Origin of the sequence: Leptospira ellinghausenii (assembly GCF_003114815.1) — a bacterium.
In the GTDB taxonomy this organism is placed as follows: domain Bacteria; phylum Spirochaetota; class Leptospiria; order Leptospirales; family Leptospiraceae; genus Leptospira_A; species Leptospira_A ellinghausenii.
Window position 1 is genome coordinate 173015 of the sequence record NZ_BFAZ01000009.1, and the last position, 230686, is coordinate 403700.

The window sequence follows — 230686 nt, forward strand, 5'->3', positions numbered from 1 at the left end:
TTGGAAACACTCCAAAAGGCAATCAAGGATGTGAATGTACGTTTGCTTATCATGTACAATCAACTTCCAGCAATCATCTATAATATAGAATTTTTACCTGAACCAAGAACATCTTACATCAGTTCCAAAATGGAAGAAATCACAGGTTATGGAATCAATTATTTTTACGAGAATTCAGATTTTTTTCGAGACATTGTCATCCCGGAAGACCAACACAAAATCGAAGATCTATTCTCAGGAGTTTCACCTATTGTTCTTAGGATGATCCATGCAAATGGATCCATCATATGGACAGAACACTATGTAAACATTTCAAATGATATCTTAGGAATTAAAAAACGAATCGATGTTGTTGCCCTCGATATTACCAATTCTAAAAAAACTGAATTTTCTTTATTGCAGGAAAAAAATCTTAACTCAACCGTCTTTGACAATGCAGCCAATTTAATTCTCCTAACAAATGCAGATGGTTTATTGGAGAATATCAATCCAGCAGCATTAAAAGTCCTGGAATTGGACAAAAACGATGTAATTGGAAAATACATCCAAGATATCATTCTTGCTGAAGAGGACAGGGAATACTTAAAAGAAGTATTAGCAGATATAAGCGAAATCCAAAACATTGCAGAAAGTTTAATTCTACGATACATTACGACAAACAGACAAATTCTATATTTAGAATGGCGCCTTGGAATCATACGTGATTCCAAAAATGAACCATCAAAAATTATTTGGATTGGAATTGACCAAACCTCCAAAAGGACAGCGGAACTAGAACTAAAAGAACTCAATAAATCTCTAGAGGAAAAAGTAAAAGAGAGAACGAAGGAACTACAATCCAGTAATACAGAACTCAATTCTGCATTATTTGCATTGAGAGAAGCACAAGAAAAATTAATCCAAAATGAAAAGTTGGCTTCTTTAGGACAACTTGTTTCTGGTTTATCACATGAAATCAATAATCCGATTGGAATGATCAAATCTTCAGTTGAAACGCTAATTGCAGAGTGGGAAGAAGAATCGCATGATTTAAAAAATCAATCACTCATCGACATCTTAAATTTGATAAACGATTCCAATGATTCAGGATTAAGAATCTTAACTGGACTCACAAATCGACAAGCTCGCAAATCACTAGCCGAACTATTGAAAGAGAATTCTATTTTATACGCAGAAGAACTAGCAGAATTATTTGTAGATTCAGGGATTCGGAATCTATCTCTACCGATCTTAAAAAAAATCGAATCTTCAATTACCAATCAAAGTGATTTTAATCAATTGAGAAAGTTTCTATTGATGAAACAATCATCAGAACATATCCTCTACTCTATCAAAAGATTATCAAAAATTACATTTACTTTAAAAAACTTTGCAGGGCTCCAATCCAATTTGGAGTTAGTCGATTTTTCACTAAAAGATACAATTCACTCCGCGATTTCTTTGTATAAGGAATATTTTTTACGAGATATTAACTTAATCTTAAATTTAGATTTTGAAGGCAAAATTCGGTGTATCCAAGGAGATTTAGTCCAATTATGGAGTCAGATGATATGGAATGCAATTCAAGCTGTCTCTTCCAAAGGTACTATCTCTATTAGAAGTTTTAAAACGACAGACGCAGTCATCGTAGAAATTGAAGATTCTGGGATAGGGATCCCAGCCGAACATCAATCCAAGATCTTTATGCCATTTTATTCAACAAAAACATCAGGTGATGGATTAGGACTTGGACTCTATCTGGTGAAAGAAATTGTGAACCGACACAACGCAAATATTAGTTTTGAATCAGTACCTGGAAAAACACTATTTCGAGTGATCTTTCCCTTTAAGTCGTAATTGAGATTTTTCCACTATCATTCGTTTTACCAATGATGAATGCTTTTTCTCCTAACTCATCCAACGCATTCATGGCTGTATCAACCAAACCATTTTCTACAACGAGTATGTAACCTATTCCCATATTAAAAGTACCATACATATCATTAAAATCTAAAGAATGGTCTTTTTTTAATTTCGAAAAAACATAAGACTCTGGTAAAGAATTTATCTCAGCTCCAATACCATTTGGCAATACTCGTGGAATGTTTTCGTAAAAACCTCCACCTGTAATATGAACCATACCTTTTACAGAAACTTTTTCAATTAAAGAGAGTATAGATTTTACATAAATATTGGTTGGCACAAATACATGATCTTTAATAAAATTTAAATCGCTTTCGGATGAAGGTAATCTACCATCTTTTAACAATAAACGACGTAATAGAGAAAAACCGTTACTATGTGGCCCAGAGGAAGAAAGTCCAATGATTGTATCACCTGGTTTTATCGATTTCCCATCGATCATTTTATTCTTTTCCACAACACCAACGACAAAACCCGCTAGGTCATATTCTTCATCAGGCATTACTCCAGGGTGTTCCGCCGTTTCTCCACCAACTAATGCACATTCTGCTAACTTACAACCTTTCACAATCCCAGAGACAATGCCTTCCATGGTTGGTAAATGTAATTTCCCACAAGCAATATAATCCTGAAAAAACAGCGGTTTTCCACCATTGACCAATATATCGTTTACGCACATTGCAACCAAATCAATACCAACAGTGTCATGAATTCCTAACAATCTGGCTAATTGTAACTTTGTTCCAACTCCATCCGTTCCAGATAATAAAATAGGTTCTTGGTAAGATTTTAAAAAACTAACATCATAACAAGCGGCAAATCCTCCAAGTCCACCTAACACATTTTTGTTATGAGTTGTTGCAACATTGGATTTGATTCGTTTTACGAATTCTTGTCCTTTTTCGGTATCAACTCCGGCATCTTTATAAGTTACTTTATTTTGGTCAGACATGGAGTTTTCCTATAGTTGAATTAATTAATGACAAAGTATGATTTGGAGTGATTGTTTTTGCAATTCTTCCCGCTAAATGAACATAGTCGGACTCAGAAGTATTCAATAGAATATCAAGTTGGTTTCTATTTTCTTTTGATCCATTTGGTAATTGTAACATTTTTTTCATATGTAAAGATGTTCCCAAATTACCGTCATAAACTTTTAAATTTGGATAATGATAATGAATTCTTTCTCTCAAGAAAACGTAGTGTGTACAACCTAATACAATGATATCAGTTTCTGACATTACCAATTTAATTTTGGAATCTAAAAAATCCCAAGCGTCTTCCCAACGATCAGAGTCGATCAGTTTGGCCAAACCTTCACATGGAACTGGCAATATTTCTGATCCTTTCGTAAGTCCGGAAACCAAATTCTTAAACTTTTCTTCTTTTAATGTGAGTTCGGTAGCAAAAACGGCTATTTTTACACCTGGATTTTCGACTAACGCAGGTTTAATGGCAGGTTCCATCCCAAAAATAGGAATCGAATGTTGTTTTCTCAAAAAATCTGCTGCTGCTGATGTTGCCGTGTTACAAGCAAACAAAACTGCTTCACAATCTTTTTCAATCAAATATTCAAATGCATTTTTTGAAAGTTCAATTACCTTTTGTTTTGATTTTTGACCATACGGTGAATGAATCAAATCACCAAAATAAATATAATCGATATTTGACGTTTCTTTCCACAAAGTACGTAAAACGGAAAGACCACCTAAACCTGAATCAAAAATTCCAATCTTGTATCTGCCGCGAGAATTCATTTAAGATGCTAGATATTTTTTTATGTTCTCAGCTAATGTTTGGTAAATCCATTCAAACTTTGTGTCATCTTCTTCGAGAAGGGTAACTCTAAATCCATTTCGATTACAACAAAATGAACTAAGTGGAACAACACAAATCCCTGCAGAAGCTAGCAGATGTAAAACAAAACGACGATCAAGAGCAGCTTTTTCCATAAGTGGAGAAACAAAATCCTTCACCTTTTGGTTTGTAATTGGTAAAGTCATATGAGATTTCAAAACATCATCTTCAAATAGAACCGTTAAGTAAAAAGCACCTTTGGGTTGGATGACTTTGACACCAGGAATTCCTGACAACATCTGTGTTGCTTTTTCAGCTCTTTTTTTAAACTTTAAATTTCTAAATTTTAAATGATTTAAAAATTCTGGATGAGAATATACAAGTGGTATCGAAAGTTGAGGTAATGTCGTTGAACATACTTCCAACATCTTGGCATCTAACAATGATTTGATGTATCGTTCGAATGTTGGATCATTTTTTCGATTGAATACTTCTAACCATCCACACCTTGCTCCAGGCCATGGGTATTCTTTTGAAATCGATCGAAGTGCAAATCCACAAACCTTATCTCCAATGACTTCCGATAAGTGTATACTTCCCCATTCTGAATAATTTACATGAGCATATGTTTCGTCACAAATTAGAATGATGTCATACTTCTCACAAATTTTTACAATTTCCCGCATAACCTCTTTTGGATACACGGCACCAGTTGGGTTATCTGGATTAATGAGTAAAATCCCTGCGATCGAATCATTGTATTTTACTTTGTTCTCAATGTCTTCTAAATCAGGCATCCAATCATTATTCGGATTTAATTCATAAGTTAAATGTTCATAACCAGAGTGAGCAGCTTCTGCAGAAGATAACGTTGAATAGGCGGGAGATGGTCCGAGAATCCGAGCTTCCCTTCTCATAAATCCAAATATTTTTGCGACAGCATCACCTAGACCATTAAAGAATAAAATGTCTTCGGAGGTGATTTGAGCCCCACCCCTTTCATTCACTTTTTCTGCTAAAAACTTACGAGTGTTTTCGTCACCTTGTGTTGCAGTATAAGCCCAAGATTTATTTTGGTTCACAAGTCCGCTGACGATGTCTTTCATCCAATTGGGAACACTTTCCCCTTTTTGGATTGGGTCCCCGATGTTTTCCCAGGTAATGGAAACACCCATGGCTTCGATTTGTTTGGCAAGTGCCACAATCTGGCGAATTTCGTAAATGAGGGCGTCTGCACCCGAATGGACTATATTTCTTCTCATAAAATTATTTGCCCTTTTGGTAGGCTGCTTCCACCAAAGGGATCGATAATTCCATCTCTTGGGTATCCCGTAATATCTTCAACCGTAAGACGCCCCCAAGACCAACAAGTCCCACTTGTTCTCGTAAATCGTTAATATGGCGTACAGAGAGTCCATTTGCGCCTTCAATGAAGTCATATCGACGTAAACCACCCTTCTCAGCTGCCGAATTGGGTTCTATGTCATACACAAGAACACCCACAGCATCGTTTGGAATTCCTAAGGATTTTCTGTGGTCTGGCAGAGGGGTTGTTGCCATCACACCGAGGGTAGCAGGACGAATGTTTTGGCCTACGTTTTGTTCAATTTGACGGAGCACTCTTTTTGCATAATTGATAGGAATGGCAAATCCAATCCCAGCACTGGCCCCACTTGAGGAACGAATCATACGATTGATCCCAACAACCTCACCGTAAATATTAAGCAGCGGTCCTCCGCTGGAACCAGGATTGATTGCGGTATCGGTTTGGATATGGGTTTGGCCTGTTTCATCTAAGTCTTCCCTAGATTTTGCAGACACAACACCAACAGTGAAAGTTTTTTCTAAACCATAAGGCGAACCAACGGCAATGGCCCAATCTCCCACTTCGATTTCATCAGAATTCCCTAAGAAGGCGGGAATGAATTTATCTTCGCTCGGTATTTTGAGAAGGGCTATGTCTGCCCGTTCATGGCTACCCACATAACGTGCCGGGAAGATCCTTCCATCGGACATGATGATTTCGATGATCTCGGCATTTTTGATAACGTGGTAATTGGTAACAACAAACCCACGTTCATCAATGATGAACCCACTGCCAATGGATGAAATTCGATCTTCCCGACTTTCGCCAAAAGCGTAAGGATGGAAAATCATTTCTGTTTTTTTGGTTCGGATTGAGACAACAAATTGTTGGGCCTCTCGGTATACATTTCGAAAACTCGATTGGATTTGGATGGCTTGGCTCTGTTTGCTTGCAGAGATCGGTTTGGGAGAAGAAAAGAGTTTTGTGACAGCTGAACGAATCTCAGGGAAAAAAATTGCGAACAAAAGTACAAAGACTAAGGCAAAGTTAATGTAGACGACTGGTGGAATCGAATTTTTTCTTTCCATAGAATGCCAAAACCCCTTCCACTTTTGCCGATTCCACTCCCGTGTCGAACTAAAAAGAAGAAATTGATCATGACAATCTCGGTCTTTCCTTTTTTTCTCACTAGTTGTTTGCCCTATTTATACCACTTGGGGAAGGAACAATCTGCAATCATTTTAGGCAGAGAAAAAATCGAAATGGTATTAAACAAACCAAACATCGATTCTAAAACAAAAGAAAAATTAAACTTAATCCGTGAAGTAAGGAAGTATGCCATCGAGGAACTTGCGCTAAACGAAAACGGTGGATTTGAATACTTCACCAAACTTGAACGTGACGAGATCGGATGGAATGTCAGCGCTTCGGAATCCCTAGCTCTCAAATCCTATACTTGGTGGTTTCCCATTGCAGGAACAGTTCCTTACAAAGGGTTCTTCAATAAAGAGATGGCGATTGAGTTAGAAAATGAACTCAAAAATAAAGGGTATGATACAAGGATTCGTGCCATTGGTGGATACTCCACATTAGGTTGGTTTTCAGACCCTGTATTATCTCCACAACTAAGTTGGCCTGACCATCGTTTGGTGGGACTTGTCATCCACGAAATGGCACATGCAACTGCTTATTTGCCAGGTGATACCACACTAAATGAATCCTATGCAAGTTTCGTAGAAGAAATAGGAACTGAACGTTTTTATCTAAAAAAAGAAGGAGAAAAAAGTCCTCACTTAGAAAAATTCAAAAAAGAAAAAGCAAGAAGAGAAACTACCATCCAATTACTTAAATTTTATGCAGATCGCCTAAAAGAGATTTACGAAAGTGACAAAAATTCGGAATCCAAATTACTCTTAAAACAAAGTACAATCTCTCAATTCAAAAACAAAGTGATTGAAGATAAATTAATCCCAGAAGAAAAATCAAAAGAATTTTTAGTGCGAGATTGGAACAATGAAGACTTTCTGGGAGCCCTTCGTTACCATTCTGGTGAAGTAAGTTTTAATCATCTATATGCAAAGGCAAATTATGATTTAAAATTATTCCACAAAGAAGTAAAAAATCTTTTTGATCTTCCTGAAGACTTACGGAAAGATTTTCTAAATCAATCCAATTAGTCTTCAATCATTGCAGAAGTATAAAGTCGATACCCAATCCAATTTCGATCATCCATAGAATATGATTTTGCTGCATTTTTACCTTCAATTAAACGGATGTGTAAAGGTTTTTCCAACTCTTCTTTGGCCAGAAATTGACGGATAAAATATAAATTATGAACTCCATTTTGATTACCAGAGTGTAAGACAAATAAACCTTTGTTTTGTTGTCCCAAATAGTAGGCTATGCCACTAAAATCATTGGTAAATTGCAAAGAAGGTCCAATTTTCTGATTTGCATACACAATTGCGGTTTGTGAAGATTTGGATTTTGTATCCATTAATGGATGTGAATCTAAACATAAATAATTGAAAGAACACCAACCCAATTCCGAAAAATCTACTTTGAATGAAGATTCAATATCTTTTACACCATTTGTTTCCCACTGCACCAAACCTGCACTGATCTCATTTTCCAATGAATTACGAAATCCTAATGTTGTTACCTTGGGATTTTTTGGAGAAATGTCTTTAAATTTAAGACTAGGGTTTGTTAAAAAATCGGAAACGGCAGAAACAGAATAATACTCTGTATCGGGAATTGCAAATGGAACCACTGAATGGATTCCTGAGGCAAATAGATAATGACGATTTTTCTGGTTTAATCGTAAATTAGTTCTATATTTATCGGCCAAAGATTCTCTTAAGATAACTTCTTGGTTACCTGATTCCGAGGAACGAAAGTATCTCACCAATTCTCTATAGAGTAATTTATTATCAGGGAACAATTCCCTACCCAAAGACTTACCTTGTGCAAAACTTAATAGATACGTTTTACGTCCCAAATCAAAAATACCATGGAACTCTTGATTGGTTACCATTTTCTTTTTTAAACGTTCTGCAAATAAATCAAAGTTTGGGAGATGTTTGAGGTAAAGGTCTTGGTTTGAAAATCTTTCTGAAGTATAACGAAAAATTTCTCTTGCGATCGCAATATCAAAAAAACTTTCCGAGTTATTTTTCTCTAAACATTTTTGCAACAGGTAGTAGAATAAGAATTCGTATTCTGACTTTAACTCAGGGCTTATGAATTCATTGCGATTTCTTCTATTGAAATCATTAAGTAAGGAAATGTATTCTTCTGGTTTCTTAGATAAAGCAGATTCATAAACTTTGCTAAATAGATTCCCTGATCGAACTTCTTTTTTGGATTGGTTTCTTAAATAATCTCGCTTCCATAAAAAATCTGTCCACTTTGTGACCCAAAAAACATTCCCTTCCCCCAATTCAGAATGAGTATGCTGGATTTTAGAAACCAATTGTTCTGCCAATTCCCAATCACCACGTAAGTACAGCGCTTTTGCCAATTCCAACTGAAAAAATAACGATCTATAAGTTCGTCCTTCGTTTTGTTCCATCTGTAAAAGTAATTCAAACAATGAATTCACTTCTTGGTTCTTTTGGAACGGTATAGATCGTAAAATCATATGAAAGAACAAAGTTCGATTTAAATGGGAGAGTTTTGATAGAACAGATTGTCCGTTTGTCAAATATTCAGGTGTTAAAGCTAAAACTTCTGAATACCCAGTTTGTAACTGTTCTTTCCAAGTTGTATATAACCTTAAACGATAAGTATCATATATGGAATCAGAATATCCAAATTTTGTAAAATCTCTGGATAGGATTTTTTCATCAAACATGTTCCAATCTTTTTTGAATCCATAATTATATGCAGATGTGGAAGTAAGATTCGTAAGATATATCTCTTTATCACCGAATACAAATGCTTTGTGAAAGAAAATTTCCAAAATTCGATTCTTTAAGACATTTTTTTCTTTGGATGTCTTTACCAGTTTAGCCAATTTTTTAGTTTGTTCGTCAGCTTCCACAAACATATAATTTTGGATATATAAACTTCCCAATCGATATGCTTGCAAAAACGGATCTTCTTCTCTTTCAACTTTTATTCGCAATTCATCCTTTGAATTAAAATCTCTTAGTTTTCCAGTTCTTAATTGTGAATAAAATTCAAGAGCACCTAAGTAAGTATCTCTTTCTTCACCAATGAAATCGGATGGTTTATAACCACAATCTTCCTTCTCCTTAGTAGAAAAACAGGATACTAAAAATTCATAACGAACTTGGTTTTGGAATGGTAAATCTTTGTACTTTCTCCAAAGAGGGCGAAATATCGAACGTTTGGGAATGTTTGGGAATATTTCTGCACGTATCCTTGCCAATCTCAACTCCAAGGAAGGTAATAAGGGACTACCATCATCTAACAAAGTAGATGCGGTATAATAATTTTCATATGCCTCATTCAATTCTTTTGATTTTTCATTTTGGTATCCAAGATCGATAAATGATTTTGCTGTTTCTATCAAACTTTCAGATGATATAGAAAACGGTTTCCAATTTCCTATAAAAATCTGATTGTCTTTTTTTAAGTACTGTTCCAGTTTCGAAGGAGTAAAATCTGAATTTTTATCTTCTTTAAATGAAACTATATTCTGAATTCTTTTGGTTCTTAAGATTTCATAAATGAGTCCAATTTGATTCCACTGTGATTCTGTTTTAAAGTTACTCAGATCAAAACCGACAATGGATATCTCAGAACCACTTCCTTGGAACAATTCTCTGAGTGGTAAAACTTGTGAAAGTTCATCACCAAACAAGCTTGTTTGACGGCTTAAATTTTCCTTAGATACCAAATAATCTGTATCGGAAAGTAAAATTCCTAAATTGCCTTTTGGCACCGCACGGATATGGGTGTCCTTCTTAAGTTCCTGTTTCTCTCCGTAAACAGTTACCCATTTAAATCGACGCTCATTCCGTTCACTGAATAATTGGATATGATTACGATCAAATATAACAGTTGGATACCGCTCTTTTTGTTTGCTTAATTCAATTAGTTTCTGAAGAGTTTCTCCTTTGTTTTGTTTTCCCAATAATTGGATTTTTGGCGACGTGGGATTCATATTGGGTAAACACAAACCCAACTCTTGTTTTTCATCACATTTTGTATGAACAATTTTCCCATCTTGCCAGTAGAAAGTATGGATTGTGTTTCCGAATTGGTAATATCCATTCCAATCTGGGAAATAGGATTCACTAACAGCTCGTCTAGGCTCAAAAAAAGCAGTCCGTTCGGGAGATACAGATTTTAGTTTACCTATGATTTTACCTAATTTAGCCGATTCTTCATTTTCTTGTTTTAAGAGTGGCCTAATATCTTCGCGTTTGATTGTTTTTTCAATGATTTGATTTGATACTTTTTTATAACCTTTATACCATCTCAAAAGATCTTGGTAATTTAAATTGAGTTTTGAATCTTCAAACTCAAATTGTGCGGATATTAGATCTCTAAAAATTTCCAAACTTCTGTAATTTTCCCAAAGATTTACTATTGGATTTATTTCTGAATTCTTCAAATGAATCTCTGAAAAAGTTTGAATGAAATTTTCCAACCTAACCTTAGGAGTGAACATTCTGACTGATAAGTTTGATTGGTAAGACTGTAATGCTTCTTTTAAATATGGATCTGAGTTAGAGGGATTTTGTGAAACTTTGGTTTGCCATTTTGTTCGCATTACGTTCGACCAAAACTTTTCTTCATCCAATCGAAATTCAAATGCCAATTCAGCGGTTTCTTTCCATTTTTTCTCTGCCATGATATTGTCACCTAACATCATATAAATAGAATATAGGTTTAATAAAACACGCACTCTAGTTTGTCTTGAAATGGGATCACTCACCAGACCGATTAATTTTGGATCAACTAGTCCTGGATTTTCTAATAATGGAATTGCTTCTGCTAATTGCGGTAAATATTCTTTTCCTTCTCTTTCATTTTGGAGAGCTAAATAATACAATCCAAGTCCATAGTATAAATCAAAATTTGGATTTGTTATCCTGAAGTTAATTTCACAGGTTTCATTCGCAAGTTTACAATTTTTTAACTCTCTGTTTTTCCAGGAATTTAAGTCTTCGAAATATGATTTCAAAGTAATTTTTTTATATGGTTCCGATAGGTTATCAGTTTCTTGTACAACAAAAGCAGAATGACTATAATTATGAAAGACTCGGTCTAAATCCTTGTTAGATGCAGATTCAAGTAAATAATCAACTAACTCTCGGTAACGATCATTTGCTTCACTTGGCAAATTACTTCTTTGGTATATCTGCGCTTCTACCTGTCTTGATTTTGCTAGTATATTTTTTCCAATGATCGTTCCATCTAAACCTTCCGAGGTTATTAATTTATTCCTAATTTGGATTTCGTTGAGAGCGGAAACATATTCCTCTTGTTCAATATGATTTTCTATCCGAACACCAAGAGTTAACAAATATTTAAAGTCATTTGGGAATTCGCCAGGAAAACGACCATCACCAATCACACGTACGTTATCACCTAAAAATAGATTCCAAGGACTCCATTTTTTCCATCGCGAATAAAGGGATACATTCGTTGATTTATATTCTGATTCTGCCAAATGTAACATCTGATAAGAGTCCCGAAATCTTCCACTTTTCTGAAAGGCAATCGCGAGATAATTGGATAAGTTTATTGGACTTATGAATTTTACATCCTTGTTATAAGCAATGGCTGTTTGAAATGAGACAATCGAATCTTCATAAAGACCAAACTCCAATTCAGATAAACCACGTAACGCAAAGAGTAATGCTAATTTGGATCGTATTGCATTCAATTGCGCTTGTGTAATTGAATTTGGATCTTGGGCATACTGGTTTACAAATTGATAGTATTCATTTTTAAAATATATATCGATTGATTTTGAAAATTGTTCAGATGCCTTTTTGTATTGTCCCTGGTAGATCAGGGATTTACCATAATTAAAACGATAGATTGCTTCTTGTTTATAACCTTCGAATTGGTTTTTGGAAGACAAAGTTGAAGAATTATCTTCCACTTTACGATAACTTTCATTGGCTTTTGGATAATTGTTTAATAAAAAATAATTATTCCCTAAATTAAGATTTAAATCAGATATTACTTTCTTATTAGGATACTCATCTCCAAGAAACACCAAGATTTGATTATATAACTCAATATTTGCTTCTAAATTTTTATCTGGAAAATATTTCTTATATAAACTTTCGTAAACTTCAAAATCAACATTCCCTGAATTGGGGTCCTTTTGTAGTTTCATCAAATCTACATATTGGTATAACCAACCTAGCAATTGGTAAGCATCATAATGAGTGGGATCTGCATAAATGATCCATCGTAATTCTAATTCTGCACGTTTGAAATTTTCTAATATTTCGGCTTTTCGCACATCAGTCATCGTACCAGTAGAATAATAATACGATTCATAGGTAACATACTTATTGATTAGGTAATATGAATAACCATATAGCGTAGCTAAATCTAAATATGGCCGAGCCCTAGGTACCGCTTGTTTATAATATAACTCTGTCCAATTGAGAGCTTTTCCAGATAGGACTTCAATTTTTTCAAAATCTTTGATATTTACAATGTTTCGGACTAGTTCCCTATCTGTAACGATGGAAGTGATATTGGCTAAATTCCCAATGACATTGAGTTTATCTTTACTTAAAATATTGATTTGATTGAGTAACGCACGTTCTTCTTCTTCTCGAATTTTTTTTCCGTAACTAAAAATGGTATCTACCATTTTCCGTTGGTAATAAATTGCATATTCTTTGTATAAGGAATCCAAATATAAATTCCTAGTTTTGACTAGAAACATGTTTTGGTTATTAAAGAAATAGTGAAACGAAGATTGTAGCAAATCTCCAATTCTTTCAAATTCCACTGCCTTGTTTTCAAAATAAAAAAAGGCACTTTTGATGTCTTCAGCGCCCAAATCAACACCGAGTAATGGATCATAAAACTCTAAATAAATTTTTAAGTTTCTCAAAGCATCAGAAGTATTACCGGCAGCTTTTTGATTATAATATTTTAGCAAGTTGGCACGTAACAAAATTGGGTTTTTGTATTCTGCCATATAACTTCTAGTTTCAAAAACAGATGGTTTCCCTGGTGGTTCCAAATCAATTTGAAGAGGGATAGGAATGATTGAGTCGAGTGTAAGATTCGATTCATTATAACGTCTTAAATCAGAAAGTGCCTTTGCCTTAATGTATAAAAGTGTATGCCTGAATACATTTTGTTTCTCACTTTCCTTCGAATCCAAAATGGAATTTACATAAGAAAGTATAACTTCACTATTTTTGTTATCTGAAATTTTGGAGATAACATCCTCTAAAAGGTAACGAAGGTCCCTTTTTCGATCATTTGAAAAACTATGATTCAGATCGCTCAAATAAAGGGACTTTTCTTTTTCCCAGGTATCGATCATTTCCTCATAAAGCTTGGAAAGTTGGTAGGTGTTCGGATTAAAATCGTAACCACCTAACCTTCTTTTAATTTCATCAATCTGATGGTAACTTGGATAAGTTTGGTAAATTTTGAATAATACTTCTTTTGCGTTCGTTATTTGTTTTTCATTTTCTAAATAATCAGCATACAGATGATAAAGCATTGCTTCACCATCTGTAGGAAATTTTAATTCTGAGGATTGTCGTATTTCATTTAAAAGGTTAAAAGTCGAGCGAGTTTGTTTTGCTTCATTCCATTTGATAAGGATGATTGCAAATATATTCTTATCTAATTCTACTTTTCTTTTGTATTCGCGAATCAACTGTAGTGCTTCTTCATTTTTACCGATGCGTTTTAAGGTTGCATATTTTAATAAAGAAACCTGCGCTTCATAGATTGGATACAATGGATCTTCTGAATAAAATAATTCTACTGAGTCTAATGCCAAGAAGTAAGATTCAATACTTTGACCTGGAGCCAAAAATTTAGAATATTGGTATTGTTCTTTTATATTGGGTTGTTTCGGAATGGATCCGTTCTCAGGTATAAAATAGATATTGATGGCATTAAAATAAGATGCCGAAAATAATATTGACCCACCATTAAAATTTGAGTACCGAACATCAAAATTTGATGTTTCTCCAGAAGATAAAACTCTTTCTTCGCCTGTAGATAAATTTTTCTTAACAAGCAAACTATGGTCTCTTTCATCTAACCGACCATTTCCATTTGTATCTTTTCGGATAGATGAGAAGTATAAGTTTTTTGATCGGTTATCAATTGTAGGCGAAAAGTCGAGGTATTGATCGTTTGTGATTCGTTTGGTGTTTCCATCCGCTAATTGAATTTGATAAATCTCACCAAATTTGTTCTCGTTATAAGAAACAACTAATACCGATTGTCCGTCAGAAGAAACATAAGGTGAAGTTACTCCCATCGAAGTGATTTGTTTGATTTGAGTTGGTTTATCAAGTTGGATGGAACATAAATTTGGTAAGCCTGGAGTGAATCTATCTGAAATGAAATAAATTGTTTTACCATCAGGGGACCAAACAGGATCAGTATCGATAATACCTTTATGGTATTCTCCTTTTTGATTAGGTAAATTTGTTAAATTGATAAACTCATCATTGATAAATCGATGACCTTTCAAATATTCTTGGATCCACTCTTCTGGTTCGATTTGTAATAATATCAAATCACCTTCGGAATCAAATTCCTCTGAAACAAAAACTAAATATTTTCCATCTGGTGAAATTGCTGGTTTTGATTCGGAAAAAGGATTATCTGTGATTGGAACAACAATTGAACTTTGTAAATCACGAAACCAAACATCAAAATTTCCCTTTTGGTCTGTTGCGTAAAAAAGATACCTTCCATCTTTAGTCGTTGAGCTATATAGATTATTCCCCCTTTGCACTGTTAAAGGGAATGGTTTTGATTGTGTTGGTGAAAAATAATTTTTTGAAATAGCAGAATAGTCAAAATTAACATTCGCATACTTCACTTTACTTTGGAATAAAGCACAATTAATTGTGACTAAAATGAGTAAAAGTAAGGATAACGGGAAAACCTTTTGAATTGGCTTCATTGGTATTTTTCCCACCTTCCTGAAACTGTTTCATAATATTCACCAATCGAGACTGATTTATAATATTCCTCTGCTAACGATTGTTTAATTTTAGACAACTCGTCTTCTTTTTTTCCTTTTTTCTTTTGAATTGTTAGTTCTTTCTCCATAATGAACTTACGAGATTCATTTAAAAAAAGAATCACGTCTTCTACTCTCTTTTTTTTAGCTGGAAGTTCATAATTGGCATATGTTGGAAGAGAAGTTGCGAGTGGATTTAATTTTACATAACCTTGTGGTGTTTCTCCCAAAATACCATGAGTTTTATAAATTTTAATTTCAGGCGAAAGGTAGTTCAATCGAATTCGATGGGCTCGTATTTCTGGGTCAGAATCTTCTTTTGCTAATTTTTCTTGGTTATTCTGGCCATTTGTAGAGGATTGAATCGAACCAATCATCCAACCTTCTTTCTCTAATTCTCTATCCTCACCTACCATTTGTTTTTCGGCAGCTGTTTGCGCATTGGTGATTGTAATCGGAGGTACTTTTAAGCTACAACCTATGAGTAAAAAAGATAATAGAATTCGTTTCATACAAACCTCACTCTTGGTATGTTTGGATCTCGTTTTGTGCTCGTTTCAAAAAATTCGCAAGAGGCATTCTCTGTTGAGAGATTTTGCCATCTTCTAGTTTCATGATCAATGATAAGAGAGAACGATCAAAATACACATCTGCATATACTAACCCTCTCGATAATGATATATCGATTTTGCTAATCGGGTAACTGTCAGTGATACGATCGATAAAGAAGTTTTGAGCTGAAATTACGTTTAAAGCACTTTTTCCAAAGTCACGACCAATTTGGAAAATTGAAAAAAACAAATCTAAATTTGCAATCGGTTCACTTAAATCTCTAACCTTTATGTTTAAGTCAGCCTTTAATTTTCCATCATCAATTTTATCTCGCACTTTAGGTGCCATGAGTTGCTTTAAATCGATATCCCTAATGAGTAAATTCCCTCTAAACTCCATTGTTTTAGGATCTAAATTCCCTAAATTAAAAACTAAATTTTTGCCGAGAATGATTCCATCCATAGAAAAGGATTTTAAGGATTCTATATTGGCAAAATTCTCTTTGTATTCGATAAATGCACTAAACCCTGGTGAATCTTTTTGTTTTTTCACATATTCAAAAGGTAAGTTAGGTATATTTGGGTGTGTCCCAATCACTTTACCGATTGTTACGTTGGGAGTATTAAATCTTCCATAATTTTTGATGAAGATTGACTTATCTCCAATGATTAAACTTTCATCTGGTTTGAAGGCAAGATTATGTTGGATAGGAATCTTAGCATTAATCTCTTCGACTAAGTATGCCTTACAGGATTCTCCTGGGCATTTTTGATTGTTGTAAGATAAAGATGGTAATTTTGAAAAAAACTCTCCATTAATATCATAATCATTTATTTTTAAATTTAACCCTAAATCACCCTGAACTGAAATTCCTTTTGCCAGATATTGTTTGGATGGAGAAACCACAGAGAGAATCAAATCTAAATTGCCAAAATAAGGACCTAATGGTGGTTTTGGTTTATCTAGTTTAACCAACTTTCCACTCAATGAAGTTTTTAAAACTCCAGAAAATGCATTTACCTTCATTTGTTTGATTAGGATTTCATTTGAATTTGTACCATTGATAGTGAGATCTGTTGTTAGTTTCAGATCTTTCATTTCTAAACCAGGTAAATCGGCATAAAGGTTGGCATTTATGTGTTTCGAACCTGGGCTTTGCACATAATTCGCGTTAAGTTTAATTTTTGGTTGTAGGCCAAGTAAATTCTGGAGCGGAGATATTTTTTCCTTTAAGACAAGAGGCAAAACCAATAATAAGTTGGGAGTATTTAATTTTAAATCGAGAGGTGAAACCTGAGCGTTCAGAGTTTCTCCCGGTTTGACATTTCCTTTTAATTGAAGTTCAATGGCTTTGTTTCCAGTGAGTGTCCTTTGGTCTAATGTAAAGTTTTGGATTTGAATTTCTTTGATTCCAAATGGCTTATCAAAAAGCAAATTAGTGTTAATGTCTAAGTTTAAATGGGATGCAGGTGACCTAGAACGATCAATTTGGTAACGAAATCCATCTACAGTAACATTCGAATTTATATGAATGTTGGCAAAAGAATCTCCCGAAGATTGTAATGCTAATTTGACTTTGCCGGCAATCCCCTGTGAATATTCTGCAATTTGTAATTTCTCGAGTGATGCCAATACATGAAATCCAGAAGATTGTGAATACTCACCAGACAAACGAATCTCTGATTGGTTATAATTGATCTGTGATGGTAAAATCGTGAGCGATTTTAATTTTGGAAACGGAATTTCTATCGTTGGTTCCTTCATCGAACCAAAGTCTAAGTTAGCTGTTAAGTCTAAATTGGCTGTTTCAAGTGCATGAGGTTTTTTATTCCCTATCTTTAGATACACTTTGTTCGCGAGTAATTTTAGATTTGCTTTTGTTTGGTTCCAATTTCCATGAACTCCAGTCCCTGCCAAAGAAAGATCTCCCGAAACCTTCATTACAGGAATCATACCTTCCAATTGGTTTAAAGAAAATTGTAGATCACTTAACTTTAATTCAGAAGATTCTACATCCAGATTTACCTCTGGTGTATCTGTGGAAAGTTTTGAGATGACACCTCCCAGTTTGAGCCACGTTTGTCCGATCACACGTAAATCAAATTGTTGGATTTTTAAAACGTCTTCTTTAGGATCAAAATGTATGTCCGACAGTAATCTGATTCCAGTTTGAACTTGTTTCCCTCTGACATCTAAATTTAAGTTGTCCTTCCCAATATCTGTTGCGAACAAAAACAATTCAGGTGATTCCGTACGATCCCATTCAAATCGAAGTGACATTGGTAAGGTCTCTTTCCAATTCAATTGATTCGATTTAAATTCGATTGATAATGGTCGTTCTGAATTCAAATGAACCATTACTTCATCTAACTGATTTAAGGCGTCTATATTCAATGGGATCGATGTGAATCGATTAGTGATGAGTTTTGTCTGGAAGTCAAAATTTTGAATGGAGGCATATTGGATATTGCCCGTTTCCCGGATGTATTGGAGAGAGACACCCTTCATATTCAAATGAGCAGTTAACTGCAAGGGAAGATAGGTATTAATTTCTGTAAGCGGAGGACCAATTTCTTTTTTTGGTTTTTCTTCCTGTTTTGGATTTGGTTTGAATAGATGAGATACATTCCATTGTCCATTTCTCTCTTCTATCCGAATATTCGAATCAATGAAACTGATATCAGAGATTCGAATTTTTCCTAAAAACAATAATGGCAGGTTATAACGAACTCGGATTTCTTTTGCGCGAAAGAAGGCATCTCCGGCGAAGGGTCCACCTGGATACAATTTTAGATCTTGGATTTCAATTCCGTAAAGTAAGGAAAAAGAAGTGAACTTACCTTCCATTTTGACCAAGGTATACTTGGAAACAAAATGGGGTACAAGCCAGTTCGCTGTAAATTGGTTAAAAACGAGTTTGTAGAGTAGGAAGAGGACAAAAAGCCCTCGAAAGGTTTTGGTTTTGGCGATTCCTAAACTACCCTTCAGGATTGGATTCATCACAAGAATCGCCTCTAAGATTTAATATTCGAAGGAGTCTTCAGCCTCTTCCAGAGTTTTGTATATCTCAAACACACTGGAAAGTTTGGTAATTTCCATGAGGTTTTCGATATCGGAATTTAAGTTCGCAAAAACTAGACGTCCATTCAGACCATCTATGTGTTTGTAGATGTTCAGAAACGTTCCCAGTCCAGCAGAATTGATAAAGGGAACCTTTTTCAAATCGATGATGAATTTTGGGACTTGGCCTTTTTTGATGTACTGTTCAATCTTTTCAGACAACTCGAACTCATTGCCGGCTTTGATGGCACCTTCAATTTTAATGATGTGCACGTCGTTTTTACTAGTAACTTTGATTTTCATAACCCTTCGGAAGGTGGTGTTGCCATAAGCATCAATCGAATTTGCCGAATGTAAAGCAAATTTTTATGCATAGTGCAATAAATCTTTGCCGACTTTCCTGAGTTCATGTTTTCCTTGTGACAAATGATTGCGAACTGCCTTTCTTGTGATGCCGAGCCATTTGGCAATCTCCCTTTCTGAAAAAAAACTACGATCAAAGGCTCTTGTCCTACGCAACATCCAAATTTTTTTCTGTTTCCCATACCAATCCCGTCGCTTCGGGTCCGTAGTTTCATATAATTTTCTTGTGTAACGTGTGATCATAGAAGTGAGTCGTAAGACTAATTGCCGATGCAGATTTCGTCTTTCTTCCCATTCTGAAAAAAATAAATTCTCATCCAATTGGTTCTCCTTCAATTTCCATAAGAGGAATTGTTTTAGATTTTGTTTCATGGGTAAATCGAATTGTAAGGAAAGCACTAAAGCAGTGAAGATGGGGAGTTTTTCTAGATTTGATTTTAGAATCTCAACTTTTTCTTCCATAGGGTCCTCCTCATTGGCTGGGGTGGAATAATTCCAAAGCTGTAAATACAATTCCCCTGATTCGGGAATTTCTGAATTACGAAATCGATTTCGGTATTGGTTGAAGATATAAGTGACAAAAAAACCCAAAACATGAGTGAGTTGGTATTTTAAACTCAAAATCCACATTTTAGAAAATACTTCTAAAATGGTAACAATCATTTCAGAACTTTCATCTTCTGATATGTTTCTTTTTTTGGCCAATCGATCAACCATCCAAATTGGCAAATATTCTCTTACAAGTCCAAGATCGTTTGTGATCCTTGCTTGGCTGATCAATGGTAAAATTTTTTCATCTAATATCTTTGGTAACATAGCCAAAGTTTTTACCAAAACGCAAAACCAATGAATACTACAATTTTATAGTTAACATTCGTTACAATAGATTAGAATGAAAATTAGATGTTAAATTATGAACTTTTTAATTTAATTTTTTTGTACATTAAAATCGAAACGGAGAGGAAAACATGGATTAAGTTAAAAAATACAAATGGTAAATAACTCAAGACGGAAACTCCGAGCGAAGATGCCATAAACGCCCCACAACTATTCCATGGGATTAAGGGAGAAGTAATCGTTCCTGAGTCTTCTAATGCCCTTGAGATGTCTTTTTCAGGTATTTGTTTTTCAACCGCAAGCGTTCGGAATGCACGGGCGGGGATCACAAGGGAAAGATACTGGTCTGCAGTCATCAAATTGAGTAAAAAAGAAACACCCATCGTTGATAATAGAATATCATATTGGTTTTTTACCCATCGTTTGATTTGCATTAGAATTTCATTTAAATATCCATAACCTTCTACCACCGCCCCAAACCAAACCGCACTTAAGATCAAAATTTCTGTGGGCAATATCGAAACGATTCCTCCACCACTCAAGAATTGATCCCAAGTCAGATTTCCTGTTTGAGACTTGTATCCCAAAACAAGAGAACGAAACATTTCAAACGAAACTCCAGATTCTATGATGGGAAATAAAAAAGCAGATCCGATGCCGAGTAAAAAAGAGACACGCACGGGTAAGTGGAACAAGGAAGAACCAAATACAAGTAAAACAGGGATCAATTTCCAATAAACGATTCTATTTTGCAGTAACTGCGACAATCCAATCTCGGAAGGGAACACTGTATCTCGGGATGGATCCCAAACAAATAAATTCAAAAGATAAAAACATAAAACAGCCAATAAAAAACTCATACATGTGGTTTTTAACATATGCCGTATATGTGTCCATATAGGAACGTGTGTTAAACTAGAGGCCAAATTCGTTGTATCAGACAATGGAGACAGTTTATCACCAAAATAACAGCCACTGACAATGGCTCCTGCTGACATCACATCAGAGAATCCCCAAATTTTGGAAACACCCATAAGGGCAACACCTAACGTACCTGCCGTTGTCCAAGAGGAACCAGAAACCATAGAAGCAATGGCAGAAACAATGGCAACCGATGGTAAAAATAATTTTGGTTCAATGAGAATTGTACCAATTTGCATCATCGTGAGTAATACACCAGAGTATGCCCATGAAGCGATGAGTAACCCTACTAAAAATAAAATCTCCATTGCAGGGAATACTGAGTGTAAATTTTTGCGAAAGGCAGAATGTAAAAAAACAAATTTATGATGGAACCTTTGTAAATACGAAAGGCTACCAGCAAGGCACAAAGCCAAAGGATGAGGGTACGGTACAGTCCATATATACCTAAAAAACAAAATTGATATAACTAAATAGAGTATGGGAGTGAGAGAAAAAAATAAATGGTATTTTTTTTCTCTCTCCATAAAACTTTAATTAGAAAAAAGTAATATTGATATAATAAATGGAAAACCCAAACAAAAACAAAATCCCAAACCAAGACAATAAATTCATCCAAGGTTTTGGCCTTTCTTCTTTCGGAATTTCTTTTCCAAACAATATTAAATGATGGATCAATGCAAGTATTGGGGCATTTAAAAACGATACTGTTGTCGCAAAGTCGACTAAACTTTTCATATTGGTACGAAAGAAAAGTAAAATTAAAATAGAACCAATCCCAACGAGTAAAATCCAATACCAATATAACTTTTCCGTCGAAAACTTTTGTAATGTTGGGAACAATCGTCTGCTTGCATTGGAAACAACTCGCGGATATGCATCAAAACATGTTAATGTTGTTGAGAACATGGTGAAAAAAGCAGCGACCAAGATAATGGGATAAGACCAAGACCCAATGGCAGAGGTATAAAGTTTAACCAATTCGGATGCAAATCCAACTGCTTGTGAAGAAAATTCCATACCTGTATTGTACATCATATTGGAACCAAGTGCCAAAAAACAAACAGCAAGAAGTGTCGTCCCAATATAACCAATGTTAAAATCAATCATGGCGTATTTCATCGGAGGTAATTTCCCATCTGGAGTCTTTTTCGCAAGTGTCCAATCGGATTGCCATACTGCAGCCTCTATCGGAATGGGCATCCAACCCATTAGAGCAATCAAGAAGGCAACATCAGCTAAGTTTCCTAAGGAAAACGTTTTCCCTTCTGTAGTTAGTTTTGGGATGCCCGCATAAAACGATAAAACCATAGCAACGATTGTTGCTACTGTGAGGAGCACAACAATCCACTTCATCAGTCCATCCAATGCCTGGAATTTACCGATTGCCAATAGTAAAAAACAAAATGTAAGGATGATTGCGCATAACATCCATGGTTCCATAGTTAAACCAAGTAAGTTAGAAAATAAACCAGATGTAACCAATGTTACTGTTGCTACGATGATACACATCGTTCCGACGGATATACCGAAGAATATCCATATCGGCAATCTTCCCAAAGATTCATAACCATCTAATAATGATTTACCGGTAACTATTGTATACTTTGTTCCCACAACAAAAAAGGGATACTTGATAAAATTGGCAAAAATCACGACTGCGAGCAATCCATACCCATATACAGCTCCAGCTCGAGTGGATTGGACCAAATGGGAAACACCCACAGCGGCACCAGCATACAATAAACCAGGACCAAGATACGCTAAAAAAGGAAATCGTCTCATTTTGGACAAAATGACGAAGTAAGAAAGATTTTGCTACTCTATTCGAGTTTGGCAGGATTCAAATAGTGGTATAGGACTTGGTTGAGTGCCAAAATATCAATCGGTTTGGTCAAAAAATGGTCCATACCTACATCAAAACATTTTTTACGTTCTTCGTAGAGTGCACCAGCAGTCAAAGCGATGATAGGGATTTGTTGGTTTGATTTGTCATTTCGAATGATTGTCGCAGCTTCCAAGCCATCCATTTCTGGCATTTGAACATCCATAAAAATCATTTCTGGTTTTTTTGCACTGACCATTCGAACAGCAACAATCCCATTTTCAGCTTCCCACAAAATTGCATTTGGAATGTATTTTAATATCATTCGTTTTAGTAGGTCCCGGTTCATCAAATTGTCTTCAGCAATGAGGATACTTGGAGTTACTTCTAACAATTTGGATTGGTTTATATTTTCCCAAACTTCTCCCTGAAAGTTTTCGTTTTTCTCATCGGTGACGTTTGCATTTTTCAGAATGAAAGTTTCGATCGAAAAACGAAACTCAGTTCCCTTTCCTTCCACAGAAGAAAATTCAATCTCACCACCCATGAGATCGAGTAGAGATTTTGTGATGCGAAGTCCAAGACCAGTCCCTCCAAAACGACGTGTGGAATTGGATTCTCCTTGCCAAAACGATTGGAAAATTTTTGTTTTGTGCGATTCTGGAATTCCGATTCCTGTATCTTGAATGGAAAACTTAAGTTTCATTTTCTCATTCCCAACTAACTCTGACTCAATCTTTAGTGTTACACTTCCCTTTTCAGTAAACTTGACAGCATTTCCAAGAAGGTTAATTAATATTTGCCTAAGCCTAGTTGCATCAACAACAATCCATTCTGGTAGTTGATTCGATTCTATAAATTCCATTAGGATGTTTTTTTCTTTAGCTTTCCATTGGAGAACACCCAGTGAATCTTTTATGATGTGCTTTAAATTTGAAACTGTTTCATTTAGCACTAGTTTCCCAGCTTCAATTTTGGAGATATCTAATATATCATTGATAATGCCTAACAGACCATGTGCGCTACTGATTGCATTTTTTACGTATTCTTTTTGGTCTGCATCTAATTTCGTTGTCATGAGTAATTCATTAAAACCAATCACTCCATTTAAAGGAGTTCGAATTTCATGACTCATATTGGCTACAAAATCTGACTTCGCTTGGTTTGCACGATCGGCATCTTTTTTAGCCTGTAACAAATGTAATTCGGCATTTTTGCGATCTGTAATATCATTGAAGTGAACTACAAAATAAAGTGGTGAACCATTCCGATCTCTAACAAGCGAATTTGAAATTTCTATCCATAAAACTTGATTGGATTTTGAGATGTACCGTTTTTCGTAAACGACATCCACATCTTTTCCTTTGAGTGCTGATTCTCGGTATTGATGAAAAATATTCTGGTCTTCTTTATAGGCAAAATCTTTGGAAGCTCGACCTAAAAGTTCAGCTTCATCGTAACCCAACATGAGTTGGAGTTTTTTATTCACACGTAAAAACTTACCATCTAAGTCGAGAAGACAAACTCCCACTCCCGCATTTTCAAAACTCATGCGGAATCTTTCTTCACTTTCTGCTAGTTCTTCTTGGATTTTATTTTGTTCGGTAATATCTCTGTTGATGGCAATGACACCGATGGTAGTACCATCTTTGTCTTTCAAAAAACTAACAGCAGAACGTATTTTTAATTTGGAACCATCTTTTGCTAATTGAAACACTTCCCCTTGCCAGATCCCTGTCGATTTGAGTTGTAAGATACTCGCTTCGCGATCACTTTCCAACATAATGGTTTGCAAGATATCATTTGTCGATTTACCAAGGACTTCGTCTGCTTTGTAGCCATAAATCCTTTCTGCGGCTAGGTTCCAACTGGTGATATGGAACTGTAAATCGGTTACGATAACGGCATCATAAAGGTATTGAAGGATGAGTGAAGAGTAAGCTTCCTTCGGAATGTTATGATCCATGGTACATCAATATCGGGGAGTTTTATATAAAAGTGCAAGCGATTCCTTAAAAAACTCTTCATTCACGAAAAAACAATTTATTTCTCATGCAAAATTAGTAGGAATCCCTACCGAAAATGGAAAGGATCTTGAGACTCGCATTCGCACCGACCCATCCAAAACTTGTCTTCTTATGAAACATTCACTTTAAGATGAACCATTTCGTTCTTTCTACAATTGGGATATCACAATGGATTTTGATTGGTACACAAAAAAAGCCAACCTTGTAAGTCAGCCTTTCCTCTATCTACAATCCAATCAGAATCCACCCGGCAACAATGCCGGAAAAAATAGAGCAAGGACACCCTTGCTCTATTTTTGAGGCAGCGACCGCTACAGCGAGTCGCGGACGGTAGCCGGCTAAAACTACGCTCTAAAAATAAAAAAAGCGCTCACTTTCGTGAACGCTTTATCATACGTTATGAGTGCTAACCCGGCAACGTCCTACTCTCCCATTGAGCGAACCCAATAGTACCATCGGCGATGAGAAGCTTGACTTCCGTGTTCGGAATGGGAACGGGTATGGCCTTCTCTCCATAATCACCAGGAGTAATTACCATGTGTACAGAAGAGAGTGGGAAGTCAAACCATTATAGAAGAAAAGTTACAAATTTAAATCGTAAGTGGCTCCAAATTTTAGGCCTGAAACTTCAATTCTGTGTTCGGCAGTGGCGGAAACAAATTCCATTAACGTGCCAAGTGTAGAGAATTGATTCCCATCAAAACTAAGAGCAATTGGACTTTGTGCTTTGGCATTCATATACTCTCTTTCAAAACTTAAGAATAAACGTAATTTAGGAACTACAACAATGCTTGCCCCAAAACTTAATTTTTCAGAGTTAAACGTATAACCACCATTAGCGTAATTGAATGAGGCACCCGCATTGGAAACTCGGAATTGTTCCGAACTATACGAACCTGTGGAGTTCAATAGAAATGGTCCAAAGAGTAAAAAATCTGCAAATAATGTTGCTCGGTCATTTAAATCAAATTCGAATCCAACTCCCAAAAGACCAGAAGTGCCTGTTGTATTTTTTGTATCTTGCCCAAGGTATGCGGGAGCACCAAGTCCCAAATAGGATCCTTCCATTGTTTGGCTGATACTGCGTAAAACATACTTTGGTAAAATGCGAAAATTGGAAGTGGGAGACAAGGTTACTCCAAAATTGATATCAGAGTAAAGTAACCGGTAGTCAGCCTCTTTGATGCCAAGTCCCGTAGGATAAAAAGAATTCCATTCATACCCTCTGCCAAATCGATTCAAATGTAGGCCCACAAAGAGATTCGAGAGAATACCGGCATTGATCGATTGGAAATAATCAAAACCCCAATCGTTGATGAGACTCAGCCCTTGGTTGTTTTGCCATTCCTGGTTATATTCGGTCCTAACAATGTCATTATAGAAATTTCTTTTTTCTAAATCGGTACGAAGGCTACCTAAAAACAAACCACCTTTGACTCGTAATGTATTACCTTCTACTTTTCCTTGTGCATCAACGGAAGTGGTCAATAGAGAAAACAGGACCAAAAGAAAAACGAATGTTCGTTTCATGAATAGAATTACCTCTCTCATCCAATAACAAATGAAAAGGCAACCACTCAAGGAAATTTTAGAAAGTGTCTATCCCGACAGATGTTTGTTTCTCAGTCTCTTGATCCTCCTCTTCACCTACCTTTCCAAAAATTTAAAACGGACGATCCAAACAAAGGAGGTAACTGACGTAAAAAAAAGTAGATTCCGATGCTTTGGAAAAAAGAATGGTTCCATGCTAAATGAAATTGAGAACAAAACTCAAACCAGGAAGGGGAAAAACCTACTCCTCTTATGTTTCACTTTAATGGTTCCAACCCTCCTATTTTCCCAGGATGAAAAATCACAGCCGGACCAAGAACCAAAAGTAGAAGTGCAAGCGAAGGAAGAAACTCCTACCATCCGCGTGAAAGGGAAAAAAGATACAGATCGTGAATTTCTCGGAGATGTAGAAGGCACAAATATCTATGCAGGTAAAAAAAACGAAGTCATTCGATTAGATAAAGTAAATGCGAATTTAGCGATGGGAAACACTCGTCAGGTGTATGCAAAAGTTCCTGGCATTACCATTTGGGAAAATGATGGGAGTGGGATCCAACCAGGAATTGGTGCCAGAGGTTTGTCCCCCAATCGAAATTGGGAATTTAACACTCGTATGAATGGGCATGACATCGCATCCGATTCCTTCGGGTACCCCGAAGCATATTTTAACCCACCTTTGGAAGCTCTTGAAAAAGTAGAGATCATTAGAGGAGCTGGTGCCTTACAGTACGGACCTCAATTTGGTGGAATGGTCAATTATGTGGTGAAAAAAGCTGACCCGACTAAACCCGTCAAAGTAGAAACTAAAACGACAGGTGGTTCATTCAACACCCTTAACCAATATAGTTCTGTTAGTGGGACAGTTGGAGATTGGAGTTATTTTGTTTTTTACCAAGGCCGTAGTTCTGATGGATGGAGGGAAAATTCACAGTACAATGTTCAAAATGGATTTGTGAATTTGGCATATAAAGTTTCCGAAAAATTGAAGATCTCAATGGAAATGGCAAAGTCAACTTACTTAAGCCAACAAGCTGGTGGACTCACTGATGAACAATTTCGGATCGACCCAAGACAGTCAGGAAGGACAAGAAACTGGTTCAGTGCCCCTTGGAATGTACCTGCGATGAACATTGATTATGAACAAAGTCCGACTGCCAGGACCAATGTTAAAATCTTCGGACTTTATGGAGAAAGAAATTCTGTTGGTGTAGTATCAGCCGCAAATGTTACGGACCCAATCCAACCTCGGACTTTAGAATATAGTCCAAGGCAAATTGATAGAGATACATATCGTAATTATGGGATGGAAGCAAGACAGATCTTTAATTACGATTTATTAGAAAGAACTCATACTCTATCATTCGGAGGTAGGTATTTTAATGGGAATACAGATCGATTCCGAAATCCAAATGGAACAACAGGAACTAAATTTGATCTAAGGGAAACCAATTTTACTGGTGTGTGTTATGATGGCACACGAAATTGTCGAATCGCTGATTTGGAATTTTCGACATTAAATTACGCTGGTTTCGTTGAAAATTTATTTCGGATCACTGACTCTCTTTCTCTTACTCCTGGTGTACGATATGAATGGATTCGATCCACTGCTTCTGGCCGAGTCAATGAATCGGTCCCTAGCGCTTCAAAACCGTTTGGTGGGATGATCCAACCATTGGAACGTGTACAAAGGCAGGTTCTTTATGGACTTGGTGCCCAATACCAAACGACAAAAACTACCAATTTATATGCAAACTATTCACGAGCATTTCGGCCTGTCGTCTATTCGGAGTTATTTGCACCAACATCTACATTAAATGAAGTTGATCCCAACTTAAAAGACCAATCCGGTTATAATGCAGATGCAGGATACCGTGGGAAATTTGGACAATGGATCCAGTTTGACATGAGTGTTTTTGAGCTTCGGTATAACAATCGGGTTGGCCAACTTCCAGGCCTTCTCCCTGGCCAAGCAAACTTCCAAACGAATGTGGGAGATTCTTTACACAGAGGGGTGGAAGCATATTTAGAAGTTGATCCAGTGGTGTTACTGACCGAATCGCAACCATACGGATCCTTTAGTTTATTCACATCGAGCGCAAATGTGAATGCTCGTTATATCCGTTGGGAAGATCCACGTGTACTCACAAACCCAACCAATGCACAAAACTTTTATCGTGTTGGAAAACTTGTAGAAAACGCCCCTTCACAAATCCATCGTTATGGAGTCACTTACCATTACAAAAATGTCCTGAGTTTCACGTATTTGATCAGTTATACGGGAGCAACTTATGCTGATGCAGCCAATACTGGACCTGCTACAGCAAATGGACAAATTGGTCTCATCCCTTCTTATACAGTGAGAGACTTTACGTTTGTTTGGAATTTTCACGAAAACTTTTCTCTTCGTGGAGGAGTTAACAACATGACAAACCAAATGTATTTTACACGTCGTGCGGGAGGATACCCTGGTCCTGGAATTTTACCTTCCGATGGGATGTTTTATTTTATTGGCTTAAGTGCTGTATTTTAGCGAAGTAATGTGAATCCTATCCTCAGTCAATAATCAATTGAGGGTAGGAACTATTTGATTTGTAATGAATCACTTTTATCCAATCCACTTAAAAAAACTACTTATCTCTCTGAATCAAAACTCAATTGGCATATACAACGCAAGGTGAAAGGTTCTAAGTTCATACGTATATCCATTTTCTTTTACAATGGGACCACCGAATGATACTCTTGCTCTAAGTCCTAAGAATGGGGGCGATTCTAAATACATCATAAATGCAAATTTTGCTACCGCATTCACTCTGACTTGGTTACGCATAAGACTACTGATGGCAAGCGATTCAACAGCATTAAAACGTCCACTAAAGTATGCTGCCAACGCTGTGGAATCCGGTCGTAATAAACCTTGGCTTCCAAGATAATAACCAACTAACTCAAGATTGTTTCCAGTGGAAAGATTTGCGACTAAATAACTCAGTGTTGGATCTGAATTTGGATTTAAATTTCCTGATACAAATTGGTAAGCGCCTAAATTGTTTAAAAAAGAATTTCGGCCTGGTCCAGAAAAGGCAATGAGTAAATTCGAAGCAGTGTCCTTAAAATCGACATTCCCTCGTAACCGAACATGAGCAGGACCCAAACCAAATCCCAATCGAAAGGTATCAGGATTCCCGATATAAAAAATGGGAACTAACATTGAATAACTTCCTTCCACATTGGTACCAACATCTTCGGTTACCTTATTACTTTTTGAAGCGATAGAATCTCCATTTGAACTTGATGATTCCGATTCCTCTGAGGAAGATTCAATAGAAGCTGATTTAGAAAATATTTTTGGGATCGATTGACGATTGAGAAAAAAATTGGAATTATGTAAAAGTAAATTCACTCCAAAGTATTTTGAAATTTGGTATTCAGGAGATTTTACATCCAATAACCAAGAGACCCTACCTGGATCATCTTGGACCATCAATGCATCTCGATTTCTACCTTGGATGGATAAGGAAACACTTTCCAATGTTACACCTGGATTGATGGAAACAAATCGGTACTTTGGTTTATCCGGTATGGGGCTGTCCGGTGATTGCGAATTATCTTGCCCATATAAAAAAGTAGAAAGAAAAAATACCAAAATGAAACAACGAAGATAAGTATTTAGAATCATGGTTTTAACGGAATTGGATCAAAGTAAAACTAGCGTTATGTTTTGAAAGTGATTTTTAAAGCGAAATTTTACTAAAAAGTTCCGATTATGGATTTATATTCGTAAATAAAAAAAGCCAACTTCACAAGTCAGCCTCTCCTCTGTTTACAATCCATTCAAAATCCACCCGGCAACAATGCCGGAAAAAATAGAGCAAGGACACCCTTGCTCTATTTTTGAGGCAGCGACTACTACTGCGAGTCGCGGACGGCGGCCGGCGGCCGGCTCACACAGGGCCCTAAAAACAAAAAAAGCGCTCACTTTCGTGAACGCTTTATCATATGTTATGAGTGCTAACCCGGCAACGTCCTACTCTCCCATTGAGCGAACCCAATAGTACCATCGGCGATGAGAAGCTTGACTTCCGTGTTCGGAATGGGAACGGGTATGGCCTTCTCTCCATAATCACCAGGAGTAATTACCATGTGTACAGAAGAGAGTGGGAAGTCAAACCATTATAGAAGAAAAGATTGCGTTTTTTTGGAAAACAAAAAGCATTTCCTTATGGCTAATTTGTCAGAACCACTTGTTCAAACAGAAAAATTTACGGTTATGGGACTTCGTATCAGAACATCCAATGCACCGGGAGATGCAGAAGTCAACATTCCAGCCATTTATTCAAAATTTTATAAAGAAGACATTCCAAAAAAAATGGAGATGTTACGAAAGATTGATCCTCTTTTTGCCGTATATTCATCCTATGAATCAGATGAAAATGGTGCGTATGATTTTTTGTTAGGTTATGCTGTAGATCCGAATGCAAAACCGCTCCCAGGAATGGAACTGATTCAGATAGCACCACAAAACGGCCGTTATTTTGCAATCCAACCTGGCCCACCTGAAGAAGTTGTTCCTAAATTTTGGGCTGAAATTTGGAACCATCCAGAGATTCCTAAAATTAGAAGTTTTCAAACAGATTGGGAAGAATATTCAGAAGCAGGGATTCGAGTTTTTTTATCTACTAATTAGATATTTGATCCAAGTTCTGCAATTTTAGTTTCTATACACGAGGATGTTTTGCCAGAACTTCCTTCTTCTAAGGTTTGGTATTTAATTTTCTCTACTTTAACCATTTTCACTTTGATCGAACCACCAATAAAATCCGATATTTCTGGATCATTCGTTTCCATTAAGGTAAGTGTAAAAGAACAAGGACCATTCCAAACTATTTTTTCTTTGAGATACATTGAATTATATTCTTGCACTTGGTATGATGAAAATCGTTTAAAACGGGAGTTATGCCCCGACTGACATTTGTTATCAAAAATTCCTGTTAGGAATTTGGAACATTTATTGATGACAGGTTGATTCTGCTTTGGGTGAGCAGCGTCAATTACTTGTAAAAAAGATAGGAAAATGAAAAAGGCAATCCAATTCTTCATATAACAGGTACTTCGCTTGGTTGGTTTGTGTTCGATTGTCTTTTTTTTTCGATAACGTAAATTCGCCAATCGGTAACCACCCAAACCCATATCCCAACAAACATAGCAGTTGAAATCCAAAGTCCAATGGTGGCACCTGGGATGAGCAAAAAATCTACCACACCATGTTGCAAAACAGCCAATACAAATCCAAAAATGACAATCAATCGTTTAGCACTCACATCTTGTTTCAAGTTACTCTTTAATAAAAACATGGAAAAACACAAATTGATCAAAAGATGGATATTGGAAGAATGAATGGTTCTTGCGATAAAAAGATTTAATTTTTTTTCTTCAGGTTCACGGAAGATATAATGTGTATTTTCGACGAAGGAAAATCCCATTGCCACAAATCCGCCGAATAAAACAACACTCGGTGAAAATTCTTTTGTTTTACGATCATATCCCAAAACGAAAGACAATACCATGATAAAGAAAATTTTGAACGTTTCTTCGGTGATTCCAGCTTGGATAAATGCTAAATGAGCAGTTTGAGTGAGTAAACTTACCTTTTTTTTCGGAGAAAAATCTGTCTCTGGCCAAAGGATGGGGTGTAATCTTAAAATTAAATCGGTGGATAGCCAACCAAATACCAATGCAAAGAGAATTCCAATGACCTCTTGCCATCCTTTTTTCGGTTTATAAGCTTTCCAAATGACAACTGCCCATGGAAACACTGTGGCCGCACCAATCAAATAATCAAAGGCTCCCATTTCTTTCATTCAGGTATCTCTTCCATATAACGGCCGTCAAACAAGTTGATCATTTCTTTTTGTAAAGGTGTAGGAACAAACTCAGGGTCAATGGGTCCATTCCAAAATAGTTCGGTGACACGAATGTCACTTTTCGTTCCTGGTGGCGGCATGAGAGGTCCCAAACTTTCCACAAGTTGTAAGGTTCTTAAGTCTTGGTCTGGGTAATCGGATGCTTCCACTAGTTCTACATCAATGACATCACCATCTTGTGTGATTGTATATGCAACAACACTCGAATAAGGATGAGGAGCTTTGGCCCAGTAGTCCATATAACTTTCAGGAATCCGCATTTTTGCAGAGATATAATTGGAATAAGTGGGAGGGACTTTTTTTCCACGGATTTTTTTGATATAACCTTTCACCGGTCCGTTATCCGCTACCTTTTCATTGGAAATTTTTTCACCCTTTTCCTTGTTTTCGGTTTCGTTACCGGTGATGACTCCCCCATTCAATCCTTGGGTATCATCTGGGACATTCGGATCGATGAAATAAAACTCCATCTTTTCAGGTCGGAAGTGGTCATTTTTTTGCGCAGAATGTTCCTTTTTTTTACCACGTTGGATACTGATTGGAATGAGGAAGACTAAACAAAGTAAAACCAAGTGGAAGAGTAATGAAAGTGGTAACACATTTCGAAATCCTTTTCGTAATCCTGGTTTAAAAAATGGTTCCGATTCGCCATCTTTGTCTTTTTTAATTCCTAAATTTTCTAAACTGAATGACTTCTCTAAAATCATTGCAGAGTAAAAATACAATCCAACTAATGCAGCGAGTGAAAAAGCCGCATAAGCAATGTTTTGTGAAGAAATAAAAAAATCTTTGTCTGGGATTCCTGGTTTTAATCCAAAACCTGCGAGGAACTGAATCCCAAAAATTGGACTGATATAAGAAAAAACCCAAACCGCAGAAAATAAGTATAATAATAGTGTTAGGAATAAAATGGGAAATCCACGCCAATATTCATAAACATAAATATGCCCAAACCCAGGTAATATTTGATCACGGAATTTTGCTTTTTGTTTGATGATGAGTTCTAATCGAAGTGGGAACTTTCCTTCTGTTTTAACAGCCTGTTTCCAACTTTCACGAATGCGAATTCCTTCCATATAACTAAGATATGGTTTCGCAAGCAGTGAAGGGATTTTGTTTCGATTAAAACTAAACAATAAAATACAAACTGAAATCGAATAATTAAATACAAACTGATGAACATCGTAAAGAGGCGCGAGTGGTGATAGATTTTTTTGTGGGTTTAGAGATTCGGTAATGTATAAAAATAAATATTGGAATACGAGTGCAAGGACAAGTACAAGCAAAATGGTATCAAATTTAGAATCTCGAATTCGCATTTCAGTTCGGATTTGAGAACTTGGAAAGTCTCGACTGGTGCGAATCTGTCTTACCGATTCTCGTTTCCGATTTCTAAAATAGCTGTGAAAGTAATTGGATAGGAGGAGAAAAAAACAAAAAATAAAAAACCCAAACTTCAAACGGAAGGTTGTTCCATCCTGCGCTAAAAATGCATTGATCATTCCCTCCCATTCCATACTGGAACGATGTAATAACTCAACAGGGTAAAACAAAATCCAATTGAGAATGTAAACCGCAATGACCGCGATTGCTTTTAAGCGGAGGCGAAATTCCTTAGGGAAAGCAAAGAGGATACCAAAGGCCAAAAAAGGTCCCAAACTGAAAAGTGGAGAGAGCCAAAGGAAAAACGTTAAGGATTTTTTTGCCCAGGGTGAGAGGTATTGAGAGTTTGCCGAATCCATTCTTTAGTCTTATCTCAAGGAAAATACTTTGAATTTTCATGGAAAACAAAAAATTTGGCGGATATGGCACAGCCGAAAGAGAAAGAAGAACAGTCGCTTAAACCCATAGTCGCAGTCTCCAAGAGAAGAGGCTTTGTTTTCCCAGGATCCGAAATTTACGGAGGCCTCTCCAATACCTTTGACTATGGTCCAAATGGGATTGAAGTCCTTAATAATTTAAAACGCCTTTGGTGGGAATTTTTTGTCCACCGTCGGGATGATGTATTAGGACTCGACTCTTCTATCCTCCTCCACCCTCGTGTTTGGGAGGCTTCTGGCCATATTTCCAATTTTAATGACCCACTGATGGATTGCAAAAAATGCAAAACCCGAGTGCGTGTGGACAAATTTTTAGAGGATAAAGAAGGAGAAGGTGCAGCAACTGGGAAAAGTTTAGAAGAATTAACAAACACTATCCGCGAAAAAGCCTATGCCTGCCCTACTTGTGGAACTGTCGGTAGTTTCACCGATGCAAGACAATTCAATTTGATGTTTAAAACTTCTCATGGTGCTTCGGAAGAAGGTGCGACTGACATTTACCTTCGTCCGGAAACTGCCCAAGGGATTTTTATCAATTTTAAAAATGTAACTCAAATTGCGCGGAAAAAAGTTCCCTTTGGAATTGCTCAAATTGGGAAATCGTTCCGTAATGAAATCATGGCACGCCAATTTATCTTTCGCACTCGTGAGTTCGAACAGATGGAAATGGAATTTTTCTGTGAACCTGGAACCCAAAAAGAATGGTTCAAGTATTGGGTAGACTACTGTATGGACTGGCTTGTGAATGTAGTCGGTTTAAAAAAAGAAAACCTACGAGTGAGAGAACATGAGAAGGAAGAACTTTCCTTTTATAGTGATTCCACAAGTGACATCGAGTATAAATATCCATTTGGTTGGGGAGAACTCTGGGGCATTGCTTCGAGAACCGATTATGACCTAACCCAACATGAGAAATTTTCTTCTGAAGATTTAAAGTATCACGACTTAGACCAAAAGAAAAAATACCTTCCCTATGTTGTCGAACCAGCACTTGGACTTAACCGCCTCTTCCTCGCAGTGTTATGCGATGCCTACGAAGAAGAAAAATTAGAAAAAGATGACATTCGAACTGTTTTGCGTTTTGGAAAACGAGTGAGCCCAATGAAGGTTGCGATTTTCCCATTGATGAAAAAAGACGGACTTGATGCCAAAGCAAAAGAAATTTATGCAGACTTAAGAAACCATTGGTATGTTGACTATGATGAAAGTGGTGCGATTGGAAAACGTTACCGCCGCCATGATGAAATCGGAACTCCATTCTGTATCACAGTCGATTATGATACCATGAGTGATGGAACAGTTACCATTCGCGAAAGAGATTCGATGAAACAAGAAAGAATTCCAGTTTCTGAACTCAAATCATACCTCATCCAAAGAATGGTATAGGTGATCCGAAATCTTATAGAATCCGATAGAAACCAAACCATCGAACTCGTGAATCAGTTTTTCCGAAAGGTAAACGAACTCGAGTTAGATGGGCTTTTCCGCATTCGTCCCCGCGCTGCCACCAAATTCACTGATATCTATTTTAAATTGATTGGTACTGGAAAAGTGTACATGCGTGGGTATTTTGAGGAAGAGGAACTTGTTTCTCTTGTCATAGGAAGGATTGAAGAAAAACCCCATCTCGAAGAAGAAAGAAGTCTTTTCATTGACCTTGCTGTCACCAAATTAGGAAAAAAGAAAAAAGGGTATATGACAGAACTCTTAAAAGATGTAGACCTTTGGTGTTTGGAAAAAAACATTCCCGCCATTGAACTTCGAGCCATTTTAAAAAACGAAGAAGCTGTCAAATTTTGGAATCGATCAAGTTTTGAGCCGTTTTACATCCGTTACCGAAAACGACTCGTCAATTGAGGAATTGACACTCAAGTAATAAACTCAATCATTTCGTTCAGATGGATTTTCCAAATGGTTTTACCAACTTCCAGAACTCCCTCCTCCTCCAAAACTTCCTCCGCCACCACCACTTGAACTAGAACTCGAACTGGATCGATAAGAACTCGATGAACTTGTATAACTCGAAGAAGAACTTGAACTTGTTGAGTACGAAGAATAGGAACTACCGTCACTTTCTTCCCAAATTGTATAAAAGAAATGTAAGATAAGTAAGGTAAAATAAGAAAAGAAAAAGATCGCTATCGAAAAGTGATCACTGAATCCGAGGATACGTTCAATGGAAAACCCAAAAGTCCAAACTAGAGAAATGAGTCCATATTTCAAAGACCTTGTCTTCCAAGATTTTACATGAATTGATTTTGCTAATACAAACCCCAATACCAAACAACAAAACCATTGGAAACTTTGGAATAAGGTATTGTAATCAATTAGTTGAGGAGTGTTTTCTATTGATGGCCTATAGAAGTAAAATCCGAAAATGACAGACAACCATAAAAGGAAACTAACTCCATAGCGAATGGCATGGTTTTGGAAGACTGAAATTGAAAATCCATACAAGGTAAAAAGAATAAGCCCTTGGTAATACACTATGTAAAAAATGGATTCTTGGTTCAGGAAGGAAACAACACTAAACCAAAGGCTAAGGGTGGCAAGGGTATGGAAAAAAAGTCCACTGCCAGTAAAACCTAATTTTTTGGCAAACTCCTTGTAGGAAGTTAACAATTCATCATCTAACGCAAGTTTAATGACTAAAAGGATGGATCCAATGACACCAATGATCCAAAAGAGGACAATCCATTCGGTATGAAAACTGAATTGTAAAAATGGGATCCAAAAAAGAAGCGAAAGGATCGAAAGAGGATACGAAAACCATTCCCAACGCCCATACAATAGATATAAATTGAATGCGATCATCCCAAAGCAAAAAAAATAAAAAACAGCATCTGGTAAGAAGTAAATAAGTCCAGATACGACAATACCACCATAGAATACATCCAACCAAATTTTACGTTTGAATTTTTTCCCATCAGTCAAGAGGAAATATACAATACCAGCAACAACGATCACAACGATTGATATCCCAATATTTGTTACCGTATTGTCATTGGAAAAAGCTGCACCAATGCCATCTGGATAATTCGTTTGTAAATTGGGGTTGGAATCAGCATCACCAAAGAGTATCAATGCAATTGCATCATAACCATGTAGAATTCCATTGGGAATATCTCCTTTTTTGAATTCGGGAATCATGATGTTTTTGATGATTCGACTGCACAATACGTCTGTTAATGTTTCTTCTAAACCATACCCTACTTCAATCCTTACTTTACGATCACCAACTGAAAGGAATACGAGTACACCATTGTCTTTTCCTTTTTGCCCAATTTTTGATTGTTCTGCAACCTGAAGGGAATAGGTTTCTAAATTTTCTCCTTCTAAACTTTCAATGATGTATAAAAATACTTGAGCGCCAGTTTTTGATTCGATTTCGGATATCACCGATTGTAAGTGAGTGATCTGTGTGGAACTTAAGATTCCAACTTCATCCGTGATGGGCGATGTAAGGAGTTTTGGTTCTTTTGCAAACACTGGAGTCAAACAAATGAGATGAACCAAACAAATTGTAAAAAGGAATTGGAAGCTAAATTTCGGATTCCATAACATAGGGTTTAGACTCTACCAAATTTTCCAGATTTGGCAAGTAGTGTTTTCGAAAGTATTTATGATTTAAATTTTGCAAGTCTGACCATCCGAAAGATAGGTCCCATTACACTTTTGAACAATGGGAAATTAGAAAGTTTGATGAGTTTAAAAGTAAGATCCAAAGAATCATGGATCATCAATTTTGTGTTTTGAAATGATTTGGTAGGATCACTTAACCAAAAAAACAAAATCCCCATTTGTTGCATCCATAGAAGATCAGGCAAAACTTTACTCAAGTCCTCTCGTAATTTTGTATTAGAAGTCATCATCGCAAGTCGTATGATTCCTACAGCTTCTTCACGTAAACTTTCACTCTCAGAACTAAATGGTGATAAAGGGTAGGTTGGATCTCCTGCTTGCCTTGCAAGGACCTGTAAGAATTTTTTATGATGGGAAAAAAGCTCTAATTGTGTTGTGACGATAAACTTGTAACGCGCCTTAAAATCTTTTGTTGTTTTGAAAAACAATTCCGATTGTCTGATCAATTCCTTCTGAGAACTTTTATAGAATTCTAGTACCAAATCTTCTTTGGATTGGAAATGATAATAGGTAAGTCCCAATGAAACTTTGGCTTCCTTTGCGATCATTCGCATTGTTGTTGTCTCATACCCTTCTTTTTGGAAGAGAAGAATCGCCGTTCGAAAAATCTTTTGTTTGGTTTGTTCCCTTTTGGTGAATGATTTCGTTGGATCTAGTTTCAGTTGTACGTTCATTGAGTTTGGCATTGTTTCATTGAGTCCAAATAAATTGAGAACAGAATGTCCTATATCCATACAACTGAACACGTTCAATTGCGTGTGAGGACATGTTTCCCTTTTTGAACATGTTCAATTATGACATATTTTTGCCATTTTTTTATTTGTCATAAAAAAATTTTCTTGCCCCACATAAGTCAAATTGCCACAATTTTATCTTAGAAAATTCAGAGGTGAAATATTTATGATTCGAAAAAGTCTTTTGGCCTTTTTTGTGACTGCCATGATGGCAACCCCAGTTCTTGCGAGTTCTGGTTCTTCTTCTAAACCGCTTGCGGGAACCTACCCGATCATTTTATCACATGGTCTTTTTGGATGGGGCGAAAATTCTGGTGGGATCATTAGTATTGTCAACTATTGGGGTGGAACAGATGACTACCTCAGAAGCCAAGGAGCTACTGTATACGCTCCATCAAAAACAGCAGCTAACTCAAATGAAGTGAGAGCAGCTGAATTAAAAGCTGCCATCTTAACTTATGCAGCAGCCACTAACTACTCTGGAAAATTCCATATCCTTGGCCACTCCCAAGGTGGACTCGATAGTCGTTATATGGTTTCCAACTTAGGACTTTCCAGTCGAGTGGCAACACTTACAACACTCAATACTCCTCATTATGGATCACCAATTGCTGATATCATCAAAACAGTCCTTCCGGGTTGGATCCAACCATTTGTGGCAAGTATTGTAGAAACACTTGTGAAAGTAGTGTATGGTGGAACCAACCAACAAAATGCACTCGCTGCTTTATCCTCTCTTACCAAAGAGGGTTTATCTACATTTAACTCTTACACTCCTAACCAATCAGGTGTGAAATATTTCTCGTACGGTTCTTATATCACCATTCCTGATTTAATCCAACACCCACTGATGGGAATTTTACACCCAGCATGTGCTGCTGGTGGACTTTTCCAAGGACAAGGGGCAACAAATGATGGTCTTGTTCCACTTTCTTCTCAGAAATGGGGAACGTGGAAAGGAGGTCCTTCATACGGAATCTTTACCACTGGAGTTGACCATTTACAAGTATCCAATACACTTCGATCTGGAAGTTTATGGTATGATGTAGAAGGATTTTATATGAATATGGCTTCCAATATGAAGGCGAACCAATAATCTACTTTTGTTAATTTTTTAGAAAACCTAAGGCTTTGCCTTGGGTTTTTTTGTTTTCAGATCACATTTTCTAACCTTTACTTTACTTCACCAATATCTCTATGCATACAAAATACCTTCGTTTCGTAAGTTTCGGCGCCATCGCTATTATTTTTGTCATTGTGATATACCAATTCACAAAACCGAATGATTTTGGACCTTCCAATGAAGAGAATCCAAATGACAAAGCTGAGTCTTTTTTTCGCACCCAAAGTGATGGTTTTTCTGTGGATCCTTTTTATTTAGAATCAGCGAAATCAATTTTTTCACCCGATGGTCAGTTCTTACACTTTGACGAGATTATCGCCAAAGCAAAATCAGGTGATCTAAATTTAATTTCTGAATTATGGAACTTACGCCGGCAATGCCCAGAAGGTAGCACGAGGGAACAATGCCACGAATACATCAAAGCTTTCATCCAAAATGAGTATTCTGGTGAAGATGCAAAAAAACTCTTAAACTTACTTACCAATTATTTGAAATACGAAGAAGCCATGGTACAATTAGATCCTAGTTCCAAGTCTTTCACGAATGCAGAACGATACGAACAAATCAAACAACTGAGAAGGAAGTATTTTTCCAAAGAAGATGCAGATCTGATATTTGGATTGGAAGAAGCCACTGCTGATTTTAGTTTTAATCGAAAGAATTTTTTAGAGGAAACAAAAAACCTAAAAGCGGACGAACGAATTCGATTGTATGAAGATTATCGCAAAAAATCCTTTGGAAATTATTACAACGCCGTAGTGAGTCGTGAACCACAATATGATAAATTTGAAACGGAAATGGACCTCAGACAAAACGAATTGGTCAAACTCTCTGGCACAGAACGCGAATCAAAGGAACGTGAAGTACGAATTCGTTATTTTGGAAAAGATGGTAATGACCGAATGGAAAAAGTTTTGAGAGAAATGAAAGAAGAAGAAGAAAGAATTTCAAAACTAGAAATTGAAGAAAAAAACTTACTCAAGAACTATCCAAATTTATCAAATGCGGAAAAAGAGAAAAAATTGATGGAACTTCGCATTAAAACCTTAGGCAACAAAGAACTCGCAGAAGAATACACTCGTCGATTGGAATATGAGAATACACTCAAAAATTCCGGGAATTAATTCCCACTTCACATACCTTGTATTAGCTGCAGTGTGTTTTGCACTCTCTCTTGAGCCCTACGGTTTTGTCACCGCAGGGTTTTTGAGTGTGTTATTCATTCTCCTCGTCACAAAGGAAATCATTCGAGTGGGAACATTCCGATTTGCGATTCATTGTACAATTCTCTTTTCCTTTTTGGTAACTTGTACTTCTTTTTTCTGGATGTGGAATGCGATCAAAAATATTTCTGCACAAGGAAACTTTGTTACATGCATTCTCTTTTTATTGTACGCGATCCTTTCGTTTTATAAAATTGGAGTGATATTTGTTTTCGCTTATTTGATTCACAAATATCGTTTGGTAGGTGAAACAAAATTTTATCTCTTGATTTTCCCTTCTCTGTTTCTGATTTCAGATTGGATCTGCCCAATGATTTTTCCTGTGTATTGGGGTGATCTGTTCCGAAACCAAATCCTTTGGCGACAGATGGCACGTTTTGGTACCGAGGTGCTTGGTGTAGTTTCCGTTCTATCCGTATCTTTACTTTACCTGATGGTGAGCCATAAAATTTCAAATTGGAAAAAATCTGTTTTATACTTGGCTCCGATTCTTTTCATTTTCTCTACCAATTTATATTTTTTGGCAGAAACGATCCCCTCAGGAAAAAACCTTCATATTGTTTTAGTCCAACCAAACACACCATATGCGAAAAATGAAATCAGAGAAAACTTTGATTTTATGACAAAAACCTTACAAGATGTGTATAATCTTTCAGATGAAGCCATACGCAATGCTCCGAAACCAATCGATGTGATTGTTTTACCTGAATCTTCCATTCCTTTTTTAGGCACCTTGGCATCCGATCATGCAAACTCAACGTATAGCCAAAGTTTTGTCGATATCACAACAAATCTTGTCAAGAAGGCAAATGCACCATTACTTTTCAATGAACTCGTCTGGGATCAAGGCTCCAGAAATTCATTTAGCACATTGCATCCGATCACCTTACAAACAGATAGGCGATACAAACACATTCTTTTGCCATTTGGAGAATACCTTCCTTTTGAAGAAAAACTGCCTTTCTTAATTGGCCTATTCCCAGAGGTAAGCCACCATATCCCAAACATCGAATTTACTTCTCAAACCATTCAAACCAAATCCAACGAATCTGTACTTTTGACTCCTCTTATTTGTTATGAAGTTTTGTATCCAGAATTTGTCAGAAGTATGGTAAAACGTTCCCCTTCAGAACTGATCATCAACCTCACAAATGACTCATGGTTTGAGAGCCACACAGAAACGAAACAACATGCTGGCGCGGGAAGGTTACGAGCGATTGAATCAGGAAGGCCGTATGTTCGAGCCGCTGTATCTGGAATGACAACAGCCTATGATCCTTGGGGAAGAGAGATGATGGGGGAATTACCAGTCTTTCAAAAAGCAATTGCCTACTTAGATTTGATGACCGTTTCCACTGAGAGAGAGACACCTTATTTACGAATTGGCCCCTATCCTTGGAGGTTCATGGCTCTTTTTAGCTTATTTTTTGCATTTTTCACGAGTCCTAGAGCATTCCACTCGTATAAAAAGAAAAATGAAATTGAAATTTAGCATAGGATAGAAAGGCTATTCGAATATGGAATGGGAAAAAATACTTCGCGATGCAGTCAAAGAAAACTCAATCAAGGAGTTGTATCTTAGAAAGGTACCATCGTTAAAGACTTGCGAAGATTGGAATAAGGTAGTTGAAGTAGGAACAGTTGACCACAAAACGAAATATGCATACTACAAGGGTGGGCTTGTGAAATATGGAGAACGTTTGTTCTTTGTCACACAAGAAAGATTGGATGCTGTATCCCCCTTTCGTAAATGGGATTTTAAAAGCAAAATCAAAGTCACTGATCCAGAAATGACAGTGGGTGAAAAAAAGTAATCGATTCCCCGAATTGATTCTCCTTCCATCATAGAGAAGGCAAAAAAAAGACCAACAATCGTTGGTCTTTTTTTTTGAATGGTTCTAATAAGAACCCATACTCAATTGAGGAAGGAAAGGTTTTAACGATTCAAACGAATGATCATATTGAGTTTTTCAGCAATGGCAATCACTTCCATTACTTTTGATTTTTCAATGATGATCCCTGTTGGACTCACTTCTTCTAATACAAATTTTTTCCCTTTGATCTGACCAAGTAGAAGTTCCATCACTTGAGAATCTTTTGTTCGGAGGAGAACTGAGTCTTCGGTAATCGTTACAATTGGTAAATTGTTTCCCCAATCATCGAGTAAGAAGAGTAAATTTTGTGCAAGATCAGCTTTTGAAGACTCACGTAGGAAATGGATAAAGGTTTCTTTATCGTAACCGAGTAAAATTCCTAATTGGAAACTGTCTTTTGTGAGTAAGAACGTATAAACACGATCATAATCTTTGAGCTCACAAAACGCTTTCAACAAATGAATTCCATGTAAGGAAACTCGGTCAGGGAACGCAATGATCGAAAAGTCTGGGTTGATAGTAATCCCACCCTTTTCTGTTACCGTTACGAGTGGCTCATGGTTGAAGTAATGGAGTCCAAGTTCTGATAAACTTAGATTCCTTTGTGGGTATTCAACTTCGATGAGACCAAAAAGTTGTAAGTAAAAAATAGCAGAGATGATCTCTTTTCGGAGATCTGCTAAATCTTCTTCATATGTTTTGATTTGGAAAGTAGGTGAAAATACTAAATGGTCACGAATGATATGGGAAAATATCACTGAAGTATTGATTTTTCCGTGTGCCATAATGAGTTTTACAGTTTTATCCAAAATTCCTTTTTCATAAAAAGGAACTTCAGTAGCAGTAAACACTTCTGCTGGGTTTAATCTACGAGTCCTTGCTTCATTCACTTCATGAATGACAAGTTTCATGATTTCAAAAATGTCTTTTTTTAGAAACTCATCTGTTTCTTGGATTAAGATAACATTTTCGCCCTTGATATCGACATAACCTAACAGCTTTAAGATGGGGAGAATGAGTTCGATTTGGTAAACCTGGCTTTTTTCAGGGAAAATTTCAATGTCAGGTGATAAAAGTTCTGTTTCTGTTCTTTTATGATCTGCTTGTTTAATTTTTCCTGATTTTGCTAGGTTCAAACCTTTTCTAGAAATATAAGAAATGAGTTTTTTTACGTTTAAGAAAAAATCGAGTCCGTTTGCAGAAATTTTTTCCTGACGAACACGAGTTCCCTTTTTTACAGGAGGTAAAATAGGCGAAAACTGTAAATGGTCGAGAATTTCTTTTGGTATGACAATCACACGAATGAATTTGTCTTCTACATAATACAAATCTCGGACTAGATAAAGTGCTGTTAGGTGAGGAATGGTTTGTTCAAATTTCCCACGATTGACTGTGATATAATTGCGGATGGTTTCAGCTTCGATCACACCACCGTGGATATAAATTTGGTGTAATACATCTTTATCAAAATCAGAAAGTTCATCGATGAGTTTTTGTAAAAATTCAGTACTGAGTGCATTCTTTAAAAAGGTTTCAATGTGTTCGCCTTTTTTTGCACCTACTGCTTCCTTCCATTCCTCTGGAAGTTCACTAATGGTTGCTTTGTGAAGAGTTTTCTCAATGGAAAACTTAAACTTCTCACCCTTAGGATTTGTTTCTACTTTGATGAGTTTTTGGTATTCATCATAGGTATGGTATTTATCTAAATTATTAGTAAGGCGTTCGCGGTTTTTTCTTTGGTATAATAAGTAATACTTGCGAAGAACGTTTAGTTCCATCTCCACATTGATGGGAGGGATGTTGACTTTTCTCGAGATTTCTCCGAGGGTCATCACTCCTTTGTTTTTCAAAATAGAGGTGAGGATGTTCACTTGGAGGGGCGTGAACTTTTCCAAAACACCTTTTAGGTAAAATTCGTTTTGGAAAATCTCCATGAGACCCAAAATGGTCGATTTTTTGTCCTTTCCTGGGATCTTTTGGATGTTCCAAAGGCTTGCGATTTTTTTGATCTCGTTGAGATCGAGTTTCTCTAACTCTTGGTACAGGACAGTTTCTTGGCTCATGGGTGCGATTTGATAAGTTTTTGGTTGGGACCTAATCCTGCAACTCTATTTCAATTGTAGGTTCGAAGTCCATTTTGTCGTTTCCAATCCCCATTTAGGTCGCAAATTAGGGCTTATGGACTCTTTTTCCGAAATTGTTTCTTTCGGTCTCCACTCAAGCCTTCGCGTGGCCCATTCCAGTTTTGTGTTTTCTACGAGACTCCTGGGTATCCTTACCAAACTGGCAAAAGGAAACCCCAACCATAGAGAAATTGCCATCTCCCTTAGGGAAGCCTTCTCCCAATTAGGTGCCACCTATATCAAACTGGGACAATTCATAGCTAGTGCCCCATCTCTTTTTCCCATCGAGTATGTCGAAGAAATGCAAGCATGTCTTGATTCGGTAAGACCCGTACAATTCCGAGAAATCCGCTCCTCTGTCGAACGGGAGCTAGGTGGAAAATTAGAAAACCTCTTTCATAGTTTTGATGAAACACCTCTTGCCTCTGCTTCCATCGCCCAAGTCCATGCGGCAGTGACAAAAGAAGGTCTTGATGTCGTTGTCAAAGTACAAAGGCCGGATGTCCACCTAACGTTAAAAACCGACATGCAGATTTTGGGAATTCTCACTAAAGTTTTAGAAGTCATTGCTCCTGAATTTAAAAAATCGGGACTCACTGCGATGTTCCAAGAATTCCAAACTTCCATCTTACAAGAGATAGATTTTATCCAAGAAGCTAAAAACATAGAAGAGTTTGAAACGTATCTATTAAAAGCAAAAGAAACAAGGGCAAGAGTGCCTCGTGTGTATCATACTCTCTCCACAAAAAAAGTTTTAACGATGGAACGTTTTTATGGAGTTCCTATCACCGATGAAAAAGGGTTAAAACAATTCACAGACAACCCAAGAAAGGTTTTAAGTGATGCTTTGGAAATTTGGTTTTCTTCTTTATCCAACCAAGGTTTTTTCCATGCAGATGTCCACGCTGGGAATTTAATGATCCTTAAGGATGGAAGTATTGGTTTTATTGATTTTGGGATTGTAGGCAGGATCTCTCCTAAAATTTGGAGAGGCCTTATGTTATTCACACAAGGCATTGGAATTGGCGAACCCACACTTGTCGCTAAAGGACTTGTGGAAATGGATTCAACCGATAGTGGTGTGAATCCAACTCTTCTTGCCAAAGAATTAGATTCTGTATTCAATGAATTAGAATCAGTCTATGTACATTTAACTGAAAACGAAATGTTTGATGAATCGAAGGTGAATCGTATCATGTTCGAAATGAAGGAAATTGCGGAAAAAAATGGATTAAAAATTCCGAGAGAATTTGCACTCCTCATGAAACAAATGTTATACTTTGATCGTTATGTAAAATCCATGGCACCTGAGATCAATTTATTTCGAGACTCTCAAAACTTTGTAATCGGGAAATCATGACATTACTCGATTTACACGAAGGTGATTCTGCTGTCATCCAATCCATTAATATGGACCAATTGCCAAAACAAATGCTCACAGAACTTTTGGAACTGGGCTTTTTTCCTGGTGCTGAAATTCGATTGAAGACCAAATCGAAGTACCTTGGTAAACTAATATGCTCAATTGGTGGAACCACAATTGGGCTTCGAATGAAAGACGGAGAAGCGATTTTACTAAAAACCAAATAAACGATGAAACAAAAAAACATTTACCTAGTCGGGAATCCAAATTGTGGGAAAACCACATTATTCAATCAACTTACTGGCCTAAACCAAAAAACAGGAAACTTTAGCGGAGTCACCGTTGAAAAAAAAGAAGGTTTCGTTTCTTTTCCAAATTTAGAACTTAAAATCACCGACTTACCAGGAACATACGGTCTTGGTGGGATTGCAGAAGATAAAAAAATTGCCTACGAAATTTTACTCAAACGTAACGAAGATGAAGTAGTCATTTACGTACTTGATGCTCTCAATTTAGAACGAGGGTTACAATTTTTATTACAAATCATCGATATGGGTGTACCTACTTTAGTTGTTCTCACCATGAAAGATGTATTGGAAAAAAAAAGAATCCAATTTGATCTGAATTCGCTAAAACAATCTCTAGGATTAGAAATTGTCCTCGTAAATGCAAAATCGGGAGAAGGAATTCCAGAACTAAAAAATCTACTCTCAAATGAAAATTCTTTTCGAAAACAAAAACGACTTTGGAAGTGGGAACCAAAAGAAGAATCCTTATTTACCAAACTTAAGAAACAACTCAAGATTAATACAAACGAAGCAGAATTCTTTTTATCACAAGCCTTAAAATATTTGAACGGGGACACTCATTTACAAGACAATCGATATCTAAACCAATTCCCCGACTCCACCAAACAAATCTTATCTGAAGAATTGCAATCAAACCAATACCTGTTCGGTTACCAAGAAGAGATGATTCATAGATCTATATTGATTAAAAAAATCATATCAGAAACGATTTTATCTCCTATTTCAAAAAATGGTGGTTGGGGAGAAAGATTGGATTCTATTTTTTTACACCCTATTCTTGGATTTTTTTGTTTTTTCCTACTGATGGGAATTTTATTTCAAAGCCTATTTACATTTGCAGAAATCCCAATGGATTTGATTGAAGTCGGAATTACACAATTGCAAGAATTCACGGCAATGTATTTACCAGATGGACCGCTTCGTTCTCTTTTCGTTGAAGGGATATTAGGTGGAGTTGGGAGTGTGGTTGTATTTGTACCTCAAATTGCCCTACTCTTTTTATTTATTGGAATCTTAGAAGAATCTGGTTATTTGGCTCGTGCCAGTTTCCTCATGGATAGACTCATGGGAAAATTTGGTTTATCGGGAAAATCATTTATCCCCCTTCTCTCTTCGGCTGCTTGTGCTGTACCTGCCATCCTTGGAACAAGAACCATCGAAAACAAATCAGATCGTTTTACAACGATCATGGTGTCCCCACTCATCATGTGTTCAGCAAGATATCCGGTTTATATTCTAATTGTAGGAACTGTTTTTAGTTATCCGCCAATCTTTGGTATTTTCAATGTCCAAGGGTTTGTTTTATTTTCCATGTTCTTCCTAGGAATGACGGTTAGTTTTGCTTTTGCACTTCTCTTTAGAAAAACAGTTTTTAAAGAAAATGCATCTTACTTTGTGATGGAACTACCGAGGTATAACATTCCCTCACTCAAAAGTTTATTCTTCACTGTATATGGTAAGGTAAAATCGTTTTTAGCAACAGCGGGCCAAATCATTCTTTATATCTCTGTATTATTATGGTTCTTAAGCCACTTCCCAGCGGAATACAAAGACAATGTTTGGAAAACTAGCCCCATTGAGACATCCTATATCGGTCGTGTTGGTAAGATAATGGAACCTGCAATTGCACCTATGGGATTTGATTGGAAAATTGGAATTTCGATTCTCACTTCTTTTGCTGCAAGAGAGGTGATGGTATCCACCTTAGCCGTATTATACGGATCGGAAGAGGAAGGAGAAGAATCAGAATCCTTGCGAGAAACCCTCAGGTCCGATCGAAAGTCCGATGGTACCTTGGTATGGACACCCCTCACCGGAGTTTCTCTACTTCTCTTTTTTGCCTTTGCAAGCCAATGTATGTCGACACTAGCTGTCACCAAAAAGGAAACAGGTAGTTTGTTATGGCCGACTGTGCAGTTTTTGTATATGACGACTCTTGCGATCACAAGTTCACTTCTGGTCTACCAATTGGGAAAAATTTTAGGATTTGTTTAATCTGCCGACAATGAAATCTAGAGGCACACTTTGGATTTTCATATCGGGAATAAAATCATAACTAGAAACTCAAGTCCATATTTGGTAGCAGAAATTGGACTCAATCATAATGCCAATTTAGAAATTGGGAAACGTACGATCGAAAAGGCAAAAGAATCAGGTGCTCATGCGGTTAAGTTCCAAACCTATCGAACAGAAGAATTCATAGATGCCAAAAACCCTGATGTAAAGTTTTTATTTGATATCTTCAAACAGTATGAGTTGGATGAAACATTTCATCGCGAATTCCAGAAAACAGCTTTGGATTTGGGACTCGATTTTTTTTCTACTCCCCTTTGCGATTCTGCTGTGGATTTATTATCAAGTCTCAATGTTCCTGTTTATAAAATTGCATCTGGTGATATTGTCAATTTATCTCTGTTAAACAAAGTAATCAATACTGGAAAACCAATCATTGTCTCCACTGGTGCTGCCTTACCAGAAGAAGTGATTCGTGCCATTTCTAAATTCCAAGATGAAAAGGTAGAAGTTTGTCTCTTACATTGTGTATCTATGTATCCAACACCACTAGACAAAGTGAATTTACAATCCATTCCCTATTATTTGGACACAACAGATTTTGTTGTTGGATTTAGTGACCATTCTGATGGAACACTCGCTTCCTCTCTCGCCATTGGTTTTGGTGCTGTTGTCATCGAAAAACATTTCACACTCGATCGAAACTTGGAAGGGCCAGACCACGCCATTTCGATGGATCCAGTCTCCTTTCGCAAATTGGCAGATGATACCAAACAAAGTTATCAGATGAGAGGTGTGTATGGAAAAAACACCCATCCAGAAGAAACAAGTGGATGGTTTTATGGTCGTAGGTCTTTGTACAAACAAAAGCAATCAGTGATTAGTTTACGACCTGCACTCCACACAAAAGACAATACTGTTTTAAATTCTTGGGATTTGGAAAAGGTGGGAGATCCTTCCCTTTTACCAGAAGGACCCATCCGATTGGCACCTAAGAGAGATTAGGTGCCAAGAGTGTTACATCTTTTGTATGATTTGTTCTAGTAACGTTTTTAAGAATACAGGATTTGGTGTTCCACTTTCAATCTTACGATCGTTGATAAAAAGGGAAGGAGTTGATTGGATATTTAATTTTTCTGCTTCGTCAATTTCTGCATTCAATTGGTTTTGAGCTTCTTTGGAAGCCATACAAGCCTTTAATGAGGAAACATTGAGACCAATGAGGTTTGCCAAATTCACAACACTCGCACCTGAATGAGCCACACCCTTCTCCAAGTTATCATACAAACCACGATACATCGGTTCAAATTTTCCTTGTTTGTCTGCACAAATCGCAGCCATTGCAGCTACACAAGAAGTTGCCCCTGGTCTTGGTTGTTGCATGAGTCGGTTACAGGAACCATCCAAAGGAAAATTTTTATACACAACTTTTACCATTCCATCATACTCAGAAAGAACCGTGTGTAAAATATGGCTTGTATGAAGGCAGTGACCACAATTGTAATCAGCATACTTTACGATTGTGATGGGTGCATCTTTTTTTCCAATGAAAGGAGAACCTTGGGTTTTGATCCCAAGTGTTGGCTCTAAGAAGAAAACATCAATTTTTGATTGGATTTCCTTAGAATCCATTCCACGAGATGTAGCAAGTGTATTCGAAGATTCACTTTTCACCCACATTTTACTAGATGCAAATCCAACTGAAAAACTAAAAAAGAAAACGAGTCCAAAAGTAGTCGTTCCTTCTTTTAAAGAAGATACAACATTTAGTTTTGGTTTCCCTTCTGTTTTCCATAACATAAATAAAATAGCTAATAGAGAGATGGTGACTAGGTAAGTAATAAAACACAATTGGCAAATTGTGCCAATAATTCCCACTGAAATTCCAAAAAGAATCAGATCAAAAATAAATCCTAAAGCCAAAACAGGGAAAAGTAAGGATATTAGTTTTGTGACTTCATCAGAACTTGTACTTTTTGAAATGAGATAAAATGCATAAGTGATTAATCCATAAAATCCAAACCCAAGTAAGGCGATAGGAACATTTCCTAAAAATGGAATTCCAGGAATGGCTGAATAGGAACTTTCAGCGACTTTTAAACAAGAATCACCTCCACCTAATGCGGAACAAGCGGCTCTAGCTACATTATCAGTTCCAATTCCAAAATACTCTACTGCCAATAGGAACGAAAAAAGAAGTCCTAAAACTCCTACGACGAGACCACCGATTGCCAAATTCTTACGATTCATTTTTACTTTTCCCTCTTTTGATTTAGAATCCTGATACTTTCTTTTAAATCTAATTTTCCTTCATAAATGGCTTTACCTGTGATGGCACCAAACAATTTTCCATTCGTTTTTTCAAATAAAGTTACTAAATCTTCAGTTTTAGAAACCCCACCAGAAGCAACTAATTGTAAATCAGGAAATTCTGTGAGTAATTCAATGTACACATCTGTATTGGGTCCTTCCATCATTCCATCTTTGGATATGTCAGTGAAAATCACATGGCGGACACCCATTCCGTACATCGTCTTTAAAAAATCTTTGTATAAAATTCCAGAATTGGTCTCCCAACCTTTGGTTCTCACATATCCATTTTTAGCATCAACGCCAATGACAATACGATTTTGCCCAAACATTTCTAAACCTTTTTGGACAACGTTCGGATCTTCCACAGCGACTGTGCCTAAAATAAAACGTGAAACTCCAAGCCCATCATAGAATTTCATATTTTCGATGGAGCGAATTCCTCCACCTAATTCCAGTTCTACGGAACATTCTTCTTTGATTTTTTTGATTGTTTTTCCGTTTTCTGATTTTCCAGTTTTTGCCGCATTCAAATCAACTATATGGATGAGAGTTGCACCCTGTTTTTCAAACACTTGGATCATTTTTTCGGGGGAAGAAGAATAAACCGTTTTTTTAGAATAGTCTCCCTGTAATAGGCGGACTGCTTCATTGTCGAGTAAGTCAATTGCTGGTAATACTAACATTAGAGTTCAATAAAATTTTTTAGGATTCCAAGCCCAATTTTGTCTGATTTTTCTGGATGGAATTGTGTTCCAAAAATTGTCTCCTTTTCTACAACAGCCGGGAACGATTCTCCATAATAATGGCAGTTAGCTGTAATATCCAACCTGTCAACGCCAACAGGCCTGTAGGAATGAATAAAATACATAAAGGATTCGTTTGGGATTCCTTTTAAAAGTTTTGTGTTTTTTGGTTTGATATCAAAGAGTTTGTTCCAACCCATATGAGGAACTTTGAGATTGGGTTTACCCTCAAACTTTCTGATTTTGCCTCTGATAAGTCCAAGCCCAGAAATTGTAGAACCAATTTTATTGGTTTCATCTGAGTCTTCAAATAACACTTGATAACCGATACAAATACCAAATAAATATTTTTTTGCAGCGACATGCTCTTTGATAATAGAAACAAATCCTAGTTCGTTAAGGTTTTCCATCGCTTTGTCAAAATGTCCATCACCTGGTAAGATGATTTTATCCGCCGATTTTACTTTGTTCGGATCACTTGTAAAAATAAAATCATCAGTATGCAAAGAAACTGCTTTTAATAGGGAATGGATATTCCCCATTCCAAAATCTAAAACAGCAATCACTCGAGCATTCCCTTTGTAGAAGGGATCTGGTCTTTGGCACCTGAATCAATCGAAATTGCTTGGCGTAATGCTTTTCCTAAGGCCTTAAATATAGATTCGTGGATGTGATGTCTGTTTTCACCATAATGTACCACAACATGTAGGTTCATTTTTGCATTCAGTGCTAGTTTTTGTAAAAACTCTAACGTAAGTTCGGCGTCGTAAATTCCAAACTTCCCATCCAGTGCAGGTCCAGTATATTTAAAATAAAATCTTCCACCTAAGTCAACTGCCACAGTTGTTAAAACTTCATCCATAGGAAGGGTGAAATTTCCATACCGAAAGATTCCTTTTTTGTCCCCGAGTTGGGTGTGGATCATTTGTCCAAGTAAAATGGCTGTGTCTTCCACGGAATGGTGGCAATCAATACCAATGTCCCCACGAAGTTTTAAGTCCATATCAATGAGACCATGTTTGGCTATATGAGAGAGCATATGCTCGAAAAAAGGGATTTCTGTATCGAATGAATAAACACCACTGCCTCGGAGGTTTAGGTCCAAGCGGATGTCCGTTTCGGATGTTTTTCTGGATTCCACCATATTCCTAAGCATGTTTGGTAGAAAACCCTGATGTCAAGAGAGAATGTAAACGATTTAGGAAGCGAGGCTCAAAACACCTACCAAATTATAACCGATAAATACCCAAAAACAATATACCAATGCGACCAATACAAAAAGCAAAATCCGTATCCAACGTGAGTCCAAATATGTCCCTCTATTGGAACTAACAAACCAGGCAAAAATCCTTCTCAAAATTTTAGGGAAATCCGTCCTTTTTTTCTGAAATTTCCCCTTTATTTTCCAAACCTTTGGTTGAACATTCGGATGAGTTCTGAAATCGAATCTTCCACATATTTGAAATGTTTAGGTTTCATCGGATCGAGTGGCATCATGTCATGGATCTTTTTATAACGATCGAAGGATTCGCGAATGTATTCCATATACTTTTGGCTCGTGATTCCATACCGTTTGAAAATCGCCTCGTTTTCGACAAACATTCGTTTGAATTCATCTGCATAATTGCCATCGTTCAAAAAATAGTACCGCAAATCAGATTTTGCCTGAGAAAAGGCAATGTCGATATTGGTGATGAATTTGGAAGATTTGGAAGTCTCTGTAACAACTTGGCTTTGTGAAGACAATTTAGAAGCTGCTTGTTCAATTGCCTTCTGCTCGGAAACACGCTTTTCCTTCTCGAAGTCTTTTGCTAATTTTTCGCGTTTTAATACCTCATCCACAGAGGACTTTTTTTCTTCAGGCATAGTTTCATTATCCCCATCTCAAATGAGTGTCAAGGATTTAGACGAAAAATTACTCCTGAACCTTTCGTAAGGCACAATTTGGCAACCACTCACACCGTAAACAAATGGGATCTTCGGTATTATACGTAGAGGGAGGGCAAATATTAGCGTTTTCCACTTGTAATGGTTGTAAATAATGAATGACCGAAGTTCGATCTTTTTTGGATTCAATTTGTCGTAAGACAGTTTCATTGAGTTTTTTTTGGTCCAAAAACAAATCTTCCACAGGTACCAGTTTTGGTTTTTGTTGTGGGACTGATTCTGATTGCCTTGTTGATTCCCATTCCATTCCAGGAAGGTATGGCATTGTCGTTGGTAAAAATTGTTTGGGAAACAGTTTCACAAGTAACCAAGCAGTCACGGCACCACCCAAGTGGCAGGTATTCGAAATAGGTGCATTCCCAAATTGGGAAATCAAATACCCAATCACAAGAGATACCCATACAGCATTTTTAGCCTTCACTGGAAAAATGAATAATAATAACTCTGCATTTGGGTAGAATAAACCAAATAACGCAAGTAAGCCGAAAACTGCACCCGAGGCACCGATTGTTTGAGAGGTCATGGACTCTAATAGGGAAATTCCACCACCTAACATAACATTCAAATATGCGGAACTTACTACAAAAATACCCGCACCAATTTGTGATAAAAAATATAAAATGATAAACTTTGTTTTCCCAATGATCGGTATGATGTTACTTCCTAACATATACATTGCATACATATTAAACAAAAGATGGATCGGTAATAATCCAACCTCATGTAAAAATCCATAGGTTAGTATTTGCCAAATTTCGCCACTGAGTACAAAGTCAGGAGTGAGTCCAAATCGAAAGATCAATTGTTGGTTTGCAAAGTATTGTAAAAAAAAGATAATACAATTGAGGATTAAAATTACATTCAAAGGATGAAGGATCGGATTCCCGAACAAACTAGGGCCCTGGCTTCGATTTCTACTCATGGTACTTCCAAAATTTAGAGTCTAGGGAAAGAAACAAGGGAAATAAAAAAAGGGGGAATCCTTTCGGAAGCCCCCCGGGAGTGATTTAAGGTAAAATCAGGCAACAGACCCTACCTTGATTATCAATCACTTCTACCATCGGAAATCCATGGCACTTGCTTAATAGCTGGGAGAAAAATTTAGGCAATTTTTGAAAGAGAATACAACGCATCTCTGTTCAGAATGTCGATGCGGTTTTTGTCGACGGAGATAAATTCTCGGGCTTTGAGATCCGAAAGCGCCCGTACCAAGGTTTCCGTTTTTGTACCAATGAAAGTCGCAAGTACATCCCTTGTGACTTTTAATTCCACATGGTTTTTTCGTCCTTGGGCATTGTCTAAAACAATGAGGATCTCTGCTAATTTTTCATGAACTTGTTTGGTCCCAAGAGAGACCACATGTTCTTCCATCTCACGCCACTCTTTGGCCATTTGTCGGAATACTTCTTTTTGGAAATTACTATCATCTTTGACCAGAGCATCAATGAGTGCTCCTGTGATGTAACAAGCGTGAGTGTCCTCAACTGCGACAACATTATGGTGGGAAATGGAATCAGAAATACAATCACGAAATCCAACCCAATCACCAGGCCCACTCAATCGGAGGGTTTGTTCTTTCCCACTGGCGAGTTGCACATAACTGCGTACGAGTCCTGATTTGATGAAAAAAAATCCTTCGGCCTTTACTCCTGCAGTGACGAGGTGTTTACCACGAGGGAAGATCGTAAAATCTTTCCCTGCATTGATTCGTTCAATTGTTTCATGAGCAGCACAATGGAGCACATTATGATTTTTATAATCACATACAAAACAATCAGGATTGAGTGGAAGGTCAGACATCGAACTTTTATGTAACCCCTTACCAGTCGCTTGTCGAGACAAAATTTTAGAAACTTTCTAAAATTTTATTTACCCTTAAATTTAGGATCTCGTTTTTCTATAATACTCTGGATGGTCTCTTTAAAGTCATCTGAGATAAAGTTTCGCGCTTGTGATTCCGCTTCTTTTTTCAATGCCGAATCCAGCTGTTTCCAGGAATACAAATTTTGTTTGAGTTCTTGTAAGGCAAGTGGAGCGGCTTTTGATAAGGAAAGGGCAAGATCCATAGCACGTTCATACACTGATGTTTTAGGAACGGCATCTAATGCAAGACCCCACTCCTTTGCCATCTCCCCGTTAAAAGTTTCACCCGTGAAGAGTAACCTACCACCTAAACTTTTCCCTAAAAGTTCTGGGGCAAGGAAACTCGAACCCATACCAGGGTGGATCCCCAATCGGACAAAATTAAACGAATACTTTCCATCACTTGCGAAAATACGTAAGTCACATCCAAACGTTAAGGAAAGACCTGCACCAATTGCATGTCCGTTGACTGCAGCAATGACAGGAACTGGAAGTTTTCTCACGGACAAAAAGAAACCATAGAACTTTCTCATATCACGTCTGTTTTGCGAAAAACTTTTCTCTGAAAAAGATCGTAATAAATTCAGATCTCCACCTGCGCAGAATACATCACTGCGACCAGATATTATAACGGCTCTTGGTAATTTTTTTTGTTTGCGAATGGAATGGATGATGTCAGCAAATTCCTCCCCCATTTTCCATGTCATGGAATTACGGGAAGAAGGGTTGTCTAAGAAGATGGAAAGGATGGTTCCATCTTCTGTTTCACGGGATTCTATTTCTAGGAATTCATACTCTTTGGATTCAAATCGCGATTTCATCTATCTGAAAGGATTCGTACCAGGCTTTATCTTGTAAAGATAAAGGTTTTTTCCCGATCTCCATATTTTCAAAGTAATTGAGTAAAATTTCTAAGTGTTGGCTTTCCAAATTTTGATTTGGCAAAGCAGAATCAATGCCTTTGCTAAACAATACATCAGCTCTGATTTTGTCTTTGTAGTGGTCTGGTTTTCCAGAAAAAATCAAATGCGAAGAAATCAAATCGAATCGGATTGTATCGATAATCCTGCGAAGTGAATCTTCTGATTCTAAATAATAACGAGATGCTACTTCCGTTTGGAAGTAATCACCCCAAGTGATGAGATCAGGGAGAGATCCTGTTTTTTCCAAAATTTTCTTTTGGGCCTCTTCATCAGTGTACAAACAGCCTGCAAATCGTTCCACTATGGAATGGAGTTCTGACAGAATGGCTACCTTTTCAGGATTTAAGAGTCCTTGTCGGATCATTGGCATCAGCTCAGGATTTACATGTTTGGGGAGAGTTAGTTCCATATACTTCCCATTTCGGCGGATTCTGTCGTTTTCTGGCATATTTTCTCTGCCAGAAAATCAGTTTTAGACCTCTAAAAATCGATAATTTTAGTATGGCAATCGGCAGAACGGATTCGATGCAGGAACTCATCACGATTTTAGAATCGTTATTCGATGAGACGATTATTGGATCTGATGTCAATATTGTTAAACACCTCTTTTACTATCTAAAAGCTGACAACAGAGAGTTTGAATTTATCTATGAAGAGGATAACTTAGTTGCTGCTGTGGAGGAAATTGAGGCTCATACAGTCACTCTAATGATCCCTGACCTCGTCGAAAAAGGTTCCCGCAGAGCCCGAGTTCGATTTGAGGTGATGAACATCAATTATCAGTTTGAAGTTGTCATCCTTGATATCCAAAAAGACCAAATTGTCATCAAAACTCCAACGGAGTTACAATCTTACCAACTAAGAACGAATAAACGGATCCCAGTTGATGATTTGTTCATGAACTTTATCATTCTCTTTCGAAGTTTGTCTGGAGGTTCAAGGGAAGTTGGAAAGAACCTTTATGCAGAAAGCAGGTTCCCTCACCTAATGAAGGAAGTACGAAAAGATAGGCCAGACAGTAAACTCATCAATATTATGTTAACCGAGGCAATCGAAAGGATTTCTAAAGATTATGAAATTCATTTTTACAAAGAAGATGAAAAATTAAACGAATTTGAGGATTTTATAAAAAAAACGATTCTACGTACTGGGAAAACTATTTATATCCCCGATTGTAATCGTATCACTTCCTATATCAATGAGCCAAAAGATGATGTGTTATTTAATTATTATTCTGAACACAAAGAGATGGCAAAGGAATTAGGTGATGAATTTGCATTGGATTTTTTTGAATCCATGAGAAAACATGAATCTCGAAATTTTTATGTTTCATATATCATTACTCCAATCCGATTGTATGAAGATGTTGTTGGTTATATCAAAGTATATTCCACAGCAATGGAACGTTTTACAATCTCACAAAACCAAGCAATTTATATTTTTGAGTTAGCTGAAATCATCAGTTATGTATTCACAAAAATTGCAATTCAGTATGGAAGTTATGAAACCATGCAATCCACAACCAAAGTTGTTGATATATCTTTAGATGGTTTGCTTTTTGAAATATATGACAAACGACTGTTTCATTATTTAAAACGTCACAATATCATCAAAATGTTTATCCCTTTAAACAAAGAAAGAACCATGATCCTTCGTGGGGAAATCATTCGTTTTTTAGATAAGGGTGATCATTACCACCTAGGTGTGAATTATTTTAGTTCAGCGCCAGATGATATGTTATTCTTAGAATCTTATTTGTTTGAAAAAAGTATGAAAATTCTCTCAGAGTAATCCAGATTGTTTTTCAGCAAGACGAATTGCATTGAGTAAATCTTCCGACAAGGTAGTTTCGCCAGTATAATACAATCGTAAAAGTTTACCGTGTTCTACGAGTTTGGATCGATAAGTGGTTTCCTCATTGGTTCCTCTAGTTTCTTTCCAACGTAAATTGTAAAACTCACAGGCTAATTTATGAAGGTAATAGTCGGCTTTCCTAAGAGAATATGCTTTATTTAAAAATTCTTCTGATCGACTGGCAAGTTCATCCCTTGTTTTGCGAAGATCAACTGTATTCCCAGCTAAATTTGTATGTAATAAACTTAAATAAGTCACTTCAAAACTATACAACCAAACTTCGTATATTTTTGGATATAAAGTGCGTGCTTCTTTTGCCACTTGTGGCATGAGTTCTAATTGTTTTTTGTTTTCTTTCCCTTCCACTTTGAAATAAAAAGTCAAAAATCGTAAGTAGTCCACAAGGAATAACAAACGTTCTTGGGGATTCGAAAATCGTTCTCTATTTTTCCAAGCCATGGAATACTCAAAGGCAGTTGACACGTACCCTTCTCCATCTTTCCAATGGGCTTTTCCTAACGCATAATGTAAATCAGGTGAACTTTGGTCTAAAGATACAGCATGTTTGTATTTGCGAAGGGCTTCATCCATTTGGCCTTTGGCAAAATAATGATCACCTTGTTTTTTTGCGATAAAGGCTTCTTCATACTTTGTGGTATCGAGCATCCTTGCAGCTGTTACTGGCCTGTCTTCGATCAAACGAAGGTAACCTTCTCCACGTACCTGCCATCCAAAAAAAGTAGTGAGGTAGACAGATTTTACAGTAATCATCCCCACAATGTTACCATCACGAAACGTTTTGTGGTCTTGGTTTTTTTCGAGTAAGTATAAGGTTTGGCCGACTCGAATGCCTTTTGGATCTGCCACCTTGATTGTGACTGTGTCCGGTCTTGTATCTACTTCTAATTCTTGGGAGAGTTTATCGACTTCGTAAAAACTTGCTTTTTCAATCCCAACCACTTCCCCCACAACAATCATTCGAAGTGGATCTAAAGAGGATTGGCTACGAAAGGCAAATGCCAAACGATCTGATGGTGACTGCGCAAACAGAAACGATACGAATAAAAATGGGAAAATACAGAGCCGAACCATCTACTCTAAGAATCGACCAAAACAAAAACGGGAAGAGAAGAAAATTGAATCCCTACCCTGATGGGTAGGGAAAAAACTCTTATTTGGGTTGGAATTCTAAACGATACTTGCCATCTCCTACTTGGCTTTTCGAATACAGGATTTTTCTGTGGACCCCATTGATATAGTCATCCACAAGATTTCCATAAAACGGACTTCCTAAATTCCCACTATTTCCAATTGGAAGTTGTGTCACTGACTCCTCAAACCTACCATAATCGATGACCCTTCGTTTGGAAGGTCCCGCTATAGCAGTCCAATCCTCTTTCATCAGTTTGTATTTTAGATTGTTTACCACTTCAGCTCCACCAGCACTCGGTAATGGACCAATATTAAAAACACCACCTATCAATGGTAAAACGCCTAGTGGATGAGGATGTTTGATTTTGTATAAATATTTCCATTTCCACAGACTTGGAGATGCGGAAACATTTTTTTCCAAATATCTTGCGGTAAGTTCAATGGAACGATTTAAGATATCAGTTCTTGTTTCCAAGGTTTCTACTGTTCTAAGGTCATCCCAATAATTCGAATTTGGATTTCGTATGAATCGACGGTAAGCATTCCAATACTCCGCCATTTCCCCATACAATTCAAAATGTTCAGGTCCCATTTCATCAATGAGTAGTTCTTTCATTGTGATATAAAAGAAAACATCATAAACAGCTGCCCCTTGGGACTCTGGGAAGTGTTCAAAATTCCAATTTTTAAGAATTTCTAAAACTTTTTTGCCACCTAACGTCTTTGGTTCTTTCACAGAAGAAAACAAAATCTCTAAGTATTCTGGTGCAAAAGAGGAAACTGAATCATTCTGAATGGCCGCAAGTTCTTCCAAACTCCATTTTTCTTGGGTTTCGAGAATTCCAACTAACCTTTGAAAACGATCTGGTGGTTGCCAATTTCCTTCAGGTTTACCAAGTCCCGGTATTTTTCCACTAGTGACGAGGTTATTGGCAGTGACTATGATTCCATTTTTCGGATTGATGATCTTAGGATTGTCCTTAGACGGAACATAACCAATCACATCATGTTCACCCGTCGAACCTTCTAAAATTTTTCTTGGATTTCCAGATTTTAGGATTGGAAACCTTCCCACTGCATAATAGGCAATGTTCCCATCTTTATCTGCGTAACTAAAATTGAGACCAGGTGCTCCAATCATAGAAGATGCAGAATCCAATTCTTGGAAAGACTTAGATTTACCCATCTTATACAAAACATCTAGTAGTGGATTGTCTAAATGGTGATGTGCCCAGTACAAACTAACTGGTCTCCCTTTATAACCTTTTATGTGTTCGGTGATGATGGGACCATGGTTTGTGATCGCGACTTCAAAAGGAATTTTAGTACCATCTTTTTGTTTGATCTCATCTTTGTAATAGGTTAATTCTTTCCAATTGGAACCAGACTTATATTTGCCGGCTTCAATGGTTTCCATATACAAATTCACATCATCTTGTTCGAGCATGGTTAAACCCCATGCCTTGTCTCTATTATGAGCAATGAGTGGAAAAGGGATAATAGACAAAAAGTAACCATAGTTTTCATAACCAGGGTATTCAATATACGCTTCGTACCAAGCACCTGGATTGGATAAAGCAATATGTGGGTCATTGGCAAGAACTGCACCACCACTGGCAGAACGACTTGGACCCACAAGCCATGAATTACTACCTTCTAATGGTTCAATCGGGAGATTGAGGGAACTCACAAACGTTACCAACTGCTTTAAGTTGGTGATATCTTTGTTTGATTGAGAGAGAGAACTTTTAATGTCACTGCCTTTTAAATCATTCTTTGGATTTACGTTTGGAATTGGAAGATTTGATGTTAATTTTTTAACACCTGGTTGGGATTCCAAAATTGAGGCATTTGTCTCAAAATCATACCTCGGGAATAATTCACTAGCCGATCTACCAACTAACTCAGATTCCATGATCGAATATAAACTATCAGATTTAATCCCTTCCGCAAATGAAAATCCCATATAAAACAAGAATGAAATAGCATCCACTCGGTCAAATGGTCGAGGTTTGATCCCAAGGATTGTGTATTCAATGGGTAATGGTTCGGTTTCTAAGAAATGATTTACGCCTTCCAAAAACCAATCCAATTGTTCCCAGGCTTCTGGATAAATATGTTTTGTTTGATTGGCGTAGTTTTCCGCTGTTTGTTTCAATAATAACGATTTCAAAAATTGATCGGATGGAATGAGTTTTTCACCAAAAATTTCAGTGAGCTCTCCTTTTCCAATCCTTCTCTGTAATTCCATTTGAAAAATCCGATCCTGTGCCATCGTAAAACCTAACGCAAAATATGCGGACTTTGCATCCTCACCGACAATGTGTGGAATTCCAATTTCGTCTCGGATGACTGTAGCTTTAGAAGTTAACTTTTCGGAACGAATCTCACCTTGGTATCTTGGTGCTTTTAGAGAGACAAGCCCCCAAAACAATAAATGTAAGGTAATCGGTAAAGTTAGGATAAAAAGAAACAAGAGACTGAGGAATGGTCTCTTGTGAATGAATTTTTTAATTGAATGTATCATACTTTATTGTAGTGCTTTAATTTGACGAATTCGGTTTTGTTTATCAGCTGAGTCCCAAGCCGCATTGGAAAAAGATTCAACCTTATAAAATTTGGTTTTGTATTCATCTTTATAAGGGAGAACTAATTCACGATCAGGTTCTGTTGTTTTTGCTGCCTGGATTTTACGTAAACCTTCTGCTCCCTGGTTGAACCAATCTGGATCAATCGGTAAATTGACACGATGCCCTCTAAAAGAAGTAGCAAGATAAGGTCCGTCTAAGTCTTTATCACGTAGTATTTTCCCAAAAAAAGTAAATTCTACTTCATTTGATCCAGAAACAAGATCCCCATCATACACTGCATAGGCGATGTATTCTCCATTCTTTTCGTCCTTTAAATTAGCTTCTAAATGGTATTTTCCTTTTTTGTATACGTTGACTACTGCTCTCACAATGAGAGACCCATCTTGGAGTGAGTCCGAAAAAACTCCATTAAACTCTGCGGGGATGGATGGACTCGAAAAAAAACTAGAAGTCAATGTTGTTTTTAAATTTTCAGGGCCATAAGTAATTTCAGCAACAAGAGACATTTGTCCCCAATCAGCTTTTTGTGGTTTCCAGGAGAATGTATAAATGTTATCTCCTCTTGTTTGGTCACCATCTGTTCCACTATCGTTAACAGATGCACTCACCACTCCAAATCGTTGCCCTTCCCATTCTTTAAAAACTTGGTGTGAATCAATGGAAACTTTCACACGATTCCTTGCTTTATCACGGCATTCGAGTGTGACATACATCATATCTTTATTTCCAATCACTGCCCATGTTTTTGGTTGGAATAAACATACATAACCTGTTGGTTCGTTTGTTTTTGCATCGATGGTATAGTCTGGGGATGTTTCAATGATGAATGGGAACGCTAAATCATGATTGAGAATCGACATTGGTCTTGAGAACGGTGGGTATTCTGCCCATTCTAAGTATTTTTCTAATATATATTCTGGAGTGGCTCCATCCTCTGGAATCCCTTCTCCGCCATCACCACCTTCACCACCTGATTCATTTCCTTGCGTTGGATCCGAATTTCTTGCCATTCTTTCTTGTCTAGCTTTCTCTTTTGCTTCTTGGTCAGAACCAAAACCATCATTGACGAAATAAAAGATCAAACCTACTAATACTAGTATAACAACAGTTAGATACACACCGTATCTACGAAATAAATCCATACGCTCCCTTCCTTATCTTTTATAAAACGGTTAAGAGCCTTGTCGGTTTTGAAACTATGTAAAGTAAAATTTAAATGGAAAAGAGACTGGCAATTGATTCAGAAATTGGGATTTCAGTTGGGATAGGCATCTGTTTCCATTCTTCATAGTATTTGTATACTGTTCGTGAATAAGAAGGAACACCACCAAATCGTTTGTATCCACCTAATCCTGCATTATAAGATAACAAAGCAGCTTCGAGGGATTCTGTGCGTTCCATTAGATAATTTAAATAAAGAACACCTAATATCAAATTGGTTTCAGGTTCTAAAAGATCTTTTTCCGAATGGAATGGGATTCCTTCTTTATTCGCAAGCCACTTCGCTGTTTCCGGCATAACTTGCATGAGGCCAATGGCACCTTTATGTGATTTTGCTCGTGTATTGAATTGTGATTCCGTTTGGATGAGGCCAACCAAAAAACCCAATTTGTCCATTGGCTCTTTTGCTATGGTGATTTTCTCTTTTGGGAAGCGTATATGGTAAGAAGCCCTTTCGATGATCGTGACCAAGTCCTTTTGTTCCTTTTTGGAAAGACCAGGTCGGTTTTTTGCAATCAGGGAATGTAATTTTACCTTTGCAGATAGATCACTTGGAGTGTTTCCTGACGGGTTGATTTTCCCGTACGATTCGAACAGAAAGACCATTCCCAAACCAAATACGGCGATTTTATGGAAGAAATTGGATTGTTTTCGCATGGTGACTGGTTGTCTCCTTATTGTGCAATGCACAATAAGGTCAGTTTCTGGCACCACCCTCTGGCGGCAAGGGGAATTTGTGCGATGCACAACGAAAAAAACGGACAAATGGGAAATGCTTGCCGAAAGTTTCTTCACTCGCATTTTTGGAGAGGCTTGGCACCAACTCTCAACCTTTACAGTTTCTTCTATTTCGGACTCAGTTTAGTAAGTGGGATTGCCTATATTTACTTTCGCTCAAGAAAAGAGGAACTGACCCCCAGTTTTCGAGGGTTACTCATCCCACTACTCAGCTTGTTCTATTGGTCCATTGCTTGGTCAATTTGTAATTCGTTCTTAAGCCACCTCACTGCCTATGTATTTGTCTTTCTGAAAAATCCAGCCATTCTCGTTCTGGGTGTTTCTACTTCTGAGTTAGCATTTCGGTTCCAAGAAGACTTGTTCCCACGTTGGCGTAAATGGAGTTTGTGGATCCAAACAGGACTTGCCTTATTTGCAGGTTTATGGAATGGAATTGGTTTCTTTTTTCGTGAAATTCGTTTTGATCCCAAAATGGAATTTTATGTTCCGATCCAATCATCAGAAAACACTTTGATCCAATTTTCCATATTATCCATTGCGATTGTACTTTGTTTGGTTCTTGTGAATACCTTAGTTGTTCTATTTACAAAATACAATCGTTTGGATGGATCCAAAAAAAAAGCAACTGGTGGATTTATCCTAGCAATCATAGGAATCCTTTCTTTAGCATTTGCTGATATTCTTGTTGATCTCAATTATGTGAGTAAACCTACTTATTTATTTGTTCTTACCAATCTTACGATCATCATCATGACCATTCTTGTTTTGGTTTCACTCAACCAAGACACTGTTCCATCGACAGTTGGATTTAAGATCATGACCTTTAATCTAACAATTTTGTATCTTATCCTTTCGATTGTCGCAAATTTTTTATTCAATCGGTTCCGAATCGACATTCAAAACGAAATGAGTAGAGAAAAGCATAATATCAAAACCCAATTGGAACTTGGGAACATTTATCCTTATGTTTATTTATCTGACCTCGTCATTGACATGCAGGAAAATAACTTTCGTATCAATAAAATTGAATTCTCAGAAAACCAAATCGAATCCTTACAAAATAGAATTCCTTCCTATGAATTTTTTAAAGTGGACACATTCAATAATGACCCAACTGGAATTTATTGGACATCCGATTTTTTTGCAAAAAACCATCACTTTTTAGTCGCAATTCCTTACATTGAATATAGAGAAAAGGTTCACCAAACCGTTGTATGGTTAATCATAACGCTACTTTTTTCAATTTTTACTATTTTTATGTTATATCCGGTATTACATAAAACCAGTATCGTTTTCCCTTTAACAAGACTGCTTTCTGGAATCAGAAGGATGCAATCAGGTGATTTATTTGTTTCTGTTGAAGTCTCCAGTAAAGATGAAATCGGAGAACTATCAAAAAGTTTTAATGAAATGATTTCGATCGTTAGAGAGGCTAGATTCCAACTCGAACAAAAAATTGAAGAAAGAACTGTTTCTCTCAATAATACAATTTTAGAATTACGGGATACCCAGGAACAACTGTTACATGCAGAACGAATGTCCACATTGGGTAAAATCGCGGCAAGTGTAGCACATGAAATTAATAACCCACTCGCTGCCATCAAAGGGAGTATCCAATTCATTAAGGATAGTCAATTTTCCGATGATTCAGACCAACGTTCTCCATTAGAGATCCAAGCAGATTCACTCATTGAAAGTTTCAAAAATCAAAAACGTTCGGAAGTCACTTCCAGATTTAAAAGGAAAAGAGAACTCACCAATTTTTTTAGATCAAAACAAGTTTCAGATCCAATCTCCCTTGCAGATACCTGCTTTGATTTTCATATGGAAGAGATACCAACTCCCTTTTTATCTTTATTTGACACGAGAGAAGGGATAGAAGCTTTCCAATCAAGACTCAACGAACATGTGATCCGATTCCATTTGGGAATCATTGAAACGGCAGTCGAACGTGCTTCTAAAATCGTATTCGCCTTAAAACACCACTCGTACCAGGGACCGAAAGAGAACCAAAAAGAATTATCCCTAAAACAAGGCATTGAGTCAGTTTTAAGTATGTATTCCAAAAGTTGGAAACCCCATGTGGAGTTAGAATGGAATTGTGAGGGAGATCCAAATGTATTTGGCCATGCTGACGAACTTGTACAAGTTTGGACCAATTTGGTCTATAATTCCTTCCAAGCTTGTCCCAGTGAAAACGGCAAAATTTCCATCAGCCTCAAAACTACCAATTCTGAAGCCGTGATACAGATCGAAGATAATGGAAAGGGAATTCCCGAAGACATTTTACCTCGTATCTTTGAACCTTTTTTTACAACGAAAGAACTGGGAATGGGTACCGGACTCGGATTGTCCATCGTCCAAAAAATCATCGAAAACCACCAAGGGAAAATCCAAGTCCAAAGCCAACCAGGGAAAACCCTCTTCACCATCCACCTACCCCTAGCAAATTCCTAGGATCTCTCGGGTAGTTTTGTCATGAAACCAGCGACAATGGCAAATTTATGTTAAAATTTTGTCTAAATTGGTCAAAAAAATTCTTGTCAATCTTTTGCCAAACTTATACAACAAGAGAAACATCAAACGGGAATAGGAAATTACCATGCGAACTCTCCTCACAGCCATCACAACTTTGCTCCTAGCAGGGTCACTCAGCGCACAAACTTACACTGTGTTCATACACGGAAAATCAGACAAAAACCATAACGGTGTGGGAACCACTGATGTGAATGGGTATTGGGGTTCTTCTGTGAATTCCGTAGGCGGAACTCGCATTTTCATTGGATACGATGGAACAACTGATCCTAGATCCTACGGTTCTTCTCGTGCCCAAACCAATATTTCCACAGGACTTACAAACTACTGCAAAGGAGCAAACTCCTGCAAAATCGTATGCCACTCGGCTGGATGTTATGCCATTGAATATTGGTTATCAAATTTAGGTTCTACTGCTTCTTCCAAAGGTTTTAATCTCACAAAAGTAACTGCACTTGCTGCTGCCTCTGGCGGATCGGAACTTGCAAACGCACTGAACGGAATCACTTTCGGTTTTGGTGGAAATGCAATGGACAAATCACTCATCGTAACAACTGCTCGTGGTGCGTTTAACCATAATAATACGGCTGGTGTTGCTGTGAACCACGTACCTGGTTACAAAGGTATGTTTGGAGCTTCTGCTATCCTTCCTGGTGAAGATGATTATGCTGTCGCATACCACTCATCTTGCGGTTACAACCGCGCTGGTGGTTTGAACAAGTGCCAATCTTCTCTCACTCAATACGAAGGATTATGGCCATTCGGATCGAACAAAACATATAACCAATACAGCGGTCACTACCGTGCACCTTCTGTTTCTTCCACTGGATTGTATCTAGACCATGGTCAGATCAAAACTGAAGGTTGGAGATAATTTTAGGAATCATTGATAGAAAGGAAAAGGAAAAAAGAGATGCGTAGCTCAATCACAACAATACTAGCGTTCCTCGTTGCAGGATCACTTAGTGCACAAACCTATACCGTGTTCATTCACGGTAAGTCGGACAAAAACCACAATGGTGTGGGAACAACAGATGTAAACGGATACTGGGGTTCATCCACTAGTTCTGTTTCTGGATCTAAAATTTTCATCGGATACGATGGAACTTCTGATCCAAGAACATACGGATCTGCTCGCGCACAAACAAACATTGCGACAGGTTTGACAAACTACTGTAAAGGTGCAAACTCTTGTAAAATTGTATGCCACTCTGCAGGCTGTTATGCGATTGAGTATTGGTTATCCAATTTAGGTTCTACTGCATCCTCTAAAGGTTTTAACCTTACAAAAGTAACTGCACTTGCTGCTGCTTCTGGTGGATCAGAACTTGCTTCCGCTCTTAACGGAATCACTTTTGGTTTCGCAGGAAACGCAATGGACAAATCACTCATCGTTTCCACTGCTCGCGGAGCATTCAACCATAACAATACTGCGGGTGTTGCTGTGAACCACGTACCTGGTTACAAAGGTTTGATTGGAGCTTCTGCCATCCTTCCTGGTGAAGATGATTATGCTGTTGCTTACCACTCTTCTTGTGGATACAACAAAGCAGGTGGACTCAACAAATGCCAATCTACTCTTACTCAAAGTGAAGGCATTTGGCCTTTCAACTCCAATGTAACATACACTCAATACAGTGGACACTACAGAGCACCTTCAGTTTCCTCTACTGGTCTTTACCTCGACCATGGACAACTCAAAGCAGAAGGATACCGATAGGATCGGATTCCACTTCTAACCTTACCAAACTTTGGTAAGACCAAAAGGCCAGCCCATCAGGCTGGTCTTTTTTTTGCCCAAATATAATACAAATTGACACATTTGACTTTTTTGTGGAATTTGTGTCTAAAGAAAGAAAATCAGGAAAGGGAAAAACAATGCGAAGCACAATCACAACAATACTAGCGTTCCTCGTTGCAGGATCACTCAGTGCACAAACCTACACCGTGTTCATCCACGGAAAATCGGACAAAAACCACAATGGTGTGGGAACAACAGACGTAAATTCGTACTGGGGAACCTCTGCGAATACTGTTTCTGGATCCAAAATTTTCATCGGATATGATGGAACTTCTGACCCAAGAACATACGGAACTGCTCGTGCCCAAACAAACATTTCCACAGGACTTACGAATTATTGCAAAGGTGCAAACTCTTGTAAAATTGTATGCCACTCTGCGGGATGTTATGCGATTGAGTTTTGGTTGGCAAATTTGGGATCCACTGCATCTTCGAAGGGTTTCAACCTTACAAAAGTAACTGCTCTTGCAGCTGCTTCAGGTGGATCGGAACTGGCATCCGCTCTTAACGGTGCTACTTTCGGCTTCGGTGGAAACGCAATGGACAAATCACTCATCGTATCCACAGCTCGTGGTGCGTTTAACCATAACAATACGGCTGGAATTCAGATCCACCATGTACCGGGTTACAAAGGTGCGTTTGGACCTTCTGCAATCCTTCCTGGAGAAGATGACTATGCAGTTGCATACCATTCTTCTTGTGGATACAACCGTGCTGGTGGTCTTGACAAATGCCAATCATCTATCGTTAGCGGTAGCACTACTTATACACAATACACAGGACACCTTAGAGCACCGTCTCTAACTGCGACTGGTTTGTATAAGAATCATAGTGAGATCAAAAACGAAGGAACAAGATAATTGTAGGGAAAAAAATACCTAACGATTTTACACGTTAGGTATTAATTCAAAAGCTGAAGGGAAACCTTCAGCTTTTTTTGTTTAGATGAAGTTTCGAATTTGGTTAACCATGTTTGATCACTCCTTGTCTTGACCTACCAATGAACCAATAGTATAACACTGGCACTGCAAATCGGCTAAGAACAGTTGCTGCAATTTCACCAAACATGAGTGAGATGGCTAAACCTTGGAAAATAGGATCAAATAACATCACAAAAGAACCTACCACAACCGCTGAGGCTGTTAGTAACATAGGTCGAAACCGAACTACTCCTGCATGGACTACCGCTTCTTTTAACTCGACCCCTTTTTTAATCTCTCCTTCGATGAAATCAACGAGGATAATTGAGTTTCGAACTATGATCCCAGCTCCTGCGATAAATCCAATCATGGATGTTGCTGTGAAGTAAGCTCTCATCACCCAGTGACCAGGTAAGATCCCAATGAGTGAGATAGGAATCGGGGCCATGATGATGAGAGGCACTGTATAACTTTTAAACCACCCAAGCACAAGCACATAGATGAGTAAAATTACCACGGCAAAGGCACCACCTAAGTCACGAAATACTTCGTATGTAATGAACCATTCTCCGTCCCATTTGATGACAGGTTTTGTTGTGTTCCATGGGACATCTGCAGTTTGTGTATCGTAATGAATTTTTGGTGCTAGTTTTAACATCCCATAAACAGGAGCTTCTTCTTCACCAGAAAGTTCACTCATCACATAATTCACAGGTTTTAGGTTTTTCCGAAAAAGAGCTCGGTCTTCTTCGATGTAAGGATTTCCTAGTACTCTTTCTGAAGAGACAACTCCCGATTCCATTGACATGATGTTCTGGTTTTGGAAAGGAGATTTTGAACTACGTACATTTTGTTTCATGGATAAGTTGATGGAAACTTCTTCTGGTTCTTTTGCCGTTGCCAAACTTACAAGTGGTGATTCAGAAAAGAGTAATGAACCTGTATAGGCAAGTGCGGAAGTTTTGATTCCATATATTCCTGATTTATCAAAATCAATCGGATAAACCATCTTGGGTCTTCCGTTACGTAATGATGTATCCAAATCAACTACACTTGGTTCTTCTTTAAAGATTTTGTAAATCTCCTCAGCTACTTTTTTCCTCTCTGATACACTTGGACCATACACTTCGGCTACCATGGTTGCCATCACAGGAGGCCCAGGAGGGATTTCTAAAACTTTTGTCACGGCGTTGTTTTTTTCACCAAAGGACTTAATCTCCCCTCGTAGTGATTCAATGATCTCATGACTTGAAGCTTTACGATCATTTTTATTCTTTAAGATGATTTGCAGGTCATTCATCGAATCTAAATTTCGAAGAAATGAATGTTTCACCATCCCGGAGAATGAAAATGGAGCTGCTTCTCCACCAAAGATTTGGATCTTTTCTACATTCGGATTTTGTAATAGTGTTTTTGCTAAACCTTCCGATTGGGACATACTTTGTGTTAAAGTTGTTTTCGGTTCATAGTCGATTAATACTTGGAATTCTTCTTTATTATCAAAAGGTAACATTTTGACTTTTACCCATTTGAAAGCTACAAAAGCCATGGAAACTACTAATAATCCAATGGTAATGGCACCAAAGAGACTTGCATTTTTCTTTGTACCTAACAACCAATTAGTGAACTTGATGTAAAGTTGGTCTAATTTGGAAACTTTATGACCCATTTCTTTATCAGAATGAGTATGTGATTCTTTTAATAATCTTACAGATGCCCAAGGAGTGATGACAAAAGCGACTATCAAAGATAATATCATCGCAAGACTTGCACCCACAGGGATCGGTTTCATATAAGGTCCCATGAGTCCTCTTACAAAGGCCATAGGTAAAATAGCAGCAATCACTGTAAAAGTGGCAAGGATGGTAGGGTTTCCCACTTCTGATACGGCAATGAGTGTTGCTCGAATGATTCCTAGTTTAGGATTTTCTTCCAAATGTCGTTCGATGTTTTCCACAACAACGATGGCATCATCAACCAAAATCCCAATGGAAAAAATCAGTGCAAACAGTGTAACTCTGTTTAGTGTATAACCCAGAAAGTAATAAATTGCTAGTGTGAGCGCAAGTGTAACAGGGATCGCAATGGCAACAACAAGTGCCGATCTCCATCCCATCCAAAGTGCAATGAGAATTGTCACTGAAATCGTTGCTATCAACAAATGTTCGATCAGTTCATGGGATTTATCTTCTGCTGTGCTACCGTAATCACGAATGATGCTAAGACTAATTTCTTTTGGTAAATCTTTTTGGAATAATTCTGCCCTTTCAATTAAGTCTTTGGATAAATTGACAACGTTTGTACCTTTCCTTTTGGCAAATACAATCGTTACTGCATTCCGTTTGGATTCACCAAGTGATTTGTCATACAAAACGGAAGACCTTGTTCTTTCTTCAGGCCCTTCCTCAACTTGGGCTAAATCCTGAATACGCACTACTCTTCCACCACGTTGAGCAACCGGTAAGCGTTTCACATCTGCAATATTTCTAAGCACACCCCCAACTTCCATATCGACAACAGATTCCGATGACCAATTTTTCCCGGCTGGGATCAATGCATCATTTTGTTTTAAACTCTCTGCTACTTCAATGGCTGTAACACCAAATCGATTTAATAAACTTGGGTCAACTTTTACTCGAACCGTCTTCTTCAATCCACCTAACATTTGCACACTTGCCAAGTCTGGCGTTGAAGACAATTCTCTTGCTAATGGTCCAACCATTTGTCTTAGTTCATAATCATTTAAAGTTTCTGAACTAAAACTAAGTGCAAGAAAGGGAACGTCATCAATTGAGTAAGATTTTACAATCGGAGACAAAGTATTTTTCGGTAATACAGTTTTTGCTTCCATCAATTTATGATGGATTTTGACTAGAGAAGGTTCAATTGGTTCGCCTACTTTAAATCGCACAGTGATATAACTTCCATGCCACTTACTTGTGGAGTAGAGATATTCAACACCTTCAAGTCCCCAAACTGCACGTTCCACAGGTTCCGTAACTTTCCTTTCTGTTTCTTCTGGTGAAAATCCAGGACTTGGAATTTGGATGTCAATCATTGGGACTGATATCTGTGGTTCTTCTTCTTTTGGAGTTAAGTATACAGCAAATAAACCTAATACTAAACTTGCGATTGCTATAACTGGTGTTAATCTTGAATGCAAAAATGTTTCTGCAAGTTTCCCTGCAAAACCAGCCCTAATTTCTTCCAATGGATTCATTTGTGTCTTCCTTTTTTGAAAATATCGATACTTCCGTTCTCACTTGCAAAAGAGCGATTTCGGTCTCCATTAAAACTCGAGATAATTCTAATGATTTATTTAAAGTCTCTGCAAATTGCATGGCATTGATTGCTCCACTCTGGAATAATCTTTGCATATTGATCACTTGTTCTTCTTGGAATTTCATTGACTCTCTTATGAGTTCCAAAGATTCTTTTAGAGAAATTTCTTTCTGAATTAATGATTTTACGTGTGTCTCTTCTTCTTTTGTTTTTTGTTCTATTTTCTTGAGAGCAGCTTCAGCATTTAACTTAGATTCTTCCACAACTCCCATATCTTTTGGATTGTATAGATTCATTTGAAGATACACACCTGCTTGGTATGCGTTTGATATATTACGACTGCCTTGGTATCCGTATGCTTCAGAATAGGCTCCGATTTTTGGTAAAAACTTGGCCATCTCCATTTCTGCTTTCAGTTTTTCACCTTCTGCATACTTAATTTGTGCATTCATTTGATTGGATCTTTCATATCCAATTGGCCTTTTAAAATACGTATCCAAAAAGACATTAAGGTCTGATTCTACAATCTCCAAATTTGTGGCTGGCAAATCGGATAAAACATATAAAGTATCTTTATAGTCCTTGATTTGTAACTCAGATTGTTTTTCCAATACCGAGATTTGGTTTTTGATCGATTTTAATGCAAGGTATCCTGCATAACCAACTGGGTTTCCTTTATTGCCTAAGGAATAATTAGATTGGAATCGACTCTCGATTTTTTTAATTTGTTCGAGTCTTTTTTGATACTCATATAAACTTTGAATGGCCCGGTAATAAAATCCAGCTTGAGCAAACTCTCTATCTCGAATCGCTAACCATTCAAATTTTAAACCTGTACTTCTTTTTTCATTCATAGCAGCAAAGGTTTTTCCCGATCCACCTTCATACAGTGGCAAATCCATTCCAAGAGTTCCTCTAGAATACTGATGACTGCCTGGATAATTCAATGTATCCTTTGCAAAAAGATTCATTGTATCTGAGTTTAAAGTTGTATAAGGTTGGTTATTCGAATCTAGAAAATTACCTGGCCGATAACGAGTGGATCCAGTTGAAAAATCAGCATCTGTTGCACTCCTTTGGCTTAATTTACCCATAAAGTTAAGAGTGGGATCGTTTGTTTGAAAAGTTCTAAGATCAGCATAAACTCTAGGTAACCAGTGTTTGTCGGACCTATCCTTTGCAATTTCACCAGCTTTCCACTCCAAATATTTGGATTTTCTTGCTGATGAATTTTCTTCGATTCGTTTCCAGAGGTCACTAAACCCGACTCCTTCAGCAGAAAGATAAATCGGCGTGATCAAAAGCAGAAAGCTAGTGAAAAGTTTCATTGGTTTAATCCTTAACCTTTGGTTCTACACCAAGTTTGTTCAAAAGAATTGCCATGGGGCAAAAACCGACGGTTGAAAATACAACCAAATTGATTCCTACAAGTAAGTTCAAAAGGAACCACCAAGGTGAAACATAAGTTCCAAGAGAAACACCTACTAAACTAAAAACTCCAGCGATGAGAAATACCAATCGCTCCAAATACCATGTTTTTGTTGAAGCCAAGAACATTACCATACCCCCTATAGTATATAACCTAAATCCATATATACCCTATGGGGTATATATGGCAAGTATTTTTTGCGGAGTTTTTTAGAAGGAAATGAGAAGATTAAAGGGAAAAGGCAGCTGAAATGGCTTTTTTTACGTCGCTTTCGATGTTTTGAGTGGACTTCTTTTCTTTGAAACAGGTATCCATATATTCATGGATATAAGCTTCTCCGAACTTTTTCATGGCTTGGTGGGCTGCTTTTAGAAGTAGGATCGCTTTTTCACAGTCCTGTTCTTCTGTCACGATGGTGTTTTTGATCGCTTCCAACTGCCCTTGGATACGATTGATGCGATGAATGAGTTTGGTTTGGTTTTCGGAAAGGCTCATACCTACATACCCAGCAGGGTATATCAAAGTTTCAAGTAAAAAAATGACCCCTTTCCCATTTTCAAAATCCCCCATTACAGAACTTCCACAATCACCACCCTACTACGTTTCCAATTTTGGATATTGGTCTGGAGTCACACAATACAACCAAGCAGGCATTCAATTTTTATCAGAGTTTGCAAAACAATGTGGGCTCACAAAAAAAACCTCCATTTTGGAAGTTGGATCGGGCCTCGGAGGGAGTTTACTCTATTGGAAACATTTTTTTAATGCAAAGAAACTTGCTGCTATCAATTTGCCAGGAGAACAGTCAGACTTCGCAAAACAGTTATTTAACGAAAATGGTGCCAAAGTAGATCCTTTTATCGAAGCTGGATGGGAAAAAATGAAAACTCTTCCAGCAAACACATTTGATTTTGTTTTTTCTGTGGATGCAGCCTATCATTTTGAAAATTTAGAAGCGTTTTATCGCCAATCCTACCGTGTTCTAAAACCAGGAGGGAAATTAGTTTTCAATATTTTTCATTCTGACAAGAGTGTAAGAATTTCATTTCCCATCTTACTAAAATTGTTCCTGATTCCACCGAACCAAATCAAAACAGAGAATGAAACAAAAAAAGAATTAGAAACCATTGGCTTTACGATCGAAAAACACTTAGATTGGACAAAACCAGTCATCGAAGGATTTATACAAAATTCCAATCAAATGAAATTGTCACTTCGTTTGTTTGGATTTGTTTTACAAAAAATCACAAAATCATTAGGTCTTACTTACCACTACTATGTAATCAAAAAATAACTATCTCTGAATGATCGTATCTACCGTTTGATTTAAAATTTTAGAAACTACTTGTAGTGCTGATTTAGCTCCAGCTTCCAACAATGGAATTCCATACAAAGAATAAGAACCACATAACCAAAGATTACAATTAGTTTTTGCATGTAAGGCAGATATACGTTCGATCGCTCTTCCCGTTCGATCATCCATGACTGGTCTTTCAAATTTTGCTAATTTTAAAACATCATTTTGATGAGGCATTTTATGTGGGTTCCAGGTTTGGAAAACTTTTTTGCCTTTTAATTCAGGGATGATTCTACCCAAATCCAATGTAACTTCAGGTTTATCATAACCATCTCGGATATTAAATACTAAAGATACTTTAGGGTTCTTAAAATAAGTCGGATCCGTATGTAAAACAACATCACTTGCTTCATAACGAAATTCATTTAGAATCTCTTTTTCTTCATCGTAACCTTTCCCAAGTATACTTTTTGCATGATTGGCTTGGGTGGAAAGGATGACATGATCAAATTCTTTTTCTTCCGTCTCGAATTGAATGATGGTTTTGGAATTCTTTTTATAAATTTGTTTTATATTTGCATTCAAATGGATGTGTTTTAATCCCGAAGTGAGGCGATTGACAACATCTCGAGTGCCGAATTTTGCTGTCTCTTGAGGAGTGTAAGAATAACCTCTGGAATGGTATCCAATAATCGTTTCCGCAGGATAAAGGGCAACTGTTTCCGTTTTACAAGTATTTACTAAAGCAAAGGTAGGCAATAAAAACTCATAAATGAATTCATTTGAATAATGATATTTCTTTAAAAAATCTAAAATGGTAATGTTTTGTTTTTCGTTTTTCCAATCTGTTTTCGAATTAGTATAAAACTTCAATAAATCAGAAAAAATAAGCCGACCTTTTTTGGATAAAAAAACATCTGCGGTTGGAAACCCAAAATGATTCCCAAATATATTTTTGGAAAAAAATCCAAAAACAACTTCATCACTGGAATCAACCCGAAAAGAATAATCAACGACTCTGGTTTGAATTTTTGCTTTATCGTATACTTGGAACAAAGTTGGATAATAATCTCTTTTGATTGTTCGAAATGGAATATCAAACTCAACTTCATTTCCATTGATCATTTGTTTGGCGCCAAATGCTGCCATCCCTACTTCAGGGTGTTTCTCATATAACGAAACATCCAAAAATTTGTTTAAAGCCCAAGATGCAGTTAATCCAGTAATTCCTGATCCAATGACTGCAATCACTTCATACTTCCTGTTTTTAAAAATTGAACATGCCATGATAATGCATTTTCTAAGTCATGGGGTGTGTGTTTGCCTTTTGAAACTTTGAGTGCATTTTCGTAATACGCTCTCAATTTATCTCTGTAGATAGGATGAGCACATTTTTCAATGATGAGTTCCGCACGTTTTTTGGGAGGACATCCTCGTAAGTCTGCTAATCCATTTTCCGTCACAAAAATCATTGTTGAATGTTCGTTATGATCTGTATGAGAGACCATTGGTACAATCGCAGAAATATTCCCATCTTTTGCAAGTGAAGGTGTCATAAAAATACTCAAATGAGAATTTCTAGTAAAGTCCCCTGAACCACCGATTCCATTCATCATCGATGTACCCATCACATGTGTTGAATTTACATTCCCATAAATATCAATTTCGATCGCTGTGTTCATTGCGATGAGTCCCATTCGACGAATGACTTCCGGATGATTTGAAATTTCTTGTGGCCGAATGACAAATTTAGATTTCCAAGCTGAAATATTTTCATGAAATCTTTTTAGACCTAACTCTGAAAAGGTGAGCGCAGAAGTAGATGCTATTTCTAATTTCCCTGCATCAATCAAATCAAATACAGAATCTTGTACCACTTCTGTATACATTTGGATCGCATGGAATTTTGAATCTTTTGCCATACTTGCAAGTACGGCGTTTGCAATATTCCCAACTCCATTTTGGAAAGGTAGATACTCTTTTGGGATCCTACCCATTTTGATTTCGTGTTGGATGAATTCCAAAACATGAGAAGCTATATTTTGACAATCAGCATCAGGTGTTTTGAATACAGTAGCTGCATCAGGTTTACTGGAACGAACGATCCCTTTGATTTTTTCAGGTGGAACTTGGACAAAAGGTTCACCCACTCGATCGCTAGGATTGATAATAGGGATTGGTCCACCTTTCATATGATGACTTGGTAGATAAATATCGTGATATGACTTTAGTTCAAGAGGATGGGTATCTGTGAGTTCGATATAAATTGATTCCGCATTTTTTAAGTATGTTGCACTCATCCCGGAAGAAGTAGATAAATAAATTTTTCCATCAGTTGTTACATCAATCGCTTCCACTAATGCTACATCAATTTTTGGTAAAATCCCATGTTCAATGTATTTCACGACATGAGAAAGGTGCATGTCTATAAAATCTGTTTCCCCTTGGTTGATTAAATTACGTAAATGTGGATTGGATTGGTATGGAATACGTAATTTTAAAGCACCAGTTTTCGCCAATGCTCCATCTAATTCTTCACCAGTGGAAGCACCTGCATACAAATTGATAGAAAATGACATCCCTGATTTTTTTTCTTCTTCGATACGTTTTGCAAAGGCAACAGGGATAAGTTTAGGGTAACCTGCGGGAGTAAAACCGGAACAACCCAAGGTAACATGATTTGGCAATAATAGGGCGATTTCTTCTGCAGTTTTAAGTTTTTCTTCAATTAAGGAATTGGTTACAGTCATAAATGATAAATCTCTTCTTAGACCAAAGATAAAGAGATTGCCTAAAAATAAAAAGTCCAAATTCTGAACGTATGGATTTTCTCTTATATTTCTATTCAGTGTTATTTGGAATCATTCTGATTGCTCCCTTTTTGGTATTCTATTATCGATTCCAGGTTGATGAGTCTCCCTTTGGCAAAGAGATGGATCCACAGTTACGAGCCATTTATGAGAAAAAAAATAACTTATTAGATTCGTTAAAAGACATCCGATCCGATTTTGATTCCGGAAAGCTGACTGAAGAAGAATTTCAAACTCAATCCATCCCTTATATTGAAGAGTTAGAATCGGTTGAGTCTACATTAATGGAAAAGAGTAAAAATTTGGTTATATTAGAACAGCCTAAGATTAACAAAGATTGGACATGTTCCAATTGTGGATCTTTTGTTTCTGTTCCAAATGCAAAATTTTGTCCTAACTGTGGGACAAGTCGATTGGCTTAATTCCACCTAATTTGAGTTAGAGAATTGCATGTCATACAAACGTTTGTATTTTGAATTTGGAATTTGCAAAAGTTCTGTGTGACTACCACTCTCTACAATTTCGCCATTTTCTAAATAATAAATTGTATCAGCAATTTTTACTGTGGATAAACGGTGAGCTATTATGATTACTGTCTTGTTTTCATACAATCGAACAAATGCTTGTTGGATTAATCTTTCTGATTCTGTATCCAATGCGGATGTCGCTTCATCTAAGATCAACACTTCTGGATTGGCGAGTAAGGTTCGTGCAATCGATATCCTTTGCCTTTGACCTCCAGACAACATAACACCCCTTTCACCAACGATTGTATCGTATCCTTCTTCAAAAGATTCTATGAATTCAGAAGCAAATGCATCCTCTGCTGCTCTTCTGATTTCTTCTTCCGTCGCATCAGGTTTTCCATAGGCAATGTTTTCACGGATGGATCCATTAAATAAAAAAATATTTTGGGAAACAACACCGATTCTTTTGCGTAAATTATCCAAACTTATATCTTTGGCATTTACATCATCCCAATAGATACCACCTTCAGTGGGATCAATCAACCTTGGTAATAAATCGACTAATGTAGATTTACCTGCTCCAGAAGAACCAACAATCGCAATCGTTCCTCCTTTTGGTAATGTCAGATTGATATTTTTTAAGGCGTATAAATCTGTATTTGGATAAAGATAAGTAACGTTTTTATAAGTAATGGCATGACTCAAACTCCCCAACGGTTTTGGGGAAGTTGGTTCTTTGATGTCAACCTCACGTCCCAATATTTCAAAAACTCGATCACTTGCAATCACTGATGCTTGAATCAAGTTTACTAAAATACTCATCTGTTTGAGTGGACGCATTAGAAAAATCAAAGTTAGAAAAAATGCTATGAACATACCTTTGGAAAAACTTGCGTCTTCCAATAAATATGCTCCAATACCTAAAAACACCATCGTTACTACAGAACCAGATAACTCGGTTAAGGCGGGACCAATTTGATGATAAAAATGAGTTTTAAATGTTTTGTCTGATAAGTTTTGATTAACTTTAAAAAATCTTTCAGCTTCCTTATCTTCCATTGAAAAAGCACGAATCACACGTATTCCCGAAATCACTTCTTGTAAGTCACCATTCAGTTCCGATAATTGTTCCTGTTGGTTTTTCGTTGTCCTTCGAATTCGGTCTGCAAAAGTACTAACAGGTCCTACAATGAGTGGGATCACAATAAAAAGCAAAAAAAACAATTTCCAACTTAACACAAGTAAAATGATTAAATGTGTGATGATATAAAAAAAATCGTTAATTGCATCTTTTAGATCGTTTGATACAACTTTGCCAACAATGTCAACATCGTTGATCACACGACTCATCAGTACTCCAGTTTTTTCTCTATAAAATTCATTGAGGGGTAACATTTGGAGTTTTTTGTAAAGTGCTTGTCTTAGGTCTTTGACAGCAAGTAATCCTGCTGAGTTAACAAAGTATACAGTGCCGGCAAGGCATAATAATTTCAAAAAGTAGATAGGAAGGATAATCAGACAAAAGAGATAAACCAAATCATCAGGTTTTTTCTCTGCAAGTTCGGAATTTGTTTTTTCCTTTAAATTTGCAAATTGCCATTCCCAATAGGTTAACCCCTGTAAACGATCTGGATTTTTGTATTCACCTAAAAGTGATTGGTCTTTTTTTGTAAGAGCAATTTGGAATTTATAATTTTCTCCAGAACCTAAGGAATCAAAGATGGGAATGAGTGAAGTGAGAGAAGCCCCGTTAAAAATAGAAACAAATATAGACAGAAAAACTCCAAGGCTGAGTCTGTATTTGTATTTTGCCAAATATGGCCAAAGTTTTCGGTAAATCTTCACGTATGAGAACCTTATCCCTCGTTTTCTTTCTCTTGTCCCTCACTTTTTGTGGAAAAGACAAACAGGAGTTTGCCATCCAAATCGCCTTACCTTCGGATCCAGCCCAATTGGATCCTTTGTTTTGTACGGATTTAACATGCCAAAAGTTAGCTAGGTTCCTCCACCAGGGACTTTTTAAGGCAGAACAAAATGCTTATGTTTCCCCTTGGATCCAGAAAACCCAAAAACATGTGAGTCCCACAGAGGGAATCCTGGTGGTTCAGTTACGAACAACGGCCCCTCCCATTGAAGACATCCACTTTAGTTTCACTAGGTTAATCCAAGAATCCTATCCAAGAAAAGAAGATTACCGTTTTCTCAAATCGGTTCATATCGTTTCCCCATCGCAATTAGAGTTTCGATTCCAAAAAGGAACTACCGATTCAGAATGGAAAGAGAAGTTCAGCTTACCATTTGCATCCATCATTGGGAAAAAAGAATGGGAACAAAATCAGTTAAAAACTTATGGAGATTACAAACTCATTGAATGGAAAAAAAATGAATTTATCAGTTTAGTTTTACAAAAAAAGAAAACAAACAACCTTCCTGAGTCCATCCGTTTTCTCATTTTACCACAATCCACTACTTCCTTATTTTTATATCGCAAATCAAAACTAGATGCATTCAAACTATCAGATTTTTTACTCTCTATCCCTGAAGCCACTTCTCAATTCACTCTGACAAAAAAAGGAAGATCCGTACAGTATGTAACCATCAATCAATCAAACCCATGTTTTGACATTCACTTCCGCACCGCATTAAACTTAAGTATTCCCAGAGAAGTGATCATCAAAAAATTGTTGGAAAACCATGCAGACTTAACTTATGGTCCGATCCCAATTCCCTATTTAGAAAAACTAAATCTCCATCTGAAGCAAAACGATATCACTTATAACAAAGAGAAGGCAATTTCTGAACTTAAACAGTCAAAGTGTTATCCTAATATTTTAACGAAAGAAATCGACTTTCGAATGAGAGGAGATGATGAAAACCAAACAAAAGGTAGAGCCATTAGACAAGCATTAGCCGAAATTGGATTAAATATTAAACTAAAGCCAATGGAAAAAGCACCGTTGTATAAGGAAAATGGAGAAGGTAAAGGTGACCTAACGCTACTTACTTGGTATTCAGACTATGACTCTGTTTGGAATTTTTTAGACCCCGTTTTCCATCCATATAAAATTGGGAATGGAGGGAATAGGTCCTTTTATCAAAATCAAATGGTTGGTACGATTTTAAACAAACCAAATCGAAACCTTTCTGATGCCAAACAAGTGATCGAAATTGTCACACAGGAAAAACCTTGGATCTTTTTATGGTCGATCCAAGAAAATTACTTAGTCTCTAAGGATTTTCTTCGTTATAACGAACTCGCCGATTATCTATAAGAGGAGGCTCCAATTCAACTGAATCAACTGCTGCTGGTTGTGTTTTTGATCCATCTGCATTATAAGTTGAAATCTCAAAATCATCCTCTTCCAAATTATTTGGCTGTGAAATAGAATTTGGTTGTGGTTCCGATTTGTTAAATCCGATACGTTTGGGAGGTAAATCGCCTATATAATAATACTGAGCATACAGAGGCACTTTACAAATATACTCGGGATTATTTTCAATGAGTGTGCCATCATCAGCACAAACATCCACCTTCACGAAATCACCAACAAAACTTGGAATGAGTTGGTTTCCCATTCCTAATTTGGTTTTCACATTTTGAATGTATCGATACCAGATTCCACCAGATACTCCAGAACCGGAGCCAGGAAAAGGTGCACCTTCATCATGGCCCACCCAAACAACTGTTACATTTCTTGGAGTAAGACCCGCGAACCAAACGTCTCTAACCCCTTTCATACCTTTCCATTTCGATGATTTGAGTTTAGGAGATTGGACTGTCCCTGTTTTCCCTGCATACAAAAATGGTTCCCCTTCTTTGCGTTTAAGGGTCATCGTTCCTTCTTCTGTGAGTACTGACTGTAACGTGTTGATCGCCATTGCACAAGCAACTGGATCTAATATCTGTTCTGCGGCTTCATTGGGGATCGTATTATAAAACTCGTTCCCATCCATATCTGTGATTTTGATAATTTTTCTAGGAGTGACTCGTCTCCCGCCATTCATGAGCGTAGCATAAATGGTTGATAATTCCATTGGACTCAGTTCCCCGGAACCAAGGGCCAGTGAAAGATTCCGTTGGAATCTTTGTTCTGCTTCCTCTTCTGGAATCGATAAAATCGCACTTAATTTTTGAATGAAATACGAAATCCCAACTTCATGTAATAATTTGACAGAGACAGTATTGACTGATTGTGCTAAAGCTTGGCGAACAGTTATCTCACCTTTATAACCTTTATACCAGTTTTTTGGTGAATAACCTGAAATATCTAATTTCTCATCTTTGATTTTTGAGGATGGATTTACGATTCGTTTTTCAAAGGCCAATGCATATACCAAAGCTTTGATTGTAGATCCAGGTTGACGTTTTGCTTCTTCGGCACGATTAAAACGAAACACATTGGAAATTTTATACCCTCCCACAAGTGCTTCTACATCTCCTGTTTCTGGATCTAAAGAGATCATCGATCCACTGAGTTGTGGTAAAATTCCTCTTGTAACTTCCGCTAAATCAGCCTTACCTTTACTTTGATACTCTAACTCTTGTTTGGAGAGATCTGCTCGAACTGAATCAACTCCAATTCTTAATGCTTCTTCTGCAAACCTTTGTTTTTCTAAATCTAAAGTAGTATAAACAAGAAGTCCTCTTTCTTCCAAATCCTCATTGGAAAACTTTTCGAGAATAAACCTTCTGATCTCAGCATTAAAATCTGGAGCTAAATTAACACGAAAGTCTTTATCCGCTCCGTATTTCCCAATTTCGCTTGAATACTTTGGATTCCCATCTTCATCTTTCGATTCTTTCACTTTATAAATAGTTCGAAATCGTTTTAAATTGACTTCAATAGAGTCAGAAAACTTTACAGGGATATCTTTTTGCGAAGGATGAAGTTCTGGATTTCGCGCCATGTCATATAACACTCGTTTTTGGCGAGAAAGTGCAATTCCTAAATTCCGAACTGGGTTATATACACTTGGTGCAGGAATGATCCCCACTAGAAGTGCCGCCTCTTCAGGACTAAGTTCCGATGCAGGTTTTCGAAAATAATATCTGGCCGCCTCTTCCACGCCAGTATTCCCTTCTCCCAAAAAAATTTGGTTCAGATACATTGCCAATATTTCTTCCTTCGAATATTGGCTTTCGATATAAAATGTACAATATAATTCAGTAAGCTTATTGAATAAATTCCGTTTTCCCAGATTGAGAGTTAATTTTGCTAACTGCTGTGAGATGGTGGATCCACCTTGCGACAACCTAAATTGGACTAAGTTTGTAACAACAGCACGTAATATTGCTGTGTAATTAATACCGGAATGGGAAAAAAATTCTCTATCTTCAGAGGAAAGTACTGCCCAAACGATCACATTATGTTTTCTCAAATTATCAGTTCGAATCGGGCGAAAATTACGACGATAAAATTCACCCATCACTTTTCCACTTCGATCTAGAATTTTTACGGACTTAGGTTGGAAACTATCATAAAAATTGGATACTTCAGATCTGTATTTCTCTAATGATTTATGTACCCTTGTTTCTTCGCCAGACCAAACGACGTATGCACCAGCTAAGAAGAAAAAACTAAGAAAAACTCCAACAAGGAATCCAATTGTCAAAACTTGGTTTTTTTTCTTCCATAACAATCGCAAAATATCGATTAGATGACCATACAATACTTCTAAAATCAAATAAAAGGAATTATTTTTATAGTTCATTTTTTCTTACTCTTTGTTTTAGGAAAAACCAATGATTCCACTTCTTCAAATCGAGTGACAGGATAGAAGGTAACACCCCTTTTCACGTAATCAGGGATTTCTTGGAATGCTTTTTCATTATCTTTTGGAAAGATGATTTTCTTAATTCCAACTCGTTTGGCGGCTACAATTTTTTCGCGTAATCCACCAATTGCCAATACTTCACCAGTTAACGTTAACTCACCTGTCATACCAAAACCTGGGTTTATGATACGATTTGAGACAAGAGATAATATGGCTGTTGCCATTGTGATCCCAGCACTTGGACCATCTTTGGGAGTTGCACCATCTGGTACGTGTAAGTGGATTGCTTTTTTCTCAAACAAGGCATCGTTATTCAAATAATTTTTCACAAATGACAAAGCAATGTTAGCGGACTCTTCCATCATTTTTCCCATTTGTCCAGTGAGAGTCAAACCACCTTTACCAGGAATGAGGACAGCTTCAATGAGTAGTGTTGATCCACCTGCATTCGTCCAAGCAAGGCCAAGAGCCGTTCCTGGAACTTTTGGAATTGTCATACGGTCATCAACAAAAGGAGGAGGTCCTAAATATTCGACCAAATCTTTTTCACGGATTTCTTTGGAATACTTTTCCTTTAACACTTGTTTTAGGGCAAGTTTACGAACCAATTTATCGAAAGTTTTTTCAAGTCCACGTAGGCCCGATTCTCTCGAATAGGAGTTGATGAGATGGCTCACTGTTTCCTTTTTCATAGAAAACAAATCTGGATTTAATCCATTTTTGATAAAGATTTTACTCCACAAATACTTCTGAAAGATTTGTACCTTTTCTTCTGTGATATAACCAGAAAGTTGGATCACTTCCATACGATCGAGTAAAACTCTTGGGATGGGTTCAAAGGTATTGGCAGTGGCAATAAAAAGTACATCCGACAAATCAAACGGAAGATCTAAGTAATGGTCTCTAAAATTAAAATTTTGTTCTGGGTCAAGAACCTCAAGAAGAGCCGCTTGTGGGTCTCCTTGGTAACCTTGTGACATCTTATCAATCTCATCGAGTAAAATGACTGTATCTCTTTCTTTGGTGATCTTCAGTGCATTGATGAGTTTACCCGGCATCGCACCAATATAGGTTCTCCTATGGCCTTTGATCTCTGCCTCATCTCTCACACCACCCACAGAAAAACGGTAAAACTTTCGACCGAGTGCTTCTGCAATGGATTTTGCAATTGAAGTTTTTCCAACGCCAGGAGGTCCTACTAAACAAAGAATAGAACCTTTACTTTTGGGATTTAATTTGTGAACCGCTAAGAATTCTAAAATCCTTTCTTTTACATCTTCTAACTTATGATGGTCACGGTTTAAAACTTTTTTGGCATGGAGTAAGTTGATATCTTTTACCACTGGTTTTTCCCAAGGAAGGCTATCCACCAAATCCAAATAATTCCGAATGACATTGTAATCACTTGAAATAGGATCTGAATTTTTGAATTTATCAATCTCTCTTTCCACTTCGACTATAATCTCTTCCGCAACAGGAATTGATTTCAAACGAGCGAGAAGTTTATCATATTTTTGTTCAGTTTTGTCCTCACCAACACCTAACTCTTGTTGTATAGCCTTCAGTTGTTCTCGTAGGAAAAATTGTCTTTGTTGGTTATCAATTTTATCATTGATTTGTTCTTGGATTTTTTTCTGTAAAACGACTAACTCGATTTCCTTTTTCAAAAAAAGTAATACTTTTTCGAGTCGATCATTGATTGGGATGGCTTCAATGACAGATTGGTATTCCTCTTTTTCTAAATTGAGAATGGAACAAACAAAATCAGCCATCTTGGCTGGTTCATTCACATTCATCATGGTTAACTTCATATCTTCTGTGAATAAAGGATTGTTTTGTGCGAGTTCTTTAGTCAAAATCAGTAATGTTCGCATTAATGCCTTGATGTTATTTTTACTTGTACCCAATTCTTCTTCTGGGTAACTCACATTGGCAATTAACATTGGTTCTTTGGTATGAATCGAATTGATTTTAAAACGTTGGATCGTATTCACCAAAATATTCATCCCACCGTCTGGTAAGTTGATTTTTTTTAAAATCCTAGCAACAACACCGATTTGGAAAATATTATCTTCAGATGGAAGTTCAGATTCATCTTCCTTTAGCAAGATAAGACCTAAGAATCCAGCACCTTTGGAAGACTCTTCAATGGACTGAATGAACCTACCCGGAGGAACGATAAGAGGTGTAATGATACCAGGGAAAACAGGTCGTACTTTGATCGGAAGTAAAAAGATCTGTTTCGGTAAAGTATCTTCTAGTCTTGCCAATTTGGTTGGGTTTTCCCAAAATTCATTTGTTTCCAATCCGTATCCTTCCTTATGATTCGATTTTATCTGGGCCGAGTGCTAACATTTTGTCACGAAACATAGCAGCTTTTTCAAAATCCAAATCTTGAGCATAACGTAACATCTCTCGTTTTAATGCTTCACGTAACTTGTCTTTGGTTTTGTATTTCTTCAATGTAAATTCTTTTTCTAAATCTTTTAAGGCTTCTTCTTTGCTATCTTCTTCCGCCATCTCTCGTGGAAGGATATCATGAATTTCCTTTTGGATGGTTTGTGGAGTGATCCCCATCTTTTGGTTATGCGACTTTTGGATCAATCTACGTCTCTCGGTTTCACTGATTGCTTTTTTAATGGAATCAGTCATTCGATCCGCATACAAAATTGCCTTTCCATTTACGTTCCTTGCAGCACGACCAATGGTCTGAATCAAAGATTTGTAATTTCGCAAAAACCCTTCTTTATCGGCATCAAGGATGGCAACAAGTGACACTTCGGGAATATCCAAACCTTCTCGGAGTAAATTGATCCCGACTATACAATCATAAACACCTTTTCGTAAATCTCGGATGATTTCCGTTCGTTCGATTGTATCAATTTCTGAATGTAAGTAGGCGATCTTTAGACCCACTTCTTTGTAATAGTCAGTTAAATCTTCTGACATTTTTTTTGTCAAAGTGGTGATAAGGATTCTTTCTTTTTGCTCAATTCGCAAACGAATTTCATTGAGTAAATCTTCAATTTGATTGGTGGTTGGCCTTACTTCCACAATTGGGTCAAGAAGACCCGTTGGGCGAATGATCTGTTCAAAAACTGCTTCACTTTTCTCGAGTTCGTTTGTATCGGGAGTGGCAGACACATACAAAGTCCTCGGTGTCATGGATTCAAATTCCACAAAGTTAAGTGGTCGATTGTCAAGGGCACTTGGAAGGCGAAAGCCAAACTCCACTAACGTTTGTTTTCTGGACCTATCACCTGCATACATACCACCAATTTGCGGAAGTGTTACGTGTGACTCGTCAATGATGAGTAAAAAATCTTTTCCAGGAAAATAATCGAGTAAACATGCAGGTCTTTCCCCTTCCGAACGTCCTGTCAAATGCCTCGAATAGTTTTCGATCCCACTACAATAACCAAGTTCAAGTAACATTTCCATATCATAGTTTGTGCGAGATTCGATCCGTTCGGCTTCTAAGTGTTTTCCTTGTTTTAAAAAATACTCTTTTTGGGCCGCCATCTCCTCTTTGATTTTTTCAATGGCATCTTTAATTTTTGGGCCTGAAGTGATGAAGTGTTTTGCAGGGTAAACAACCACTCGGTCTAGTTTGGTTTTGACCTTTCCTGTGAGTGGATCAATTTTGGAAAGTCCATCAATTTCATCACCAAAGAGTTCGATGCGAATTCCCTCTTCTTGATAGGATGGCATAATTTCAATCGTATCTCCGCGAACTCGGAAATTCCCACGACTAAAATCAATATCATTACGTGCATATTGGATGTGTAAAAACTTACGAATGATTTGGTCACGATCGATTTTATCACCCACATGTAACATGACAACCGAGTTCATATAATCTTCAGGAGAACCCAAACCATAAATACAAGAAACGGAACTGACGATGATGACATCATCGCGCTCTAAAAGACTAGACGTCGCACGTAACCTGAGTTTATCGATCTCTTCATTCATCGACATATCTTTTTCGATAAATGTATCCGATGATGGCACGTAAGCTTCAGGTTGGTAATAATCGTAATAAGATACAAAATACTCTACGGCATTTTCAGGAAAAAATTCCTTAAACTCACGAAATAATTGTGCCGCCAAGGTTTTGTTATGAGATAATATCAGTGTAGGTTTTTTGACACGTGTGATGACCTCAGCCATCGTAAAGGTTTTCCCTGAACCAGTGACACCCACAAGGGTGATTTTATTTTTACCTTCACCGAATGACTTCGCAATATTTTCAATTGCTTTCACTTGGTCTCCGGCAGCTTTGAAAGGAGAAACCATTTTGAAATTTGCCATAGGAACCTATGTTAGTTTACGAGTTGCTTTTAGGATAGCTTGTTTTCTGTTATCAGTGATCTCTAAGTCCACTGAATCAAAAAGTTTTTGCATGACCATCATACCACGCATTAGTGTTGCAGTGGAAGAAAATTTACCTCTTTGGATATCATCTTCTAAATTAAAATCTTTTACAGTATTGATCATTTCAATCGTAAACACTTTTTGTTTATCGATTTGGAAGGTAACTTCCACACCACCACCATCACCATACTTGGCGGCATTTTCAACGGCTTCTACGGTGGCGATACAAAGATCCATCCGTAACTCTTCATCAATTCCATTCCGTTTGAGAAAGTAGGCAAGTCTAGCTCGCACATACTGCATGGGGTTATAGTGAAGTGCTCCAAGGATCACAAAAGATTCTGATGTTCCCATCTTTCGGATGATGGGAGACTCGTCTGTAATGTAATACTCTCGCGGGTCAATGGGGTTTGTGGTGATGAGTCCTTCTTTGACAAACTCATTCATCACAGTGGTGACAGTTTCCAAAGTTACGTTTGGTACATCTTTGAATTTTCTCTGGGTTTCCATAAACACCCAAGAGGTAAAATCGTTCACATTCCCCGAAAGTCCATTGGAGAACAAAGTTTTGATTTCTTTCTCTAACTCGGTTCTGGAGAGAGGGAACGGCATATATTCCCATTTCAATGGGAACGGAGGAACTGTAAATTGTTTTATACCTTAGGGATTAGTCCTTGTTTTTTCTTGGCGCAGTGCTTCATAAAGGATGATGGCAACAGCATTGGATAAATTGATCGAACGACTCGTTTCTGCCATAGGAATCGAAATGATTTGGTCAGAAGGGTGACCTTTGTGTATTTCTTCTGGAAGCCCAGAGGTCTCACGACCAAATAAAAACACATCCTGCGAGGAGAATGAAACATCCCAATAAGTTTTTTTCCCAAACTTAGATACTAAGAAAATTCGTTTCCCTTCCCTTTGTTTTGTCCTTTGGAATTCTTCAAAGGAAGGAAACTGAGTCAAATCCAAGTCCTTCCAATAGTCGAGTCCCGCCCTCCTCACTGCCTTTTCAGAAAGATCAAAGGCTGGCTCACCCACAATGGACAGAGGAACCCCCGCATTGACACACAAACGGGCGATGTTGCCAGTGTTAGGTGGAATTTCTGGCCGATACAATGCAACTTCCAAGGAACTACTTCTTCTTTTTTTGGTTTTGGTTTTCCAATGATTTTTTTAAAGCAAGGCCAAAACTGGAAACCGAAGGATTAGACTCATCTTTAGAAAGATACTCTTGGTATTCCATTCTGTCTTTTGCTTCCGAAGCTTTGGAGATTGATAAAGCAATTTGCCTTTTTTCAGGATTGATTTCCAATACAAACACTTCTAGTTTTTGGCCAGGTTGGAAGATTGTGTTCAATGGAGTTCTTTGTGGGATTCCCGTTTCTTTGTTGGGAACAAGACCAGAAAAATCTTCTCCCAAGCGTACAAAAAGTCCGAATGGTTTGATGGATTCTACAGTACCTGAAATGATATCAGATTCTTTAAACGGAAGTTTGCCAGACCAAGGATCTGACAAAAAGTCTTTTACACTGAGGGAGATTTTATTCGTAGACCAATCCAAAGTTAGAATTTTTGCACGGAGTGTTTCTCCTACTCGAAACTCAGTTGTGAGGTCTGGACTTTTTTTGTATGTTGCTTCGGATTGTGGAACTAAGGCGTCAAGTCCATCCATGTCCACAATGAGTCCAAACTTATGAATACTTTTGACAGTGCAGGACACAAACATTCCTATCTTCAATTCATCACGTAACAATTGTTTCTTGGTTTCTCTTTCTTTATCAGCAATTTTCTTTTGAGAAAGTAGGATTTTGGATTGTTTTTTCCCAAGTTCCGAGATAATAAACTTAATCCGTTTACCAGAAATATTTTTACCTTTGAGTGAAACATCCAATTGGCTAAACGGAACAAAAGCAGTGTAACTACCGAGTTTCACATCCCATCCACCATTCCCTTCCAATAATAGTTGGCCAAGAACTGGGATTTCAAATTGATTTGCGAGTTCTAAATTTTCTTCTGTTAGGTTGTCTTGCGAGAGACAAGTCGTGAAATAAAAATCACCAGAATTTTCTTTTAAAAAATATACGAGAAGAGTATCACCAATGTTTGGTAGAACTTCTTCTCTCCATTCTTCTGTAGAGATATTACCAATGACCTTATTGTCAATGGTTCTAATGAATACATAATCATTCTTAACAGCTGTTACTTTCGCTTCATGGCGTGAGCCAGGTTCAATGGATTGTCTTTTTTTAAAACTTTCTTCTAATAAACGGTCAAATTCTGAGGATGGGCCTTTCATTTTGCGGTTCCTTCCTTGGCGGGTTTGGAGGTATATACCAATTTTCCTCCCAATACCATGGATTCAATTGGAAATATTCCTGAGGCACGTTTCAGAGGATTTTCCGTTAGGATCGAAAAATGGGCAGGTCCTCCCACTCGGAGTTTGCCTCCATGGTCAGCACCTAGGTATTGGCAGGTTCTTTCTGTCAGAGTTTGGATGATACGACGCCGTATGATGGGTAGGCTTTCCTCATCTTTTGGGATGGAGAGAATTGAGTACGTTTTCCGTCCAAAAAGTAAGTCCCAAATATTTGAGGTTATTTCGTTTGGCCTTTCTTCTTTTTTTGCATCTGATTGGAGTAAGGATTCCCAAAGCCGAACTTCCACAATGGCAGCTTGGCCAGGGAATAAACCCCAGTGGCCGGCTCCACTCGCAAACAGTAAATTGGAGTGTGTTTCCTTTTCCAATCGGAACTGGGATGCAAACACAGAAAAAGGAACGCTTGGAAACGAATCAGAATTTTCCTCTTCGGGAACAAGTGACTCTTTCCAATACTTCGCATAATGGGAATTGAGTTTAGCCCATTGGGATTGTTCTTCTTTCCAAACCTCTGGGTTCTTTTTTAATTCCTGGAGGTACAAAATGCCAAACATAGGTGCCCATAAAAAGTTTCGTTTCTGAGCTCGGAACAAATTGGTTCCTTCTGGCATCGGATGGAATAAGACAGAAAATCCTGTATCCAAGGCATCTTCCCAACTGGTTTTATCAGCGAAGGTATAAGCTAGAGCCAAGTGTCCATTTTCTTCCAATTCCTTTCGTTTGGAAAAAAGTTCTGTCTGCGAAAACCCGCGGTTGTCCATTTCCTTCAGAAAAATGGGGAAGTGCCTATTTCGTTTTGGGTCAACTGCCCCTCTTAAACCAGATTGGTAAATGGCACCATCACCAGCGTTTAGTTCTGGATACAATATTGGTTTTTGCGATTGGGATAGGATGGGGCCATTCCATTTTGACTTTGCCATTTCCTTTAGTAGTGGTGCCAAATTAGGATCCGCAACGGATTCAATATGGCTAAATCCAGCAGATAAATACCCAAGCAGGACTTTGGAAAGTTCTGACCTGGATGTTTTGCCCCCAACTGCATTTGCCCCGATGGTGACCGAAGCATCACAAAACCCTGGCAGAACAAACTCAGGGTTCGGAATTTCTTTTGCCTGTTGGATGGAAACGATTTTACCCTGCGCCACATCAACATTCACAAATCCAGAAAAATTGGCTTTTTCACTGTCCCAGATCCGAACAGATTTCATTTTCAATGATTGCGACAAAAGAATCGAGGGGGCAATGGCCGATAGGAATAAGGTGAGGGATAGAAGCCTGCGGTTTTTCATGCTAGCGGTCTTAGTACCTTGACAGTAAGGACTAGAATGGAAAAGATTTCGGGTATGGGAAAGGAAACAAGCGAGATTTCTGATCACATCAAATTACATATCGAAAACGGGAAAATTCTCTCGCTAAAGACCCATCGGGTCTCCAAATCCGTCGAGGAACACATCAAGGAGGCCGTAGGCCTCATCTTGGACAGACTCACTTACCCTACCCTTGTTCCCACTCTCTACACCATCATCAAAGAACTCGCCATCAATGCTTGTAAGGCCAACCAAAAACGGGTCTTTTTTGAAGAAAGGGGTTATAGTATGTTAAACCCTTCCGAATATGCAAGAGGGGTTCGGGAATACCGGGAGATGTTTTCGGAAGAAATGTCGAACGAGTTTGGGATCAAAGCCAAAAAAAAAGGATATTACTGCCTCATTAACTTTAAATACAACGATGATGGTATCATCATTGAAGTGATCAATAATACACCCATTGCCAAAGAAGAAGAAAAATCGATACGAGAACGATTGGAAAAAGGTATGATGTATGATGATATCGCTCAGTTTTATATCGACAATGCTGATACATCAGAAGGTGCCGGACTTGGTCTTGCGCTCATTCTCATCATGTTAAAAGGGGAAGGGATTGATCCTAATTTTTTTAGAATCATCATTGGCGAAGATTCCACCATTGCAAGATTGGAAATACCTTTAACGGAAAAGTTTATTTCCCAACGCGATTCTAATTAACCTCTCAATGACATCAATTCCCCTTTCTTGTACCATCATCACCTTAAACGAAGAAGACAATCTCAGTCGTACGCTCCAAGCGATTTCCTTCATCGAAGATATCGTTGTCGTGGATTCAGGTTCCACTGATGATACTGTGAAGATCGCTAAATCATTTGGTGCACGTGTTTACCATCATGAGTTTCAAAACTATGCTGACCAAAAAAACTTTGCGATCACAAAAACAAAACATGATTGGGTCCTTGCCATCGATGCTGACGAAGTTGTTTCCCCTAAACTAAAAGAAGAAATTCTTTTTCTTTTTTCAAAACTTCCTTTAGAAACAAAGGGATATCTCGTCCCCAGGCTTACCTATTATTTAGGCAAATGGATTCGATTTGGCGGTTATTATCCAAATTACCAAATGCGTTTGTTCCAAAAATCAGAAGGACAGTTTAGCGGTGGTTTGGTGCATGAAAGGGTAAAACTCAATGGGAAACCATCAAGGTTAAAAAATCCACTTTTCCATTATTCTTACAAAAACATTTCAGATCATTTAAAGTTTATAGATCGTTATTCAAGTTTGTTTGCAGAAGAAGAATTTAGAAAAGGAAAACGATCTTCAGTTTTTTGGGCTTTCTTAAAAGGATGTTTTAAAGGATTTTATATGTATTGGATTCGACTGGGAATCCTAGATGGAAAACAAGGTTTTGTCCTTGCTCTCCTTGGGTTTTATTATAATTTTTTGAAGTATTTGAAGTTGTATGAGAAATCGAACTCAGTCCCTTCTTTCTTTATTATGGTTGATTCGATTCATGATGTAGAGAGCAAAAAATCCACCAAGAAAAATAGCGACCAAATTCACGTTTGATAATTGTGTTGATCCAATTTTCGGTGACATGAGCCACATGATGATGTCTCTGATGTATGTTTGTAAGGTAGCAAATACAATCAAAGCCCCAATCCCTGCTACAAATGTGGATCCCCAAAACTTTCCTAGTAGGTCTTTTCGTTTGTAATAATAAAAATAATAGGCACAGGCTGCGGATGCGAGAAAAAAGAATAAAATATCAACGAGAATTGTCCATGGTTCTGATGGTGCGGCAAGCGGTAATGAAATCATTGGTCTTGTACCTGTCTATTACCTATTTTCGGTAAGCCATTGTTTAGTCCATAAGATAAAAAAAGAGGTTTTCCTTGTATTCAAAACACACAGAGATCTTTGGCATATTGGGATTTCCCTTAGGCCATACCCTATCCCCTTGGATCCACAATACTCTATTCAAACTCAGTGGTTATGATGGAGTGTATCTTGTTTTTGAAAACGAACACTGGAAACAAATCGGATTAAAACCTCTCCTCGATTTAGGTGTCAAAGGAGTTTCGGTTACGATACCATTCAAAGAATGGGCGTATACGCAAGCAACCGATGTCTGTGAAGCCTCAAAGACAATGGCAGCATCCAATACACTTCTCTTCCGAAATGGAATCAGTGCTGTGAATACAGATGGTACGGGAGCATTGGAGTCGATCAAACAAATGAATTCAGATTTGGTCAATCCGGGAATTGAAAAAAAAATTTTGGTCTTAGGGAGTGGTGGAAGTGCCAAAGGGATTTTATTTGCCATCGCAAAAGAATTAGAAGGGAATCACAAACAACATTCTTTCAAACGAAAAGTGCACATTCTTGCCCGAAACAAAGAAGCCAAAAATGAAATCGAACAATCGTTAGGAAATCCCGCATGGCTCGAACAACCTTCAAAAGAGGAAGTGATACAAAATAGAGAAGAGTATGATCTCATCATCCATACAACACCACTGGGGATGAAAGGAGTTGGTGGTGAACCAATTTTAGACTCTCATTTTTTTACAAAAAAACACACGTTATTCGACATTGTTTACAACCCTTTGGAAACTGAGCTTGTAAAAGAAGCTAAGAAAAAAAAGGCAGAGATTATCCCTGGTTATCATATGTTACTGTACCAAGGGATCAGACAATTTGAACTTTTTACTGGCGAAACTCTAAAGAAAAAGTGGATCCAAAAAGTGGAATCCATTTTACTGAAAGAATTAAAAAATAGAAAATAAATAGTAACTCCCTTATTTGTTTATAATGCAGTTCATAGAGTTTTTAAACCAAAGGCAAAACATTGAAAAAACTAGAAATTTTAATGTCTTCCAAAATTACACCCTCGATGGATTAAAACCTGTATTTGAACATATACAAAGTTCCTTTGATCAAAAAAAACCAAAACCCATTAGGATCAGTGTTGTTGGGACAAATGGAAAAGGTTCCACCTCACACTACTTAGCCTGTTTATTCTCTAAATTAGGACACAATGTTGGACTCTATACTTCACCTCACCTACTCACACCTTTAGAAAGATTACAACTGGTGAGAAAAGGTGAACCATCCCTTCCAAATATAGCGGATATAAATCTTTGTTTCCAAAACTTTTTTTTTGAAGATTTGAAACGTTATGAATCTTTGTCTTACTTCGAATTTCTCACTGTATTTGCGTATCGATTTTTCCATGAACAAACTTTGGATGTGGAAATTTGGGAAGCGGGTCTTGGAGGAAGGTTAGATGCCACAAAACTTGTAGAAGCTGACTATATTGTCCTTACCAAAATTGGACTCGATCATTCTGAAATTTTAGGAAACACGAAAGAAGCCATTTGCCTAGAAAAACTCGGCATTACGAGTGATAAAACTTTGTCTCTATTTGCGTTTCAAGAAGAAGTGGAAACACTACCCGAATCTTTTCACACTCGGCCGAAAAAAGATACAGTTCCCCTCCATGTGATTTCCGTTCCACCTAAAGAAAGTTATTTGGAGACTAATTTTCTTTATGCAAAAAGTATCGTTTCCAATATTCTGAAGGAACAACAAACGTCAGTTTCCGACATTCCTTTTACTTCCATTCGAAAACCGAAAGGAAGGATGGAAGTCCTGTCGAACACCCCAATTGTCGTTTTTGACCCTTCCCATAACCCAGATGCCATCCGCACCACCTCACATGAATTTGCGAAAAACCATAGAAAATTCCATGTTGTACTGGGAAGCCTTCCCGACAAAGACCTGGCTGGGATTCTGAATGCCCTACCTGAACCAAACCTAGAAAGCCTGATCCTTTGGGAAGGAGAGGGTTTTGGTCGTTTCCCTGCCCCTACAGTGCGGCTCCATGAGAGAACCATCAGACAAAGTTCCCATCCCGAGTTAGTTCCCTTATTCCAAGGCGAAATTCCGGTTTTGGTGTTAGGAAGTTTCCGACTTTATGGAATTGTGGCAAATTTAATACAAAATACAATAAAGATGTAAAATTGGACTTTACAAATGAATCCTGAACGAGATTGTTCTTTTAGGAAACATCGTTCAGGACTATGCAAACTCCAAAAGAACATACTAGAAAAGAAATTCTACAAGCAGCTCGTGAAGAGTTCATCCAACTTGGTTTTGAAAAAGCCAGTATGCGAACCATTGCCAAAAAAGCAAAGGTCTCAACGAGTAATATCTACAATTACTTCGAAAACAAAGAACACTTACTGACAGAGATCTTACAGCCAGTGTTATCGGGACTTGAGAAAGCATTCGCCTATGTATCACATCCCGATTATTTTGAAAAAAGGTTTAACGACAGTTATGAGACGTGGAGAGAAAGATTCCACATCGCTCTGGATTATGTGGATACAAACAGGGATGATTTTATCCTGCTCCTCACAAAGTCTCAAGGGTCCCATTTGGAGGAATTTCCAGAAACTGTCCTCACAAGACTTACTAAAATCAATTTTGAGCAATATTCAACTTTCAAACAAAAAAATCCAACGTATAAAGGTGAAGTAGATGAGTTTGTGGTCCGTAACATCTTATCATTTTTCCTGAATATCTTTGTCCAAATGGTAAGACAAGGGATTTCCAAACAAGACATGCTTGTTTACCAAGATAGTTTCCTTAAATTTTTGCATTTTGGATACAAAGGATCGATTGCCTCCGATTTGAACTGAATCAATCTGGTTCTCAATGGGAACCGATACCAAAATTAAAATCTGTGGAATCAAAGATTTTGCCACACTTGAGTTATGCCACGAACTCGGTGTGGACTTTGTTGGTCTCAATTTTTCACCCAAATCACCTCGTGGAATCAATCGAAGAATAGCAGAGGAAATACTTTCCATCCGCCACTTACCAGGATTTCCAAAACTTGTTTTTTTATTTTTTGAAAACTCCACTGAAGAGATCCTTTCTCTCACAAAAGAATTTAAGCCAGACCTAGTCCAACTGATTCGTGGTGATCATTTTCTCACAAAAGAAATTTGGGAAACTTTCACAAATCAAAAACAATTACTCCCTGCAATCCGAATCCAATCACCCATCGATTCAGACGAAGAATTAGAACTTAAGTCTCCTCTTGTTATATTGGATAGTTTTCAAAAAGGACTCGGTGGAGGCAGTGGACATATATTCCCTTGGGAATATGTAACCAAAGTAAAACGACCTTATCTACTTGCTGGAGGTATCACTCCAAACAATGTCCAGTTAGCTCTGAATACATTAAAACCTTATGGAATCGATGTAGCAAGTGGAGTGGAAACAGACGGCAAAAAAGATCCTAATAAAATCAAAGAATTGGTACAAAATGTCCGAAACTTATGAAGCTTTAAATACTCCTGTTATGCGCCAATATCTGGAAGTAAAGGAACAACATCCAGATGGAATCGTATTTTTTCGGATGGGTGATTTTTACGAAATGTTTATGGATGATGCAAAAATTGCCGCACAAATTTTAGACATCACACTTACCAAAAGGCAAAACCAAATCCCAATGGCAGGAATTCCATACCATGCCACAGAGAGTTACATTTCAAGACTGATCTCTGCTGGTAAAAAAGTCGTAGTATGTGAACAAACAAAACCTGACGACCCAAAAGCAAAAATTATGTCAAGGGAAGTTGTGCGCATCATCACACCAGGAACTGTCGTAGAAGACAATTTACTCGGTGGTTATCAGAATAATTATTTATCTTTGTATTATAAGGAAAAATCTTCCGTCTACTTAGCGTTTGCCGATGTATCCACTTCGGAACTTGTTTATTTTTACTTTTCTGAAACGGAAAAAGAAAGGATTTTGGATACGATCAAACGATTTTCTCCTAAGGAGATGATTTATACAGAGGAAATCCCTCCCCTTGCAAAAGAATCCAAAATTATCCTATCCCAAATACCAAAAGAATACCTTCCCAAAAAAAAAGGAGCAGGAATCGATACCGTTGTACATGTATTAGATGCATATTTGCAATACAATTATAGAAATCAAAACTTTGTCTTCCAATCACCAAGACGTATTGATGAAAGCGAATATTTAGTCCTCGACGAACAAACAGTTTCCCATTTGGAACTGGTTGAAAATCCCAACGACAAAAACCACACTCTATTTGGAGTCCTCAATCGTTGTATCACTGCTACAGGAAAACGGTACCTCAAACAAAGGATCTTATTTCCGACTAGGGATGAAAAAAAAATCAAAGACCATTGGGACAAAATTGAAATTTTAACTCAGAACAAAAAAGAACGAATCAAAATCAAAGAATCACTTGGGGATCTCATTGATTTAGAACGTGTGATCACACGTTTCCGTGTGGGGAAAGCTTTGCCTCGCGATTTTCGTGGGATTGAAAGAAGTTTAACAGCTGTCAGCCACATGAAGGAAATTTTAGATGGAATTGGATATGACTTTTCCAAACTTCCAAAAGATTTAGAAGTGCTAGTATTAGAATTTCAAAAAACCCTTTTTGATGGCGAACTGCCTGTTTTTTTAGGAAACTCACCTTTTCTAAAATCTGGTTTTGATAGTGAGTATGATGATGCCATACTAGCCCGAGAAAAAGGGAAAGATTGGATCTTGGAACTTGAAGAAAAAGAGAAAAAAGAATCTGGTTGTTCTAGCTTAAAAATTCGTTACAACAAAATCTTAGGTTACTTTATCGAAGTTTCGAAAGCCCAAGCAAAAGATGTCCCTTCTCATTTTTTAAAAAAACAAACTCTTGTCACAGGGGAAAGGTTTACTTCTCCTAAACTCGAAGAACTGGAACGAGCCATCTTACAAGCGGATGAAATCATTGAACGAATCGAAAAACAAGTGTTTGATCGTTTGGTGGCAACATGTATTTCACTTTATGAAGCATTTTTAACTCTATCCAATGAAGTTGCATCTTTGGATTACCATTTGTCCCTAACTGAAACCAAAGAAGAATACCAGTGGACAAGGCCCGAGATTAGAACTGATGGAATCATTGAATACATTGAATCTCGTCATCCTGTCGTGGAAACATTTTTACCAATTGGTGAACGATTTGTTCCTAATACATTGGAACTCAATCCAAAAGAAAACGCAATCGCAGTGTTAACGGGTCCGAATATGGCGGGTAAATCTACTTTTATGCGCCAAATTGCCATTAACCAAATTCTCTTTCAGATGGGTTCCTATGTTCCTTCTAAAAAAGCATCCTTATCCATCGTGGATCGTATTTTTACAAGGATTGGATCAGGTGACAACTTAACTAAAGGTGAGTCTACTTTTTATGTAGAAATGAAAGAAACAGCTACAATCCTAAACCAATTCACGGAAAATAGTTTGATCCTTTTTGATGAAGTGGGTCGTGGAACATCAACTTATGATGGTTTGTCGATCGCTTGGGCCATCTTAGAATTCTTAAGTAAAAATTTTCCGAAACCAAAAACCATTTTTGCTACACATTACCATGAATTAACGGAACTCGAAAAAGGTGCCGGTATTTTTAATCTTTATTTAGATACTTTTGAAAAAGATGGTGAAATTTTATTCTTAAAAAAAGTAAAAAGAGGAAAATCAAAACAATCCTTTGGAATTTACGTCGCAAAATTGGCAGGCATTCCAGAATCCGTATCGGAACGTGCGAAAGAAATTTTATCAGGAATCGAATCCAAAAAACGCGAAATCAAAATCAAAAACGAAGAACCAAGTTTGTTCGGAAATTTAATTGAAAAAGAAACTAAGGGATTATCGGCTAACAAAGAGAAAGTGCTAAAACGAATTTCAGGGCTCGACCCTAACAAAATTCCACCACTAGAAGCTTTGTCAATATTGGATGAATTAAAAAGAACTCTCAAAGAGGAAAACTAAAGCAGATAAATCTGTAAATTCGATCCAATTGATGATTTGGTCTTTCAATCCTTGTTTGGCATGAATTCCTATCCCAATCCCTGCTGCATTTAACATCAAAGCATCGTTGGCTCCGTCTCCTACAGCAACCACACGTTCGAGGGGAACTGAAAATTCATTCGCATACTTTCTTAAGTACACTTCTTTTTTCTCTCGATTGATGATCTCACCAACGATTTGGCCTGTAAAAAAACCATCCTTTTCTTCAAGTCCATTGGCTCGAAAAAAATCAACAGGGTATTTTTTTGAGAATAATTCTAAAACTGGACTAAAACCACCACTTAAAATTCCAAGCTTACATCCGTTTGACGAAAGAAATTGGAATACAGTTTCCATTCCATCATTTAAATGCAAAAGATCATACACTTCTTTAAAACTTTGAATCGAAAGACCAGCCAAATGTTTCACTCTGAGACGGAGGGCTTCATCAAATCCCATGCCCCCTTCCATCGCTCTTTTTGTAACACTTGCTACTTCTTCGAATACTCCATGTTTACGAGCAAGTTCATCGATCACCTCTTCTCTTATGACTGTGGAATCCATATCAAATATAAAGAGAGATGTTTGTTTTGTCGGTAATAAGAAAGGTAAGTATAATAAATCTATTTTGTATTTTGCAAACCTTTCTCGAATTGTAACAATTTGGTTTCGGTTCCAGGATTCCTCTATAAGGATACGAACAGAGTGAAGGCCGTATCGTTCCGAATGAGAAATAGTTTTAGGATCGATTGTACCAGAGGATGTAAAAGGATCAACCTTACCATCTTGGAAGGAATCGAAAATATGATTGTTAGGAATGGGATTATGCGAAATAAGAAGGATTGAATTCATTCGTTATTTTTGTAAATAGGGTCTCAGTTTTTTACCCCAAAGTTCATATCCTTTTTCATTAAAATGTAAACTATCACCATTCGGACGAATGAATTCTTCACTTAGAGTTGGTGCATCTGGTTTTCGCATAATGTCCCAAACTTCTATGTATTCTACATTTTGTGTAGTACGAGCCACTTGGTTTAAAAATAAATTATAAACAGGAACAATTTGATTCAATTCCTTCACACGAGTTGGCGGAACTGCAATGAGAAAAATCCTAGTTTGGTGGTTATGAGAATGGATTTTTTTGATGATCATAAGTAGATTATTTTGCACAAGACTCAAACATTTGCCTTGGATAAAATCGTTTCCACCAATTTCAATCACAACAGTTTTCGGCTCTAATCGTAACACGTCCTCATCGATACGAGTGAGTAAGGTTTCTGTCATATCACCACCTATCCCACGATTGGTGACGGATTTGCCTGGAAACTCTTTCACCATTAGTTCTGGTAAAAACAAATGTACCAAACTATCACCAGTAAAAACAATTTCCGAATGTTTGATTTTAGTATTGTCTTCTGCGTATAACAAACGTGTTGGGAGCCAGGCCTTTTCGATGTATTTTTTAAAATTAACATCATCGCGCCAACCCGGCTCTGCAAAACACTGGAAGTTAGAGTCAAAGTAATCTCGTTTTGAGGTGGTTTTACAATTTGTAACACTCAAAACTAGGGTGATCGAAACACCCCATCGAAGGAAGAATTTAATCCTGTTCTTGCGGTTCATTCATTCGGAAGCGCTTTTGCCAATCTTTGATTTGGGCCTGCGCATATTCTTCCGTGTCACAAATCCGAAATTCAATCGGGTTATTTGTGGTTGTTTCGATGAGTTTGGCTTCGATATACCCGTTCTTTAACTTGGTTGTCTCAATGCGATATCTCATCTGAATAGCTCCAAAAACCAGGATTTAATTTCCACGTATCTTTGCAATCTCTTCTAAAGTTTCATCCTCTTTGTATTTTCCAAAGAGAAAAATTGCAAGTAAACAGAATGCAGAAGCGAGAGGTCCTGTCAATCGAACTCCCAGTTCCCCACCAGCTTCTACTTCTTCGACTTTACAAATGGTAGATTCCATACTTATTTTTGCCTCAGACTCACTATTTTTTTTCAGTTCTGACTTAGATTCGGACACAGATGGAGCAATGATTCCTGTTACGCTAGGAGAAACTTGTTTTTTAGAATCACGGTCAAGCCCAAGCAAAATCACAGAACTAAAGATTAATACGGCAAGTGTTTGTCCTAGTTTTTGCATAAAAGTCCTTCCTGCATAAAAGAGGCCTTCTCGTTTGGAACCTGTTTTTAAAGAATCAAGTTCAGCAATATCTGCTAATATTGCATTTGGTAATATACCAAGGATTGCAATTGGTATGGCAGCAACTGCTACGATCATATAACCTTGGATATACGGGGACAATGGCAAACTGTTTTTCCCAATAAAATAGATGGATAAAAATAAAGCTAGGAAAGTGTAAAATCCAATGAGAACAGTTCTCTTTTTCCCAATTTTCCGTGCGACAAAATTGACAACAGGGTAAAAGGCAAATGATACGAGTAACATTACAGTGAGAAGTTGTGTGACAAACTCCCTTTCCAATTCCAATAGTACTGTTACGTAGTAAGAAATACCGGTTGTGAGAATGGTGAGTGCGAGGAAATAACACAAATCAGAAAGTGCAAAATACAAAAAGTTTTTGTTTTTGAATGTGAGGACAAGTGCTTCCTTAAATGGAACACTTGATGCCTCAGATTCACAGTATGTTTTTTCGTGGATGGTAAATACGGGGAAATACATACAAATCGCAGCAAAGATACATAGGATACCCAAAGCATATTGCCTTGCGACAAGAGTTTGCACAGAAGCATCTGGATCAAAAACAAAACTCGATTGTAAAACATTAGCAATCATAGGCTCTGTGGAGGCAACAATGATCCCTAATGCATAAGTAACTGAGATGTAAGTGGATAAATTGAGTCGTTCTTCGGGAGTATGTCCAAGCTCAGGGATGAGTGCAAAAAATGGTGTGACATACACTGTTAAAAATAGATAGAAGAGCAACATAAAACTCGTCATCCAAACCAAGTTCGTCGAAGAGACGAAGTTATGTGGTGGAACAAAGATTAACCAACAAAAGACGGCAGAAGGGATTCCACCCAGAAACAAAAAGGGAATTCTCCTTCCAAATCGTGAAGAAAAACGATCGGAAGAGTTCGCAATGAGTGGGTCAGTGAATGCATCCCACAAACGGCCAATGGCAGCTACCACACCGATGGTGGAAAGGCCCCAAAACGCCATTTTTTCAATTAGATCCGGGAAACACTCCTGTCCGGGTTTCGGAGCTGGAGGTAGGTAAAAATAAACTTGGTGTAGGCCAATGATGTTGATGAGTGTAGACCAACCAAGTTGGCCTACCGCATAACTAATTTGTTTTCCAAATGGTAAAGACGGTTTTTGCATGTGTATCACTAGAGGCGGTAAAGTAGGAGCATGATACCGCCAAAAGTGAAAAAGGCAAACTACTTTTTGTGTTTATAGAGTTCTGGAAAGTTTTTCTCGTCGTATAAAAACTTTGACTCGTAGTCTTCCCAACCTTCTGGGATTCCTTCTGTAAATTCTGGGACCATATTACAATCACGAATGAGATTCATTGTTTGTTCCATCTCACTTCCTTTTACATTCAAATAACCTTCAGCAAAAAGGGAATTGGCAACATACAATGCAATTGACTGTAAGGAACCCAAATGCCCTTCGCGACCTGCACCAACTCGGATTTCAGAGTCTGGATTCACCAAACGGAACACAGACAACACTCTGATACAAAACTCAGGAGTGAGTGGTGACTTTTGGATGGCATGACCTTTGATGGGGATAAAAAAGTTCACAGGAATGGAGATCACACCAAGTCGTTTGAGTTCAAACGCAACTTGTACGATGTCTTCCAATGCTTCACCCATACCCACAATGATCCCTGAACAAAGTCCAATCTCTGCTTCTTTAGCTGCCTTAAGTGTAGTTAGTCGGTCTTGGAAGGTATGAGTGGAACAAATTTCATTGTATTTGGATTCAGATGTATTGAGATTATGATTGTAACGATCAAGACCAGCGTCTTTTAACGTTTTTGCTTTTTTGGCATCAAGGATTCCCGCAGAAAGACAAACCTTCATTCCCAATTCACCATTGATTTTGGAAATGGTTTCCGCTAGTTTGTCGACAGCTTTGTCGGTTGGTCCTCTGCCTGATGTGACCATACAAAAACGATACGCACCGTTTTCTTTTGCCTTTTTGGCATCTTCCCAAATTTCTTCAGGTAATTTTAAGGAATACTCTTGGATCCCTGATTCTCCACCCTTTCTTTGCGCGCAGTAACCACAATCTTCTGGGCAATATCCGTTTTTGATGTTATCTAAAATATGAATGCGAACTTTATTGCTGAAATGACGGAATCGTTCTTCCGAAGCTTTTGCGACGATAGGCAAAAAGGGAACCTCTCCTTTTAAAATTTGGAGGGCTTCTTCCTCGGATATGATGGAGGGAGAGGAAGAGGTCGTTTTTTCTTGGATAGTTGCGATCATGAAAACAAAATCTTTTCTGAGCGTGACTCTGTAAACGAAGAAAATGGAGGTAAGGAGTTAGTCTTTTTCTGGTTCTAAAAATCCAAGAAGTGTCGTTTCCAGTGCCAAAAATATTTTTTCAAGAGAAGGGTCTGAAATGGTATAGGGAGGAGTGATGTAAATGGTTCGTCCCAAAGGTCTGAGTAAAATATGAAAATTCCGAAGGGAGTTTTTGATTTGTTTTCCGATGGGATTTAAGTACTCGTCATGGGCAACAGGTTCCTTCCATTCAAATGCAAAAATTCCACCCATCACTCGGACATTTTCAACTGACGTACCCATTTTTTTTTGGAAGGAAATTGCATATAGATTTAGTTTTTTTTCCAATTCCCTTACTTTTGTTAGACCAAATTCTTGTAACATAGAAACGGACGTATAACCAACGCTACATGCAAGTGCATTCCCTGTCATGGTATGTGCATGAAAAAATGACTTGTATGGATCTTTTGAAAGAAATTGTTTATAAATAAAATCAGAGACAAGGGTTGTTGCAAGAGGCAACATTCCACCTGTAAGTCCTTTGGCTAAAATCAGTAAATCTGGAACCACTTCCGCCTTCTGGTAAGCAAACGGTTCTCCCAATTTTCCCATGCCTGTAAACACTTCGTCAAAGATCAGCAAAGTGTCTGTACTCGTTGCTAAGTCTCTCAGTTTGGTTAAAACCTTTTTGTCATAAAACAACATTCCATTGGCACCAAATACCAAAGGTTCAATCACGATTCCTGCATATTCATTTTGTTTGATCGAAAGTTCTAAATCTGCCAAACATTCTGTATCACAATTCGTAGGTTGTTTCCCCCATGGACAGTTCATACAGTTGGGCGCTGGGAACTCCTTTGTTGGGAATCTTAACTCTGAAAAAATACGATTGAAGTAATTTTTTCCAGATACATTCATTGCCCCAATGCTATCTCCATGATAAGAATTGGAAAAAACGATAAACTCAGATCGAGCTTTAAAATCAGGATGATTTTGGTAATATTGGATTGATAATTTTAAAGCAATTTCAATCGCATTTGATCCGTTATCCGAATAAAACACTTTTTTAAAATCAAAATTTGTAAGTTCTAATAATGATTTCGCTAAATTTTCAGCACTTTCATGTATGTTGCCAGCAAGCATCACATGATCCAATGTTTGTAATTGGTTTTGTAAAGCAGAGATGAGCCGAGGATGTCTATGACCATAAATCATCGTCCACCAACTGGAGATGGCATCAATCCAAACATTTCCATCTTCATCCGTTACAAATTCGTTCTCAGCGGAAACAATGTTTAATAGGGGTTCTGATTCATCTTGGATTGTAAGTGGAACCCAAGTATTGGTAGTAACTGGATTAAATTTCATCTTCAGCATTTAATACAACATCAATCACATTTCGGTCTAAATCAAAATGGGTAGAGGCAAAGGTGTTAAATTCATCAGAAGATAATTTTTGATCAGGAAAGTTTGTGATACCTAAAAGAGAAACTCCACCTAATTTTTGTATCATGGTCGCATTATCTTCTTGTAGTTCATTCTTTGGACCCACTAAATAAAATCCATACACAGGAATAAACCTAGATGTTAATACTTCCAATGTTAAGAGTGTATGGTTGATGGTTCCAAGTTCTGTGGAACCAACCACAACCACTCCTAAATTGGATTCCTGAATGGCACGTATGGTTAGATAATTTTCAGTTATGGGGACGAACACTCCCCCTGCACCTTCAATCAGTGTATTGTTATTTCTTTCTTTGGAAATCAAAGACAAAAGCGTTTTTGGGTCGATGGATTGGCCTTCCAACCGTGCCGCGTAATGAGGGCTTGCTGGTGTTTTAAACTCAAAACCGGGCTTTAGAAAATGCATATCAGGCAAATGGGTTGTGTTTTGGACAAAACTTGTATCGTCTGCACTGATGGTCCCTGTTTGGATGGGTTTCCAATACCGAAAACCATACTTTTTAGCATATTTTGCCATAAAGAGAGAGGAAAAAAATGTTTTGCCTACGTCCGTTCCGGTCCCCGTTACATAAAAAGCTTGTCCCATAAGAGCAAGTTTTATCAATTCCAGGCCTCGTCTATCCGATTTATATAGAAGAGGCAATATGCAACTTCCCCTTTGGAAATCCATTCTCAAACGCGATGATAACCCCATCACAGAGATTTCACATTTTTTACGTGAAACTGCAATCTTTGAAGGTATGTCACGGAGGACACTTCGTGAAGTAGCAAGGCTCATCCATAAACGAAAGTATTATGCAGGTGAAACCATCTTTTTTCAGGGACAAGCTGGAACGGGAGTTTATCTGATTTTACAGGGAAAAGTTGAAATTTTTTCTGAACGAGAAGGAGTGACTTTAAAGCTCGCCGAACTCGAAAAAGGTGCTTTTTTTGGTGAACTTGCTCTTTTCCAAGATTTTCCACGGTCAGCTACTGCTGTTGCACTTGTTGATTCCATTTTACTTGGCTTTTTCCAACCAGAGTTAAAAACGTTATTAGAAACAAAACCGAGAGTTGGAAACGATTTACTGCTTAGTTTTGCATCGATCATTGCTGATAGACTTCGCAAAACGAATGATACATTAGAATCAGCTTACTTTAAAAGTAAAAAGAATAAACCTAAATGATCTTTAAAGAAAATAGTATATCATCACTAGTTTTACGATCTGCCTTTTTTGGGCTAATTGCATTAACTGTTTTAATTGGTATTGTGGGTGTAAAATTTTTAGCAATTCCACTTCTCATTTCAGGAATTCATTTTTATATTTTCCATGGAGTTGTAGATTACTTTGAATCGAGAGGGATCCATAGGGCATTCACGATCATCATAATCTTTTCTATTTTGATTGCTGGAGCATATTGGTTTTTAGCATTTTATTTGCCTAACTTGTTTGAAAAAGCACAACCAATAGTTTCGGAATGGTCCACAAAAATGGATGATCCAAACTTCCAATTGCTCGATTTTACAAAACTTCCTGTTGTTTCTAAAAATCCGGAATTATGGAAAAAAATAATCAATCCAGAAGAGATTGCGAAACTTACTACCAATAACTTAGAAGAATTTTTACGAGGAATTGTTGTAATGATCCCAACATTTATCAGTTGGATGATCATCATTCCTATCATTAGTTTCTTTTTGTTACTTGATGCAAACCTAATCTACAAAACAATGATTAGTTTTATCCCCAATCGTTTTTTTGAAATGTTTCTTATGGTTTTTTATCGTATGAACCAACAGATCACAAGTTATTTAAAGAGTTTAGTGATCCAATGTGGAATCATGGCAGTCGTTGCTTCTCTTGGATTTTATATTGTGGGTGTGAAATTCTTTGTTCTGTTTGGAATATTTTTAGGAGTTGCCAATTCGATACCTTACTTAGGTCCGTTAGTTGGTGCCATCCCTCCCATCTTATTTGCCATTTTGTTTCCAGAAATGTCACCTTCCATAGGTTCCATTGCATTCGTTGTCATTGTAGCTCAATTGGTCGACAATGCGATAGTCCAACCTGTTGTGATTGCAAATGCTGTATCGTTACACCCACTTGCGATCCTCATTGGAATTGCAGTTGGTGGAAACTTTTTTGGTATTTTTGGAATGTTATTAGCCATTCCCGTTTTATCGATTTTAAAAGTGACCATTGGCATTTTGTACCATGCGCTAAAGGAACACCAAATCATTTAAAATTCTATCTTAGGATACGAGAGAGGAAGGAATTTTGGCTTCGTCCAAAATTCACTCTTCTCGTTTGTTCCACTTACCCATTTCTGAGAACAAAATCCCAAATAATGTGAGAAAGGAACCAATGGCGCCGATCGTACCGAGTCTTTCACCTAACACAAGATAAGCCAAGAAAAACGAAAACACTGGTTCCAAACTATAGAGTAACCCTGCCCTCGCAGGAGAAACTGCCTTTTGGTACCTTGTTTGGATTTGTGTTGTGAAGATTGTTGCAAACACAGATGTATATATGATACCTATCCAGAATTTTAAATCAAATTGAACATTGATGGTTTGTTTTAAAAATATGGATTCAACAGGAAAAAGAAAACTAGAGACAATCGCTATCAGTAAAATTTCAAACGATACTAAAATCTGAGATGGAATTTTTTTCGTGAAAATATCGATGAGAATGATATAGACAGCAAAAAAAAACGCTCCTATTAAAGTGAGACCATCACCAAGCCCAAATCCCAAGTCACCTCGGAACTCATCAAAGGTTTTACCATTTTGTGAAATACAAAACAATCCGATCACTACAATCACAACCGCTATCCATGTTCGTAGAGATGGTAATTTTCGTTCGATGGCAATTTGTAGTAATGGCACAAAAATCACGTATGCACCTGTCATAAATCCTGATTGGGTTGCTGAAGTGTAAACAAGCCCAATGGTTTGAAATGCATACCCAAGTAAGGCTGAACAGGCGACAAAAAAAGCAGGGAGAATGTAATCCAATCGTCGATTTGCTTTGGAAAATAAGGTTTTCCGATAGAGTAATAATGTGATGAAACCAGCAACGGAAAATCGAACTGCTAAAAATAAAAAAGGAGGAACCGAATCAAGCGCAAGTTTGATGACCACAAACGTTCCACCCCAAAGAATGGCGGCAATCACCAAAAACAGTTCTGGAGTGAAGATCCTAGACATGTAAGGTCAATCTTTCTAGGGAAATACGGATAGCAAGGAAAAGATGAATTGGAAATTTAAAATCAGAAAACCTCAGTTGGGAACTCCATTAACTTGGGAATTATACTTCCCTCCGGGGACTTCGACTTGGGTGGGAGAAAAGGTAAAAGAAATTTTAGACCATGTCCCTCTCCCCAACCAACCAGAAGCCAATGTCCGTGTATTTTCGGAAAAAATCAAAATTGAAAATGTAAACCCTCACCAAATCACGTATCTTTTATTCAATGGTTATTTCATTCGAGACCTTCGTCTTGTGATAGCCAGGACCAATGATTGGGACATGTCAGCAGACAGACGAGACGAAGAATGGGACCGCATCCTAACAGAAGCAGTAAATATCGCAAAACCGCTGTTTACTGATCTAGAAACTAAGTTTTATGAAATCAAACAAAACTTACACATCAGTTTTTTTGAGGAAGAAGTCACTGTCACTCTATCCGTGTTAGGGGAACCTGGTTACAAAAGAGGAATCAAAGCAAATTTTCCCACAAGTGCACCCATCCCAGAGGACTTAGCTCACATTTTAACTGAGCAATGTTTTCAAATTTTTTCCATCCCAAAAGAAAGTGTTCAACTTGTTTACATTCCGTTTGCAGGAACAATGACATTTGCCACCGAATGGCGATTAGCCGAAGAAAAAATTCCTTATTTAATTCTCCCTAGAGATTTGGTATGGAAAAAGTTGAATTTATTCCCTACAAAATCATGGGAACATTTCCTCAAAAAACGAGATTCTTTAAATACAAATTTAAAACTCACGCCAATGGTCATCCAGGATACAGATCCAGCCCTTGAACCCTATTGGCAAAAGGAAATGGACCATTGGAGAAAATGGATCCATGTTGATACCATTGACCATACTATTTCCGACTTTTTAAAAACATTTCCCGTTTTTCCAGAAGGGAAAGAATCCTCTACTCATTATTTTTTACCTTTGAATCCACCATATGGGTATCGAAAAAATGAAAGGATTGGTCCTGATGAAAAGTTATATTCAAAAATTGGAAAACGACTTGGAGAACTTTCCCAAGTCTTACAAAATGAAATTCCTCTCATTGGTTATATCCTATGCCCAACAGAAGAAAAGTGGAGTGAATGTATGAAGGACTTGCGGGCATTTACGAAAAAAACTATTCATGTAACTCATGGAGGCATCGATTTACGCGTGTTATTCTTTCATTCGGAGGGAAAACCTGAAAGACGTTCAAATAGAATCTAGTTGGAAAGAGGTTTTACAAGCAGAATTTGCAAAACCTTATTTTACAAAATTACGGGAATGGGTAAGAGACGAATACAAAACCAAAATTGTCTACCCTCCTGCCAAGTATATATTCAATGCATTTGATTTATGCCCTTTTGATCAGGTAAAAGTGGTAATCATTGGCCAAGACCCTTACCATGGACCAGGACAAGCTCATGGACTTTGTTTTTCTGTATTGGATGGTGTTCCGTTTCCTCCTTCTCTCCAAAACATTTTCAAAGAAATCCAAGATGATACGAAAAAACCAATCCCAAAGTCTGGCAATTTAACTTACCTTGCCAAACAAGGAGTGTTTTTACTGAATGCAACACTCACGGTTGAAAAAGACAAAGCAGGTTCCCACCAAAACAAAGGTTGGGAAGAATTTACAGATGCAGTGATCCATATCTTAGCAAATCAAAAATCAAATTTAGTTTTTTTACTATGGGGATCCTTTGCACAAAAAAAGGAAATTTTAATCCCACCAAACAAACACTTGGTGCTAAAATCAGCACACCCTTCTCCACTTTCTGCTTACCGTGGTTTTTTGGGGAACCGTCATTTTTCGAAAACGAATGAATACTTAAAATCAATAGGAAAAGAAACCATTGACTGGTAATGAAAAAAAGGGCTATTTTTTTGTATTTTTAACCGGAGTTTTCTTCGCATTTGAAGTCATCGGTTTTAAAGAAGTATTTCGAAGATATAGTTTATCTCCTGAAATGGCTGCCTTATTCGGTGTTGGATTTGCCTTTTTGGTGGTGAGTCCTTATTTTCTGACTTCAACACATCGCCGAAAAAAAGTAATGTTAACGTTTAAACGAGATGGGAAAATTTTACTCATTGGGACTTTATCCAATGCCATGGGAATTATCTTATACTATTATGCTTTAAAACAAACTGACTTAGGACCCGCGGCAATTCTCATCAAAACAACCGTATTGTACAATGTTTTACTAGGAGTTGTTTTCCTTGGTGAGAACTTAAAATATAGAGAAACCTTTGGGATCATCATTTCCATGTTTGGAATATATTTCATCTCAACCTTAGAGGGTCAAATCCATTGGCTCGCAGCAATTTGTATACTGGTCAGTGCTTTTTTGTTTGCGATTCAAAGTTATTTAATTAAAAAATTCATCCCTGAAATTTTCGGTTTAGAATATGCCTACTTACGTTTATTGTTGTTATGTGTGTTTTTCTTTTTTTATTCACTTAGTATCGGGTCTTTTTTAGTACCTAAATTTTCAGTCGTATTTATCCTTGGGGTCTGTTCATTACTTGGTTATTTTTTAGGAAGAGCTTTTTACTTTGAAGCACATAATTATTTACCTATCAGTAAACTAAATGCCACTCTTCTCATTGAACCAATTTTTTTGATGTTTGTTGGTATATTTTTTATGAATGAACCGATCGACATACAAAAACTAGGTGGTGGTACTCTCATTTTACTTGGTTTGTATTTAATTGTATTCCATAAAAGGAAGTCTAAACAGAATGAAACAACCGAATCAAATATTGAATGAAGAAACAATTGAAACTTTCTTAAAGGATTTTCCTCAATGGAAGTATACAAAGGAACAAACACTCTCTTATCTTAGTTTTGAGCATTCATTTGTTTCCTTTACGAGTGCATTTTTGTTTTTAACAAAACTTGCATTCGTATCGGAATCGTTAGACCACCATGCAGAAATTTGGAATGTTTATAACAAAGTCCGACTTAAATTATTTACACATGAGACAAATGCGATCACTTCCAAAGATTTGGAATTGATTCGAATTTTAATGGAGAATACAAACGAGTTTTTGTAAAAAGCGGATGGGTTTGTGGACAAAAAAAACCGGAGTTGGAATCCAACACCGGCTTTTTCCTTAAACAGTGATTAACTGATTAAATTTCGATTTTGTAACCTACGCGGTAAGTTTGTCCACCGATTACCACTGGGTAAGCTACCCAAGGTGCAAGAGCGGAAGCTCCTCCAACCGATGCAACTCCACCAACGCCCATTCCTGCAGAAAGGATCGTTTCTAATTCGAAGAAAAGGTGACCTTTGTCAGTTACTTTTGTTTGCGCACCCACAAGCCAGTTTAAACCAAAACCGTGTGCACCAAAACGTACGTTTTCTTTGTTGATTCCAGGGTTTGGAGCATCGCTAAGAAGTGATCCACCAGGTCCTAAAACTCCAGGCGCGAAAGTTTGGAGTCCTGGGTTATTGATGGTTCCAGAAACTCCCCACCATCCGTGGAAGTAGTTTACCCCTGCTCCGACGTAAACAGCAGTGTCATTTGCAGCATTGTATAATTTAATCCCTAAATAAGTAGGAACTGTCCAAGCAGTGTATTGCCACTCTTGGTCTAACCATTTGTATCCCATAACCGTGGAAGATGTTTCACCACCAGAGATTTTCGTAGTATAGTTCACGTTGATTCTCCAAAAAAGACTTGGAACTCCGAAGACTCCTTCTTTTTCGTAACCGACGTTTACGTTACCACCAACCATAGCTCCGCTTGTTTTTGCACCAACAGCACCACCAGTTGTTCGTTTCAAACTGATTAGAGTGTTTTCAGCATAAATAGCTTTTTGAAGTGAACCAGTTGGAGCACCAGTTCCGCTCAATTGTGGGTTTCTAGAATCTAGACCATCTTTCGTAATTGTTCCGCCGAGTTGTGCAAGGTCAAATTGCATACCAAGACCGATCATAAAATAAGAACGAGGACCAGATTGTGCGCTAAGGCTGCCAGCCAAGCACATAAGTAAGAACCCCATCATTCCAAAGCGTAGAGATTTCAGCATTTGATGATTACTCCTTAGTGAGTGTTTCCTGAATTTTTTTCATTCCTGCGGACAAACGAATACTGTGAGCAGTCGTTCATACCGACAATTGCAATGAAACTAGTGCTTCTCATAAGATTTGTCAAATAAAATTGTTAAATCTTCTCGAAAATTGTGTTAAATGTGGAATTTCGAATGAGTCTAACCCGGTCTAAACAACTTTTTCTTATTTGCAGATTCCTTTGGCTTTTTGTTCTTTTTTCTACCACTCTATTTGCGAAAGAGAGAAAGGTGATTCGTTTTTCAGGCGAATTGTTGAGTTGGGAATCAGAAGGTGAGAACTCACATTTTGTCTTTTTAGATTCTACTAACTTACGGGAACGAACCATCCATTGTGATCCTGATACCATGTCCCTTAGTTTTGGGAATAAACAAAAAGGAAACCTTCACGTAGAAGGGAAAGCGACACAAAGTACACCCACTTCCGATACTTGGCTCTGCGTGGGCAAACCACATGTGTTCCAAAAGTACCAAGTGAATTCTCCCAGTCGTTCCTCCCAAACCAAAACCCTCCAGGGCCAGGTGGTAGAGGCAGATCCAACAACAGGGCAAATTGTATATCTCGTCAGAGGAAGGAGGTTTTACCTCACAATTAGTCCTATGGAAGCAAAGGAAATGGCAGATGCCCTTTCTCAATTGAAAACCGTCTCCATCGATGGGGAATACAGGTATGACAGGATCAAACGTTATTATGTAAAAGATTGATGAATTTTTGTTCGCAAGCCTGGCATGATTCTTTGGAATGGATTTGATGCAGGCTTTTTTGGTTTTAGCAAACGGAACGGTCATGAAAGGCCGATCCTTCGGTGCAAATAAGAATTCGATCGGCGAGGTAGTGTTTAATACCTCCATGGCGGGCTATCAGGAAATTCTAACTGACCCTTCCTACAAAGGTCAACTTGTCACACTTACCTACCCTATGATTGGGAACTACGGAATTAACCCAGACGACATGGAATCAGATCGAATCCAAGCTTCTGGTCTCATTGTCAAAGAGTATGTCAAACGACCTTCCAATTTCCAATCCAAAGAAACACTCAGTGATTTTTTAATCCGATTTGGAGTGCCTGCCATCGAAGGGATTGACACCCGCAAACTAACGCGCATTATTCGCAATTCAGGTGCCATGAACTGTGGTATTTTTATCAGTGAAACGTATGAAGATTCCTTTTTAGAAGCTGTCAAAAATGCTCCGAGTATGGAAGGCCAAGACCTTGCTCAAGTGGTAACATGTGAAAAACCGTATGTATTTGGTGCACATTCTCCAAGCAAATTCAAACTAGCAGTTTATGATTTCGGAATCAAACGTAACATCTTACGTTTACTTGATTCCGCTGGGTTTAATGTTCATGTATTCCCTGCCAAAACAAAAGCTGAGGATTTATTGAAAGATGGTTTTGATGCTTTTTTCTTATCCAATGGCCCGGGTGATCCTGCCCCATTAGATTATGCAATCCAATCAGCAAAAACGATCATGGATGCAAAAAAACCATTGTTTGGGATTTGTCTTGGCCACCAAATCATTGGCCTTGCACTGGGAAAAAAGACTTCCAAACTCAAATTTGGTCATAGAGGTGGGAACCACCCTGTGCGAAATGAAGAAACAGGAAAAATTGAAATCACTTCACAAAACCATGGCTTCCATGTGTTAGGTGAATCTTCTCCGGATATGCCCATCACTCGGATCAATCTTTTTGACAATACAGTTGCTGGCCTAAAAACCAAAGGTTTACCTGTTATGGCGGTGCAGTACCACCCAGAAGCTTGCCCTGGTCCCCATGATTCAACTTACCATTTCCAAGAATTTTATACTATGGTAGAATCCTCAAAATCCTAAACTTTGTTAAATTGAGGGGGCACTATGTCATACAAAGAAGATAAAAATTTCTGGGGAATTCCTTACGGAACTGAAATCTCTGCGGAAGCGTTCGTGAAAGATATTTGGGATCCAAGCACAGAAGAAATTCTTACACCAAAACAATTCCTTGGCATTGGTTGGGGGATCAACTTACATGCCCTCGGCAGACGAGTTGGTGTGATTAAGTAAGCTTTTTTTTAACAAGTTTCCAAAAGCATCTCTACCTTTCTGGTTGAGGTGCGTTAAATCTGCAAAGTATCCATAGTCTTTTAAAAATACAGATCTAAAATCAAAAACGACCCTACGATTTTTGAAGTGAGTTCTTTCCACCCAATCAAATAATGAATCCGTAACTCCATTTGCATTCTTATTTACCAAATCCATTTCCATTTGGGGCGAAAAAGGAATTCTAAGAATGACAACATCTAACTTCTGTTTTTCCCATTCTTTCAATGTTTGGACCCACAATTGAATTGATAACTCTCTTTTCCCAGCAAGGATTGTTGTATTCAAATTTGGGAACTCGTCACCTTCCATTAAAGTTGGATCATCACTGATTGATTTCCATATCCAAGCACCACTTTTGAGTCGCATACTTTTTTGAATCGCATCAAACTCAAACCTTCTTCTTGTTAAATCCTCCCTCACAATTGGATCATAAAAAATTCGATTCATATTGGAACTGAGTCCAAAATAAGGAAACATTTGGATGACAAACTTCCAACTTAGATCTGCTAGGTTGCTAAAATAAGCCTTCCTTAACAAAGGTTCTGTTATATGATGAAATTCAAAATTGCCAAAAGAATAATACAATTGTTTGTGCGCATCTGTTATGGAATTTTTACTTGTATTGAGAGGAGAGATGTTAACATACACTTTTCTTAGATTGGGAAGTTTATCGGCTATGCTAAGAGTATCAGACAAAATACCTTCTGGTTGTTGGCTTGGTTTTGGTAAGAATAAAACTTCGTCTAATTGCACAGATTCAATCTCTGCAATTGTTTCTGGTAAAATTCCACTTACAATCTGACTATCACCTAAAACTAATATTTTTGTTTTTGGATTCCAGTTTCGGTCCTTTGCAAAGTACCAGTAGATGGATGTTGTATCACAATAAGGAACTAAAAACTTCCATGTAAAATGCATCAGTAAGGAAATACCAAATAAGAGAAGGATTAAAAATCGAAGTTTCATTGGATAATTTTCTAAAGAGTGTGATATAGTCCGTTTAAAATTGAAAATAGAAAAAATCTTCTTTTGCAAAAGGTGAAACTATCGAAAACCAACAGAATCCAATCACAAACAAAAAACCAAATACATATGGTTTTTCATTCACAAAAAAACTAGGTCTTTCCGTTCCCTTCCACTCTTGCCAAACATCAAATAAAACTAAAGGTAAGATGATAAAAATGAGTGAATACGGAACGAAGGAAGGATGTGGTATGTGTTGTAAGTTTTTAATAATGATTAATGATTCGGAAGGCGAATTGATACGAAATAAAAGAAGGCCCAATGAAAAACTATAAAAAGTAAAAAGAATACCCAAGACTTTTAAGAATGGATTTTGGAATTGAGTGAAACCAAGATGTTTCAGAATTCGATATAGGATCAGACAAATTCCTAAATACAATCCCCAAATGATAAAACCGTATCCGGCCCCATGCCAGATCCCAGTAAGAAACCAAACCAATAATAAATTGGAATTCTCTCTGAAAAATCCATGCCGATTTCCACCTAACTTAATATAAACGTAATCACGTAACCATGTTGAGAGAGAAATATGCCACTTTGACCAAAATTCAGATGGGTTGGATGAAAAGAATGGTCTCTTAAAATTATTCATGAGCTCAAAACCTAACATTTCAGCAAGGCCCATGGCACATAACGAATAACCAAAAAAATCTGCATACACTTGGAATGCTATGCTTGGTGCGACAATCCATAAGATACCAGGCTCTAAAGAATCAAAGGAATTTGCCATAGTTCCCACATAACGAGACAAAGGATCAGCAATGCTTGATTTGATAAAAACTCCGAAACAAAATAGAGAAAGACCATTCCAAATTTTTTCTTTTGAAATAAATCTTTCAGATTCAAATTGTGGGATTAAATTGCCCGGTCTCTCAATAGGTCCAAGTAATAATAATGGGAAAAATAAATCATACAAAACAAAAGTAAAAAAGTTTTTACATACTTTGATTCTATTATCATACACTTCGATCAAATAACTGATGTTATGGAAAGTATAAAAAGAGATCCCAATTGGCAATAATAGATTTGGTTTCCAAAGAGGAGATTGTCCTCCAAATTCAACTTGCAGATCAGAAAAGATTCCCCATACAAACAAAAAATACTTAAAAACTCCCAAATACAGGACATTGGCGACAATTCCAAATACAAAGATTCGCTTACGAAGTTTCGATACATTTGAATCAATGAGAATACCAATTAAAAAATTGAAAATGATAGAAAGTATAAGTAAGAGTGTTCCTTCTATCCCCCACTGTGAATAAAAGTACAATCCAAAAATGATTAATATCGTTTTGCGAATAGTGAAGGTAGAATAAAAATAAATGATGTAAAAAAGAGAAAAGTGTAAAACAAAAGTGAGTGAGTTAAATAACACAAAGGTAAATTATGCTTCCTCTACCATTTCTAAAAATTGGTTTTTGTCTTTGGTATCATGAGGGTATGCTAAAGTCAAAACTCTGTAACTTGCTCGGAAATTTCCGATGATTGTTTCTTCTTTTTTAGCAAAGGAAGACTTGATTTTTTTAATCACAACATCGGTTTCTTCTTTGTCTTTCCCATGAAGAACTAAAACAAATTTTCCTTGTCCTACCCTTGTGAAAAAATCCAATTCACTGATATGATCCATCATCGTTTTTCGTAGAGTATCTGCGTATCTTGCAAAAGTACCTGTTCCAACCAAATGGATCATTCGAGATACGTTTTGAATTTTAAATAAAGAAACAGTAAAAGATGCCTTTAGACTGGATGCTTTTTCCATTTCAGCAAGGATACGAGTTTCCAATGGATTAAATGGATTACGGAATAGTGCTTCTTTTTCTTGCAAAATGAGTAGGTTAGCAAAAACAGGAGCTGATGTTTCAAGCATCGAAACTGCCACATCACGTGTTGTATCAATCCAAGCAGTTCCAGTAGAATGGATGATAACCATGCCAACTAACCAATTCAGGTTGATAATCGGTAGAATTGTAAATTCACTCATGATTCCCAATTCGTCATTTGTAAAAATCGATTTGAGTTCCGCATCTTCTCGGAAATTTTCAAGTTTGTATACTCCCGATACATTGGAAACCATACCAACAATATCAGAATCCTTACTGAGTCGGAAATCTTTTGTCCTTTCAGGTAAAATAAAATTGGATCCAAAAACAATATAATCGGATCTAGTCTCAGAATCTAATACCAAGAAAGAGAACTGCTTAACACCCAATTTGTTTTTGATATTATCGATTAAAAAATCGTAAGCTTCATCCATTTTGCGTACTTTCGAAAAATCCCTCGCAAACTGGAGAACCGATTCATTGATTTCTATCACTTCTTTTGCATGTACTAATTCTTCATTAATCGATTCAAATTCGGATACTCTCTCAAATACTGATCCCGCAATATCACCAACAATTTTTGCAAATTCTAAATCATCTGTGATATACTCTTCACCATTGATGAGTTTCCCAAGTGATAATACTCCGAAACATTTTTCACCATGTCGAATCGGGACAAGAATCTCTGAACCCATTTCATTTAATAAGTTTAATTCTCGATTTGGCAATCTTGAAGATTTAAATTCTCCGGCATAAATGACAGTTTCCGAGTCAGAAATCCTAGCATAAATTTCATCTCCTGGAGAGAGATACCAAGCATCTTTTGAAGTGATCCCTTGCGCAGCGACCGCTTCCCATTTTGTATTTTTAGGATTTGTTGAAGTTAAGATGACTACGGAGTGACAACCTACTTGTCCAATTAAACTGTAGACTAAATTATCAAAAAAATCTGAAAATTCTTTTGAAGAAGCAATTTCTTTTGTGATCTCAAAGATTGCTTGGTAATTCTCAATTCTTTTTTTGGAAGCCAAATGATATGCCATTGGTGCCGTTCCAAAATCAGATTCATCATCGAATAATACTTCTTCACCGATTGGAGCTGGATCTTCTTTAGCTGGTCGTAATGGTTGTTTTGAGGCTTCTTTTTTTGCCTCATTTTCCCATTCATCAAAAAGATTCACTTCGGGTAGAGGTGCATCAGGCACATTTAAATCATCATGATAATCACGATCAATCAAATCGTCACCTAACCCAGGTTCTTCCTCGCTGTTTGGTCGTGCTGATGGTTCTTGCAATTCTTCAGTTTCTGGAATTTCGGTTTCATGATTCGAATCATGATCTGGTTCTAATTCAGAATCTAAATCTGGATCTGATGCAACTGGTTCATATGGATTTGATTCTTCATGTAAAGAATCCAAATCATCTTCTAAATTTGAAATTGGATTTTCTCTCCAATCCTCGTGGCTTTCACTTAAATCACCAAAATCTGAATCTGTAAGTTCAGGAATATCACTTAAGTCAAATTCTTCTTCCCCATCTGGACTTGGTAAATCACCAATTTCAGTCGCAAGTGAATCTGAGATTGCCTCATCTAACCAATCTGAGTCGGTGTCAGAAACAGGAATGGATTCGGAAACATTTTGACTTAGAGAAGGATCTTCTTCTCGAAAATGTTCCGCTTTTTTTAGTAAGGATGGAGTGTCTTTTTTTGAAGAAGGAGTTTGGGTTACTTTTGTTTCCGAAGTTTTTTTAATCTCTTCGGCACGATCAAGAAGTCCCACTTTATAACTCCAGTTCTTTCATCATTTTTTTGTATAACTCAAAGTATTGTGACTTAGAGAATTCTCGAATGACTTCATCAGGTAAATTCCCAAGTAAGTTATCTAGGTAACCGAGAACTTTTTTACGATCACCAACTGATAAATGATCACCTCCCGCTTCTGCAAATGCATCTTCCGATTCTTTGTTGGCTGCAGGTGCAGATACGTCAGATTTACGTAATTCTTCCAAAGGAGAGAGTTTTCCCTCCATAGCATACTCATCTAAATCAACCTCAAATTCTTCCGAATCATCTGAAGCAAGAGTTGGAGTTCTTACTTCTTGGGAGAGATCATGAGTTAGGTCAAAACTATCATCGATGGTAACGTCAGAAGAAAGATCACCAAAATCAGATTCTCCTTCATGTTCCACTAAGTCGATGTCTTCTATCGGTTCTAAGTCAAATTCTGAAGTAGAAGTTTCTTCTGTTGGTTCTAAATTGAAATCAGCTATCGGTTCTTCATCAATTTGTTCAGAAAGAGTAAACTCCTCCTCTTCAGGTAAATTGGCAATGTCTTCCAATCCTTCCCCTGGAAGTTCCTCACCGAGGATTGCATCTAAACTTTCTGGAGAAAGTGTGACGTCTTCTTGTTCGATTTCTGCTTCGAGATCAGGTGCACCACCATGGGTAGAAGAATCATCTTCTTCTTCAGTCGCTGTAATGTTCTCTAACTCTTCCATTGAAAGTGCAATGGATTCGTCTTCTTCCACTTCTGCCAATAGGTCAGATTTAGGTGTTAGGTCTTCTTCGTATGGAAGTGGAGCGCGGTCTAAACTATCTACTAATTCTTCGTCTGAAACTTCTTCAGCCTCAGCTGCAATGGAATCAAGTTCTTCTAAAGAAAGTGCAATTGGTCCTTCCTCTTCTTCTTCCGAAGAAGATTCAAATCCTTCCATTTCCCCTTCCAATCCTTCAACAGATGGTTCGGAAATATCAGATTCAGGTTCGCCAAAATCAAATCCAAAATCATCACCTAAATCAGTATCCAATTCATGATGCTCTTCATCAGATTCATCTTCATCAATTGGATCATTGGCGATGATACTTCCAAGTTCGTCTGCACTTAATGTGATGGATTCATCTTCTATTTCTTCACTGAGCAGATCAGAACTTGTATCTTCCATATCTTCTGCAATTGCTTCACCTGAGATATTTTCCAATTCCTCTAAAGAAAGAGTAAGTGGACCGTCTTCTTCTTCTGATGTGGTTTCATCATTTTCAGCAGGCTCAAACTCACCACCTAACAGATCAAAACCACTCTCCTCGTCTGTAAAACTTGGTAAATCTTCGTGATCATCAGTAGCTAAAAACTCTTCTTCGGAAGCTAATGTTTCTTCTAAACTTGCTTCGCCGCCAGCACCGAGTATGCTACCTAGTTCTTCATCTGATAGAGTAAGATTTTCATCTTCTTTGTTATGCCCGAATAATTCTTCTTCTTCTGGGTCAACGAGTGATGTGAAACTAGTTTCTTCGTCTCCGCCAGGTCCCAAATCGTCTTGAGGGACAAATGTTTCTTCATTGTCGTAGTCTGTTAAATCAAATTGAGGTTTGCCTTCTTCGTCAAAGGCAAGTGTTGTATCAATCTCTGAATCATCTAAATCAAGATCTAAATCTGAGTGTTCATCGATGAGTGTATTTTCTGCGTCAAAATTGTCTTGGAAGTTTTGATCACGATTTGGTAATCCAGAATGTTCTTCTTCTGGAAGAGAACCTGTGATGTTTTCCAATTCTTCTAATGAAAGAGATATTGGACCATCTTCTTCTTCGTCATGTGAAGTAGGTTGTTTTTTGGAAGTTAAAATTCCATCTTCACCATTTAAAATAGATTCAATCTCTTTATCGAGATCTATTAAATCATCATCAAATTCTAATTCTAAATCTTCATCATCCAAATCAATGGATTGCTTTTTTTGTGAATTTGTTGGTTGTTTAGGATGATTGTCTTTTTCGGATTCTTCTTCGTAATCTGAAAAATCTGCATGTATGTCTTCATCATGCAAAATGGGATCTTCTTCCCCGAGTAAATTTAAGTCAGAGTCTAAATCAATATCAAGTATATCATCATAATCATCAGATGAAGCAACTAAATCAGAAATTGATTCATCTTCATCGTCAAAAGCGGAAATATCATCTAAGTTTGGTGCTTCAATTCCTGGTGATACATCTAAATCATCTTCACCAATATCAAAATCATCCAAATCTAATGAAAACGAGTCTTCATCGAGTATAGGTTCGATGTTTTCTAGATCTTCGTTTTGATTCTGTTCTTGATCCGCCATTCGCCTCGATTACCGTTTTCCCAATTTTAGTATCTGGCCATCCTCTAACGGTTGTTCCAAGATACTGTCCTCCAGTTTGATTTGCGCCCCTGGTAATGTTCCACCAGCGATCCCTATTAAATCGTTTCCATTAGAACCTGCATCTAGTGTATAAATTCCGGGATTCACTACGGGTCCCTCAATTTTAACACGGATTGGTGCTTCCGAATAGATTCTTTTTCGCAAATCAGGGTTTTCCTTTAAGATTACCAATCCAGACAATATTACAATAAAGAATACCATTCGTCTGAGCCAGATTGGATTCAAAGGAAATCCCCCTCTGGTTTATTTTCGGCAAGAAGGGGGGAAAAAAATTAACGTTCGTGCAGTAAAATGCGAACTTTTGCTTTCTTTAGGAGATTTTCTTTCTCTTTCGAGGTTGGGAGAGATTCTGCTTCTTGTAAGAGCTCGATGGCGTGGTCATGAGACAAATCGTCTTCAGAATCCCCACCTTCCGTGAGCACTCGGATTTGGTCATTTCTCACTTCACAAAATCCACCATCAATGGCGATTCGGAATTCTTTTCCTGCTGTATGCAACTTAATGAGGCCAAAATCGAGTTGTGACACAAGGGTTGCATGCCCAGGTAAAATTCCAAAATAACCCACAGAACCTGGCAGAATCACTGATTCTGCCTTGCCCTGGTAAAGGATTTTGTCCGGCGAGATGACTGTTAAAGTCAGTTCTTTACTCATCCGAATTAACCTTTGAGTTGTTTCGCCGCTTCGATCACTTCGTCAATCGATCCGACCATGTAGAATGCTTGTTCTGGAAGAGTGTCATACTTACCTTCAATGATTCCTTTGAAGGAACGAATGGTATCTTCTAACTTCACATACTTACCAGGTCGACCCGTGAACTGTTCTGCCACGTGGAATGGTTGAGAAAGGAATTTTTCCAAACGACGAGCACGAGCCACAAGGATTTTGTCATCCTCAGAAAGTTCGTCCATACCAAGGATTGCAATGATATCTTGAAGGTCTTTATAACGTTGTAAAATTCTTTGTACTTCACGCGCCGTGTTGTAATGTTCTTCCCCAACGATTTGAGGGTTCATGATCCGTGATGTGGAATCGAGTGGATCCACAGCAGGGTAAATCCCTTTTTCAGAAATCGCACGAGAAAGAACTGTAGTTGCATCTAAGTGTGTAAACGCAGTTGCAGGAGCCGGGTCAGTTAAGTCGTCGGCAGGAACGTAGATCGCTTGCACAGAAGTAATGGAACCTCTTGTTGTGGAAGTGATTCGTTCTTGTAATCCCCCCATCTCTGTGGAAAGAGTTGGTTGGTATCCTACCGCAGATGGCATACGACCAAGAAGGGCCGATACTTCAGAACCTGCTTGTGAGAAACGGAAGATGTTATCAACGAATAGAAGGATATCAGATCCTGACTCATCACGGAAGTTTTCTGCCATTGTTAATGCAGAAAGAGCCACACGAAGACGTGCACCTGGAGGTTCGTTCATTTGACCAAAACAAAGTACTGTTTTGTCGATTACCCCAGATTCTTTCATTTCATTCCAAAGGTCGTTTCCTTCACGAGTTCTTTCACCCACACCAGCGAACACAGAGTAACCACCATGTTGTTTCGCAATGTTATTGATGAGCTCTTGGATAAGAACGGTTTTACCAACCCCAGCACCACCGAAGAGTCCAGTTTTTCCCCCTTTGATGTAAGGAGCAAGAAGGTCGATTACCTTGATCCCTGTTTCAAAGATCTCAGTTTTAGGTTTAATTTCTTCGTAAGAAGGAGCATTTCTATGGATTGGCATCTTCTTTACGTCTTTTGGAAGGTCACCGAGTTCATCGATTGCCTCACCGAGGACGTTAAAAATTCTACCAAGTGTTTTTGTTCCTACTGGAACAGAGATTGGAATCCCAGTATCAACCACTTCCAAACCACGTTTTAAACCGTCTGTGGATTGAAGGGAGATCGCACGAACTGTGTTGTCTCCGATGTGTTGTTGCACTTCTGCAGTGATGGTAACGTCTTTGCCGTTTACTTTCGATTGAATCTCTACGGCATTGTAGATCTCAGGCATATTCCCGGAATCAAAACTGATGTCCAATACCGAACCGATGATTTGTTTAATTTTACCTTTATTCATATATACTCCGAAAGACCTTTGTTAGGAGATGGCTTCCGCTCCCCCTACGATTTCTGAAATTTCCTGCGTAATTTTTGCCTGACGAACTCGGTTGTAACCGCGAGTCAGAAGTTTAATCATCTCACCAGCGGCATCTGTAGCTGCTTTCATCGCCACTCTACGTGCAATGTGTTCGGAAGCAACTGACTCCAAAATGATTTTAACAAAAGTTGTTTTAATCACCATTGGAAGTAAGTTTTCTAAGATGGTTTTTGGATCTGGTTCGTATAACACTTCTGGACCAGAAGAACCCTTGGAACCCGATTCTTCCATTTGAAGCGGAAGAACAGACGTGATCTCAGGTTTTTGATTGGCTGCTGAATAATAATGAGTGGAAATGATTTCAACAGAATCCACCGATTCGTTGGCAAAACGTTCCATAAAATAAGAAGCAAGATCGTTTGCTTCTTTACTTCCGGCTTTGTCATCGATGTTGGTGTATGATGTTACCAATTCAACTTTAGCAAATTTAAAGAAAGAGATCGCTTTTTTCCCTGCAGCATGGACTTCTACTTCCACACCTTTTGACTTCAACTCTTCGATACGGTTTTTCACCATACGAAGAAGGTTGGAGTTAAAACCACCACATAACCCACGGTTTGCGGCGATTGCAAGGATAGCTACCTTACGGATTTTGTCCGGCTTCCTTAAGTAAGGGCTGTGAATGATCCCTGCAAGGCTAGACAAAGAAGATACTAACTCACGTGTTAAGTCGGCATATGGTTTTGCCGCATTCACTTTGTTAGTGGCTTTTTTTGCCTTAGCCGTGGAGACCATCTCCATGGTTCGAGTGATTTTTCTCGTGTTTTTAACCGAGTTAATCCTCTTTTTTATCTCACGCGGTGTCGCCAAGATCTTTCCCCTTAGTTATTCTTTGCTAAAAAATGTTCTACAATCGATTTGATTGTTTTTTGCAGAGCTGCTTCTTGTTTCACTTCTTTTGCAGTTCTGATTTCTTCCAAAATTTCTGCGTGTTGCTCTCTCATTGTTTTCAAGAGGAAGGCTTCGAATTCTCTTACTTTTGCAGTAGGAATTGTATCCATAAAACCTTTTGTCACAGCGAAGATCGAAATCACTTGTTCTTCAACTGGAGTTGGAGAGTTATTTGGTTGTTTGAGAATTTCAAGAACTCGGTAACCACGATCAAGCTGAGCTTGTGTCACTGGGTCTAGTTCTGTTCCTAACTGCGCAAACGCTTCTAAGTCACGGAACTGTGCCAAATCTGACTTAAGTGTTCCTGCAACTTTTTTCATCGCTTTGATTTGCGCTGCAGATCCAACCCGTGATACAGAAATTCCCACATCCACCGCAGGGCGAAGACCCGATGCAAAAAGGTTGGATTGGAGGTAAATCTGACCATCAGTGATGGAAATTACGTTTGTTGGAATGTAGGCAGAAACTTCCCCTTCTTGTGTCTCAATGATTGGAAGTGCTGTCATAGACCCACCACCGAATTTATCATCTAGTTTCGCTGCTCTTTCAAGGAGGCGAGAGTGAAGGTAGAATACGTCCCCAGGATATGCTTCACGACCTGGTGGGCGGCGAAGAAGGAGTGACATTTGTCGGTAAGCAACGGCTTGTTTAGAAAGGTCATCATAAACAACGAGAGTTGCTTTCCCTTCTTCATACATGAAGTATTCAGCCATTGTCGCACCAGAATAAGGTGCAATGTATAACATAGGAGCAGGTTCAGATGCGTTAGCCGATACAATGATCGTATACTCAAGCGCACCTTTTTCGCGTAACATTTCGATGGTGGAAGCAACAGTAGATGCTTTTTGTCCAATCGCTACATAAACGCAGATCACACCTTTTCCTTTTTGGTTAATGATGGTGTCGATTGCGATGGAAGTTTTTCCTGTTCCGCGGTCACCAATGATGAGCTCTCTTTGTCCACGTCCAATTGGGATCATTGCGTCAATCGCTTTGATACCTGTTTGCATTGGTTCATGAACTGATTTTCTCATCGCAATACCAGGAGCTGGAGACTCAACAGGTCTTGTTTTTTTCGCGTTGAGTGGTCCTTTTCCGTCGATCACTTCCCCTAGAGGGTTAAGCACTCGACCAAGAAGTTCTGGTCCCACTGGAACTTCGAAGATTTTTCCCACACGTTTAACGGTGAAACCTTCTTCGATTTTAATATAATCACCAAAGATAACAACCCCAACTGAATTTTCTTCTAAGTTGAAGGCTTGGCCTCGAACTCCGTTTTGGAATTCAACGAGCTCTCCTGACATTACGTTTGTGAGACCGTAAACTCTCGCAATCCCGTCCCCGACTTCGAGAACTGTTCCGACTTCTTCAACTTGAAGGTCTTTCTTGAAGTTTTTAATTTCTTGTTTTAGTACCGACGTTACTTCGTCTGTTTTAATTTTCATTCAAATGCTCCGACTGGGATTTTCTTTTGGAGGAGAGCCTCTCTAGTTCCTGCAAGTTTTGCGCGGATTGAGGCATCGATTAAAAAGTCGTCTATATAGATTTTGAATCCACCGATGAGTGCTGGATCCATATGCTCTGTGACACGAACATCGCGTCCGAACTTGGAAGAGATGGACTTCGTGATTCGATCCACTGCTTCTTTGCCCAAAGATTCTTTGGAAACGATACGAAGGGAACTACGATTTCTAAGTCGGTCTACACCCGTACGATAATCTTCCAGAATATCCTTTAAGTAAAGGAAACGATTTTTACGAACCACAAGTGTAATGAAGTTGGCAACAATTTCTGATGCCTTCCCTTGAACTGACTTTGCGGCAGTTTGTTCTTTCTCGGAAGGATCAACTAACGGAGAAAGAAAATAATGGCGGATTGTGTCATCGGAAAAGAAAATATCAACTAAACTTGATAATTCCTCTTCCGTTGACTCAAGTGAGTTAGTTTCTTGAGCTAACTCTAAAAGTGCCGTTGCGTAAACCTTTGAAATTTGGTTCAGACTCATTTTATTTTAAGTTTATCGAGTTTTGCGATCTCTTTTTCGACAAAGGAAGCATAGTCTTCCTTCTTCAATTGTTTCTCCAAGATCTCACTCGCGATGAGAACGGACATTTCCACAATTTGGTTTTGTAACTCAGACAAGGCTCTGCCTTTAGCAAGTTCGATCTCTCGAACAGCATTGTCTTTAATACTTTTTACTTCATTGTGTGCTTCTTCCGTCAATTTTGTGCGGAGAGCAACTGCATCTTTCTTAGCTTCATCGACAATTCTGTGTGCTTCTTCGGTTGCTTTGAAGAGTTGGTCTTTGTATTCTTTTAAAGACTTTTCTGCTTCAACACGAAGAGATTCCGCTTTGTTGATATCACCTTGGATGCCGGAAGCACGTTCTTCGAGAGCATGAAGGATCTTGTCCCATGCAAATTTTTTAAGAACGAAGACAACAACTGAGAAAGTGACCAGGGTCCAGATGACCAGACCCGGATTGACTTTCAGCAAATTGAAGCCGGAAGCCGCGAGGAGTACCAAGACTATTGTCCTTGTTCTACTTTAGTGGCACCAGCACCAATTGTTTTGTCAATTGAGCCATTGAGTTTGAGCGCGATAAGAAGAGCGATTACCACTGCGAAAAGTGCTGCCCCTTCAATCATACCTGCTGCTACGTAAAGAACGAGTTGGATCTTTCCCGCTGCTTCTGGTTGGCGGCTAATGCTTTCTGCCACTGATCCACCAATTCTACCAATACCGATTCCTGCACCAAGTAATGCAAGTCCTGCTGCGAGTCCTACTGCGATGTATCCTAAACCGAATTCCATTGTTTTCGTTTCACTCCTGTGTGTTTTATAATATAAATAAAACCAATCTTAATGTCTATGCATCACAGTTCCGATAAAAACGGCTGTGAGCAGAGAGAAAATGAACGCTTGTAAAAAGGCTACAAGAAGTTCTAAAAAGTAGATGAGCACTGAACTGAGAACAGATACAGGTGCAATGAGCCAACTTTCGCTCATAAAGATAAAACCAAGTAACGCAAGGATCATAACGTGTCCTGCTGTCATGTTGGCAAGTAACCTCATTGTTAACGCAAAAGAGCGAGCAACGTGAGTTACAATGAATTCCAAAGCCCACATTAATGGCCAAAGTAGAAGTGGAACTCCCTTAGGAACTGCGTGTGCGACGAACGAAATTCCTTGGTAGGAAAATGCAGTTCCGTAGATTGTGAGTAAGGTGATGGATGCAAGAGAAAGGGTAACACTAATGTCCCCAGTTGGTGTGATGCCAGACCAAATTTCTCCGAATGTATGAAGAGAATGTGGAGTGTGTTCGAAAACACCAAGAGCCACAAGTCCATCAGAAGCTGCAACTGTTAGCTCTCCGATCGAAGGAATAAGACCAAACAAGTTACAGAAAAGAATAAAGAAAAACAAAGAGAAGATGTAGTGATAATAAGAATGTCCATGGTGATCCAGAGAGGAATCCACAACATTTTCTTTCAAGTAACTCACAAACGCTTCTACACCCGAAGTGAATTTATTATGAACCTTCTTAGGGTTCTTAGAGATCAAATTGGCTGCTGGGATAAAAACAAGGAACATAAAAAAACAAGCAATCCACATCATGGTCACTCGTTTGGTGATGTGAAGGTCAAGACCACCAAGGTAGTGGTACTTCACACCGTCATGGTTTACGAAGACATCGTGATTTTCAGCATCAAATCCAGGTTGGCCTTCTGTAACAATTGTGCCACCAAAGTTCAATGGGAAGATAGGAGCGTCACCTAAATGGTGTGCCATCACTTCGCTGAAATCGAAGCCCTCATCAGAGCTGTGCCCTTCCGAATCGTTTGCAAAAACATTCGTAAAACTAAGGGAAAAAACTAATAAAAATGATAAAAAAAACCGATATTTAGACTTATTTTCCACTGAAATAGCTCGCAAATACAAGGAAAAGAAGGTGGACGAAATAGGCAATTAAAAATCCAGAAGTTGCCTCAAAAGGGTACTCTAAGACCTGGAATGCAGTTAAAATGCCTAAATTCAGAAAAAACGAGAGAAATACTGTGAAAAGCGGGAAGCCACTTTCTGACAAAGCAGGGATTTTACGTGGTAAAAATCTTAATTGTAAGATGGCCATTTGCACAGAAAAGGAAATGGCACCTCCCATATAAAATAAAATTCGATATCCATCTTCCACCAAACGAATTGTTAGCGGGAGACTTAGAATGAATAAAAGAATCAAATACGTAAAATAATGAAAATGGAACCGTCTGAGATTGATTGAGTTTAGATCCATTGTTTCAGATTGTATTGGGATGGTTTTGGGGGCAAGTCGGTTTGGAGGGGCTTGGAAGGTATAGTTCCCCGCCCGTATTGAACTGGGTGGGGTTATCCACCCGCCACCCAATGGCTTCCATATATCATAAGTTCGCTGGTTTGTAACGCAGGATACGATGATTCCATTTTTTAATTCCAAAAAGTTCGCGTTTCGAACGAGGTAAAAATGAGTTCTGCGATTAGATATGGTTCTATTACGTTTCCAATTTGGAATTGGAGAAAATTTCAATTGAAATGTGACTAATTACAAAACTTCAAGTGCGAATGTGGAGAGAATGGATAAGTGACTTCACTGCCTTCGTTTACATCCAATTGTAAGTTTAAACTTTCGATTTTTGTTATTTATAATCTTTTCCAAACTCATCTAGAATCGTTTTTAATTGCATCGCTTGGCTTTCTTCGATTCCAGATAAACAAAAGATTTGTTCTGGAATGGATTTTGCCTTTTCGCGGAGAAGTTTTCCGTTTTTTGTAAGCGTCAAAACAACAACCCGTTCATCTTCTAAACTTCTTGTCCTTTGTATTTGACCACTTTTTTCTAATCTTTTCAGAAGTGGAGTCAATGTTCCTGAATCCAGTTGTAACCTATCCCCAAGTTTAGTGACCGTAATTTCTTTTTCTTCCCACATAACAAGCATAACTATATATTGTGGATAAGTTAACCCTATGTCCGCTAGAAGCGGACGATAGAGTTTCATCAATCGATGCATAGATGAATACATCGAAAAACAAATTTGATTCTTTAATAAAAGAACCTCTTCTTTGTATGCCTTAGCCTTGGACAAGTTTTTCAATATCCTTTTCAATTGCTTCTGGTTTCGTGATTGGAGCGTATCGCTTAACAACGTTTCCATTTTTATCAACTAAAAATTTCGTGAAGTTCCATTTAATATCTAATGATCCAAAGATACCAGGCGCATTCTTCTTTAAATGGGAATAAAGAGGATCGGTATTCGGTCCATTCACTTCAAGTTTGGAAAAGATTGGAAATGTAGTTGAGAATGTTTTCTCACAAAAAAGTTTGATCTCTGCATCAGAACCTGGCTCTTGTTCTCCAAATTGGTTACATGGGAATGCCAAAATCTCCAACCCTTTGCCTTTCCAACGATCATACGTTTCTTGTAAGCCTTTGTATTGAGGAGTAAAACCACACTGGCTTGCTGTATTCACAATTAACAATACTTTATCTTTAAATTGTTCCATCGGGATCTCTTCGGATCCTCGTTTCACCTTAATTTTGTAAAATTCTTCTGCCATTTTTTGCCCTCGCTCAAATATTAGATTGTGCACAATTTAATTTTGTTCACTCTTTTTATGGAAACTTTTCAATAAATTTATGGATTTTTTATACCAATACCGCGCGAATTTAGTATCCCCGCCCTTATTTGGGTGGGGAACTAGACCCGCCTCCCAATACCATCCACTTATCACAAACCAAACCAAGCGGCAAACCTGTTCGCAACTTGTTCGATTTTTCTTAAAAAAAGTTCATCTTAATGCGATTTTTACTCGCTTTCATACTCTAGCCATTCCAAATAATACGAATTTTATTTCGGAAATTGAATCTAGTAACTTTGGAGTTATTTATGAATTTACAACTGGTCTTAAGGCCTGTATTCCTTTGTTTTCTCTTTTTTCTGCCCTCTCTCCTTATGGCAGATGCAGAAATAACAACACCAAACCCAATCGATAAAGCTGATACCACTTGGATGTTGATTTCTTCTGCATTGGTTTTTTTTATGATCCCTGGACTTTCTTTATTCTATGGAGGAATTGTCAGATCCAAAAACGTTTTATCCACAATGATGCATAGTTTTGTTGCGATGATTGTAATGACATTACAGTGGACAATTTTTGGTTATAGTTTTGCATTTTCAGGTGAGAATCCATTTGTTGGAAATTTTGATTTAGCTTTTTTGGATGGAATTAACATTGATTCCACGAAAGGTACAATCCCTACTTACGTACATTTTTTGTTCCAAGGTATGTTTGCTTTGATTACACCAGCCTTAATTTCTGGTGCGATCGCAGAAAGAATTAAACTCTCAGCATATATTCTATTTATACTCGTTTGGTCAACGTTAGTTTATGATCCAGTCGCACATTGGGTATGGGCAGATTCAGGTTGGTTATTTAAAATGAATGCCTTAGATTTTGCAGGTGGGACTGTTGTACATTTAATTTCGGGTATTGCTGGTTTATCAGCTGCAATTGTGATAGGAAAACGAAAAGGTGATGCAGGTCTCCTCACCCATCCCAATAACATGACGTACACATTGCTTGGCTCCGGATTGTTATGGTTTGGTTGGTTTGGTTTTAATGCTGGATCTGGCCTTGCTGTGAATGGACTTGCTGCACGTGCTTTTTTAGTCACTTTAATTGCTCCTGCAGCGGCCGGTGCAAGTTGGTTACTCATTGAATGGTATCATACAAAAAAAGCGACAGCACTTGGTGCAGCGTCTGGAATTGTTGCAGGTCTAGTTGTCATCACACCGGCTTCTGGTTTTGTAGGAGTCAAAGGAGCCCTTATTATGGGTTTACTCGTTTCACCTATTTGCTATTTAGCGATTCTATTAAAAGGTAAACTAAAGTATGATGATACATTAGATGCATTTGGTATCCACGGTGCAGGTGGAGCATTTGGTGCCATATTAACTGGTATATTCGCATTGGAATTAGCAGAAGGAATGACATTCGAAAGCCAAATGATGGCTCAGATTATCAGCGTGATTGCCACTGGTTTTTATTCTTTTGTCGTCTCATATCTCATAGCATTTGTAATTGAGAAAACAGTTGGCTTTAGAATCGAAGAAGATAAAGAAATCACTGGTCTCGACCAAGAGATTCATGGTGAAAAAGGATATGATATAAGGTAATCAATATGAAATTAGTAATAGCAATTATACAACCACACAAATTAGAAGAAGTTAAAAACGAACTAACTAAAAATGAAATTTATCGTTTAACAGTGAGTGATGTGCAAGGTTATGGCCAACAAAAAGGGAAAACAGAAGTATTTCGTGGACACGAATACCAAGTGAACCTACTCAGAAAAGTTCGTTTGGAAATTGCAGTGAATGATGAATTTGTAAAACCAACAGTCGATGCGATATTAAAAGCAGCAAAAACTGGACCGGAAGGTAAAATTGGAGATGGTAAAATTTTTGTGATGCCATTAGAAGAAGTGATCCGCATCCGCAGTGGCGAACGAGGGAATAAAGCCATCTAATTTCAACTGAAACTCCCATAGAAAAGAATCCAATTCTATGGGAGTTCTGGTTTATGTTTTTACTAATTCCAAAATGTATTCTTGGTTTGACTTTCCACCTGGAACAAATGGATACACTCCCCAATCGGATGGAATTTTGATTTCCACAAAAGCGGGTCCATCATGCCCTAATAAAGTTTCTAATTCAGAATCATTTTGATCTTTTTCCCAAATCATGTAAGGAATTCCAAACGACTCACTTAACATAGAGAAGTCGGGGTGATAATGAAATTTAGAACCAGAATAAACATTTCCATAAAACAAATCTTGTTGTTGTTTTACCAAACCTAAATGTCCATTATTCATCAAAATGATTTTTACATTTAGACTTTCTTCTTTGAGTGTCGCCAACTCTTGTAAATTCATCATAATCGATCCATCACCAGTGAAACAATAAACAGTTCTATTTGGGTTCGCCAATGATACACCGATCGATGAAGGTAGTCCAAAACCCATTGTTCCTTGCCCACCAGATGTGATCCATGTATTGGGATTTGGAAATGGATAATACTGTGCAACCCACATTTGGTGTTGCCCAACATCTGTTACGACAAAATGTTCTTCGTTTGGAATGATTGAGGCAAGTGAGTTGATCAATTCTTTTGCCGGATGGATTTCTGGAATTTCGTTCCAAACTTCTATTTGTTTATGACTGGTGTCACCGATGTTTTTTATTTTTGATCCATTAGAATTTTCCAATATATCGATGAATAAAGAAGAGATTACTTCCGAAATATCTGCTTTGAAACTCAAATTCGGTTTTCTTATTTTTCCTATTTCATTTGCATCAATGTCGATATGTATGATTTTCGCATTTGAACAAAACAATTCCTTGTTTCCAATCGCACGGTCATCAAAACGAACACCGATGGCGATGAGTAAATCACAAATTCCTAATGCTTCATTAGCCGCAATGGTTCCATGCATTCCCATCATTCCCAAATTTAATGGATCATTTTTTTCGAAAATTCCAAGTCCCATAAGAGTTGTTACTACTGGGATTTGGTAGAACTTGATCAATTCTCGTAATCGTTTGTATTCTTTTTTGGCTCCTCCGCCAATGTAAAACAACGGGAATTTTGCTTTCGATACATACTCTTTCCATTCCTCTAAAAATGAATCTAAAGATTTCGTATGATCGTTTCCCAATGGAATATGGTTTTCTGTGTATAAACAATTGGAAGGATCAACCTCATCCAAATGATTCTCGCTCAATTGATCCTCGTTCCTTGTGATCAATTTTGTTTGGACATCCTTAGGTAAATCAATCCAAACAGGACCTTTTTTCCCGGCAGATGCAATTAGGTAAGCCTCTTGTAATACAATTGGGATTAAATTTGGATCTTCAACGGAATATACTTTTTTTACGATTGAGGAAACGATTCGTTCTGTATCCAATTCTTGAAATGCATCACTTCCTTTTAAGTGAGTGGGTACTTGGCCCGAAAACACTAACATAGGTACAGAATCTCTATGAGCATCGGCAACCGCCGTGATGAGATTGGCAACACCTGGGCCAGAGGAAACAAATACGGCACTCACCTTACCTGTGCTTCTAGCAATGCCTTGCGCGATAAACCCTGCTCCCTGTTCATGCCTTGCTAGGACATGTTTGATGTTTGATTCCGCCAAACTTTCGTATAATGGCAAGATTGTGCCACCAGGGACACCCGAAATCCATTGGATGCCCTTTGATTCTAAAAATTGTATAATGTATTGACTTACGGTGATTTTTTCCCACATAACAGGTCTCCTCTTGTAGTTTCCCCGTCGACTTTTGCTTTCTGTCGACCGAGGAAACAAAGGGAGATTATGACAGAAAGCTAGGTATGTATGGGGAGAGGACGACGACTAGAACGAAGGTTGTAAGTACATAAGAAGGCATTCCCATTTCTAAACTGGAACTGATTCCAATTGAGTTTGATAATGCCAAAGTTTCCATGTTCTAGTTCTTTTATTGATTCACTGATTGTTTAGTCAAGAATTTAATTGGTAGTGGATTCACTCATTTTCTTTTGCTCGTTTGATGAGAGAATAAAAGGCAAAAACAAAACCAAAAAAAAATCCAACGAGTAACCAAAGTGGCTCTGATTGTAAATACCTATCTAAGTAATACCCCCCGATCACAAAAAATACGATCGAGGATACAAATTCAATACCTGCCCCTGCCATGGCCAAGGGAGATTTATCTCCTTTACCTGGGGGAGTTTTTTGGGATTCGTATGTCACTGTAGAATACGACCAATACGATCAAACCTTACATTTAGTCTCCATAGTCGATAACGAAGTGTCCTTTCGATCCAACCAAAACGAGATTCATCACCTAAATAACGAGAATTATGTGAAGAAAACACTTCGGAATAATGGCAACGTCTCTCAAGTGCATCTCCATCAAATCGTTCTGCAACCTCAGGACCTTTTTCTGCTAATTCTTGACCATCTTTGTATTCACAAGTGGCATCTTTCCAATCAATGGAAAAATAAATGATGAGAGCTTTACCTAAAATATCTTCTCGTTTCACAAACCCCCAGGCACGAGAGTCATGAGAATCATCTCGGTTATCACCCATCACCATGTATTGGCCTTCTGGGATTTCACAACCATGTAAAAAATCACAATACTCAAAGATATGAGCTCTTCGATCGTCTTCAAATCCCTCTAAGATGTAATGTTCAAATCCTGGTTTGACTTCTTTAAAGAGTGCTCTTTGTGTTGCTTCTAAATTATCTAAATCGGAGAGTTCCTTTCCGATTGGAACTTCTTTTGGTTCATAAGATTTAAATTCAGTAGCTCCTTTTTCCTTGTACTCAATCAGTGCAAAGTGTACTCTACCTCTGTCTTTTGTTTCGATAAATTTTCTTGTGATACGGATGGTATCACCAGGTAAGCCGACAACACGTTTGACAAATCGTTTGGCAAAAATTCCAGAACGCGACTCTTCTTGTCCAAGAGCGGTTGCTGGTGGGATAAAAGTGACAATGTCTCCTCGTTTAGGGTCATCAATGCGAAATAGTTCTTTTTCCGTAAACGGCATGCGGAAAGAATAACGCATTTTATTCACAAATAAAAAGTCCCCTATTTTTAAGGTAGGGATCATCGATCCTGATGGGATATTATTTGCATCTAATATGGACGATTTAAATGCGAAAACGAGGACAACAATGATTCCAAAGGAAATTCCAGAGGCGGCAGCCCCTTCCTTTTCTGGTTCTTTGGATTCTGGTTTTGGCGAGGACTTGAAGATAGAAGAGAATAATCCCATAGTTCGAAGCTATGGAATTGGAATTTTCTGTCAAGAAAGGGGGAAAAAAAGCGCAAAAGACTTGTACTATTTTCGGGAATCGACGATACCATACATGGAGATCTTCTGCTTATGGAAACATCAATCCGTGGATTACGAAATACCCTACTTGAGATGAAAGAAAACTATTCTTTTGTCTGTGTAAAAACGGGAACCGAAACAGAAGATATGGGAGAGGAAGAAATTGCGCTTCTCAAAACAATCACTTCAGGGATTTTACCTCTCTATGTTAAAATTGGTGGCCCAGAAGCAAGAAATGATATCCGCATTTGCCAAAGGATTGGGGTTTCAGGAATTTCTGCGCCTATGGTGGAATCTGAATATGCTTTAAAAAATTTCATCCAAACGATGAAAAACCTCCTCACTCCTTCTGAATTTGAATCTTACAACAAATCTATCAATATGGAAACCATCACAGGTTACCGCAATCTTATGGATATCTTTGATTCTCCTTCTTTTCAGGAACTAGAGCAAGTAACAGCCGCTAGATCTGACTTAAGTGCGTCCATGGACAAAAAACCAGATGATAAAGAAGTGACCCGTGTTGCAAAAAAAATCATCTCAGAAGCAAAGAGCCGTGGAAAAAAAACGTCGGTGGGTGGGACAATCACCAAAACCAATTTTGAACTGATTGCAAATGAAATCCAACCTGATTACATCAATTCTAGACACATCATGGTCGATACAAAAGAAGCGATGAAAATTGGTGCAACAGATATCGCAGAATGTATGTTAGTATTTGAAATGGACTTATTTGAATTTTTTTCGAAAACCTTTCCTGAAAAAGGATACTATTACAGAAACCGAGTTGAGATCAACAGAGAACGAATCGGTGAAAGAAAGGTATTGTATTTCATTCGATAAGTGGTTTATTTATTTTTTCTTTCTAGTTTAGTTACCTCCTTTCTTTTTGTTTCTCCTAAACACTTACATGCCCCCTTGCAAAAGGGGGTATCTCTTTTTTTAATCCTTCTGTTCCTATTCCATTATTGGAAAAGGAAGAAAGAGTTTCAGCTAGATAGTTCTTGTAAAAATGGAATGGCTTGGTTAAACCAAACCAAAGTCCTTCCTTATCTGGTTGGGGTGAGCGTATTCTGTTTTCTCATTACAAGTTCCTTTCATGCTTACCAACTCACACAATTTTTTGCGAATTCTTTTTTATTCCATGATGCTGACTACATAGGAATCTCCGATGTATTACTCTCGTTCGCGAAAGGATACGGATTCCAAAGCCATTATTATAGTGAAAACGTGAATGGTAGTTACTTAAACCATCACTTTGCCCCTGGAATGGGTTTCCTTTCTCCTTTTGTGAAATGGATTCCCAATCGTTATGGGCTTGCCGTTGGAGTTTTTTTATCTTACCAACTGACAACGATTTTATGGTTAACTTGGGCTTATTTTGTATCTCAAAAGAGCAAACAATCAATCGATTTGAAATTTTTAGTGATTTGGGTGGTTCTTACCAACCAATTGTACTTATATCGGATTGGTTCCAGTTACCATTTTGAAATCCTAGTAGTCCTCTTAGGTTGTTTCTTTTTTTACCAATGGGAAAAATGCAAAACTCTAATTGTAGAAGGCGAAAACAAATTCACCAAACAATTGTTTTTGTTAGGATTATTTCTTATCTTATTCCTCATGCAAAAGGAAGACATTGGTTTTTACCTCTGTTTGTTTTTCCTTCCGGTTTTTCTAACTTCCCTTTACCAGGTTTACCGTAGGAATAGAGAAAATAGATATGTGACAGGTTCGATTCAACTGAAGGTCTTTTCCCTCTTTGGAATTTTACTCGTAACCGTTTTGTATTTAGGTTTTGTTTTTTTCCTTTTCCCGATCCTAAATGGTTCCCATTCAATTTTTGGTTGGTCTCATGTTTTGAGACAAGAGTATCACTCCTCATTCAAACAAGTAACAGGTATATCGCAATCCATCCAAATTTATTTGGAACTTCTGATGAGTATGGGACTTGGTATTGTACAACTTGTCCCCGAACTCCTTGGCATCAGTTTGATTTACCTAACCCATGTAATCTCCACAAGGCCTTGGCACCATGAAGTGTATTCGTATTATAGTTATTCACTCCTTCCCTTTTTACTCTACAGTGGGATTTTGTGGCTTAAGTCAAAAAAACAAATTTCCCTTCCCATTGTATATCTCATCTTAGCTTGTTTGTTTTGGAAAAACTCGATGGACCAAAATTTCCCACTCGAGGCCAAAACAAATACTAATTGGTATGACCCTAAAGTGCAATCAGAAGTCATCGAAGACTTACCACATGCCAATGGAATTTTACTAACTGAGGCGGGCAAAGTTTCAAGTAACATAACCAATCAATCAAAAGAACAAATTGTGTTTTCCCAATACAATCTTTCCTTTTCTATCAATGACAAGGTGATACTCTATCCGCTCGAACAGCTTCAGAATGGAAATCAAATATGCAATGAATCAAATATTTGTTATGTGGTTTTGGCACCTGAGTTTACAGACACAATTCTTTGGCCGAAAAAACGCATTCTCGATACCATTGACGTGTCAAAAACTTGGAATCAGCAGAAAATTTGGCAAGGAAAACAAATAGAGGTCTGGGCACTCTCGAAGTAAAATCGAAAGTCCATCTTCCATCCGAAACTTGAGTTACTTGGAACACACAATCTATGAAAACAAAAGAATCTAAAGAGGAAGAATATAACCCATTTTATTTGTGTATGCCATCAATTGGATATTTTTACGAAACAATATGAAACACTTCGTAACCATTTTCTCTTTTTTCGATACGGATTTGTCCTTCTAACACGAGTTTTTGGATAATACTATACACAAGACCAAGGGCCGTTGGCAAGTGGCCACCATTATGCACTTTTTTTCCAATTGCAGCTTCCATTAAGACTTTTAAATCGGATTCCCCTTCCCGTAACCTACGTAACACTCCCTTCTCTAAGATACTGAGTGTTTTTTTCACAAGAGTGATCGTTTTTTTGGGATCTTCAATTTCGCTACCATGAGCAGGTAACATGCGTTTGATGGGTTCTTCTAATAACTTAGAAAGGGTAAAATAATAATCCCCTAAATTCCCATCCATCTCCGAATAAATCGCAGTGAGATTGGCGATAATGAGGTCTCCCGAAAAGTATACCCCTGTCGATGGATCAACTGGTGTGATATGGTATAAATTATGACCTGGTGTGTGTAAAAACCGAAAGAGCCTTCCACCTAACTCTAAACTATCATTATGATCAATTGCCACATCTATGCGTAGGACTGGATCACCTTTTTTAGTTTCTCCAAACTTACTAAAAAACTGACGCCAACCTTTTCTCGATTCAGCTAGAATGCGATCGAGTTCTTCTTTATCCCCAAAGGCTTTGTGGAATAAATCTTCTGTGGCTTCTTCAAAGAGTAACATCGATTCCAAATAATTCCCGACTCCATCTGCCATAGCACGGTATCCATAATAAGTTACATTTTTGGCATAGGATTTGAGAACCAAGGCTGAAGAAATATGATCCAGGTGGTTGTGAGTGTAAATGATATGACGGATGTCTTTGAAAGAAAATCCCTTGGTTTTTAGGGATGCTTGTAACATGGGAATGGATTCAATGTAACCTGAATCAATCAGGGTGAGTCCATCGTTTCCTTCATACAAATAGATGTTATTTGGTGCGTAAAAGGGTTGGGGTAGAACAATTTTGAAGATTCCATCCCCAATGTCCTCCATTTCAGGAATTCGTTTAGGGATGGTTACTTTCAAAGTTTCACCTTATGGTTGTTTTTTGATGATCAATCTTCTTTCAATTTCGAAGATTTTTTCTGGGATTTTTTCTTTCCCCAATTTCTTTTTGTCATTCTCTTTGAGGAAAAGATCTGCTCCAAATTTATCTAAGGCATCATTTGCTTTGATATTTTTCAGACCGATAAATTGGATTTGGACTTCTCCTGCAGGGATTCCGTATTCAGTTCCTTTGTCTTCTGTTGTGAGGATACGAGAAATACAAGTCACTGTATCACCAGAAAAAGCTGGTTGAGTATGGTATCCTTCTGTGAAACCAAGTTCCCAAATCGCATTTTCAGAAATATCACGAGATGCCATACCAGCTAACCAACCAAATACGAGTCCACCATACACCACTGGTTCTCCACCCATTGGACCTGAGATTCCTGCAGAATACAATTTATCATAATGGAGTGGGTGTGTGTTTCCTACTCGGTACGTCCATTGGTAGTGTTCGTCTGTGATCGTTCTACCATTTTGGTGCACATAAATTTGACCTGGTTTGAAGTTTTCAAAATAGGTATGCCCCCAAGTGACATCTTTCATCTCTGTAGGAAATTTAAGATTAGGAAGTTTGAGTGCTGGAGTTTTGGACTCAGGAAAAAAAGCAGAAGCATCACCAGGTTTAGGATTTCCTTTTGGTTTTCCATTGGATTGGTAAATCATGATCTTACGTTCGTACTGTAACACCACTTCGTTTTTTTGGTTGAGGCAAAGGGTTCTTACACTTACGATTCCTGGTTTATCAGGTCCTTTGTCATCCACTGCCAAAATTTTTGTGCGAGAAGATAAAGTATCACCAGGATAGACTGGCATTAAAAATTGTGCATTGTAGTAACCAAGGTTTGCAAGCGCCTTTTCACTGTTATTCTGAACACCGATAGAAAGTGCTAAGTTAAACACCATGAGTGGGTGAACCAGTAGGTCTTGAAAACCATGAGCTTTTGCATATTCACTGGAAAGATACAATGGATTGGCATCCATAAACACAGTGGCAAATTCTTGGGCAAAACTTCTGTCGACTGTGAATTGGCGAGGGTGAACGTAGATATCACCGACATTGAATTCTTCGAGGTATCGTCCGTAGATGTTCTTCTTGATGTCTGAGAGAGAGGCAGGGGTTTTGGGAGCTAACTCACCAAAAGGGGACACTGATTTTTCGACCATGGGAATTCCTTTTTCGAATGGGATAGGACTAATTTTCCAAGAGAGGTCCTACAGAAAACGATTTTTCCAGCTCATCCGGTCGCTCGTTTGGAGTATTCCTCCTTCCACGCGCTGTGCCATAGATACCATTCTTCACGAACTGCACGATACCTTGTCAAATCACTGCGTACTTCTTGCATCAGTAATTCCAATTCTTCCACTCGGCGAAAGAGTCGTAAAGTCAAAGCCTCCCACTCCTCCTGGTTCTCTGCCATCCATGGTTCCATAATTTATCTATCGGCGGATCTTTTCCGTAAAATGTTGCTTTTTTAGTCCTGTGCGCATTCGATTCATGGATCATGAGCTTTGTTTTCCCAACAGAAGATTCCATTCCTACCGCTTACCGCATCTCTCCCATCCACCAAACCAAATGCCTTCTCGGTGGCGAGATTCTGGAGTGGAAGGGAGAAACACAAACCGTTAAGTCTCCCATCTTTCTCAATCGGAATGGGAAATTGGAACAAGTGGTCCTCGGTTCCTACCCTAGTTTTGATGAGTCTCAAAGTCTTAAAGCCCTAGAAGCCGCCGTAACCGCATACAACCACGGAACAGGCGTTTGGCCCACTTCTACGCCTGAGGATCGGATTCGGGCAGTGAACCATTTTATTTCTCTCATGAAAGAAAAACGAAACCAAATCATTTTACTTCTGATGTGGGAAATTGGAAAAACGGAAAAGGATGCCACAAAAGAATTTGATCGCACCATCGAATACTTAGAAGACACAGTGGACGCACTCCTTGAACTTGAATCCAATTCTTCCAAATACATAAAGGAAAGTGGGCTGATTGCCCAGATCAAACGTTCCCCTTATGGAGTGGTTTTGTGTATGGGGCCATTTAACTACCCGTTAAACGAAACTTTTTGTACGCTCATCCCTGCGATTCTTATGGGAAATACAGTTGTTTTCAAACCAGCAAAATACGGTGTTTTACTTTTAGAACCACTCCTCGAATGTTTCCAAAAAGCCTTTCCACCTGGTGTCATTAACACTGTTTATGGTGATGGAGCCAAAGTCATTTCCCCCATTATGGAATCCGGGAAAATTGATGTGTTTGCTTTTATAGGTTCGAGCCAAACCGCAAATCTCATCACAAAAAAACACCCCAAACTCAACCGCCTAAGGTCTGTTCTCGGACTCAATGCGAAAAATCCTGCCATCATACTTCCCGATACCGATTTAAAAACAATGGTTCCTGAAATTGTTTCGGGATCCTTGTCATACAATGGGCAAAGGTGTACGGCACTCAAAATCCTTTTTGTCCACAAAGACATTTTGGATGAGTTTACCAAATTGTATTTAGAAGAATTTTCCAAATGGAAAGCGGGAATGCCTTGGGAAAAAGATGTTAACTTTACCCCACTCCCCGAAGAAGGGAAAACCAAATGGTTAAAAGAACTTTTGGATGATGCAATCCAACATGGGGCAAAAATTTTAAACCAAGGTGGTGGGGAAATTACGGAATCCTTTATGACACCTGCGATCCTTTCGCCCGTCTCACCTAACGCACGTCTGTATCACGAAGAACAATTTGGACCACTTGTTCCTATTGTCCCATTTACTCATATTGATGAACCAATGGAATACATCATCAACTCCAATATGGGCCAACAAGCGAGTGTGTTTGGAGAAGACCCAAAGACTGTTGGCAAACTCATCGATACCCTTGTGAACCAAGTGGCTCGTGTGAATTGGAATGCGCAGTGCCAACGGGGACCAGATGTGTTTCCGTTTTCAGGAAGGAAGGATTCAGCAGATGGAACCCTTTCTGTTTCTGATGCCCTTCGTGTGTTTTCCTTACGCACAGTGGTGAGCTTAAAGGACACAGAAAGGGGACGTAATCTTCTGGGAGAAGTACTGAAGACCAAGAGTTCTCGTTACCTTTCCGAAGAATTTCACTTGTAAGTCCTCATCTTTTCTCCGATCATTGAGAAAGGGGAATCCCTAATTTGTTGGAGTAGGTAGAGGGGGAGGAAAATGTACAAACGTATGGTTCGAATGATTTCCTTCCTTTTGGCATTGGGTTTCCTTTCTTGCAATCCGGTCAAAGGTCGTGATGAGTATCTCTTAACTCTCATCAATGGATTGAATACAAACACTGTAACAAATTCAATTTCGATCGGTCCTTCTTCCAAAATCAATGTAACAAGTGCCAGTGTAATTCTCTATTACGGAACCCCACAATTATTTGGTTTTTCACTTGTCACCCAACCAACAGCAAATGTAACTCTTGCTTTCACAAATTCCAAACTCAATGCGATTGGGAACTTAACCTTCACTCCAGCCAATTATAGCACAATCCAAACCATCACACTTACATCTAACACACAACTCATGGAATCTTCCTCACTGAGTGTAACGGCAACAAGTGCAGATACAAATTATTCAGGTGTCTCTGGGTCCATTACCATCAACCATAGAAATGTAAATATTGTGTATACTGGTAGTTCTTTTATTTTTAAGGAAGATGATTCTGCACCTACACTGAATCCAGTCCTTGGATTCCCCATCACAAATTGTTCTGTTGCTCCTGCCCTTCCCAATGGACTATCATTGAACACAAGTACATGTGTGATTTCAGGAACTCCCACAGACTCACAAGCAGGAACAACATACACAGTCACTGCAACCGATGGAACTAATACGGATACGGAAAATATAACCATTCGCATCACACCAACCGTTTATCGCATTTTTATAACAGCATCCACTTATGATGGTAACCTCCAAGGTGCCGCAGCTAACGGACCAGCAGGTGCTGATCTCAAATGTAATTCTGATGCGAACACTCCCGGTACGGGAACATACAAAGCTATGCTTACAGATGGAACGAATCGTAATGCATGTTCCACTGATAATTGTGGGGGTGGTGCTGGTGAGAACATAGATTGGGTATTTCAATCAGGAAGGATTTATATTCGAGCAAGTGATGCAGCATCTCTCTTTACCGCGAATGCATCGGGAATCATCAATGCACCCGCTGCCAATATGCTGAGCCAAAGTTTTGCTTCAGGAACAACCAAGTACTTTTGGACTGGTTTTGCACAAACCAACTACTGGCAGGAAGCAACAGCTCAAACCACCAATAGTTGTAATAACTGGACAAGTAATGCTAACACAGCCACGGCCAGTGAAGGCGGAAGGGTGGGAGCATCCAATACAACCGATTATACTGCTTTTCGATCGGGTAGCGGAAGGAGTTGTGATACGTTTTACTACTTACTCTGCGTCGAACAATAATCACCAGAGTTTCATCCAAATCCTCTACATGAGTCTTTGGATCCACTTAAAACAATTCGAAAACAAGTTTTAAAAACAAATTCCTTTCGGTATTTTTTTCTCGCTTTCTTCGAAAATTCCATTACACTTTCCCACCGTGATCCAAATCCTTATCAATTCTCTTGCTGGCAAAACCGTATCCCTCACCCAAAAAACAACAGACTCGCTACTCAAAGGAGTTCAATTTTTAGTCCATGGCAGTTTGTCCAAAACGGGAGATGGTTTGGATCTTTTATCCAATGCCTTTTTTTATAAACCTGAATGGAGGGAAGCACTCCAAAAACTCGGTGTTCAAGTGAAGGACAAAGGTATCCGATCCAATGAAGAATTCCAAAAAACGATCGAACTCACAAACCAAGCCTTTGACAAAGCACTCTTCAAAGTAGAACTCACAGCCAAAAAAAGTGATGATATGGTGTTCGATAACCGGATGGTCTCAAGTATATTAGGAAGTTCTCATAACCAAAAATTCAAACTCACAAAAATTGACATGAGTTTTCGAACCTTTGGAAAGGACATCACTGCAAAAGAAACCATCTCAGAATACCTAAACTCGGGAAAATCAAAATCGGTCTTATTTTTACCGGGACTTTTTACGGACGAAACGGTTTGGCAAGAACAAACTGTCGAATACAAGGACAGGAAAATTACATCTCCAGGCCTTGCTACGGAACTTGCGGAATGCGGATACTTCTCTTTTTATCTCAGATACAACCATGGTCTGCCCATCCATGAAAATGGAAAAAAACTCATGCACTTACTTGACGTATTCTTCGAAGAAAACAAAGAGATCCATCCAGATATCATCTGTTATAGTTTGGGTTGTTTGATTTTTCGATCCTGTATGTATCATGCAAAATTAGAAAACAAAACTTGGATTACAAGGCTTGGAAAAATCACACTGGTTGCATCACCAAATAAAGGTTCGTATTTGGAAAAAATTGGCTTTTGGTTAGGATTTTTATTTGAAAAAAGTCCTAACGTTGCCTTAAAGATCATTGGAATGATTGGTAATTTACGAAGTGATGCCATCAAAGACTTATCGTTTGGTCTCATCCGAAAAGAAGAAAAAGGTTGGAAGGAAACAATCTCAGGATACTTTGCAGAGACTTATTTTGGTGAATTGGATGATTTGGATGTGTACCAAGCATATGCGCTCATGGAAGGCCCTGAGAATCCATTACAGAATTTTTTAGGTGATGGAATTGTTGAGAAAAAAAGCCTAACCTACTTAACGGACAAAGTGTTCGATAAAAAACCAAATCCTGCACTTCGTACATTAGAATTAAAAAAACAAAACCATTTTTCCATCATTAGCTCGCGACCCCTCATCCATTGGGTGAAAGAAGTATTTGGTGTGGCACCAAAAGTTTAAATTGCCAAAGCCTCCAAATGCACTTTCACAGATTCTGAAAGTGCTTGGAAATCGTACCCACCTTCCAAAAACGATAAAAGTTTACCTGCAGAGTAGGTGTTTGCAATTTTTTTCACTTCTTCGGTCAGTTTTTCATAAGAAGATGTATGTAAGTTCATGCCAGCTAACGGGTCTTTTACGTGGGCATCAAACCCAGCTGAAACCAACACAAATTCAGGTTGGAAAGTTTCCATCTCTTTATGGACCTTTAGAAATTGGTCTAAATATTCCTTTTCTTCGGCACCTCGTGCCATAGGCAAATTTAAGGTGGTTCCAAAACCTTTCCCACTTCCCTTCTCCTCCGAAGAACCAGTTCCTGGGTAAAAAGGGTATTGGTGGAGAGATACAAAATAAACTGAGTCATCTTCGTAAAACTGATGTTGGGTGCCATTTCCGTGATGCACGTCCCAATCCAAAATCAAAATCCGTTTGATCCCTTGTGTCTGAAGGTATTTTGCTGTGATTGCGATATTATTGAATAAACAAAATCCCATCGCATGATCTGCTTCCGCATGATGTCCTGGAGGCCGAACAAGAGCCATACCGTTTTTCAATTTACCATTTAAAATGTCTTGCGCAAGTGTTACACCTGCCCCAACTGCAAAACTTGCCGCCTGAAACGAATTTGGTGAAAAAACAGTATCTCCATCCAAATACCCAGATCCTTTTTCTTCACAAACCTTTCCCACCAAATGTACGTAATTTGGATCGTGAATCATCGAAATTAATGACAAAGGAGCTTCCTTAAACGTTTTTATCCATTCAAAAGATTGGAAAGGTAAGTCAGAAATTTTTTCTAAAATTGATTCTAAACGTACATGGGTTTCCGGATGACCTGTTCCAGTTTTGTGATCCAAAAAAGAGGAATGGAATGAGATGCCTGTTTTCATTGGAATAACATAAACCTTTCGATATAAACAATCATCTCAATGATCTCAGCGATAATCCGATCTATTTGTTTTGTGATTTGAATTTTTTCGTTAGGAGAAATTGTTTTGTCCAATCCTGCATTTCCATATACAGCATAAAATGTTTTGATATCATTTGAGAAGTTTGAGTTAAACCAATCCTTAAACACTCGTTGTTTCATTTTGTATTCAGGTCGGATTCCACCTGTGATTTCCCAAATCCCACCTTCACCAAAACGTAATCGTAATTCAAACAAACCACTATCCTTTCTGATGTAAACTTCCTCATCAGTTTGTGCAAAATCAAGTTTCCGCAACATCACAAGGACGATCAGAATGTTTTCTAAATATTCGATTAGATCTTTTTTTTCAGTACCGCTGATTTTTGCATCATCACCCAAATGTTGGAGATAGGACTCACCCATTGATTTATAAAGTTTTGAGACTTCCACCATTCGGTCTTTAAATTGGGCTTGTTCTGATAAAACTTCTGGGAACCGACCATAGGATTTGATCTGGAAGTCATTTGTGATTTCAATCATGCCTAAATTTTGGGAGAGTCAGGGAATTTCGTCAATCGATTCGATTTGAATTTTCTTTCATGTGTGAAAAACTTGTCATAACGACTATGAAACCATTATTCACATTCCTACTCTTATTTGTTTTTGTCTCCTGCCAGTCGGTCTCCTCCACCAAAAGCCAACAAAAATCGGGTTCTATCCAGGAACCACCAGAATTTATAGAAGGGCTCTACATCAATACCAAAACCATACGAGATAAAAAACGATGGAGTTTACTTTTCCAAGTCATGAAAGATGCAGGAATGAATACTGCTGTAGTCGATATGCAACCTTACCCACCCACCCCAGAACAAGTCGCAGAAGCAAAAGCACTCGGTATTTATATGGTAGCACGAGTTGTCAACTTCGAAGGTGGTTTACTAGAAAAAACACCTAATGCAAACCTTGTATCTTCCATCCAAAAATCAATTCGTAAGGCTTGTGAATTAGGATTCCCTGAAATTCAATTGGATTACATTCGATATGCTGACGGTGGCACTAACTTTAGTATGAGTTATGAAAAACGATATGAATCGATTTTAGGAATCATCAAAGACCACAAAGAAAAAACAAAGGACAGTTGCCCGAGTGATACAAAGTGGTCTGCTGATATTTTTGGAAGGGTTCCTTTCATTGAAAATGATATCATTGGGCAAAAAGTAGAACCGTTTAGTGAGGAATTGAATGGTCTGTATCCCATGTTGTATCCTTCTCATTTTTACGGTTTGACGAAACGTGTTGCTGACCCATATGGAACGATTAAAGATGGACTCGATTTGACTGTAAAACGTGCCAAACAAGGCACCAAAGCTATAGCCTGGGTACAAGGTTTTAATATGATGGTAGGTCCAAGTAAGTTGAGTTATACAGACTATATCAAAGTGCAGATGCAAGGGGCAAAAGATTCTGCAGGCCATGGTTTTATTGTTTGGAATGCAGGGAATGAATACCTAGAAACCATGAATGCATATGAAAAATATAAAAAGGAACCAACACCTAACAGCACAAAAGTATCCAAAAACGAAGAATAACTTCATTTTTGGAAATTGATTTCTCTAGGAATTCTGAAGCAAACTTACAAAGGTACAATAAAAGGAAGTGGGGTTATTTCCCTGCTTCCTCTATATTTTTTCTCCTTAAATAGGCATCTGCTTCTTCTTCTGATCCTAACATTTGGATTCTCAGTTCTTTCAATTTTTTCTCTTTCTCCGCTTGGGAAAGATTGGCATTTTCTTTTAAAAATTCCTTCTCTTTTGTTTCGTAGGAAGAAATTGATTCAGAAAGTTTTGTTTCTTTTTTACGTTCACTCGCTAAATTCTCTGCTTTTTCTTTCCCAAAATATTTGGATTCAATCTTAAACAGGTATTTTTCTTTTTCTTTTGGGTCCGAAATTGTAGCAAACTCTTTATCACGAAGAGACATTTCCATTTGGTAATGATCAAATTTATCTTCTCTGGAAACCAATGAATCATAGTAGTTCCCATAGGTTCTTTTCTTAAACTCTTCGAACTGTTTTACACGAAGATCAGCAGGAAGGTTTGCTGATTGTTTGATAAAATTATTTGTACCTTCCATAAAGCTAACTTGTGATTCTTCCATTCCAAAAATAAGGTCTGCTTTATCAGAAAGAACCTCTCTACGTTTGGATTTAATTTTTTCATACAACTCCAAAAATGGAAGGTCCGTTGGTTGTTCCCACTTTCGGTATTCTTCTTCATATCGAAAATAGGAAACAAATAGATCTTTTACTTTTTCTTTGTCTGGGGATTCATATTCAGCATCAATATAGGCAAGGATAGTCGCATTACACTGGTCAGGTGTAAAATCAGGTTTACATTTACGTCTTAAGGCCCACACTTCCCAAACAAAATTGATCTTACCCGATTTAAGGTCATCAAGTAACTCTAAATAAGGTTTGGTTCTGTCTTCTCGAAAGGGAGAGATTGCCTCATCCCAAAACCCTTCTCCATTACCCATTGGGGAAATTCGGTCATTTGCCATTTGTTCTTCTGGTGATAGAGAATTTTTGGAAACCCCACCGTCGTCTGATTGTTTTAGAAAAAAAAGTAAACTGGTGAAAAGAATGAGAAAGAGGATAACAACGAGTAATATTTTTTTAAAATCCATTTGTAGTAACGAAAAAACCTTTGGGGAATATTTAAAATTTTAAGAAGGATGGAAGATTGGGATTTTGCGTACAATAAAAAAGCCGACAGTAGTACTATCGGCTTTTTCTCTTTGTGGAAAATTATAATCCAGCTTTTGCGTTTTTAGCGATGTTTAAGTAATGTCCTTGCACATCATAAAAGTTTTGTCCACTCCATGCCAAGTTCGTTGCTTGTAGGTGGTCAATTCCTGTTGCAAACCAATAAGAAGAAGGAGTTCCTTTCCAAGTTCCCCATTTTTGAGAATTCAATGGAACCACGCCATCATTTCCTCCACCTAACCCGTAGAACAATCCACCTGCCCAAGTGATCGGGTGAGTGAGTGCCATAACAGGGTGTTGGATGAGGTCTGCCCATGCCATTTGGCTTCCGTAAGAATAGTATTTGATACCAGATTTGTTTGGTGAATTTGCATTAAATGTTTTTACATAACTCACAGTAAGAGATTTTCCCATTGCGATGGCATCTTGAGGACGACCGTCACGGTACACTAGTTTTGCAAGTAAACCGAGGGCTGAGTTTGCAAAAGGTTGTAACCAACTAGGAATCGCTGCTAGAACGATGTCAGCCATTGGTGCCCCTTGGTGAAGGGAGTTGATCGTGGTAACCGTTTGTGTTTTTCCAGCAAATCCAAGATTGGACACCATATAACGGATCACAAGACCACCTTGGCTGTGTCCCATCAAATGTACCTTAGAACAACCGTTTGCTGTCATCCAAGTGGATACTGCAGATTGGATTTGGCTTGCACGAACAGGAATGGAATTTGTCGCAGAACTTCCAGGTGTTGTGACTTTCGCGCCTTGGCTACGGAGGTAACCATCAAGGCCTCCCCAATACTTAACGAGACCACCAGCGAGTCCTTGAGTGTCGTCAAATCCTAAAATCCCGTGAACAAGAGCGATGCATTGGCCATCCAAAGGACCAGCAAACAGACCTGATGTGGGGAAGGAGAGAAGGGTCGCTAAAAACCCGATTACGATTTTCTTTTTCATATTTCACCTGAACTTTCTATGTTTTTGGCTAAATTAACCCATACCAATGCCATAAGTCAACGCTTTATGGCACAATTATGGCAATTGTTTCGGAACAGTGTTCCTGGAAGGTCCTAATTTACACCGTAGGTGCGTTCGTCAGAGGCACGGTAATAGCCACTCGCTTCCTCATTTTTGATGATATCAGCTTCTTCCCCAAAGAGTTGTTTCCTCAGTGCATCCAATTGTTTTTCATCTTCTGCCGTCATTCCCCCTTTTTTGGTCGAAAGTTGGCTTCGTTTCTCAGAATACTTCTGTTGGTTTTGCCAGTTTTTTTCTCTTTCTTCTTCGAGGGCATCCCAACGGTTGAGAGCCGCTTGGTCCATTCCCATGGTTTGGCGGATTTCTCGGAGGGCCGATTTCCTCTCTCCATACGACATCACCTTCAGGTCTTTTTGGACAGAAACCATAAACCCTTCCGTGAGTTGTTGGCGTTTGTTTTCCATAAGACGTGGGTATTCTTTTCCAAACTGTTCCTTGAGGGTTTGTGCATAATTGCTAAGTTTGGCATCCAAATTCCCTGCAGGGCTTTCTTTGATGCGTTTGAGTGTGTCTCCAATCACAGTCATCTTTTTTTCCATGGCCCAGATCTGGTCGGCTTTTTCTCCAAAGAGGCGATACCTTTCCTTCCACATCATAGCCCGACGAGCGTCATCGGACATGAGCCCCACCTTACTCATGTTTGATTCTCTGAAACGATTGTAATTATAAAGACTCTCCGACATACGAAGTAATTCCAATGCTTTGTCTGGGAAGGCGTAACCCAAAATTTGATTGAGAACTTTCACCCAATCATTTGGATACAATTTAGGAAGGTCTTTCATTAACTCTTCTATCATGGCAATTTGGGCGGCAGGGTTATCGATATTTTTGCCATACTTCTCTTGGAGGATCCTTGCGATTTCTTCAATCGAGTACTCCATGAGTTTATGATCAGCATAGTCTTCGGGTAAATTAGGAAGTTCGATGGATTCGGCGACTTTTCCTTCATTGAGAAGTGACTCAAAGTCCTTTTGGTTTTTATCTTTTCCTGGACGTAAAACTAAAATACCAACGAAAAGAACGATAAGAGAAGTGAGGATTGTGTATAAAATTTTTTTATTTTGGAACATACTCTAAATGAATGAATGGAATTTGAAATTTGATATGTTGGGACAAAAAGGAAATTGGCAGTAAGATTGGTTCTTACTGCCAAAGAGGTTGTTAACCGCCTTTAGAGACGATGAAATCTAAAATCGAAGCATAAAATTCTTCTTCATCAAATGTATCTGGTGGAACACCAACCACATCTAAATGGTCTTGGCTCACCACAGAAGACTTTGAAGTCATTTGTGCAGATGTTGGAGCATTTAAGTTACTTACATAACCAAGGCTTGTATTCACGGTAATCCAGTCGAAACAAAGTGCACATTCGTTGTATTGCAAACGATCACCCATTTGTTGTGAATTGATCCCAACAAGTCCGTCATCGTCATTGTTACCACGAGTGCCATCACCTTTTCCAGCGGCACCATCATTATCACAATCATCTACACAATATCCATCACCATCAATGTTGTAAAATCCTTCTTTCAGAAGGTACAATGCTGGGTTTGTGTTGATGCTATCTTGTGCTGTGATGATAGAACCCCAATATGCGGCATTACTTGAGTTCACATTATAATTTGTGTTAAATGCCTTCATTCCAGTGGTGATCCCATCTGTAGATGAATAGTCGTTATAAACCAATTGTTTTGCCGCTGCAATTCCATCATTTCCGGAACCATAAATTGCGTTTCCGAAAAGTTTTGCCAGTGCATTGACAACGGAAGTAACACCAGGGCCTAAATCAAGGATGTACTTCGCAGTAGGAGATCCTCTATGCGGACTTGATACGGAGATAAGAGCATGGACAACTTGTCTACCATAACGTGCTCTTAAAACAGCAGCTGCTTTTCTTGCATCAATTCCACCTTGTGAGTGACCAATGATATTGACTTTGGTTGCTCCCGTGGAGGTCATATAGTTTTGAATGCGATCTGCTAGTTGTGTTCCTCTGACTTCCGAAGATTGGAAGGGAGTTACACTTGCTGCTAACGCTTTTTGACTGGAGCTAATGCTACCGTTACACGCTGTTTCCAAAAACTCGTCACATGGATCACCCACGAAGGTACCGTAGTCGTTACCAAAGTAGTAGTATCCAAGTAAGTTGTCGAATCCAGACAATCCATGTGCAAACACAACTGGATATACTGTTTTTCTTGCGCCTGCATGTACCCCTGTTGTGAACAACAAAAGGGCGAGGAGGCAAACAAGATTTTTCTTTTTAGAGTTCATAAATCACCTCTGAACAATCTACAGATGTATTCCAGTTGTAGGAAAAAAGTCAAGTTAATTGTGTTAATTTTGGGTCATTTTGATATTTCATGACATATTTAGTACTTATGCTATCCTTTTTGACAGATTTGGGACACATTCTCGGGAAATGCCTGAAGGGAATCCCCAATTCTGTTGGAATGGATGGATTCGATCCGTCCATGAGAGTGGGAGAAGTCGCGTGAAACCCTTTCGATACCCAAATCGTTTCCAACAATGTGTGGGACTCACCTGTATTTTTTGTCTCAGTTTTTTCCAATGCCAAAAAGAAAAGGATAACGAAACCTTAAATCTGTTAGCCGGGACAGCTCTAGCCTACCAAGCAGCAACTTCAATCATTTGTACAAGCGAACAATTGAATAAAACGCAAAACGGACGGATTTTCCAAACCAGTTTTGAATCCACAAGTGAGTTCTCAAACTTTTATAGTGTTCCATCCCCCTACCAGTCAGTTGCTACCCATGGACAAAGTACGGAACAAAAAAGAACTGGAACTTATTCACACAAAGCAAACATTTCAGGACTTGGTCCTACTTGTTTTTATCCACAAAATTGTAACCATAGAGGTTATCCCACGATTCAACTAAACAAACTACCGTCAGGTGGATTCAAAACACCCGTTTTAATTGAATTGTATGTGTATTTAGACATGGATTTAACAAGTAACCAAGATTGGTTTAGTTTTGCCACGTATTCAGCAGATCCCACTGATTTATGGCGGAGGGTGGTTCTTGTGAATATTGATGCGAGTGATTATGTATACCTCATGCATGTCCCAGTTCACAATCAAAATGTCCATACATACCAAGTCACAAACTTAAGTTTTCCTCGAAGGCAATGGAAAAAACTAACAACTTGTTTGGATTTTTCTCCGCAAGGTGGGATGGCAAAGCTTTGGGTGGATACAACATTAGTATCAACAGCAAATGTTGCGGGTGGGTGTGGAGTATTGGAACAAGCACATTTTGGATTGTATGCCTCTCCTACTTTGAGTTCTGGTTCCATTTATAATGATGATTTACGGATCCAAGAAGTAAGTGTTTGCCCATAGAATCAATTCTTCTTTAGATTAGGACGCAGTTTCATCTCAGAAAATGTTGGTATGGCTTTATAAACCTAATTCTTGTAAATGTTTGATGGGAGAAAGTTGGATGGAAGGAAACATTCCTTCCACTTCTTTCCAATTGCCATGAGGGATATATATATGACTGATCCCAATTCCCGCGAGTTCTTTGATGCGCAAACTGATTTGGCCAACACTTCTAACTTCACCAGAGAGTCCCACTTCTCCCAAATAACCTGTTTCACGTGAGATGGGTTTGTCTCGAAACGAAGAAACAATCGAAGCTGTGATCGCAAGGTCTAAACTTGGTTCGTCAACACTCAGTCCACCTGCTAAATTACTAAAGATATCTGACTCTGAAAGAGGAAGACCCAAATACTTTTCAATCACTGCAGAAAGTAAAATCACTCGGCGGTTATCAAGCCCTTCGGCCATACGTCTCGCTTGGCCAAACGCTGATTTGGTGACAAGCGCTTGTACTTCAACACTGATGGCCCGAGATCCTTCCATCACAGAAGATAAAACACTTCCTGACCTTTCCTCAGTTTCGGGTGAGATGAATAATCGGTGGCGATCGAGGACCTGTTTGAGTCCACCTAGTACCATTTCGAATATCGCAGTGTCTCCCACTGCTCCAAATCGATTTTTGACAGCTCGTAAAATTCGATAATAATTAAATCTGTCCCCTTCAAAGTACAATACAGTATCCACCAAATGTTCCAAAACTTTTGGACCTGCAATTTGGCCTTCTTTTGTAATATGACCAATGAGAAAAATGGGAACTGACGTACGTTTGGCGGTTTCTAAAAAAACTTGGGAAGACTCACGGAGTTGTGTGATGGTTCCTGCTTGGTTCACAAGACTTTCTTTTAAAATGGTTTGGATGGAATCGATAAAAACAACTTTTGGTTGTAAATCCGTAATCATTTGTGAGATGTTTTCTGCATACACTTCCGATGAAAGAAGGATATTTTTAGAATCTACTCCCATCCGTTTGGCACGAAGTCCAATTTGAGATGCTGACTCTTCTCCCGAGATGTACAAAACTGTGCCTTGGTTTGCGATGTTTTTCGCAATTTCTAATACCAGAGTAGACTTTCCAACACCTGGTTCACCACCAACTAACACCAAACTGCCAGGAACAATCCCGCCCCCGAGTACCAAATCAAGTTCACTAAAACCAGTGAGAGTCCTTGTGTGGGCATCACTTACAATTGAACCAATGGACTTTGGTTCTGTGTACTTTCTGTCCCTTGGTTTTGTGATGATGGGAGAATCGAACCTTCCTTGGGAAGTGTTAGATGTTTCTTCTATTTGGTTCCATTCACCACAAGATGGGCATTTTCCTGCCCACCTGCTAAAGATATCTCCGCAGGCCTTACATTGGTATTGTGGGAGTTGTTTTTTTGCCATCAGTGTTCGAAGAGATTGTACACTTCTAGTAAATCAAGTTCCACTTGTGTTTCTAAAAAACCGAAACATTTTTCTGCAATAGCAAACCTGTTTTCACGGATCATCATTTCGGTCAAAATAGATTCGAGGGAGATCAAAAAACGTACATCAGTGGAAGCATAGTCCACTTGGTCTTTGGTGAGGATTTTTTTCCCCCAATCGGAACTTTGGTTTTTTTTGTCAATGTTCTCTTCAAAAAACTCTCTAATCAGTTCCTTTAACCCGTGTTTATCGGTATAAGTGCGTGCCAATTTACTTGCGATTTTGGTACAAAATACATTTTGTACTTTGATACCAAGCCGTGCGCGAAGGAACGTCATGTCCATACGAGCAAAATGGAAAATTTTGGTAATGTCTTTTGATTCGAATAATTTTTGGATATGAGGGGCTTCTTTTTGGCCAGGGAGGATTTGAACTAAAGCGACTTTATTTTTAGAATCGGAAATTTGAACGACACAAAGCCTGTCCCTTCTGGGATTGAGCCCCATCATCTCACAATCGACTGCTAACCGGTCATCTTTTTTAAAGGCTTCAAAAAAATCTTCGTTCAGATCTCCTTGTAAAACGACTGGTTTTATAGTTGAACGTTTTTGGGTCATAATGGCTTACTATGGAAACCACCCTAACAAAATCATCAAATAGATTTTTCCAAGATGAAAATTCAATATAGAGTTCATAATTCCGTCACCATATCCAATTTCCTCCCTGTGAAAGCAGGTGTTTTCCAATCCGAATGTAAAAAATTCGAACTTTTACTCACAACAACAAAAGACTCAAAATTGGGAACTGTCCTAAGTCCCAAATTGATTTGGCGGGAGAGTACGAGGCCTGAGGTTGGATTTTCTGTCGACCATCTCGAGTTAGAACTCACTGACCTCCCCTCTGGGAATGGATTCAAAATGTTCCAACATGGATACCAGTCGTGGTCCATTTCCAGAAAAGTGGAAAGTACTGATACAGATAGACCACCTTTATTATCTTTCCTACATTACTCCCAAGAGAATGTTTATTCCAAAAATGAATCGAAAGTGGGAAAATTTATCTCAGAATACCTCACTCTTCTTTATAACCAAGAGAACCAAAATGGTGTTTTATATGCACCATTAGAAGCAGGTGAATTTGGAACGAAATTCGAAGTGGTCTTTGGTAACGAAGGGAATGTAACTTCCGTTAAAGTAGTCTATGATATCCATTGCCTACCGGATTTGCGTCCAAACGCAAAACTCAATATTTCAAAAATCAAAGTTCTGTTTTTTAAAGGATCACCTGAAACTAAGTTATTAAAATACTTCGAGGAACTTGGTAAAAAAGAAGGCCCCACCAATTTACCGAAAAAAGTACCTACGGGATGGTGTTCTTGGTATTACTATTATACCAATATTGACCAAAAAACTATTTTGGATAACTTAACGAAAGTTAGGGAACTCAATTTACCATTTGAGTTTTTCCAAATAGATGATGGTTACCAAAAAGAAATTGGAGATTGGCTCATTCCCAATGAAAAATTTCCAGGTGGTATGAGGATCCTTGCAGACGAAATCAAACGAGTTGGACTCAAACCTGGGATATGGCTTGCTCCATTCCTTGTCAGAAAAAAATCAGAATTTTTTCGTAAGTATCCGGAAGCCATCCTCAAAGACCAAAATGGAAAACCTGTTCCTGCTTTGTACAATCCACTTTGGGGACGCGGGTATACGTACGCACTCGACATCACTCATCCCACTGCCCTTGCCTATATAGAAAAAGTATTCACAACAATTGTGAAAGAATGGGGTTATCCTTACTTGAAACTTGATTTTTTGTATGCTGGGCTCCTTCCAGGTGATGTGTACAACAAAACACTTTCCCCTCAAGCACGTTACCAAAATGCATTAGAACTCATTCGTAAAATTGTTGGGAAAAACACATTCCTATTGGGATGTGGAGCACCGATGTTACCATCTATTGGATTTTTTGAAGGTATGCGAATTTCTTGTGATGTGGCTCCATTTTGGAATCCAGAGAAGATTCGAATCTTTTTAAAAGATCGAAATGCCCTTTGTACGAAAAAAGCTCTTATCAATGATATCACAAGGTCATCCATGCATAGGCATTTGTGGCTCAATGATCCAGATTGTTTACTTGTCCGAAAGAAAAAGAACAAGATGAACGAGGCTCAGACAAAACTGATGGCTTCCGTCATGGCAGTGTCAGGTGGTATGTTACTTGTTTCGGATGATTTGACAAAATTGGAAACCGATCGATTGGACCTCTTAAAAAAAGCCTTCCAATTGAACAGAGAATGCCAAGCATACACTCCCATCCCCATTGGGATCTTTGAAAATGAATTCCCTTTAGCACTTTATAACCCTGGTGGTTATTTAGGCATTTGGAATCCAACAGAAGAAGAAAAAACAGTCAGGTTCACTCTCCCTCCAGGAGTCAAAACGAAAGCTCCATTCCTAGACTTTTGGACAGGCACTCGTGTGGACTTACAACCTGTGGATGGTGGTTTTGAAACAACTTTACCGGCTTTTGGTTCTGTTGTGGTTTCTGTTTAGGAAAGAAAATTCATTGACGTGTTTTGAAAAAAACTTATAATCTTTGCAATCCGACGTAAGAGGTTTTTTATGCGTTCCATGAAAATTTTCACGTTGTTATCTGCAATGGCATTGTTCATTTCAGTTAACAATTGTTCAATTTTAGATTCCGCTTCAGGAAGTGTTAGCCGTTTAGGAGTTTCAGTTTCTGATTCTACTTCTGCACTTGTAAAATCGATTTCAAAAAGTATTTCTTCTATTTCTGAAAGTGAAAAAGAAAAAGCAATGAACGAATACAAAGAAGATATCATTGCAAGTGTTGCCTTACAAATTCGCTACGAAAACCAAAAACAAGAATTAGAAAACCAACTCTCTTTGATTGCTAAAAAACATGGTGTAGTTGCATGGAGATCCAATCCATCTACTTACATTGCCATTGGACAAGGTTTAAAACAAGCAAACCTTTCTCCATCCGAAATGAAATTGGTAACAGAAGACATTTCAAAGCAAAATGTAACCGTTGCTAAACTTGTTTCAAAAGGATACAACCTATAATTCACTTCTCTTTAGGGCGGAAGTCTTCCGCCCTTTCAAAAACTCTTTTCCTTTTCTGCCTTTTTTTCACTCTTTCATTCCCCGTAAGTTCAAAACCAACACCCAATCAACCAAATGAATTTGGCTTTTTGTACATTGATTCCAATTCTGGGCAATCCAGTGGAGGCCATTCTGCCCTCCTTTTAGGAGACCGAGTTTACCACTTACAATACTCATTTGAAGACCAAATCTTTCATATTGTGAGAGAAAATTGGAATGATTTTCGGTTCCAATATGGAGTCATCGAAAATCGAAATATTGAATTTTACAAATGGAACTTATCACCTTCCGCCAAACAAACCTTACGCCAAAAATGGAATGAACTTTATTTAGTCCAAGAAACACATATCCAAAACCAAAAAATATTAGAAGAGGACTCGGAATCAAACGAAAGCTATAAAAAAGAAGACTACTTCCAAAATACTAGGGTTGGATTTGGATACTTTACGAGTATCCTAGACCCAAACTCTCCCATTCCAAAACAATTCCACTTCCAAAAGGAAGAATTCAAAAATATCAATGAACAACTGGCTCAATTGAAATTAAATATACTAGAAAAAATCTCTAGTCAAACAAGTGAATCAATCATCTTACCAGATACATCCTCTCCCCTTCGTCTTGTATCCACCATTCAAACAAGTACAAATCAAATGATCCAATGGGAACGTAAATTCTTTGTACGAAAGTTTTTACAAAATCCAGTTCTATTGTATGAACAAGCATTTGTTACACTCGAAGGAAAAGAGTTTAATCTCACAAATGAAGAAATCCTTATATGGAAAAGATACCAATCCAAACTCATCAAAGAGTTAAAATCCTGCATCCTTTCAAACGAATGCCAAGATTGGGAAGAATTAACCTTATTACTTCGTGTTTTGTATCTACAAAAATCGATTGATGACAAACAAATTGTATTCCCGAAAAAGAATTTTACCGGATTTTCATATTTAGAATTCACCGAACTTCCGAGTGCCGTCATTAGCACCAAACAGAAAGAATACGCATCCCTATTCTTGGAAAAAAGGAAGGATTTTCTCGGTGGGTACCATCCTATTCAATTTTATAATTGGGAAACTTTTTTATCACATTACCAAAGTTTTATGGATGGTAAAACATATACAGAAGGCATCGAGTTTAATTGGGTAGGAAAAAATCCATACCTAATTGAAACGAATAAGTCGCCAAATACAAAGCCAGAGTCAATCATTACACACACAAAAAACCAGGCAAAAATTTATACAAAAAAGATCCGACAGTTGTATTCATACAATTTGGTTTTCCAGAACTGTACGAATGAATTATTTTATTATTTGAATTTAATGTTTCCAGAAGGAAACATTGGAGGAGAACAATTTTGGGATCCTTTATCAAACTCAATTTTTGGTCTCAATTTTATTCCATCAGTGGCTGCAAAAAAATTGAGTTCTAACAATTACACAAAGGAAATAAAATTATATCCATCTTACCGCAATTTAAAACGAAACAATATAAAAGATTGGGAAGAGAAATACATTGTAGAACGTTTTGTCCCTACTTCAAAGATATACCGATCCAATCCTATGGACCATTCGTTTTTATTTTTTACTGAAGAATCCATTTGGAGTCGGCCTGTTTTGGGTTTTGCCAATGTGGTTTATGGTTTGGGTTATACGGGAATTGGTTTTATCAAGTCACCAATTGATAAAGGACGAAAATTTTCTGAAGGAACTGAAACTATCTTTTATAGTATACCTGAACTTTTTTTCTTTAATATCCGTAAGGGTCATTTTCCATTGATAGCAGCAGAAGAAATTCCAGAAGAATATTACCAAAACGAGTCACAATGAAATATTTATTCCTCTACTTACCTTATTTATTCCTTTTCATCACTTTGTTTTTTCCCACCAAACCATGGTTTTTACCAAGTGATCAAATCACTTACCTATACATATCTTCATTTTTTATTTCCTTACAAACGATTGTGCTAATTATCAGCAAAAAAGACATTTTTAAGGAAAAGAGTTTTGTAAAGTACCTTCCACCAAACTGGAGTATTGCTGGTTTTTATTTTTTATTGATGTTATGGTTTCCAATTCGCAATCGGAATTGGGGGGATGGATTATTACTTCTCGAAACCAATCTTTTAGAAACAAAACTTTTTGGATTCCAATTCACCTTGGATGAAATTCTAGAAAGTATCCTACATAGCAAACTCACCAGTATACTTTCGTATTTTCAATTTGATGAAGACCCGATCCTGTCTTACACAATCCTTTCCTATCTAGCAGGGATTTTGATCCTCTCTGGATTTTTATGGTTAGGAAAAAAGAAACAGAAAAATCTTTCTATCTTTGTTTTACTTTCTTCAGGTGGAATTTTACTTACCTTCGGGTATGCTGAAAACTATACATTAGTCACAGTGGCACACTTAGTTCTTTATCTATTTTTAAATCAATATGCAAAAGATCCCAAAGATAGTGATACATTACTATATGGCAGCACGATTATTGTCGCCTTATCAATGTTATTTCATCTGGTTTCGGGATACTTGGTGATTTGCCTTGTTTATTTATGGATTTTCCATTCACCGAAAGAGAAAAAACTCAAACACCTAGTGATTTGTACCTTCCTTGGATCCATCATTCTATTCCCTTGGTTTGTCTATTTTAGTATATTCCACGATCCGACGGTTGATCGAAATAGCACACATCTCATCCATCCTCCTTTTTATCCCATCAGACGTTGGGTTTCAACTACTCATATCAAAGAGATTTTCTCTGTACTCTATTGGAATGTTTCTTTTTCTTCTTATTTTCTCATCTACCAATGGCGTTTTCAAAAAGAAAAATGGAATCAGTTTATCCAAAAACCAAACCACAAACTATTACTCGTTACGACTTTTGCCTTTATACTCCATGGATTTTTACACAACCCACAATTAGGATTCCCAGCGGATTGGGATTTAATGGGATTTTACTGGTTGCCAATTACAGTTTTGGCATTTTTATATTGGAACTTTGAAAAAGAATTACCAGTGGAATGGGTTCCTCTGCTTCTATTTAGTGTAACCTTAGTTATGGTATCTGCCTTCGAACTTTCAAAAACGAATCCAAAAGATGAATTGGTTTGGCAAATCACAAAAAAAGCGATCACAAAGTATTCGATTGAAAATCAATCATTCATCCAAAGTTTACCCAAGGAAGAAAAAAAGTTTTTTGCAAAGGGTGATTTTTTATTTTTTAAGGGAGAATACATTACCGATCAGTTATGTGATTTTAAGGAAAAAGAATCCCTCATTCAATCAATGAAAGTTCATCGAAAATATTGGAGAGAAGGTTTTTTGAATGGGACATTTCAATCGAAAGAGAAATTGAATATTTTCCTAACAGAAGCTACCAAAACAAATGTACTGTATCTCAAATCTCTAGAAGCAAATAAGATATGTCATCCGAAGCTTTAGAAGATGTTTCCAAATATTGGATGTAATTCGAAATTTCTGATTTCATTGCATCAATTCGATTTTCACCACCTGGCAATTGCACAAGTGTTTGTATCAGAGGGTGAGTGCTCGATGCAAGGAGTCCATCCGAATACAAAAATAAAATGTCTCCAACTTCAACCTGGATTTTACTTTCTGCAAATTCCATTTCCTTCAAGATCCCAAGTATCTGTCCTGATTGGTCTTGTAAGATTAAGGGAGCTCGACTGTCTTTTTGGAAAACAATGGGAAAAGGATGTCCACCTCTTGCATAAGTAATACATTTTTCAATATGATCGACTACGATACTAATCGCTGTCATACTATGAGTGCCGATTTCATTACACAACTCTCGATTCAAACGAGACAATAATTGTGATGGAGCAATTGTTGTCGTTCGAGCTAGTTCTTTATGAATGGTAGTCATAAGGATTGCAATCAGTCCAGATGTCACACCATGACCTTCAATATCTCCCATAAGAATTAAGGTTCTGTTTTCATCGAGTGGAATGACTTGAAAAAAATCTCCCGATACAAAACTAACAGGTTTGATTTCAGAATAAATTTTACGTTTTAAAAGGGGTAAATTCATTGTTTTGGACTGAATTTTGGCAGCAAGCCTGAGATCACGTTTGATCGATTCATCCATTGATTCTTTATCTTTTAAAAAATTATAATACTCGAATGCCCTTGAAATGGCCGCTTCAATAGATTTTGTATGAAATGGTTTTAATATAAAATCCGATGCTCGGTGATACAAAGAGGAAACAACAGTTTGAATGTCATGTTCCCCCGTCATCATTAACACTTGGGTTTTGGAATCGATTGCCTTGATTTTAGGTAATACCTCCAAACCAGAAGTTTGTGGCATGTTGACATCTAAGAATACGATTGGATTTTTTTCCCTTTCAAAGTATTCCAATCCTTGTAAGGGATTTGTGAAGTAACGAACAAAGTAACCTAAACCATTGACAATCAATTCCAAAGTTTCACAGATTTCGGTATCATCATCTATGATGAGAATTTCAGGTTTGAAAGAATACTCGGACATCTACCATGATTATCGGTTTTTGATCTGCCTATTTTGAGACCAATCGGAATTTTAGTTTTTCTTTTACCTCATCTACACGTCGGAAATAAGATTCATGGAAAACTTTTTTTTCAAGATATGGGTCCGTACATGAAATCATTTCCCCATATTTCCATTCATAATGTTCACCATTTTCATATTGAACTCTGTTTTGATGGATTTGAGACGATAAACTGCGAAGATTTGTGCCACGAAAATTTTTAACCAGCGCACGAAATGTACCCTCTTTTTCAGGATCAATGAAACGAAATTTTCGGGAAAACAAGACAGCGTCATGGAAGTATTCAGGAACGTTAAATGCGCCAGAAGTTCCTAGGCGTTTTGAAAGGACACGAATAAAATCCGTAAACTCATTTAGAACATTTAGTCCTGGGTATTCCTGTCCAAAGTACAATTCCTTTTTAATATCACCAGGTTCAAAATTTAAGTTTTGAGTGAGTAACCAATCGATATAGATCATTGGGAACTGTTCGTCATCACCTTTTAATTGGAACTGTGAAACTTTCAGACGTGTGTGAACTAAAATCTTTTTTGATTCAGTTTTGATATAAATACGATTGTCAAAATCATTGAGAATTTCGAGCTCAATGATGGGATTGAGAAAACCACGTTTTTCTACAGCAGAAATCATCCCCGAACTTACTAACAACTGTTCCACTTCATAATGAGTGAAACGATTAAAAAGTTTGGGTTCCATGTTTAAGGAAGTATTTAACTCTTTTGATACATCTACTAATGACAAATCATCTAAATTTAACCAATCAGATTGGTTTTTCTTTTTGTCTGTAGAAGAAAAAACTCCCATTATTTTTCACCAAATGCAGCGATTGTATTAAAATGAATTTCAACAGTATCACGAAAGTCTCTTGCATAACCACCAGCTAAAGTCACAACGCAAGGGATGTTAAGTGATTCAGCAAATTTTTTAACCATCACGTCTCTTTCTTTTAACCCTTTCATGGATACTTTTAGTTCTCCAAGAGAATCATCCTCATAAGGATCAGCCCCTGCAACATAATAAATGATATTTGCATCAAAATCCTTTCGGATTTGATTTAATGAAGTATTGAGAATGGAAAGGTATTCATCGTCTTTTATATTTGCTTCCAAATTCACATCTAAGTTAGATATTTCTTTCTTAGGGTAAAGATTGCCTTGGTGCATCGAAAATGTGAAAACTTTGTCATCATACTGAAAAATATACGAATTACCATTCCCTTGGTGTAAATCTAAGTCAATAATCAACGCATTTAAATTTGGTTTGGATTCCTTTTGTTTCCGAATGGCAATCGCAACATCATTCAAGTAACAAAATCCCTCAGCTCTGTCAGGAAAACTATGATGGTATCCGCCTCCCATATTGAAAGCAAACTGATGTTTGTCGGAGAGAACACTTGCATACATTGTTCCTCCCACTCCATACATAAAACTTTCCACAATACTTCGATTTAACGGTAATTCAGAATTCATCGTACGTGTAGTATGTTCATAACTGAAAAGATCGTCGAGGTATTCTTTGGTGTGAACTAACTCTAAATCAGCATCATCTGCTTTTTTTGGTAAGAGGATATCCCATGATGCAAAAACAGGATCCCTTTTGACGCGGTTATAAAGATGTGAGTATTTATGTGCAGGGAAAACATGACCAGGTAATTCGAGGTTGTACGAAGAATGGTAAATGAGAGCAAGTGCATTTGATGCCATTAAATTGATATTTCTGCGAAAAATGACACAAGTCAATTCAATCCATACAATTTACTTGCAGGAAATATCAAAAAAGCCAAGCTTTGGGTCTATGCTGGTAGACGATAAAATCCCTCAAAAACGCACAAAAATTATATGTACCATTGGACCTGCCTCAGCGAATCGGGAAACTATTCTCAATTTAATTTATGCAGGTATGGACCTTGCTCGGATGAACTTTTCCCATTCCACTCATGATTACCACAAAGAGATTTTCGAATTGATCCGTGAATGTGAACAAGAATCGGGAAAATCAATTGGGATTTTAGCAGATTTACAGGGTCCAAAAATACGCACAGGGAAATTGGGCACAGGCCCTATCGAGTTAAAATCGGGTGACCAAATCGCCATCAACAACAAAGCAGATTTTTCAGGAACCAAAGAGGAAATCGGATGTACCTACCAGTACATTCTGAACGATATCGATGTTGGACATAAAATCCTCATCGATGATGGAAAACTTGCGTTTGTTGTAAAATCCAAAACAAAAGAACGAGCCATTTTGGAAACGGTAATTGGTGGAGTCTTAAAAGACAATAAAGGAATCAATTTACCAGGGACTCCCATTTCAGCACCTGCCCTTTCTGAAAAAGACATTGAAGACCTCCAATTTGCACTTTCACTGGGAGTTGATTACATTGCCCTATCATTTGTTAGACGAGCAAGTGATTTAGAAATGGCACGCCAATTTATGAAAGACAGTTACGCAGGATTGATCGCAAAAATTGAAAGACCGGAAGCCATTCAAAACATCGAAGAAATCATCGACCATTGTGACGGTATCATGATAGCAAGAGGTGATTTAGGGGTAGAACTTGACACACAATATGTCCCCATTATCCAAAAGGAAATGATCACAAAACTCAATCAAAGAGGAAAACCAGTGATCACCGCCACACAGATGTTAGAGACTATGATCGACAATCCAAGACCAACGAGAGCCGAAGCAAGTGATGTGGCAAACGCTGTTATGGATGGAACCGATGCAGTTATGTTATCTGGCGAAACTGCTTCTGGAAAATATCCCGTTGAAACTGTTAAAACTATGACTAGCATTATCCAAGCTGCAGAAGAATCAGAAATTTATTTGTCACACTTAAGGAGTATGGATCGTTCCGAATTTGAAGTGGAACGTACGGCTCTTGGAAGTGCTGCAGAATCAATTTCCAGATCCATACATGCAAAAGCCATTATCAACTTCACAAGGTCTGGTTATTCTTCTTTGTTATCATCTGAGTTTCGTCCACTCAATCCAATTTATTCTTTCACTCCCTTCTTAGGTACAGCAAGAAAGATGCAATTGTTTTGGGGTGTTGAATCCTATGTGATGCCAATGATGGATAAGTTCCCTGATATGATATCCTTTATGAGTAAAACATTAAAATCAGAAGGGAAACTAAAGTCGGGAGATACGGTTGTGATTTTGTCAGGTGCTCCAGGTTCAGTGGCACAAACAGTTGATTTTATCCAGATTCACAAAATCAAATAACAAATGTTTTCCGAAGTCCTTGGGCGGCAATGACACTTGTCGTCCAAGCATTTTGAAAATTAAATCCGCCGGTGATACCATCTACATCGATCACTTCACCCACAAAATACAATCCTTTACAAACCTTACTTTCCATAGTTTGGAATTGGATTTCTTTTCGGTTCACTCCACCTGCAGTCACAAACTCTTCTTTAAAAACACCTTTTGCAACCATTTGTAATTTTTTTTGTGTTAAGTTTAAGGATATATTTCTAATTTCTGGTTTACTCAAATCCGAATAACGTTTGTTTGCTTGAATTTCTGATTCCTTTAATATCCATTCAAAAAATCGAGAAGGTAATTTCCAATTTGGATCTTGCGTAATTTTTTCACTAGGCGAAGTTTCTTTTTTTTTCAAAAACTGATCTTCAACAAATTGAGTGGATTCACCACCAACCCAATTTACAGACAATTCCACTCGGTAGTTGGCATCAAATAAAGTCCTTGCTTCCCAAGCCGAAAGGCGAAGTGCACATGGACCACTGAGACCCCAATGGGTAATGAGGATTGGACCTTTTTGAGGTCTTCCCTTTGGTAAAATTTTAAGTTCTGCATTAGGAACAACCAATCCTGTTAATTCCATCAAATCAGTATTTTCTAACGTTAGCGTAAATAAAGAAGGCACTGGGTTTACAATGGAATGTCCCAGTTTTTCCACCATACTCCAAACTTTTCGGTTTGAACCTGTTGCAAGGACAATGGCATCAAAAAATTCCTCTTTACCACCTTCCCATAATAATCGAAATGATTCGGAATCTTTTTCCGTTTTATAAATTCCAACTAATCCTTGTTCGAAGTGGATTGGGATTTTGTTTTTTTTTAGTTCATTCAAAAAACAATCGATGATGGTTTCTGACTTATCTGTAGTTGGGAACATCCTGCCATCGGCTTCTGCTTTCAGAGTTACACCTCTTTTGGCAAACCAATCGATTGTGTCTTTTGGTTGGAAGGTTTCAAATGCCCAACGTAATTCTTTTTGGCCTCGCGGATAACGGAGTGACAGTTGTTCGGGATCAAACAACTGGTGCGTTACATTACATCTGCCACCACCAGATACACGAAGTTTAGCGAGAGGTTCTTTACTCCTCTCAAAAATTTCAATGGAAACATTTCCAGAGAAAGCATCAAACAATTGTATGGCGACAAAACATCCAGAAGCACCCGCGCCAATGATTGCTATTTTGGGTTTTTTACCCAAACCTCACCACTCTCCCGTATTTGGCATAGAAACCCATGGTTCTTTTGGTGGTAAGGGATTTCCTTTTTGTAATAACTCAATGGAAATCAGATCCGGTGACCTAACAAATGCCATACGGCCATCCCGAGGTGGTCTGTTTATAACAACTCCCATCGATTGGATTTTTTCGCAAGTTTCATAAATGTTATCAACTTCGTATGCCAAGTGACCAAAATTCCTTCCTACCGAATATGGTTCAGCTTGTTCCCAATTATAAGTGAGTTCGATTTCAGAACTATCCTTCTCTCCAGTGGATAAGAATACGAGAGTGAATTTACCTTCTGGGTATTCCTTCTGGCGAGAAACTTTCAGGCCCAATATACCGACAAAAAAATGGAGAGCTTTCTCCAAATTTTGGACACGAATCATCGTATGTAAATACTTCATAGTTTTGTGCTTCTACGATTTAAAAAAATATAAGAGCAGAAATAGCCAAGAGAAATACTTAGGAAATTCAACCGAAAGCCACTCTTTTTTCCCTTCCAATAATTTTCCTAGGGAATAGAACGAAAAAACTAACAAAACAAATACAGAAGATACTTCCAAAAGACTATATAAGTGCATACGTTTTAAGAAATACAAAGTGAGTGTTGTGGGGAATACGAATTGGATCAACAAAAACACTCGATACAAAATATTTCCTGATGCCTTGTGATATACTGGGTTATGCACCTTGTTTGTTAATTCTAAATAATGGTGTGACAACCACAGTTTAGGATCTCTAACACCTCGGTCCATCACCGCTTGTAAATCATCGGGGCGTACAGATGGATAGGAAAAAAAGGAAACAATCCCTTGCCATTTATTTTTCGTATGAATCAAATCCGAGAATAAATCTTTTAATACATGTACATTGGCATTAATGGGATCATAACTATGTAGTTGCGTTGTAAGTCCATATCTCGGTTCAAATGTTTCTTCACAATAAGTTCCAAAAATTTTATCCCAGAAAATAAATACGCCACCGTAATTTTTATCAATGTATTCAGGATTCATCGCATGGTGTACCCTATGGTGGGATGGGGTGACAAATATCGCTTCAAACCAATTGGGTAATTTATGAATCGCACGAGTATGCACCCAAAATTGATAAGTACGATTGAGGGCATCGATGATCAAATAAGATTCAACAGGAAAACCCAAAAGAGCAAGAGGTAAATAAAAGATACCTATCCCGATATTTCTGATAAAAGACTGCCTAAGTGCAACGGACAAATTGAACTCTTCACTGGAATGGTGAACTACGTGAGATGCCCACAAAATTTTAATTTCATGGCTATATCGGTGGGCAAGATAAAACAAAAAATCCAATATTACAAATAAAACCAACCAATGCAAAATGGAAGATGGAGCTAAGTAGAATTTGGAGAGTGTTTCTACACCAAAAGATAAATGATAGAGTTTATCATAAACGAACACAAGACCGAGTAATACCAAACCATCGAAGATTCGGCTTAAAACACCTAAACTCAAATCTGCGAGTGAGTCTTCAAAAAAATAGAATTCTTTTTTTTTGATTCGAGTGTAAACAATCTCGATGATCATGAGTAGAAAATAAAAAGGAACAATGGATTCAATCAGTCTCATAAACTTACCTTAACGATGTACCTATCGATAAGAAAGAAGAAATGGAAGCAAGTACCTTTCCTAGGATTTTCTATTTTGTTTTAAATTTAATTTTGCGTTTATCCCCAAAGGTTGCGTTCATTATTGATTGCGATATAAATGCAATAACGAACATGAAAATCATTTTAATTGTTTACTGATGTCTATATTCAATTCTGTGAATGCATTATTGAGTGCGGAATTCCAACCAATGACAAGTGCTTCTGCATCTTTTTTTTCAATTGTGATATTTTGTTTGTATGTTTTTCGAAACACTGGTGAAGAAATACTGTTCATATCTTCATAAACAACAACTTCAAATTCCACAACAGCCTTTGGTTCTTTGGATCGAAAATCTCCGTACAATTGTGATAAATTTAGTTCGATGTAATGAGTTACATTCACTCTTGTGTGTAAATTTGCATCCCATTCAAAATTCCCTGATTGTATCAGTGATTTCGAAAATTCTTCTTTGAAATTATGCGATGGAGGAATAAAAAATCCGTTATAAAAATCAGATTCATAAACGGCATTATCCCTTCGGTAAACAAACTCCTTTCCTTCAAATCTTTGTGAGATAAATACTTTTCGCACAAAAAAGGTTCTTGGTTTCGGAGGAGAAAACAACTGTTTTGCATTATTTGTCTCAATTAAAAAAAATCTTTTTTCGGGGAACGTTTTACTTACACCAAAACATTGGGTGAAAAAAATACTAAATAAACTAACTATAAATATGCGGATTACAAATTTCATGAAAATCATTTCCAAAGTTTAGACTTGTTTGGTGCATCTCCAAATAGAAATTGGGAAGGATATTTTTTCGCATTTGATGTCACTTCTTTTAAGTCTTCTGAAGCAATTCGTAAGTTTTCAATGGAAGTAGAAATATCACCTTGGTTTGCTGCAAGCAATGTATCCAATCGTTTGAGTGTTGTTTGTAATTGTGAAACAGATTGGTCTAATTTTTTAGGAAGATTTTGGGTTTCTGGGCTTGCGATGAGCGCTTTTACTTCTCCATTCGTTTTCCGTAGGTCCACAAGTAAAGAAGTTGCTTCCCGGGAAAGGTCACCAAGCCTTGCATCTAAAATCGTTTGGTTTAAATTTTTGATCAAATCACCAACACCCATTAGAATTTTGTCTACGTCAGCTTTTTCTACCTTATCAAAGAACTTATCAACAGATGCTGTAAATCTTGAGATGGTACTTGGAGCTGATGGAATATAAACTGTTTTTGGTTCCCACTCAATGGATAAAGGAGGATTTTTTTCAGGATTCAAATAATCCACTTCTAAATATGCAGTACCAGTTAATCCTTGTGAGGCGAGTCGTACACGAAGACCACTTTGGATCATCCTTTCTACCGTCTTTTTTAAATCGTTTCCATATACACCTTTCACAAAATCGGGAACGGACATTTTAATGAGAACATACCTTCCATACCGAAGAGCCGTATCTTCGTTTAGTTTGTCTGCATATTCATTTTGTACAAATGTAATTTCTTGGACGGTTCCAACCTTTACACCTCTGTGTTTCACAGGAGATCCTATATCTAAACCTTGGACCGACTCATCAAAGTAAGTTTCCAAACTAACTGACCTTTGGAAAATATTACCAGCCGTGAATACGATGAGGAAAAGGATTAGAGTAAAAAAACTAACTAAAACAAAAATTCCAACTTTGAAATAGATTTTATTGGATTGGTTCATAAGGGAGCACTCTCCTGTGGGATTCGATTGAAAAATTGTCTAACAAAAGGATCTTTTGATTTTTCTTTTAAGTCTTTAGGTTTTCCTTCGGCTATGATTCCTTTTTTTGATTTATCTAACACAATCACACGATCAGCCATTGTAAATACTGATGGTAATTCATGTGTAACGATCACAAATGTAACTCCTAAGGTTCTCGACAAACGTATGATTAAATAATCAAGTTCTACACTGGTAATGGGGTCAAGACCAGCACTTGGTTCATCTAAAAAAATAATTTCAGGATCCATTGCCATTGCTCTGGCGATGGCAGCTCGTTTTTTCATTCCCCCTGATAATTCGGAGGGACTCAAATGCGCAAATGGAAACAAACCTACCATTTTTAGTTTGGTCATGACAATCTCATTCATGATGGGTAATGGTAAGTTTGTGAATTCTTCTAATGGCAGTCGCACATTTTCTAAAAGAGACATGGAACCAAACAATGCACTTTGTTGGTACATAACACCGATTCGGTTCCAGATTGCGACTTTTTGTTTGCCTTCTGCAAGAACGATGTCATCCTCATCAATCCAAATCCTTCCACTGAATGGTTTTGTTAAGCCAATCATGTTCTTAAGCACAGTTGATTTTCCACAACCAGAACCACCAAGTATGCCGAAGATTTCTCCTTTATAAACATCAAAAGATATATCTTCCATGATCACAGAGTGACCATATCCAGTTGTTAGGTGTTCGACACGAATGATTGGTTTCTCTTTCATATGCGTAAGTAAAAATATAGGACGGAAAAAATTCCATCTAAGATGGAAACTAATATGATCGAACCTACCACTGCTGATGTGGTGGATTCACCGACCGCACCTGCTCCCGATGCTGTTTTTAACCCTCGGTAACATCCGATAGAAGCTATGATCATTCCAAAAAAATAAGATTTTAAGAGTCCCCCTAGAATATCGGAAAGCCCAACGGCAATGTTCACTTGGTTTACAAACGTAATGAGAGGGAATCCAAAACTCACAAGCACAACAGCTCCACCAATGAGACCAAATAAATTAAACACAATGGTAAGAAGAGGTGTGACGATGAGAGAGGCAACAAGCCTAGGGATGATGAGAAATTGTACGGGGGGAAGACCCATTGTTGTCAAAGCATCAATTTCTTCTGATACTTTCATCGTTCCAAGTTCTGCAGCAAACGCGGAACCAGACCTTCCCGATAAAATAAAGGCTGTCATAAGGGGGCCCAGTTCTCGGAATAAAGACAATCCGACTAGGTTTGCAACAAAAATCTCAGCTCCAAATTTTCTCATCGGAATGGCAGATTGGAAAGACATGATGAGTCCCAGTAAAAATCCAATCATGGCGATGATGGGAAACGCATTCACACCCATGGATTCCGCTACACGGAAACTATCTTTCCATCGGATCTTGGATGGATGTAGAAAAGAACGCCAAAAGGAAACAGTAAGTTCACCCGTAAAAGTGATTAGATATTTGAATTCCAATAAGGAATCGATGGTTAGTTTTCCAATTTGTTCTGATTTGCGAAGGGCAACTGCATATTGTTCTTGGTATTTTTTGCTATCATCATTAGTGATGTTGAGTCGGTATTGGAATTTTTCATCTAATCCATGCAAGGCGAACTGAATTTTTTTAGATTCACATTCTGTCTTTACTAATTTTAGAAATGAAATTCCAGATGAGTCAGACTCCTTTAATTTTTGAGCAAATATTGAGATATTTCTGGGAGTGTTTTTGGTTATACTCTCTAAAAAAGTAACCCAATCTTTTGAAACTTCTTTTGTATTAAAAATTTCAGGTAAGTGAATTTCTAAGGTATTTCCTTCCCACAAAAATGAAGATTGTCTTTGGTTAGATTCCACGTTTCAAACGTAAAACTAATTCGGAACGAACACTAGGCAAGTGATTTTATTTTACATTCTAAAGCATTCTTTAGATCATTCTATATTTATGGGCAATTTTATGATCCAACTGATTGCATTTTCAGCAGGTTTATCCTTCCTATTTGCCATTGGCGAATTCCTTAGGACAAATGCGAGCCGGCAGGCCAAAGTGCAAGGATTGTTATTTTTATTTGTCGCCTTTTTCCAAACTCACACCTATTTAGCAAGCACCAAACTGTATCAAATTTATCCACATTTTTATTTGGTACATTTACCATTCACTGCAAGTATAGGTTCTTTATTAAAACAATATTTTTCAGAACTTTGGAATGAAAACCCAGATAAAAATCGATTTTCCATTTGGGAATTGGCTCCTGCCGTTTTCGTATTAATCCTGATGTTTCCTTTTTATCTTTCTTCTGCTGAAACTAAAATAACAATTCACAATTCTTATTTGCAAAACGGAGTTCCTCTTAAATTCCAACTGATCATCTTACTTGCTGTTTTACCTATTTTTTATTCTGCATACTATGTTTTTTCCCATATGGTTCATTACGTTCGTTGGGAATCATTCAAAAAGTCAGCTCACCTCCGTTTGGTGGGACTCGTTGTTGGTTTTGGTGCATTGGTGAGTGCAATTGGAGTATATACTTTATTTTTCCATGCAAAACATGGTTTGGAAATAGTGTCCTTTTTCTTATCTTGTCTGATTATCAGTATTTACCTATTACGACAAAAAAGTCCTGAACTTTGGGGTGAAGTACAAAGGATTGTCATTGAAGAAAAAAAATACCAAACATCCCAATTGGGATCTTTTAACTTAGAAGACCTTCACAATCGTTTGAATTTTCTCATGGAAACAAAAAAAGTATATTTAGATGAAACGATTAATTTGGAAAAATTGGCAAAACATATGAGTTTGTCAGAACACCAACTTTCTGAATTTCTAAATTCTTATGTGAAAAAAAGTTTTTTCCACTTAGTCAATCATTACCGGATCAACGAAGCAAAATCATTGTTTGCAAACCATCCAGAAAAAAACATTCTCACAATTGCATATGAAGTTGGATTCCCTTCCAAATCAACATTCTATGATGCTTTCAAACGTGAGATAGGGCAAAGTCCGAGTGAATACCGTAAGAATCTAAAAAAATAAAAACGAACGGACCGATTCGGAAACTTTTTTCATTCCGAATTGACCGATTCGGTCGATTCCATGGACAAAACAGTGTATGCTGGTCTTTAGTCTAAAGTAGGTCAGGAGAGAAGTATGTTTGGTGGTCCCGTTCAGTGTGAATTGGTTCTTGATTGTGTAACCAAAATTGGGTTTGCCCAAGGCATTTTAAATTTTATTCGTTATTATCCCATTGCAGGATTGGCTTTCCTCCTATTCTATGTTTGGCGAAAGGATTTTTTTGAAACCTATCGAATCCAAAAACTCTACCCAAAAGCAGAAAAAGTTTGGAAAGAATTTCGCCAATCTGCTGTCACTCTCATTGTCTTCACCATGGTGGCTGTGACAAACATCACATTGATGAAAGCAAAAATAGTTCCGAGTGGAGTGTACTTTGGATCTGTTTCGGGTGTCTGGGAAATCAGTTATCTTTTTATCAGTTTTTTCTTTATCACGGTATGGCACGAGACATGGTTCTATTGGATGCATAGATTTGCTCATTTGAAAAAAGTATACCCACATGTGCATTCGGAACACCACCAATCAGTGAATCCATCTCCTTTGGCTGCTTACAGGTTCCAGGCGACAGAAGCATTTTTAGAAGCAATTTATATTGTCCCTTTTGTGATGTTTGTGCCTGTTCATTTTTATGTAGTTCTTTTCCACACCTTTTATGCGATGATCCTCAATATTTGGTGGCATCTTGGGTATGAATTTTTTCCCAAAGGTTGGGCCTCACACCCGATCACAAAATGGATCAATAGTTCCACTCATCACAACCTCCACCACCAAAAGTTCCATGGAAATTACTCATTGTATTTCAATGTTTGGGACCGAGTGATGGGGACCAACTTTCCTTATTACGAAGAGTATTACGAACAAGTGGTCGGTGAGAGGGAAAAAAAACGGAGTGAAAGAGAAAGGAAAGGGAAAATCAAAGCAGAATCAGGGTTAGTAACCTCCTAACTTCGATTCCAGTAACATGTCCTTCCCCATTCTGCGGCAAGGATCGAGCGGAAATCCCTCCCGGGTACCAATGTAAGGATTTAATTTTACAAGGGTAACTTTCGGGAGGATTGCAGGGAGAGCCCGACCCGTCAAACGATTCGATTCGGTTCTAAGAAATCATCGGGGCCGCCCCAAAAAAATCATCGAAAAGCGACATAAAAGTCTTTAGGAGGAAGGAAAACCGTCCGAAAGGGAAAGTAGAGAGGAAGAGAAATATGTTTGAAGCAACACATTTCATGAAAACTCAAGACCTTTTGGAACGAGGGCTTGGCGCGGCGACACAAAGACGTAAGGTGATCTCCGATAACATTGCCAATGCGGATGTTCCTAATTTCAAACGATCAGAAGTAGTGTTTGAATCCATGTTAAAACGTGCGATTGAATCGGAAAAAATTGAAAAAGACAAAGCAGTTCCAACGAAAATCACAAACGACCGTCATATAGAATTTTTTAAGCCCCTTGACTACCGCGATGCCAAACCGAAAACTAATTTGGATTACCTTACGACTATGAGACCAGATGGAAACAATGTGGACATCGAAAAGGAAGTGGTTGAGTCCAACCAAAACCAAATGAGTTATAATATCATGATTGATCGGTTAAACCAAAACAACCGTTTGCTTAACATTGTGATGAGAACCAATTAAGGAGTAAACGATGGGTATGTTTGATTCGATTAATATTTCTGCCACGGGTCTTTCCGCACAAAGACTCCGAATGGATGTGATCTCCAATAACATTGCTAACTCTACAACAACGAGAAATACCAATGGAGATGGCCCTTTTAGACGTGACCGTGTCATCCTAACACCGATTAACCTCCGCACCCAATGGAAAAGCCCTGTGTATCCATTTGGAGTGGCTCCTGGCGAAGGAAAAGGGGTAAAGGTGATGAAAATTGAGAAGGACATGAGCCCTCTTCGTTTGACCTACGACCCCACTCACCCTGATGCCATCCAAACTGGACCTAAAAAAGGGTATGTGGAACTTCCGAATATCAACATCGTCACCGAGATGACGGATATGATTTCTGCTTCCCGTTCCTATGAAGCAAATGTCCAACTCATCAATGGTTCCAAAGCCATGATGAACAAAGCCATGGAAATCGGCCGAGCGTAAGTTTCGGTCGTTTTTTTAAGTCCTTTTTTATATGAGACATAATTTTTTACTTCAGATTTTGGAGCAGAAACCGATGATGGGAAGGAGAAACCACCATGTCCATTGACCGCATCACATCACTTTCCTCTCAATCATACAAACCACATTCCCTTCTCCCCCAAGGAGACAAAGTCGGAATCCTTCGTTCGGATGATCGCCATTATGGAAAAACCAATGAAGCCAAATCCCCTGACGAAGTGGCCGGCACATTTGCAGATGCTTTGAAAAAAGCCTTTGAACAAGTGAATGACCAACAAGTGGAAGCGGACGAACTCACTCAAAAAATCGTGTTTGATCCAAACTCAGTGGAACTCCATGACGTGATGATCGCGGCAGAAAAAGCAAGGATCTCACTCACCTTCGCCAAAACCATGTCAGATGGATTTGTGAGAGCTTACAGAGAACTTACAACTTTAAGATAATCAAAATTTAAGGGATTGGGCGGCCAAACACTCGTTCGACGGTTTCGAATCGAATTTGGATTTGGTCGTTTGGTCCAACCTTTACCCCTTTTTTCATCTGAACGGAATCAATTCGTTCCCCATTTACATACACTACCCAACCTGCATCCCAAGAGTTTCGGATTCCATTTACTTCCATAATTTCTTCCGTACGGTTAGTAGAAATAAACCTCATAGAAGGATCTTCGTTTTTGGACAATTCTGCAAGAAGGAAAAGTAAATCCTTTCGATCAAATAAAGACGAAGGTATGGACTTAGTTTCTTCATAGTCTTTTGACAAAAACTGAATTTGGATTTCGGGTTCTTTTGGTTTATGGGAGGAACGTGTGAGTTTACAATTTCCAATTGTGATCAGAAACAATCCTAGTAATACACTGAGATGAATGGGATACGTGAATTGTTTTGTCATTTTTTTAGATCGGTTCACTTCTTTTCGTTTCTCTCAAAGGCATACACCAATCCTTGTGCATTTAAGTTCACATCCAAACGCAAAAGAGACCAGTCTTTCTCAGTGAGTGTGACCGAATTTCGATTGGCCAAAATCTTTATCATCAACTCCACTTGTTTTTCCATAAAGGAAAGTCGATTTTCTTTTGGGACTTGTTTGAGTTCGAGGATGGCATTCTGGCTGTGACGTAATCCAATTTTTAAGTCTTCAGCACTTTGTTTTAGATTTTGGATCTCTCCAAAATGAGTCAAATAACAAACATTAGCCCCTGTTCCTAAAATTAAATCAATGGAATGGATGGCTTCTTTGGCATCAAAGTCTGTTGGGGTTGTGGTAGGAAAAATAAATGATTTTCCGTTTTCCAAATGGGGGTAAGAGATTCCAAACGAATCTCCTGTGAAAACACCATTTAGTTTTTTGTCATAGATACAAAAGTGGTGGTTTGCATGACCCTTGGTATAAATGAACTCGAAACTATGGCCTTTCCAATCCAAAAATTCTCCATCCTCCATCACACGCACTCTTTCTTTGGGAATGGGTTTGATCTCGCCATATAATTTTTGGAAATTCTCTTTTCCATACACGGCGGTTGCACTTTTGATGAGAAGGCTTGGGTCGATCAAATGTTTGGCAGTTTTAGGATGTGCAAGTAACACTGCATTGGGACAAGATTCAAGTAATGCCCAAGCCCCACCCGCATGGTCTAAATGGACATGAGTCACAATAATATAATCTAAGTTTGACGGACTGACATTTTGTTTGTCCATCACAGAAAGGATTTTTGGAATCGCATGGGTTGTATTGGTTTCAACAACGATCCCATACCCCTCTTCTTCGATGAGATAAGCAGAAGCAACTTGTTTTAAATCAGCGTATTCTGTATCAATGGTGATAAAAGTGCCCATAGTCATACAGTATGGTCAAAAGAACTACTTTGTCAGCTTAAATTCTATGCATTAACCACTCAAACGGGCAATCGTAATCTGTCTTCGATCCATTTTGTTTCTTCTTCGATTTGTGAGTTTGACCAACCCCATTCCTTGGCAACCACTTGTATCATTTTCTCTATAGATTCCTTGGGAAGGAGACCAAGAGTTCCAAGCCCCGTACGTCGCAAAAAAATGTCAGATAAGGTTTTTGCCATTTCAAATCGAATCGCATACACAACTTCTGCGAGGATCTCTCCATCTTCATTTAAAACTGTACCTAAATATGGATCCACTTTCACAATGGATAAAATTGTTTCGTAAGCTAAACCATAATGGCGAATCAGGTAATCAATCGTTTTTGGTAAAAAACCTTTGTGTTTTTCTTTTGCTTCTGCAATAAAAGATTCTATATCGAGGATATGACTTCCATATAAATGTTGTTTGGCGGATATACTTTTAATTGCTCGTTTTTTTATTTTTTTCTGGATCGACCGAAAGATCGTTTCGGCAAACTGACGGCTTGTTGTGTATTTGCCTCCTGCTGCTGTAATGAGTCCATCAATTCCATCTCTAACATGGTCATACAATTCTGATTTCCTTGAGGCAGAATAAGTATCATCACCTGCCTCAGCAAGTGGCCGTAACCCACCATACGCAAATAAAACATCTTCAAGTGTTAGTTTTTCTTTTAAATGAGATGTTTCATTGATATAATCAAGAAATTCCAATATACTTTCCCTAGTGAGTTTCCAATCTTCCACCTTACCAAAGTAAGACTTTTCTGTTGGCCCAATCATAGAATGGCCTCGCCATGGAGCAAAACTAAAATGACCTCTATCACCCACAAACAAAGTCATAATGGGTGTAACTTGTTTTGTGATGAGGTAAATCCCTTCGGAACGTTGTTTTGGAAAACTTGTTTCTGTTTTTTTTGATTTTGCCAAAACATCTTGTGTCCATGGACCTGAAGCATTGACCGTAACTTGGGAACGAATCGTAACTTCCTTTTTAGAAATCATATCCATGGCAGTCACACCAACTACACGACTTCCATCCCATAACAAATCTTTCACTTCTGTATAATTGGATATTTTTCCACCATACAATACAGCAGACTTCAGAAAACTAAGAGTCAAACGTTCTGGGCTTAGGCAAATGGCATCGTAGAAATAAGCGGCGTCTTCATAATCTCCTAAATTTTGTTTGAGTAGTTCGTTTCGTTTGAGGTATTGATGATTTGGTATTTTTTTAGATTTATCCCAAGTCCAAGTTTTGTCAAAAGACAACAAGTCGTATACAAACAAACCAAGTCTTGCAACGAATCCTGGTTTTGGAAGGATCATGGGATACGGATACACCAAGTTAGGTGCAATATTTGATAAATTCCTTCGTTCCTTTAATGCTTCTCTGACGAGTCCAATTTCAAATTGTTTTAAATAACGAAGACCACCATGGATGAGTTTTCCAGTTGCAGCGGAAGTGGCGCCGCCAAAATCTTTTTTTTCTAACAAACAAACACTATACCCACGGCTTGCCACTTCATAAGCGAGTGTCGCTCCCGTAATGCCACCACCGATAATGGTAACATCAAAGGACTCTCCATCATAGGTTTCAATGAATCGATTTAATTTCAGAGTCAAACTTTCCCTCCTTTCGCAAGCCAAACTTTGATTTGTTGTTTTAAATTCTCCCTTTCACTTGCAATATCCCAAAGTCCAAGTCGCAAAATAAGAGAGGACAATCTCCAACGATTCAGATCCGAATCAGTAATGCCACTTAGGTGTTTGGATGTCTTAAGATACCCACCTAAGATGAACTTTCGGATGAGGGTATAAAATAGTATTTTGAGTTTGGGAGTTCCTGGCCATAACTCAGCATCTGTAAATAAAAGCTTCGTGAAGGAAACATCCGCACAAGGATTCCCTTTAGCAGCAGTCATCCAATCAATGACAATCCGATCTTTATCTTGTACGATGACATTTTCTGGGTGAAAATCCAAATGCAGGACAGAGTTTCCTTCAGGTAAGTTTTTGATGTATTCACGAATGATTTTTTTCTCTTCTTCACTGAGAAACTCCAAAGGTTTTGCATCCAAACAATCGTTTAAAATCTCTTTGATATCTCTTAGTTTTTCACTTTTAGTTTGGTGGATTTGGAAGTGTAAGTTCGCTAATGTGTTAGCAATGCGAAAAAGTTCGATTGGATTTTTGTCAGGCAATTTGGTCAAAGAAATTCCTTCCAAACGATCAAAGATCATTCCCAATCGTTCTCCCATTTTCACCTTTCCATAACATTGCATTTTTGTGACCTGCAAACGACTCACTTCTATTGTGTTTTCATATTCTGCTTCTATTTCTTTTGGATTTGCCGTAGGGAAAAAAAGCTTTAAGACTTGGTTGTTCGGTAATGCGTATAAATCCGCTGACCTACCGATCGCAAAGGGAACACCTAAATTTTCTTTGTTGAGTTCTATAAAGGAATTCATTTCAAATCCTGCTTTGACTTAAGAATTGAGAATCGCAAAATGTTTTTGATTCGTTTTGTATAATTTTTTAAAAACAGAAAAGTTTTTATCATACACAGGTTTCAATGTTGGATTGGGGAACCAAGTTTTATCGACGGGGATCATTCGTTTAATGTCCTCGTATGTTTTGATTTTTCCAAGTCCTAAAGCAACAATCGCTGCTGCTCCAATTGCTCCTACGTTTTCCGGATGGACAACACGTTCGATGGTTTTCCCTGTAATGTCAGCTAACATTTGACAGATGAAATCAGAACGAGCCACTCCTCCCACAAATCGAATGGTTTTCGAAGTAGGAACTTTTGTATTGGATAACTCTAAAATCCATCGTTTGTGGAACAAAATCCCTTCAATCACAGCTCGGATTAAAATTCGTTTTCCCGTATGCAAACTGATATTAAAGAAGATCCCTCTTGCCTTTGGATCTTCAAAAGGACATCTATTTCCATGTAACCAAGGTGTAAAGATCACACCTTGGGAGCCAGGTTCTGTATCTCTTATGGAATCAAACATAAACTCAAATAAACTCGCGTAAACAGCATCAGGGCCATCTGTGATTTTCTTTTTTTCTAAGTACAAATCAATTTCATCCAATGCCAAATGGTCTTTCACCCATTGTAAACATTTGCCTGATGTTTCTTGTTCTCCGAAATAATTATAATACCCTTCACGGCTTCCCACAATGGAAGCAATCCTAGCATTGATATCCACTGTCCTTCTTTTTGTAACAGTACCGATCCAACCAGATGTCCCTGCGTAAATATGAGTGTCTCCCTCTGAAACTGCACCTGCACCCACTCCAATGAGAGAAGCATCCCCACCACCACCAAACACGGGTGTACCGGTCTTTAGTCCTAAATACTCTGCCGCTTCGTTTGTGAGCCCTCCGACTTTTTCTTCGGCATTGATGAGTTTTGGTAAATGTTCCCTGCGAATACCAAATAACTTACAAAGGAATTTACTCCAGTTTCCTTTGCCTTTTCTCGAATTATATAAAAATGTAGCAAAAGCAGAATCCCTTGTCATCACTGCTTGGTTTGTACACCTAGCGATCAAATATTCTTTGACATCAAACCACCATCTCACCTTATTAAAGTTATCTGGTTCATTTTTTTCCACCCATTTGTATTTCCAAATTGGATCTTTTACACTTGCGGCAACTGCACCTGTAATCCAGAGAGACACCAAAAGTTTAAACGCGTTGATACCTTCAATTTTAAATCCATGTTCAATCCCGGCTTTCATTTCTTTTGTGGCCCTTTGGTCCATATAACTCATCACATTTCGGACAGGGCGAAATGTTTCGTCCACAAGCACAAGTCCTTGCATCTGAGAACAAAAGGAAATGCCTTGGATGTTTTGATTGGATACTTTCGCTTCGCTTAATACAAGTTTTGTGGTAAAACGCATTGCCTCCCAAAAGTCCTCTGGATTTTGTTCAGCTCCCCCATTCGCGAGAAGTTGGATGGGGTATTCTTTTGAGGCAGATGCCAAAAGAGTGAGGGACGAGGTCATCTGAAATAGGCAGGTTTTCACCCCTGTGGTGCCAATGTCATAGGCTAAGATACAGTCTGAATCCATGGAATCTCCGTCGCTCGAGGGAAACATTGTCCCGGTTTTCACCAATTTCAGGCCATGTTTGCCATTTTTTGGAGTTTTTCTGGCAAGAAAGCAAAAAAGTGAGTGATCACTCACAAGCATTGAGTAGGATCAGCTCCGTTGGCAATCGATTTTTGATCCCTCGGGTTCTTTTCCGAATGGTGAAACCAGATCAGGGTCGCTTGGGTTTTTGGAACTTCGTGTTGCCATCGGGACAAAGGGAGAGAGTTGTATGAGCCAATTGCCAGTAAAAGTGTATGGATACCGTTGGGTGGTTTTATTTGCCTACATCGTGATCACAGCGACCATTTGTTTGCAATGGTTGTCTTTTGCTCCGATTGCCAGGGAAGCCAAAGAGTTTTATATGGTTTCCCCACTGCAAATTGATCTTTTGTCTTTAGTGTTTTTGGCTGTTTTTGTTTTCATCGCCATCCCCGCTTCGTATGTGATTGATACCTATGGAATCAAAATTGGTGTTGGGTTTGGTGCGATCCTAACTGGTGTTTGTGGGTTACTCAAAGGGATGTATGCATCGGAGTATGCAGTGGTCCTCATTTGCCAATTGGGTCTTGCCATTGCCCAACCTTTCCTCCTCAATGCAGTGACAAAAATTAGTGTATTGTGGTTTCCCATCCACGAACGAGCCACATCCGTTGCTTTAGGAACACTCGCACAGTTTCTCGGAATCATCCTTGTGATGATCCTAACCCCCATTCTTTTACACAGTGGAAACACGATTCCAGAAGTGATGATGGTGTATGGATTTGTCTCGATGGCGAGTGCGATTCTTTTTTTACTCCTCGTAAGAGAAAAACCTCCCACCTCACCGAGTACACACGGCGAAGACCATGAACTCTCCTTTTTTGATGGGATTCGTTTTTTATGGAAACAAGCCGACATGAAAAAAATCCTATTTTTGTTTCTCATTGGGCTTGGTGTGTTTAATGCCGTGAGTACTTGTATCGATCAGATTTGTGAAATCAAAGGATTGAACACAGAAGAGTCGGGACTTGTGGGTGGGGTGATGCTCATTGCCGGGATCCTAGGAGGTATTTTCATCCCTCCCCTCTCTGACAAATTCCAAAAACGAAAACTATTTTTAGTCATCGCTATGATCGGATTTTTACTTGGGCTTACTGTTTTTGTTTTGTTCCAAGGTTTTATCCCTTTACTCATTGGGTCGGTAGTGATTGGATTTTTTTTACTGGGGATTGGGGCACCCATTGGATTCCAATACTGTGCTGAGATCACATCCCCTGCCCCCGAGTCCACCTCACAAGGGTTATTACTCCTTGTGGGCCAAGTCTCAGGAATTGTATTTATCTTAGGGCTAAATTTTTTTGGAATGGTATCGTTTTTGTATGTGTTACTTGCGTTAACAGTACTAACACTGGCACTTGTCTTCCAATTGAAAGAAAGTCCGTTTATGGAAAGTTAGGGGAAGATCAATACAGGTTACTGCTTACCTAAGATAGTATCTAATGCTCGGGCACTTTTTTCACTGAAGTCAAATTCTGTAAGTGGAGGCGCATTTTTTTCTAATTTGTAGAGCTCATATGCTTCTTTTGCATTCTCAAGGAATTCTTTCGATTCAATATGCCCATACCCAAAGAACATTGGTCTAGCAATGTCTGGATGCATTAAGTAAAATAATTTATCATTTCTAGAACGGAGATAGATAATTTCAGGTGTAATATATGGTTTTTTTGAAAACACAAAACTAAGGCGACAATCACGGAACTCCTTAGTAAACTTTATGCAATATACTTCTTTTAGAGTATCGATTCCCACAAAAAAATCAACTTTTAAATAAGGGACATATCTCCGTGCTCCTTTGTCAAACTCAATACCGAAGTAAGTTCTACCTGCTTGTCTTTCTAAAACCTCATAAAAGTCATACACATAAATATTACCCTCTTGATCGCCGATCTCTTTTCTAAAACGCTCTGGATCGATTTTTTGATAATTTTCATAAGGAATTTCAAAAACTCGCTCATCTTCCCTTCTATTGAATAATGAATTTTCTTTAGTTAGCATTATTTTTTGTTCTACGGGTTTCGTATGTTCTACCTGGGTGTGTTCTTTGCATACAGTAACGAGAACAAAAACTAAAAATAAAATCTTAATATTAAAATTTTCTCGCAAAGCTAAATTCCTCTTTTTTTCTAGAGTAATCGCCGACTATTTCAACGACATCTTAACTGCCATGTTGATACAGGAACTCATCGTTGGGAAAAGATAACTGTCACTGCTAGCGGCATAGGCACCTTTCGGGTAAAATGCATCTCCTCCTGTCAATCCATCAGCAAACCGTAGGCGGTAATCGGACCTGTCTTTTCGCTCTGGGCTGCTTTTGTACAGTTTGATCTTCGCCCTATCCCCTTGGTACTGGAGCTCAAAAACATTGGATGAGATTTTTTTTACATCTAACATATAGAAGGTGCGGTCAAATAAGAACTTTAATACCGCTTCACCTTTTTTGGTGTCTAGAGCGAGACAAGCATATCTTGTAATTTGAGCGTTATTGCTATGAGTTCCTACTAAATTCGCAAACGTCTCCGTTTGGATGATAAAATAATAGGCATCCATCTGGTATGGCGGGAATGGTCCTGGTATGGGTGTGATATCATCAATTTGACCAAACGGTGCATTGAATTGAAATTCCCAACCTTCTGGCAGGTCAGGGTCAGGTGTCATTGTTTCTGCAACCGATTCTGTTATGTATGTGAAAAAACAAATTACCAGTAACATAACACCGAAAATGAGATGATTAAATTTTATCAATTTGTTTTAAAACCTCAGTGTATTCCCCACGTTCTTTATACCCTAGATAAAAATCTTCGGTACATAATGGTTTTCCTTCTTCTCCCGGGTATACCTCCAACACGTTTAACTGCAACACGATGATTGTCCCAGGCACATTTTCTGTAGATCCTACTGGTTTGTAGGCAGGCATGGGGTATACAATTTCTGCTTGGTTGGGAAATGAGACTTCAAAACTTTTTGTTTTTCTAAATTCATCATAAACATGATAACTCATTCCATTATTAATTTCATAGTATTGAGTCTCAAAAAAAGTAATCTTCATTTTTTTAATTCTTGCAAACTCATCCTGTATTTTCCCATCTAATTCACAATAGTTTTTAAATGCAAAATTATGAGAGTCCTGCATGTTCATTACCTTATGTTTTGGGGAATATTTCGCACTCGAATCGACTTCTTGAATGGCATGAAACAGATATAAGGATTCTCCAACACCTTGGTTTCTGGAAACAAGCCACTTTCGTTTGTTTCCAAATTTTTGAATGTATTCGTCTCTGTTCTTACTTTTTAACATGGATTTAAAATTACCATCTATTACGTAGTAATTTACTGTAAAAAAATGTTGGTCTTTTGAAGATGCGATCGGGAAACCACAGGAGCAATTCTGGTTGTAATGATTTATATAATTTACAATCGAATTTAAATCTGCTTTTTCATCAGCGGATAACACTGACATTGAGGTGAGAAGAAAACAAAGGATCAATATTTTTTTCATAAACGGATAGTACCTATACTGCAAACAAACCAGCTCGTAAAACGATTTCCTAATGGAAAGAAACAGAATCGTTTTTGTAGAGTGTCCGTTTACAACTCCTATCGGCAGTGATAGGGCAAAATCAAACCGGAGTCAAATGGAAAATGGAACCTTATCCACCTAAGGCACGTCTGATGAATTTCATCACATTTGAATTATTTTTTAGAAGAGGATAAATCACCCGTTCCGAAGAGAAGACCTGCAACACTGATATCTTCATCTAATTCTTCCCAATGGATTCCAATCCCTCCTCCACTAAGTTCATATCGATTCAGCTGTTCTTTATTTGCTTTTCTCAATCGCGGGAAGTAGGCAAGTGGTACGGATAATGATCGACCATCATATAACGAGATCCAAAGGTTATCTTCATCAAACCAAACTTTTTGTGCTTTTGCTTCAGAGATTAAAGAAGTCATTCCATTTACCTTCGATTAGATTTGAATTGTTTTCTATTTCTTCTTCGATCCAATTTAATTCTTTAGAAGAAAACCCGTAATTATCAACTAAAATTGCATTCGGTTTCAGCCAAAATTTTGCAATTTTCTCACCCTTTCTTACGTGAATATGTATTGGCTCACGAGGGTTACCCTCATTTGAAAAGAAGAAAAATTTAAATCCATTCTTTTCAAGTACCTTTGGCATTGCCTAATTATGTCAAAAGTCAACCATCTCTGCAACAATTAAACTCTATCAATACTTTACTAATCTATATGCTTTTTAGTAAAAATAGGGGTCGATTTCTGAATGGGAATCCATTCCAAAATGATACTATCCCTAACCGCCTAAGGCACGTCTGATGAATTTCATGACAGCTTTGACAACCGCTTCATCATCTTCAAATACGCCTTCCCCCAAATAAATTTTCATGCGTTCTTTGTAATACACGGTGGCATAAGAAAACTGTAAGGTCATAAAAAGATTATCGAGTAAAAAAGCAGAGAGGTTACTATCCACATCACTGGCAATCGTTCCCTCTTGTTTGGCTGTTTGGATCATATCGATATAACATTTTGCTGATAAGGATTCAAGTTCACCTGACAGGCGTGTGATGAGTTCGTAATTACTTTCCGTTGTCATTTCATTGTAGAGACGAATGATGTCTTGGTTCATCCGAGAATGGTTTTGGATGATCCTGACAATCTTTTCCACCTTCCCAAAAAAATCCAAATCCATAGACAGAACGGTTTCTAAGGTTTTTTCCAATTGGGTGATCCCATAATCGACCACGGTTAAGAAAAAATCCTCTTTGGTTTCGAAGTATTTGTAGAGGGAACCAACACTGATCCCCGCTTTTTGGGCGATGGTATTGGTATTGGCGCTTGTGAAACCACGGTTGGCAAATTCAGAGATGGCGATCGATAAAATCCGATTCCGTTTTTCTTCCGAAATCCTTTCGAAACTTTCGTTAAAGTGTTTTGTATCAGCCATATGCATCTTCCTACCTATGAATGAAAAAAGGCTGGATTTCTCAAGGAAATTGAGCGCAATTCCAAAAGAATCCGAGAAACTTTCTAAATTTTCGATTTCCTTCTTGACAATGAGTGATGACTCACTCATTGTCAAGTAAAAGAACACGGACGAGGAAACATCGTATGGCCACAGGCTTTTCCATCAATGAATACCCTAATGTAGACCAAGTTTACAAAGACTTGCGGAAATTAATTTCCCTACCGATCCGTTCCATTCGCAAAAACGAAATGGAAAACATCATCCAAAACTACTTTGAAAAAAAATGCAGTAAGTCCAAAGCCATGATCACAAAGGCTTCGGAATACATCCCAGGTGGTGTCCAACACAACTTGTCTTTTAATTTTCCTTTCCCACTTGTGTTCACCAAAGCTTCTGGCGCCTATTTATATGATTTAGATGGAAACAAATACATCGACTTTTTACAAGCAGGTGGACCTACAGTCCTCGGCAGTAACCCCACAAGTGTTCGTAAAAAAGTAATCGAACTCTTAGATTCCACAGGACCAGTCACAGGGCTTTTCCATGAATACGAATACAAACTTGCCGAAAAAATTGTCGAACTTGTTCCTTCTGTGGAAATGTTTCGCATGTTAGGTTCTGGAACAGAAGCATGTATGGCTTCCATCCGAGTGGCAAGACTTGCGACAAAGAAGAAAAACATTGTGAAGATGGGTGGAGCTTACCATGGATGGAGTGACCAACTTGCGTATGGGTTACGAATTCCTGGTACAAGGCATTTTGAAGCCAATGGTGTACCAAGATCTATTTTCAAATACACACAAGAATTCTATCCGAATGATCTAAACTCACTCGAATCCGTCCTCAAACGAAATCGTTTTTTTGGTGGAACCGCTGCTGTTCTCATTGAACCCGTTGGGCCTGAAAGTGGAACACGACCACTTGATAAAGATTTTAACAAAGGTGTTCGAGAACTTTGCAACAAATACGGTGCCCTTCTTATCTTTGATGAAGTGGTAACAGCATTTCGAATCGGCCTTAGTGGTGCACAAGGGTATTTTGGTGTGGAACCTGATCTCACTGTCTTTGGAAAAGTTGTCGCTGGTGGTTATCCATCTGCTGGTGGGCTTGGTGGTAAAAAAGAATACATGAAGTATGTATCTGCTGGATTACAAACGGGCACCAAAAAGGCGTTAATCGGTGGAACGATGGCAGCAAATCCACTCAGTTCCCTTGCAGGTTACTTCACACTTTGTGAAATGGAAAAAACCAACGCGTGTGAAAAATCAGGGAGAGCTGGTGACCGCCTCACAAAGGGATTACAAAAACTCATCCAAAAATACAACCTACCCTTTGTTGCCTTCAACCAAGGTTCTATCTGCCATTTGGAAACCGTTGGTACGATGTTACTCGATATCGATATCAAGAAATTTTGGACGATTAAAAAAACCATTGCAGAAGCCCACAAACGCAAACATGCAATGGAAGAAATGGGAGCAGCTTACATGTCAGAAGGTCTTGTGACACTTGCTGGAAGTCGTTTGTATACAAGTGCCGCTGATACGGATGCAGTGATTGATGATGCACTCAAACGGTTTGACCGAGTCTTCCAAAAAGTGGAAGGGGTGTAAGTAGCTAAAAACGCGAAATTCTTTCCCTCCCCGAAAAGTACTTGTACATTTTGGGGAATTCATGGCATTATGTCTCAAATCTCTACGAGGCCCGAACTATGCCTGAACCACTGCAAAAGATCATTGATAATCTAAAAGAGTTATTCAACAAACTCGACAAAACCAAAAAAATGATTTTGGCCGGAGTACTTGCAGTTGTTGTGGTGGCCATCATCATCCTCTCCAATGTTTCCTCCCAAAGGAATCGAGTGGTTCTTTTCAAAGACTTGGATTCCAAAGACTTCTCAGAAGTCACAAAAAAATTAGATGCCCTTGGGTATTCGTATGGTTCGAGTGAAACCAGTGTCATCACAGTGGATCCAGAACAAAGGCAAGAAATTGTAACCAAACTTGCACAAGAGAATTTAATCCCAGCGGGTGTCACTGGTTGGGAACTCTTTGATATTGAAAAATTCACCGAAACACAATTTGATAAAGACATTAAAAAATACAGAGCGTTAAAGGGTGCGATTGAAAAGTCATTAAACACCTTACGCCCAATTGAAAAAGCAGATGTCAACATTGCCATCCCAGAAGGGGATTTGTTTGAATCCAACTCCTATCCAGTCAAAGCCAGTGTGATTTTACACTTCCGACCAGGGGTAGAAGGAATTAGTAAAAAAGAAATCAAAGGGATTGTGAACTTAGTGGCAAGAGCTGTTCCCAAACTCAAACCAGAAAACGTAAGTGTTGCCGATCCAGATGGTAAAATCATATCTGATTTTGAAGAAGACTTAGAAAAAGAAAGATTAGAATTAAGGATTGTCCAAGAGAAACTCCGAATCGAAGAAGAAGAACGAGTCAAACGTCTCATCGACATCCGTAACACTTTACGTTGGTACTTAGGTGGGGAAGACCGAGTGGACATCACTCGATTTGAATATTCTTTTAACTGGGACCAAGAATCCTTAACGGAAAACGAAGTATTACCAGTAGTTGCGGAAGAAGATAACCCTGATACACCATATAACGAACGTAAGCTTGTTGATGGTTATTCCTTAAAAGTATCATCCAAAGAGACAAAGGAATCGTTCAAAGGAAGAGGTTTTACTCCTGATGGGCCTGCTGGTACAGAACCAAACCTTCCTCCAGGATACAAAGATACAGACTACCAAAAAGCTGAGTATTCCAAAGACGAAAACATCAATAACTACGAATTTAACAAACGGGTCAAAGACATCAAACGCCAACCTTGGAAAATTGAAAAAATCGGATTGTCTGTGGTTGTGGATGGAGTTTGGGAACGGAAAGAACGAGAAGACGGGATGGGATATGATCGAAAGTACATTCCTGTCGCCGAACAAGACTTAAAGCTCATTCGTAAAAACTTAGAAGCAGCCATTGGGTACACAAGATCACGTGGGGATCAAATCAGTGTTATCACAATTCCAAAAGATAGAACGGAACAATTCCGCGCTGAAGATGAAGAATTCCAAAGACAACGTGCCATCCGCAATATGGTGATCGCATCCCTTGTCATCCTCATCTTACTCATCCTTGCTATCTTAGTGTATCGTGCGATCAAAAAAGAAATCGCAAGAAGAAGAAGACTCAGAGAAGAAGAACTTGCTGCTCAACAACAAATGATGAGGGAAGCAGCTCTTCGTGTGATGGACGAAGGGGGAGCGGAAGTCGAACTCTCCCTCGACGAAAAACTCAGACGAGAACTTCTCGAAAACGCGATCAACCTGGCAAAAGAAAAACCAGAAGACGTGGCACAGTTACTTCGCACTTGGCTTGCCGAAGAGGAACAAACGTAAGTTAACTGATACGTCATTCAGTAACTATTAGGATTCTTTTTTCCAACGGATATTGGCACCGCGAGAAATCCGAGAATACACTTCTCGGAAGTATTGGTTAGGTGCCTTTCCATCAGGGTCTTGCGAATAACGAGGCCTTAGGCGGTGGACAAAGTACATATCCAAATCACCCTTATTTTTCCCATGGACTTTTCCACGATACTCAGTGACAAAAAAGTATTTCACAAGTTCATAGGTTTCCTTAGAGACATTGATTTTTCCAGTTTCACCACCTGATTCCATTCGAGAGGCTGTGTTTACAGTATCACCCCAGATGTCATAGGCAAACTTAAACCGACCCACAACCCCTGCAACAACGGGACCCGTGTGGATTCCCAACCGTAATTCCCAAAAAGGAAGGTTTAAAGCAGTTTTGATTTCCTTCAATTGGTTCATAAAACTTTGGATCTCAAGTGCCGCCAAACAAGCGTCAATGGCACTGGTTCGATTTTCGACAGGCAAACCACCGGCACACATATAACTGTCCCCTATGGTTTTTAATTTTTCCAAATTATTCCTGAGTATAATTTCATCAAACTGGGTGAAACAAGCATCGAGTTCTTCGATTAGACTTTGTTCATCCATTCCTTCTGCTACTTTGGTAAAACCTTTGAAGTCAGTGAATAATACGGTAGCGTTTTCAAAACGAACAGGATTCACACTCCCTTTTGCTTTTAATTCTTGGGCCACTTTGTATGGTAAGATGTTTAATAAAAGTTTTTCGGATTCTTCGCGTGCTTCTTCTGCCTTATCTTGTGCAATGAGAGCTTTTTCCCTTTCTTCATCTGCTTTTTGTTTTTCTAAATCTAACAGAAAATAACTGATATCTAGTTCTTCAGCAAGTGGCCTTGACATGATGTATACCACAAGATAATTAAAGAGAACCAGTGGCAAAACAATCATAGTGAGATGGAAAGCAGACTCCCCAACTCCATATTGTTCTCGTATCAATGGAAAATACAAAATAGCAGCAATTGCCATTGTAATGAGTCCAAGGTTTGCTAGTCGTTGGCTTAATTGGATGGTCCTTCCTTCCAACGACAATGCTCCATGTCTTAGAACCGCATAACCGAGTAAAAATGCAGGAATGAATTGAAAATCTGCAATGGGATAAATTGGAATTCCATGGCTTGGAAGTAAAGCAGCCAAAAGTAACAATGCCGATAACAAAAAGGATCCAATGATCCACTTAGAGGCAAAGTTAATATACCCTTTGTTCCGAAGAAAGGTAATTAAAACTAATACTAACGCAATGGCTCCATTAGCTCCGACAAGAAGTTCCGCAGGGCCACCATGATGCACTCGAGACCAAGGGTAATCATAATACCCTACAAACAAATAAGGAGAGGGGGATAAGATCGCAGCTGTGATACAAAGTAAATCGATTCCTTTTAACCAAACAGGTGACTTCTGACCTATGGCTTCAAAAACAAGTCGCACCATGATACTCGGTGCAAACGCAAAAGCGACAAATGTCATCTGCGAAATCCGAAGTTGTACAACATAGGATATGTTTAATTTTAAAGGAACTGATTGGATCACATAAAAACCAGTGAGAATGAGAGCAAACGCACAAAGTTGGTTGATCCTTGCTGATGGATTAGCTCCTGCAACGATGATTGATAAAAAAACAGCACCAAACACAGAAACGACGGGAGGTATACCCCAAGGGTACCATTTTGCTGATTCATATGCATTTGGTGAAAGCCCAAAGGAAACTCCAAAGGAAATAAAAATCAGAACAAAAGAAAGTAAGGCAAATAGAAAATAAAACATTCCATTCTTTTGGAATAATAGTTCATTCACATCAAAAAAATCTGAACGAAATACACCATAGGCAACAAGCAACATCGGAATGAATAAAAAGAATCCACCAGGATACACTTTGAATCCCAAAATGCTGGGAGCATTTAAGGTAGTGAGTAAAAACAATAAATTAACACCGTGAAAGAGAGTGAGATGGTAATGTTTACGAATGTAGTGATAATGTTTGATAAAAGAAGGAAGAATCAGTAAAAAGTATCCTAACGGTGCAAGAATTCCCCAAGGCCTTACAAACGCACTTCCCCGAGGGTATTTTCCGAATGGAAATTCAAACACGTTTGTTTCAAATCCTTTTCCTAAAATTACCCCCAAATACAATACAAAACTTGCAAACCAACAAACATAAGAATAGTATAACAGAAGTTTACTTTGTTTACCTGTCATGTGAAAGGCTAGGTAAAAGGCAGTAGGTGCGAGTGGGGCAACAAAAAAATACAATAAATCGTTCCACAAAACAAGTGTTTCTACATCTTGGATCCATGCTCTAGTAGTTAACACAAGGCCTACACATCCAAAACTGATAAACGAGATGGTCAGATTGAGATGAAAGTAACGATTGTCCTCTTTTGACTTACGAAACTTTTGAAACGCAAAAAAACTAAGAAATAAACCCACAACAAATGTCAAAATTCCAGGCGCACCATATGGAATTTGGTACCAAAAATATTCCCAATTGGAGATTATTCCCTCCGGTTTTACAAAATAAATTAGAGAGTATGAATCCATCCTTTATAAGATCGGCTATAAAATATTGAGAAAAGAGTCATTTCTTCTATTTGACTCACTTCTCGAATTGTTGTGCTATGTCGGATATGTTAGATCTTAATTTTCCAAAAAAGAACGCTACAGAATGGTTGGCCTCAGGTAAATTTTTTGAATATAAAAAATTCCAAATCTTCTATATCCAAGAAGGAAGAGGTCAAAACTTAATCTTGTTACATGGTTTCCCAACTTCTTCATGGGATTATTCCAAAATCTTTAATGGTTTAACTCGGTATTTTAATACATTCGCCATCGATTTTTTAGGCTTTGGGTATTCTTCAAAACCAATCAAACACGAATATACATTAGTCGAACAAACTGATATCATCGAATCCTTTATAGAGAAAAATGCCCTCAAACGGGTCAAATTTGTATTCCATGACTATGCTGTGAGTGTTGGCCAAGAAATCCTTGCTCGTCACTTAGAATCAAAAGAACGTAAGTATGAAATAGATGGTGCGGTGTTTTTTAACGGTGGTTTATTCCCACATTTGCATAGACCTACGTTCAAACAAAAACTACTCGCAACACCTATATTAGGTGCAATCCTCGCAAGATTTTATGATGAAAAAAAATTCGGCGTAGCATTTAGCGATGTTTTTGGTAAAAATACAAAACCCACAGAAAAAGAAATCTCTGTCCTTTGGAAACTCATCACCTATCCAAATAAAGTTTTGATCCCACACAAACTTTTAAAGTACATCAAAGAAAGACGATACCATGGTGAACGTTGGAAAAATGCCCTCTTACAAACAGAAGTTCCTTTGTTGTTTATCAATGGAGGAGAAGATCCTGTCAGTGGAAGTCATTTAGCAGATGAAATTGAAAAACTTCCCATAAAACATAAAAAACTGATTCGTTGGCCAAACATTGGACATTACCCAATGTGGGAGAACCCAGACGAAAGTTTTAAAGAAATTTATGAATTTCTAAAATAACAAATACAACGGAAGAGTTGTTAGTTTAACTTCCTATCGATTTCTAAAAATCGCTTATTAAAATAAGATGAGTGGTCTTTAGGATCGATCGGAAGGATGTGGGGTGATTCCTTCCATTCCTGTTCCTTCATCAATATTATCTGGATCGATATTTTGTTCTTTGACTTTGTACCGAATTTCGATTTTTTCAGGGCTGATCTGTAATATTTCGATCCCTTTTAGATCTTTGTTTTTGATGATCCTAACTTTTGCTACCTGAGGTTGTAATTCTGGAACAATTTTATTTTTAATTGGATCAAAGATATAATTACAAGGAACTTGAGCTGTAATGCCTGTTAGGATTTGCGCAGAACGTATTGGTTTTAGGGAAAAATAACGAATTGCAACTTGTTCTTCTGAAAGTTCTGCATCAAGTTTTGGATCTAACCCAGAACAAACGATGGGAATCCCGGCGGCAGTTTGTTCTCCTGTTTTATACGAAAGTGGGATGATATTTACATTCACCGTTACATCACGAGAGCCAAGTACATTCACACCTTTCGGCAATTCTGGAATTTTTACTGTTTTTGCAAATGGTTCCTTACGATCCACAAGTGAAATTTCTGGCAAAACCACTTTATTAATTTTTTCAAGGTCTTGTGGTTTACCACTGAGTGTGATTTTTTGAGGACTTAAAATCTGAGTCAACTTTTCAAAGTTAGCAGGTGGATTCCCTTCAAAAACAACTTCAATTGGAACCACTTTGAGTCCCCTCGATTCTATTTCCACTGGAACTGTTTTTTTAAGTTTTGTTACCTTAACTCCACTCGGAACACCAACAATTTTTTTGATAGGAACTTCTGTGACACCTAACTGGACATCTTCGGGATCAATCACGGCCTTCATGAATTGAGAATAATAGTTTACTACATCTTTTAAACCTTCCACTCGAACTGGAATGGTTTTTTCTGGGTTTTTTGAATAACTCAAATTACCAGATAACTTTGGATAGTCGATAGGAACATTCACTGTTTTGATCAAAACTTTAGAGTTTTGCAAATTTACATAAAAGATACTAGCAATGATCAGCGAAATGAGTTTTGCTTTCCAATTCCGAACCATTTTTCCAAATAATTTCAAAATCATATGATCACACCGGAATCTTTATCTTTGGATTTTCTTTGTGATTCGTCTTTTACCTTTTTACTCCCTGACATCAGACCACTTACAAGAGCTTTTAACTCCAAGGGTTTCACTGGATGGATCATTTCCCCTTCGTAACAAATTGTAATGTCTCCTGTTTCTTCAGAAGTAACGATGATGATTGAATCTGTTTCTTCCGAAAGTCCAAGGGCAGATCTATGCCTTGCACCTAAAGTTGAGATTTCTACGGAACTACTCATAGGCAAATAAGAAGCAGCACAAACAATTCTGTTTTGTTCAACGATGACTGCACCATCATGGAGTGGTGAATTCTTAAAGAAGATAGTTTGTAAAATTTCAGAAGTCACAATGGAATCCATTGGGACTGCGTTTTCCGATATATCCTTAAGACTAATGTCTTTCACGAGCACAATGATTGATCCAATTTTTTCTTGGGACATAGCCCTCACTGCTTCGACAATTGGATCCAAATCAAAAGTAGGTTTTAAAAAGAACAAACGTAGGAGTCGAATCCTTGCCAAATCACCTGTTAAACGGCGTAACTCAGGTTGTAAGAGAACAATGATGGCAAAAACAAGTGCTGGCCGAATATTGGTTAAGATCCATTCAAGTAACTCAAAACCTAAGTATTCTGCTAAACTTCCAGAGATCCAAATGATCCCTACGCCAAATAAGAGTTGAATCCCTCGTGTTCTACGTAAGGTTGTATATGATTTATAAATTAAAAATGCGACGATGAGTACATCTAAACTAATGGAGATATAATTTTTACTCCATGGAATGATGTATAATCCTCGAAAAAAATCCAATTTATATTCCTAAAACATCAAACATATTGTACAAACCTTTCGATTTGCCATGTAAAAATTCAGCGGCCTTCACTGCTCCACTAGCGAATGTTTTGCGATCTTGAGCACGATGTGTGATCTCAATCCTCTCTTCTGGACTAAAAAAATAAACTGTATGTTCGCCAACTACTTCGCCTGCACGCATAGTATGCATTGCAATTTCTTTTTGGTCACGTTCTGGGTACATACCATGACGACCATAAATTACATTTTCTTCACTTCGTTTACTAGCTTCCAGTAACACTTCTTTTAAATACATCGCGGTACCAGAAGGAGCGTCTTTTTTATGTCTATGGTGGATGTCTAAAACTTCGATATCAAAATCTTCGTGTAAAACTTTCGCTGCAATTTCAGTAAGTTTAAAAAGTAAATTCACACCAACAGACATATTTGGAGAAAATACAATTGGGATGGTTTCAGAAGCCGATTTGATTAGAGTTTTATCAGAATCGGTAAGACCGGTTGTACCTATCACCAATGGTTTACGATTTTTTAATGCCGTATTGAGAATGGATTCAAATCCAGTGTGGGTACTAAAATCGATTAACACATCAGAATCTTCATTTGCTTTTTGTAAGTCGGAAGATAATAGAATTCCAGTTTCTTTGATACCTGCATGGTTTCCAGAATCAAAACCGGCATAAATCGCACCCTCTCTCACTACAGCAGCGCTTAACACCGATTTTTTGGAAAGAGAAAGCACTTGGATGATGGATTTCCCCATCCTACCTCCAGCTCCAATCACACCGACTTTGATTTTAGACAATGCCTTCCTCTTTTAATTGGAATACGATTTTTTTAAATGACTCAGCTGGTTGCCCTTCTGACAACGAAGTCATTGGCAATCTGAGTTCATTACTGCAATAACCAAACCAACTCATAGCTGCTTTGATTGGGATTGGATTTGTTTCAATAAAGGCATTCACAAATACTGGGAGTAGTTTGTAGTAGATTTTTTTGGAAGCTTCCAGGTCACCACGAAGGTATAAAGAAACCATATCCACACATGCTCGTGGGAATAAATTTGAAACAACTGACACGACTCCTTTACCACCAATGGAAAGAACAGGAAGAGTTAAGTTGTCGTCACCAGATAACAAATCAAAGTCGGGTGGACAGAGCGAAATCACTTTTGCCATTTGTCCGAGATCCCCTGTTGCTTCTTTGATTGCTGCAATTTTAGGGTGAGCAGCCAAACGACTTACCGTTTCTGGTAAAAGATTTACATTGGTTCTACCAGGGATGTTGTACAACATTACAGGTTTCGATGATACATTTGCAATTGCTGTAAAGTGTTGGAACATCCCTTCTTGTGTTGGTTTGTTATAATACGGATTTACAGACAAAATTCCATCCACTCCATCTGCACAGGCAGACTCTGTGAGTTCAATTGCTTCTTTTGTGGAGTTAGAACCAGTACCCGCGATCACTTGGATTTTGCCCGCTACGATCTGCACCGTTTTTTGGATGAGTTCCTTATGTTCTTCGTAGGATAAAGTAGGAGATTCTCCCGTTGTCCCACAAGGAACCACACCAGCGACTCCGGATCGGATCTGGTTTTCTAGGATTTTAAAGTATTGATCGTAATCGATTTTCCCCTGGCGGAAAGGGGTGATGACCGCAGTATAAACGCCCTGAAACATAAATTAAACATCGAAGAGGGACTGATTTTTGCAATAAAAAACTGCCAAAAGACCCCGATCTGAGAAACTTTGCGAAAATGGTTCCTTTTTTTCCCATTTCCTTCCTCATTCTGGGCATCTTTAGCCTAATTTTGCACACATTTTATGTGTATTCCCGTTTTGGGGTGAAAGATGTGCCAAATGAACGGAGTTTGCATGACACGGTCACAAAAAAATCGGGTGGAATGTTTTTTATCCCTGTTTTTCTCCTCTCGACCCTTCTCTGTTTACTACCCCCTTTGCAATCGATAGGAAGTGATCTTTTTCCCATTCGTAACGAACCATGGAACCTTTATCTTTTGTTAGTTGGTATTTTAGTATTTTCCGTTTTAGGATTTGTAGACGATTTATACCATTTAACACCGAAACTCCGACTCATATTAGAATTAGGAATTGTTTTTTTCTGTTTATGGGGTATACAACCAAATATAAGTTTTTTGGGATTTGGTTCCATTCCCAGTTTTGTTCAAATTCTTTTTCTCACAATCTTCTTGGTATTTGGAATCAACTTAGTTAATTTTATGGATGGAATGGATTGGTATTTGATAACCACATTCACCATTTGTTTTGTTTCTCTAAGTTTTATTTTACCTGATTTTTACACCAAACCAAACTTAGGATACAGTTTGTACGCATTGCTCTTTGTCTCCATGTTTGGATTTATCTTTTACAATTTCCCAAAAGCAAAATTGTTTATGGGAGATAGTGGATCATTGGCACTTGGATTTTTTGGATTGGTTCTCCCTTTACTTTATCAAAACAAATCGAATGGCATCTATTGGGATGTAACCGATTACTTTTATCTTTTTCCTTTTTTTTGGATTGATGGTGTCACAATCCTCATCAAACGATTCTTTCAAAAAAAACACTTATTCCAAGCACATAGAGAACATTTATACCAAAAACTCACCGAAACCAAACTGGGTAAAATTGGTTCTCTCGTTGTATTTTCCCTTTTGAATGTAATGGTGGTTTGTTTCCATTTTCTATTAAAAGAATTTGGTTTTGGGAAAATTGCCATTTTCCTGATTTTGTTTGCAGTTTCGCTTTTATGTTATGGTATCGTATGGTTATCAGTGACTAGAAAAAACCTTGCCTAAAGTTTGTAAAAATCCATCCTTTCCGATATGCCTCTTACAAAAAAAGAAATTCTCTTTTGTATTCTCAATGGATTTCTCATTGGAATTGCCAATTTAATCCCTGGTGTATCTGGTGGAACCTTTGCACTTATCTTGGGTTTGTATGACAGACTCATCACTGCCATCACTTCCTTAAATTTGGAAACCATCAAAGTTTCCCTTTCCCTACTTGTAGGTTTTTGGAAAGAAGGTGTGAGAGATCGTTTTGCATTGGAAATGAAACGAATCGATTTTTGGTTTTTAGTATTCCTTGGTTTTGGACTTTTACTTTCCGTAATCTCTGGAGCAAAACTGATCCAATTCTTATTACAAAACTACCCACAAGCAACTCTTGCTCTTTTCATAGGCCTTATCATTCCATCACTAGTTGTACCATACAAACTCATTGAAAAACATAGTTTTGTCGTTTGGCTATTTTTAGTCCCAGGAATTCTATTAACCATCGTTCCCAGTTTTTTTATGGGAGAAAACACCGGATCCGAAAATCCAATTTTTGCATTTGCCACTGGGATGATTGCCATTTCAGCGATGATCCTTCCTGGAATTTCCGGATCATACATAATGCTCGTGTTAGGTGAATATCAAATTGTCATTGGTAAACTTTCTACCATCTTAGAACCAGGTTCGATTCTATTTTTAGGTGCGTTTGGGGTTGGATGTTTACTTGGACTATTGATTTTCACACATATTGTAAAATGGTTATTTGTGAAATACAAATCACATACAATGACATTTTTACTTGGTCTGATTCTCGGATCCTTTTTTATCCTTTGGCCATTTAAGGATTATGCAAATGGACAGGCAATTGTTGGTAGATCAGGTGAAGTCAAACGTGATATCCAAATCGCAACTGCCAAAAACATACTCCCAAAAGATTTTGAAGAAGCACAAATCCCACTCGCCTCACTTGTATTTGGTTTGGTATTGGGTTTGGGACTCAATCGATTGGAGTCGTTACAAGAGAAGAAGTAGTATTTCGGATTCGTTCCACCAAAGTCTGGATTTCAAAATCCAGACTTCTGTCTTTTTCCATCGTCTGCATTCCAGAAAACAATTCAAAATTTGGCACGAGATCTTTACGTTTTGCAAACAAAGACGTTTGGTACACTGCATAACCAAAAATCGCTAAAAGTTTCGTTGCACTTAACACAGTCCTACGATTTCGTAAAACAGAGATCGCTCCCATGGGAACGATGTCTTGGTTATTACCATTGGTTGGGATTGATTGTACTGACCCCGGCATACTATCTCTTCGTACTTCTGCTGTTAGATGAGCTGACATCAAACCTAGTCCAGACAATCCAGCGTAGGTCCCAGGTTTTGCAGACAACATCAAAGGAAATTCATCGTTTTCTTTTGGTTCCATCAAATAATTCAAAAAACGATCCATCCATGTAAACCAAACTGCCATGGCATTTTGCAAACGATCTGCTGCAAAACTAACTTGAGAGGCATAAAACCCTCCTCCTTCTGCAAATCGAAACTCTGTTTGATCATTTTCAGAAGTGGGTATTAAAACAGGATTATCAGACAAAGAATTTAACTCTTGTTCAACGATTCTTATAATCGATTCCAATTCATCCCAAATGGAACCTAAAATTTGAGGGATACATCGAACTGAATAAATGTCTTGGATTCGTTTTCCTTCCACTTTCCGTTTTGGATTTTGGGAAACAATGGGATGGAGTAAACTAGATAGGAACTTCGGTCCAAAGAATTGTTTGTGTTTGTGGTATTCTGGATGGAAGGCATCAGGGAAAACAGAATGGTAATGGAAGAGGTATTGTAAAATCTCAATGGTTAACAAAAACAAATTCCGAAATTCCATCACTTGGGTACCAAGTAAGGCTGTGGTAAAACTTGTCCCATTGGTAAGTGAGATTGCTTCTTTGGGATGTGGGGTCCAGGGAAGGCCTATGATTTCTGATCGTTTTCCATTTAACTTTGTGGGACCTAACTCTTTTCCTTTGCCAGTGAATCCTGATTCGCCGAGAAGTGCCAATGGAATATAACTGAGAGGAATTAAATCTCCCGAAGCAGAGAGAGAACCTCTTTCCGGTATGATGGGAATACAATCCAAGTCGAGAAGTTGGTTTAAAATTTCTAAAGTTTCATACCGAATCCCGGAACCTCCGAGAGACAAACTATATAACCTTGCTGCCAGTACGACCCTTGCTTCTTTGTGGTTTAAATGAGAATGAGGAGTTCCATCACCAGTTAACACTGGCTCTACTGTCAAATGATAGATCAGTGATTTTTGAATGAGTTCCAATTCATCATTGGAAGTGAATGCATGTGGACCAAATCCTGTGTGAATGCCATAAATGAGTTTCTCTTTGGAAGAGGACAGAATGGATTCGAGTGTTTTGCGTTCTGTTTCTAATCTTTCCTTCTTTTCTGAAAGATGTGAAAACGAACCAGAGTGTGCTAATGAATATAAATCAGATAATTGGAGAAACATGAAATGATGGAACACCAGGGAGATAATCCCTGGTGTTGTTACAACTTAGACGAAGAAAATAAAAGTGAGGAGGATAAAAACAGGAACTAAAATTCCCATCGAATATGCTAAATACCCACCAAAGGAAGGCATCTTCACTTTGTTTTCTTCTGCAACTGACTTCACCATAAAGTTAGGAGCATTACCAATGTACGTATTGGCACCCATAAACACAGCACCGACAGAGATTGCTTTTAAGATCTCTTCTGCTTGGACGTTTCCAATGAATTGGCCAAGGGTGAGAGGAGCAGATCCTGCTGGTGTGAGAAGACCCGATGCAAGTGATCCAAACGTTAGGTATGTAGGAGCATTGTCTAACACAGAAGAAAATGCACCAGTTGCCCAGAAAAATTGCCAATTTTCAGTGATCCCAAGTTCTTTTCCATGTGCTTCGAGTAAGACAAGAGCAGGGATCATGGTGATAAAAATTCCAATGAAAAGATAGGCAACTTCTTGGATGGGGTGAAGCGTAAAGTTATTAAACTTTCGATTCTCTTCTTTTGAAGTGAGTTTGGATAAACCAATCAAAATGATGAGGACTGCTTCACGAATGAATCCAAGTGTTGGAGTTTCGTTGATTTGCGGAATGTAGTTACTGTTTAAAAAAGCAACTGCTAAGATCACACCGAGTAACCAAATGAAGTTGACTTGCCCACCGATGGAAAATGGAGTTGCGAGTTTATCATCACGTTTGATATCTTTTTTGGTTTCTTTTTTGTATGCCATTGTATCCCAAACAAAATAAACAGTGAGTAAGATTGCAACTGCAACTAACATCTCGGGCAACAACTTAAATGTCCAAGTGAATGGAACACCTTTGAGGTAACCTAAAAACAATGGAGGATCTCCAAGTGGAGTTAAGGAACCACCAATATTGGAAACAAGGAAAATAAAAAACACAACAGTATGGACAACATGTTTTCTTTCGCTATTTGTTTTTAACAAAGGGCGGATAAGTAACATCGATGCTCCCGTTGTTCCAATAAAAGATGCAAGTGTAGCACCAATTAAGAGATACAAAGTGTTATTCAATGGCGTGGCATGGATATCACCTTTAATCACAATCCCACCGGAGATATAAAACAAGGAACCGAGTAAAATGATAAAGGGGATATAATCAAAGAATACAGTGTGCACTATGTTATGGCTATACCCATAAACAAGTAATACAACAAAAGAGATTGCTCCAAGCCCAACAGCTAAAATGAGTTTGTTATTATTATCTTCCCACCAATGCGCTGTTTTGTGAGAGGCAACAGGCAATATCGCAATGGAAAGGAGAATTGCCACAAAAGGAAGTACTGTCCAATACGGGAGTTCTTCGTGAACGGATTCACCATGGGAGGAATGCCCAGTTTCCTCTTGTGTTGTTGTCTCGGTTGGAACCGGAGTTGGTTCTTCGGCAAATATCCCGAAAGTTGTCACAGACAAACATACCAGGAAAACCATCAATGTGAGAAGCTTCTTCAACGTGCTCACCATCCTATTTTTTTTAGGACAGCATACCCGAAAGAGAAATCACTTGGAACTAAAAAAAGCGTGATTCTCCAATTTTTAAAGGAACCAATGCCGATTCGGAGATTCCCGATTGTTTCAGTGCTTCTTTTGTGCGGGGCACAGGAGAATCAAGAGGTTCGTCAGATAAAACAAAGGTCATATAATGCATGGGAACTAGGTATTTTGCCTTTAGGTCTAGAAAACTGAGAACTGCCTGGTTTGGATCAATGTGGACAGGTTCCATAAGCCATCGTGGTTCTGTGGCACCGATGGGTAAAATGGCAATGTCAATGGGGCCAAAATGGTTCGCAATATCTTTAAAATGAGTGTAATAGCCAGTATCACCTGCAAAATAAACTTTTTCTTTTACACCAACGAGCATAAAACTCCCCCATAAAGTTTCATCACGGTCAAAAAGACTTCTTCCACTGAAATGTTGTGTCGGAGTGAAAGTGAGTTTTAGCGAACGAAATGTTACTTCTTCCCACCAATCCATTTCTTTTACATGTTTCAGTCCAGCAGCTAACAATAATTTCCGATTCCCAAGTCCAGTGAGAACCATAGGATGGAAAGTTTCTTCTAAGATTTTTAAAGTGGGGATGTCAGTATGATCATAATGATTGTGAGATAAAATGATGATATCGATTTTAGGTAAATTTGTGATCGAGATTCCAGGTGGAGTGTATCGTTTTGGACCAGCAAAACTGAGTGGAGAACATCTTTCACTCCAGATAGGATCTGTGAGGATATTCACTCCATCAATTTGGACAAGAGTTGTTGCATGTCCAACCCAAGTCACAGATAGTTTGGATTGATTCTTTTGTAAGAGACTACCATCATTTTTTAGAATGGGAAACTCTGGATAAGTTTTTGCGTCCAAACTGTACGGTAAAAAAAAACGATCCCATTGCCATGCAAAAACATCCCAAAAACCTTTTCGTTTGAATTCTGGATTTGGGTTTTGGAATCCAGATTCGGCATGGTGTGTTTTTAGGATTTTGGAATCAGCAAGGATGTTTGTCGACAATCCAAATGACAAAAGAAGGGAGATTACGGTTTTCCATTTCACGAATTTTAGACTGTAAGAAAGCAAAAAAGGAAAGTCTCATTTTTCGATTGCCTTTTTCTGAATCCAAAACAAAATCTCATACTACAATGTATCGATTTGACGAAACAAAAAATTTGTTCATCGCCTATGCAAAATGGAGAGATGCAGTCGATCGTACGGAAGGAAACGAAACTGTTTTTGGTTCCAATGCCGAAATTTCGGAAATTGCTAGGGACCTCAGGGAAGATGCTGAGTTCGAATTACGAATTCTCATACAAGATTTAAAAAAACAAAATCCAGCAGCAATCAAAGAATGGGTTGAGCTCACCAAACAGTTCTTAAATGAACCAGGATTAGGAGTTTCAGAAGAACAGATGCAATTGCGAAAACAAATCGCAAGGGATTGGAAATATTCTCGTTCACCACTAGGTATCTCTGTTCGTTACCCCCACCCATCTCAGTATTGGGGCAGTGGGATAGGAGTTCTTGGTCCAGATTTGGACTGGTAAAACTGCTGGTGTTTCCAATTCTTAGATTATGGATTCCTTATTTTTCTTTTTCTCAAAAGTACTTACCATATTTCTTTACCCCTTACCCGTATTTTTCCTCCTTTGTTTGTATCTATTGTTTCGCATCAAACCAAAGAAAACGAAGTTTCTTTTTTTCCTCATTTGTTTGTTTTTATATCTCACTTCCAGTTCTTATGTTGCCAATTCACTTGTATCCAGTTTAGAAAAAGAATACCCCCCTATTTCCATCCAGGATACTCCCAATGCGGATGTAGCCATTGTTCTTGGCGGAATGATCCAAACCATTTCTTCTGTGAAGGCAAGGCCTGAACTCACAGATTCTGCAGACCGGATCACAGATGCTGTTCGTCTTTACAAAGCTGGCAAAATCAAAAAAATCCTTTTTACTGGTGGGTCTGGCTTGTTATTGTCTGACGAATTTCGAGAGGCAAACTTAGCCAAATCATTGTTAATCGATTTAGGTGTAAAAGAATCCGATATCTTATTAGAAAACAATTCCAGAAATACATATGAAAATGCAGTTGAAACGAAAAAAATCGTGGAGAAATTAAATTTTAAAACCTATATCCTTGTCACATCAGCCTTTCATATGAAACGAGCATCTGGTTGTTTCCAAAAACAAAATTTAAATGTGTTCCTCTTCCCAACTGATTATAGATCCTTTCAAATGGATTCTGGTGCATTTGAATTGTTTGTGCCATCAGCTGGTTATCTTGATACTACCACATTTGCGATCAAGGAATGGGTTGGGTATTTTGTTTACCGTGCCAAATCCTACCTTTAAATCAGGTTTTTCAGAATGATTCATCACAACCTTTTTGTTTGACCGAAACTACCAATCAGAGAGCTTAGAGGAAAGACGTGATTTCGTCTAAAGAATGGACTATGAATCGTAAGTTTTTAACCCTTTTATTCCTCATTGCAATCTCTCTTGGAGGCATTGCTTATTTTTCCTCACAAGAAACATCGTACCTTCTCCTCGATGCTTCTGAACTTGCTGCCAATCCCACAAAATACTCGGAACAAAACTTACGAGTGCGGGGATTTGTTCGTGTAGGGAGTTTGGTCCGTGAAGGGAAAAAAGCAAAATTTGATTTGGAACTCAACGACCAAATCATCCCTGTTTTTTTTACAGGAGAAACCCTTTTACCAGATGCATTTAAAGAAGGAGCAAGGGCCCGTGTAGATGGAAAATTAGAAAAGGGAGTCCTTGTTGCAAGTCACGTCGAAGCGAAATGTGCTTCCAAATATGAAGCAGGGTATGCCGAGGAAAAATGAATAATTTAGGAACCATCTTACTTTCTGCATCTCTCGCCATTTTAATTTTTTCTGCCATCCAAACCATCTACGGAATCATTTCAAAAGAACGAAAAGCTGTGGAACTGGGCCGTTTGGCCCTCATGACAAATCCATTTGTCATTGTTTTGACCTTTGTTGTTTTACTCACTCAGCTTGTACGTTCTGATTATAGTAACTATTATGTGGTGATGCATTCCAGCGAACACCTTCCCTTATTTTATAAAATGACATCGATTTGGTCTGGGTCATCGGGAAGTTTACTGTTTTGGAATTTGATTTTAAATGTTTTCACCTTCATCGTGTTATGGCAAACTCGTAAGTCCATTGAAGACCGAATCCCAATGATGAATCTTATCCTTGCGGTGTTATCTGGTTTTTTTAGTTTCCTCGCTGTGTTCTATGGAGACGCCCAACCATTCCGCGAATTTGTTCCAGAAGCAGCTGCAGGAAGAGGACTCAATCCCCTGCTCCAACACTGGGCAATGATCATCCACCCTCCCATTCTTTACATTGGTTATGTGAGTATCTCCATACCATTTGCAATAGCAATGTCAGCACTTGTATCGGGACAACTTTCAGAAGACTGGATGAAGTTCATTCGCAAATGGACTTTGTTTTCTTGGTTTTTTCTAGGAACAGGAATTTTACTCGGATCCAAATGGGCCTATGAAGAGTTAGGTTGGGGTGGGTATTGGGCATGGGATCCAGTCGAAAACGCATCGTTAATGCCATGGTTACTCACAAGTGCCTTTGTCCATTCTGTTGTTATCCAAGAACGCCGTGGAATGTTAAAGTTTTGGAATATGTTACTTGTGATCCTTGCCTTCCACTTTAGTTTACTTGGCACATGGATCACTCGTTCAGGTGTTCTCGAAGGTCCTCATAGTTTTTCCAAATCGACAATCGGAACTCCGTTTATCGTTTATATCATCGCAAGTTTTTTGTTTTTTACAGGGTTTGTCATCTACCGAAGGAAAAACCTCACACCAGAACGAAACTTAGAAGCCATCACCTCCAAAGAAGGAAGTTTTTTATTAAACAACTTTCTTTTGGTACTATCTACCGCAGCTATTTTGTTAGGTGTCTTTTCGCCACTTCTTTATGGAAAAGAATTTAAGGCTCCTTGGTTTAATTCTTGGGGTGTTCCTGCAGGGATATTCTTATTATTACTCATGGGTTCGGCTCCACTGCTTGCTTGGCGAAAAGGTGCTGGAGCAGTATTTTTTTCTACCTTACTCAAACCATTCCTATTTGGAATTTTGGGTGGTGGACTCTACATCCTGTTTTATTCGCAAAACTTTACAAAACCTGATTCTAAGTACGGAGATGTTTTAGCAGAAGTGTATTCTGTTCTCACAGTTGGGATTGGTGTATTTACCATTGCCGGGATCATCCAAGAATATTACCGAGGAATCAAAGCTAGGCGTGATGAACACAAAGAAGAATCTTTGTTACGAGCTGGAGTAAACTTACTTCTTAAAAACAAAAGGAGATATGGTGGGTATTTAGTCCACTTCTCCCTTGTTCTTATTTTTATTGGTTATGCAGGGAATGCCTTTAAAATCAATACATCGGTTCGTTTCTTTTATGAACTCCAACCGCCAACTTCAGAAGAAATCATCTACCAATCCATCGACAAAGCAATGATTGGTGGTTATCAAATTGAAGCAAACACACTCAAAATCAAACCTGTTCTTATTTCTGGACTTGGTGGGGAACCTAACATCCAGAATGTGATTGTTTCCCAAGAAGCTAGTTATGGAATTTATCGTGGATTGGAAAAAATTGCAACACTTGATACAGAACGTAGGTTTTATCCACAGATTTCCCACCTAACGGGAGATTTCGAAACTCATATTCCAACAAGTGAACCAGCCATTCATTCCATGGCAAAAGAAGATTTTTACATCCAACTTGGTGCAATCGAAACTTCGGATCTAAAATCAGAAAACCCTGACTTACCACTGATGTTCATGCAGTATTACTTCACACCAGGAAGTGAAACAGACAAACTCAAACTTTTCCTCAATTTCCCACGGCAAATTGTTGCAAACTTAGAAGTTTGGATCAACCCACTCGTCAAATTGATTTGGATAGGCTCCTTACTCTATTTTATGTCTGGGATCTTTTTGTTACTGCCCATTGGCGAAAGGAAAAAACAAACCAGAGGGAATCAAACATGAAACAAATAGGATATGAAAGCTCGTATCGATTGACGATTTTCCAAATGAACAATCGGTATGTTTCGCCGGGTCTTTTATTACGATGGTTACTTTCTAGTGTATTCTTCATGGGAATCACAAGTAGTGTGTTCTCTCAAAAAACAACCACTAATCTAAAAGAAGAAACTCAGATCCAAACCTTCCTGAAGGTTACCGAAAAAATCAGATGTATCTGTTTACCGAGCCTTCCCATCCAATCTTGTTCCTTTAACATGTGTGCTGCGTCCAGTTATCTCAAAAGTTTTATTGAAAACCGAATCAAAGAAGGAATGGGAGAAGGAGAAATCATTTCCAAAATGGAAAATGGATTTGGTACTTCAGTTTTACAAGACCCCATTGTACTCATGTTCCAAGAAAATGGAAACCAAGGTATGGTTGATTCGATAGTCTATGGTTTTGGACCTAAAATATTAGCAAAACCTGATGATACTTGGATCAATGCCACATTACTTGGATTAGGTGTTATTGGGTTATTTGGGATCTATCGTTATGGAACGAAAAAATCGCGAGAAAAATCTGTACTTTCCCAAGTAAACTCCAAATCAACTTCAACTTCCACTACGGAAGCCATCAAAGATAAAATTCGCAAATTTGAAGAGTCTTAAGAGATTTCAAGCTTGGGATTTTCGTTTGGACAAAGAATTGATACGACAGACTGCTAGAGTCAATTAAGGAAAAGAAACCGTTTCACAATCCTTTCGAATTTGAACCAGGGCGGAAACCAAGGAATTTGTATCCTCCCTTGTTAACTTTGCATTCAAACTGATCCGCAATCTGGGAGTAGGAACTGTTGGTGGGCGGATGGCGCGGACATCGAGACCCATCTCTTGTAATCGTTTGGCATAGGTTAAAGTTTCTGTTTCGGATGAAAGTAATAGTGGTATGATATGGGATTCTGTATTAGTAATCATAAAACCATTTGTAAGTAAAGATTGTTTTAATTCTCTGGTGAGTTCGAATAATTGAAACCTCTCAGACTCCATAGATCGTAATAAGTTTAAGGCAAATATTGCCAATTTAGAAATGATGGGAAGTGGTGCAGTAGAAAATATAAAGGGTCGCATGACATTGACTAAATGGTCTCTTCCCAGTTGTTTTGTTACAATGATCCCTCCTTCCAATCCAAATGATTTACCCAATGTATACACTCGGTAATCTATCGATTGAATGCCTTCGGGAGGTAAATCGCGAAACAAAATCCCCTTGCCTTCTTTGCCATACACACCTAGTGCGTGTGCTTCATCCACAATCAAGACAAAACCATAGTGTTTTTTTAATTCGAGAAGTTTGTGAAAATCGGGGCTATCTCCATCCATACTAAACAATGATTCTGTAACAACGATTCGTTTGTGTTTTTGGTTTGGGTCTTCGTCATTTGCCTTCTCCAATAAGGTTTGTAAATGTTGTAAATCCAAGTGGTTGTAGTATTTTTTTTTGGCACCAGAAATTCGTATCCCATCCAAAATCGAGGCATGGTTCAAACGGTCTGTGAATACATAACAATTTGGCGCAGCAATGGAATCAATGAGGCCAAAGTTTGCGACAAAACCATTAGATACAAGTAACGCGGCCTCTCCATCCACAAAGTTTGCAAATTCCGTTTCGAAAAAATCCATGGAATCATAGTTACCACGAACAAGCCTTGAAGCTGTCGAACCAAAGGGATACAAGTCTGTTAAAGACCGATAGTATTCCAACATACAAGAGTTAGTGGCAAGACCCATATAATCATTGGAACAAAAATCAATTCCATGGTAGATTTTGGTTTCCCTGAATAATTGTTTTTCCTTGATGGACTCCAGTTTCTTTTGAATTTCTTCCCAATGATGGCTCACAATCACCAGATTTCCTGGCCTAAAATTTTTTCCGATTTAAATTTTCTAAGAATTTGTTAGAATGAGCCAAAGAAATGGACGTGTTACCGCAAGAATCTTTGGAAACAATTCGCAGAGCGAAGAGTATCATCTTTCTGACAGGGGCTGGTATCTCAAACGAAAGTGGAATCCCAACGTTTCGTGGAGAGGGTGGACTTTGGAAAAACTTTCGAGCAGAGGATTTAGCCACTCCTGGTGCTTTCCAAAAAAATCCGGAACTAGTTTGGGAATGGTACGATTGGCGGAGGAATATTTGTAAAAACGCAAAACCCAATCCAGGCCATTTAACAATTGCCAATTGGCAAAAAAAATCAAATTCTGTTTCGCTCATCACTCAAAATGTAGACGGTCTTCACCCGCGTGCAGGTAGTGAATCCATCATAGAACTTCATGGGAATATTTTTCGTGTCAGATGTACAAATTGTTCTGCAAAATTCCATTTGGAACAAGTTGGTTTGGACCACCCTGGACTTAAATTTTGTAAACACTGTGAATCATTACTTCGGCCCGACATTGTTTGGTTTGGAGAAGAGTATGACCAAACACTTCTCACAAAAAGTTGGGAACTTTGTAAACAATCACAAATCGTTTTTGTGATTGGAACGAGTGCCAACGTATCTGTCCCCGCCCAATTGGCACTCACCGCCATTCGTAATGGAGCCTTAGGGATTGAAATCAATCCGGCTGAAACAAATCTTACAACTTCCATGAAACACCACTTTGGTGGAAAATCTGGTGAAGTATTACCCAAAATCTGGAACGAAGTGTTTCCAAATGAACCATTAGACTAAAGGATCTTAAATCATGCTAACAGTTGTTTTACTTTTATTATCCAATATCTTTATGACTTTTGCCTGGTATGGCCATTTAAAATATGCAAAGTCAAACCAAATGTTTTATGTGATTTTATTTTCATGGGGCATTGCATTTTTTGAATATGTGCTTATGGTGCCTGCCAATCGTATTGGGTATACGGTTTATAAATATGAAGGATTCCAATTAAAGATCATCCAAGAGATCATCACAATCTTTGTTTTTATCCTTTTTGCCACTTTGATTTTAGGTGAAAAAATCAAGTGGAACTATATTGTGAGTTTTGGATTGATCTTACTTGCAGGTTTTTTTGCGTTTGGTTTTGGAAATAATTCAAACAGTCACTAAAAATTGAACGAGGGACTTTGCCAATTCCTCTTTTGGTAAAGGTCCGATCTCTTTCACAAGTCCATTCGGACCAAAGATACGTAAAATCGATTCCACTTCTCCAAAACCTTTTCCGTGACCTACAACATTTCCTACGATGTAATGTAAACCTTTGCGAACGAGTTTTTCTCTGGCATGTTTTTCCAAATCATTTGTTTCTGCTGCAAATCCAACACGGATCGAATTTTTGATTTGGTTTTCTTTGATGTACTCATCCACTTGTTTTAAAACATCTGGATTTTCTTCTAATTCGAGTAATAATCCCTTACTTCCTTCAGAAGTTCTTTCTTTTTTGATTTTATGTTCTGCTGTCATGATGGGACGAAAATCTGCGGGAGCCGCTGCCATCACGAGTAAAGTATCATCCAACATTTGAGATAAAACAGTATCTCGAAGTTGCATTGTTGTTTCGACTTCTAAGTTTTGTTTAGCGCCTGGCACATTGGCATATCGTTCTAAGGTATTCCCATGGATATAAATCACATCCACAGGGTATTGCAAAAAAAACTTTGCAATTTCATATCCCATTTTCCCTGAAGAAGCATTAGAGATATAACGAACTGGATCAATCCACTCCCTTGTGGGACCTGACGTAATGACAACACGTTTGAATTTTAAATTCATGAATTTTTTTTATGAAGTTCGATGATTTGTTCCATGATGGTTTCGACTGTTGCCAGTTTGCCATACCCTTCATCACCACAAACCACAATGCCTTTGTCTGGAGATACAATGTGTACACCATCAGCTTCTAATGTTTTTAAATTCCTTTGTACAGCAGGATGGAGATACATCCCAGGATTCATGGAAGGTGCCACAAGCACCGGCGAGGTACATGCAAGATAAGTAGAAGTCACTAAATCATCAGCGATTCCATTTGCCATTTTTCCTATGATGTTAGCGGAAGCTGGAACAACTGCAAAAACGGATGCAATGTTTTTGATCTCAATATGAGCCATCCCTGTATCAAATTCATCAATTCGAACAGGTTTACTAGTAAGGGCTTCAAAGGTAATTTTCCCAACAAACTTAGTGGCGTTAGCCGTCATAATCACTCGCACAGGGTATCCGTTTTTGGTAAGTCCCCTCACCAAATCACAAGCTTTATAAGAAGCGATAGAACCTGAGACTGCGATGATGATTTCTTTCATTTACCGATCCTCGTAAGATAATTCCCGTTCCATTTCGGAATCGTGGTCTTCTTCTAATTTGGGTGTGAATAGGATGGAAATGATTTTGTTTCCTTCCATTTTTTTCACTTTGAGGCTACCTTTTTTAATTTGAACGATACTACCTTCTTTTGGCATATCTTCATTTTTTTCCATAAAGTAACCAGCAATGGTTCGAACCTCTTCCATATCGGATGGTTCTTCCCCTTCTAATATATCAGTTAGGCTAGAGAGTTCAGTTTCGCCATCTAATGTGATGGTTTTGGTTTTTTTATTTTTGGAAGTTACATCCACTTCATCGGTGTCTGTTTCATCTCGGATTTCACCAAAAAATTCTTCGATAATATCTTCTAACGTAAGTAAGCCGGAAACGCCACCGTATTCATCAATGACAATCGCCATATGTTGTTTTTTCTCACGGAGTTTTGTCATCACTCGTTCGATGGACATCGATTCAGGAACTTTTACAAAATCCTTTTCCATGATAACGGTAATTTTTTCTTTTTTGCCTTTGGCCGAGAGATGGGCCGCTTGCCATTTTAGAAATTTTTGAACGTGGACAATCCCAACAATTTTATCGAGTGTTTGGTTGTAAACTGGGTATCTTGAAAAACTATGTTCGGCAATGAGGGGAAGTAGTTTGTCTATTGTTGATTCTTGTGGAATTCCTATGATAGAAAGACGATGTGTCATTACGTCCTTGGCAGTATGTTCCGAAAAATCAAAGGTCTTTTGGATGAGTTGCATTTCTGCATTGTCAATACGACCTTGTTTTCTTTGTTCCTCGATGATGATCATGAGTTCTTCAGCAGAATGGACATATTTATCACCTGTTCGTTGTAAACGGAACAGAGTGAGAATCCCACCTGCCAATCGGTTCATGACAAAAGTTACAGGAAAAAACAAATAATAAAAAAGCCACATAGGAGCCGAAACACCGAGTGCAATTGCTTCGGTATTTTGGATTGCCAATGTTTTAGGAACTAACTCTCCTAAGATGACATGCAGTAAAGTGATCAGTGTGAAGGATACACCAATCGAGATACTGTGGATGGTAACCAGATCCAATTCAATTTGGAACATGTGAAGGAATCCAGAGACAACACTCGCAAATAAAGCCTCACCAATCCAACCAAGGAGTAAACTGGCGATGGTGATCCCTACTTGGCAAACCGATAACATATCATCGATTTTGGAGACCGCTTTTTTGGTGAGATGGGACATGGCCCGGTTTTCTTTGACAAGCTCCTCCAAACGAGAGGGGCGGATTGATACCATCGCAAACTCTGCAGCGACGAAGAAACCATTGACAAAGACAAGGAGGAAGATGAGAAAGATGCCGATTATTTCCATAGAAACTCGAACACCACTAAAGTTTTAAGATCAGGGTCCATTGTATAATGAGGAACAGAATTAAGTATTTTGGACCGATCTTATAGTGTCGCCTACAATTTGCGGAGATTTTCCAGGAAATCACATCGGAAGTCAAAATCCAATCCTTCCATTGCCCAAAACCCCGATCAAAATTTTAATTTTGATTAGTACCTTTATGTCACATTTATTGGGCCGTGGAATAAATCCAAACCCCGTCTTCTTTGTACGCTGCCTGTTCGGTTAGGCTTTGTAATGAAATCTGGTCAAGGACAGGAAGTGTCGGAAGGTATCCAATTTTTTTTGTGCCAGACCGAAACCAGAAATGCAACCACTCTTGGTGGAGATTCGGGTCGCTCCATGATTTCCCTAACACTCGTTCGGTGTAGACGATCATTTTTGGAACCGTTCGGTAATCGATCCTGCGATACAATTTGAGTAACGAAATCTCCTCTGTGACCCCAGTTTCCGATCGGCAGGACCAACTGTGGACTGGACCTAAATTGGAAACACTTGCATTTGTGGGAAAATCCCATAGGTGCAAACGTTCTTTGTCTTTTAATATCCTCGATCCTTCAAAATAAGCAGTGTCGACAAGTGTGATTCCTTTGCCATCCAGTGAATGCATGTTTGTCGGACATTTCCAAGAATACAAATTGAGAGGTTTTTGAGTGTCTGTATTGGGATACAAACTAAAGAAAAAAACAAAGGACTGTTCTTTCATTTCTTTTTTGAGAGAACGAAACAATCCCATCCCAGAATCATTTAGATAAATTTGAATTTTATCATGGTCTTTATTGGCAGAAACTAGTTCTCTCACTACATCTAAAATATCAGAAGCATCGGGTCTTTGTGTTCTTACCATTTTCCAATTCAATTGGTTTCGTTTGGAATCCTTTGGATTGAATGTGAAAACATAAAACTCATCTTTATAAGGGAGGAGGAATACAGTAGGTAGTTTTACTGATTCTAGTGAACGTGTGTTTTCTTCTTCATTTTTCCTCTGGATCAAATTTTCCGTTTCCCTACTCTCCGCATAAGTCGAATCAAAAAACTTAGATTCTCTTGCAGTGGAAAATCCAGATAAAAATTTAAACTGTTGGTGCACATACGGAATTTGGAATAAAGAATGGGGACTCCCCTTTGTATTCCGTTGTGTTTTGACTGAATTGTATTTAAACAATGTATCAAAGAGTCCCCATACATCATTATCATCACGTAAATGGCTGAGAGCATATTCAAAAAACAAATCCGTCGAAAAAGCAAGTGGCCTATAGTTACGAATGTAATACAAATCTTCGTATGGATGGTTTAACAAATAATCGCTGAGTCCATCTTTGATATTTCCATTCACAGGACCTTTTTTTCCAGAAGCGGTATGAGCAAAAATAAATCCAAAATTACGTAGGAACTCAGCCGCATAAAATGCATTTTCTTCATCTAAAATCCCACGGCTTTTTGTGAGTTCAATGGTTGATTTACGATATTCCTTTCGATAGATTTGATTATAACCTTGTAAAATGGTAGCCGCATACTCTAAACGTCTCCATTTTTTTTCCTGAGCCATATAAATGATCTCATCTGTCATCCGAGATGACAACTCAGGATTTTGGTCCATTAACATTTGGGAAATACGAAGTTTTGGCCAAATGTCTGCCTCTGTTAACTTTTCTGGATCTTTGATTTTTTGTAATGCTTTTAGAGCTGATTCTGAACCGTTCACTTTGTATAAAGAAACTGAAATCAAATCTTTTACTTCTGCCAAAGTCATTGGTTCGTTTAAAAAAGGATGATGAATGTCTGAAGACCAATTGTTTAGATCTAATTTTATATAATAATCTAAGGATTTTTTATACTCTTTTTGGAAATAGGCAAGTGCGCCTAACTTTACATAAATACGATTGAGGATGGATGTTTTTTTACCACGCGCTGATTTTAAAAAATTCTGAAATGAATCTTCAGCTCCGTTATAATCACCTAATAAAATTTGGAAAAATGCCAATCTTTCGATCGAGTTTTCGTTATAGGTACCATCAGTGATTCGCTCCAAATCCATGATCATTCTCTGGAAATGAATCCCTTCTCTCACAAAACCTAAAAAGGACAATTTAGCCGGTAGGTCTTCATCAATCCGATCCAGAAGTGGAATCCATTCTAAATTGGTATCTTCAAAAAATGGTGAACTCACCCGCATGATGTTCACAAAATGTTTGTGCATATCTTTGTCTTTTCCCGTAGGAAGATCGATATAATATTGCAAACGAAAAACTCGGCAAAGAGAATAGTATGGTTTTGTTTTTTGACAATCCATCCGAACCATTGTTTTTTTCTCATCTTCTCCTGTCTGAAAAAGATTCGTTCGCATATTCTTTGCTAAATTACGAAAGTAGGTATTTGGTTCTTTTTGAATATATGTATCCAAAGTTTTGATGGCTTGGACCTCGTCACCTTGTGAATGTTTCCACAAAGATGTGAGTAAAAAATCAGCAAACGAATACTCTCCTTTTTTTGTCCTTAAATCATATAATATATTCGCAATTCCAACCTTGTCTTTTTTCCTCAGGTAATATTCACCAAGCATAAGATAAAAATCAATTTCCTGATTGGTGGTGAGAGATTCTGGAGTCTTAAATCGAAAATCATCGCGAATGGTAAGTTGTTCTTTTCCTTGGATGATTAATTTTCCTTGGGTACCAGACACAATCCAGCCATGATTTCTCTGATTTTGTGCGTATATAGTAGTATGGGAAATCAAAATGATGAAACTGAAAAAAATAGAAAGTGACAGTCGACTCTTCATCGTATCTTTGATTCTCTAGGACCAAGGGATTTGGTCAAGTGACATAAAGGGAAATGGCAGAAAGTTTCGATTACCAAACGATTGTGGAAAGTTTTGAAGAATTCATCCTCATCATGGATGGAAATTTAGAAATCCAATTCTCCCAAACATCTCCCAATCTTTACCTCCCAAAAGATTCCATTGCCGTTGGAAAACACCTAAAGGAACTCCCCATTATCCCAAGGGATGGGCTTATTTTATCCAATTTGTGCCAAGAAACTTTGAGCCGAAGGATTCCTTTCCAGTTTTTTACCTCACTGCTAGGCAACCAATACCGGATCTTAGGAAGGTTTCTCGAAACCAAATCTGGGCCTTGTGTCATTTTGCGTGGAGAACCAAATTTTAATATCGAAGGTGTAATTTTAGATAGTGGACCCTATGTCATTTTTCGATATAAATTTGATTCTGAATTTTTGATCACCTATGTATCACCCAATGTTTCACTTAACTTAGGTTACCAAACGGGAGATTTTAAAAAAGGAAATTTAAAAATCCAAGATTTGGTACATCCTGATGACTTAAAACAAATCGAAATCGAAGAAAAGGAATACATCAAAAGTAAACAAAGAACTTACCAAAGGGAATTTCGTTTCAAAAAACCTGATGGAACCTATATCTATTTATCCGAATATAGTGTTGTTAGTTATTACGACTCTTACCCTACAGAGAAAATTTCTTATGTTTCTGACATCAGCGAACGAAAAGAAAAAGAATTAGAAATCAAAAACCAGAGAGACGAATTAAATCGTATACGTTTATTATTCGAAGAAACAAATGCAGCAGCCAGCGTAGGTGCTTGGGAAGTTGATTTAATTCATAATACCATTTTTTGGGCAAAAGAAACAAAACGGATACACGAAGTATCTGAGGACTTTTTGCCTAGTTTAGAAAATGCATTCCAATTTTACCCTATCGAGTCAGAACAAATTATCTTAAGGAATGCCTTTGCAGATGCCATGCAAAATGGAACATCTTATGAACTTATCTTACAAATCAGAACCAACACGGGAAAACTCAAATGGGTAAGAACCATTGGCCATGGAGTTTTTGAAAATGGGAAATGCATTCGTGTGTATGGAAGTTTCCAAGACATCACAAATAGTGTAAACTTAGACAAACAAAAAGAAGAAGCATTGTCTAAATTGGAAACAATTTTGGATGCAACCACACATGTGACAATTATTGGTACCGATGTGAATGGAACCATAACCCATTTCAACAAAGGTGCCGAATACCATTTGCAATATTCCGCTGAAGAAATGATCGGAAAAAATACTCCTTCCATCTTACACAAAGAAGAGGAGGTATTATTTCGTGCAGAATCCCTTTCGCGAGAGTTTGGTGTTCCCATTTCTGGTTTTGAAACATTTGTCCACAAAGCACGATTAGGTGCCTTTGATTCACTTGAATGGACCTATATACGTAAAGATGGCACCGAATTCCCTGTCCAATTGGTGATCACTGCAAGTAAAAACCCAAAAGGAGAAATCACGGGTTTTTTAGGAATTGGATTCGATATTTCAGCACAAAAAGCCACCGAAGAAGCGTTACGCGAAAGTGAAAGGAGATGGCAGTTTGCTCTAGAAGGTTCTGGAGATGGAATTTGGGATTGGAATGCTGAAACTGACCAAGTTTATTTTTCTAACCAATGGAAAGCCATGTTAGGTTTTTCAGAATCAGAAATTGGAACTGATATTACGGAATGGGAAAAACGAGTTCACCCAGAAGACCTAAACCATTGTTTGGAAGCACTGGAGAAACACTACCGAGGTGAAACCAGTGTGTATATGAGTGAACATCGAATGTTATGCAAGGATGGAACTTATAAATGGATCCTTGACAGAGGGAAAGTCATTGAACGTACAGAAGATGGTAAACCCTTACGTGTGATTGGAACCCATACAGACATCACCCATAGAAAGATATTAGAACAAGATTTGATCATTGCACGAGAAAAAGCAGAAAAAGCTTCTATTGCCAAATCCAATTTTTTGGCAAACATGAGCCATGAAATTCGTACACCACTCAATGGAGTCATTGGTTTTGCAGACTTACTGATGCGAACCGACTTAAACCAAGTCCAAAGAAAGTATATGGAAACAGTGCATTTATCTGCACTTTCACTTCTTGATTTGATCAACGACATCCTTGATTTTTCCAAAATAGAATCAGGTAAAATGGAACTCTATAAAGAAAGAGTGAATATTTTTGATCTACTACACCAAATTGCTGAAATCGTTAAACACAAAGCATACGAAAAAGGTTTAGAACTCATTTTAAATATATCTCCAAAAGTTCCAAGGAATGTGTTTGTTGATTCACTACGACTACGGCAAATCCTTTTGAATTTGATTGGCAATGCCCTTAAGTTCACTCTCAAAGGGGAAATCCAAATCAAATTAACAGCAAACCCAGTGAATCAAAACGAGTATGAATTTTTATTTGAAGTCATTGATACAGGAATTGGGATTAGTAAAGAGAATCAAAACAAAATTTTTGAAGTATTTGCACAGGCTGATAGTTCCACTACTCGGCAGTTTGGTGGAACAGGACTTGGCCTCTCTATCTCTTCCAAATTATTGCAATTATTCGGAAGTAAAATCGAATTAGAATCCGAAGTGAACAAAGGTTCTCGATTTTATTTTAAATTCATAACAATTGCTGATAACGAAAGGAATATTGAACCAAACCTGGAATCAATCAAAAGAGTTATGGTTGTTGATGATAACGAAACCAATCTTTCTGTGATCAGGGAAATGTTGGCTTATAAAAATATTGAAACAATCACATTCAATTCTCCCAAATTAGCACTCAAACATTTCCAAGAAGGGAATGATTACGACATTGTCATTTCTGATTACAATATGCCAGAGATGAATGGATTGGATTTCATTTCTTTACTCAAATCACATGCACTCACATCAAAGTCAAAATTGCCCAATTTTACAATTCATTCCTCTTCCAATGAAGAATCCTTGTATGAAAAGGGTAAAGAAATTGGAGTTGGTGTCATTTTATTAAAACCGATCCAAACCAATATATTATATGAAAGTTTATACGACTTAATTTCAGGAAGGCATTCTAAAAAAGACCCGAATCAAAAAGAAACATTCAAACCAATTATTACCAATGAAAAAACAAAGGTGATGATCGTAGAAGACAATCCAGTGAATATGATGTTAACAAAAACAATCGTATTAAAAATTTTACAATCTGCCATTATCATAGAAGCAACAAATGGTTTGGAAGCGGTGGAACATTTTAAAAAAACAGAACCTGATCTTATCCTCATGGACATCCAAATGCCGGAAATGAATGGTTATGACGCCACAAGGGAAATTAGAAAACTACAGGTTGGCCAAAATGTTCCCATTATTGCACTGACCGCAGGCACTCTGTCAGATGAAGAAAACCGATGTTTGGAAAGCGGAATGAATGATTATATATCCAAACCTGTTGTTTTGAATACCATTGCAGAAAAAATGAAACGCTGGCTTTTGAAATGAAATAATTTGTAGAAGATAGTATACATTTTAAACATAATAAAGAGCATTTCATCACTTTATTTTCTAAATTTTCCCCAATATTCATTTTCAAACTCATACTTTTTACTAGCCTTTGATGATTCAATTCAAGAGGTCATTTATGGCAGAACAAACCCAACATGCTTTGGGAGACTTAGCCGCTCGCCAATTGGCAAATACGGTAAAAACCAATGCACAATATGGTGCGATCACTCCGCGTTATTTGGTTAGATTACTTGACTGGAAACCACTAGAAGCAGGTGTTCTCCGTGTCAACCGAGTGAAATCCAATACGCAAGTAGATGTATTATGCGGGCAAAAAGGGGAACAAGAACTTCCAGAAACATTTGTTAACTACGAAGAAAAACCAAGAGAATATACTCTTAGTTTAATCTCCACAATACTCGATGTCCAAACAAGAGTCTCAGATTTATACAGTTCACCTCACGAACAAATCAATGAACAACTCCGTTTGGCAATTGAGAGTGTAAAAGAAAAACAAGAACTAGAATTAATTAATAACGATGATTACGGGTTATTAAAAAATGTACCAAGCCACCAAAGATTGAATACAAGAAAAGGCCCTCCTACTCCAGATGATCTAGATGATTTAATCACAAAGGTCTGGAAAGAACCTTCTTTCTTTTTGGCGCATCCACTCGCCATCGCTGCTTTCGGTCGTGAATGTACAAGACGGGGAGTTCCACCGGCTACAGTCACTCTGTTTGGTGCACAATTTCTCACTTGGAGAGGACTGCCACTCATTCCTACGGATAAACTTCTTGTGAATGGCGAAACCAATCCAAAATCCGCGGGAGGAACTTCCAATATCTTACTTCTGAGAGTGGGTGAAAAAAAACAAGGAGTTGTGGGCTTATACCAATCCAACTTACCAGGAGAACAAACTCCAGGACTTTCTGTTCGATTTATGGGGATCAACCGATCTGCCATTGGTTCTTATTTGATTTCTCTGTATTGTTCTGCTGCTATACTCACTGACGATGCCATTGCTGCCCTCGACAATGTCGATGTGGGAAATTATTATGAATACAAATGATCCGAGTTTTCTAAAACTAAAACCGGACTCAATTCCAAATGTTTCTTCGTCTTTGTTTCCCGATGAAAAAACTTTAGAAAAAATGGCAAAGGAAATGTTTGGAGTATTGCAATCATTTGGTGGAGTTAATTTTCCATCAAACGACTTACCATCGCAAAATTTACCAAAAGAGTCCTTACCTTATTTAGAAGACTTAAAATTGACGGATACAGGTTTTTCTTATTCTGATTTTCAGTCTTTTCGAAATATAAACATACAGCAGTCAGGTGGTGGGAATCTCGCATCGGCAAGACGAGATTTTCCTATTTTGACAGAAACGGTCAATGGGAAACCTTTGGTATGGCTTGACAATGCTGCTACCACGCAAAAACCAACTTCGGTGATAGAAAGGTTATCTCATTTTTATCTGCATGAGAATTCCAATATCCATCGCGCGGCCCATACTTTGGCAGCAAGATCCACAGATGCTTTTGAAAAAGCTAGGTCACTTGTCCAAGGATTTATTGGAGCTGGGAGTGCTGAAGAAATAATATTTGTCAGAGGAACGACGGAAGGAATCAATCTCCTTTCCAATATCATCTCCGACAAACACATCCAAGCTGGTGATGAAATTCTCATCACTCATTTAGAACACCACGCAAACATTGTTCCCTGGCAGATGGTCTGTGCTAAAAAAGGCGCAAAGTTAAGGGTGGCACCAGTCGATGATTCTGGACAAATTATCTTAAGTGAATACGAACGTCTATTAAACTCGAAAACGAAAATTGTCTCCATCACTCAAGTTTCAAATGCTCTTGGAACTATAGTTCCCGTAGAGGAGATGACAAAGTCCGCTCATAAAGTTGGTGCTCTAGTGATTGTGGATGGAGCTCAGTCTGTTTCTCATATGCCTGTAAACGTTCAGGAAATTGATTGTGACTTTTTTGTGTTTAGCGGTCACAAACTTTTTGCACCAACGGGAATCGGTGTTGTGTATGGAAAAAAATCTATTCTTGATAGTTTGCCGCCTTGGCAAGGTGGAGGGAATATGATTCAAGATGTCCGTTTTGATCATACAACATTCCAGGAGGCCCCCTTCCGATTTGAAGCTGGAACCGGTAACATTGCTGATGCGATTGGACTTGGAGCTGCCATCGAATATTTGAATCAATTTGGAATGAATCAAATATCAGCATTTGAGCATGACTTATTGGAGTATGGCACTAAGGAATTATTGAAGGTTCCAGGATTACATTTGATCGGAACAGCAAATGACAAAGCTGGTGTTTTATCATTTATTGTAGATGGCTTTAAAACAGAAACAATTGGTAAAAAACTAGCTGAAGAAGGAATCGCTGTAAGAGCAGGGCATCATTGTGCTCAGCCAATTTTAAGAAGATTCGGATTGGAATCAACAGTGAGACCTTCACTTGCGTTTTACAATTCTTGTGAAGATATCGATACACTAGTAAGAGTATTATACCAATTGGGAAGTACGAATCGAATAGGTCTTTAGTTCAAATGGTAAAATCGAGACCTTGAATTTCATTGGAACTTCTAACCCTTACTTCCGATTTTTGATACACAATTGAGTAAGGTGGAATGCTTTGGGTAATCCAAGCATTTCCACCAATCACTGACTTTTTACCGATAATAGTATCTCCACCAAGAATCGTTGCTCCAGCATAAATCACAACTCCCTCTTCGATAGTGGGATGGCGTTTTTGTTTCGCCAAAGACTTGTTTACCGATAATGCTCCAAGCGTAACACCTTGGTAGATTTTTACATTGTCTGCTATATGGGTCGTCTCTCCGATCACAATCCCTGTTCCATGATCCATAAAAAAAGATCTACCAATTTCAGCACCAGGATGGATGTCAATTCCGGTGGCTTCATGAGCAACACCAGATAGTAATTTCGGAAAAATAGGCAAAGATGATTTGAAAAAATAATTTGCCACACGATGTACAGCACCAGCATAAAACCCTGAATAGGCGAGAATCACTTCATGAATACTTTCAGCAGCAGGATCTCCTAAAAAAGCAGCTTCGGCATCCTCCCACATCCATTGATAGATGCTAGGAAGTTTAGAAATAAAATTATGCAAAATATCATCCAAAACAACTGAGCGCCCAAATTCTCTCTCAGCATACGTTGCATAAGGTTCCAGTAAATTTTTCCATCGGATTCGAAAGAGTTCTAACTGATCTATGATTTGCTCTTTAGAAGTAAAATTTCTCTCGGAATGGTACCCTGAAAATAAAATGGAAAACAATTCTTCTAAAAACCGATTGGCGACTTGTTTGCCACCAACAACTGTTTCGGGTATTGATTGTTTTCTTAAAATTGAATTGTAAAATTCATCTAACCCGTTTGATAACATATAATCAGAGAATTTACAATTCGGAAATATAGAGAATGCGAAAAATTAAGCAGACTAAAAATCTGCGGCATTGTTGATAAATCATATGTACATTCTTATCAAAATCTTGAATACGATTGTCCAATTGGCCCTTGTTCCATCTCATGGACATTGTGCTAGTTTCTGTATCTAAACTTTCCAAAACCATCGGCGAAAAAAAACTTTTTTCAAACCTTGACTTCTCCATTAGCGAAGGCGAAAAACTTGCCATTGTCGGAATCAATGGATCTGGTAAGTCCACTCTACTCCGTGCCATCCTAGGAAAGGAAGAAACTGATTCAGGCCAGATCATCAAAAACAATAATCTTAAAATTTCGATTTTAGACCAAAACCCCGTTTTTGATTCCAATGAAACCATCCTTGACCATATCTACAAAGGGGAAAACAAACTCGTAAAAACCATTCGTAAGTATGAAGACATTTGTGAACGAATGGGTGAAGGGGAAGAAGGACTTGATGATGAATTTACAAATGTTTCCCAAGAGATGGACAGGTTATCAGCTTGGGATTACGAACAACAAATCAAATCCATATTACGTGAATTAGGTGTTGAGAAACTAGAGCGTAAGATGTCTGAGTTGTCAGGTGGAATGCTCAAAAAAGTAGAACTTGCCAAGGCTCTCATTGATGAAAGTAATTTACTCATCTTAGATGAACCAACAAACCATTTGGACGTTAAATCCATTTTATGGTTAGAAGATTACCTTGCAAATTTAGACAAAGCCATCTTACTCATCACCCACGATCGTTATTTTTTAGATCGAATTGTGAACAAAATTTTGGAACTCGATCGCGGAAATTATTTTCTATATGAAGGGAATTATTCGATTTACTTAGAAAGAAAAGTAGAACGAGAAGAAACCCTTCAAAAACAAGAAGACAAAATCAAACAATTTTTAAAACAAGAAGTGAAATGGTTAAAACGCCAGCCAAAAGCCCGCAGTACCAAACAAAAGGCAAGGATTGACCGAGCAAACGAATTACAAGGCAGAGAAAAACGGGAAATCCAAAAGGATTTAGAACTGAGTGTCGCTGCTAAACGCCAAGGGAAAACCATATTAGAAATCCATAATCTAAAAAAATCAATTGGTGAAAAAGTTTTAATCAATGATTTTACTTATACTTTCAAAGCAAAAGAAAGACTTGGTATCATTGGACCGAATGGAATCGGAAAATCTACCCTCTTAAATCTTATCGCTGGCCGACTGACACCCGATAGTGGATACTTAAAACCAGGCCTCAATACAAAAGTTGGTTATTTTGACCAAACGAGTTCTGAACTACCTTTGGAACGAAATGTATTGGAATACATCAAAGATGTTGCAGGTGAGATGATCGAAACAGAATCAGGGGAAAAAATTTCTGCAGCAAAGATGTTAGAACGATTCCTCTTTGATGGAAAATTACAATACACTCCGATCGCCAAACTCTCTGGAGGTGAAAGGCGTCGACTTTTTCTTGTTCAAATTTTGATGACGGGTCCAAACTTTCTCATCTTAGATGAACCTACCAATGATCTCGACATCCAAACACTTTCTGTTTTGGAATCATTTTTAGATGAATTTCCAGGCACAGTTGTCATCGTTTCGCATGATCGTTACTTTCTAGATCGCACAGCGGAAAGTTTACTCATCTTTCGCAAAGAAGGAAAACTAGACCATTACATTGGGACCTTCTCTTCCTTTTTGGAAGAAGATACTTTAGAAATTGAAAACGAACCAAGTTCTCCTAAAGAAAGTACAATCCCGAAGACCGTGGTTACAAGCGAAGAAAAACCAAAAAAGTCAAAACAAGACCAAAAGAAAATTCAGACATTAGAGAAAGAAATTGCATCCTTAGAAGAGAAAAAAACCAAATTGGAATCAAATTTGAGTACATTCGCAAATGATCATATGGAATTGAGTAAAATAACCAAAGAAATCCAATCAATCGAAGCGGAAATTCTTTACAAAATGGAGGAATGGGAAAAGTTTCATACCGAATGAAAACGGTCCATACGACAAGAATTCTGCTTTGGACTCCCATCATCCTGATTGGATATTTCATTTCAGCACAAATTGGATTTAATATTGCCTTTCTCAATAGCCAAGTTTCTCCCGTTTGGCCACCAGAAGGAGTTGGACTCGCTTCCCTTTTACTCTTAGGTCCTGCTGCTCTGCCTGGAATATACTTAGGTGCCACCCTTGCTAACTTCTATAATAACCCGCATTTCCAAACGGCGTTTATTATAGGAATTGGAAACACACTCAGTAGTTATGTCAATTACCGTATCATCAAACGAGTGACGGAAAAAACAGATCCACTTTATTCCACAAAAGACTTAATTTATTTCCTAAGCATTGGAACATTTCCTGGATCCTTTCTGAGTGCTGTAATGGGTGTTACCAGTTTATGGTATTGGGATTTTTTATCTTCTGAATTGTACTTCAATGTTTTCTTCACTTGGTTTTCTGGTGAGATGTTGGGATTTCTCATTGTTGCTCCATTACTCTATGTTTGGTTTTATCCCAAATCAAAATTAAACTTAGACCTTTCCAAACAATTAGAACTTTTTTTATGGCTCATCATTGTATATATCTCTGGTTCGATTGCTTTCAGTGATGAATGGCCCCTTTTGTTTGTACCAATACCATTTGTGATTGTGACAAGCATTCGGTTTCGCCAATTTGGTGCGACACTTTCAACCGTAGTTCTTTCTTATATAGCTGTCACACTCACCATAGAAGGGAAAGGAGTATTCGCAAGAAGAGATGCCAGTGGACTTTCCATCAATGATTCACTGATTTTTCTTGATGCATTTTTATTTTGTATCAGTGGGATAGCCTACTTTCTTGTGACAGCCACAAGAGAAAGGGAACGTGCCCAAGAAACTTCATTAAAATCCTTACAAGTATTAAATGAACTGAAAGAAAAAGCCAATGAAGAATTGGAACTTAAGGTGTTGGAACGGACTGCTGTCATTGAAGAACAAAGAATCGAAATTGAAAAACAATTAGATATGGCAAAAAGGATCCAGGAATCTCTTTTCCCTCAAAAAGAAATTTTACCGAATGGAGTCGAAATTGAATTCAAAAATATTCCCATGATGAAAGTGGGGGGAGATTTGTATGACATCGTATGGAGACCCGACAAACAAGAACTAGGTGTTTTTATCTGTGATGTATCTGGTCATGGAATCCCTGCTGCTCTACTCAGTGCACTCGTGAAAACATCACTAGAAAAATGGAAGGAAGACCCAAGTGACTTAAAAGAAAACCTGGAATCCATCCGAAACCAAATCATACCAAATTTACGTGAACATTTTGTCACAGCTAGTTTACTTCATTTGCATACAGACACAGGTGTTTTGACCTTTGCCCGAGCTGGTCATTTTCCTCTTTTTATCATCCGGAAATCGGGAGCCCTTGTTAGTTTAAAACCAATGGGAAGGATCATCACACCTATATTTGACATCCTTGCGGAAGAAGAAAAATTTCAATTAGAAAGAGGTGATTTGATTGTGATGTTAACAGATGGACTCACAGAAGCAAGAGAACCAGACACATTGCAGATGTTTGGTGAGGATAAACTTCTCCGACTCGTTACAGACCTGAGAAGTAAACCATTACTTACGATTCGTGACGAAGTATTCCAGTCCGTCATTCAACTCTCTGGTGGAATACGTGCCATCCAAGATGATTTAACCCTCGGACTCATTCGTTATACAGGAATTAACGAAGAGATGACCAAATTTTAATTAAAATTTATTATATCGACTGACTGATTTGTTTCCTTATTTTCAATTGATACAGTTTAGAATCCGTTACCTTTATGATCTCCTCTGCTAGCATCGTATCGATAGTTTAACTTCATTCAGGCATACCTTTCTTCTCATTTGCCAGTTCGTTTGGTAGATTCAAATAAAACTCGTCAATGGCTTCTTGGAATCCTTGTAAATACATGGAAGATACAACGTTCGGTTCATTAAAAGCATTCCCATTATCACGCATTTGAAATCGATTGGGTACAAAAATGTACCAAGGGCTTATATAGCGAGTTGCCATTTGGGTATTTTTTTTCTCAGAGATCAAACGGTTCTGGTGGTATAATTTAACAGTTACTTCTAAACTTAAATTCTCTTGGCAAGGATACAAACAAAAAGTTAACATTTGTAATACTTGACCAAGATCCCCTTCTTCCCAATCACTCTTTGGACGATTTGCCACAACAAAAAGCACATAGGCTGTTTTCACATTTGTGAGTTCAAAATTTTTATCTTCTATATTGTGAACATAAACTGATTTCCATTCGTAACGAGAAGATCCTATTTGTTTTTGTTGTTTACTAAAGTATTCACTCCAAGGAATTCCAAACATAGGATTGATTTCAACAGAACGTTTGTGACCTTTCTGAAAAAAAACTCGGTTTTGATTTAATATGGTAATGGACTCACCTATTTTGTTTTTCTCCAATCCTTTTGGAAATGGTTTCATTTGGTGTTCTAAATTGGCAAAAGCGCATTGAGATAAACATAAGATACAACTGATTAATAGATATTTCACAGACAGATCATTCCTTGGTTTGGGGAGGGGTTAAAAATTCTTCGATGCAAGGTAAAAGGATTTCAGTCCTTTCTTTTTCATTCATGGGTCCAAGTTCGCCCCCTTTTGGAATCTGGCTGATCGAATAGTCTGCATAATTGACATTCGAGACCATTTCTATCAGTTCCACAGCATTTTTGCCTGTTTGGCGAACATATGCCCCACAAGAGATGTAGGATCCGAATTTCGTGAATTGTTTTCGATAGAACATCATCTTATAAGAATTTGCATATGGAGAATAGTTACGGAGTCGGTCCGGGAATTGTTTCTTCTTTGTTTCCATCCAATCATGTATGTCCATTCCGTCTGGTAACTTGACTGGATTTTTCGGATACACTCGCCTTTCAGGTGGGAGTAGACTCGCACAACTGATCGAGATAAATACAAATATGGGAAGTATATAGATGCAGCGAATTTCCATTCTGGAAAAAATTGTGATTCGGTGAAGAGACCTTGATCTTTTCAGACAAATTGTACGGTAAGTCAAAATGAAATCCGAAACTGGTCTAGACGTGATTGTTTTGACCAAGATTATCCCCTCCCATTGTGAGGACGGCCTAAGTTATGGTTGCGATCAGAGGGACCATGTTGGGTATTATGACCGCCACTATGGTGAGGAGAGTGAAAACTAGGACCTCCTCCTGGTTGAGAATAACCATTCCTTGGGTGGTGGTTCCCTGCTCCATTGTGATTAGGAGAGTGGTGAAAATCTCGACCTCGTCCTTCATGACCACCCCGTGCTAAAAACTCACTGGAATCACTTGTCTCAATACAACCACCTGCAAAAATGGTGAGCCCATTCACCAAAAACAGAGAACAGATAAACCTAACCAGTCTTTGCTGGCTAAGCCTTTCAATCGATTCAAAATTGATTTGATTCATCATGTATCGATTATAAGAGCGAGGTACTCATTCTCCAATGGAGGGTTTCCGCATTTGCGGGTTTCACCTACGCAAACTATATTGGATAGAGATCGAAACGGAAATGACTGATCCGAACGAAGTCTTTTCATTTCCTTTTGTGATGGAACTGGATGATAGAATCGATCGTGGGTATGGAGCTCAACCTGGTAGAAATCGTAAGCAACCGATCCAAGTGCAAAACAAGGCATTTGAATATTATGTCACCTTGCGCCCTTGATGCGGAGGAGGCTTTAGCCGTCCGAAGGACCGAAGCGTATGCGGAAGTCCGTAGCGAGCAAGGAAAGGCGCCCTAATTCGTTCTTGTTTCCCTCGTTATAGTTCAAAATGATGGAAAAATCAGTTAAATTTTCCGCAGGAAGTGTGCCCCATCCATGGCAAATATCTATTACGACGACAGTTGCGATCTCAATCTCCTTAAAGGTAAAACCATTGCAGTGATTGGCTACGGAAGCCAAGGTCACGCCCAAGCTCAAAACATGAAAGATTCTGGTTTGAAAGTCATTATTGGACTTCGCGATGGATCTAAATCAGTGAAAGAAGCAAAAGAAGCTGGTTTTGAAGTTTATAATGTTGCGGAAGCTGCAAAAAAAGCAGACATCATCCAAATCCTTGCTCCCGATACCATCCAAGCTGACATGTATAAGGCGGACATTGAACCAAACCTGAGTGAAGGAAAGGCTCTTGTTTTTTCTCACGGCTTTAACATTCACTACGATCTCATCACTCCTCCAAAAAACGTAGACGTGTATATGGTGGCTCCGAAAGGACCAGGACACCTCGTTCGCCGTGTTTACACAGAAGGTGGTGGAGTTCCATGCCTGATTGCGATCCACCAAGATGCAACTGGACAAGCAAAAGCTCGTGCACTCGCTCACGCAAGTGGCGTAGGCGGGGGAAGAGCTGGAATTTTAGAAACATCTTTCCGTGAAGAAACAGAAACAGACCTTTTTGGTGAACAAGCTGTTCTTTGTGGTGGTGTAGCAAACCTCATTATGAGTGGTTTTGAAACATTAACAGAAGCAGGATATGATCCAGAAATCGCTTACTTCGAATGTTTACACGAAGTAAAACTCATCACTGACCTCATTTATGAAGGTGGACTTGCTCGTATGCGTTTTTCCATTTCTGATACAGCAGAGTATGGTGATTACATCAGTGGCCCACGTGTGATTGATGCTGGTGTAAAAGCTCGTATGAAAGATGTTCTCACAGACATCCAAAAAGACAAGGGAGCCGCGTTTGCAAAACGTTGGATGGCTGATACAAAAGCTGGATACCCTGAATACAAAAAACTCAAAGAAAAAAATGCAGCTCATCCTATTGAAGCAGTAGGATCAAAACTACGCTCGATGATGAAGTGGCTTGCAAAGTAATTGTTTAGGTAACGAAAGTTAGAAGAAAGAAAGGAAGAAGGATTTTATATGAAAGTAACACAAAAGATTGTACTCGCAGCACCTGCACGAACTCCTTTTGCACAAATTGGCAAGGCGCTCGCACAGTATCCAGGCCACCACTTAGGTAAACTAGTGGGTGAAGAAGTGATGAAACGCAGTGGTTTAAAACCAACTGACATTGATGGTGTAATCGTTGGTGAAGGTTTTTCTAAC

Annotated in this window: 202 protein-coding genes and 2 rRNA genes (2 of these 204 cut by a window edge); 78 read left to right on the forward strand and 126 right to left on the reverse strand. The window is 38.0% G+C overall.

The window, feature by feature from the left end:
- Nucleotides 1–1836 carry the 3' portion of a PAS domain-containing sensor histidine kinase gene (locus DI076_RS09335; protein ID WP_108959662.1) on the forward strand. 651 nt of this gene lie to the left of the window's left edge, so 1836 of the gene's 2487 nt are visible here — the last part of the coding sequence; its start codon lies beyond the left edge, outside the window; it ends in the stop codon at nt 1834–1836.
- Here the strand turns inward: DI076_RS09335 and purM are convergent.
- The 4 genes from purM to DI076_RS09355 are packed head-to-tail and all read right to left on the reverse strand — an operon-like array spanning nt 1826 to nt 6093.
- Nucleotides 1826–2854 (reverse strand): phosphoribosylformylglycinamidine cyclo-ligase, encoded by a 1029-nt coding sequence (gene purM / locus DI076_RS09340; protein ID WP_108959663.1) that lies wholly within the window; start codon nt 2852–2854, stop codon nt 1826–1828. The genes DI076_RS09335 and purM overlap by 11 nt on opposite strands.
- Nucleotides 2847–3659 carry a glutamate racemase gene (murI, locus tag DI076_RS09345; RefSeq protein WP_108959664.1) on the reverse strand — a complete coding sequence of 271 codons (813 nt, stop codon included), beginning with the start codon at nt 3657–3659 and terminating at the stop codon, nt 2847–2849. Before murI ends, purM begins: the two co-directional genes overlap by 8 nt.
- Nucleotides 3660–4961 (reverse strand): pyridoxal phosphate-dependent aminotransferase, encoded by a 1302-nt coding sequence (locus DI076_RS09350; RefSeq protein ID WP_108959665.1) that lies wholly within the window; start codon nt 4959–4961, stop codon nt 3660–3662.
- A gap of 4 nt (nt 4962–4965) precedes the next feature.
- On the reverse strand, nt 4966–6093 hold the full coding sequence (locus tag DI076_RS09355; RefSeq protein WP_108959666.1) for a S1C family serine protease: 1128 nt from the start codon (nt 6091–6093) through the stop codon (nt 4966–4968).
- 3 nt (nt 6094–6096) lie between these two features.
- Between DI076_RS09355 and DI076_RS09360 the strand changes: the two genes are divergently transcribed.
- Nucleotides 6097–7182, forward strand: coding sequence for an aminopeptidase (locus DI076_RS09360; protein ID WP_108959667.1), 1086 nt, complete (start codon nt 6097–6099; stop codon nt 7180–7182).
- Here DI076_RS09360 and DI076_RS09365 read toward each other — a convergent pair.
- The 10 genes from DI076_RS09365 to DI076_RS09415 form a co-directional block, all read right to left on the reverse strand.
- Nucleotides 7179–15119 carry a PD40 domain-containing protein gene (locus DI076_RS09365; RefSeq protein WP_108959668.1) on the reverse strand — a complete coding sequence of 2647 codons (7941 nt, stop codon included), beginning with the start codon at nt 15117–15119 and terminating at the stop codon, nt 7179–7181. The two genes, DI076_RS09360 and DI076_RS09365, sit on opposite strands and share 4 nt — an antisense overlap.
- Entirely contained in the window at nt 15116–15691 is a 576-nt protein-coding gene (locus DI076_RS09370; RefSeq protein ID WP_108959669.1) for a DUF1318 domain-containing protein, read from the reverse strand. Before DI076_RS09370 ends, DI076_RS09365 begins: the two co-directional genes overlap by 4 nt.
- A gap of 7 nt (nt 15692–15698) precedes the next feature.
- Nucleotides 15699–18731, reverse strand: a complete 3033-nt coding sequence (locus DI076_RS09375) for an LIC_11026 family protein (protein ID WP_108959670.1) — start codon at nt 18729–18731, stop codon at nt 15699–15701.
- Nucleotides 18732–18752: 21 nt separating this feature from the next.
- Nucleotides 18753–19094: an STAS domain-containing protein gene (locus DI076_RS09380; RefSeq protein WP_002989181.1), complete on the reverse strand. Its 342-nt coding sequence runs from the start codon at nt 19092–19094 to the stop codon at nt 18753–18755.
- Between the two features lie 63 nt (nt 19095–19157).
- Nucleotides 19158–19970 carry an RNA polymerase subunit sigma-70 gene (locus DI076_RS09385; RefSeq protein ID WP_108959671.1) on the reverse strand — a complete coding sequence of 271 codons (813 nt, stop codon included), beginning with the start codon at nt 19968–19970 and terminating at the stop codon, nt 19158–19160.
- A 95-nt stretch (nt 19971–20065) separates the two neighbouring features.
- Entirely contained in the window at nt 20066–21439 is a 1374-nt protein-coding gene (locus DI076_RS09390) for a Na+/H+ antiporter NhaC family protein (RefSeq protein ID WP_108959672.1), read from the reverse strand.
- Nucleotides 21440–21449: 10 nt separating this feature from the next.
- On the reverse strand, nt 21450–22697 hold the full coding sequence (locus tag DI076_RS09395; RefSeq protein WP_108960882.1) for an NRAMP family divalent metal transporter: 1248 nt from the start codon (nt 22695–22697) through the stop codon (nt 21450–21452).
- A 38-nt stretch (nt 22698–22735) separates the two neighbouring features.
- On the reverse strand, nt 22736–24703 hold the full coding sequence (locus DI076_RS09400; RefSeq protein WP_108959673.1) for a PAS domain-containing hybrid sensor histidine kinase/response regulator: 1968 nt from the start codon (nt 24701–24703) through the stop codon (nt 22736–22738).
- 470 nt (nt 24704–25173) lie between these two features.
- A 5S ribosomal RNA gene (rrf, locus tag DI076_RS09410) occupies nt 25174–25290 on the reverse strand.
- Between the two features lie 56 nt (nt 25291–25346).
- The gene (locus DI076_RS09415) at nt 25347–26294 is read right to left on the reverse strand and encodes a hypothetical protein (RefSeq protein ID WP_108959675.1); all 948 of its coding nucleotides are present in this window, start codon (nt 26292–26294) and stop codon (nt 25347–25349) included.
- Between the two features lie 214 nt (nt 26295–26508).
- On the opposite strand from DI076_RS09415, the gene DI076_RS09420 reads away from it, so the two are divergent.
- Entirely contained in the window at nt 26509–28845 is a 2337-nt protein-coding gene (locus DI076_RS09420) for a TonB-dependent receptor family protein (protein ID WP_167396520.1), read from the forward strand.
- Between the two features lie 114 nt (nt 28846–28959).
- Here DI076_RS09420 and DI076_RS09425 read toward each other — a convergent pair whose 3' ends face one another.
- The gene (locus tag DI076_RS09425) at nt 28960–29988 is read right to left on the reverse strand and encodes a hypothetical protein (protein WP_108959677.1); all 1029 of its coding nucleotides are present in this window, start codon (nt 29986–29988) and stop codon (nt 28960–28962) included.
- A 335-nt stretch (nt 29989–30323) separates the two neighbouring features.
- A 5S ribosomal RNA gene (gene rrf / locus DI076_RS09430) occupies nt 30324–30440 on the reverse strand.
- Between the two features lie 91 nt (nt 30441–30531).
- Between rrf (DI076_RS09430) and DI076_RS09435 the strand changes: the two genes are divergently transcribed.
- Nucleotides 30532–30996, forward strand: coding sequence for a GyrI-like domain-containing protein (locus DI076_RS09435; RefSeq protein WP_108960883.1), 465 nt, complete (start codon nt 30532–30534; stop codon nt 30994–30996).
- Here DI076_RS09435 and DI076_RS09440 read toward each other — a convergent pair.
- Genes DI076_RS09440 through DI076_RS09450 form a run of 3 tightly spaced genes read right to left on the reverse strand, consistent with a single transcriptional unit; the run spans nt 30993 to nt 33975 of the window.
- Entirely contained in the window at nt 30993–31409 is a 417-nt protein-coding gene (locus DI076_RS09440) for a hypothetical protein (protein ID WP_108959678.1), read from the reverse strand. The genes DI076_RS09435 and DI076_RS09440 overlap by 4 nt on opposite strands.
- Nucleotides 31406–32170: a PrsW family glutamic-type intramembrane protease gene (locus DI076_RS09445; protein ID WP_108959679.1), complete on the reverse strand. Its 765-nt coding sequence runs from the start codon at nt 32168–32170 to the stop codon at nt 31406–31408. Before DI076_RS09445 ends, DI076_RS09440 begins: the two co-directional genes overlap by 4 nt.
- On the reverse strand, nt 32167–33975 hold the full coding sequence (locus tag DI076_RS09450) for an energy transducer TonB family protein (protein WP_108959680.1): 1809 nt from the start codon (nt 33973–33975) through the stop codon (nt 32167–32169). Before DI076_RS09450 ends, DI076_RS09445 begins: the two co-directional genes overlap by 4 nt.
- 63 nt (nt 33976–34038) lie before the next feature.
- On the opposite strand from DI076_RS09450, the gene DI076_RS09455 reads away from it, so the two are divergent.
- Together DI076_RS09455 and DI076_RS09460 are read left to right on the forward strand one after the other, a co-directional pair.
- The gene (locus DI076_RS09455) at nt 34039–35439 is read left to right on the forward strand and encodes a glycine--tRNA ligase (protein ID WP_167396521.1); all 1401 of its coding nucleotides are present in this window, start codon (nt 34039–34041) and stop codon (nt 35437–35439) included.
- Entirely contained in the window at nt 35440–35910 is a 471-nt protein-coding gene (locus tag DI076_RS09460; protein ID WP_108959682.1) for a GNAT family N-acetyltransferase, read from the forward strand. It begins immediately after the preceding gene.
- A gap of 60 nt (nt 35911–35970) precedes the next feature.
- On the opposite strand, the gene DI076_RS09465 is transcribed toward DI076_RS09460, so the two are convergent.
- A complete protein-coding gene (locus DI076_RS09465; protein WP_108959683.1) occupies nt 35971–37617 on the reverse strand; it encodes a TPM domain-containing protein in 1647 nt (548 codons plus the stop codon).
- 56 nt (nt 37618–37673) lie between these two features.
- Nucleotides 37674–38429 carry a TetR/AcrR family transcriptional regulator gene (locus tag DI076_RS09470; protein WP_245918358.1) on the reverse strand — a complete coding sequence of 252 codons (756 nt, stop codon included), beginning with the start codon at nt 38427–38429 and terminating at the stop codon, nt 37674–37676.
- Nucleotides 38430–38595: 166 nt separating this feature from the next.
- Here DI076_RS09470 and DI076_RS09475 point away from each other — a divergent pair, with 166 nt between their 5' ends.
- From DI076_RS09475 to DI076_RS09490, 4 genes are all read left to right on the forward strand, one after another.
- On the forward strand, nt 38596–39525 hold the full coding sequence (locus DI076_RS09475; RefSeq protein ID WP_108959684.1) for an esterase/lipase family protein: 930 nt from the start codon (nt 38596–38598) through the stop codon (nt 39523–39525).
- Between the two features lie 101 nt (nt 39526–39626).
- On the forward strand, nt 39627–40676 hold the full coding sequence (locus DI076_RS09480; RefSeq protein WP_108959685.1) for a lipase chaperone family protein: 1050 nt from the start codon (nt 39627–39629) through the stop codon (nt 40674–40676).
- The gene (gene lnt, locus DI076_RS09485) at nt 40645–42267 is read left to right on the forward strand and encodes an apolipoprotein N-acyltransferase (RefSeq protein WP_108959686.1); all 1623 of its coding nucleotides are present in this window, start codon (nt 40645–40647) and stop codon (nt 42265–42267) included. The genes DI076_RS09480 and lnt overlap by 32 nt, the downstream gene beginning before the upstream one ends.
- Nucleotides 42268–42292: 25 nt before the next feature.
- A complete protein-coding gene (locus DI076_RS09490) occupies nt 42293–42589 on the forward strand; it encodes a hypothetical protein (protein ID WP_108959687.1) in 297 nt (98 codons plus the stop codon).
- A gap of 122 nt (nt 42590–42711) precedes the next feature.
- On the opposite strand, the gene DI076_RS09495 is transcribed toward DI076_RS09490, so the two are convergent.
- On the reverse strand, nt 42712–44712 hold the full coding sequence (locus DI076_RS09495; RefSeq protein ID WP_108959688.1) for a helicase: 2001 nt from the start codon (nt 44710–44712) through the stop codon (nt 42712–42714).
- Nucleotides 44713–44827: 115 nt separating this feature from the next.
- On the opposite strand from DI076_RS09495, the gene DI076_RS09500 reads away from it, so the two are divergent.
- Genes DI076_RS09500 through DI076_RS09515 form a run of 4 tightly spaced genes read left to right on the forward strand, consistent with a single transcriptional unit; the run spans nt 44828 to nt 49461 of the window.
- Nucleotides 44828–46132, forward strand: coding sequence for an ABC1 kinase family protein (locus DI076_RS09500; protein ID WP_108959689.1), 1305 nt, complete (start codon nt 44828–44830; stop codon nt 46130–46132).
- A complete protein-coding gene (locus tag DI076_RS09505) occupies nt 46129–46362 on the forward strand; it encodes a FeoA family protein (protein WP_108959690.1) in 234 nt (77 codons plus the stop codon). The genes DI076_RS09500 and DI076_RS09505 overlap by 4 nt, the downstream gene beginning before the upstream one ends.
- A gap of 3 nt (nt 46363–46365) precedes the next feature.
- Entirely contained in the window at nt 46366–48438 is a 2073-nt protein-coding gene (feoB, locus tag DI076_RS09510; protein ID WP_108959691.1) for a ferrous iron transport protein B, read from the forward strand.
- Nucleotides 48439–48468: 30 nt separating this feature from the next.
- Nucleotides 48469–49461, forward strand: coding sequence for an N-acetylneuraminate synthase family protein (locus tag DI076_RS09515; protein ID WP_108959692.1), 993 nt, complete (start codon nt 48469–48471; stop codon nt 49459–49461).
- Between the two features lie 12 nt (nt 49462–49473).
- Here DI076_RS09515 and DI076_RS09520 read toward each other — a convergent pair whose 3' ends face one another.
- From DI076_RS09520 to DI076_RS09560, 9 genes are all read right to left on the reverse strand, one after another.
- On the reverse strand, nt 49474–50706 hold the full coding sequence (locus DI076_RS09520) for a vitamin K epoxide reductase/DsbA family protein (protein ID WP_108959693.1): 1233 nt from the start codon (nt 50704–50706) through the stop codon (nt 49474–49476).
- A gap of 2 nt (nt 50707–50708) precedes the next feature.
- Complete coding sequence (hisA, locus tag DI076_RS09525) at nt 50709–51452, reverse strand: 1-(5-phosphoribosyl)-5-[(5-phosphoribosylamino)methylideneamino]imidazole-4-carboxamide isomerase (protein WP_108959694.1); 744 nt, start codon at nt 51450–51452, stop codon at nt 50709–50711.
- Nucleotides 51452–52078 (reverse strand): imidazole glycerol phosphate synthase subunit HisH, encoded by a 627-nt coding sequence (gene hisH / locus DI076_RS09530; protein WP_108959695.1) that lies wholly within the window; start codon nt 52076–52078, stop codon nt 51452–51454. The genes hisA and hisH overlap by 1 nt, the downstream gene beginning before the upstream one ends.
- Entirely contained in the window at nt 52075–52656 is a 582-nt protein-coding gene (gene hisB, locus DI076_RS09535) for an imidazoleglycerol-phosphate dehydratase HisB (RefSeq protein ID WP_167396522.1), read from the reverse strand. Before hisB ends, hisH begins: the two co-directional genes overlap by 4 nt.
- Before the next feature lie 254 nt (nt 52657–52910).
- Nucleotides 52911–53378: an LIC11177 family protein gene (locus DI076_RS09540; RefSeq protein WP_100726292.1), complete on the reverse strand. Its 468-nt coding sequence runs from the start codon at nt 53376–53378 to the stop codon at nt 52911–52913.
- Nucleotides 53379–53427: 49 nt separating this feature from the next.
- Entirely contained in the window at nt 53428–54381 is a 954-nt protein-coding gene (locus tag DI076_RS09545) for a rhomboid family intramembrane serine protease (RefSeq protein WP_108959697.1), read from the reverse strand.
- Between the two features lie 179 nt (nt 54382–54560).
- The gene (locus DI076_RS09550; RefSeq protein ID WP_108960885.1) at nt 54561–55259 is read right to left on the reverse strand and encodes a Crp/Fnr family transcriptional regulator; all 699 of its coding nucleotides are present in this window, start codon (nt 55257–55259) and stop codon (nt 54561–54563) included.
- Nucleotides 55260–55324: 65 nt separating this feature from the next.
- Nucleotides 55325–56143 (reverse strand): enoyl-CoA hydratase/isomerase family protein, encoded by an 819-nt coding sequence (locus DI076_RS09555; RefSeq protein ID WP_108959698.1) that lies wholly within the window; start codon nt 56141–56143, stop codon nt 55325–55327.
- A complete protein-coding gene (locus DI076_RS09560) occupies nt 56127–56654 on the reverse strand; it encodes a hypothetical protein (protein WP_108960886.1) in 528 nt (175 codons plus the stop codon). The genes DI076_RS09555 and DI076_RS09560 overlap by 17 nt, the downstream gene beginning before the upstream one ends.
- Before the next feature lie 92 nt (nt 56655–56746).
- Between DI076_RS09560 and DI076_RS09565 the strand changes: the two genes are divergently transcribed.
- Nucleotides 56747–58036, forward strand: coding sequence for a DUF1577 domain-containing protein (locus tag DI076_RS09565; RefSeq protein WP_108959699.1), 1290 nt, complete (start codon nt 56747–56749; stop codon nt 58034–58036).
- On the opposite strand, the gene DI076_RS09570 is transcribed toward DI076_RS09565, so the two are convergent.
- The 4 genes from DI076_RS09570 to DI076_RS09585 form a co-directional block, all read right to left on the reverse strand.
- Entirely contained in the window at nt 58028–59191 is a 1164-nt protein-coding gene (locus DI076_RS09570; protein ID WP_108959700.1) for a tetratricopeptide repeat protein, read from the reverse strand. The two genes, DI076_RS09565 and DI076_RS09570, sit on opposite strands and share 9 nt — an antisense overlap.
- Nucleotides 59192–59270: 79 nt before the next feature.
- A complete protein-coding gene (locus DI076_RS09575) occupies nt 59271–61778 on the reverse strand; it encodes a penicillin acylase family protein (protein WP_108959701.1) in 2508 nt (835 codons plus the stop codon).
- Between the two features lie 3 nt (nt 61779–61781).
- A complete protein-coding gene (locus DI076_RS09580; RefSeq protein WP_108959702.1) occupies nt 61782–62984 on the reverse strand; it encodes a hypothetical protein in 1203 nt (400 codons plus the stop codon).
- Nucleotides 62985–63054: 70 nt separating this feature from the next.
- Nucleotides 63055–63720, reverse strand: a complete 666-nt coding sequence (locus tag DI076_RS09585) for a lytic transglycosylase domain-containing protein (RefSeq protein WP_108959703.1) — start codon at nt 63718–63720, stop codon at nt 63055–63057.
- Nucleotides 63721–63876: 156 nt separating this feature from the next.
- On the opposite strand from DI076_RS09585, the gene DI076_RS09590 reads away from it, so the two are divergent.
- The 4 genes from DI076_RS09590 (at nt 63877) to DI076_RS09605 (ending at nt 68997) form a co-directional block, all read left to right on the forward strand.
- Nucleotides 63877–66258 (forward strand): HAMP domain-containing sensor histidine kinase, encoded by a 2382-nt coding sequence (locus tag DI076_RS09590; protein ID WP_108960887.1) that lies wholly within the window; start codon nt 63877–63879, stop codon nt 66256–66258.
- A 145-nt stretch (nt 66259–66403) separates the two neighbouring features.
- Nucleotides 66404–67210, forward strand: a complete 807-nt coding sequence (locus DI076_RS09595; protein ID WP_100716320.1) for a hypothetical protein — start codon at nt 66404–66406, stop codon at nt 67208–67210.
- Between the two features lie 39 nt (nt 67211–67249).
- Nucleotides 67250–68056, forward strand: coding sequence for a hypothetical protein (locus tag DI076_RS09600; protein ID WP_108960888.1), 807 nt, complete (start codon nt 67250–67252; stop codon nt 68054–68056).
- A 158-nt stretch (nt 68057–68214) separates the two neighbouring features.
- Nucleotides 68215–68997, forward strand: coding sequence for a hypothetical protein (locus tag DI076_RS09605; protein WP_108960889.1), 783 nt, complete (start codon nt 68215–68217; stop codon nt 68995–68997).
- A 103-nt stretch (nt 68998–69100) separates the two neighbouring features.
- On the opposite strand, the gene DI076_RS09610 is transcribed toward DI076_RS09605, so the two are convergent.
- The 4 genes from DI076_RS09610 to DI076_RS09625 all read right to left on the reverse strand — a co-directional run bounded on the left by DI076_RS09610 (nt 69101) and on the right by DI076_RS09625 (nt 74263).
- Nucleotides 69101–72277: an efflux RND transporter permease subunit gene (locus DI076_RS09610; RefSeq protein ID WP_108959704.1), complete on the reverse strand. Its 3177-nt coding sequence runs from the start codon at nt 72275–72277 to the stop codon at nt 69101–69103.
- Nucleotides 72255–73667, reverse strand: a complete 1413-nt coding sequence (locus DI076_RS09615) for a TolC family protein (RefSeq protein ID WP_108959705.1) — start codon at nt 73665–73667, stop codon at nt 72255–72257. Before DI076_RS09615 ends, DI076_RS09610 begins: the two co-directional genes overlap by 23 nt.
- A gap of 4 nt (nt 73668–73671) precedes the next feature.
- Nucleotides 73672–73896 (reverse strand): YgaP family membrane protein, encoded by a 225-nt coding sequence (locus DI076_RS09620; protein ID WP_108959706.1) that lies wholly within the window; start codon nt 73894–73896, stop codon nt 73672–73674.
- Between the two features lie 100 nt (nt 73897–73996).
- Nucleotides 73997–74263 carry a metal-sensitive transcriptional regulator gene (locus DI076_RS09625; protein WP_108960890.1) on the reverse strand — a complete coding sequence of 89 codons (267 nt, stop codon included), beginning with the start codon at nt 74261–74263 and terminating at the stop codon, nt 73997–73999.
- Between the two features lie 43 nt (nt 74264–74306).
- Between DI076_RS09625 and DI076_RS09630 the strand changes: the two genes are divergently transcribed.
- Nucleotides 74307–75062: a class I SAM-dependent methyltransferase gene (locus DI076_RS09630; RefSeq protein ID WP_108959707.1), complete on the forward strand. Its 756-nt coding sequence runs from the start codon at nt 74307–74309 to the stop codon at nt 75060–75062.
- Here DI076_RS09630 and DI076_RS09635 read toward each other — a convergent pair whose 3' ends face one another.
- Both DI076_RS09635 and scpC read right to left on the reverse strand, forming a co-directional pair.
- Nucleotides 75063–76316, reverse strand: a complete 1254-nt coding sequence (locus DI076_RS09635; RefSeq protein WP_108960892.1) for an NAD(P)-binding protein — start codon at nt 76314–76316, stop codon at nt 75063–75065.
- Complete coding sequence (gene scpC, locus DI076_RS09640; protein ID WP_108960891.1) at nt 76313–77815, reverse strand: succinyl-CoA:acetate CoA-transferase ScpC; 1503 nt, start codon at nt 77813–77815, stop codon at nt 76313–76315. The genes DI076_RS09635 and scpC overlap by 4 nt, the downstream gene beginning before the upstream one ends.
- A gap of 71 nt (nt 77816–77886) precedes the next feature.
- Here scpC and DI076_RS09645 point away from each other — a divergent pair, with 71 nt between their 5' ends.
- Complete coding sequence (locus DI076_RS09645; RefSeq protein WP_108959708.1) at nt 77887–78297, forward strand: zinc ribbon domain-containing protein; 411 nt, start codon at nt 77887–77889, stop codon at nt 78295–78297.
- Nucleotides 78298–78303: 6 nt separating this feature from the next.
- On the opposite strand, the gene DI076_RS09650 is transcribed toward DI076_RS09645, so the two are convergent.
- Complete coding sequence (locus tag DI076_RS09650) at nt 78304–80187, reverse strand: ABC transporter ATP-binding protein (RefSeq protein ID WP_108959709.1); 1884 nt, start codon at nt 80185–80187, stop codon at nt 78304–78306.
- 2 nt (nt 80188–80189) lie between these two features.
- Between DI076_RS09650 and DI076_RS09655 the strand changes: the two genes are divergently transcribed.
- Entirely contained in the window at nt 80190–81614 is a 1425-nt protein-coding gene (locus DI076_RS09655) for an ABC transporter substrate-binding protein (protein ID WP_108959710.1), read from the forward strand.
- Here DI076_RS09655 and DI076_RS09660 read toward each other — a convergent pair.
- Genes DI076_RS09660 through DI076_RS09690 form a run of 7 tightly spaced genes read right to left on the reverse strand, consistent with a single transcriptional unit; the run spans nt 81571 to nt 92079 of the window.
- Entirely contained in the window at nt 81571–84054 is a 2484-nt protein-coding gene (locus DI076_RS09660) for a transglycosylase domain-containing protein (protein WP_108959711.1), read from the reverse strand. The genes DI076_RS09655 and DI076_RS09660 overlap by 44 nt on opposite strands.
- Entirely contained in the window at nt 84051–86423 is a 2373-nt protein-coding gene (gene lon / locus DI076_RS09665; RefSeq protein WP_108959712.1) for an endopeptidase La, read from the reverse strand. The genes DI076_RS09660 and lon overlap by 4 nt, the downstream gene beginning before the upstream one ends.
- A 13-nt stretch (nt 86424–86436) precedes the next feature.
- Entirely contained in the window at nt 86437–88431 is a 1995-nt protein-coding gene (gene uvrB, locus DI076_RS09670; RefSeq protein WP_108959713.1) for an excinuclease ABC subunit UvrB, read from the reverse strand.
- Nucleotides 88432–88437: 6 nt separating this feature from the next.
- A complete protein-coding gene (locus DI076_RS09675; RefSeq protein WP_108959714.1) occupies nt 88438–89106 on the reverse strand; it encodes an ATP-binding protein in 669 nt (222 codons plus the stop codon).
- Nucleotides 89107–89154: 48 nt separating this feature from the next.
- Nucleotides 89155–89622, reverse strand: a complete 468-nt coding sequence (locus DI076_RS09680; RefSeq protein WP_108959715.1) for a tRNA (cytidine(34)-2'-O)-methyltransferase — start codon at nt 89620–89622, stop codon at nt 89155–89157.
- Between the two features lie 4 nt (nt 89623–89626).
- Entirely contained in the window at nt 89627–90790 is a 1164-nt protein-coding gene (locus DI076_RS09685; protein ID WP_108959716.1) for a S1 RNA-binding domain-containing protein, read from the reverse strand.
- Complete coding sequence (locus tag DI076_RS09690) at nt 90787–92079, reverse strand: hypothetical protein (protein WP_245918359.1); 1293 nt, start codon at nt 92077–92079, stop codon at nt 90787–90789. Before DI076_RS09690 ends, DI076_RS09685 begins: the two co-directional genes overlap by 4 nt.
- Nucleotides 92080–92196: 117 nt before the next feature.
- On the opposite strand from DI076_RS09690, the gene DI076_RS09695 reads away from it, so the two are divergent.
- Both DI076_RS09695 and DI076_RS09700 read left to right on the forward strand, forming a co-directional pair.
- The gene (locus DI076_RS09695) at nt 92197–92895 is read left to right on the forward strand and encodes a histidine kinase (RefSeq protein ID WP_100716302.1); all 699 of its coding nucleotides are present in this window, start codon (nt 92197–92199) and stop codon (nt 92893–92895) included.
- Between the two features lie 7 nt (nt 92896–92902).
- A complete protein-coding gene (locus DI076_RS09700) occupies nt 92903–93745 on the forward strand; it encodes a glycosyltransferase family 2 protein (RefSeq protein WP_108959718.1) in 843 nt (280 codons plus the stop codon).
- Here DI076_RS09700 and DI076_RS09705 read toward each other — a convergent pair.
- A complete protein-coding gene (locus tag DI076_RS09705; protein ID WP_012387849.1) occupies nt 93653–93997 on the reverse strand; it encodes a hypothetical protein in 345 nt (114 codons plus the stop codon). The genes DI076_RS09700 and DI076_RS09705 overlap by 93 nt on opposite strands.
- A 74-nt stretch (nt 93998–94071) precedes the next feature.
- Here DI076_RS09705 and DI076_RS09710 point away from each other — a divergent pair, with 74 nt between their 5' ends.
- The 5 genes from DI076_RS09710 to mutS all read left to right on the forward strand — a co-directional run bounded on the left by DI076_RS09710 (nt 94072) and on the right by mutS (nt 100034).
- Nucleotides 94072–94962, forward strand: a complete 891-nt coding sequence (locus tag DI076_RS09710) for a shikimate dehydrogenase family protein (protein WP_108959719.1) — start codon at nt 94072–94074, stop codon at nt 94960–94962.
- A gap of 25 nt (nt 94963–94987) precedes the next feature.
- Nucleotides 94988–96196: a glutamate ligase domain-containing protein gene (locus DI076_RS09715; protein WP_108959720.1), complete on the forward strand. Its 1209-nt coding sequence runs from the start codon at nt 94988–94990 to the stop codon at nt 96194–96196.
- A gap of 62 nt (nt 96197–96258) precedes the next feature.
- Nucleotides 96259–96879, forward strand: a complete 621-nt coding sequence (locus tag DI076_RS09720) for a TetR/AcrR family transcriptional regulator (protein ID WP_108959721.1) — start codon at nt 96259–96261, stop codon at nt 96877–96879.
- Nucleotides 96880–96895: 16 nt separating this feature from the next.
- Entirely contained in the window at nt 96896–97528 is a 633-nt protein-coding gene (locus DI076_RS09725; RefSeq protein WP_108959722.1) for a phosphoribosylanthranilate isomerase, read from the forward strand.
- Nucleotides 97512–100034 (forward strand): DNA mismatch repair protein MutS, encoded by a 2523-nt coding sequence (gene mutS, locus DI076_RS09730; protein WP_108959723.1) that lies wholly within the window; start codon nt 97512–97514, stop codon nt 100032–100034. Before DI076_RS09725 ends, mutS begins: the two co-directional genes overlap by 17 nt.
- Here the strand turns inward: mutS and serB are convergent.
- From serB to bioD, 7 genes are read right to left on the reverse strand one after another with little or no spacing between them, the layout of a single operon-like run.
- A complete protein-coding gene (gene serB, locus DI076_RS09735) occupies nt 100005–100904 on the reverse strand; it encodes a phosphoserine phosphatase SerB (protein ID WP_108959724.1) in 900 nt (299 codons plus the stop codon). The genes mutS and serB overlap by 30 nt on opposite strands.
- Nucleotides 100905–100907: 3 nt before the next feature.
- A complete protein-coding gene (locus DI076_RS09740; RefSeq protein WP_108959725.1) occupies nt 100908–101675 on the reverse strand; it encodes a GDSL-type esterase/lipase family protein in 768 nt (255 codons plus the stop codon).
- Nucleotides 101653–101832 carry a hypothetical protein gene (locus DI076_RS09745; RefSeq protein ID WP_002975048.1) on the reverse strand — a complete coding sequence of 60 codons (180 nt, stop codon included), beginning with the start codon at nt 101830–101832 and terminating at the stop codon, nt 101653–101655. The genes DI076_RS09740 and DI076_RS09745 overlap by 23 nt, the downstream gene beginning before the upstream one ends.
- Nucleotides 101833–101856: 24 nt before the next feature.
- The gene (locus tag DI076_RS09750; RefSeq protein ID WP_245918360.1) at nt 101857–103404 is read right to left on the reverse strand and encodes an MFS transporter; all 1548 of its coding nucleotides are present in this window, start codon (nt 103402–103404) and stop codon (nt 101857–101859) included.
- Nucleotides 103405–103463: 59 nt separating this feature from the next.
- Nucleotides 103464–104519 carry a biotin synthase BioB gene (bioB, locus tag DI076_RS09755; protein WP_108959726.1) on the reverse strand — a complete coding sequence of 352 codons (1056 nt, stop codon included), beginning with the start codon at nt 104517–104519 and terminating at the stop codon, nt 103464–103466.
- A 57-nt stretch (nt 104520–104576) separates the two neighbouring features.
- Nucleotides 104577–105905, reverse strand: a complete 1329-nt coding sequence (gene bioA / locus DI076_RS09760) for an adenosylmethionine--8-amino-7-oxononanoate transaminase (protein WP_108959727.1) — start codon at nt 105903–105905, stop codon at nt 104577–104579.
- A complete protein-coding gene (gene bioD, locus DI076_RS09765; protein ID WP_108959728.1) occupies nt 105895–106587 on the reverse strand; it encodes a dethiobiotin synthase in 693 nt (230 codons plus the stop codon). The genes bioA and bioD overlap by 11 nt, the downstream gene beginning before the upstream one ends.
- A 58-nt stretch (nt 106588–106645) precedes the next feature.
- On the opposite strand from bioD, the gene DI076_RS09770 reads away from it, so the two are divergent.
- Nucleotides 106646–107167: a cyclic nucleotide-binding domain-containing protein gene (locus tag DI076_RS09770; protein WP_108959729.1), complete on the forward strand. Its 522-nt coding sequence runs from the start codon at nt 106646–106648 to the stop codon at nt 107165–107167.
- Nucleotides 107164–108222: an AI-2E family transporter gene (locus DI076_RS09775; protein ID WP_108959730.1), complete on the forward strand. Its 1059-nt coding sequence runs from the start codon at nt 107164–107166 to the stop codon at nt 108220–108222. Before DI076_RS09770 ends, DI076_RS09775 begins: the two co-directional genes overlap by 4 nt.
- Before the next feature lie 51 nt (nt 108223–108273).
- Here DI076_RS09775 and DI076_RS09780 read toward each other — a convergent pair whose 3' ends face one another.
- Nucleotides 108274–109188, reverse strand: a complete 915-nt coding sequence (locus DI076_RS09780; RefSeq protein ID WP_108959731.1) for a DMT family transporter — start codon at nt 109186–109188, stop codon at nt 108274–108276.
- 43 nt (nt 109189–109231) lie between these two features.
- On the opposite strand from DI076_RS09780, the gene DI076_RS09785 reads away from it, so the two are divergent.
- From DI076_RS09785 to DI076_RS09800, 4 genes are read left to right on the forward strand one after another with little or no spacing between them, the layout of a single operon-like run.
- Entirely contained in the window at nt 109232–110446 is a 1215-nt protein-coding gene (locus DI076_RS09785) for a hypothetical protein (protein ID WP_108959732.1), read from the forward strand.
- Nucleotides 110373–111086, forward strand: coding sequence for a uracil-DNA glycosylase (gene ung / locus DI076_RS09790; protein ID WP_167396523.1), 714 nt, complete (start codon nt 110373–110375; stop codon nt 111084–111086). Before DI076_RS09785 ends, ung begins: the two co-directional genes overlap by 74 nt.
- Nucleotides 111076–111990, forward strand: a complete 915-nt coding sequence (locus DI076_RS09795; protein ID WP_108959733.1) for a DMT family transporter — start codon at nt 111076–111078, stop codon at nt 111988–111990. The genes ung and DI076_RS09795 overlap by 11 nt, the downstream gene beginning before the upstream one ends.
- Nucleotides 111962–112276: a 4a-hydroxytetrahydrobiopterin dehydratase gene (locus tag DI076_RS09800; RefSeq protein ID WP_108959734.1), complete on the forward strand. Its 315-nt coding sequence runs from the start codon at nt 111962–111964 to the stop codon at nt 112274–112276. The genes DI076_RS09795 and DI076_RS09800 overlap by 29 nt, the downstream gene beginning before the upstream one ends.
- A gap of 79 nt (nt 112277–112355) precedes the next feature.
- Here DI076_RS09800 and DI076_RS09805 read toward each other — a convergent pair whose 3' ends face one another.
- The gene (locus tag DI076_RS09805; RefSeq protein WP_108959735.1) at nt 112356–113258 is read right to left on the reverse strand and encodes a porin OmpL1; all 903 of its coding nucleotides are present in this window, start codon (nt 113256–113258) and stop codon (nt 112356–112358) included.
- Between the two features lie 270 nt (nt 113259–113528).
- Here DI076_RS09805 and DI076_RS09810 point away from each other — a divergent pair, with 270 nt between their 5' ends.
- Genes DI076_RS09810 through DI076_RS09820 form a run of 3 tightly spaced genes read left to right on the forward strand, consistent with a single transcriptional unit; the run spans nt 113529 to nt 115344 of the window.
- Nucleotides 113529–114002 (forward strand): hypothetical protein, encoded by a 474-nt coding sequence (locus DI076_RS09810; protein WP_245918361.1) that lies wholly within the window; start codon nt 113529–113531, stop codon nt 114000–114002.
- Nucleotides 114003–114048: 46 nt separating this feature from the next.
- On the forward strand, nt 114049–115134 hold the full coding sequence (carA, locus tag DI076_RS09815) for a glutamine-hydrolyzing carbamoyl-phosphate synthase small subunit (RefSeq protein WP_108959737.1): 1086 nt from the start codon (nt 114049–114051) through the stop codon (nt 115132–115134).
- Nucleotides 115135–115158: 24 nt separating this feature from the next.
- Complete coding sequence (locus tag DI076_RS09820; protein WP_100716283.1) at nt 115159–115344, forward strand: DUF5808 domain-containing protein; 186 nt, start codon at nt 115159–115161, stop codon at nt 115342–115344.
- Here the strand turns inward: DI076_RS09820 and DI076_RS09825 are convergent.
- The 16 genes from DI076_RS09825 to DI076_RS09900 all read right to left on the reverse strand — a co-directional run bounded on the left by DI076_RS09825 (nt 115306) and on the right by DI076_RS09900 (nt 131030).
- Complete coding sequence (locus DI076_RS09825) at nt 115306–116349, reverse strand: hypothetical protein (protein ID WP_108960895.1); 1044 nt, start codon at nt 116347–116349, stop codon at nt 115306–115308. The two genes, DI076_RS09820 and DI076_RS09825, sit on opposite strands and share 39 nt — an antisense overlap.
- A gap of 34 nt (nt 116350–116383) precedes the next feature.
- A complete protein-coding gene (locus DI076_RS09830) occupies nt 116384–117781 on the reverse strand; it encodes an MBOAT family O-acyltransferase (RefSeq protein ID WP_108959738.1) in 1398 nt (465 codons plus the stop codon).
- Nucleotides 117782–117790: 9 nt separating this feature from the next.
- On the reverse strand, nt 117791–120007 hold the full coding sequence (locus tag DI076_RS09835) for a GAF domain-containing protein (RefSeq protein WP_108959739.1): 2217 nt from the start codon (nt 120005–120007) through the stop codon (nt 117791–117793).
- Between the two features lies 1 nt (nt 120008).
- Entirely contained in the window at nt 120009–122324 is a 2316-nt protein-coding gene (locus DI076_RS20515; RefSeq protein WP_245918362.1) for a hypothetical protein, read from the reverse strand.
- A gap of 9 nt (nt 122325–122333) precedes the next feature.
- A complete protein-coding gene (locus DI076_RS09845) occupies nt 122334–122630 on the reverse strand; it encodes a polysaccharide biosynthesis/export family protein (protein ID WP_108959740.1) in 297 nt (98 codons plus the stop codon).
- Between the two features lie 47 nt (nt 122631–122677).
- A complete protein-coding gene (atpC, locus tag DI076_RS09850; protein WP_108959741.1) occupies nt 122678–123058 on the reverse strand; it encodes an ATP synthase F1 subunit epsilon in 381 nt (126 codons plus the stop codon).
- 5 nt (nt 123059–123063) lie between these two features.
- Nucleotides 123064–124470, reverse strand: coding sequence for a F0F1 ATP synthase subunit beta (gene atpD / locus DI076_RS09855; RefSeq protein WP_108959742.1), 1407 nt, complete (start codon nt 124468–124470; stop codon nt 123064–123066).
- A 21-nt stretch (nt 124471–124491) separates the two neighbouring features.
- A complete protein-coding gene (atpG, locus tag DI076_RS09860; protein WP_108959743.1) occupies nt 124492–125361 on the reverse strand; it encodes an ATP synthase F1 subunit gamma in 870 nt (289 codons plus the stop codon).
- Nucleotides 125362–125372: 11 nt separating this feature from the next.
- Nucleotides 125373–126887, reverse strand: a complete 1515-nt coding sequence (atpA, locus tag DI076_RS09865; RefSeq protein WP_100726263.1) for a F0F1 ATP synthase subunit alpha — start codon at nt 126885–126887, stop codon at nt 125373–125375.
- On the reverse strand, nt 126884–127447 hold the full coding sequence (gene atpH / locus DI076_RS09870) for an ATP synthase F1 subunit delta (RefSeq protein WP_108959744.1): 564 nt from the start codon (nt 127445–127447) through the stop codon (nt 126884–126886). The genes atpA and atpH overlap by 4 nt, the downstream gene beginning before the upstream one ends.
- Nucleotides 127444–127968, reverse strand: coding sequence for a F0F1 ATP synthase subunit B (locus tag DI076_RS09875; protein WP_108959745.1), 525 nt, complete (start codon nt 127966–127968; stop codon nt 127444–127446). Before DI076_RS09875 ends, atpH begins: the two co-directional genes overlap by 4 nt.
- Nucleotides 127969–127970: 2 nt before the next feature.
- Nucleotides 127971–128255 (reverse strand): ATP synthase F0 subunit C, encoded by a 285-nt coding sequence (gene atpE, locus DI076_RS09880; protein WP_002975055.1) that lies wholly within the window; start codon nt 128253–128255, stop codon nt 127971–127973.
- 48 nt (nt 128256–128303) lie between these two features.
- Nucleotides 128304–129383 carry a F0F1 ATP synthase subunit A gene (gene atpB / locus DI076_RS09885; RefSeq protein WP_439957312.1) on the reverse strand — a complete coding sequence of 360 codons (1080 nt, stop codon included), beginning with the start codon at nt 129381–129383 and terminating at the stop codon, nt 128304–128306.
- Complete coding sequence (locus DI076_RS09890; RefSeq protein WP_245918363.1) at nt 129352–129912, reverse strand: hypothetical protein; 561 nt, start codon at nt 129910–129912, stop codon at nt 129352–129354. Before DI076_RS09890 ends, atpB begins: the two co-directional genes overlap by 32 nt.
- Before the next feature lie 199 nt (nt 129913–130111).
- Nucleotides 130112–130558: a MarR family winged helix-turn-helix transcriptional regulator gene (locus DI076_RS09895; RefSeq protein WP_108960898.1), complete on the reverse strand. Its 447-nt coding sequence runs from the start codon at nt 130556–130558 to the stop codon at nt 130112–130114.
- Nucleotides 130545–131030: a glutathione peroxidase gene (locus tag DI076_RS09900; RefSeq protein WP_100718416.1), complete on the reverse strand. Its 486-nt coding sequence runs from the start codon at nt 131028–131030 to the stop codon at nt 130545–130547. Before DI076_RS09900 ends, DI076_RS09895 begins: the two co-directional genes overlap by 14 nt.
- A gap of 395 nt (nt 131031–131425) precedes the next feature.
- Here DI076_RS09900 and DI076_RS09905 point away from each other — a divergent pair, with 395 nt between their 5' ends.
- The gene (locus DI076_RS09905) at nt 131426–132649 is read left to right on the forward strand and encodes an ammonium transporter (RefSeq protein ID WP_167396542.1); all 1224 of its coding nucleotides are present in this window, start codon (nt 131426–131428) and stop codon (nt 132647–132649) included.
- Between the two features lie 5 nt (nt 132650–132654).
- On the forward strand, nt 132655–133002 hold the full coding sequence (locus DI076_RS09910; protein WP_002975072.1) for a P-II family nitrogen regulator: 348 nt from the start codon (nt 132655–132657) through the stop codon (nt 133000–133002).
- Between the two features lie 51 nt (nt 133003–133053).
- Here the strand turns inward: DI076_RS09910 and ilvB are convergent, their stop codons facing one another.
- From ilvB to lepB, 3 genes are all read right to left on the reverse strand, one after another.
- Nucleotides 133054–134784 (reverse strand): biosynthetic-type acetolactate synthase large subunit, encoded by a 1731-nt coding sequence (gene ilvB / locus DI076_RS09915; RefSeq protein ID WP_108959748.1) that lies wholly within the window; start codon nt 134782–134784, stop codon nt 133054–133056.
- A gap of 258 nt (nt 134785–135042) precedes the next feature.
- Complete coding sequence (locus DI076_RS09920; protein ID WP_167396524.1) at nt 135043–135270, reverse strand: AtpZ/AtpI family protein; 228 nt, start codon at nt 135268–135270, stop codon at nt 135043–135045.
- Nucleotides 135267–136304: a signal peptidase I gene (gene lepB, locus DI076_RS09925; protein WP_108959749.1), complete on the reverse strand. Its 1038-nt coding sequence runs from the start codon at nt 136302–136304 to the stop codon at nt 135267–135269. The genes DI076_RS09920 and lepB overlap by 4 nt, the downstream gene beginning before the upstream one ends.
- Nucleotides 136305–136415: 111 nt before the next feature.
- Here lepB and DI076_RS09930 point away from each other — a divergent pair, with 111 nt between their 5' ends.
- Together DI076_RS09930 and DI076_RS09935 are read left to right on the forward strand one after the other, a co-directional pair.
- Entirely contained in the window at nt 136416–137207 is a 792-nt protein-coding gene (locus DI076_RS09930; RefSeq protein ID WP_100718412.1) for an aldolase, read from the forward strand.
- A gap of 174 nt (nt 137208–137381) precedes the next feature.
- Entirely contained in the window at nt 137382–138947 is a 1566-nt protein-coding gene (locus DI076_RS09935) for a glycosyltransferase family protein (RefSeq protein ID WP_369689765.1), read from the forward strand.
- A 124-nt stretch (nt 138948–139071) separates the two neighbouring features.
- Here the strand turns inward: DI076_RS09935 and DI076_RS09940 are convergent, their stop codons facing one another.
- Nucleotides 139072–140094, reverse strand: a complete 1023-nt coding sequence (locus DI076_RS09940) for an MBL fold metallo-hydrolase (RefSeq protein ID WP_108959751.1) — start codon at nt 140092–140094, stop codon at nt 139072–139074.
- Between the two features lie 9 nt (nt 140095–140103).
- On the reverse strand, nt 140104–141282 hold the full coding sequence (locus DI076_RS09945) for a MaoC family dehydratase (protein WP_100718408.1): 1179 nt from the start codon (nt 141280–141282) through the stop codon (nt 140104–140106).
- Between the two features lie 338 nt (nt 141283–141620).
- Between DI076_RS09945 and DI076_RS09955 the strand changes: the two genes are divergently transcribed.
- The 3 genes from DI076_RS09955 (at nt 141621) to DI076_RS09965 (ending at nt 145974) form a co-directional block, all read left to right on the forward strand.
- On the forward strand, nt 141621–143225 hold the full coding sequence (locus DI076_RS09955) for an NADP-dependent glyceraldehyde-3-phosphate dehydrogenase (protein WP_108959753.1): 1605 nt from the start codon (nt 141621–141623) through the stop codon (nt 143223–143225).
- 72 nt (nt 143226–143297) lie between these two features.
- On the forward strand, nt 143298–144560 hold the full coding sequence (locus DI076_RS09960) for a DUF1554 domain-containing protein (protein ID WP_245918364.1): 1263 nt from the start codon (nt 143298–143300) through the stop codon (nt 144558–144560).
- A 136-nt stretch (nt 144561–144696) separates the two neighbouring features.
- Nucleotides 144697–145974, forward strand: a complete 1278-nt coding sequence (locus tag DI076_RS09965) for an esterase/lipase family protein (protein WP_108959754.1) — start codon at nt 144697–144699, stop codon at nt 145972–145974.
- On the opposite strand, the gene DI076_RS09970 is transcribed toward DI076_RS09965, so the two are convergent.
- Both DI076_RS09970 and DI076_RS09975 read right to left on the reverse strand, forming a co-directional pair.
- On the reverse strand, nt 145971–146903 hold the full coding sequence (locus tag DI076_RS09970; RefSeq protein WP_108959755.1) for a histone deacetylase family protein: 933 nt from the start codon (nt 146901–146903) through the stop codon (nt 145971–145973). The genes DI076_RS09965 and DI076_RS09970 overlap by 4 nt on opposite strands.
- Nucleotides 146900–147463, reverse strand: coding sequence for a hypothetical protein (locus tag DI076_RS09975; RefSeq protein WP_108959756.1), 564 nt, complete (start codon nt 147461–147463; stop codon nt 146900–146902). Before DI076_RS09975 ends, DI076_RS09970 begins: the two co-directional genes overlap by 4 nt.
- A gap of 86 nt (nt 147464–147549) precedes the next feature.
- On the opposite strand from DI076_RS09975, the gene DI076_RS09980 reads away from it, so the two are divergent.
- Nucleotides 147550–148512, forward strand: coding sequence for a putative glycoside hydrolase (locus DI076_RS09980; protein WP_108960901.1), 963 nt, complete (start codon nt 147550–147552; stop codon nt 148510–148512).
- A gap of 73 nt (nt 148513–148585) precedes the next feature.
- On the opposite strand, the gene DI076_RS09985 is transcribed toward DI076_RS09980, so the two are convergent.
- The 4 genes from DI076_RS09985 to DI076_RS10000 form a co-directional block, all read right to left on the reverse strand.
- On the reverse strand, nt 148586–149608 hold the full coding sequence (locus DI076_RS09985; RefSeq protein WP_108959757.1) for a lipase secretion chaperone: 1023 nt from the start codon (nt 149606–149608) through the stop codon (nt 148586–148588).
- 121 nt (nt 149609–149729) lie between these two features.
- Complete coding sequence (locus tag DI076_RS09990; RefSeq protein ID WP_108959758.1) at nt 149730–150641, reverse strand: esterase/lipase family protein; 912 nt, start codon at nt 150639–150641, stop codon at nt 149730–149732.
- A 113-nt stretch (nt 150642–150754) separates the two neighbouring features.
- Complete coding sequence (locus tag DI076_RS09995) at nt 150755–151792, reverse strand: hypothetical protein (RefSeq protein WP_108959759.1); 1038 nt, start codon at nt 151790–151792, stop codon at nt 150755–150757.
- Between the two features lie 91 nt (nt 151793–151883).
- Nucleotides 151884–152996: a lipase family alpha/beta hydrolase gene (locus DI076_RS10000; protein WP_108959760.1), complete on the reverse strand. Its 1113-nt coding sequence runs from the start codon at nt 152994–152996 to the stop codon at nt 151884–151886.
- A 220-nt stretch (nt 152997–153216) separates the two neighbouring features.
- Here DI076_RS10000 and DI076_RS10005 point away from each other — a divergent pair, with 220 nt between their 5' ends.
- Nucleotides 153217–154086, forward strand: a complete 870-nt coding sequence (locus DI076_RS10005; protein ID WP_108960902.1) for a polysaccharide lyase — start codon at nt 153217–153219, stop codon at nt 154084–154086.
- Nucleotides 154087–154143: 57 nt separating this feature from the next.
- Here the strand turns inward: DI076_RS10005 and radA are convergent, their stop codons facing one another.
- Nucleotides 154144–155511: a DNA repair protein RadA gene (radA, locus tag DI076_RS10010; RefSeq protein WP_108959761.1), complete on the reverse strand. Its 1368-nt coding sequence runs from the start codon at nt 155509–155511 to the stop codon at nt 154144–154146.
- The gene (locus DI076_RS10015; protein WP_100718397.1) at nt 155511–156149 is read right to left on the reverse strand and encodes a ribonuclease D; all 639 of its coding nucleotides are present in this window, start codon (nt 156147–156149) and stop codon (nt 155511–155513) included. The genes radA and DI076_RS10015 overlap by 1 nt, the downstream gene beginning before the upstream one ends.
- 54 nt (nt 156150–156203) lie before the next feature.
- Between DI076_RS10015 and DI076_RS10020 the strand changes: the two genes are divergently transcribed.
- The 4 genes from DI076_RS10020 (at nt 156204) to DI076_RS10035 (ending at nt 162102) form a co-directional block, all read left to right on the forward strand.
- On the forward strand, nt 156204–158090 hold the full coding sequence (locus tag DI076_RS10020) for a glycoside hydrolase family 36 protein (RefSeq protein ID WP_108959762.1): 1887 nt from the start codon (nt 156204–156206) through the stop codon (nt 158088–158090).
- A 78-nt stretch (nt 158091–158168) separates the two neighbouring features.
- Entirely contained in the window at nt 158169–158624 is a 456-nt protein-coding gene (locus DI076_RS10025; RefSeq protein WP_245918365.1) for a putative lipoprotein, read from the forward strand.
- Between the two features lie 128 nt (nt 158625–158752).
- The gene (locus tag DI076_RS10030) at nt 158753–160489 is read left to right on the forward strand and encodes a hypothetical protein (protein WP_108959764.1); all 1737 of its coding nucleotides are present in this window, start codon (nt 158753–158755) and stop codon (nt 160487–160489) included.
- On the forward strand, nt 160486–162102 hold the full coding sequence (locus DI076_RS10035) for a dolichyl-phosphate-mannose--protein mannosyltransferase (RefSeq protein WP_108959765.1): 1617 nt from the start codon (nt 160486–160488) through the stop codon (nt 162100–162102). Before DI076_RS10030 ends, DI076_RS10035 begins: the two co-directional genes overlap by 4 nt.
- On the opposite strand, the gene DI076_RS10040 is transcribed toward DI076_RS10035, so the two are convergent.
- Genes DI076_RS10040 through DI076_RS10050 form a run of 3 tightly spaced genes read right to left on the reverse strand, consistent with a single transcriptional unit; the run spans nt 162059 to nt 164914 of the window.
- Entirely contained in the window at nt 162059–163171 is a 1113-nt protein-coding gene (locus DI076_RS10040; protein WP_108959766.1) for a SpoIIE family protein phosphatase, read from the reverse strand. The two genes, DI076_RS10035 and DI076_RS10040, sit on opposite strands and share 44 nt — an antisense overlap.
- Nucleotides 163172–163199: 28 nt before the next feature.
- On the reverse strand, nt 163200–164015 hold the full coding sequence (locus tag DI076_RS10045) for a hypothetical protein (protein ID WP_108959767.1): 816 nt from the start codon (nt 164013–164015) through the stop codon (nt 163200–163202).
- Entirely contained in the window at nt 164015–164914 is a 900-nt protein-coding gene (locus DI076_RS10050; RefSeq protein ID WP_108959768.1) for a histone deacetylase family protein, read from the reverse strand. Before DI076_RS10050 ends, DI076_RS10045 begins: the two co-directional genes overlap by 1 nt.
- A gap of 91 nt (nt 164915–165005) precedes the next feature.
- On the opposite strand from DI076_RS10050, the gene pyk reads away from it, so the two are divergent.
- Entirely contained in the window at nt 165006–166442 is a 1437-nt protein-coding gene (gene pyk / locus DI076_RS10055) for a pyruvate kinase (protein ID WP_108959769.1), read from the forward strand.
- On the opposite strand, the gene DI076_RS10060 is transcribed toward pyk, so the two are convergent.
- The 7 genes from DI076_RS10060 to DI076_RS10090 all read right to left on the reverse strand — a co-directional run bounded on the left by DI076_RS10060 (nt 166435) and on the right by DI076_RS10090 (nt 172914).
- Nucleotides 166435–167679 (reverse strand): BaiN/RdsA family NAD(P)/FAD-dependent oxidoreductase, encoded by a 1245-nt coding sequence (locus tag DI076_RS10060; protein ID WP_108959770.1) that lies wholly within the window; start codon nt 167677–167679, stop codon nt 166435–166437. The genes pyk and DI076_RS10060 overlap by 8 nt on opposite strands.
- 3 nt (nt 167680–167682) lie before the next feature.
- Nucleotides 167683–168105 (reverse strand): VOC family protein, encoded by a 423-nt coding sequence (locus DI076_RS10065; protein WP_108959771.1) that lies wholly within the window; start codon nt 168103–168105, stop codon nt 167683–167685.
- Nucleotides 168106–168117: 12 nt separating this feature from the next.
- Nucleotides 168118–169305, reverse strand: a complete 1188-nt coding sequence (locus DI076_RS10070) for a sterol desaturase family protein (RefSeq protein WP_108959772.1) — start codon at nt 169303–169305, stop codon at nt 168118–168120.
- Nucleotides 169306–169464: 159 nt separating this feature from the next.
- The gene (locus DI076_RS10075; RefSeq protein ID WP_108960903.1) at nt 169465–170076 is read right to left on the reverse strand and encodes an ABC-type transport auxiliary lipoprotein, LBF_0736 family; all 612 of its coding nucleotides are present in this window, start codon (nt 170074–170076) and stop codon (nt 169465–169467) included.
- A 5-nt stretch (nt 170077–170081) separates the two neighbouring features.
- Entirely contained in the window at nt 170082–171029 is a 948-nt protein-coding gene (locus DI076_RS10080) for an MlaD family protein (RefSeq protein WP_108959773.1), read from the reverse strand.
- Nucleotides 171026–171793, reverse strand: coding sequence for an ABC transporter ATP-binding protein (locus DI076_RS10085; protein WP_108959774.1), 768 nt, complete (start codon nt 171791–171793; stop codon nt 171026–171028). Before DI076_RS10085 ends, DI076_RS10080 begins: the two co-directional genes overlap by 4 nt.
- On the reverse strand, nt 171790–172914 hold the full coding sequence (locus tag DI076_RS10090) for an MlaE family ABC transporter permease (protein WP_108959775.1): 1125 nt from the start codon (nt 172912–172914) through the stop codon (nt 171790–171792). The genes DI076_RS10085 and DI076_RS10090 overlap by 4 nt, the downstream gene beginning before the upstream one ends.
- A gap of 100 nt (nt 172915–173014) precedes the next feature.
- Here DI076_RS10090 and DI076_RS10095 point away from each other — a divergent pair, with 100 nt between their 5' ends.
- The 5 genes from DI076_RS10095 to fliE all read left to right on the forward strand — a co-directional run bounded on the left by DI076_RS10095 (nt 173015) and on the right by fliE (nt 176697).
- Nucleotides 173015–174091: a helix-turn-helix domain-containing protein gene (locus DI076_RS10095; RefSeq protein ID WP_245918366.1), complete on the forward strand. Its 1077-nt coding sequence runs from the start codon at nt 173015–173017 to the stop codon at nt 174089–174091.
- 114 nt (nt 174092–174205) lie between these two features.
- A complete protein-coding gene (locus DI076_RS10100) occupies nt 174206–175075 on the forward strand; it encodes a sterol desaturase family protein (RefSeq protein WP_108959777.1) in 870 nt (289 codons plus the stop codon).
- Between the two features lie 257 nt (nt 175076–175332).
- The gene (gene flgB / locus DI076_RS10105) at nt 175333–175764 is read left to right on the forward strand and encodes a flagellar basal body rod protein FlgB (protein ID WP_100718381.1); all 432 of its coding nucleotides are present in this window, start codon (nt 175333–175335) and stop codon (nt 175762–175764) included.
- Between the two features lie 10 nt (nt 175765–175774).
- Nucleotides 175775–176236 carry a flagellar basal body rod protein FlgC gene (gene flgC, locus DI076_RS10110; RefSeq protein WP_012387770.1) on the forward strand — a complete coding sequence of 154 codons (462 nt, stop codon included), beginning with the start codon at nt 175775–175777 and terminating at the stop codon, nt 176234–176236.
- A gap of 95 nt (nt 176237–176331) precedes the next feature.
- Nucleotides 176332–176697, forward strand: a complete 366-nt coding sequence (gene fliE, locus DI076_RS10115; protein WP_108959778.1) for a flagellar hook-basal body complex protein FliE — start codon at nt 176332–176334, stop codon at nt 176695–176697.
- Between the two features lie 7 nt (nt 176698–176704).
- Here fliE and DI076_RS20295 read toward each other — a convergent pair whose 3' ends face one another.
- From DI076_RS20295 to DI076_RS10140, 5 genes are read right to left on the reverse strand one after another with little or no spacing between them, the layout of a single operon-like run.
- Nucleotides 176705–177163 carry a DUF4430 domain-containing protein gene (locus DI076_RS20295; RefSeq protein WP_245918367.1) on the reverse strand — a complete coding sequence of 153 codons (459 nt, stop codon included), beginning with the start codon at nt 177161–177163 and terminating at the stop codon, nt 176705–176707.
- Nucleotides 177160–178089 carry an MBL fold metallo-hydrolase gene (locus DI076_RS10125; RefSeq protein ID WP_108959779.1) on the reverse strand — a complete coding sequence of 310 codons (930 nt, stop codon included), beginning with the start codon at nt 178087–178089 and terminating at the stop codon, nt 177160–177162. The genes DI076_RS20295 and DI076_RS10125 overlap by 4 nt, the downstream gene beginning before the upstream one ends.
- A 59-nt stretch (nt 178090–178148) precedes the next feature.
- Nucleotides 178149–179753, reverse strand: a complete 1605-nt coding sequence (locus DI076_RS10130) for a glycerol-3-phosphate dehydrogenase/oxidase (RefSeq protein ID WP_108959780.1) — start codon at nt 179751–179753, stop codon at nt 178149–178151.
- On the reverse strand, nt 179750–180598 hold the full coding sequence (locus DI076_RS10135) for an aminoglycoside phosphotransferase family protein (RefSeq protein ID WP_108959781.1): 849 nt from the start codon (nt 180596–180598) through the stop codon (nt 179750–179752). Before DI076_RS10135 ends, DI076_RS10130 begins: the two co-directional genes overlap by 4 nt.
- A gap of 18 nt (nt 180599–180616) precedes the next feature.
- Nucleotides 180617–182215, reverse strand: a complete 1599-nt coding sequence (locus DI076_RS10140) for a xylulokinase (RefSeq protein WP_108960905.1) — start codon at nt 182213–182215, stop codon at nt 180617–180619.
- A gap of 250 nt (nt 182216–182465) precedes the next feature.
- Here DI076_RS10140 and DI076_RS10145 point away from each other — a divergent pair, with 250 nt between their 5' ends.
- Nucleotides 182466–183671: an MFS transporter gene (locus DI076_RS10145; protein ID WP_108960906.1), complete on the forward strand. Its 1206-nt coding sequence runs from the start codon at nt 182466–182468 to the stop codon at nt 183669–183671.
- A 17-nt stretch (nt 183672–183688) separates the two neighbouring features.
- Here the strand turns inward: DI076_RS10145 and DI076_RS10150 are convergent, their stop codons facing one another.
- The 6 genes from DI076_RS10150 to DI076_RS10175 form a co-directional block, all read right to left on the reverse strand.
- Entirely contained in the window at nt 183689–184378 is a 690-nt protein-coding gene (locus DI076_RS10150; RefSeq protein ID WP_108959782.1) for a hypothetical protein, read from the reverse strand.
- A 36-nt stretch (nt 184379–184414) separates the two neighbouring features.
- Nucleotides 184415–185017: a hypothetical protein gene (locus DI076_RS10155; RefSeq protein WP_108959783.1), complete on the reverse strand. Its 603-nt coding sequence runs from the start codon at nt 185015–185017 to the stop codon at nt 184415–184417.
- Nucleotides 185004–185771 carry a hypothetical protein gene (locus tag DI076_RS10160; protein WP_108959784.1) on the reverse strand — a complete coding sequence of 256 codons (768 nt, stop codon included), beginning with the start codon at nt 185769–185771 and terminating at the stop codon, nt 185004–185006. Before DI076_RS10160 ends, DI076_RS10155 begins: the two co-directional genes overlap by 14 nt.
- Before the next feature lie 194 nt (nt 185772–185965).
- A complete protein-coding gene (locus tag DI076_RS10165; protein WP_108959785.1) occupies nt 185966–186226 on the reverse strand; it encodes a DUF2442 domain-containing protein in 261 nt (86 codons plus the stop codon).
- Nucleotides 186207–186452, reverse strand: coding sequence for a DUF4160 domain-containing protein (locus tag DI076_RS10170; RefSeq protein ID WP_108959786.1), 246 nt, complete (start codon nt 186450–186452; stop codon nt 186207–186209). Before DI076_RS10170 ends, DI076_RS10165 begins: the two co-directional genes overlap by 20 nt.
- 132 nt (nt 186453–186584) lie before the next feature.
- Nucleotides 186585–187238 (reverse strand): TetR/AcrR family transcriptional regulator, encoded by a 654-nt coding sequence (locus tag DI076_RS10175; RefSeq protein WP_108960907.1) that lies wholly within the window; start codon nt 187236–187238, stop codon nt 186585–186587.
- 164 nt (nt 187239–187402) lie between these two features.
- Here DI076_RS10175 and DI076_RS10180 point away from each other — a divergent pair, with 164 nt between their 5' ends.
- Entirely contained in the window at nt 187403–188869 is a 1467-nt protein-coding gene (locus DI076_RS10180) for an aspartate aminotransferase family protein (RefSeq protein WP_108959787.1), read from the forward strand.
- Nucleotides 188870–188967: 98 nt separating this feature from the next.
- On the forward strand, nt 188968–190668 hold the full coding sequence (gene fliF, locus DI076_RS10185) for a flagellar basal-body MS-ring/collar protein FliF (RefSeq protein ID WP_100726229.1): 1701 nt from the start codon (nt 188968–188970) through the stop codon (nt 190666–190668).
- 27 nt (nt 190669–190695) lie between these two features.
- Here the strand turns inward: fliF and DI076_RS10190 are convergent, their stop codons facing one another.
- Nucleotides 190696–193257, reverse strand: coding sequence for an adenylate/guanylate cyclase domain-containing protein (locus DI076_RS10190; protein WP_108959788.1), 2562 nt, complete (start codon nt 193255–193257; stop codon nt 190696–190698).
- A 77-nt stretch (nt 193258–193334) separates the two neighbouring features.
- Between DI076_RS10190 and DI076_RS10195 the strand changes: the two genes are divergently transcribed.
- Entirely contained in the window at nt 193335–194231 is an 897-nt protein-coding gene (locus tag DI076_RS10195; protein WP_108959789.1) for an alpha/beta fold hydrolase, read from the forward strand.
- A 78-nt stretch (nt 194232–194309) separates the two neighbouring features.
- On the opposite strand, the gene DI076_RS10200 is transcribed toward DI076_RS10195, so the two are convergent.
- From DI076_RS10200 to dapA, 4 genes are read right to left on the reverse strand one after another with little or no spacing between them, the layout of a single operon-like run.
- The gene (locus DI076_RS10200) at nt 194310–195356 is read right to left on the reverse strand and encodes a CdaR family protein (RefSeq protein ID WP_108959790.1); all 1047 of its coding nucleotides are present in this window, start codon (nt 195354–195356) and stop codon (nt 194310–194312) included.
- Nucleotides 195353–196183, reverse strand: coding sequence for a diadenylate cyclase CdaA (gene cdaA, locus DI076_RS10205; RefSeq protein ID WP_108959791.1), 831 nt, complete (start codon nt 196181–196183; stop codon nt 195353–195355). Before cdaA ends, DI076_RS10200 begins: the two co-directional genes overlap by 4 nt.
- Nucleotide 196184: 1 nt before the next feature.
- Nucleotides 196185–196988, reverse strand: a complete 804-nt coding sequence (dapB, locus tag DI076_RS10210) for a 4-hydroxy-tetrahydrodipicolinate reductase (protein ID WP_108959792.1) — start codon at nt 196986–196988, stop codon at nt 196185–196187.
- Nucleotides 196981–197865, reverse strand: a complete 885-nt coding sequence (gene dapA / locus DI076_RS10215) for a 4-hydroxy-tetrahydrodipicolinate synthase (RefSeq protein ID WP_108959793.1) — start codon at nt 197863–197865, stop codon at nt 196981–196983. Before dapA ends, dapB begins: the two co-directional genes overlap by 8 nt.
- A gap of 77 nt (nt 197866–197942) precedes the next feature.
- Here dapA and DI076_RS10220 point away from each other — a divergent pair, with 77 nt between their 5' ends.
- Nucleotides 197943–199004, forward strand: coding sequence for an MraY family glycosyltransferase (locus tag DI076_RS10220; protein ID WP_108959794.1), 1062 nt, complete (start codon nt 197943–197945; stop codon nt 199002–199004).
- A 27-nt stretch (nt 199005–199031) separates the two neighbouring features.
- Entirely contained in the window at nt 199032–200015 is a 984-nt protein-coding gene (locus DI076_RS10225) for a DUF368 domain-containing protein (protein ID WP_108959795.1), read from the forward strand.
- On the opposite strand, the gene DI076_RS10230 is transcribed toward DI076_RS10225, so the two are convergent.
- From DI076_RS10230 to DI076_RS10240, 3 genes are read right to left on the reverse strand one after another with little or no spacing between them, the layout of a single operon-like run.
- Nucleotides 199981–201504: an aromatic amino acid ammonia-lyase gene (locus tag DI076_RS10230; protein WP_108959796.1), complete on the reverse strand. Its 1524-nt coding sequence runs from the start codon at nt 201502–201504 to the stop codon at nt 199981–199983. The genes DI076_RS10225 and DI076_RS10230 overlap by 35 nt on opposite strands.
- Nucleotides 201505–201549: 45 nt before the next feature.
- Nucleotides 201550–203013 carry a sodium:proton antiporter gene (locus DI076_RS10235; RefSeq protein WP_439957289.1) on the reverse strand — a complete coding sequence of 488 codons (1464 nt, stop codon included), beginning with the start codon at nt 203011–203013 and terminating at the stop codon, nt 201550–201552.
- A 58-nt stretch (nt 203014–203071) separates the two neighbouring features.
- Nucleotides 203072–204109: an MBL fold metallo-hydrolase gene (locus tag DI076_RS10240; RefSeq protein WP_174705047.1), complete on the reverse strand. Its 1038-nt coding sequence runs from the start codon at nt 204107–204109 to the stop codon at nt 203072–203074.
- A gap of 86 nt (nt 204110–204195) precedes the next feature.
- Here DI076_RS10240 and DI076_RS10245 point away from each other — a divergent pair, with 86 nt between their 5' ends.
- From DI076_RS10245 to DI076_RS10265, 5 genes are all read left to right on the forward strand, one after another.
- Entirely contained in the window at nt 204196–204597 is a 402-nt protein-coding gene (locus DI076_RS10245) for a hypothetical protein (protein ID WP_108960909.1), read from the forward strand.
- Between the two features lie 28 nt (nt 204598–204625).
- Nucleotides 204626–205402: a YdcF family protein gene (locus tag DI076_RS10250; protein ID WP_108959798.1), complete on the forward strand. Its 777-nt coding sequence runs from the start codon at nt 204626–204628 to the stop codon at nt 205400–205402.
- 101 nt (nt 205403–205503) lie between these two features.
- The gene (locus DI076_RS10255) at nt 205504–205896 is read left to right on the forward strand and encodes a cytochrome c maturation protein CcmE domain-containing protein (RefSeq protein ID WP_100726220.1); all 393 of its coding nucleotides are present in this window, start codon (nt 205504–205506) and stop codon (nt 205894–205896) included.
- Complete coding sequence (locus DI076_RS10260; RefSeq protein WP_108959799.1) at nt 205893–208100, forward strand: heme lyase CcmF/NrfE family subunit; 2208 nt, start codon at nt 205893–205895, stop codon at nt 208098–208100. The genes DI076_RS10255 and DI076_RS10260 overlap by 4 nt, the downstream gene beginning before the upstream one ends.
- 107 nt (nt 208101–208207) lie before the next feature.
- The gene (locus tag DI076_RS10265; protein WP_108960910.1) at nt 208208–208744 is read left to right on the forward strand and encodes a cytochrome c-type biogenesis protein CcmH; all 537 of its coding nucleotides are present in this window, start codon (nt 208208–208210) and stop codon (nt 208742–208744) included.
- A 63-nt stretch (nt 208745–208807) separates the two neighbouring features.
- On the opposite strand, the gene DI076_RS10270 is transcribed toward DI076_RS10265, so the two are convergent.
- Nucleotides 208808–209974, reverse strand: a complete 1167-nt coding sequence (locus DI076_RS10270; RefSeq protein WP_108960911.1) for an aminotransferase class I/II-fold pyridoxal phosphate-dependent enzyme — start codon at nt 209972–209974, stop codon at nt 208808–208810.
- Between the two features lie 74 nt (nt 209975–210048).
- On the opposite strand from DI076_RS10270, the gene DI076_RS10275 reads away from it, so the two are divergent.
- Both DI076_RS10275 and DI076_RS10280 read left to right on the forward strand, forming a co-directional pair.
- Nucleotides 210049–210804 carry an SIR2 family NAD-dependent protein deacylase gene (locus DI076_RS10275; RefSeq protein WP_108959800.1) on the forward strand — a complete coding sequence of 252 codons (756 nt, stop codon included), beginning with the start codon at nt 210049–210051 and terminating at the stop codon, nt 210802–210804.
- 13 nt (nt 210805–210817) lie between these two features.
- Complete coding sequence (locus DI076_RS10280; RefSeq protein ID WP_108959801.1) at nt 210818–211174, forward strand: DMT family protein; 357 nt, start codon at nt 210818–210820, stop codon at nt 211172–211174.
- Here DI076_RS10280 and DI076_RS10285 read toward each other — a convergent pair.
- The 4 genes from DI076_RS10285 to DI076_RS10300 all read right to left on the reverse strand — a co-directional run bounded on the left by DI076_RS10285 (nt 211160) and on the right by DI076_RS10300 (nt 216553).
- Entirely contained in the window at nt 211160–211837 is a 678-nt protein-coding gene (locus tag DI076_RS10285) for a phosphopantothenoylcysteine decarboxylase domain-containing protein (RefSeq protein ID WP_108959802.1), read from the reverse strand. The two genes, DI076_RS10280 and DI076_RS10285, sit on opposite strands and share 15 nt — an antisense overlap.
- The gene (locus DI076_RS10290; protein ID WP_108959803.1) at nt 211834–212364 is read right to left on the reverse strand and encodes a phosphopantothenoylcysteine decarboxylase; all 531 of its coding nucleotides are present in this window, start codon (nt 212362–212364) and stop codon (nt 211834–211836) included. Before DI076_RS10290 ends, DI076_RS10285 begins: the two co-directional genes overlap by 4 nt.
- A complete protein-coding gene (locus DI076_RS10295) occupies nt 212365–213735 on the reverse strand; it encodes a hemolysin family protein (RefSeq protein ID WP_100715595.1) in 1371 nt (456 codons plus the stop codon).
- Nucleotides 213736–213940: 205 nt separating this feature from the next.
- A complete protein-coding gene (locus DI076_RS10300) occupies nt 213941–216553 on the reverse strand; it encodes a hypothetical protein (protein ID WP_108959804.1) in 2613 nt (870 codons plus the stop codon).
- Nucleotides 216554–216606: 53 nt separating this feature from the next.
- Here DI076_RS10300 and DI076_RS10305 point away from each other — a divergent pair, with 53 nt between their 5' ends.
- The 3 genes from DI076_RS10305 to DI076_RS10315 all read left to right on the forward strand — a co-directional run bounded on the left by DI076_RS10305 (nt 216607) and on the right by DI076_RS10315 (nt 222668).
- On the forward strand, nt 216607–220098 hold the full coding sequence (locus DI076_RS10305; RefSeq protein WP_108959805.1) for a PAS domain-containing hybrid sensor histidine kinase/response regulator: 3492 nt from the start codon (nt 216607–216609) through the stop codon (nt 220096–220098).
- Between the two features lie 139 nt (nt 220099–220237).
- Nucleotides 220238–221173, forward strand: coding sequence for a family 2A encapsulin nanocompartment shell protein (locus tag DI076_RS10310; RefSeq protein ID WP_108959806.1), 936 nt, complete (start codon nt 220238–220240; stop codon nt 221171–221173).
- Entirely contained in the window at nt 221160–222668 is a 1509-nt protein-coding gene (locus tag DI076_RS10315; RefSeq protein WP_108959807.1) for a cysteine desulfurase, read from the forward strand. The genes DI076_RS10310 and DI076_RS10315 overlap by 14 nt, the downstream gene beginning before the upstream one ends.
- A 1-nt stretch (nt 222669) precedes the next feature.
- On the opposite strand, the gene epsC is transcribed toward DI076_RS10315, so the two are convergent.
- The gene (epsC, locus tag DI076_RS10320) at nt 222670–223536 is read right to left on the reverse strand and encodes a serine O-acetyltransferase EpsC (RefSeq protein WP_108959808.1); all 867 of its coding nucleotides are present in this window, start codon (nt 223534–223536) and stop codon (nt 222670–222672) included.
- Nucleotides 223537–223679: 143 nt separating this feature from the next.
- On the opposite strand from epsC, the gene DI076_RS10325 reads away from it, so the two are divergent.
- Together DI076_RS10325 and DI076_RS10330 are read left to right on the forward strand one after the other, a co-directional pair.
- Nucleotides 223680–225560, forward strand: coding sequence for an ABC-F family ATP-binding cassette domain-containing protein (locus DI076_RS10325; RefSeq protein ID WP_108960912.1), 1881 nt, complete (start codon nt 223680–223682; stop codon nt 225558–225560).
- Nucleotides 225557–227311 carry a PP2C family protein-serine/threonine phosphatase gene (locus DI076_RS10330; RefSeq protein ID WP_108960913.1) on the forward strand — a complete coding sequence of 585 codons (1755 nt, stop codon included), beginning with the start codon at nt 225557–225559 and terminating at the stop codon, nt 227309–227311. The genes DI076_RS10325 and DI076_RS10330 overlap by 4 nt, the downstream gene beginning before the upstream one ends.
- Nucleotides 227312–227423: 112 nt before the next feature.
- Here DI076_RS10330 and DI076_RS10335 read toward each other — a convergent pair whose 3' ends face one another.
- The 3 genes from DI076_RS10335 to DI076_RS10345 all read right to left on the reverse strand — a co-directional run bounded on the left by DI076_RS10335 (nt 227424) and on the right by DI076_RS10345 (nt 229037).
- Nucleotides 227424–228116, reverse strand: coding sequence for a hypothetical protein (locus DI076_RS10335; RefSeq protein ID WP_108959809.1), 693 nt, complete (start codon nt 228114–228116; stop codon nt 227424–227426).
- A gap of 7 nt (nt 228117–228123) precedes the next feature.
- Nucleotides 228124–228576 carry a hypothetical protein gene (locus DI076_RS10340; protein ID WP_245918370.1) on the reverse strand — a complete coding sequence of 151 codons (453 nt, stop codon included), beginning with the start codon at nt 228574–228576 and terminating at the stop codon, nt 228124–228126.
- Between the two features lie 110 nt (nt 228577–228686).
- Entirely contained in the window at nt 228687–229037 is a 351-nt protein-coding gene (locus DI076_RS10345; protein WP_108959810.1) for a hypothetical protein, read from the reverse strand.
- Between the two features lie 103 nt (nt 229038–229140).
- Between DI076_RS10345 and DI076_RS20135 the strand changes: the two genes are divergently transcribed.
- The 3 genes from DI076_RS20135 to DI076_RS10355 form a co-directional block, all read left to right on the forward strand.
- Entirely contained in the window at nt 229141–229296 is a 156-nt protein-coding gene (locus DI076_RS20135; RefSeq protein WP_167396525.1) for a hypothetical protein, read from the forward strand.
- A 154-nt stretch (nt 229297–229450) separates the two neighbouring features.
- Nucleotides 229451–230452, forward strand: coding sequence for a ketol-acid reductoisomerase (gene ilvC, locus DI076_RS10350; protein WP_100715601.1), 1002 nt, complete (start codon nt 229451–229453; stop codon nt 230450–230452).
- 48 nt (nt 230453–230500) lie between these two features.
- On the forward strand, nt 230501–230686 hold the start of the coding sequence (locus tag DI076_RS10355) for a thiolase family protein (protein ID WP_015676354.1). 1134 nt of this gene lie beyond the right edge of the window; 186 of the gene's 1320 nt are visible here — the first part of the coding sequence; its start codon is at nt 230501–230503; its stop codon lies beyond the right edge, outside the window.

What these genes read in the sequence shown, in the direction of transcription:
- purM (WP_108959663.1), bottom strand. Translation starts at nt 2,854, where the DNA reads ATGTCTGACCAAAATAAAGTAACTTATAAAGATGCCGGAGTTGATACC.
- murI (WP_108959664.1), bottom strand. Translation starts at nt 3,659, where the DNA reads ATGAATTCTCGCGGCAGATACAAGATTGGAATTTTTGATTCAGGTTTA.
- DI076_RS09350 (WP_108959665.1), bottom strand. Translation starts at nt 4,961, where the DNA reads ATGAGAAGAAATATAGTCCATTCGGGTGCAGACGCCCTCATTTACGAA.
- DI076_RS09355 (WP_108959666.1), bottom strand. Translation starts at nt 6,093, where the DNA reads ATGGAAAGAAAAAATTCGATTCCACCAGTCGTCTACATTAACTTTGCC.
- DI076_RS09360 (WP_108959667.1), top strand. Translation starts at nt 6,097, where the DNA reads ATGCCAAAACCCCTTCCACTTTTGCCGATTCCACTCCCGTGTCGAACT.
- DI076_RS09365 (WP_108959668.1), bottom strand. Translation starts at nt 15,119, where the DNA reads ATGAAGCCAATTCAAAAGGTTTTCCCGTTATCCTTACTTTTACTCATT.
- DI076_RS09370 (WP_108959669.1), bottom strand. Translation starts at nt 15,691, where the DNA reads ATGAAACGAATTCTATTATCTTTTTTACTCATAGGTTGTAGCTTAAAA.
- DI076_RS09375 (WP_108959670.1), bottom strand. Translation starts at nt 18,731, where the DNA reads ATGAATCCAATCCTGAAGGGTAGTTTAGGAATCGCCAAAACCAAAACC.
- DI076_RS09380 (WP_002989181.1), bottom strand. Translation starts at nt 19,094, where the DNA reads ATGAAAATCAAAGTTACTAGTAAAAACGACGTGCACATCATTAAAATT.
- DI076_RS09385 (WP_108959671.1), bottom strand. Translation starts at nt 19,970, where the DNA reads ATGTTACCAAAGATATTAGATGAAAAAATTTTACCATTGATCAGCCAA.
- DI076_RS09390 (WP_108959672.1), bottom strand. Translation starts at nt 21,439, where the DNA reads ATGGAGAGAGAAAAAAAATACCATTTATTTTTTTCTCTCACTCCCATA.
- DI076_RS09395 (WP_108960882.1), bottom strand. Translation starts at nt 22,697, where the DNA reads ATGAGACGATTTCCTTTTTTAGCGTATCTTGGTCCTGGTTTATTGTAT.
- DI076_RS09400 (WP_108959673.1), bottom strand. Translation starts at nt 24,703, where the DNA reads ATGGATCATAACATTCCGAAGGAAGCTTACTCTTCACTCATCCTTCAA.
- DI076_RS09415 (WP_108959675.1), bottom strand. Translation starts at nt 26,294, where the DNA reads ATGAAACGAACATTCGTTTTTCTTTTGGTCCTGTTTTCTCTATTGACC.
- DI076_RS09420 (WP_167396520.1), top strand. Translation starts at nt 26,509, where the DNA reads ATGCTAAATGAAATTGAGAACAAAACTCAAACCAGGAAGGGGAAAAAC.
- DI076_RS09425 (WP_108959677.1), bottom strand. Translation starts at nt 29,988, where the DNA reads ATGATTCTAAATACTTATCTTCGTTGTTTCATTTTGGTATTTTTTCTT.
- DI076_RS09435 (WP_108960883.1), top strand. Translation starts at nt 30,532, where the DNA reads ATGGCTAATTTGTCAGAACCACTTGTTCAAACAGAAAAATTTACGGTT.
- DI076_RS09440 (WP_108959678.1), bottom strand. Translation starts at nt 31,409, where the DNA reads ATGAAGAATTGGATTGCCTTTTTCATTTTCCTATCTTTTTTACAAGTA.
- DI076_RS09445 (WP_108959679.1), bottom strand. Translation starts at nt 32,170, where the DNA reads ATGAAAGAAATGGGAGCCTTTGATTATTTGATTGGTGCGGCCACAGTG.
- DI076_RS09450 (WP_108959680.1), bottom strand. Translation starts at nt 33,975, where the DNA reads ATGGATTCGGCAAACTCTCAATACCTCTCACCCTGGGCAAAAAAATCC.
- DI076_RS09455 (WP_167396521.1), top strand. Translation starts at nt 34,039, where the DNA reads ATGGCACAGCCGAAAGAGAAAGAAGAACAGTCGCTTAAACCCATAGTC.
- DI076_RS09465 (WP_108959683.1), bottom strand. Translation starts at nt 37,617, where the DNA reads ATGTTATGGAATCCGAAATTTAGCTTCCAATTCCTTTTTACAATTTGT.
- DI076_RS09470 (WP_245918358.1), bottom strand. Translation starts at nt 38,429, where the DNA reads ATGGATATAGGACATTCTGTTCTCAATTTATTTGGACTCAATGAAACA.
- DI076_RS09475 (WP_108959684.1), top strand. Translation starts at nt 38,596, where the DNA reads ATGATTCGAAAAAGTCTTTTGGCCTTTTTTGTGACTGCCATGATGGCA.
- DI076_RS09480 (WP_108959685.1), top strand. Translation starts at nt 39,627, where the DNA reads ATGCATACAAAATACCTTCGTTTCGTAAGTTTCGGCGCCATCGCTATT.
- lnt (WP_108959686.1), top strand. Translation starts at nt 40,645, where the DNA reads ATGAGAATACACTCAAAAATTCCGGGAATTAATTCCCACTTCACATAC.
- DI076_RS09490 (WP_108959687.1), top strand. Translation starts at nt 42,293, where the DNA reads ATGGAATGGGAAAAAATACTTCGCGATGCAGTCAAAGAAAACTCAATC.
- DI076_RS09495 (WP_108959688.1), bottom strand. Translation starts at nt 44,712, where the DNA reads ATGAGCCAAGAAACTGTCCTGTACCAAGAGTTAGAGAAACTCGATCTC.
- DI076_RS09500 (WP_108959689.1), top strand. Translation starts at nt 44,828, where the DNA reads ATGGACTCTTTTTCCGAAATTGTTTCTTTCGGTCTCCACTCAAGCCTT.
- DI076_RS09505 (WP_108959690.1), top strand. Translation starts at nt 46,129, where the DNA reads ATGACATTACTCGATTTACACGAAGGTGATTCTGCTGTCATCCAATCC.
- feoB (WP_108959691.1), top strand. Translation starts at nt 46,366, where the DNA reads ATGAAACAAAAAAACATTTACCTAGTCGGGAATCCAAATTGTGGGAAA.
- DI076_RS09520 (WP_108959693.1), bottom strand. Translation starts at nt 50,706, where the DNA reads ATGAATCGTAAGAATTTGGCAATCGGTGGTCTCGTCGTAGGAGTTTTA.
- hisA (WP_108959694.1), bottom strand. Translation starts at nt 51,452, where the DNA reads ATGTTAGTATTACCAGCAATTGACTTACTCGACAATGAAGCAGTCCGC.
- hisB (WP_167396522.1), bottom strand. Translation starts at nt 52,656, where the DNA reads ATGGTGGAATCCAGAAAAACATCCGAAACGGACATCCGCTTGGACCTA.
- DI076_RS09540 (WP_100726292.1), bottom strand. Translation starts at nt 53,378, where the DNA reads ATGCCTGAAGAAAAAAAGTCCTCTGTGGATGAGGTATTAAAACGCGAA.
- DI076_RS09545 (WP_108959697.1), bottom strand. Translation starts at nt 54,381, where the DNA reads ATGAGTAGAAATCGAAGCCAGGGCCCTAGTTTGTTCGGGAATCCGATC.
- DI076_RS09550 (WP_108960885.1), bottom strand. Translation starts at nt 55,259, where the DNA reads ATGTCTGACCTTCCACTCAATCCTGATTGTTTTGTATGTGATTATAAA.
- DI076_RS09555 (WP_108959698.1), bottom strand. Translation starts at nt 56,143, where the DNA reads ATGAAATCGCGATTTGAATCCAAAGAGTATGAATTCCTAGAAATAGAA.
- DI076_RS09560 (WP_108960886.1), bottom strand. Translation starts at nt 56,654, where the DNA reads ATGGAACTAACTCTCCCCAAACATGTAAATCCTGAGCTGATGCCAATG.
- DI076_RS09565 (WP_108959699.1), top strand. Translation starts at nt 56,747, where the DNA reads ATGGCAATCGGCAGAACGGATTCGATGCAGGAACTCATCACGATTTTA.
- DI076_RS09570 (WP_108959700.1), bottom strand. Translation starts at nt 59,191, where the DNA reads ATGGTTCGGCTCTGTATTTTCCCATTTTTATTCGTATCGTTTCTGTTT.
- DI076_RS09575 (WP_108959701.1), bottom strand. Translation starts at nt 61,778, where the DNA reads ATGATACATTCAATTAAAAAATTCATTCACAAGAGACCATTCCTCAGT.
- DI076_RS09580 (WP_108959702.1), bottom strand. Translation starts at nt 62,984, where the DNA reads ATGGATTTATTTCGTAGATACGGTGTGTATCTAACTGTTGTTATACTA.
- DI076_RS09585 (WP_108959703.1), bottom strand. Translation starts at nt 63,720, where the DNA reads ATGCGAAAACAATCCAATTTCTTCCATAAAATCGCCGTATTTGGTTTG.
- DI076_RS09595 (WP_100716320.1), top strand. Translation starts at nt 66,404, where the DNA reads ATGCGAACTCTCCTCACAGCCATCACAACTTTGCTCCTAGCAGGGTCA.
- DI076_RS09600 (WP_108960888.1), top strand. Translation starts at nt 67,250, where the DNA reads ATGCGTAGCTCAATCACAACAATACTAGCGTTCCTCGTTGCAGGATCA.
- DI076_RS09605 (WP_108960889.1), top strand. Translation starts at nt 68,215, where the DNA reads ATGCGAAGCACAATCACAACAATACTAGCGTTCCTCGTTGCAGGATCA.
- DI076_RS09610 (WP_108959704.1), bottom strand. Translation starts at nt 72,277, where the DNA reads ATGAATCCATTGGAAGAAATTAGGGCTGGTTTTGCAGGGAAACTTGCA.
- DI076_RS09615 (WP_108959705.1), bottom strand. Translation starts at nt 73,667, where the DNA reads ATGAAACTTTTCACTAGCTTTCTGCTTTTGATCACGCCGATTTATCTT.
- DI076_RS09620 (WP_108959706.1), bottom strand. Translation starts at nt 73,896, where the DNA reads ATGTTCTTGGCTTCAACAAAAACATGGTATTTGGAGCGATTGGTATTT.
- DI076_RS09625 (WP_108960890.1), bottom strand. Translation starts at nt 74,263, where the DNA reads ATGAGCCTTTCCGAAAACCAAACCAAACTCATTCATCGCATCAATCGT.
- DI076_RS09630 (WP_108959707.1), top strand. Translation starts at nt 74,307, where the DNA reads ATGACCCCTTTCCCATTTTCAAAATCCCCCATTACAGAACTTCCACAA.
- scpC (WP_108960891.1), bottom strand. Translation starts at nt 77,815, where the DNA reads ATGACTGTAACCAATTCCTTAATTGAAGAAAAACTTAAAACTGCAGAA.
- DI076_RS09645 (WP_108959708.1), top strand. Translation starts at nt 77,887, where the DNA reads ATGGATTTTCTCTTATATTTCTATTCAGTGTTATTTGGAATCATTCTG.
- DI076_RS09655 (WP_108959710.1), top strand. Translation starts at nt 80,190, where the DNA reads ATGAGAACCTTATCCCTCGTTTTCTTTCTCTTGTCCCTCACTTTTTGT.
- DI076_RS09660 (WP_108959711.1), bottom strand. Translation starts at nt 84,054, where the DNA reads ATGAACTATAAAAATAATTCCTTTTATTTGATTTTAGAAGTATTGTAT.
- uvrB (WP_108959713.1), bottom strand. Translation starts at nt 88,431, where the DNA reads ATGGCAAATTTCAAAATGGTTTCTCCTTTCAAAGCTGCCGGAGACCAA.
- DI076_RS09675 (WP_108959714.1), bottom strand. Translation starts at nt 89,106, where the DNA reads ATGCCGTTCCCTCTCTCCAGAACCGAGTTAGAGAAAGAAATCAAAACT.
- DI076_RS09685 (WP_108959716.1), bottom strand. Translation starts at nt 90,790, where the DNA reads ATGAAAGGCCCATCCTCAGAATTTGACCGTTTATTAGAAGAAAGTTTT.
- DI076_RS09690 (WP_245918359.1), bottom strand. Translation starts at nt 92,079, where the DNA reads ATGAAATCTGTTCGGATCTGGGACAGTGAAAAAGCCAATTTTTCTGGA.
- DI076_RS09695 (WP_100716302.1), top strand. Translation starts at nt 92,197, where the DNA reads ATGGAAAAGATTTCGGGTATGGGAAAGGAAACAAGCGAGATTTCTGAT.
- DI076_RS09700 (WP_108959718.1), top strand. Translation starts at nt 92,903, where the DNA reads ATGACATCAATTCCCCTTTCTTGTACCATCATCACCTTAAACGAAGAA.
- DI076_RS09705 (WP_012387849.1), bottom strand. Translation starts at nt 93,997, where the DNA reads ATGATTTCATTACCGCTTGCCGCACCATCAGAACCATGGACAATTCTC.
- DI076_RS09715 (WP_108959720.1), top strand. Translation starts at nt 94,988, where the DNA reads ATGCAGTTCATAGAGTTTTTAAACCAAAGGCAAAACATTGAAAAAACT.
- DI076_RS09720 (WP_108959721.1), top strand. Translation starts at nt 96,259, where the DNA reads ATGCAAACTCCAAAAGAACATACTAGAAAAGAAATTCTACAAGCAGCT.
- DI076_RS09725 (WP_108959722.1), top strand. Translation starts at nt 96,896, where the DNA reads ATGGGAACCGATACCAAAATTAAAATCTGTGGAATCAAAGATTTTGCC.
- mutS (WP_108959723.1), top strand. Translation starts at nt 97,512, where the DNA reads ATGTCCGAAACTTATGAAGCTTTAAATACTCCTGTTATGCGCCAATAT.
- serB (WP_108959724.1), bottom strand. Translation starts at nt 100,904, where the DNA reads ATGAATTCAATCCTTCTTATTTCGCATAATCCCATTCCTAACAATCAT.
- DI076_RS09740 (WP_108959725.1), bottom strand. Translation starts at nt 101,675, where the DNA reads ATGAACCGCAAGAACAGGATTAAATTCTTCCTTCGATGGGGTGTTTCG.
- DI076_RS09745 (WP_002975048.1), bottom strand. Translation starts at nt 101,832, where the DNA reads ATGAGATATCGCATTGAGACAACCAAGTTAAAGAACGGGTATATCGAA.
- DI076_RS09750 (WP_245918360.1), bottom strand. Translation starts at nt 103,404, where the DNA reads ATGCAAAAACCGTCTTTACCATTTGGAAAACAAATTAGTTATGCGGTA.
- bioB (WP_108959726.1), bottom strand. Translation starts at nt 104,519, where the DNA reads ATGATCGCAACTATCCAAGAAAAAACGACCTCTTCCTCTCCCTCCATC.
- bioA (WP_108959727.1), bottom strand. Translation starts at nt 105,905, where the DNA reads ATGAAATTTAATCCAGTTACTACCAATACTTGGGTTCCACTTACAATC.
- bioD (WP_108959728.1), bottom strand. Translation starts at nt 106,587, where the DNA reads ATGGGACAAGCTTTTTATGTAACGGGGACCGGAACGGACGTAGGCAAA.
- DI076_RS09770 (WP_108959729.1), top strand. Translation starts at nt 106,646, where the DNA reads ATGCAACTTCCCCTTTGGAAATCCATTCTCAAACGCGATGATAACCCC.
- DI076_RS09775 (WP_108959730.1), top strand. Translation starts at nt 107,164, where the DNA reads ATGATCTTTAAAGAAAATAGTATATCATCACTAGTTTTACGATCTGCC.
- DI076_RS09780 (WP_108959731.1), bottom strand. Translation starts at nt 109,188, where the DNA reads ATGTCTAGGATCTTCACTCCAGAACTGTTTTTGGTGATTGCCGCCATT.
- DI076_RS09785 (WP_108959732.1), top strand. Translation starts at nt 109,232, where the DNA reads ATGAATTGGAAATTTAAAATCAGAAAACCTCAGTTGGGAACTCCATTA.
- ung (WP_167396523.1), top strand. Translation starts at nt 110,373, where the DNA reads ATGGAGGCATCGATTTACGCGTGTTATTCTTTCATTCGGAGGGAAAAC.
- DI076_RS09800 (WP_108959734.1), top strand. Translation starts at nt 111,962, where the DNA reads ATGAAACAACCGAATCAAATATTGAATGAAGAAACAATTGAAACTTTC.
- DI076_RS09805 (WP_108959735.1), bottom strand. Translation starts at nt 113,258, where the DNA reads ATGCTGAAATCTCTACGCTTTGGAATGATGGGGTTCTTACTTATGTGC.
- carA (WP_108959737.1), top strand. Translation starts at nt 114,049, where the DNA reads ATGCAGGCTTTTTTGGTTTTAGCAAACGGAACGGTCATGAAAGGCCGA.
- DI076_RS09820 (WP_100716283.1), top strand. Translation starts at nt 115,159, where the DNA reads ATGTCATACAAAGAAGATAAAAATTTCTGGGGAATTCCTTACGGAACT.
- DI076_RS09825 (WP_108960895.1), bottom strand. Translation starts at nt 116,349, where the DNA reads ATGAAACTTCGATTTTTAATCCTTCTCTTATTTGGTATTTCCTTACTG.
- DI076_RS20515 (WP_245918362.1), bottom strand. Translation starts at nt 122,324, where the DNA reads ATGGCGGATCAAGAACAGAATCAAAACGAAGATCTAGAAAACATCGAA.
- atpC (WP_108959741.1), bottom strand. Translation starts at nt 123,058, where the DNA reads ATGAGTAAAGAACTGACTTTAACAGTCATCTCGCCGGACAAAATCCTT.
- atpD (WP_108959742.1), bottom strand. Translation starts at nt 124,470, where the DNA reads ATGAATAAAGGTAAAATTAAACAAATCATCGGTTCGGTATTGGACATC.
- atpA (WP_100726263.1), bottom strand. Translation starts at nt 126,887, where the DNA reads ATGAAAATTAAAACAGACGAAGTAACGTCGGTACTAAAACAAGAAATT.
- atpH (WP_108959744.1), bottom strand. Translation starts at nt 127,447, where the DNA reads ATGAGTCTGAACCAAATTTCAAAGGTTTACGCAACGGCACTTTTAGAG.
- atpE (WP_002975055.1), bottom strand. Translation starts at nt 128,255, where the DNA reads ATGGAATTCGGTTTAGGATACATCGCAGTAGGACTCGCAGCAGGACTT.
- DI076_RS09900 (WP_100718416.1), bottom strand. Translation starts at nt 131,030, where the DNA reads ATGGCAGAAGAATTTTACAAAATTAAGGTGAAACGAGGATCCGAAGAG.
- DI076_RS09905 (WP_167396542.1), top strand. Translation starts at nt 131,426, where the DNA reads ATGGCAGATGCAGAAATAACAACACCAAACCCAATCGATAAAGCTGAT.
- DI076_RS09910 (WP_002975072.1), top strand. Translation starts at nt 132,655, where the DNA reads ATGAAATTAGTAATAGCAATTATACAACCACACAAATTAGAAGAAGTT.
- ilvB (WP_108959748.1), bottom strand. Translation starts at nt 134,784, where the DNA reads ATGTGGGAAAAAATCACCGTAAGTCAATACATTATACAATTTTTAGAA.
- lepB (WP_108959749.1), bottom strand. Translation starts at nt 136,304, where the DNA reads ATGGGATTATTCTCTTCTATCTTCAAGTCCTCGCCAAAACCAGAATCC.
- DI076_RS09930 (WP_100718412.1), top strand. Translation starts at nt 136,416, where the DNA reads ATGGAAACATCAATCCGTGGATTACGAAATACCCTACTTGAGATGAAA.
- DI076_RS09935 (WP_369689765.1), top strand. Translation starts at nt 137,382, where the DNA reads ATGGCTTGGTTAAACCAAACCAAAGTCCTTCCTTATCTGGTTGGGGTG.
- DI076_RS09945 (WP_100718408.1), bottom strand. Translation starts at nt 141,282, where the DNA reads ATGGTCGAAAAATCAGTGTCCCCTTTTGGTGAGTTAGCTCCCAAAACC.
- DI076_RS09955 (WP_108959753.1), top strand. Translation starts at nt 141,621, where the DNA reads ATGAGCTTTGTTTTCCCAACAGAAGATTCCATTCCTACCGCTTACCGC.
- DI076_RS09960 (WP_245918364.1), top strand. Translation starts at nt 143,298, where the DNA reads ATGTACAAACGTATGGTTCGAATGATTTCCTTCCTTTTGGCATTGGGT.
- DI076_RS09970 (WP_108959755.1), bottom strand. Translation starts at nt 146,903, where the DNA reads ATGAAAACAGGCATCTCATTCCATTCCTCTTTTTTGGATCACAAAACT.
- DI076_RS09975 (WP_108959756.1), bottom strand. Translation starts at nt 147,463, where the DNA reads ATGATTGAAATCACAAATGACTTCCAGATCAAATCCTATGGTCGGTTC.
- DI076_RS09980 (WP_108960901.1), top strand. Translation starts at nt 147,550, where the DNA reads ATGAAACCATTATTCACATTCCTACTCTTATTTGTTTTTGTCTCCTGC.
- DI076_RS09985 (WP_108959757.1), bottom strand. Translation starts at nt 149,608, where the DNA reads ATGGATTTTAAAAAAATATTACTCGTTGTTATCCTCTTTCTCATTCTT.
- DI076_RS09990 (WP_108959758.1), bottom strand. Translation starts at nt 150,641, where the DNA reads ATGAAAAAGAAAATCGTAATCGGGTTTTTAGCGACCCTTCTCTCCTTC.
- DI076_RS09995 (WP_108959759.1), bottom strand. Translation starts at nt 151,792, where the DNA reads ATGTTCCAAAATAAAAAAATTTTATACACAATCCTCACTTCTCTTATC.
- DI076_RS10000 (WP_108959760.1), bottom strand. Translation starts at nt 152,996, where the DNA reads ATGAACTCTAAAAAGAAAAATCTTGTTTGCCTCCTCGCCCTTTTGTTG.
- radA (WP_108959761.1), bottom strand. Translation starts at nt 155,511, where the DNA reads ATGGCAAAAAAACAACTCCCACAATACCAATGTAAGGCCTGCGGAGAT.
- DI076_RS10015 (WP_100718397.1), bottom strand. Translation starts at nt 156,149, where the DNA reads ATGACCCAAAAACGTTCAACTATAAAACCAGTCGTTTTACAAGGAGAT.
- DI076_RS10020 (WP_108959762.1), top strand. Translation starts at nt 156,204, where the DNA reads ATGAAAATTCAATATAGAGTTCATAATTCCGTCACCATATCCAATTTC.
- DI076_RS10025 (WP_245918365.1), top strand. Translation starts at nt 158,169, where the DNA reads ATGAAAATTTTCACGTTGTTATCTGCAATGGCATTGTTCATTTCAGTT.
- DI076_RS10035 (WP_108959765.1), top strand. Translation starts at nt 160,486, where the DNA reads ATGAAATATTTATTCCTCTACTTACCTTATTTATTCCTTTTCATCACT.
- DI076_RS10040 (WP_108959766.1), bottom strand. Translation starts at nt 163,171, where the DNA reads ATGTCCGAGTATTCTTTCAAACCTGAAATTCTCATCATAGATGATGAT.
- DI076_RS10045 (WP_108959767.1), bottom strand. Translation starts at nt 164,015, where the DNA reads ATGGGAGTTTTTTCTTCTACAGACAAAAAGAAAAACCAATCTGATTGG.
- DI076_RS10050 (WP_108959768.1), bottom strand. Translation starts at nt 164,914, where the DNA reads ATGGCATCAAATGCACTTGCTCTCATTTACCATTCTTCGTACAACCTC.
- pyk (WP_108959769.1), top strand. Translation starts at nt 165,006, where the DNA reads ATGCTGGTAGACGATAAAATCCCTCAAAAACGCACAAAAATTATATGT.
- DI076_RS10065 (WP_108959771.1), bottom strand. Translation starts at nt 168,105, where the DNA reads ATGAAGTATTTACATACGATGATTCGTGTCCAAAATTTGGAGAAAGCT.
- DI076_RS10070 (WP_108959772.1), bottom strand. Translation starts at nt 169,305, where the DNA reads ATGAGACTGATTGAATCCATTGTTCCTTTTTATTTTCTACTCATGATC.
- DI076_RS10075 (WP_108960903.1), bottom strand. Translation starts at nt 170,076, where the DNA reads ATGAAATTTGTAATCCGCATATTTATAGTTAGTTTATTTAGTATTTTT.
- DI076_RS10080 (WP_108959773.1), bottom strand. Translation starts at nt 171,029, where the DNA reads ATGAACCAATCCAATAAAATCTATTTCAAAGTTGGAATTTTTGTTTTA.
- DI076_RS10085 (WP_108959774.1), bottom strand. Translation starts at nt 171,793, where the DNA reads ATGAAAGAGAAACCAATCATTCGTGTCGAACACCTAACAACTGGATAT.
- DI076_RS10095 (WP_245918366.1), top strand. Translation starts at nt 173,015, where the DNA reads ATGATCCAACTGATTGCATTTTCAGCAGGTTTATCCTTCCTATTTGCC.
- DI076_RS10100 (WP_108959777.1), top strand. Translation starts at nt 174,206, where the DNA reads ATGTTTGGTGGTCCCGTTCAGTGTGAATTGGTTCTTGATTGTGTAACC.
- flgB (WP_100718381.1), top strand. Translation starts at nt 175,333, where the DNA reads ATGTTTGAAGCAACACATTTCATGAAAACTCAAGACCTTTTGGAACGA.
- flgC (WP_012387770.1), top strand. Translation starts at nt 175,775, where the DNA reads ATGGGTATGTTTGATTCGATTAATATTTCTGCCACGGGTCTTTCCGCA.
- fliE (WP_108959778.1), top strand. Translation starts at nt 176,332, where the DNA reads ATGTCCATTGACCGCATCACATCACTTTCCTCTCAATCATACAAACCA.
- DI076_RS10125 (WP_108959779.1), bottom strand. Translation starts at nt 178,089, where the DNA reads ATGGGCACTTTTATCACCATTGATACAGAATACGCTGATTTAAAACAA.
- DI076_RS10135 (WP_108959781.1), bottom strand. Translation starts at nt 180,598, where the DNA reads ATGAATTCCTTTATAGAACTCAACAAAGAAAATTTAGGTGTTCCCTTT.
- DI076_RS10140 (WP_108960905.1), bottom strand. Translation starts at nt 182,215, where the DNA reads ATGGATTCAGACTGTATCTTAGCCTATGACATTGGCACCACAGGGGTG.
- DI076_RS10145 (WP_108960906.1), top strand. Translation starts at nt 182,466, where the DNA reads ATGAGCCAATTGCCAGTAAAAGTGTATGGATACCGTTGGGTGGTTTTA.
- DI076_RS10160 (WP_108959784.1), bottom strand. Translation starts at nt 185,771, where the DNA reads ATGAAAAAAATATTGATCCTTTGTTTTCTTCTCACCTCAATGTCAGTG.
- DI076_RS10165 (WP_108959785.1), bottom strand. Translation starts at nt 186,226, where the DNA reads ATGACTTCTTTAATCTCTGAAGCAAAAGCACAAAAAGTTTGGTTTGAT.
- DI076_RS10170 (WP_108959786.1), bottom strand. Translation starts at nt 186,452, where the DNA reads ATGCCAAAGGTACTTGAAAAGAATGGATTTAAATTTTTCTTCTTTTCA.
- DI076_RS10175 (WP_108960907.1), bottom strand. Translation starts at nt 187,238, where the DNA reads ATGGCTGATACAAAACACTTTAACGAAAGTTTCGAAAGGATTTCGGAA.
- DI076_RS10180 (WP_108959787.1), top strand. Translation starts at nt 187,403, where the DNA reads ATGGCCACAGGCTTTTCCATCAATGAATACCCTAATGTAGACCAAGTT.
- fliF (WP_100726229.1), top strand. Translation starts at nt 188,968, where the DNA reads ATGCCTGAACCACTGCAAAAGATCATTGATAATCTAAAAGAGTTATTC.
- DI076_RS10190 (WP_108959788.1), bottom strand. Translation starts at nt 193,257, where the DNA reads ATGGATTCATACTCTCTAATTTATTTTGTAAAACCGGAGGGAATAATC.
- DI076_RS10195 (WP_108959789.1), top strand. Translation starts at nt 193,335, where the DNA reads ATGTCGGATATGTTAGATCTTAATTTTCCAAAAAAGAACGCTACAGAA.
- DI076_RS10200 (WP_108959790.1), bottom strand. Translation starts at nt 195,356, where the DNA reads ATGATTTTGAAATTATTTGGAAAAATGGTTCGGAATTGGAAAGCAAAA.
- dapA (WP_108959793.1), bottom strand. Translation starts at nt 197,865, where the DNA reads ATGTTTCAGGGCGTTTATACTGCGGTCATCACCCCTTTCCGCCAGGGG.
- DI076_RS10220 (WP_108959794.1), top strand. Translation starts at nt 197,943, where the DNA reads ATGGTTCCTTTTTTTCCCATTTCCTTCCTCATTCTGGGCATCTTTAGC.
- DI076_RS10225 (WP_108959795.1), top strand. Translation starts at nt 199,032, where the DNA reads ATGCCTCTTACAAAAAAAGAAATTCTCTTTTGTATTCTCAATGGATTT.
- DI076_RS10230 (WP_108959796.1), bottom strand. Translation starts at nt 201,504, where the DNA reads ATGTTTCTCCAATTATCTGATTTATATTCATTAGCACACTCTGGTTCG.
- DI076_RS10245 (WP_108960909.1), top strand. Translation starts at nt 204,196, where the DNA reads ATGTATCGATTTGACGAAACAAAAAATTTGTTCATCGCCTATGCAAAA.
- DI076_RS10250 (WP_108959798.1), top strand. Translation starts at nt 204,626, where the DNA reads ATGGATTCCTTATTTTTCTTTTTCTCAAAAGTACTTACCATATTTCTT.
- DI076_RS10255 (WP_100726220.1), top strand. Translation starts at nt 205,504, where the DNA reads ATGAATCGTAAGTTTTTAACCCTTTTATTCCTCATTGCAATCTCTCTT.
- DI076_RS10260 (WP_108959799.1), top strand. Translation starts at nt 205,893, where the DNA reads ATGAATAATTTAGGAACCATCTTACTTTCTGCATCTCTCGCCATTTTA.
- DI076_RS10265 (WP_108960910.1), top strand. Translation starts at nt 208,208, where the DNA reads ATGGGAATCACAAGTAGTGTGTTCTCTCAAAAAACAACCACTAATCTA.
- DI076_RS10275 (WP_108959800.1), top strand. Translation starts at nt 210,049, where the DNA reads ATGGACGTGTTACCGCAAGAATCTTTGGAAACAATTCGCAGAGCGAAG.
- DI076_RS10280 (WP_108959801.1), top strand. Translation starts at nt 210,818, where the DNA reads ATGCTAACAGTTGTTTTACTTTTATTATCCAATATCTTTATGACTTTT.
- DI076_RS10285 (WP_108959802.1), bottom strand. Translation starts at nt 211,837, where the DNA reads ATGAATTTAAAATTCAAACGTGTTGTCATTACGTCAGGTCCCACAAGG.
- DI076_RS10290 (WP_108959803.1), bottom strand. Translation starts at nt 212,364, where the DNA reads ATGAAAGAAATCATCATCGCAGTCTCAGGTTCTATCGCTTCTTATAAA.
- DI076_RS10295 (WP_100715595.1), bottom strand. Translation starts at nt 213,735, where the DNA reads ATGGAAATAATCGGCATCTTTCTCATCTTCCTCCTTGTCTTTGTCAAT.
- DI076_RS10300 (WP_108959804.1), bottom strand. Translation starts at nt 216,553, where the DNA reads ATGAAGAGTCGACTGTCACTTTCTATTTTTTTCAGTTTCATCATTTTG.
- DI076_RS10305 (WP_108959805.1), top strand. Translation starts at nt 216,607, where the DNA reads ATGGCAGAAAGTTTCGATTACCAAACGATTGTGGAAAGTTTTGAAGAA.
- DI076_RS10310 (WP_108959806.1), top strand. Translation starts at nt 220,238, where the DNA reads ATGGCAGAACAAACCCAACATGCTTTGGGAGACTTAGCCGCTCGCCAA.
- DI076_RS10315 (WP_108959807.1), top strand. Translation starts at nt 221,160, where the DNA reads ATGAATACAAATGATCCGAGTTTTCTAAAACTAAAACCGGACTCAATT.
- epsC (WP_108959808.1), bottom strand. Translation starts at nt 223,536, where the DNA reads ATGTTATCAAACGGGTTAGATGAATTTTACAATTCAATTTTAAGAAAA.
- DI076_RS10325 (WP_108960912.1), top strand. Translation starts at nt 223,680, where the DNA reads ATGGACATTGTGCTAGTTTCTGTATCTAAACTTTCCAAAACCATCGGC.
- DI076_RS10330 (WP_108960913.1), top strand. Translation starts at nt 225,557, where the DNA reads ATGAAAACGGTCCATACGACAAGAATTCTGCTTTGGACTCCCATCATC.
- DI076_RS10340 (WP_245918370.1), bottom strand. Translation starts at nt 228,576, where the DNA reads ATGGAAATTCGCTGCATCTATATACTTCCCATATTTGTATTTATCTCG.
- DI076_RS10345 (WP_108959810.1), bottom strand. Translation starts at nt 229,037, where the DNA reads ATGAATCAAATCAATTTTGAATCGATTGAAAGGCTTAGCCAGCAAAGA.
- DI076_RS20135 (WP_167396525.1), top strand. Translation starts at nt 229,141, where the DNA reads ATGACTGATCCGAACGAAGTCTTTTCATTTCCTTTTGTGATGGAACTG.
- ilvC (WP_100715601.1), top strand. Translation starts at nt 229,451, where the DNA reads ATGGCAAATATCTATTACGACGACAGTTGCGATCTCAATCTCCTTAAA.